The organism is Streptomyces sp. BRA346 (assembly GCF_052851135.1).
This window is the reverse complement of the sequence record NZ_JAIWIH010000004.1, coordinates 57,672-263,146: the sequence shown is the minus strand read 5'-3', so window position 1 is coordinate 263,146 and position 205,475 is coordinate 57,672. Positions and strand designations below refer to the sequence as shown.

Genomic DNA, 205,475 nt, shown 5'->3' with positions numbered 1-205,475 from the left:
ACTACCAGCCGACCGGCCGCCCACCCGGCCCACAACGACGATGACCCCGAACCCAATCGTGGGTTCGGGGTCATTCCGATGTCCTGCGACATCACACTGGTCGGGACGACAGGATTTGAACCTGCGACCCCTTGACCCCCAGTCAAGTGCGCTACCAAACTGCGCCACGTCCCGGTGCTTGTCCGGCTTGGGCTTTCCCCTTGCCGGGCGCGCATGAAGAACAATACCGCACTTCAGGGGGTGCTCGCCTCCACCCCTGGGCAGGGGCTCGGGGCGACCCGGGGTTACGGGGTGTTTTCGGGGGGTGGCGGGGTGTCGCCGAGGAGGTAGCGGGCGCCGGGGCCGTGGGTGGAGGCGGTGTCGGAGGGGTTGTAGAGGGCGCATTTGCGCAGGGAGAGGCAGCCGCAGCCGATGCAGCCGGTGAGCTTTTGCTTCAGGCGTTCCAGGTCGGCGATGCGCTGGTCGATGCGGTGGGTCCAGGTGCGGGCGACGGCGTTCCACTGGGTGGCTGTGGGGGCGCGGTCGGCGGGGAGGCGGGCCAGCGCCGTGGCGGCCTCGCCGAGGGTGAGGCCGACGTGCTGGGCGGCCCGGATGAAGGCGACGCGGCGGAGGGTGGCGCGGGGGTAGCGGCGCTGGCGGCCGGCGGTGCGTTCGGAGTGGATCAGGCCGAGTTCCTCGTAGTAGCGCAGGGCCGAGGTGGCGAGGCCGCTGCGGGCGGCCAGCTCGCCGATGGTGAGGCGGTCGGAGGACGAGGTCATGGACGGCGATGCTAGCGCTTGACTTCAAGTCGACTTGAAGTTGCAGGCTCTCGGTATGACCTCGACCTACACCGACCTTCCGCGGTTGATGAGCCTGATGACCGGCGACGAGAAGCACGGGCCCGCCGCCACCTCCACGCTCGACGCGCTCTGGGTGCTGTACGACCGGGTGCTGCGCGTCTCGCCGGAGAGCGTGGACGATCCGGGGCGGGACCGGTTTCTGCTGTCCAAGGGGCACGGGCCGATGGCGTACTACGCCGTGCTCGCGGCCAAGGGGTTCTTCGCCGACTCGCTGCTGCCGGGGTTCGGCTCGTACGACTCGCCGCTCGGCCACCATCCGGACCGGGTGCTGGTGCCGGGGGCCGAGATCAGCAGTGGTTCGCTCGGGCACGGGCTGCCGCTGGGAGTGGGGACGGCGCTGGGGCTGCGGGCGCAGGGGCTCGACGGGGACGGCGGGCCCGCGGTGTGGGTGCTGATCGGCGACGCCGAGCTGGACGAGGGGAGCAACCACGAGGCGATCGCGTACGCGGGCGCCGCCGGGCTGGAGCGGCTGCACGTGCTGGTCGTCGACAACGCCTCCGCCACCTACGGCCGCCCCGGCGGCATCGCCTCCCGGTTCGAGGCCGCGGGCTGGTCCACGGCGACGGTCGACGGACGGGACCACGACGCGCTGTACGGCGCCTTCACCGCACCGCATCCGGGGCGGCCGCGCGCCGTCGTCGCCCGGGTCGAGGGCAAGGGGGCGTGAGGCCTGTCTCAGTGCATTCCAGCCGTGCTTTTCCGCGCCTTTCGGCTTTTTCCACTTGAAGGGGTTTCTTTCGTGGACACCATGCGTGAACGCTTCGCCTCCACCGTCTCCCGTCTCCTCGACGACGACCCCCGACTGGCGGTCGTCCTGGCGGAGATCGGCAAGGACGGCTTCGCCGACGCCCTGCGCGCCCACCCCGACCGGGTGATCAACGTCGGCATCCGGGAGCAGCTGCTCGTCGGCGTGGGCGGTGGACTGGCGCTGACCGGGATGCGACCGATCCTGCACACCTTCGCCAGCTTTCTGGTCGAGCGGCCCTTCGAGCAGGTGAAGCTGGACTTCGGGCATCAGGGCGTGGGCGGGGTACTGGTGAGCGCGGCGGGGTCGTACGACTGGCCCGCGGGCGGGTTCACCCATATGGCGCCCGGTGACGTCGCCCTGATGGACACCCTCGACGGCTGGACGGTGCACGTCCCCGGCCACCCCGACGAGGCGGAGGCGCTGCTGCGGGACGCGGCCGCGGCCGGGGACGACTCGGTGTACGTACGGCTGTCGGCGCACGCCAACGCGGCACCGCGGGCCATCACCCCGGGGCGGTTCCTGACCGTGCGGGAGGGGCGCGACGGGGTGGTGGTCGCGGTCGGGCCGATGCTCGACGGCGTCCTCGCGGCCGTCGAGGAGGGCGAGGGGCTGGACGTGACCGTGCTGTACGCCACCACCGTGCGCCCCTTCGACGGGCGCGCGCTCCGGGCCGCCACCGGCGCGGCCGCCACCGGCGCGGATGGCGCCGGTACGGTCGCCGCCGGTACGGACGTCGTGCTCGTGGAGCCGTACCTCGCGGGTACGTCGACGGCGGCCGCGAACGACGCCCTCGCCGACGTTCCGCACCGGGTGCTCGGGCTCGGCGTCGCCCGGCGCGAGCTGCGGCGCTACGGGACGATGGAGGAGCATCTGGCGGGGCAGGGGCTCGATCCGGGGTCGTTGCGTGGGCGCATCGCCGGTTTTCTGAGCAGGAGGCGGTGACCGGCGGCCCGGCTCAGAGGTGTTTGTCGAGCCAGTCCAGGAGGTCCTGCTGCACCTCGTCGCGGTTGGTCTCGTTGAGGATCTCGTGCCGGGCGCCCTGGTAGCCCTTCCAGGTCAGCTCCCGGGTGCCGCCGTAGCGGAAGTCCTCCAGGAGCTCGTAGACCAGGGTCATCCGCTGGTTGCAGGGGTCCTCGGTGCCGACCGCCAGGTGGACCGGGAGCGCGTCCGGGATACGGGCCTGGTGGCGCGGGTCGTTGATCTTGCGGACGGCGCGCAGCCAGTCCAGGGAGAGCCCGGCGCTGAAGGGGAAGCCGCAGTGGTCGTCGGCGGCGTAGGCGGCGACCTCGGCCTGGTCCCGGGAGAGCCATTCGAAGCCGGTCCCGAACTCGTACGGGTCGTTGAACGAGGCGAAGAGCGTGGGGAGGAAGGTGGACAGCGCGGTACGGCCGCGGTCCGCGATCTCCCGCTCGATCTCCGCCATCGCGCCCTCGATCTCCGCCCCCGGCAGTGAGCGGAAGGTGCCGGAGAGGATGAGCCCGGCCAGTTCCCCGCCGTACTCCTGGGCGCAGTCGCGGGCCAGCATGGAGCCCATGCTGTGGCCGAGCAGGGCCAGCGGCGCTCCGGGGTGGTCGGCGCGGGCGCGGTCGCCGATGGCGCGCAGGTCCGCGACGATGGCCCGCCAGCCGTCGCCGTCCTCACCGACGACCCCGAGGCCGCCGGTGGACTCCGCGGTCGCCCCGTGGCCGCGGTGGTCGGAGGCGACGACCGCGTAGCCGTGACCGGCCAGGAAGCGGGCGAACCGGTCGTAGCGCCGGGCGTGTTCGGCGGCACCGTGAGCGATCTGGACGATCGCTCGCGCGGGGCTCGACTCCGGCTGCCAGGTGTACGTCGCGACGCGCGCGCCGTCCGGGGCGGTCAGGTGGTCCGTGCGGTGGGTGATGCCGCCAGCTGGCATGCGTATCCGTCTCCTGGGCCGTCGGGATGGTGCCCTCGTGACGAGGGCGGAATCCCACTCTCCCCTCGCCGGGCCGCCAAGCCAAGGCCATGGACGGGTGTTGTCGGCGGTACGGGCGGGTGGCTTGCGCCGGTACGGGCCGGTGTTGACGTAAGCCCGACAAGGTGCTGACGGGGTGTTGACCGCGAGCACGGGCGGTGTGTAACGATCAAGCGCTTTCCGTACCACCCGCAACTCCTGAACCGTGCAATTCCCTGTACCAGGAGGATCGTTGGCTACATACGAAGCACCTGACGCGGCGTCCGACGAGACCCCGTCCCCCTTCTCCCGACGGCGCTTTCTCCAGGCGGCCGCCGCGGGCACCGCCGTCGCCGCCGGAACCGCCGCACTGCCCGCCGAGGCGGTGGCCCAGGCCGCGGCCCGGGCGGAGGCGCGGCGGGTCTCGCTCTCCTTCACGGCGGCCACCAACGGCGCCGCGTCCCTCTCCCCCTCCGGCGACCGGCTGATCGCCGAGGTCCAGAACGTGCTGTGGTCCGTCCCCCGCAAGGGTGGCGACGCCGTCGCACTCACCCCGCCCGATCTGGAGCCCACCCGTCCGGTCCACTCCCCCGACGGGAAGCTGCTGGCCGTGTGCGCGTACCGGGGCGGCGGCTTCCACATCTGGACGCTGCGCCCCGACGGTTCCGGTCTGCGGCAGCGCACCGACGGGCCGTGGGACGACCGCGGTCCCGCCTGGTCGCCCGACGGCACCCGGATCGCGTTCGCCTCCGAGCGCGGCGGTGATCCGGTGGCGGGGAGCCCGTACCGGGTGTGGGTGCTGGACGTGGCCAGTGGCGAGCTGACCCGGCTGACCGGGCTCCCCGGCCAGGACGGGCCGCTCCAGGGCGGCGCCTGGGAGGACTTCGACCCCACCTGGTCCCCGGACGGCGAGCGCGTGCTGTTCGTGCGCGGCGTGCCCGGCGCGACCGCGCTGGACGCCCGTACGGTGGCCTCCGTACGGGCGGACGGCACCGGGCCGGTGACGGTCGAGCGCACCGATCCGACCACGGGCGCCCAGGTCATGACGCCGTCCGTGTCGGCGGGCGGCACGCTCGCCTATCTGCGCACCACCATCGCCCCCGACGCGTCCTGCACGCTGGTCGTGGACGGTACGGCGGTCGCGGTCGAGGGCGATGTGCAGCCGGTGCCGCCGCGGTGGGTCTCGCGCGAGGAGCTGCTGCTGACGGTGAGCGGGCGGTTCCGGCTGGTGCGTCCCGACGCACCGGCCAAGGGCGAGGTGATCCCCTTCGCCGCCACCCTGCCCGTCGACCGGCCCCGGTACCGCGTCAAGCGGTACGACTTCGAGGGCGGCGGGGCGCGCCCGGTGCGCGGACTGCATCTGCCCGCGCTGTCGCCCGACGGCCGCAAGGTGGCCTTCGCCGCGCTCAACTCCCTCTGGGTCGCCGACGTCTCGGGCGGCCGCGCCCCGCGCCGGGTCGTCCGGGCGGACGCCACCCGGTATCTGCTCGCACCCACCTGGACGCGCGACGGGGGCGCCCTGGTGTACGCCGACGACCGCGACGGGCTGCTCGCGGTGCGCCGCCGGGACCTGGCCTCGGGCGAGGAGAAGGTGCTCGCCTCCGGCGGCCGGGTGCACCCCGCGCTCTCCCCCGACGGCAAGCGGCTCGCCAGTATCGACATGTCGGGAAACCTCGTCGTACGGGACCTCGATGCCGGTACCGACAAGGTGCTGGCCGCGCCGATGGGCGCGGGCGGGCTGCCCGGACGGCCGACCTGGTCGCCGGACGGCCGCTATGTCGCGCTGTGCGACCGCAACCGGCTGAACCAGAGATTCCGCGAGGGCTACAACCTCATCCGGGTCGTCGACACCGGCAGCGGCACCGCGAAACTGCACGCCGTCGCGCCGCACACCTCCCTGACCGACCGCTATGACTCCGGCCCCGTATGGTCCCCGGACGGCCGCCACATGGCGGTCGTCGCCGAGTCCGCCCTGTGGCTGCTGCCGGTCCGGCCGGACGGCAGCCCGGACGGCGAACCGCGCCGGCTGACCGACGAGGCGGCCGACCATCCGTCCTGGTCCGCGGACTCGGGCAGCATCCTGTATCTGTCGGCGGGCAGGCTGCGGCTGCTGGACGTCGCGAGCGGTGACGCCCGTACGGTGCGCATCCCGCTCGACCACCGGCGCCCGCGCCCGGCGGACACCGTGGTGCACGCCGGAAGGTTCTGGGACGGTACGGGCGGGGGCGGCACCGTCCGCGAGGACGTCGACATCGTGGTGCGCGGCGGGCGGATCGCCGCCGTCGAGGCGCACCGCGGCGGGCGGCACGCGAAGCGCCGTGTCGACGCGTCGGAACGTACCGTCGTGCCCGGGCTGTGGGACGCCCACACCCACCCGTGGCAGTACACCTACGGCGGCCGCCAGACCGCGCTCCAGCTCGCGTACGGCATCACCACCGCCGTCTCGTTCGGCGGCTTCGCCTACGAGCAGGCGCGGCTGCGGGAGGCCGTCGCGGCGGGCGCGCTGGCCGGGCCGCGGCTGCTGGCCACCGGGGAACTGCTGGACGGGCCGCGGGTGGCGTACAGCATGGGCCGGGCGCACCGCACCCGGGAGGGGCTGCGGCGCTCGCTGGACCGCGCGGCGGCGCTCGACTGGGACTTCGTCAAGACGTACGTCCGCGCCCCCGGCTGGATCATGGAGGAGGCGGCCCGCTTCGCGCACGACAAGCTCGGGGTGCGCTCCGGCAGCCATCTGTGCACCCCCGGCATACAGCTCGGTCAGGACCTGACGACCCATCTCCAGGCCACGCAGCGGCTGGAGTTCGGGCATGTGACGACGGGGACGGGGCGCGCCGAGCAGGATGTGACGGAGATCTACACGGCCTCCGACTTCCGGCTGATCGCCACGCCGTTCGCCGCCCAGCCGCTGGTCGGCGCGGACCCCTCGCTGGCCGAGGACGACCGCGTCACCCGGCTGATGCCGCCGTGGGACACCGCCCTGGTGCGGCAGCTCGCCGGAGCGCCGCCGACCGACGCCCAGCTGGCCACCCTGCGCACGGAGATCGGCATATACCGGCGGATCCTGGCCGGTGGCGGTGTCGTCGCCCTGGGGACGGACCAGCCGCTGGCGCCGGTGGGGCTCCATCTGCACGTGGGGCTGCGGGCGTTGCACCGGTTCGGGATGTCGCCCGCGGAGGCGCTGCGCACGGTGACCGTCCTCCCGGCGCGGGCGTTCGGCGCCGACCGGGACCTGGGCACCCTGGAGGTCGGCAAGCTGGCGGACCTGACGGTCGTGGACGGCGATCCGTTCACCGACTTCGACTCGATGGTACGGACGGTGTCGGTGCTGCGGGGCGGGGTGCCGTTCGAGCAGCGGAAGCTGGTCGAGGCGTTCCCGGCGCCCGCCGGTGCCCGTGCGGCGCAGGGGCGGTCGGCGGAGCACTGGCTGGAGGTCGGGCGGCAGTTGCGCCGCGACGGGTGCTGCGACCTGCACATCTGACGGACGCATCAACGTCCGCGAGTCAGCGCCGGGCCCGGCTCAGACGGTGGGAGCCGGGCCCGGTCGCGTCAGGCCGAGCAGGTCGCGGGCCGGTCCGGTGGGGTGCGGGCCGGACGGCCAGACGGCGCGCAGGTCGCGCCGGAGCGGGATGTCCGGGACCGCGATCTCCACCAGGCGGCGGGCCGCCAGCTCCTCGCCGACGGCCAGGCGGCTGAGCACCGCGGGGCCCGCCCCGCTCACCGCGGCCGCCTTGACGGCGGTCGTGGAGGCCAGCTCCAGCAGGGGCGCGGCCAGGCCGCCGTGGGCGGCGAGGGCGGCGTCCAGCACCTGCCGGGTGCCGGAGCCGCGCTCGCGGAGGATGAGCGGTGTGGCGGCCAGTTCGGCGGCGTCGGGCGGGGTGCGGCGGCGGGCCCAGGGGTGGCCGGGGGCGGTGACCACCGTCAGGCGGTCGTGGCCGATGACCGCGCCGTCCAGCCCGTTCGGGGTGTCCAGGCCCTCGACGAACCCGATGTCCGCCTCGCCGTCCAGCAGCCGCCCGGCGACGGCCGCCGTGTTCCCGGCGAGCAGCGAGACGGCGGTGTCGGGGCGCAGGGTGCGCAGGGCGATCAGCCAGCCGGGCAGCAGATACTCGGCGATCGTCATGCTGGCGGCGACCCGCAGCCGGGAGTCGCGGCGGTCGCGCAGCGCGTGGACGCCCGCGTCGAACGCCTCGGCCGCCTCCACCACGCGCCGCGCCCAGTCCGTGACGAGCGCCCCGGGCGCGGTGAGCCGGGAGCCGCGCGGCGAGCGGTCCACGAGCGCGACGCCCAGCCGCCGTTCCATCGCCCGGATCCGGCTGCTCGCGGCGGGCTGGGTGATGCCCAGCTCCCGGGCGGCGCGGCCGAGACTGCCGAGCCGGGCGACGGCGAGCAGCAGCTCCAGCGCACCGAGGTCGGGGACGCGGTACGCGAGGGGGGTGGGGTGCGCCGGGCCCTCGTCGCCGGGGGTGGTGCGCTTCCGGCGCTGGTCGCTCATAAAGTCAGCTTATGCCCTCATAGAGAAGACGGGCCTGGTGGGAGCCGCGGCAGCGGGCGAAGGTGCGTTCATGGTCACTGCCGCGCCCGCCCCGCCCCTCCCCGCCACCGCCGTCCGGCATCGCCCGCCCCGGCCGTCCGTACGCGGCCTCGGCCCGAACTGGTACGCCACGGTGATGGGCACCGCCATCGTGGCCACCGCGGGCGCCGGGCTGCCGGTGCGCGCCCCCTGGCTGGGCGGCGTGTGCCGGGTGGTGTGGGGGCTGTCGGTGCTGATGCTCTGCGCCGTGCTGGCCGCCCGCGCCGCGCACTGGGCGCGCCATCGCGACCGGGCCCGCGCCGATCTGCTCGACCCGGCGGTCGCGCCCTTCCACGGCTGCCTCCCCATGGCGCTGTCGGCGGTCGGCGCGGCGACGCTGTCGGTGGGCGCGGGGGTGATCGGCGTACGGGCGGCGGTGGCCGTGGACGCGGCCCTGTGGACGGCCGGAACGCTCACCGCCCTGCTGACGGCGGCCGGGATCCCGGCCCTGATGGTGCTGCGGCACCGGATCGGCCCCGGGGAGGCGTCCCCGGTGTGGCTGCTGCCGGTGGTGGCGCCGATGGTGTCGGCGGCGACCGGTCCGGCGCTGGTGCCGCATCTGCCGCCCGGGCAGGCGCGGGAGGCGCTGCTGCTGGGGTGTGTGGCGCTGGCCGGGGCGAGCCTGCTGGGGACGTTCCTGATGCTGCCGCTGATCTTCGACCGGCTGGTCCGCCACGGTCCGCTCCCGGCGGCGCTGACGCCCGCGATGTTCCTCGTGCTGGGCCCGCTCGGGCAGTCCACGACGGCCGCGGGCGGGCTGGCCGACGCCGCGGCGTACACGCCGGGGGTGCCGGAGGCCGCCGCCCGGTTCGCCTCGGTGGCGTACGGGGTGCCGGTGATGGGGTTCGCGCTGCTGTGGCTGGCGTCGGCGGCGGCGCTGGTGGTGCGGACGGCGCGGCGCGGGATGCCGTTCGCGATGACCTGGTGGGGGTTCACCTTTCCGGTGGGCACGTGTGTCACGGGGACGGCGGCGCTGGCCCGGCACACCGGTCTGCACTCGCTCGGCTGGCTCGCGGTGGGGCTGTACGCCGCCCTGGTGGCGGCGTGGGGGCTGGTCGCGGCGCGCACGGCGCTCGGCCTGGCGCGCGGCACCCTGCTCGCGCCCTGAGCCCCGCCCTCACCACGCCCTGAGTCCGGCTCACCGCGCCCTCCTGGGCCCGGTCCTCACCGCGCCGCCGCCAGCGCCGCGCCCAGCACGGCGGGCGCCTCCGCCAGCGAGGGGCCGTACCAGGTCAGATGGCGGCCGCTGACGAGCGCGGCGGGCAGTCCGGGGAACGCCTCGGGCCCGTCGTCGGCCGTGAAGAGGTACGGCTCGTCCGGCAGCACCACCAGCTCCGCGCCGCTCCCCGTCAGCTCGTCGATCGGGATGCGGGGGTAGCGCTCGGGGTGCTCCGCGTAGAGATGCCGTACGCCCAGCCGGGCCAGCAGATCCCCGGCGAAGGTGTCCCGGCCCAGCACCATCCACGGCCGCCGCCATACGGGAACCACGGCCCGCCGCTCCGCTCCGGCGGCCCGGACGTCCGCCCAGGCGGCCTCGGCCTCGTCCAGCCAGCCGGGCCGCGGCAGCCCGCAGCCGCGTACCAGGACCCGGTCCAGCTCGGCGAACGCCTGCTCCAGCGTCCGTACCTCGGTCACCATCACCTCCAGCCCGGCGGCGCGCAGCGCGGCGAGGTCGGGGGCGCGGTTCTCCTCCTCGTTGGCGAGGACGAGGTCCGGGGCGAGGGCCGCGATCCGGGCGGTGTCGGGGTTCTTGGTGCCGCCGACGCGCTCCGCGCTCAGCCCGGGCGGATGGCTGCACCAGTCGGTCACCCCGGTCAGCAGATCGGGCGCGGTGGCGGCGACGGACTCGGTGAGCGAGGGCACGAGGGACACCACGCTGCGTACGCGGGCACGAGTACTCATCGCCCCACCGTACGGCGCCGGCCCCTGCGAACGGCCGCCGCCGCGGGCCGGAGCGATGGGCTCCGGACCGCGGCGGCGGATGGTGCTACAGCGGGGCGACGGGGGTCACGGGTTGACCGGCGCCATCTTGTCGACGATGCCGGGGTTGGCGTCGATCCACTTCTGGACGCCCTCCTCCTCGTTGCCCTTGCCCGCGTCCTGCACGGCCTGCTCCAGCGTGGCCAACTCCTTCTCGGTCATGTGCCACTTCTTCAGCCACCCGTTGAACTCCGGGAACTTGCTGGGGAAGGACTTGTGAGCGAGCGTGTGGAGCTGGTTGTTGGCCCCGAAGGCCTTCTGCGGATCCGCGAGCTTGGTGAGCTTGTACTTGCTGTACGCCCAGTGCGGGGTCCACAGAACGACGGCCACCGGCTCCTTCTTGGCGTAACTGCGCTCCAGCTCCGCCAGCATCGCCGGGGAGGAACCGTCGGAGACCTTGTACTCCTTGTCGAGGCCGTACGCCTTCAGGACCTTGCTCTTGAGGATCTTCATCTCACCGGTGCCCGGTTCGATGCCGACGATCTTGCCCTTGAAGAGGTCGGACTTCCCCTTGAGGTCGGCCAGGGACTTCACGTCCTTGACGTACGAGGGGACGGCGATCTCGAGAGAGGTCTTGTCGTACCACGCCCCGACATCGACGAGATTCTTCTTGTATCTGTCCCAATACTGTTTCTGCGCGACCGGCAACCAGCCGTCGAACTCGACGTCGATCTGCCCGGTGCTCATCCCGGTGAACATCGAGCCGACGTCGTACTGCTTGATCGACGGCTTGTAGCCGCGCTTCTCCAGGATGTTCTTCCACAGGTACGTGGTCGCGATGTCCTCGTCCCACGGGAAGTAGCCGATCTTCGGCGCGGCGCCCGCGTCCTTGCCCTTCTGATCGGCGCCGCCGGGCACCGGGGCGAGCTTGCTCGCGATCCCCGGGTTGTCCTTCAGCCAGGCGCGCACGCCCTGCTGCTCCTTGCCCTTACCGGCGTCCTGGATGGCCGACTCCAGGCTGGTGAGCTGCTTCTCGCTCAGCTTGAAGTTCTTCATCCACTTGGCGATCTGCGGGTTCTTCTTCGAGAAGCCCTTGCGCGCGATCGTGTCGATGTGGTCGCCCTTACCGAAGGCGCCCTTGGGGTCCTTCAGCTTGGTGAGCTTGTACTTGTCGTACGCCCAGTGCGGGGACCACAGGGTGACCGCGATCGGCTCCTTCTTGGCGTAGGAGCGCTCCAGCTGGGAGAGCATCGCCGCGGTGGAGCCCTTGACCAGCTGGTAGTCCTTGTTCAGGCCGTACCCCGGCATGACCTTGTCCTGCATCAGTTTCATCTCACCGGCGCCGGGCTCGATGCCGATGATCTTGCCCTTGAAGGTGCCGGACTTGGACTTGAGGTCGTCGAGGGACTTCACGCCCTTGACGTACGAGGGGACCGCGACCTCCAGGGAGGTCTTGTCGTACCAGGAGCCGAGGTTCTCCAGCTTGTCCTTGTACTTCGCCCAGTACGCGGCGTGGGTGGCCGGGAGCCAGGCGTCGGTCTGCATGTCGATGTTGCCCGCGGCCATGCCGGTCCACAGGGCGCCGACGTCGTACGACTGCACCTTGGGCTTGAAGCCGCGTTCCTCCAGCAGCTCCTTCCACAGGAAGGTGGAGGCGACGCCCTCGTCCCAGTTGATGTAGCCGAGGTTGACGGACTGGCCCTTGCCGACGTTGGCGGAGACGGCGGGGCCGGTGTCGTTGTCGGCGAACATCTTCATGCCGCCGGCGACCAGCGCCAGGACGACCACGCCGACCATGGCGACCGAGGTCGCGGGCCGCCAGTGCAGCACCCGCGATCCGCTGAGCGCCTTGGCCCGCTCCTTGGCCAGCGCGCGGCGGGCCAGCGGGGAGACGCGCTGATTGAGCGCGCTGGTCATCCGGTCCAGGTACATGGCCAGAATGACCACCGCGATGCCGCCCTCGAAGCCCATGGCCACGTCGACGGAGCTGATCGCCTGGAAGACCGTGGAGCCCAGGCCCTCGGCGCCGACCATGCCCGCGATGACGACCATGGACAGCGCCAGCATGATCACCTGGTTGATGCCCGCCATGATGGTGGGCAGGGCCAGCGGCAGCTGGACGCGCAGCAGGGTACGGCGCGGATGGGTGCCGAAGGCGTCGGCCGCCTCGACCAGCTCGGCGTCGACCTGGCGGATGCCCAGCTCCGTCATGCGGACGCCCGGGGGCATCGAGAAGATGACGGTCGCGACGACACCGGGGACGACCCCGAGGCCGAAGAAGAAGATGCCGGGGATCAGGTAGACGAAGGCGGGCATCGTCTGCATGAAGTCCAGCACCGGGCGGATCGCCGCGCTCACGGCGCGGTTGCGGGACGCCCAGATGCCCAGCGGCACCGCGAACACGATGGTGATCGCACCGGCGACCAGCACCAGCGCGAGGGTGTTCATCGCCTCGCCCCACAGCTCGATCGAATCGATGAGCGCGAAGCCCGCGAAGGCGAGGACGGCGGGCAGCAGGCCGCGCAGCCACCAGGCGAGCACCGCGAGGATGCCCGCGAGCAGCAGCGGCTCGGGCGCGCTGAGCACCGAGTTCACTCCGTCGTACATGCCCTGCACGACGGAGGAGATGAAGTCGAAGAGCCAGCTCAGGTTGTCACGGAGCCAGTTGACGCCGGAATTGATCCAGTCGCCGAGTTCGAGCCTAGGCACCGGTGATCACCTTCTTCGCGGACTCGGGCGCGTCCCCGCCGCCGGGTGACGGCGGTGTCGCACCGTCGCCGCCGGTGTCCCCGTCACCGAGGGCGGCGAGCAGCCGGTCGCGGCCGATGACGCCGACGAGGACGCCGTCGCCGTCGGTCACCGCGACCGCGGTGCCGCTGCGCGAGCAGGGGGTGAACAGCTCGACGATCGGGGTGTCGGTGCCGACGGTGGCGGGGGCGGCGGCCAGCACGTCCTGCTCGGTGCGCAGCGTCGTGCCGTCGTCGGCGGTGGTGCCCAGTACCTCGTCGGGGTCGGACATGATCGCCCCGGCGGTGAGCACCCGGGACCGGTCGACGTCCTGGGTGAAGGAGGCGACGTAGTCGTTGGCCGGGGTGACCAGGATGTCCTCGGCGGTGCCGATCTGGACGATCCGGCCGTCACGCATGACGGCGATGCGGTCACCGAGGCGCATGGCCTCGTTGAGGTCGTGGGTGATGAAGACGATGGTCTTCTTGAGCCGCTTCTGGAGCTGGACCAGCTGGTCCTGCATATCGCGGCGGATCAGCGGGTCGAGCGCGCTGAAGGACTCGTCCATCAGCAGCACGTCGGCGTCGGTGGCCAGGGCGCGGGCGAGGCCCACGCGCTGCTGCATACCGCCGGACAGCTCGTCGGGCCAGGACTTCTCCCAGCCGGCCAGGCCGACCATCTCCAGGGCCTCGGTGGCGCGCTTCACGCGCTCCTCGGCCGGTATGCCCTGGACCTCCAGGCCGTACCCCGCGTTCTCCAGCACCGTGCGGTGCGGGAAGAGGGCGAAGTGCTGGAAGACCATGCTGATCTTGTGGGAGCGCACCTGGCGCAGATCGCGCGGGCTGAGCGCGGTGAGGTCGTCGTCGTCGAAGAGGACACGTCCGGCGGTCGGCTCCAGCAGCCCGTTCAGCATGCGCAGCAGCGTGGACTTCCCGGATCCGGACAGACCCATGACGACGAATGTCTGGCCCGCCTCGACCGCGAAGGAGGCATCGATGACCGCAGCCGTCGTACCTTCCGCCCGCAGTTTCTCGCGGTCCGCACCGCCCTCGAGATCGGCTACCGCCTCATCGGGTCTTCTGCCGAACACCTTGTACAGGCCTTCGGCTCGCAGTTTGGACACATATACCTCTCATATCGCACCAAAAAACGACCCGCCACCCCCGCCGGCAGGTCGTGGAACAGCACGGCACCGGGACCGTATGCCCTACGCATTAGTTGAAACATGCAAGGGCCTCGCTCCGGGGGCGCACCTGCCCCTCTCCTTATGGCGTAAACCATACGGTGACCCAGCTCACATTCCCAGTCCGGGAGTGTCGCCGGCGTACGGCATTATCGAGATGTGACCCGACGCCTGATGCTTCTCGATACCGCTTCTCTGTACTTCCGCGCCTATTTCGGGGTGCCTGATTCGGTCAAGGCCCCCGACGGCACTCCGGTGAACGCCGTGCGCGGACTGCTGGACTTCATCGCCCGGCTGGTCCAGGACCACCGGCCGGACGATCTGGTGGCCTGTATGGACTTCGACTGGCGGCCCGCCTGGCGGGTCGAGCTGATCCCCACCTACAAGGCGCACCGGGTCGCCGAGGAGGCCCCGGAGGCGACCGCGGTCGACCGGGAGGAGGTTCCGGACACCCTCTCCCCGCAGGTCCCGGTGATCGACGCGGTGCTGGACGCGATCGGCATCGCCCGGGTGGGCTCGGCGGGCTACGAGGCGGACGACGTGATCGGCACGCTCGCCGGGCGCGCGACCGGCCCGGTCGACATCGTCACCGGCGACCGCGACCTCTTCCAGCTGGTCAGTGACGAGCGCCGGGCGCGGGTGCTCTACCCGGTCAAGGGCGTCGGCACGCTCCAGCTGGTGGACGAGGCGCTGCTGCGCGAGAAGTACGGGGTGGACGGCGGCGGATACGCGGATCTGGCGCTGCTGCGCGGCGACCCGAGCGACGGCCTGCCGGGCGTTCCCGGGGTCGGCGAGAAGACCGCTGCCAAGCTGCTGGCCGCCCATGGCGACCTGGCCGGGATCATGGCCGCGGTCGACGACCCCGGCTCCAAGCTCACTCCCACGCAGCGCAAGCGGCTGGACGGGGCGCGGCCGTATCTCGCGGTCGCCCCGAAGGTCGTCCGGGTCGCCTCGGACGTCCCGCTGCCGCCGTTCGACGCGGCCGTGCCGCGGACGCCGCGCGATCCGCGCGCGGTGGACGCGCTCGCGGAGCGCTGGGGACTGGGTGGATCCTTGCGGCGGGCGCTCTCCACCCTTGAGGGATAAAGTGTTAGGTTAGCTTAACCTAACTACTATCGATCAAGGAGCCCGCCATGGCAGACCGTCCTGCCCGTAAACGTCCGCGGCCCCACCGGGCGCAGGTGATACGCACCGACCGGCTGACCCCCCACATGGTGCGGGTGGTGCTCGGTGGCGACGGTCTTGCCGAATTCAGCGCCGGTGAATGGACCGACCACTACGTCAAGCTGCTGTTCCCCGCCGAGGGCGTGGCCTATCCCGAGCCGTTCGACCTGGAGCGGATCCGCGAGGAACTCCCGCGCGAGCAGTGGCCGGTCACCCGTACGTACACGGTGCGGGCCTGGGACCCGGCGGCCCGCGAGCTGACGCTCGACTTCGTGGTCCACGGCGACGAGGGCCTGGCCGGACCGTGGGCGGCCCACGCGCGGCCCGGCCAGGAGATCTACTTCCAGGGGCCGGGCGGCGCCTACGCCCCGCACGAGGACGCCGACTGGCATCTGCTCGCCGGGGACGAGAGCGCGCTGCCCGCGATCGCCGCCGCGCTGGAGCGGCTGGCCCGCCGGCCGCGGGGCGCGGACGGGCCTGTCGTGCACGCCTTCATCGAGGTCGAGGGGCCGGAAGAGGAGCACGAACTGGCCGTTCCGGACGGGGCCGAGGTGGTGTGGCTGCACCGGGGCGCCGCGCCGGTCGGCGAGGCGCTGGTGGCGGCCGTCCGCGGGCTGGAGTTCCCGGCCGGGCAGGTGCACGCCTTCGTGCACGGCGAGGCGGGCTTCGTGAAGGAGATCCGCCGCTATCTGCGGCTGGAGCGCGAGGTGCCGCGCGAGTGGCTGTCCATCTCCGGCTACTGGCGGCGCGGCCACAACGAGGACGGCTGGCAGGCGTCGAAGCGGGAGTGGAACCAGCAGGTGGAGGCCGAGCAGGAGGGCCAGGCACCCAAGGAGGCGGCCGCATAGGGCCACACCGCACACACATACGGCGGACGGGTGGACGGCAATGGACCGTCCGCCCGCCCGTCTTCTCTTCGGTGGGGGCGTACGACGGCGGAGAAAATCCGTTAACAAGTTTTAACCCTACTTACACATGAATTCCCGGTTGCTCCAGTTCCACCTTCCGGGCCCTTCACTCGATGGCTTAAATCGGAAGCAGCGAGATGGACGGCGCCCCTCGAACTCGGCGCCGAGTCGCTTCATCCCGAAGACCCGCCCCCAGGCGCCGGCCCCGAGGCCACGGGTCTTTCACCCGCCCTTCCCGCGCACCGGGACGTCCTCCGCGGTCGCGGAGCGCGTCAGCCATCGGCCTGCTCTCCGCGCCTCCCGGCGCAGCGGCTCCATCGAAGGAGAAGGATCATGGCAACCATCACCTCGTTGGTGGACACCACGACCACCACCAACCAAGGCAAACCCGGGGACACCGTCCAGATCAACGGCACCGCGATGTCCACCACCACCAGGGTGAACTTCGGTGCGGCAACGGTCACCCCGACCGGCGTCACCGCCACCCAGGTCACCTTCGTCGTGCCCAGCACGGCACCGTGCTCCGGCCAGGTCTCCGTCAGTGTGACCAGCAATACCGGCGCCACCAGCAACGCGCTGCCGTTCTTCGTCATCGCCGCGCCGACGACCACGGCCCTCAGCGTCAGCTGCCTGCCGGCCGCCACGGGTGGCGCGGCGACCCTGTTCGGCACCAACTTCCTGACCGGCACGCAGGTCGGGGTGGGCTCCATCGGCAACGTCGCGGTCACCCCCACGCAGACCAACCAGGTCACCTTCACCGCCCCGGCCAACCCGGGTCAGGTCGCCGACGTGTCCACCCAGGCGGTGACCATCACCACGGCGGGCGGCACCAGCACGTCGGGCACCACCCTGGTCGACTACTACCTCACGCCCGCCATCACCACGGTGGCTCCCACGACGGGCACGGCCGGAGACGACGTCACCATCACCGGCACCTCCTTCGTCGGCGTCGACACCGTCACCTTCACCGACAGCGCCGCCGCCACCGCCACCGCGGTCTTCACCCCCATCAGCGGCACCCAGCTCGTCGCCACCGTGCCCGGCGGGCTCGCCACCGGCGCCGGGACGATCACGGTCGACACCTGCGGCGGGACCTCCAACGCCGTGGCCTTCACCATCACCTGACGGCCGGGGACGACCGAGCGCCGACAGCGTCACCGCACGTCGCCCGCCCTGGCCGACAGCCGTCGGCCAGGGCGCCGCCGTCAAGGTACGAGAAGGAGAACCGCGTCATGGCCCCCATCGTGACCAGCGTCAGCCCCGCCCAGGGCGCCCCGGCGGGAGGTACCCCCGTCACCATCACCGGCTCCGGCTTCACTGGCGCCACCGCGGTGAGGTTCGGCTCGAGCCTGGCCACGAACGTGACCGTCGTGAGCAGCACGCAGATCACGGCCAGGACGCCCGCGGGGACCGGCACGGTCAAGGTCACCGTCACCGGGCCGTCGGGGACCAGCACCCAGAACGTGTTCTTCACCTACACCACCGTCGCGCCCCCCGTTCTCACCTCGCTCAGCCCGGCCTCGGGTCCCCCCTCCGGCGGCAACACCGTCACGCTCAACGGGACCAACCTCGGCGGGGCCACCCAGGTGCTCTTCGGCCCCAACCCCGCCACCATCCTCACCAACACCCCCACCCAGATCACCGTCACCGCCCCGGCGGGCACCGGCAGCGTGGCCGTCACCGTCACCACGCCGGGCGGCACCAGCAACGCGCTCGGCTACACCTACGCGGCCGCCCCCGCGCCGTCCCTCACCAGCCTCAGCCCGGCCTCGGGGCCGACCTCGGGCGGCAACACGGTCACCCTCAACGGCACCAATCTCTCCGGGGCGACCTCGGTCATGTTCGGGATCAACGCGGCAGCCATCCTCACCAACACCGCCACCCAGATCACCGTCACCGCGCCCGCCGGGCCGCCGTCCGCGGTCAACGTCACCGTCACCACGCCGGGCGGCACCAGCAATGCGCTGCCGTACTTCTACATCACCGCGCCGATCGTCAACGATCTCTCCACCCACCTCGGCCCGGCCACCGGAGGCAACACCGTCACCATCTACGGCAGCAATCTGACCCTCACCAGCGCCGTCGCCTTCGGCGGAAACCCGGCCACCGCCATCAACGTGATCTCCGACAGCCAGCTGACCGTCACCGCCCCGGCCGGGGCCGGCACCGTCCAGGTGACCGTCACCACCCCCGGCGGCACCAGCCCGACGGGGAGCGGGAACCCGCACTACACGTATCTCGGCGCCCCGGCCCTCACCAGCCTCAACCCGTCGAACGGCCTGGACACCGGGGGCGAGTCGGTCGTGCTCGTCGGCAGCAACCTCACCTACACCGACGCGGTGACCTTCGGCGGGATCCCGGCCCCGTTCGCCGCGATCTCGGACACCCAGGTCGTCGCCACCAGCCCCGGCGGACCGCCCGGGGTGGTGAGCGTCGTGGTCCACACCCCGGCCGGGAACAGCAACGCCCTGCCGTTCACCTACGACCCGTCGTAGGTGAACGGCAGGGCCGGTCCCGGGGCCTCAGGGCCTCAGGGCCTCAGGGCCTCAGGGCCTCAGGGCCTCAGCCGACGGAGGAGTACGCCACGACCCCGCGCAGCAGCCCGTCGACCGCCTTGCGGGCGTTGCGCGCCACGCTGCCGTCCGGGGCGGCCGCCGCGATCTGGCCCAGCACGTCGATCAGCTGCTTGCACCAGCGCACGAAGTCACCGGCGGGCATGTCCACTTCCCGCAGCAGCTCGTCCAGCCCATGGCCGGACGCCCAGCGGTAGGCGGCCCAGGCGAAGCCCAGATCCGGTTCGCGCTGGCCGACCCCCTCGGCCTGGTTGATCTTGTGCTCCTCCTCCAGGGCGTCCAGCCGGCCCCAGATACGGACCATCTCCCCCAGCGCCTCCTTGGCGGGGCCGGTGGGGAGCTTGGGCGGCAGCGCGTCGTCCGCCGCCCGGGACTCGTACACCAGCGCCGAGGCGCACGCCGCCAGCTCGGCGGGCTTCAGCCCCTCCCACACGCCGTCCCGCAGGCATTCGCTGGCCAGCAGGTCCAGCTCGCCGTAGAGCCGCGCCAGCCGCTTGCCGACGTCCGTGACCTCGTCACCGCGCAGATAGTCCAGCTCGGACAGCAGCGCGCAGATCCGGTCGAAGGTGCGGGCGATGGTGTTCGTCCGCCCCTCGATGCGCCGCTCCAGCTGGCGGGTGTCGCGCAGCAGGCGGTGGTAGCGCTCGCCCCAGCGGGCGTGGTCCTCGCGGTCGGAGCAGCCGTGGCAGGGGTGGGCGCGGATGGCGGCGCGCAGCCGGGCGATCTCGGTGTCGTCGGCCGCGCGCGAGCGCTCCTTGCGGTGCCGCCGCACATCGTGGTGACCGGCCTTGGTGCGCAGCGCGGACGCCAGGTCCCGGCGGGACTGCGGGCTGCGCGGGTTGAACGACTTGGGGATCCGCATCCGGTCCAGCGGCTCCACCGGCACCGGGAAGTCGATCGACGCCAGCCGCTTGACCTGGCGCTCGGCGGTGAGCACCAGCGGGCGCGGCCCGTCGTGGTGCTCGAAGCCGCGGTGGCCGTTGGACCGCCCGGCGGCCAGCCCCGGGTCCAGCACCAGGGCGAGCCCGGCGAACTTTCCGGTGGGCACATGGATGACATCGCCCGGGCGGAGCTTCTCCAGCGCCACCGCGGCGGCGGCCCGGCGCTGCGCGGCACCCTGCCGGGCGATCTCGGTCTCGCGGTCCTTCAACTCGCGGCGCAGCCGCGCGTACTCGTCGAAGTCGCCGAGGTGGCAGGTCATGGAGGCGCGGTAGCCCTCCAACCCCTCCTCGTTGCGCTGCACTTGACGGGAGATCCCGACGACCGCCTTGTCCGCCTGGAACTGGGCGAACGAGGTCTCCAGCAGCTCCCGCGAGCGGTGCCGGCCGAACTGGGAGACCAGGTTGACCGCCATGTTGTACGAGGGCTTGAACGACGAGCGCAGCGGATACGTCCGCGTACCGGCCAGGCCCGCGAGGGCGGCCGGGTCCATGGCGCGCTGCCACAGCACCACCGCATGGCCCTCGATGTCGATGCCGCGCCGCCCGGCCCGCCCGGTCAACTGGGTGTACTCACCGGGGGTGATGTCGGCGTGCTGCTCCCCGTTCCACTTGACGAGCTTCTCCAACACCACCGAGCGGGCGGGCATGTTGATGCCCAGCGCCAGGGTCTCGGTCGCGAACACCGCCTTGACCAGGCCGCGGACGAACAGCTCCTCCACGACCTCCTTGAAGGTGGGCAGCATCCCGGCGTGGTGGGCCGCGATGCCCCGCTCCAGGCCCTCCAGCCACTCGAAATACCCCAGCACATGGAGGTCTTCGTCGGGGATGCCGGCGGTGCGCTCCTCGACTATCGCCCGCACCTGGGCGCGCGCCGCGTCGTCGTTGAGCCGCAGCCCCGCGTACAGGCACTGCTGGACGGCCGATTCGCACCCGGCCCGGCTGAAGATGAACGTGATGGCGGGCAACAGCCCCTCGGCATCGAGCCGGTCGATGACCTCCGCTCTGCCCGGGGTCCAGATCCGGCTGCGCTGGCGGCGCTCGCGCTCCCGGTCGGCCTCCCGCATGTTGTTCCGCCCCCGGCGCTTGTCGCGGCCGAAGGCGGGGCGGCTGTTCTCCATCCGGGCCAGCCGGACGAGGTCGGGATTGACCTCGCGGCGGCCGGACTGGTCGCCGTCCCGGCCGCTCTTCTCCTCGAAGAGGTCGTACATCCGGCGCCCCGCCAGCACGTGCTGCCACAGCGGCACCGGGCGGTGCTCGGAGACGATCACCTCGGTGTCACCGCGCACGGTGTCCAGCCAGTCGCCGAACTCCTCGGCGTTGGACACCGTCGCGGACAGCGATACGAGGGTCACCGACTCGGGGAGGTGGATGATGACCTCTTCCCAGACGGCGCCGCGGAAGCGGTCGGAGAGGTAGTGCACCTCGTCCATCACCACGTAGCCGAGGCCGAGCAGCGACTGCGAACCCGCATACAGCATGTTGCGCAGCACCTCGGTGGTCATGACGACCACCGGGGCCTCGGAATTGACGCTGTTGTCCCCGGTGAGCAGGCCGACCTTGTCGGCGCCGTAGCGCTTGACGAGGTCGGCGTACTTCTGGTTCGACAGCGCCTTGATGGGCGTGGTGTAGAAGCACTTGCGGCCCTGGGTGAGCGCCAGGTGGACGGCGAACTCGCCCACGATGGTCTTGCCCGAGCCGGTGGGGGCGGCGACCAGCACGCCCTTCCCGGCTTCGAGGGCCTGACACGCCTCGATCTGGAACGGATCCAGCGCGAAGGCGTACATCTCGCGGAAGGGGGCCAGCGCGGTGGCCTGCTCGGCGGCCCGGATGCGGGACGCCGCATAGCGCTCGGCGGGAGATAGCTCGTCGGTCATCGTATGTACGAGACTACCGGCCACCTCCGACAACGCACGCGATCTTTACGGCGGGATGGGGATCGGGGCCCGCCCGGGCGGGCCCCCTCATCCGCCGGAGTCCCGCTTACGTGACGTCGTCGTAGCCGTTGCGCCGCGCCGGGTCGTCACCGGCGGGCAGCTCGCCCGCGGAGACGCGCTCGGTCTCCTCGATGGCCTCCGGCGTCAGATCCAGGCTCGACGCCTCGTCGTCGCTCAGGCCGAAGTCGGGGTCGGCCTCCCGGCGCCGCGCCCTGCGCCGGTCGTTGACCATGGCGACGGCGACCGCGCCGAAGTAGAGCACGGTGACCGGTCCGGCCAGGGCGAACATGCCGATCGGGTCGGTGCTGGGAGTGGCCACCGCGCCGAAGACCGTGATGCCCATGATCATGGCCCGCCACCAGCCGAACATCCGGCGCCCGCTGAGGATGCCGGTGAAGTTCAGCAGGATCAGCAGCAGCGGCAGCTCGAACGCCAGCCCGAAGACGACGATCATGCGGGTGAGCAGATCGAGGAAGTCGTCCAGCGGGAGGAGGTTGCTGGCCCCGCCGGGCGTGAAGTCGAGGAGGACCTTGGCGCTGGTCGGCAGGATCTTGTACGCGAAGAAGGCGCCGCCGACGAACAGCGGCACGCCGAGGCCGACGAAGAAGAGCGAGTACTTCTTCTCGTTGCGGTGCAGACCGGGCGCGAGGAACGCCCACAGCTGGTACAGCCACACCGGGGTCGCGAGGACCACGCCGGTGGTGAAGGAGACCTTCAGCATGATCGTGAACGGCGACAGCAGACCGTTCACGGTGAAGTACGCGCAGTTGTTCTTGCTGGCGTGGTCGGTGTTGAGCTGGGACAGCCGGACCCCGGGGCAGCCGACTGAATCCAGGACCGGCTTCATCAGGAAATCGACGATGTTCTTGTAGAAGAACATCGCGACGATCGTGATCACGCAGATCGCCAGGACCGATTTCACCAGCCGGTTGCGCAACTCGCGCAGGTGGTCCGCGAGGGGCATCCGCCCCTCGGGGTCCTTCTCCTTCTTGCGGGCAGACTTGAGCAACCCACGTCCTCATCTCGTGCGTCAGACGGCGGCCATCGATGCCGCCTTCAAGTGGCCCCGGGTCAGCGCTTGGTGGTGTCGCTCGGTTCGGCCACCGGACGGGAGCTCGAGACATCGCCCGGGGCGGCCTGGATGGTGCGGTGGGCGCCCTGGTCCTGGCCGGGGTTCGGCGGGTCGGCCGGGGCGTTCTCGTCCTGCTTGCCCTCCGACTTCATCGCCTTGGCCTCGCTCTTGAGGATGCGGGCCGACTTACCCAGCGAGCGCGCCATGTCGGGGAGCTTCTTCGCACCGAACAGCAGCAGAACGACGATCAGGATGAGGATGATCTCGGTAGCGCCGAGCTTTCCGAACATATTCGTCTACCTTCTCACCGGGGCGGCTGGGGGTGGGGCTGCCGACCGTTCGGACAGGAGTCCGGCAGCCGTGCTGTCAGCGATCGTAGCGCGCAGGGGTAAATGCAGGGCAATCCCCATGCAGACGCCTGGTTGCGGCCCTCCGCCTCGTTTCCAGAGCCACGACCAGCCAGCGTACCCCGCTTCCCTGTGATGCAGCAGAGCGCCGCCGATCAGTGGCCTTGGGCGGCGCCCCCATCCCGGCGCACCGCCCCCACCTGCGCACTCAGCGGCCCGGTGGCCCGCTCCAGGTCCTCGGCGGCCCGGGTGATCCGCGCGGAGCTGTCCGACACCTGCCGGGCCAGTCTGCGCACCTGGGTGTAGACCCGTACGGAGAGCACGGCGAGGACGGCGATTCCACAGAAGGCGAGGGCGAGGGCGAGCATCGGCCAGAGCATGGGGCGAGCCTATCGGGACCGCCGCGGCGCCCCCGCGGCGGTCGGCCCGCTGTCAGGCCGTCGGGTGGCCGTCAGCCGTCAGACCGTCGAGTGCAGCCGCAGGGTGCGCACGCCGCCGCCGGTGAGCAGTTCCACGATCCGTTCCCCCGCGGGCTTGCGCACCGCGCTGCCGCAGTCGGGGCAGGTGAAGGAGTAGAAGGTGGTGCGGTCACTGGCCCCGATCGCCAGCCGCAGCGCACCGGCGGCCAGCTCGAACCGGCCCCGGCACTCCGGACAGGCTGCCTTGAAGATCACCGAGGTGGGATTACCCCCAGCGGTCACTGTGTGCGTCCCTTCACTCACCGCGAGCCGTCACTCACCGTACGCCGCGAGCGCCTGCCGCGCCGCGTCCCGAGCGCTGTCCGCGAGCCCCTGCGGCGCGACGATCCGGCCGTCCCTGCCGAGCCGCAGCGCCAGCCGCCGCAAACTACCGGGGTCGGGAGCGCGCAGGGTGATCCGCAAGCCCCCGTCGGGCAGCTCCTCCGCGCTGTCGTGCGGGTAGTACTCGGCGACCCAGCGCCCACCCGGGCCGGTCTCGACGACCACCTCGGGGTCCTCGGCGCCGGTCTGCACCAGCCCGGTCGACGGATCGGAGAGGTCCCGCAGCTCGATGGGCGGCGGGTCGGACGCCTCGTCCAGCAGCTTGATCTCCACGACCCGGTCCAGCCGGAAGGTGCGGCGCGCCTCCGACAGCCGGCACCACGCCTCCACATAGGTGTGGCCGACGGCGAACAACCGGATCGGGTCGACCTCGCGCTCGGTGACCTCGTCGCGCGCGGGCGAGTAGTAGCGCAGCCACAGCCTGCGGCGCTCGGAGATGGCCCGGTCGACGTCGGCGAAGACACCGCCCTCGGACTCGAAGGTGACCGAGAGCCGGGAGCTGGCGCCCGCCACCTCACCCGCCGCGGCCTCCAGCTTGGCGGTGGCCCGCAGCAGCGCCTCCCGGTCGCTCTCGCGCAGCCCGGGCAGAGTGGCGACGGCACGGGCGGCGACCAGCAGCGCGGTGGCCTCGTCGGCGGCCAGCCGCAGCGGCTCGGCGACATCGTCGGGGTTGTGCCACCAGATGCGCTCGCCGTCGGTATCGATGTCCAGCAGGTCGCCGCCGCGGAAGCTGGTGCCGCACAGCGGCAGCACGTCGAGGTCGGCGATCAGCTCGTCCTCGCTGATGCCGAAGGCGCGGGCGACCTCGGCGACACGGGCACCGGGGCGCTCCCGCAGATACGTCACCAGGGACAGCATCCGGCGGGTCTGGTCAATGGCATTTCCGGCCATGATGAAGTCGTTCCGTCCCCTCAGCCCTTGGCCACGGCGCGCAGCCGCTCGACGACGTCCGCCCGCAGCTCGTCGGGCGCCAGCACGACCACCTCCGGGCCGAATTCCACGAGCCAGGCGTCCAGTCCGTGCCCGTACGGGATCTCCAGCTCGTCCCAGCCGTCGTCCCCGGTGCGAGTGGTGAGCGCCCTCGCCCGCAGCGGATAGCCGTGCCCGGCGCGCACCCTGATCCGGGCGGTGCCGGTCGCGGTCTCCCCCGCCCAGGACTCCACGGTCTCCCGCACGGTCGAATGGTCGGGCACCTCGGCGGTGTACGCGCCGGAGCGCAGCCGCACCCGGCCGGTGATCCGCGAGACCCGGAAGACGCGCTCGGCGGACCGCCCGCGGTCCCACCCGGCGAGGTACCAGTGGCCGCGCCAGCACTCCAGCGTCCAGGGCTCGACCTGGCGCTGCTCGGGGCGGGCGGCGTTGGACTTGCGGTAGTCGAAGACGACCGGGCGACGGTCGCGGCAGGCCAGCATCAGTGGCTCGAACGCGGCCTCGTGGACCGGGATGTGCGGCTGGAGCGCGCTCTGCGGCTGAGTGTCGTACGGGTCCTCGGCGACCGGCATCCCGGCGGCGCGCAGCTTCTGGAGCGCGCCGCTCGCGGCGCCCGCGAGCCGGGCCTGCTGCCAGACCTTGGCGGCGAGGCCGAGGGCCGCGGCCTCCTCGGCGTCCAGCGTGATCGGGGGGAGGCGGTTGCTGTCCCGGCGGGCGAGGTAGCCGACTTCGCCGTCGAGGCCCTCCACCGTCTCGATGACCAGGCCGAGTTCACGCAGATCGTCCTTGTCGCGCTCGAACATGCGGTTGAACGCCTCGTCGCCCGCGGCGGTGGCCCCGCTCGTGGACTCCAGGTACGCCTCTATGGAGCCCCGCAACTCCCGTTTGGTCAGCGGACGCCGGGTTCCCAGCAGGCACAGCGCCAGATTCATCAGCCGCTCGGCCTTGGCAATCGCCATCGACGCCCTTTCTTCTTGACCTTACGACCGTGACCGTACCGCTCCGGGCACGCACCGCAAAAGCCGAGGCCCCCGCCCACCGGCGGGAAGACCTCGGCTCCGGCTTTCACACCTCCGCGGAAGGTCTCAGACGGAGACCAGGTCGCACACGAAGATCAGCGACTCACCCGGCTTGATCCGGCCGCCGCCGGCGCCACGGTCGCCGTAAGCCAGGTGCGGCGGGATGATCAGCTGGCGGCGTCCGCCGACCTTCATGCCCTGGAGGCCCGTGTCCCAGCCGGAGATGACCTGGCCGACACCGAGCTGGATGCGCAGCGGGGTACCGCGGTTGTAGCTCGCGTCGAACTCCTCGCCGGTGGAGAAGGCCACGCCGACGTAGTGGACGGCGATGTTGTCGCCGGCCTTGGCGGCGGGCCCGTCGCCCTCCCAGATGTCCTTGATCTCCAGATCCTTGGGCGGCTCGCCGCCCGGGAAGTCGACCTCGGGCTTGTCGATGCTCACGAAATTGCTCCTCGTTACGTTGTGGGCAACCCGCACACCCTACAGAACGGCAGAACTACAGAACGGCCAGGATGTCGACGGTGAAGACCAGGGTGGAATTGGCGGGGATGCCCTTCTGGGCCTTCTTCCCGTAGCCCAGGTCCGGCGGTACGACGATCAGCACCCGGCTGCCGGCCTTCTTGCCCGTCAGCCCCTGCGACCAGCCCTTGACGACCTGCTGGAGGGAGAACTGGGCCAGCTCGCCGCGCTTGTAGGTGGAGTCGAACTCCTTGCCGCCGTCCCACAGCACGCCCTTGTACTGCACCAGCAGCGCGTCCTTCGCCGTGACCTCGGGGCCGTCGCCCTCGATGACGTACTCGGAGACGAGCTTCTTCGGCGCATCCTTCTTGGGGACGGTGATGGTGGGGGCCTTGCCGTCGGTGTTGTCGGACACCTTGGGCAGGTCGAAGTTGCTCTGCGCCACCTTCTTGCCCTTGGCGGAGCTCTTGGCGTTGAAAGCGCCCTCGATGTCGATGACGAACACCAGGGTGTCCGTGCCCTTGATGCCCGCCTGCGGCTGGCCCTGCTTGCCGTACGCGTACGCCGGCGGAACGGCCAGCTCCAGCCGGCTCCCGACGGAGCGGCCCACCAGCCCCTGGTCCCAGCCCGGCAGCACCTGGCCCTTGCCCACGGGGAAGGCGGCCGTCTGCTTCTTGTCGTAGGTGTTGTCCACGACCTTGCCGGTGTTCCAGATCTGGGCGAGGTAGTTCACCTGGACGTAGTCGCCCTTGGCCGTCTTCGCCCCGTCCCCCTTGATCACCGTCTTGACCGCGAGGTCGGAGGACGGCTTCCCGCTGCCCTTGGCGACCTTCGGCTTCTCACCGAACTTCTTGCCACCGGTGATCTCCGGAACCGGCCCGCTCACGATCTTCCCGGTGGGGGCCGGTGAGGGTGACTGCCCGGTCGGCTCCTGGGAGGGCTTGGCCTTGTCGGATCCTGACTTGTCGTCACCGCAGCCCGCGAGCGTGAGCAGGCCCGCGGGCACGGCAAGGAGTACGGAGCGTCGGCGCACGGAGTCCTCGTTTAGGTAGATCTTGCGATGGCCAATGCGCGCCACTTTACGGCGTGACGCGGGCCCCGTCCGAGAAACGCACGGGGCCCGCGTCATACATAAGCCGTACGCCGACTCAGCGACCGCCTACATACCGGCGATGAGTTTCTCCACCCGGTCATCGACCGAACGGAACGGGTCCTTGCACAGCACCGTGCGCTGCGCCTGGTCATTGAGCTTGAGGTGCACCCAGTCCACGGTGAAGTCGCGGCGCTGCTCCTGGGCACGGCGGATGAAGTCCCCGCGCAGCCGGGCGCGGGTCGTCTGCGGGGGCACCGACTTGCCCTCGAAAATCTTCAGGTCATTGCACACCCGGGCCGCCTGACCGCGCTTCTCCAGCAGGTAGTACAGGCCCCGGCGGCGGTGGATGTCGTGGTAGGCGAGGTCCATCTGGGCGATCCGCGGATGGGACATCGTGATGTTGTTCTTCGCGCGGTACCGCTCGATGAGCTTGTACTTCATCACCCAGTCGATCTCGGTGGCGATCCGGTCCAGCTCCTCGGTACGGACCGCCTCCAGGGTGCGGCCCCACAGCTCCAGCACCCGCTCGACGGTGCCGGTGCGGATGCCCCGGCGCTCACAGAAGTCGACGGCCTTCTCGTAGTACTCCTGCTGCACCTCCAGGGCGGACGCCTCGCGCCCGCTGGCGAGCCGCACCTTGCGCTGCCCGGTGATGTCGTGACTGACCTCGCGGATCGCCCGGATCGGGTTCTCCAGGGTCAGGTCGCGCATCACCGTGCCCGCCTCGATCATGCGGAGCACCAGGTCGGTGGCGCCGACCTTGAGCAGCATCGTGGTCTCGGACATGTTGGAGTCGCCCACGATGACGTGCAGCCGCCGGTAGCGCTCGGCATCGGCGTGCGGCTCGTCGCGGGTGTTGATGATCGGCCGGGAGCGGGTCGTCGCCGAGCTGACGCCCTCCCAGATGTGCTCGGCACGCTGGCTGACGCAGTAGACCGCGCCACGCGGGGTCTGGAGCACCTTGCCCGCCCCGCACAGGAGCTGCCGCGTCACCAGGAACGGGATGAGAATGTCGGCGAGCCGGGAGAACTCCCCGTGCCGGGCCACCAGATAGTTCTCGTGGCAGCCGTAGGAGTTGCCGGCCGAGTCGGTGTTGTTCTTGAAGAGATAGACGTCGCCCGCGATTCCCTCCTCGTGCAGGCGGCGCTCGGCATCGACGAGCAGACCCTCGAGAATGCGCTCGCCGGACTTGTCATGGGTGACCAGCTCGGTCACGTTGTCGCACTCGGGTGTGGCATATTCCGGGTGCGAGCCCACGTCGAGATAGAGGCGGGCGCCGTTGCGCAGGAAGACATTGCTGCTACGGCCCCACGAGACGACACGGCGGAAGAGGTACCGCGCCACTTCGTCAGGAGACAACCGGCGCTGTCCCCTGAATGTGCACGTGACGCCGTACTCGTTCTCCAGCCCGAAAATGCGGCGGTCCATGCCTGAACATTACGCCTGATGGCCTGCTCTGAAACCGGGTTCGGCGGCATGGCTGCGATCATTTTCCTGACGGACTCCATCCGGCGTTCGCCGCGGAGCCTCCCCCAGGTACCTCCGGGCCGCCAGCAGCACCACCAGCGCGGCCACTCCGGCGGCCCCCGGGACGGCGAATCCCAGGGCCACGCCGCCCAGCTCCACGGCGGGTCCGGCGGCGGCCGCGCCGACCGAGCTGCCCACCCCGAAGGTGGTCACCAGCCACGAGAACGCCTCGGTGACCGTCCCGGCCGGGGCGTGCCGGTCGATGACGACGAAGGCGCACGCGAGCGCCGGGGCCAGGAACACCCCCGCCACGCCCGCGAGGGCCGTCATCGCGGGGACGCCCGGCACCAGGACGAGCGGCAGATAGCCGGCCGCGAGGGCGGCCACCAGCAGCCGCAGCCGCCGCTCGGGCGGACCGGCCCACGGGCGGGCTCCGTAGACCACGCCGCCGACCAGCGCGCCCGCGCCGAGCGCGGAGAGCAGATAGCTGGAGACCAGGCCGCCGCCGTGCTCGTCGGCGTACGCGACGGCGGCCACGGCGATCGCGCCGAGCGCGGTGCCGACGAAGAAGAACGAGCCGATCAGCACCAGCATCCCGGACGACCGCAGCGCCCCCAGCCAGTGCGCCTCGCGCGGCGCGGAGCGCCACCGCCGGGACGGCGGCGACACCACGACGGACAGCGCGCCCAGGACCCCGGCCGCGTTGATGACCAGCAGCGCGGCCGCCGTCGACCATCCGGCGACCAGCAGGGTGACCAGCAGCGGGCCGACCGCGAACATCACCTCCTGCGCCACGGCGTCCAGCGCGTACGCCGCGTGCACCTGGTCGGAGCGGCGCAGGACGTCCGGCCACAGGGCCCGCAGCCCGCCCTCCAGCGGCGGCGTGAACAGCCCCGCGACGAGCATCGCGGCGTACGCCACCGGCTGCGGATCGAGGCCCACCACGGCGAACAGCGCCATCCCGAGCGCGGACACCACGGCGGCCGGGAGCATCACCCGCGGCTGTCCCCAGCGGTCCACCGCCCGGCCCAGCAGCGGCTGCCCGATGGCGTTGGCCACCCCGTACACGGCCGAGAGCGCCCCGGCGAGCGCGTAGCTCCCGCCCTCGGCGCGGGCGAAGAGCACCACGGCGAGCGCGGCGGTGGCGTTCGGCAGCCGCCCGATCAGCGTGCCCGTGAGCAGCCGTGCCGCATGGCGAGTGCGCAGCAGTTCCCCGTAACCGGCCGCCATGCTGCCCCTCCTCGTGGGTCATGTGCTGAGTGGGTCATGTGCTGATGGGTGATGGATCAAGTTTTACGTATAACGACGCGTCGTTATACGTACCATGGCGGCCTGCCCCGGGTCCACCCGTGGCAGGCGAACACAGGTGCAGGGACGGACGCAGCGGAGGCGAAGTGGCACACGGGACCGGACCGTCCGCAGCCGCGGCACGGGTCACCAGCCGGGACGTGGCGCGGCGCGCCGGAGTGTCCCAGGCGACCGTCTCCCTCGTGCTCGGCGACAAGTGGCGCGGACGGGTGTCGGAGCGCACCGCGGACGCCGTACGGGCCGCGGCGCGCGAACTGGGCTACCGGCCGAACCTGGCGGCGCGCAGCCTGCGGCTGGGCCGCACCCGGACCGTGCTGCTCGTCGTCCCGGCCCTCACCAACGAGTTCTTCGCCCACGTCTACACCGGCGCCGCCCGCGTCGCCGCCGACCACGGCTTCGGCGTGGTGCTCTACCCCTCCCCCGAGGGCGTCGGCCCCGCCCGGGACCCCTTCGACTCCGCCCGGGCCTCGCTCGACGGCGTGATCGCCTCCTCGATGGCCGCCGACGCGCTGGCCGCGGTACGCGGGGGCGGGCTGCCGCTGGTGATGCTCGACAGCGACCCCGACGACCCGGCCGCCGCCTCCACCGTCAACCTGGACATCGGCGACGGCATGCGGCAGGCCGCGGAGCACCTGCTGGGCCTGGGGCACCGCCGGATCGTCCATGTGGCGGCGGCGGTGGACTCCTGGACGTTCCGGGTGCGCGCCCGGGCCCTGGCCGGGGCGGTGCGCGCGGTGCCCGGCACCGTGCTGACCACCGAACACGCGGCGCTGAGCGTCGAGGAGGGGCGGCAGGCGGCGCTACGGGCGCTCGGCGGCCCCGGCCCCCGGCCCACGGCGCTGATGTGCGACGACGACATCCTCGCCGCGGGCGCGTGCAAGGCCGCCCGGCGGCTGGGGCTGCGGGTGCCGGAGGACGTGTCGGTCACCGGCGTCGACGACCTGGCGCTGGCCACGGCGGTCGACCCGGAGCTGACCACCGTACGGCTGCCCGCCCAGGCGGTCGGCGCGGAGGGCATGCGGGCGCTGATGGCGGCCCTGGACGGGAAACCGGCCGGGGACACGACGCTGCCCGTGGAACTGGTCGTACGGGACTCCAGCGCCCTCCCCCGGCCCTCGGACGGATGAGGCGCCGACGCCCGAGCCCCGGCCGCAGACCGGCCGGGGCTCATCACGACGGGGCGGTGCCTACTCGGTGCTCTCCGACGACTCGCCGGACTCACCGGACTCACCGGACTCCGACGCGGACTCCTCCGTGTCCTCGCCGGACTCCGACGCGGCGCCGGAACCCTCCAGGAGACGGGCCAGCTGACGGCCCAGGACGCGCTTGAACTTCCGGGCCTGGGGCCGCTTGCGGTCCAGGACCGCGACCTCCAGCTGCTCGGCGGTGAGGCTGCGCTCGCCGCCGTTGTTGTCCCGGGCCAGCGAGTCGACGGCCAGCTTGAGGGCCTCGGCCAGCGTCATGCCGTCCCGGTGGCGCTGGTCGAGATAGCTGCTGATCTGGTCGGCGTTGCCACCGACGGCGACCGAGCCGTGCTCGTCCACGATGGAGCCGTCGTGCGGCAGCCGGTAGATCTGGTCCTCGGCCGGGCCTTCCCCGACCTCGGCGACGATCAGCTCGACCTCGTACGGCTTCTCGGCGGCGCTGGAGAAGATCGTGCCCAGTGTCTGTGCGTAGACGTTGGCGAGCCCGCGGGCGGTGACATCGTCGCGGTCATAAGTATAGCCACGCAAATCGGCGTAGCGGACGCCGCCGATGCGCAGATTCTCGAATTCGTTGTACTTGCCGACCGCCGCGAAGGCGATCCGGTCGTAGATCTCGCTGACCTTGTGCAGGGCGCGGGACGGATTCTCGGCGACGAAGAGGATGCCGTCGGAAAACTGAAGCACTACCACGCTGCGGCCACGCGCGATGCCCTTGCGGGCGTATTCCGCGCGGTCGGCCATGGCCTGCTGGGGCGATACATAGAACGGCGTCGTCACCGGCTACCCGTCCTTTTCTGTCATTGGCGAATGCATTCCAGGTCGACCGTCCCCTCAGAGCAGGGCGGCGCGCGGCCCGTCCGGCTCCTCGAGCCGCCGCTCGTGGATGGCGCGGACGATGTCGGCCACCTCGTCCTCGGAGAACTTCTTGAAACCGTCGTCGGTGATGACCATGACGATGGGATAAATGCGCCGGGCCAGATCGGGGCCACCGGTCGCCGAGTCGTCGTCCGCGGCGTCGTACAGCGCCTGGATGACGGCGGTGGCGGCCTGCTCCTCCGTCAGGTCCTCGCGGTAGAGCTTCTTGAGCGCACCGCGCGCGAACGGCGAGCCGGAGCCGATGGCCGCGAAGCCGCGCTCCTCCGAGCGCCCGCCGGTCACGTCGTAGGAGAAGATGCGGCCCTTCCGACGGTCGACGTCATAGCCCGCGAAGAGCGGAAGGACGGCGAGCCCCTGCATCGCCATGCCGAGATTGCCGCGGATCATGGTCGACAGCCGGTTGGCCTTGCCCTCCAGCGAGAGGACGGTGCCCTCGACCTTCTCGAAGTGCTCCAGCTCCAGCTGGAACAGCTTGACCATCTCCACGGCGATACCGGCCGTGCCCGCGATACCGACGGCCGAGTACTCGTCCACCGGGAAGACCTTCTCGATGTCGCGCTGCGCGATGACGTTCCCCATGGTCGCGCGGCGGTCACCGGCGAGCGCGACCCCGCCTGCGAACGTCGTCGCCACGATCGTCGTGCCATGCGGTGCCTCGATGGCACCCTGCACCGGGGGAAGCGGGCGGCTCCCCGGAAGCAGCTCGGGCTGGTGGGCGCCGAGGAAGTCCATGAAGGAGGATGAGCCTGGCGTCAGGAAGGCAGCTGGTAGACGCCCGGTGCTACGAGTGTTGGCTTCCACACGTTTCCTTCCAGATATGCGGCGGCACGACGGACGGTATCGGGATCATCTCCCAACTTGCCGATGGCCGAATTGCAGTTGAAGCAGAGTACGCCACGGACCCTACCCGTCTCGTGGCAGTGATCCACATGGGCCGCCGGGGCGAGCAGACAGATCGTGCACATGCCCATCTGGGATGTGATCATTCCGTCACGCTCGGCTTCCGTTATCCCGTACTTGCGCTTGAAATAGCTGACCCGGTTCCGCTCGGCCCTGCACTCACGGCAATAGCTCGCCCAGCCGTCCGACGAGGACTTGTTGCGCTCCCATTCGGAGTGCGGCTTCACCTCTTCGCACTGCGGACACCGCTTGTGTCCCGGCGGGACCGGCACCTTCTCCCGGACCCTCTTCCCCTTGGCCTCCTGGCGTCGCCGGTAGTACTCAGCGGAGCACTCCCGGCAGTACGCCTGGAGACCATCGGACATCGACTTGTTGCTTGCGAAGGCAGTCCGCGGCAGGTCCTGCTTGCAACGCGAACAGCGCCTCGCTTTCGTCTTTTCGTTCACCCCGAGCGACCCTCGATCTCACCTTGCAATCGAAGGCAAAATCACTCGCCACCCTTCTGAACGAAGGACCTCACGAAGTCCTCGGCGTTCTCTTCCAAGACATCGTCGATTTCATCCAGCACGGAATCGACGTCGTCCGAGAGCTTTTCCTGCCGCTCCTTGAGATCCTCCGCGGCCTGTGCGTCCTGCGCCTGCTCCTCGACCTCCTCGGTCGTGCGCGACGCCTTCTGCTGACCGCCGCCGGTGTCCTTGGTCGCCATGTCCCTCACCCCGCTCGGTTCGCCCGCTGATTCGATCGGTCTCAAGATCAGACCCTACAAGCAGGGTCCGACATCGGCCTCCTACTCGGTACAAAGCGTGGAGGCCACCACGATGATTCCCGGTCGGAGGCCATTTCAGCCTCCGGACAGCACCCGCACCAGGTCCTCGGCCGTGCGGCACCGGTCCAGTAGTTCCTTGACGTGGTTGCGGGTGCCCCGGAGGGGCTCCAGCGTGGGGACCCGTTGCAGAGAGTCACGACCCGGGAGGTCGAAGATCACCGAGTCCCAGGAGGCCGCGGCCACGTCGTCCGCGTACTGCTCCAGGCAGCGGCCGCGGAAGTAGGCGCGGGTGTCCTCCGGAGGCTTGTTCTGGGCCCGTGCCACGTCGGCGTCGTCCAGCAGCCGCTTCATCTTGCCGCGCGCCGCCAGCCGGTTGTACAAACCCTTCTCGGGCCGTACGTCGGCGTACTGGAGGTCCACCAGGTGGAGCCGGGCGGCGTCCCACTCCAGGGTGTCGCGCTTGCGGTAGCCCTCCAGCAGCTCGCGCTTGGCCACCCAGTCCAGCTCGCCGGACAGGGACATCGGATCGCGCTCCAGCCGGTTGAGCACGTCCTCCCAGCGGGTCAGCACGTCCCGGGTCTGGTCGTCGGCGTCCGCGCCGAAGCGGTCCTCGACGTACTTGCGGGCCAGCTCGAAGTACTCCATCTGGAGTTGTACGGCGGTCAGCGTACGGCCGCTGCGCAGCGTGATCAGACGCTGGAGCGTCGGGTCGTGCGAGACCTGGTGCAGCGTGCGGACCGGCTGGTCCACCGCGAGATCCACGGCGATGAAGCCGTCCTCGATCATCGACAGCACCAGCGCGGTGGTGCCGAGCTTGAGGTAGGTCGACAGCTCGGAGAGGTTGGCGTCGCCGATGATCACATGGAGCCGGCGGTACTTCTCGGCGTCTGCGTGCGGCTCGTCCCGGGTATTGATGATGGGCCGCTTGAGGGTGGTCTCCAGGCCCACCTCGACCTCGAAGTAGTCGGCCCGCTGACTGATCTGGAAGCCGTGCTCGTGCCCGTCCTGGCCGATGCCGACGCGCCCGGCGCCCGTGACGACCTGGCGGGAGACGAAGAACGGCGTCAGGTGGCGCACGATGTCCGAGAAGGGGGTCTCCCGCTTCATCAGGTAGTTCTCGTGCGTGCCGTAGGACGCGCCCTTGTTGTCGGTGTTGTTCTTGTACAGGTGGATCGGCTGGGCGCCGGGCAGCTCGGCGGCGCGCATGGCGGCCTCGGCCATGATGCGCTCGCCCGCCTTGTCCCAGAGCACCGCGTCCCGCGGGTTGGTGACCTCGGGCGCGGAGTACTCGGGGTGCGCGTGGTCGACGTAGAGCCGCGCACCGTTGGTGAGGATGACGTTGGCCAGGCCGATGTCCTCGTCCGTGAGCTGGCTGGCGTCCGCGGACTCACGTGCGAGGTCGAAGCCGCGGGCGTCCCGCAGCGGGTTCTCCTCCTCGAAGTCCCAGCGGGCGCGGCGCGCCCGGTGCATCGCCGCCGCGTAGGCGTTGACGACCTGGGATGAGGTGAGCATGGCATTGGCGTTAGGGTGTCCCGGGACGGAGATCCCGTACTCCGTCTCGATTCCCATTACGCGCCGTACGGTCATGCGGCCCTCCTTGCCCGGCGCGGCCCCAGGCCGGGGCCGGCGCTGAAGTACCGCTGCGCTTCCGGTCCGCAACCGGCCTCCGGGCCGCCGCGCCGCGGGGCCGCGGCGGTACCGGCGAGCCGGATACGGCTGTGCGGTGCTGCGGAGATCATGACAGTCATTGCTCCGGTGGGGCTCGTAGGACTCATACGATGAATGCCGTCCGAAAAGCGCATCCGGCTGCGGATGCCCCGTCCAGGACATCCGCAGCCGGACAGCGGTGTTACAGGTACTGACCGGTGTTGGCCACCGTGTCGATGGAGCGTCCGGTGTCCGCGCCCTGCTTTCCGGTGACCAGGGTGCGGATGAAGACGATCCGCTCACCCTTCTTACCGGAGATGCGGGCCCAGTCGTCCGGGTTCGTGGTGTTCGGCAGGTCCTCGTTCTCCTTGAACTCGTCCACACAGGCGGCGAGCAGATGGGAGACCCGAAGGCCCTTCTGGTTGTGGTCGAGGAATGCCTTGATGGCCATCTTCTTCGCCCGGTCCACAATGTTCTGGATCATGGCGCCGGAGTTGAAGTCCTTGAAGTAGAGGACTTCCTTGTCACCATTGGCGTAAGTGACCTCCAGGAAGCGATTCTCCTCGGATTCCGCGTACATCTGCTCGACGACCGACTGAATCATGCCGGCGATAGCGGCCTTGGGGGACCCGCCGTGCTCGGCGAGGTCGTCCGTGTGGACCGGCAGGGTGGCGGTCAGGTACTTCGAGAAGATGTCCTTGGCGGCCTCTGCGTCCGGACGCTCGATCTTGATCTTCACGTCGAGACGGCCGGGGCGCAGGATGGCCGGGTCGATCATGTCCTCGCGGTTCGAGGCGCCGATGACGATGACGTTCTCCAGGCCCTCGACACCGTCGATCTCGGAGAGCAGCTGCGGGACGATGGTGTTCTCCACGTCCGAGCTGACTCCGGAGCCGCGGGTGCGGAACAGGGAGTCCATCTCGTCGAAGAAGACGATGACCGGCGTGCCCTCGCTGGCCTTCTCGCGGGCGCGCTGGAAGACCAGCCGGATGTGCCGCTCCGTCTCACCGACGTACTTGTTCAGCAGCTCGGGGCCCTTGATGTTGAGGAAGAAGCTCTTCCCCGCGGGCTTGCCGGTGACTTCGGCGACCTTCTTGGCAAGGGAGTTGGCGACGGCCTTCGCGATCAGCGTCTTGCCGCAGCCGGGCGGGCCGTACAGCAGCACGCCCTTGGGCGGCCGCAGTTCGTGCTCCTTGAACAGGTCGGGGTAGAGGTAGGGGAGCTCGACCGCGTCCCGGATCAGTTCGATCTGGTTTCCCAGGCCGCCGATCTTGGTGTAGTCGATGTCCGGAACCTCTTCGAGGACGAGTTCCTCGACCTCGCTCTTCGGCACGACCTCGTAGACGTAGCCGGACCGGGGCTCCAGCAGTAGGGCGTCACCGGGGCGGATGGTGGTTTCCAGCAGCGGCTCGGCGAGCCGCACCACGCGCTCCTCGTCGGTGTGCCCGATCACCAGGGCCCGCTCGCCGTCCTCAAGGACCTCCTTGAGGGTGACGATGTCCCCGGCGCGCTCGAACTCCATGGCCTCGACCACGTTGAGCGCCTCGTTGAGCATGACCTCCTGGCCCCGCTGGAGGTCATCGAGCTCGACGCTTGGGCTGACATTCACGCGGAGTTTACGGCCTCCGGTGAAGATGTCGGCTGTGCCGTCCTCGTTCGCCTGCAGAAAGGCACCGAAACCGGCCGGCGGCTGGGCGAGCCGGTCGACCTCCTCCTTGAGGGCCACGATCTGGTCGCGGGCCTCACGGAGGGTGTTCGCGAGCCGCTCGTTCTGGGCGGAGACTCCCGCCAGGTTGGTCTGCAGCTCGACGATCCGCTCTTCGAGAATCCTCGTGTGACGCGGAGAGTCGGCGAGCTTGCGGCGCAGGACGGCGATTTCCTGCTCGAGATAGGCAACCTGACCGGCGGGGTCGTCAGACCCCCGCCCCGGCCGGATGCCGCGGTTGATGTCGTCGTCGTGGGCTGCCACGGTCCTCACCTCCTCCAAGGGGAGCTGGACGCTTCCTGACCCTACCTGGGCCGGTGCGGGTTGAAACCCCTAGATCACAAACCCGGTCGGCGTGTGTCCGATCTTCACCCTTGCGCACTCCCTCACGCCAGGTGAATACCCACCCAACAACATCGGAAAGCGAGCGGTTGTATCGTCGACCCGGTCAACACCCGCCAGGGCTGGCGATATTTAGTCAATGTTGAATCGCGTATCGAGGGAACGGCAGGCGACGCACCGTGCGGAACGAGGAGCTCGGCGATCTTGAAGTCTGGATTGACCAGGACCTGTGCACGGGGGACGGGATCTGTGCCCAGTACGCGCCCGAGGTCTTCGAACTCGACATCGACGGTCTAGCCTACGTCAAGAGCGCCGACGACGAGCTTCTCCAGGACAAGGGCGCGACCACGAAGGTGCCGCTGCCGCTGCTCACCGAGGTCGTGGATTCGGCCAAGGAGTGCCCGGGCGACTGCATCCATGTGCGGCGTGCCGCGGACAAGGTCGAGGTGTACGGCCCGGACGCCGAGTAGCGGCCTCGGGGCCGGGGCGGCGGGGAACGCCGCGTGACCGGTCAGACACTCCCCGGCACGGGCAGTGCCTTCAGGACGAACTCGCCGTCCTTCCACTGCCAGTTGACCTTGCGCTGGAGGTCGGGACAGCAGCGCGGCACTTTCGTCGACGAGTAGCCCAGCAAAGTGGCCGAAACCTTCGTTCCGCGCACCGCGAAATCCTGGAGACTCATCCCCTCTTTCGGGTCGACGAAGGTCGCCACGATCCGGGGGGCCGCACCCTTGCGGTTCGGCTGCGCGAGCACGTAGAGGCCGCTGGGCGGGTTGCCCGCCGCGGTCTCGCAGCGCACCACGGCGACGGTTTCCGGCCTTCCGTCGCCGTCGAGGTCTCCCGAGGCCCGGTCCACCACGCCGGGCCGGGCCCGGCCGCAGTCCATCGGGTAGTGCGCGGCGCGCGGGTCGGGGGCCTGTGCGGCGGGCAGGCCGCCGGTGCTGGGCGCCGAGAGGGTGGTGGGGGCCGAGGTGGCCTTGGCGTCGGCGGGCTGGAAGGCCGACGCTCCGGCGACGACGGCGGCCACGGCGGCCGCGGTCGCGATCCAGTGCCCGAGGCGGGGGCGGGTGTGCGCGAGATCCGGGCCCAGAGGCTGCACGCGGGACGACTCCATGAGATGGCTGCGGCGGAGGGGGTGCTCCGCATCGTGCCACATCTCACACCGGCGCGGCCACCGTCCCGCACGGGGGAAGTCGGTGGCCGCGCCGCGTGGTTGGCGGGGTTCAGCCGCGGTCGGCCGCGTCCTGACCGCCGGAGGCGCCGCGCTTGCCCTCCGGGGCGGCGGTGTCCTTCCCGCTGCCGTAGCCGGGATAGTCGTCGCCGTACGCGCCCTTGGCGGGCCGGCGGCGGCGCAGCGGCGGTTCCACGCCGTCGGCGAGGCGGCGGGCGGTGAGGAGGAAGCCGGTGTGGCCGATCATCCGGTGGTCGGGGCGTACTGCGAGGCCCTCGACGTGCCAGGTGCGGACCATGGTCTCCCAGGCGGACGGCTCGTTGAAGGTGCCGTGCTCGCGGATGGACTCCACGGTGCGGGCCAGCTGGGTGGTGGTGGCGACGTAGGCGCACAGGATGCCGCCGGGCACGAGCGCTTTGGAGACCGCTTCCAGGCATTCCCAGGGGGCGAGCATGTCCAGGATGACGCGGTCGACGTCGGTGTCGGACAGGTTGTCCTGGAGGTCGCCGACGGTCAGCCGCCAGGCGGGGTGCGGGGCGCCGAAGTAGCGCTCGACGTTCTGGGAGGCGATCTCGGCGAAGTCGGCCCGGCGCTCGTAGGAGTGCAGCATGCCCTGGTCGCCGATGGCCCGCAGCAGGAAGGTGGAGAGCGAGCCGGAGCCGACGCCTGCCTCGACGACGCGTGCGCCGGGGAAGATGTCGGCCATCGCCAGGATCTGCCCCGCGTCCTTGGGGTAGACCACGGCGGCACCGCGTGGCATGGACAGGACATAGTCGGGGAGCAGGGGACGCAGCGCGAGGTACGCGACGTTTCCCGTGGTGCGCACGACAGTTCCCTCGGGGGCGCCGATCAGCTCGTCATGGGGGAAGGAACCCTTGTGGGTGTGGAAGTTCTTCCCGGCTTCGAGCGTGAACGTGTAGTGGCGTCCCTTGGGGTCGGTGAGCTGGACCTGGTCCCCGACCTGGAAGGGCCCGCGACGGCGGGCGGCACCGGTCGGTTCGGACATGTGAACAGCCTACCGGCAGCGCGGGCCTGCCCGGCACGGCGGGCCTGGGCGGGCGCCCGAGGGCGGGCGCCCGAGGGCGGGGCCGCCCGGGGCCGCAGGCGAGCGCCAGTGGGCGCGCCCTTGCCGAAAGGGGGGCACCTCCCAGCGGTAGCTGGGGAGAGACCAAGCGTCGGGAGCGACAGAGCGCAGTGTCGAGGAGCGTCGGCAGGGGACCCGAGCGCCCGGAGGCAAGCGAGCCTCGAATCAAGCCGTCGGGGTGCGCGCCATGGCGTTGACGAAGGCGCGCTCGACGTCGGCCGTGGAGAGCACGCCGTAGATCTCGCCCGTCTCCTCCACCACCAGGTACTCGGTCGCGGGGGTGGCGCGCAGGGTGTCCAGCAGCTCCTCGCCGGTCAGCTCGGCGGAGACCCGCATGCCGTCCTTGATGTCCTGGGCGAGGCCGCTGACCGCGACCCAGGGGCGCCGGTGCTCCGGGACGCCGACGATGGCCGCCTCCCGCACCACGGCGGTGGGGGCGCCGTGGCCGTCCACCACGACCAGGGCGCGCGCCCCCGCCTCGTTGGCCCGCCGTAGCGCCTCGGACAGCGGGGTGTCGGCCGCGACGGGCACGGCGCGCCGGGTGAGGTTGCGGGCGCGCAGGTCCGGCAGGCGCTCCCGCAGCCGGGCCATGCGCAGGCTGTTGCCCGCGCCGGTCCAGATGATCGCGGCCAGTATGGCGGCGAGCAGCGCGTCGGTGAGCGAGTCGACGCTGCCGAAGTCCTTGGGCTCCCCGCCGAGGCCGCCCGCCTGGGTGAGCAGCGGCAGTCCCACCAGGACGGCGACGGCGAGCGCCCGGCCGGTCCAGGCGGCGGCGACGGTGCCGGCCATGGGCTTGCCGCTGATCTTCCAGACGACGGCGCGCAGCATCCGCCCGCCGTCCAGCGGAAGGCCGGGCAGCAGGTTGAAGGCGGCCACGATGAGGTTGGAGATCATCAGTCCGGCGAGCAGCACCCCGGGGACCGTGTCGGGCTCCACGACCAGCATGCCGAGGTAGAAGACCCCGGAGAGGACCAGAGAGAGCAGCGGGCCGACGAAGGCGAGGACGAACTCCCGGCCGGGGGTCTCGGACTCCTTCTCGATCTCCGAGACGCCGCCGAAGAACTGGAGCTGGATCCGGCGCACCGGCAGCTTGAAGCGCAGGGCGGCCACGGTGTGGGCCAGCTCGTGGACCAGGACGGAGGCGTAGAAGGCGACCGCGAAGAAGAGCGACACCAGGTAGCGGGCGGCGCCCAGCTCCGGCAGCACCCGCTCCAGCTGGCCGCCGAAGACCCAGGTGATGAGGGCGGCCACGAGGAACCAGCTGGGCGAGACGTAGACGGGTACGCCGAAGGGGCGCCCCATCAGGATGCCGCCGCCCACCTCGCGTGGGCGGCGCGGCTTGTCCGCCTCGGGCTCGGTCGTGCGGTCCGCTCCCCCGTCGCCGGACTGCCGCTGCCCGCTGTTGTCCACGGTGTCCCCTCGTCGGATGCGTCGGTCGCACCCTCTTTTGATACGGTCCCCACGATCATGCAGTGCGAGGGGCTCGGACGTCGATGGTATGCGTCCGGCTGTCGGTGGCGGGTCGTAGGGTCTTCGCCATGGGAATCACCTCAGGGCAGCCCGAACAGGCGGACGGGGCACCGCAGTCCGGCCGCGCCGCGTCGCTCTCGCCGTCCCGTGCGGCCGACTTCATGCGGTGCCCCTTGCTGTACCGCTTCCGGGTGATCGACAAACTGCCGGAGAAGCCGAGCGCCGCCGCGACGCGCGGCACGGTGGTGCACGCGGTGCTGGAGCGGCTGTTCGACGCGCCCGCGGCGGAGCGCACCGCGCCGCGCGCCCGGGCGATGGTGCCGGGCGAGTGGGAGCGGCTGGTGGCGGCCCGGCCGGAGCTGGCGGAGCTGTTCCGGGAGGAGGACGGCGCGGAGGCCCCGGAGCGGCTGGCCGAGTGGCTGGCGGGGGCGGAGAAGCTGGTGGAGGGGTGGTTCTCGCTGGAGGACCCGACCCGGCTGGAGCCCGCCGAGCGGGAGCTGTTCGTGGAGACCGCGCTGGAGTCGGGGCTGACGCTGCGCGGGATCATCGACCGGGTGGACATCGCGCCGAGCGGGGACGTGCGGATCGTCGACTACAAGACGGGGAAGGCGCCCGCGCCGAGTTACGCGGGCGAGGCGCTGTTCCAGATGAAGTTCTACGCGCTGGTGCTGTGGCGGCTGCGGGGCACGGTGCCGCGCCGGCTCCAGCTGGTCTACCTGGGCAGCGGCGATGTGCTGACGTACGACCCGGAGGAGCGGGATCTGCTCGGGGTGGAGCGCAAGGTGCTGGCCCTGTGGGAGGCGATCCGGCTGGCGACGGAGTCGGGGGATTTCCTGCCGCGCCGGACCAAGCTGTGCGGCTGGTGCGATCACCAGGCGCACTGTCCGGAATTCGGTGGCACTCCCCCGGCGTATCCGCTGCCCGTGATCCCGGCTCAGTCCCCTGCTCCCTCCCCTGCTCCCTCTGGGGACCACGGCTCCGGCAGAATGGACGCGGTCTAGCGAAGGAGATCCCGTGGCGATCCGCGTCCTACTGGTCGATGATCAACCGCTGCTGCGCACCGGATTCCGGATGATCCTGGAGGCGGAGCAGGATCTGGCGGTCGTCGGCGAGGCGGGGGACGGGCTTCAGGCCCTCGACCAGGTGCGGGCGCTCCAGCCCGACGTGGTGCTGATGGACATCCGGATGCCGCGGATGGACGGGGTGGAGGCGACCCGGCAGATCACCGGTCCCGGGCGGGACGGCCCGGCGAAGGTGCTGGTGCTGACCACCTTCGACCTCGACGAGTACGTGGTGGAGGCGCTGCGCGCCGGGGCCAGCGGCTTTCTGCTGAAGGACGCCCCGGCGACCGAGCTGGTGCAGGCCATCCGCGTGGTGGCGGCGGGCGAGGCGATGCTGGCGCCGAGCATCACGCGACGGCTGCTCGACAAGTACGCGGGGCATCTGCCGTCGGGTGAGGAGCCGGTTCCGGACACCCTGCACACGCTCACCGAGCGCGAGGTCGAGGTGCTGAAGCTGGTGGCCCGGGGGCTGTCGAACGCGGAGATCGCGGCGGATCTGTTCGTGAGCGAGACGACGGTCAAGACGCATGTGGGCCATGTGCTGACCAAGCTGGGGCTGCGGGACCGGGTGCAGGCCGCGGTGTACGCGTACGAGAGCGGGCTGGTCCGCCCCGGCGCGCAGTAGGCATCAGGCGCGCGCCGGGGCGGGACCGGGCGTCAGTCCGTGGGCGACTTCTTGATCTCCCAGAAGCGGAAGACCGTCGAGGCGTCCAGGGTCCACTGGAGCCCGGAGATGGACTCCTGGGCCACCGCGTACTGCTTGCCCTGCCACAGCGGCAGCATCGGCACGTCGTCGGCGACCAGGTCCTGGATCTTCTGGAAGTCGCCGACGGTGGCCGCGCGGCTGGGCTGGCCCGCGGTGGCCGGGATGAGCTGCCCGGTGAGCTGCGCCTGGGTGTAGTTGTTGGCCAGGACGTTCCCGGCGCCGAAGAACGGGGCGACGAAGTTGTCCGGGTCCGGGTAGTCGGGCACCCAGCCCTTGACGTAGACGGGGTAGTCCCCCTGGGCCACGCCCTTCTCGTAGGTGGCGACGTCGGTGCTCTTCACGTCGACGTCGAACAGCCCGCTGGCGTTGAGCTGCTTGGCGATCTCGTGCAGGCCCGGCACGGTGCCGGGGCCGTAGCGGATCGGGGTGCCCCACAGGGTCAGCTTGACCTTGTCGGTGATGCCCTCGTCGCGCAGCGCCTGCTCGGCCTTCTCGGGCTGCGGCCGGTCGCCGTACTTGTCGAAGAAGGCGGTGTTGTGGCCGGTGATACCGGCGGGGACGACCGAGTACAGCGGCTCGGCGGTGCGCTTGTAGACGTCCCGGACCAGGGTGGAGCGGTCGAGGAGGTACGCCATGGCCTTGCGCACGCCGAGCTTTCCGGCGACCGGGTCCTTCATGTTGAAGACCAGGTGCTGGACCTCGGCGCCGGTGCCCTCGACGACGTTGAGGTTCTTGCCGCCGCTGAGGGACTCGGCCTGGAGGTCGGCCAGGTCCTTCATGGCCAGCCCGCGGTAGGCCAGGTCCACGTCGCCGTTCTGGACGGCGTCCTTCAGCTCCTCCTGGCGGCCCTCGAAGAACTTCAGGGTCATGCCGGTGTTCTGGGCCTCGGCGGGGCCCTTGTACTGGCCGTTGACCGAGAAGTCCGCCTCCTTCTTGCTGAAGGAGTCCAGCTTGTAGACGCCGGAGCCGATCGCCTTGTTGTCGGTGCGCAGCTTGTCGGCCGGGTATGCGCTGTGGTCCACGATGGACCCGGCGCCGGAGGCGATCTTCTGCGGGAAGGTGGCGTCCGGGGTCTTCAGGTTGAAGACGACGGTCCGCTCGTCCGGGGTCTTGATGTTCCCGATGCTGGCGAGCATCACCGCCGGGCCGTTTTCGTCGTTGATCCGCATGGTGCGCTCGAACGAGAACTTGACGTCCTCGGAGGTCAGCGGATGTCCGTTGGAGAACTTCAGGTCGTTCCGCAGGGTGCAGGTGAAGACCTGGCTGGAGTTGTCCTTGAAGCCGCACTTCTCCGCCGCCTCCGGCTGCGGGGTGGTGCCGCCCTTGGGGAAGCTCAGCAGCGACTGGAACACGTTGTTGAACAACAGCCAGGAGCCCGGGTCGTAGCCGGATGCCGGGTCGGTTGCCAGCACCTCGTCCGACATTCCCATGACGATGTGCTCACCGCTGCCCGCGGTGTCCCCGTCCTCGCTCCCACAGCCGGTGAGCAGGGCGGCGGCAAGTCCCGCTCCAAGGGGAGCTGCCAGCCACTGGTCACGTTTCCTCACGGGTGGTTTCCTCACAGTTTCGTCGTCTCGTTATCCGGCCCCCGTCTGGCGTTGCGTCAGCTGTTGGCTCCCCGGCCCAGCTCCCAGAGCTGGAGCATGGTCGAGGAGTCGAATGCGTATTCGGCCCCGGTGATGTTCTCTCGGGCCGCCACATAGGTGTTCCCCTGCCACAGCGGCAGATAGGGCACATCGTCGGCGACGGTGTTCTGGATGGTCTGGAAGTCTCCGGCCGCGCGGGAGCGCTGGCTCTCCTGCCGGGTCCGCGGGATCAGCTCGCCCTGTACGGCGCTGTCGCGGTAGGGCGAGTTGAGGAAGTTGTCCTTGGTCAGGAAGGGCGCGACGTAGTTGTCCGGGTCCGGGAAGTCCGGCAGCCACCCCATGCCGTAGGCGGCGTACGCGCGCTTGGGGAGGTTGGGGCGGAACTCGGTCCAGCGGACGCCCTTGATCTTGACCTTGAAGAGACCGCTGCGGTTGAGCTGGCTCCGGAGCTCCTTGAACTCCTGGGCGGTCTCGGGACCGTAGTGGTCGGTCGTGTACGTCAGGGTCAGCTTCACCGGGGTGCTGACCCCGGCGTTGCGCAGGACGGTGCGGGCCGCGTCGGGGTCGGGGTCGCCGTACTCGTTGTAGAACGAGTTGGTGTGCGAGGTGACGTTGTTCGGGATCAGCGAGTAGAGGGGCTCGGCGGTCCGCTTGTAGACGTCGCGCACCAGCGCCTGCCGGTCCACCAGCTGGGCGATGGCCTGCCGTACGGCCTTGGTGCCGACCACCGGGGCGTCGGTGTCGAAGACGAGGTAGCGGATGCCCTGGCCGGAGGACTCGAAGAGCCGGACGCCCTCGACCTCGCCCTTGTTGAGCTCGTCGATCTGGCCGGGCGAGAAGCCGCGGTGCACCACGTCGATGTCGCCCTTGGTCAGCGCCTTCTCCATGGCCGGTGCGGAGTCGAAGAACCGCATCTCGACCTTGTTGCTGTGCGGCTTCACATCGCCCTGGTAGTTCGGGTTCTTGGTGAAGAGCACCTTCACCAGCCGGTCGTCCCGCACCTCGGTCTTCGCCTGGTACGGGCCCGAGCCGACGAGGCTGAAGCCCTTGCGCAGCGCGTTCCCCCGGTAGGCCTCGCTGTCCAGGATGGCCGCGGCCGGGGTGGTGAGCTTGGACGGGAAGGTCGCGTCGGGCGCGCGGAGGTGGATGACGACCTCGCGGGAGGTCGGGGTCTCCACCTTGTCGACGTTGGAGAGCAGGGAGACCGGGCCGTTGCGGTCCTTGATGCGCAGCATCCGGTCGAGGGAGAACTTGACGTCCTCGGAGGTGAGCGCGTGGCCGTTGGAGAACTTCAGCCCGCTGCGCAGGGTGCAGCGGTACTGCTCGCTCTGCCGGTCCTGGAAGCCGCACTTCTGCGCGGCGTCGGGTATCGGCTCGGTTCCCGAGCGGGGCAGCCGCATCAGCGTCTGGAAGGTGTTGTGGAGGACGCTCCAGGAGGCGAAGTCGTATGCCTGGGCGGGGTCCAGCGGGGCCGGCGCCGCCTTGGAGGCCTCGATCCGGTCGGTACTCCCCAGGACGATGGCGCCGTCGTCAGCGCCCGAGCCGTCGGGTCCACCGCATGCGGTGAGCGCTGACGTCAGTAGGCCCGCCACGGCCGGCAGCGCGAGCGACTTGCGCTTCATTGTCGGGAGTCTCCCTGCGATCGATCAACCACTCGCGACGAGATTAGTCCGAGGCGCCAGCCATGCTCAGACACAACGAAGTTGAGGCGATATCACGCACCGATAACGCGAAAGGTCCGCCCGATATTCGAACGCGGTCGCGTTTCGTACGGCATGTCATCAATCCGGACACAAGGGCGCGCCCACATCGCACCAAACAGGACGCGCAGCAGATACCCACCCCACCTGTCGACAGCATATGCAGTGATAAACATCACGCCCGGAATGCCGCTGCCGACGCACAAAAACAGGGAGCGCGTTATTCAGTCTGCAATTTACAGACATACGCTCAGTGCCCGATCAGTGCATTCCTGTGACCAGCCCGCGCAGAAATGGAAGATCGACTTCTTCCAGCGATCCGACGACCGTGCGGCCCGCCGCGGGCTCGATCGGCACGAGGGAGGGCACCGCCAGCACCCGGCACCCGGCCGCCTCGGCGGCCCGTACCCCGGTCGCCGTGTCCTCGATGACCACGCACCGTGCCGGGTCGGCGGCCAGCCCCGCGGCGGCGAACAGATACGGGTCGGGGTGCGGTTTGGTACGGCCGATCTCGTCGCCCGCGACCGTCAGCGCGAAGTTCTCAGGTCCGATCGACCGCAGCAGCCGGTCCATCACCCGGCGGTGCGAGGCGGAGACCAGGGCGGTCGGCACCCCGTGCGCGCCCAGCTCGGTGAGCAGCCGGCGCGCGCCGGGCAGCATGGGCACGGTGCCGTCGAGCAGCTCGGTGAAGCGGCTGTTCAGCAGGCCGGTCAGCTCGGCGAGCGCGATGTCGGCGCCGGTGGCCTCGATGAGGAACGAGGCGCTGCGGGTCATCGGGCCGCCGACCACCACCTGGCGGTACTCCTCGGCGAGGGCGTGGCCCAGCTCGGCGAAGATCGACACTTCCGCGTCCCACCAGATGTCCTCGGTGTCCACCAGGGTGCCGTCCATGTCGAGCAGGACCGCCTGGAGGGCGGAGCCTTCGGCCGTACGGGTGTCGACGGCGGGGATGCTGCTGGTCATCCAAACACCTCCGGATGCGGGGCACGAAGGCCGGCCCCCTTCCACGATGTGGAAGACGACCGGCCTCTACCGGATCGACCAGTTTACGACGCGGCGCGTCGCGGCGCCTCCCGTCGGGCGCCCGCCGGTTACCGGGCGTTGAAGTACTTCGCCTCCGGGTGATGGATGACGATCGCGTCGGTCGACTGCTCGGGGTGCAGCTGGAACTCCTCGGAGAGCTTCACCCCGATCCGCTCCGGCTCCAGCAGTTCGGCGATCTTGGCCCGGTCCTCCAGGTCGGGGCAGGCGCCGTAGCCGAGCGAGAAGCGCGCGCCGCGGTACTTCAGCGCGAACATGTCCTCGATGTCGCCGGGGTCCTCCCCCGCGAAGCCCAGCTCGGACCGGACCCGGGCGTGCCAGTACTCGGCGAGCGCCTCGGCGAGCTGTACGGACAGCCCGTGCAGCTCCAGGTAGTCGCGGTAGGAGTCGGCGGCGAACAGGTCCGCGGTCGCCTCGCCGATCCTCGAGCCGACGGTGACGACCTGGAGGCCGACCACATCGGTCTCGCCGGACTCCTCGGGCCGGAAGAAGTCCGCCAGGCACAGCCGGCGGCCGCGGCGCTGGCGCGGGAAGGTGAAGCGGGTGCGCTCGCTGCCGTCCTCGTTGAGCAGGACCAGGTCGTCGCCCTTGGAGACGCAGGGGAAGTAGCCGTAGACCACGGCGGCTTCCAGCAGGTTCTCCGTACGCAGCTTGTCCAGCCAGCCGCGCAGCCGCGGGCGGCCCTCGGACTCCACCAGCTCCGCGTAGCTCGGCCCGTCGCCGGTGCGGGCCTCCTTGAGTCCCCACTGGCCCTTGAACAGCGCGCCCTCGTCCAGCCAGGAGGCGTAGTCGACCTGCTGGATACCCTTGACGACGCGGGTGCCCCAGAAGGGCGGGGTGGGCACCGGGTTGTCGGTGGCGACGTCCGAGCGCGACGGGCCCTCCGGCTCCGGGTCGCTCAGGGCCGTATCCCGCTTGGGCACCCGGCGCTGTTTGAGGGCGGGCAGCTCCGCGCCGGGGACGCCGCGCTTGACGGCGATGAGGGCGTCCATGAGGCGCAGGCCCTCGAAGGCGTCGCGGGCGTAGCGGACCTCGCCCTCGTAGATCTCGTGGAGGTCCTGTTCGACGTAGGCGCGGGTGAGGGCGGCGCCGCCGAGGATGACGGGGTAGTCGGAGGCCAGGCTGCGCTGGTTCAGCTCCTCCAGGTTCTCCTTCATGATCACCGTGGACTTCACCAGCAGCCCTGACATGCCGATGACGTCGGCGCGGTGCTCCTGGGCGGCGTCCAGGATCGCGGAGACCGGCTGTTTGATGCCGAGGTTGACCACGTTGTAGCCGTTGTTGGACAGGATGATGTCCACGAGGTTCTTGCCGATGTCATGGACGTCGCCGCGGACGGTGGCGAGCACGATGGTGCCCTTGCCCTCGTCGTCGGACTTCTCCATGTGCGGCTCCAGGTGGGCCACCGCGGTCTTCATCACCTCGGCGGACTGGAGGACGAACGGCAGCTGCATCTGGCCGGAGCCGAACAGATCGCCGACGACCTTCATGCCCGCCAGCAGCGTCTCGTTGACGATCTCCAGCGCCGGGCGCTCCTGGAGCGCCTCGTCGAGGTCGGCCTCCAGGCCGTTGCGCTCGCCGTCGATGATGCGCCGCTGGAGGCGCTCGTCCAGGGGCAGGGCGGCCAGTTCCTCGGCCTTGCCCGCCTTGAGGGACTTGGCGGTGGCGCCCTCGAAGAGCGCCATCAGCTTCTGGAGCGGGTCGTAGCCCTCGGCGCGGCGGTCGTAGATCAGGTCGAGGGCAGCGGTGACCTGCTCCTCGTCGAACCGCGCGATCGGCAGGATCTTGCTCGCGTGGACGATCGCCGAGTCCAGCCCGGCCTTGACGCACTCGTCCAGGAAGACGGAGTTGAGCAGGATGCGGGCGGCCGGGTTGAGGCCGAAGGAGATGTTCGACAGGCCCAGCGTGGTCTGCACGTCCGGGTGGCGGCGCTTGAGCTCGCGGATCGCCTCGATGGTGGCGATGCCGTCCTTGCGGGACTCCTCCTGCCCGGTGCAGATGGTGAAGGTCAGGGTGTCGATGAGGATGTCGGACTCGCGGATGCCCCAGTTGCCGGTGAGGTCGGCGATGATCCGCTGGGCGATCTCGACCTTCTTCTCCGGCGTGCGCGCCTGGCCCTCCTCGTCGATGGTCAGCGCGATCAGCGCGGCGCCGTGCTCGCGGGCGAGCTGGGTGACCCTGGCGAAGCGGGACTCGGGGCCGTCGCCGTCCTCGTAGTTGACCGAGTTGATGACCGCGCGGCCGCCCAGCTTCTCGAGCCCTGCCTCGATGACGTCCACCTCGGTGGAGTCCAGCACGATCGGCAGGGTGGAGGCGGTGGCGAAGCGGCCGGCCAGCTCCCGCATGTCGGCGACGCCGTCGCGGCCGACGTAGTCGACGCACAGGTCGAGCAGGTGGGCGCCCTCGCGGATCTGCTCGCGGGCCATCTCCACGCAGTCGTCCCAGCGGCCGTCCAGCATGGCCTCGCGGAACTTCTTCGACCCGTTGGCGTTCGTCCGCTCGCCGATGGCCAGGTACGAGGTGTCCTGACGGAACGGAACCGTCTGGTACAGCGAGGCGGCGCCCGGCTCGGGGCGCGGCTCGCGCGTGGCCGGGGTCAGGTCGCGGACCCGCTCGACGACCTGGCGCAGATGCTCGGGCGTGGTGCCGCAGCAGCCGCCGACCAGCGACATGCCGTACTCGCGGACGAAGGTCTCCTGGGCGTCGGCCAGCTCGGACGGGGTGAGCGGGTAGTGGGCGCCGTCCTTGCCGAGCACCGGCAGGCCCGCGTTCGGCATGCAGGACAGCGGCACGCGCGAGTGGCGGGCGAGGTAGCGCAGGTGCTCGCTCATCTCGGCCGGGCCGGTGGCGCAGTTGAGGCCGATCATGTCGATGCCGAGCGGTTCCAGGGCGGTCAGCGCCGCGCCGATCTCGGAGCCCAGCAGCATGGTGCCGGTGGTCTCGACGGTGACCGAGCAGATGATGGGGAGGCCCGCGCCGGTGGCGTCCAGGGCGCGGCGGGCGCCGAGGATCGCGGCCTTGGTCTGGAGCAGGTCCTGGGTGGTCTCGACCAGGAGGGCGTCCGCACCACCGGCGATCATGCCTTCGGCGTTCTGCTGGTAGGCGTCGCGCAGCGTGGTGTACGGGGCGTGGCCGAGGGTGGGGAGCTTGGTTCCGGGGCCCATCGAGCCGAGCACCCAGCGGTGGCGCCCGTCGGCGGCGAACTCGTCGGCCACCTCGCGGGCGATCCGGACGCCCGCCTCGGACAGCTCGTAGACCCGCTCGGGGATGTCGTACTCGCCCAGCGCCGCGTGGTTGGCGCCGAAGGTGTTCGTCTCGACACAGTCCACGCCCACTGCGAAGTACGCCTCGTGGACCGAGCGGACGATGTCGGGGCGGGTGATGTTGAGGATCTCGTTGCAGCCCTCGAGCTGCTGGAAGTCGTCGAGACTGGGGTCCTGCGCCTGGAGCATCGTTCCCATCGCACCGTCGGCGACCACCACGCGGGAGGCGAGTGCCTCGCGGAGGGCGTCGATTCGGGCGGCGGATGCGGACGATGACGTGTGCGAGGCCATGGATGTGCTCCCTGGAGTGCGACGGCTGTCGGCTTTGCGCCCTCACTTGGCAAGGGCGCACCAGGCCAGCCTAGCTGCCGGGGGCAAGAGGGCAGGGGGCCGTCCCAGCACCCGGACTCACATCCTCCGGTCGGCCGCCGCGGACTGGTGATCGTTTACGTTTGGCTGTGTGTACCGCGGAGTCGGCATGGACCGATAGTGTTCAGCATTGTCGAACCGCAGTCAGGAGGTTGGCGATGGCACGGAACATCCAGTCGTTGGAGCGCGCTGCCGCGATGCTACGCCTGCTCGCCGGCGGCGAGCGCCGGCTGGGACTGTCCGACATCGCCTCCACCCTCGGGCTCGCCAAGGGGACCGCCCACGGCATCCTGCGCACCCTCCAGCAGGAGGGGTTCGTCGAGCAGGACGAGAACTCGGGCCGCTACCAGCTGGGCGCCGAGCTGCTGCGGCTGGGCAACAGCTATCTGGACGTCCACGAGCTGCGCGCCCGGGCCCTGGTGTGGACGGACGACCTGGCCCGCTCCAGCGGCGAGAGCGTCTACCTCGGCGTGCTGCACCAGCAGGGCGTGCTCATCGTCCACCATGTCTTCCGGCCGGACGACAGCCGTCAGGTGCTGGAGGTCGGCGCCATGCAGCCGCTGCACTCCACCGCGCTGGGCAAGGTGCTGTCCGCGTACGACCCGGTGGCGCACAGCGAGGCGGCCGAGGGCGACCGGAAGCCGTTCACCAAGCGCACGGTGACCGAGACGGACGCGTTCGAGGGCGTCCTCGCGCTCACCCGGGCGCGCGGCTGGGGCTCGGACGTGGAGGAGACCTGGGAGGGCGTCGCGTCGGTCGCGGCCCCGGTGCACGACCGGCGGCGGCTGCCGGTGGGGGCGGTGGGGATCACGGGCGCGGTGGAGCGGGTGTGTGAGGACGGGGAGCTGCGCTCCGAGCTGATCGCCGCCGTACGGGACTGCGCGCGGGCGGTCTCCCGCGACCTGGGCGCGGGGCGGTTCTGACCCCGGCCCCTCCCGGAGACCCGCCCCGGCCCGGCCGCCCCGGCCCCGGACCGGAGCGCGCCCGACCTGGGCCGGGAGCCTGATCGCCCGTCCTGACCAGGACCTTTGGCCAGGTCTATGGTCCCTCATCACGGTTTCACATCCTCCCGAGTTTTCCTCCACACGACCCTTGACGGGGTCTTCGCCGTGAAGAAAACTGCCGTTCATCGGTCGGCATTGTCGAACACCTGACGACAATATTCGCTATGGTGGACTCGCCGCGGGCCGACCAACGCCCTCCCATGAGGGCGCGGATCTCCGGCGGGACCGGGGGTTCGCCTTCCCCTGGACGAAGGACAAAGGAGTCGCGGGTGTCCAGCTCCGACATCTTCATCGGCGAGACCATCGGTACCGCCGTACTCACCCTGCTCGGCTGTGGTGTCGTCGCAGGCGTTCTCTTGAAGCGATCCAAGGCGTTCGACGCGGGATGGCTGGCCATCACCTTCGGGTGGGGCTTCGCCGTCCTCACGGGCGCATACATCTCGGCGCCGCTCTCCGGGGCGCACCTCAACCCGGCGGTGACGCTCGGTCTCGCGATCTCGGGCGGCACCGAGTGGGGCGACGTACCGATCTACTTCCTCGGGCAGATCACCGGCGCCATGATCGGCGCGGTCCTGGTGTGGTTCGCGTACGTGGGCCACTTCCAGGCGCACCTCACCGACCGCGCGGTGGTCGGCGGTCCGGGCGCCCAGGACACGACGAAGGCCGACGCCGCTCAGGCGGGCGCCGCGGGCCCGGTGCTGGGGATCTTCTCCACCGGTCCGGAGATCCGGAACACGGCTCAGAACCTGGTCACCGAGATCATCGCCACCGTCGTGCTGGTCCTCGCCATCCTCACCCAGGGCCTGAACGGCGACGGCAAGGGTCTGGGCGTGATCGGCGTCCTGATCACCGCCCTGGTCGTGGTCGGCATCGGCCTCTCGCTCGGCGGCCCGACCGGCTACGCCATCAACCCGGTACGTGACCTGGGCCCGCGCATCGTGCACGCCCTCCTGCCGCTGCCCAACAAGGGCGGGTCGGACTGGGGCTACGCCTGGATCCCCGTCGTCGGCCCGCTCCTCGGTGGAGCCATCGCCGGCGGCATCTACGAGATCGCCTTCGCCTAGCCCCCACCCCCTCGGACTCGCAGGAGAGCAACCCACCATGACCGACACCCACACCACGAGCGCCTCCTCCCACGGACACGGTCCGTTCATCGCCGCCATCGACCAGGGCACCACGTCCAGCCGCTGCATCGTCTTCGACCGGGACGGGCGCATCGTCTCGGTCGACCAGAAGGAGCACGAACAGATTTTCCCCAAGCCGGGCTGGGTCGAACACAATGCGACCGAGATCTGGCAGAACGTGCAGGAGGTCGTGACCGGCGCGATCACCAAGGCCGAGATCACCTCCGCCGACGTCAAGGCGATCGGCATCACCAACCAGCGCGAGACCACCCTGCTGTGGGACAAGAACACCGGCGAGCCGGTGCACAACGCGCTGGTCTGGCAGGACACCCGCACCGACGCGCTCTGCCGGGAGCTGGGCCGCAACGTCGGCCAGGACCGCTTCCGCCGCGAGACGGGCCTCCCCCTGGCGTCCTACTTCGCCGGACCCAAGATCCGCTGGCTGCTCGACAACGTCGAGGGGCTGCGCGAGCGCGCCGAGTCGGGCGACATCCTCTTCGGCACCATGGACTCCTGGGTCATCTGGAACCTGACCGGCGGGGTCAACGGCGGCGTGCACGTCACCGACGTCACCAACGCCTCCCGCACCATGCTGATGAACCTGCACACCCTCGACTGGGACCAGAAGATCCTGACGTCGATGGAGATCCCGGCCGCCGTGCTGCCGAAGATCCGCTCCTCCGCCGAGGTGTACGGGCGGACCGCCGAGGGCGTCCTCCAGGGCGTGCCCGTCGCCTCCGCGCTCGGCGACCAGCAGGCGGCCCTGTTCGGCCAGACCTGTTTCGCCGAGGGCGAGGCCAAGTCCACGTACGGCACCGGCACCTTCCTGCTGATGAACACCGCCGACAAGCCGGTCAACTCCTACAACGGCCTGCTGACCACCGTCGGTTACCGGATCGGCGACCAGAAGCCGGTGTACGCCCTGGAGGGCTCCATCGCGGTCACCGGTTCGCTGGTGCAGTGGATGCGCGACCAGATGGGGCTGATCAACAGCGCCGCCGAGATCGAGACCCTGGCCAGCTCGGTGGACGACAACGGCGGCGCGTACTTCGTGCCCGCTTTCTCCGGGCTGTTCGCCCCGTACTGGCGCGACGACGCGCGCGGCGTGATCGCGGGCCTGACCCGCTACGTCACCAAGGCGCACATCGCGCGGGCCGTGCTGGAGGCCACCGCCTGGCAGACCCGCGAGATCGTCGACGCGATGACCAAGGACTCCGGCGTCGAGCTGACCGCGCTCAAGGTCGACGGCGGAATGACCTCCAACAACCTGCTGATGCAGACCCTCTCGGACGCCCTCGACGCACCCGTGGTGCGCCCGATGGTGGCCGAGACCACCTGCCTCGGCGCCGCCTACGCCGCCGGCCTGGCCGTCGGCTTCTGGCCGGACACCGACGCGCTGCGCGCCAACTGGCGCCGGGCCGCCGAGTGGACCCCCCGTATGGACGCGGACATACGGGACCGCGAGTACAAGAACTGGCTCAAGGCCGTGCAGCGGACCATGGGCTGGATCGAGGACGAGGAGTAATCTCAATGACCCCCCTGCAGAGCGTTCCTTCCCTCGGGACGCACCCGGCTGCCGGTTCGCACCCGACCCGCGCCGAAACCCGGGAACAGCTGTCCAAGGCTTCGTACGACCTCCTGGTGATCGGCGGCGGCATCCTGGGCATCACCACTGCCTGGCACGCCGCGCAGTCCGGACTGCGGGTGGCCATGGTGGACGCCGGCGACTTCGCCGGCGCCACCTCCTCCGCCTCCTCCAAGCTGCTCCACGGCGGCCTGCGCTACCTCCAGACCGGTGCGGTCAAGCTCGTCGCCGAGAACCACTTCGAGCGGCGTGCCGTCTCGCGCAGCGTCGCGCCGCACCTGTCCAACCCGCTCACCTTCTACCTGCCGGTCTACAAGGGCGGCCCGCACGGCGCGGCCAAGCTGGGCGCGGGCGTCTTCGCGTACTCGGCGCTCTCCGCGTTCCGCGACGGCGTCGGCCATGTGATCAACGCCGAGAAGGCCGCGCGGGACGTGCCGGAGCTGCGCACCGAGGGGCTGCGGGCGGTCGCCGTGTACGGCGACGGGCAGATGAACGACAGCCGCATGGCCCTGATGACGGTCCGGGCGGCGGTCGACGCGGGCGCCACCGTGCTCAACCACGCCGAGGTCACCGGGCTGCGCAAGACGGACGGCCGGGTCACCGGCGCGGAGCTGAGGGACCGCACCGACGGCACCGAGTTCGGCGTCAACGCCCGGCTGGTGCTCAACGCCACCGGCCCCTGGGTGGACCACCTGCGGCGGATGGAGGACCCGAACGCGGCACCGTCCATCCGGCTCTCCAAGGGCGCCCACCTGGTCCTCAAGCGCACCTCCCCGTGGCGGGCGGCGCTGGCGACGCCCATCGACAAGTACCGCATCACCTTCGCCCTCCCCTGGGAGGACATGCTGCTGCTCGGCACCACCGACGAGCCGTACGAGGGCGACCCGGCCGATGTCGCGGTCAACGACGCGGACATCACCCAGATCCTGGACGAGGCCGCGTTCTCCATCCGCGACCAGCAGCTCTCCCGCGACCTGATCACCTACGCGTTCGCGGGGCTGCGGGTGCTGCCCGGCGGCCCCGGCGACACCGCGAAGGCCAAGCGGGAGACGGTCGTCACCGAGGGCAAGGGCGGCATGCTCTCCATAGCGGGCGGCAAGTGGACCACCTTCCGCCACATCGGCCGCACCGTGATGAGCAAGCTCGCCGAGCTGCCGGGCCGTCCGCTGGCGGACGACATGGAGCCGGTCAAGCAGCTGCCCAAGCACATGCCGCTGCCCGGCCTCGCCAATCCGCACGCGGTCGCCCACCGGCTGCTGGTGGACGGCGGTACGCCGGGCCCGCGCATGGCCGCGGACACCGCGCGCCACCTGGCGACCCACTACGGTTCGCTCTCCTTCGACATCGCGCGGCTGGCGAGCGGCGACGCGGCGCTCGCCGAGCGGATCCACCCGGACGCGCCGGAGATCTGGGCCCAGGTCGTCTACGCCCGTGACCACGAGTGGGCGCAGACCGCGGACGACGTGCTGCGCCGCCGCACCACGCTGACGATCCGCGGCCTGGACGACGACGCCATCCGCGGGCGGGTCGAGGAGCTGCTGGCCAAGCGCGGCTGACGTTTCTGTCGACGGCCCTGTCGACGGCCGGGTGAGAAATCGCTTCTTCTCGCCCGGCCGTCGGTGTGTGCGGAGGGGCTGTGCGCGGGGCTGCGCGCGGGGCGGGACCTTACTCGCGAGTTAAAAAGTTGCGGAATCACTCTTGCCTTCTTCGGCGCCACGCGTATCAATAGCTCCGTCCGCGCATGACGGGCAGTCAGGAAGCGCGGACGCACCCCCCACCAGCCCACCGCTCACTTCCCCCACTCCGGAAGGCAGTCCCATGAGACGCATCAAGCTCGGGATCGGCACGGCAATGGGAACAGCAGCACTGGCCGCCGGCGCGCTCGCGCTGGCGCCGAGCGCGGTCGCGGTCACCCCGACCACCGCGACGTTGACGGCCGACTGCGGAACCTTCGGTTCTGGTCTGGCGACGCTGACCGCCACGCAGAGCGGCACCGCCGCGACCATCACCCTGTCCTCGGCGGCCGTCAAGGCGCCGATCGACATTCCGGCGGGCGCGGTCAGCTCCACCCTCACGCTGTCGAAGAACGGCTCCGGCACCACGACGTTCACCGGCAACGCCAACCCGGCCATCAAGACCGGCGCCGACGTGACCACCGGCCCGCTCAAGGGCACCGTGGCCGCGGGCGACGTGCTGGAGGCCAAGTCGCTCAAGCTGGTGGTCTTCGGCCTGATCACGGTCAACTGCACCGCCACCTCGGCCCAGTCCCCGGGCCCCTTCACCTTCTGAGCCACCTCGGCAGCAGCCGACAGCGGATCGAAACGGACCGGCGGCGTCCCCGGAAGACGCCGCCGGTCCGCGCGCGCCATAATGGACCCATACATCGGATGTTTGACCCGGAGGTCCATCATGGCGGTCACCGACGAGGCGATCGAAAAAATCAAGGGCATGATCGTCTCGGGTGCGCTGCGCCCGGGTGACCGGCTTCCCAAGGAGAGCGAGCTGGCCGCGGATCTGGGTCTGTCCCGCAATTCGCTGCGCGAGGCCGTCCGCGCGCTGTCCCTGATCCGCATCCTCGACGTGCGGCAGGGCGACGGTACGTACGTCACCAGCCTCGATCCCCAGCTGCTGCTGGAGGCGCTGAGCTTCGTCGTGGACTTCCACCGGGACGACACCGTGCTGGAGTTCCTGGCGGTGCGCCGCATCCTGGAGCCCGCGGCCACGGCGCAGGCCTGTAGCCGGATCAGCGACGCCGAACTGGACGCGCTCGGGGCCCAGCTGGACGCGCTCGGCGAGGCGCCCTCGGTGGAGGAGCTGGTCGCCTGCGACCTCGAATTCCACCGGGGCATCGTCCACGCGTCGGGCAACTCGGTGCTCTGCTCCCTCCTGGACGGGCTCTCCGGCCCCACGACCCGCGCCCGCGTGTGGCGCGGTCTCACACAGGAGGACGCGGTCAGCCGCACGCTCCATGAGCACCGGGCGATTCTGGGGGCGCTGCGGGATCGGGATGCGGAGGCTGCGCGGTCGTGGGCGACGGTGCATGTCGCGAGTGTGGAGCAGTGGTTGCGGTCGACGCTGTGATGGGGCGGGGGCGTCTTTCCCCACCCCGCCCCTTCCCGAACCCAGGGCTCCGCCCCGGCCCCCGCTCCTCAAACGCCGGAGGGGCTGGATGGTGGGGCACGTCCGCCCCAGCCCCCGGCCCGAAGCCGAGCACGGGCCGCGCTCGGGGCAGGGCCGCGCTGGGCCCCAGCCCGCGGGCCGCGGGGGCGGAGGACAGCCGCGAAGGGTGCGGGGCCCGGGAGCCCAGCGCAAGGCAGCCCAAATCGGCGGGCTCGCCCAAGCCGAACGCCACGCGCCAGGTCCCAACCCGAGGGACGCAGGGGGGAGCCGCCGTAGAGGGGGCGGGGCGCCCGCACGGGTCGGCCCGGGTTCGGCGGACTCTGTCAGGCCAAGCTGGGCCGGAGGATGCGGGGCCTTCAACGGGGGTGGGGCCGCGTAACGGGGCAGGGCCGCGCTGGGCCCCAGCCCGCGGGCCGTGGGTGGCCGAGAGCAGCCACGGCTAGGGCGCGCAGGCAGGTCCGGGTCGGCGGGCTCGGCCAGGCCAAGCTGGGCCGGAGGGGGCGGGACCCTCAACGGAGGCGGAACCGCGGAGCGGGGCGGAGCCGCGTTTGGGCCCCAGCCCGTGGGGCTGCGGGGGCGGAGGACAGCCGCGGAAGGGTGCGGGGCCCGGGAGCCCAGCGCAAGGCAGCTCAAATCGGCGGGCTCGCCCAGGCCGAACGCCGCGCTGGGGACCGACCTGAGGGCCCCGGGACCGAGAGCAGCCGCGGCCGGGGCTCCCCCCGCGCAGGTCGCCCCGGGTCGGCAGGCTCCGGGTCAGGCTGGGCCGGGCTCTGCCGGGCTGGAGGGGGCCTTCAACGGGGGCACAGCCGCGTAGCGGGGCCGGGACGCGCTGGGGACCAGGCCGAGGGCGCGGGCGGCGGAGGGGGCGGGCGCCGTGTGCGGGGCGCTTGCGTTAGGTTCCCAGGGCGTATGCGCGGGCCGCGTTGGTGCCGAAGATCGACATGCGTTCGTCGGTGGTCAGTCCGGCCGTCGCACGGTCCGCCAGGGTCACGACGTCCGCGTACGTCGCGGCCAGTTCGCACACCGGCCAGTCCGAGCCGAACAGCACCCGCTCCGGGCCGAACGCCTCCAGTACGTGACGGGCGTACGGAAGCACCTGTTCCGGCTTCCAGGTCTCCCAGTCGGCCTCGGTGACCAGCCCCGAGAGCTTGCAGTCGACGTTCGGCAGGGCGGCCAGTTGCGTCAGGAGGCCGGTCCACGGGGCGCGCTCGCCGCTCGCGATCGGCGGCTTGGCCGCGTGGTCGAGGACGAAGCGCACCCCCGGCAGCTCCCGCACCGCGGTAATCGCGGCGGGCAGCTCGCGCGGGGTGACCAGCAGGTCGTAGACGAGGCCCGCGTCGGCCGTGTCGGCGAGGCCGCGCCGTACGTCGGCGCGGCCCAGCCAGTCGGGGTCCGGCTCGTCCTGCACCTGGTGCCGCAGGCCCACCAGCCGGTCGCCGCCGGGGCCCGCGGCCAGGGCGGCGAGCACCGCGGGCAGGTCGGGGTCGGTGAGGTCGGCCCAGCCGACGACGCCCGCGATGCGGTCCGAGGCGCCCGCCAGGGCGAGGAGTTCGCGGGTCTCGTCGTACGAGGAGCTGGACTGGACGACGACGGTGGCGCCGATCCCGTGGGCGTCCAGGTGCGGCAGCAGGTCCGCGGTGGTGACGGTGCGGGCGATGGGGTCGGCCCAGGGGCCGTCCATCCACGGCTGCGGCCGGCGGGACAGGTCCCACAGGTGGTGGTGGGCGTCGATTCGGCGGGACACGGACTCTCCTCAGACCGGCAGCGGGATGTCGTCGTCGAGCAGGCCGCGCTCGACCAGCGCGTGCCACAGCTCGTCGGGGATGTCGTAGCCGAACATCTCGGCGTTGTCCCGCACTTCGTCCGGCCCGGCGGCGCCGATGACCGCCGTGGCCACGGCCGGGTGGCCGAACGGGAAGCGCAGGGCGGCGGCCCGCAGCGGCACCCCGAACTCGGCGCAGACGGCGGCGAGCCGCCGGGCCCGCTCGGCGATCTCGGGGGGTGCCTCCTCGTAGTTGTAGCGGGCGCCGGGGCGGGGATCGGCGAGCAGCCCGGAGTTGTAGACGCCGCCGACCACCACGGAGGTGCCGCGCCGCTCGCACACCGGCAGCAGGTCGTCGTAGGCGGTGCGCTCCAGCAGGGTCCAGCGCCCGGCGCACAGGACGACGTCGACATCGAGGTCGGCGACGAAGCGGGCGAGGACGTCGCTGTAGTTCATGCCGAAGCCGATGGCCCGGACGAGCTTCTGGTCGCGCAGTTCGGCGAGCGCCGGGAAGGCCGTCTCGTACACCTCACGGATGTGGTTTTCCGGATCGTGGACGTAGACGATGTCGAGGGCCTCGACCCCGAGGCGTTCCAGGGAGGATTCCAGGGAGGCGCGGATGCCGTCCCGGGTGAAGTCCCACTCGCGGACGCGGTCGGGGGTGTCCGCGAACCCGTCCGGCTGGGCGGGCTCGCCGGGCGCCCGGTCCCGCAGCCGCCGCCCCACCTTGGTGGAGAGCGTGTACGAGCCGCGGTCGCGCCCGGCGAGCGCGCGGCCCAGCCGTTCCTCGGACAGCCCGACGCCGTAGTGCGGGGCGGTGTCGAGGTAGGTGCAGCCGAGGTCCAGGGCGGTGTGGACGGTCGCCAGGGCGCGTTCCTCGGGCACCGCGGCGTACAGATTGGCCAGCGGGGCGCAGCCGAGCCCGAGGGGTGGTACGTGGACGCCCGAGCGCCCCAATTCACGCGCCCCCTGTGGTACCTGCGCCATGGTTCCTCGCCTCTGTTCCTCTGTTCCTGAGTTCCTGTGTTCCCGGTGTCAGTCCTGCTTCTCGCCGCTCGCGTAGCGGGAGATGATCAGCGCGACGATGATGATGGAGCCGTTGATGAACTGGTTCCACAGTGGCGGAACGCCGCCGAGGGTCATCACATTGACGACCAATTGCAGCGTAAGCACACCCGTGAGGGCTCCGAAGAGCGTGCCGCGGCCGCCCTTGAGGCTGATGCCGCCGATGACCGCGGCGGCGAACACCTGGAAGATCCAGCCGTTGCCCTGGGTCGCGGCGACCGAGCCGTAGTGGCCGGTGTAGAGGATTCCGGCGAAGGCGGCCAGTAAGCCGCCCGCGCCGAGCACGATCCAGGTGATGCGGTCGACGCGGATACCGGCGGCGCGTGCCGCCTCGGGATTGCCGCCGATCGCGTACAGGGCGCGGCCGTGCCGCAGATAGCCGAGCGCGAGGCCGCCGAGCGCGTACAGGCCGAGGCACAGCCACACGGCGGCGGGCGCGCCCAGCCAGTCGGCCTTGCCGAGGTAGCGGAACGACTCGGGGACGTTGACGATGGACTGGCCCTCGGCGATGCCGACCTGGAGTCCGCGCAGCATGGTGAGCATGCCCAGGGTCGCGATGAAGCCGTTGACGCGCAGCTTGAGCATCAGGAAGCCGTTGGCCGCGCCGATCAGGGCGCCGACCGCCAGGCACAGCGGGATGGCGGTCCATACGGGCAGCAGCCCGAGCCCTTCGAAGCGCGCCCCGTGCGAGGGCAGCACCAGCCAGAGGGCGATCACGGGCGCCACGGCGATGGTGGACTCCAGGGAGAGGTCCATCCGGCCGCTGATCAGGATCAGCGCCTCGCCCAGCACCAGCAGCCCCAGCTCGGTGGACTGCTGGACGACGCCGATCAGGTTGTCCTCGGTGAGGAAGGCGGGCGAGACGATGAAGCCGATCACGCCCAGGACGAAGATCACCGGGACCAGGGACAGATCGCGCCAGCGGGCGATGTCGATCCGCGGACGGCTCCGGGCCCCCGCCGGCCCGTCCGCCACCGCCCCGGCGGGCTGCTGCCGTGCGGTACCGATCATGTCTGTGGTCCTCCCGTGCGGTCTGCGGTTCCCCCGGCCGTGCCGTCCGTGCTGGGTGTACTGGTCGTGCCCGTCGTGCCCGGTTCCGTGATGCCTTCCATCGCGGCGACCAGCTGGCGGTCGCTCCAGCCGCTGCCGAACTCGGCGACGACCCGCCCGTGGAAGAAGGCCAGGACCCGGTCGCAGACCCGGAGGTCGTCCAGCTCGTCGGAGACGATCAGCGCGCCGCTCCCGGCCGCCGCGACGTCCCGTACGACGCCGAGCAGGGCGTCCTTGGACTTCACGTCCACCCCGGCGGTCGGCCGGATCGCGACCAGCACGCTCGGTTCGCGCGCCAGCGCCCGGGCGATGACGACCTTCTGCTGATTGCCGCCGGACAGGCCCGAGACGGGCTGCGACGGTCCCGCGGTCTTGATGTCGAGCGAGGTGATCATGCGCTGGGCGAACGCGCGGGTCCGGGAGGGCAGCACCGTGCCGTACGGCCCGAGCTGGTCGGTGACGGTCAGCGTGGCGTTCTCGGCGACGCTGCGGCCCAGGACGAGACCCTGGTCGTGGCGGTCCTCCGGGACGTAGCCGATGCCCGCGTCGATGGCGTGCGGCACGCTGCCGGGGCGTACCGGCCTGCCCCGTACGGAGACCCGGCCGCCGCCCGGCTTGCGCAGGCCGACCAGGGTCTCGCCGATCGCCGTGTTGCCGCTGGCGGTCGCCCCGGCCAGGCCCAGCACCTCGCCCGGCCGCACCACCAGGTCCAGCGGCGCGAACTCGTCCTCCAGGGTGAGCCCTTCGGTGCGCAGCACCGGCTCGCCGCCCGGGTCGGCCTCGTGCACGGTGACGGGGGCGCGGACGGCGGCCCGGGAGTCGCCCTCGGGGGCGCCCTCGCCGTCGCCCGTCATCGCCGCGACGAGATCCTCCTTGGGCAGGTCGGCGACCGGGGCGGTCAGCACGTGCCGGGCGTCGCGGAAGACGGTGACGGTGTCGCAGAGGTCGTAGACCTCCTGGAGGTGGTGCGAGATGAACAGGAAGGCGACGCCCTGCCTGCGCAGTTCGAGCAGCTTGGTGAAGAGCCGGTCGATGCCGCCCGCGTCGAGCTGGGCGGTGGGCTCGTCGAGGATGATCAGCCGGGCGCCGAAGGACAGCGCGCGGGCGATCTCCACGAACTGCCGCTGTTCGACGCCGAGGTCCTTGGCCCGGGTCTGGGGGTCCACGTCCACCCCGTACTCCCCCAGCAGCGCCCGGGCGTCCTCGCGCAGCGCCCGCCACCGGATGCGCCCGGTGCCCTGGAAGCGGCCGAGGTAGAGGTTCTCGGCGACCGTCAGGTGCGGGACCACCATCGACTTCTGGTAGACGCACGCGACCCGGCGCTGCCAGGCCGCGGTGTCGCCGTAGCCGGGGGCGGGTTCGCCGGAGAAGGTCACCTCGCCCTCGTCCGGGCGCTCCATGCCGGTGAGGACGGACACCAGCGTGGACTTGCCCGCCCCGTTGCGCCCGACGAGGGCGTGCGCCTCCCCGGGGCGCACGGACAGGTGGGCGTGGTCCAGGGCGACGGTCGGTCCGAAGCGTTTGACGATGCCCTCCGCCCGGACCACGGGGGGCTGTGCTGCCTCTTCCGCTGCCTTGGCCATGGCTACTTCTTTTCGAGCTGGTTGGCCCACAGCTTCGGGTCGTCGACGTTCTCCTTGGTGACCAGCGGGGCCGGAAGCTGGTCCTCCAGACCGTTCTCGATCTTGACGATCTCCGAGCCGTGGTCGGTCGGTCCGGGCTTGAACTTCTCGCCGTTCAGCGCCGCCTTGGCGTAGTTCAGGGCCCACTTGGCGTAGAGGTCGGCGGGCTGGGAAAGGGTGGCGTCGATCTTCCCGGCGCGGATCGCGTCCAGCTCCTCCGGTATGCCGTCGTTGGAGATGATCGTGATGTGGCCCGCCGAGCCCGCGGGCTTGAGCAGCTTCTTCTGCTCCAGCAGCGCCAGGGTGGACTGGAGGAAGGCGCCACCGGCCTGCATGTAGATGCCGTCGAGCTTGCGGTGCTGGGCCAGCAGGCTCTGGAGCTTCGCGGAGGCGACGTCGCCCTTCCAGTCGGTGGGCAGCTCGTGCACCTTGATGCCGGGGTACTTCTTCTTCATGCACGAGGCGAACGCCTGCGACCGGTCGCGGCCGTTGATGGAGCTGAGGTCGCCCTGGAGTTCGGCGATCCGGCCCTTGCCGCCCAGCTGCTTGCCGAGATATTCGCACGCCTTGGTGCCGTACGCCCGGTTGTCGGCGCGCACCACCATGTAGATCTTGCCGGAGTCGGGCCGGGTGTCCACGCTGACGACGGGGATCTTCTTCTCCTCCAGCTGCTCCAGGGTGGAGGAGACGGCCCCGGTGTCCTGGGGGGCCATGACGATCGCCTTGGCGCCCTGGTCGGTGAACGCCTGCACGTTGGAGACGAGCTTGGAGATGTCGTTCTGCGAGTTGGACAGCGGGAGCGCGGAGACCGTGCCCTTGTCGATGCCCTTCTCCAGATACTGCTGGTAGGAGTTCCAGAAGTCGGTGTCGGTGCGCGGCATGTCGATGCCCACCTTGCCGCCGCCGGAGCCGTTGCTCTCACGGTTGCAGCCGGCCAGCCCGGCGACGGCGAGCAGCACGGCGCAGGCCGCGGCTCCGGTGGTGCGGAGTCTCGTCATCGAGTCCCGTCCTAGGTCGAATGGTGCGACGTGCGTGGTGCGGGGTGCGATGGTGCGGGGCGCGCGGTATGTCGATATGGGGTGCGGGTGAGCGTGACGGTGTGTGGCGGTACGCGGCCGTGCTCAGGTCGCGGGGCGCAGGCGCAGCCCCTGCATCCCGCCGTCCACGGCCAGCGCGGTGCCGGTGACGGCCGCGGCGGCGGGACTCGCCAGATACGCGACGGCCGCGGCGACCTCCTCGGCGGACACCAGCCGCCCGGTCGGCTGCCGGGCCTCCAGGGCGGCGCGCTCGGCCGCCGGGTCGGCGGCCTGGCCGAGCAGCCGCCCCACCCACGGGGTGTCGACGGTGCCGGGGTTGACGCAGTTGACCCGGATGCCCTCGCGTACGTGGTCGGCGGCCATGGCGAGGGTCAGCGACAGCACCGCGCCCTTGCTCGCGCTGTACGCGGCGCGCTGCGGCAGTCCGGCGGTGGCGGCGATCGAGCAGGTGTGGGTGATGGAGACGGCGCCGGGCCGGTCGGCAGCGGCGGCGCGCAGATGCGGCAGCGCGGCCCGCGCGGTGCGCACCAGGCCCAGCACGTTGACGTCCAGCAGCCGGTGCCATTCGTCGTCGGAGTTGTCCTCGACGGTGCCGATCGCGCCGATGCCCGCATTGCCGACGACGGTGTGCAGGGCGCCGAATTCGGCCACCACGGCCTCCACCGCGGTCCGTACGCCGTCGTCGGAGGTGACGTCGGTCTTGACCGGCAGGGTCCCGGGCGGGGCGCCCGTCGGGTCCCGGTCGAGCACGGCGACGCGTGCGCCCCGGTCGCGCAGCGTGGCGGCGATGGCGGCGCCGATGCCCGAGGCGCCGCCGGTGACGAGCGCGGCCAGCCCTTCGAAGTCGCCGGTGGGGCTCAAGAGGTCTCCTCCTGTCGTGCGGACTGCGGTACTGCGTTCTGTGGTGCGGCGTTGTGCGGTTTCCGGGTTTGCCATTCGGGCCCGTCCGGATAGCGGTAGGCGGCGATCGACTCGGGAAGCATCTGGGCGGAGAAGCCCGGGGCGGCCGGTGCGCGGTACCGGCCCGCCTCGACGACGGCCGGTTCGGCGAAGTGTTCGTGGAGGTGGTCGACGTACTCGATGACCCGGTCGTCCCAGCTGCCCGAGACGGCCACGAAGTCGAACATGGCCAGGTGCTGCACCAGTTCGCACAGGCCCACGCCGCCCGCGTGCGGGCACACCGGCACCCCGTGCTTGGCTGCGAGCAGCAGGATCGCCAGGTTCTCGTTGACCCCGGCGACGCGCGCGGCGTCGATCTGCACGAAGTCGACGGCTTCGGCCTGAAGCATCTGTTTGAAGACGACGCGGTTGGCGACGTGTTCACCGGTGGCGACCTTGACCGGCTGTCCGGCGCGGATGGCGGCGTGGCCGAGGACGTCGTCCGGGCTGGTCGGCTCCTCGATCCAGTGCGGGTCGTACGGCGCCAGGGCGCGCATCCAGCGCAGCGCCTCCGCGACGTCCCAGCGCTGGTTGGCGTCGACGGCTATCCGGACGTCCGGGCCGACCGCCTCGCGGGCCAGCCGCATCCGTCTGAGGTCCTCGTCGAGGTCGCCGCCGACCTTGAGCTTGATCTGATCGAAGCCCTCGGCGACCGCCTCCTGCGCCAGCTTGATCATTTTCTCGTCGGAGTAGCCGAGCCAGCCCGCCGAGGTGGTGTAGGCGGGGTAGCCGCGCTCGCGCAGCAGCGCGGCGCGCTCGGCGCGGCCGGGCTCGGCGGCGCGCAGGATGGCCAGGGCCTCGTCGCGGGTGAGGGCGTCGCTGAGGTAGCGGTAGTCGACGAGGTCGGCCAGCTCCTCGGGCGACATGTCGGCCAGGAACTGCCACAGCGGCTTTCCGGCCCGCCGGGCGGCGAGGTCCCAGGCGGCGTTCACCACCGCACCGGCCGCCATATGCATGACGCCCTTCTCCGGGCCGAGCCAGCGCAGCTGGGAATCGTGGGTGAGGTCGCGGTACAGCTCGGCCAGTCCGGTCGCGGTGAGCGGGACGGGACGGCCCACGACCTGCGGGCGCAGGGAGCGGATGGCGGCGGCGGTCACATCATTGCCGCGGCCGATGGTGAAGACGAAGCCGTGCCCTTCGGACCCGCCGATGTCGTCGGGGGTGTGATCGGCGTCCGTACGGAGCACCACATAGGCAGCGGAGTAGTCGGGGTCCGGATTCATCGCGTCCGAGCCGTCGAGCTGCTCCGAGGTGGGAAACCGGATGTCATGGACCTCGAGCTCGGTGACGGTCGGGCGCAAACTCAATGGGGGCTCCCTGAACGATCGCGCGATAGAACATCGGACCTTTATCGATGATCCGATGTATAGCGCTGACATGGAGGTCTCGTCCAGAGGTGTGCCGCAACTTTCGGGAAACAGATCGGATGAATGGGGATGGGTTTCCCTACGGGGGCTGCGGCGGGGGCCCCTTGAAGCCGTAGGCTTGGGGCGCACGCAAAAGAACTGTCGCCGGAGGCGGTACCAACCCGTCCGCCCCGGTCGGAAGGAGGCGCTGGGTGATCGAGCTTGAGGGGGTTCCCGAGCTGATCGACCCGGTCATGATCTGTGCCTTCGAGGGCTGGAACGACGCCGGAGACGCCGCCTCCACCGCGGTCGGGCACCTGGACCGGGAGTGGAAGGGCGAGGTCTTCGCCTCCCTCGACGCCGAGGACTACTACGACTTCCAGGTGAACCGGCCCACCGTCGCGCTGGACAACGGGGTCCGCAAGATCACCTGGCCGACCACCCGGCTCTCCGTAGTCCGTGCGGAGGGCGGCGAGAAGACCCGCGACCTGGTGCTGGTGCGCGGGATCGAGCCGAGCATGCGGTGGCGGTCGTTCTGCAACGAGATCCTCGGCTACGCCCATGAGTTGGGCGTCGAGATGGTCGTCGTCCTCGGGGCGCTGCTCGGCGACACCCCGCACACCCGGCCGGTGCCGGTCAGCGGTGTCACCTCCGACCCGGACCTGGCCCGCAGCCTCGACCTCGAGGAGACCCGCTACGAGGGGCCGACGGGCATCGTCGGCATCCTCCAGGAGGCCTGCACCCACGCCGGGGTCCCCGCGGTGAGCCTCTGGGCGGCCGTCCCGCACTACGTCTCCCAGCCGCCGAACCCGAAGGCGACCCTGGCCCTGCTGAACCGCCTCGAGGACCTGATCGGCGTCCGCATCCCGCTCGGCGAGCTGACCGAGGACGCGCGCGCGTGGCAGCTGGGCGTGGACCAACTCGCCTCGGAGGACAGCGAGGTCGCCGAGTACGTCCAGTCGTTGGAGGAGGCCCGGGACACGGCGGAGCTGCCGGAGGCGTCGGGCGAGGCGATCGCGCGGGAATTCGAGCGCTATCTGCGGCGGCGGGACGGCTCGCCGGGGGCGCCGGGCGCGCCGGGCAGCCATGCGACGGAGACGGGGACCGGGGGGATCGCCGACGCGCCGTATCTGCGAGATCCCGGAAGTGGGCACGCGCGGCCGCGGAAGCCGTCCGCGAAGGATGACGAGGGCGGCGGCGAGGGCTCGGGCTCCGGTTCCGGCTCCGGGAGCGGTGAGTCCGGCGGGACCGGCGAGCAGACCGGGAGCGGCGGCGCGAGCGGTGCGAGCAGCGACGCGGAAGATCGCCCGGACGACCAGGGCTGAGCCCTGACCCACAGCGCCGGACGGACCGACGTGCTTCGGTCCGTCCGGCGCTGTGCGGAGCGGGCGGTGCCCCCTGGGGTTTCGCTGCCGGGTGCGGCCCGGTGGCCGGGTTGTGCCTACCCGTTCCTCCCCCAGCTACCTCTGGGAGGTGCCCCCTCCGCGGAACGATTGCCCACAACGTGTCCGACATCCGGGCGGAGTCCAGGGGCGCGGCCCCGGGCGGGGGCCAGGGGCACAGCCCCGGCGGGGGCCGGGGCCGAGCCCCGGTTTCGGGGAGGGACGGGTGGGGGGACTACCTACAGAGCTACGCCCAGGAGGGCGTCTACCGCTCGCGAGACCAGGCCCGGGGCGCCCTCGTCCTCGCCGCCGGTCGCGGACTGGGCGGCGGCCCAGCGGTCGACGGCTGCGAGGGCCGCCGGGGAGTCGAGGTCGTTCGCCAGCGCCTCGCGCATCTCCTCCACCAGCGCGTCCGCCGACGGGCCGTCCGGCCGCGAGACGGCGGCGCGCCAGCGGGCGAGCCGGGCCTCCGCGTCCCGCAGGACGCCGTCGGTCCACTCCCAGTCGGAGCGGTAGTGGTGGGCGAGCAGGGCGAGCCGGATGGCGGCCGGGTCGACGCCGTCGCGCCGCAGCGCGGAGACGAAGACCAGGTTGCCCTTGGACTTGGACATCTTCTCGCCGTCCAGCGCGACCATCCCGGCGTGCACGTACGACTGCGCGAACGGCCGCTCGCCGGTGAGGACCTGGGCGTGCGAGGCGCCCATCTCGTGGTGCGGGAAGGCGAGATCGGAGCCGCCGCCCTGGACGTCGAAGCCCATGCCGAGGTGGTCGAGGGCGATGGCCACGCACTCGATGTGCCACCCGGGGCGGCCGGGGCCGAGTGAGCCGCCGTCCCAACTCGGTTCGCCCTCACGGGCGGCCACCCACAGCATCGGGTCCAGCGGGTTCTTCTTGCCCGGGCGCTCCGGGTCGCCGCCGCGCTCGGCGGACAGCAGCCGCATGGCCTCGGCGTCGAGGCGGCTGACCGAGCCGAAGGCGGGGTCCGACTCCACGGAGAAGTAGATGTCGCCCTCGACCTCGTACGCCGCGCCCGCGTCCCGCAGCCGCTCCACGAGCGGCACGATCCCCGGTATCGACTCCACGGCACCGATGAAATGCCGCGGGGGCAGCATCCGCAGGGCCGTCATGTCCTCGCGGAAGAGGGCGGTCTCGCGCTCGGCGAGGGCCGTCCAGTCGTCGCCGTTCGCCACGGCCCGCTCCAGGAGCGGATCGTCGATGTCGGTGACGTTCTGCACGTAGTGGACCTGGCGCTTGGTGTCGAGCCACACGCGCTGAACGAGGTCGAACGCGTTGTAGGTCGCCGCGTGACCCATGTGGGTCGCGTCGTACGGCGTGATGCCGCAGACGTAGATGCGGGCGACGGGGCCGGGGGTGAGGGTGATCGGTCCCCCGGTCGCGGTGTCGTGAATCCTCAGGTCGCGGCCACTGCCAGGCAGGGCGGGAACCTCGGAAGCGGGCCAGGCATACATGCAATGAGCGTAACCGGATGCCAGTTCCGGATACGAACCGGATAGCCCCTGCCGCGCGTTTGTTGGCCGGATGGACGCTCTTGCGGATCCGCCCGTGACCTGCTTCGTCCCCGTCGGCTCAGACCGGCGGCCACGGAATGGCGGGCCACTGGCCGCTGGGCGCGGGGTGCACGCCGGTCCGCACCAGCGCCGCCACTCGGTCCCGCAGCGCCTCGATCTCGGCGCCGGTGATCAGCTTCGCCAGCCGGGCGCAGAGCGGGCCGTCGTCGGCGAGCTGCTCCGCCAGTCGGCGCAGCACCTCCAGCACGTCGTCCGGCAGTGGCTCCCCGGCCCATCCCCACAGCAGGGTGCGCAGCTTGTCCTCGGCGTTGAAGGTCACACCGTGATCAATCGCATAGAGCCGGCCCCCTGCGGCGGGCAGCAGATGGCCGCCCTTGCGGTCGCCGTTGTTGATCACCGCGTCGAGTACGGCCAGCCGCCGCAGCCGTACGTCGTCGGCGTGCACCAGCAGCGCGGTGCGGCCCTCCCCCACCTCCGCGAAGCCGACCGCCTTCCAGCCCGGGCCCGGCTCGTCGCCCTCGACGAGGGCGAGCAGCTCGGCCCCGTCGGAGTCGTCGGCCCCGTCGGAGTCGTCGCCCGCGGCCTCACCGTCGCCGGTGGCCACCTCGACCCAGAGCTGGCACATGCCCTGCCCGTACGGCCCGTCGCGCAGCACGGTGGGCGGGACCAGGCCCCACCCGGTGGCCTCGGAGATCTCGTACGCCGCGACCTCGCGCTGGGCGAGGGTGCCGTCGGGGAAGTCCCACAGCGGCCGCTCCCCGGCCACCGGCTTGTAGACGCACGGGGCGCTGTGGCCCTCGTACTCGACCGTGCAGTAGAGCACCGCGTTGGACGCCTCCCGGACCTGGCCGCGCACCGTCAGCTCGCCCAGGGCCAGCAGCTCGGACGGCTCCGGGGGCGTCAGGCTTCGCGGCGGTATCCGTTCTGGCGCGGACATACGTGTCCTTCCGGGTCGAGCGGCAGGCTGCACAGCGGGCAGGGCGGCCTACCGGCGTTGACGACGTCCAGCGCCCGCTTGGCGAAGGCCCGCGCCTGGGTGCCGGTGAGCCGGACGCGCAGCATGGGCGGCCCGTTCACGTCGTCCTGGAGGAGCCGTTCCTCGGCTTCGGCGAGGTCTTCCTCGGACTCGGCTTCCAGCTCGACGAGCGCCTGCGCCTCCACGATCATGCGCTGTTCCTCGCCGTCCCAGGCGAGGGCCATGGTGCCGACGCGGAATTCCTCTTCCACGGGGGCGTCGAGGGGCGCGGTGTCGCTGAGTTCGGAGGGGGCGACGGCCGGTACCGGGGCGTTGCCGCCGGTGCGGCGCACCACCTCGTCGAGCAGCTCGTCTATCCGCTCGGCGAGCGCCGCGACCTGGGTCTTCTCCAGTGCCACGCTGGTGGTCCGGCCACCCGCGGACGCCTGGAGGAAGAAGGTACGGCGGCCCGGCAGCCCGACCGTACCGGCGACGAATCGGTCCGGCGGGTCATAGAGGAACACCTGACGGGACAACGTCCTGCTCCATTTGCGTCGACTGGTCGGCTGGTTGGCTGGTGGGGCTGGTGGTTCCGGTGGGGCTGCCGGGCGTCACGGCCGCCCGGTCCCGGCTGCCGCGGCGCGGCCGCGCCGCGGGACCACCCTACTGCGCCCGGAGATCATGGTGCCCCCGCGTCGCCGCCCACCGCCGCGTCCCCGCCGCGCTCGGCGGGGGCGTCCTCCCGGGGCGCGAGTCCCGCGAAGTCGCCGGTGTCCCCCAGCCGTACGACGAAGGGCCGGGTGGGGGTGTAGCGGATCGCGGTGACCGAGCAGGGCTCGACGGAGATCCGCTGGAAGAGGTCGAGGTGGAGGCCGAGGGCGTCCGCGACGATCGCCTTGATGACGTCGCCGTGCGAGCACATCAGATACATCGCGTCGGCGCCGTGCTCCCCCTCGATCCGGGCGTTCCAGTCGCGCACGGCGTCGACCGCGCGTGCCTGCATGGCGCGCATGGACTCGCCGCCGGGGAAGGCGGCGGCGGACGGGTGCTGCTGGACGATGTTCATCAGCGGTTCATCGGCCAGCTCGGCGAGTTTGCGGCCCGACCAGTCGCCGTAGTGGCACTCCCCGATCCGTTCCTCGGTGTGCGTCGGCAGGTCGGGGCGGGCGGCGAGCAGCGGCGCGAGGGTCTCCTGACAGCGCTGGAGCGGGCTGGTGACGGCGGCGGCGAGCGGCAGCCGGGCCAGCCGCCCGGGCAGCTCCGCGGCCTGGGCGGTGCCGCGCTCGTCGAGGGCGACACCGGGCGTCCAGCCCGCGAGGACGCCGGCCGTGTTCGCGGTGGACCGGCCGTGCCGGACGAGGATCAGCGTGGGCATGCCTGCCACCCTACGACCCTTCCGGGCCCGCTCAGGGTGGGTGTGTGCCCGGCTTGTGCGCTTCCCCCACCTGTGCGCTTCTCACCCGGGCGAGGCACAATGCCCCGCGTGATCGTAGATTGTGCCATCTACCAGGACGGGTCCCGGACCGAGGGCCCCGCCGACGTCTCCGACGCCCTCGACCAGGCGCGCGCGACCGGGGACTCCTTCCTCTGGATCGGGCTGCACGAGCCGACGGAGAAGGAGTTCGCGCTGGTCACCAGCGAGTTCGGGCTGCACCCGCTGGCGGTGGAGGACGCGCTGACCGCGCACCAGCGGCCCAAGCTGGAGGTCTATGACGACTCGCTGTTCCTGGTGCTCAAGCCGGTCCGGTACGAGGAGAAGGCGGGCACCGTCACCGCCGGTGAGCTGATGGTGTTCGTCGGTGACTCCTTCGTGGTGACCGTGCGGCACGGCGAGGCCAACCCGCTGAGCGCGGTGCGTGAACGGCTGGAGGACACCCCGGAGGTGCTGGCGCACGGGCCGACGGCGGTGATGTACGCGGTCGCCGACGCGGTCGTGGACCACTACCTGGACGTGGCGGACGCCCTCCACGAGGACCTGGACGAGCTGGAGACCACGGTGTTCGCGCCGGACGGCAGCGGGGGCCAGAACACGGCGGGCCGGATCTACGCCTTCAAACGCGAGGTGCTCGAATTCCGCCGCGCGACGGGCCCGTTGGCGGAGCCGATGACGCGGCTCGCGGGCGCCGGGGTGCCGTTCGTCCACGAGGGGTCGCGGCCGTTCTTCCGCGACGTCCATGACCATCTGACCCGGGTGAACGAGCATGTGGAGGGACTGGACCGGCTGCTGTCGGACATCCTCTCGGCCCATCTGGCGCAGATGGGGGTGCGGCAGAACGACGACATGCGGAAGATCTCGGCGTGGGCGGCGATGGCGGCGGTGCCGACGCTGATCGCCGGTATCTACGGCATGAACTTCGACCACATGTGGGAGCTGCGCCAGCCGTGGGGCTATCCGGCCGTGGTGGGGCTGATGGCCGGAGTGATCGCGCTGCTGTACCGCATGTTCAAGCGCCGCGGCTGGCTCTGAACAGGCCGCGCGCCGCCGGGGCCGTACGGGCGGGGGGTCACGCGAACTCGGGCTCCTCGGGGGTGGTCGGCTCCGCGCCGCCCAGCGCGTCCCGCCGCTCGGGCATCCGCAGCGTCACCATGCGGCGCCAGCCGCCCAGCCGCTCGTACCCGTACCCGGCCTTGATGCCCGCCGTCAGCGCCGCTGACTTCCCCCTGGACCAGCCGAGGATGCGCCCCATGTGCGTCATCACGGCGAGGCTGACGCACCGGTGGACCTCCATTTCGACGAGCGCGCACTCGCGCAGCGCCCGCTGGATGGTCCGGCCGTATCCGGCGGCGGCCAGCCGCAGCAACTCCTCGTGGCAGTAGGCGAGGTGGTTCTCCTCGTCCTTGGCGATCATCGTGACCGCCCGGCCGACCTCCGGGTGGTCGCCGAAGCAGCCGCGCAACATGGCCATCTGCGCGGCGGCGCGCTGCTCGGTGACCCGGCTGTGGGCGAGGTAGATGACGATGTCGTGCTCGGTGAGCGGCTCGTCGCGGCGCAGCTTCTCGTGGGCGAGGCCGACGCCGCGGGCCTCCAGCAGCATCGTGTAGTCCGTCGCGCGCGGCGCCTCCACCGGCTCCAGGCCGCGCTTGCGGAGCAGCGCGTTGAAGATCCGGCCGTGCTTGTCCTCGTCCGCGCCATGGCGGGTGATCTTGGGTGCCAGGTCGCGCCGGCTGTCGGGCACGAGCGCGGCGATGCGGCCGTTCTCCCAGCCGCCCTGCGCCTCGCCGCTGGCGGCGATGGAGCAGAACAGCCGGAACGACTCGTCGTTTCCGAGGATCTCCTGGAACACGCTTTTCGCCGAGAGCATCACGGCCACCTCCGGGCACGGCACGCACGCACCACACGGAAAAGAGTCAAATGCCCGGTATCGGAAGTGGCAACAGGTGGGCCGTCCGGCTCATCCGTACGAGGGAATCACGAGCGAATACGGAGGGCCCCGTCGCGCGCGTAACTCCGCCGCACCGGAGGCGTTGTGCTCGGTGACGGCCGTGGCGGGGAAGACCCCCGAGCCCCCACCACGGCCGCGGAAACCTCCGCATACGCGTTCGCTACGCGAGTCCGGCGCGCTCCAGCGCCTCGACACCGGCCCGCAGCCCGGCCACCCGCTCCTCCAGCGTGAAACCCGCGGGGGTGAGCGACAGGGTGGTGACCCCGGCCTCGGCGTACGCCTTCATCCGGTCGGCGATGCGCTCGACCGGGCCGAGCAGCGTGGTGGAATCGATCAGCTCGTGGGGGACGGCGGCGGCAGCGCCCTCCTTGTCCCCGGACAGGTACTTCTCCTGGATCTCGGCGGCCTCCTTCTCGTACCCCATGCGCTGCGCGAGCTTGTTGTAGAAGTTCTGCTTGGCGCTGCCCATGCCGCCCACGTAGAGCGCGGTGTACGGGCGGAACTGGTCGGCGAGGCCGCGGACGTCCTCGCCCACCGCGAGCGGGACGGTGGGCACCAGGTCGAAGCCGTCGAGGGTCTTGCCCGCCTTCTCCCGGCCCGCGCGCAGCGAGCCGAGGGTGGTGGCCTCGGCGTGCTCGGGGGCGAAGAAGATGACCAGCGCGCCGTCGGCGATCTCGCCGGTCTGCTCCAGGTTCTTCGGGCCGATGGCCGCGATGTAGAGCGGGATGTACTCGCGCACCGGGTGCACGGTCAGCTTGAGGGGCTTGCCGGGGCCGCCGGGCAGCGGCAGGGTCCAGTTCGCGCCCTCGTGGGTCAGCCGCTCGCGCGACATCGCCTTGCGGATGATGTCCACGTACTCGCGGGTGCGGGCCAGCGGCTTGTCGAACCGCACGCCGTACCAGCCCTCCGAGACCTGCGGTCCCGAGACGCCGAGGCCCAGGCGGAACCGGCCGCCGGAGAGGGAGTCGAGGGTGGCGGCGGTCATCGCCGTCATCGCGGGCGTACGGGCCGGGATCTGGAAGATGGCGGACCCGACGTCGATCTGCTCGGTCTGCGCGGCGACCCACGACAGCACGGTGGCGGCATCCGATCCGTACGCCTCCGCGGCCCAGCAGACCGAGTAGCCGAGCCGGTCGGCCTCGCGCGCCACCGCGAGGTTGTCCGCGTCCATCCCGGCGCCCCAGTAGCCGAGGTTGATTCCGAGCCGCATACCCATGCCACCTCTTACTGATCAGTAACGTCGCTGTTCCGGGGACTCTAGCGCGCGGAACCCCGGTACGTCAGGGGTGGGTCCCGGGTAGGCCGGGGGGTGGTCCGCCGGTGGGTGATCCAGGGTTATCCACAGGCTGACACGGTCTGCTTTCCGGCCAGTAATCTCGATGTTCATGGAGCGACGTACATGGAGCTAAGGCACCTGGGCCGCACCGGCCTGCGCGTATCCCGGCTCGGGCTCGGCACGCTCACCTGGGGGCGGGACACCGGCGAACACGAAGCGGCGGACCAGCTGAAGGCGTTCTGGGAGGCGGGCGGCACCCTGGTCGACACCGCCGATGTGTACGCGGACGGGGAGGCGGAATATCTGCTCGGGCGGCTGCTGGAAGGGCTGGTACCGCGGCGCGATCTCCAGATCGCCACCAAGGCGGGCAGCGTCCCCGACCCGGACCGCCGGTTCGACAGCTCCCGCGGCCATCTCCTGGCCGCCCTGGACGCCTCGCTGGAGCGGCTCGGCACGGACCACGTCGACCTGTGGCAGGTGCACGCCTTCGACCCCGTCACCCCACTCGAGGAGACCCTCCAGGCGCTGGACATAGCGGTGAGCAGCGGGCGGGCGCGGTATGTCGGCGTGTCCAACTTCTGCGGCTGGCAGCTCGCCAAGGCCGCCACCTGGCAGCTGGCCTCCTCCGGAGCCCACACCCGGCTCGCCAGCACCCAGATGGAGTACTCGCTGCTCCAGCGCGGCATCGAGCGCGAGGTGCTCCCGGCCGCCCTCGACCTCGGCATCGGGCTGCTGCCGTCCTCGCCGCTGGGGCGTGGCGTACTCACCGGAAAGTACCGCCACATGACGCCCTCCGACTCCCGCGGCGCCTCCGAACTCGCCGCCTTCGTCGCCCCGTATCTCGACGAGGAGGCGAGCCGGATCGTCGACGCCGTCGCCATAGCCGCCGACGGCCTGGCCACCAGCGCCCTGCACGTCGCCCTCGCCTGGGTGCGCGACCGGCCGGGCGTGACCGCGCCCATCGTCGGTGCCCGCAACGCCCAGCAGTTGCGCACGGCGCTGTCGGTGGAGGCCCTTAGTCTTCCGGACGAGATCTGCCAGGCGCTCGACGACGTGTCGGCGCCCGTGCACCGCTATCCCGATCAGGACTGGAGCACGCTGTGACGACCGACCACCTCGCCGGCGACCCCCCGCCCGAGGAGGCCACCGCCGCGAGCGCGGACCGCGCCGCGGCCGCCACCCCCGCGGCGCCGTCGGCGCCCGACGCCACCGCGCCGGGGCCGGATCGGGACGCTGCCCCGGCCCCCGACGCCGCGTCAGCGGCCGCCCAGTCGGGCGGCGGCGAGGCCGACCCACCGGCCGCGACGGGTGCCGCGGCAGACTCGCAGCGGTCCGGCGCCGAAGACGCGGCCGCCGGGCAGCCCCCCGGCGAAGCGGGTCCGCCGGACACACCGGCATCGGCCGCCCCGGAGGGCCCCGGGCGGCCCGGGGCCAACGGGGACGCCGCGGAGCCCGCTACGGCAGAACCCGGGCGGCCCGGGGCCGGGAGCTCCGCCCCCGGGACGGGGCCCGACGCTCCCGCGGCCTACGCCCCCGAGGCGGATACGCACGCCGAGACCGGGGCCGATGACGAGCCGACCGGGACCGGGGCCGCCACACCGGGGCACCCCGCTGCGGCGGACGCGCAGGCAGCCGCCGACACGACGGCTCCGGCAGGCGCCGCGGCCGAGCCCGGGCGGCCCGAGGCCGGGGGCGACGCTTCCGGGACGCGGCCGGATAGCCCCGAGGCCGGGGCCGAGCCGACAGGAACCAGCGCCCCAGGTGCGGGGGCTCGCGCCGCGACCGGGGGCGCGGCGGAGTCGGCCGGTGGCTCGGGCGCGCAGACACCGACGGGTGGTGGCGGCAAGGGTGGGCGGTCGGCGGCTGCCGAGGCGTTGGCGGCTGCCGTGCGGGCCGTGGAGAGCGGCGAGCGGTCGGCGGCGTCGTTCTTCAACGAACCCCGACCGGCCCCCGCCCGGCCGCAACCGGCCGCCGCGCCCGCGCGGGAACCGGCCCGCGCCGCCGCGCCCGCTCCCGTCGCGCCACCGGCGCGTCCCGCGGCGGCGGGCGTGGCCGGAGTCCGGGAGGTGCTGGCCGCGGGCGGCGCGCCCGAGGCGCTGGCCGTACCGGTCGCCGAGACGCTCGGCGAGCGTGCCGCCGAGGCGCTGCGTGAGGACCCCTGGCAGCTGCTCGCCGTCCCCGGGGTGCGCCCCGACCAGGCCGATGGGTTCGCCCGCGCCCTGCTGGGACCGGAGTGCGGGCCGGACGACGAGCGCCGCTCGCAGGCGCTCACCGGCTGGCTGCTGGAGCGCGCCGCCCTCGAAGGGCACACCGCGCTGGAGTCCTCCGCGCTGCGGGCCGCGCTCGCCAAGGTGTCCGTGCCGGACCCGGACGAGGCGCTGCGGGCGGCCATCGCGGGCGGCGGAGTGCTGGTCTTCCAGGACGCCCTGGAGGCGCCCGCGGGCGCCCGGCCGCCCGCACCCGCCGCACCCGACGAGGAGGAGGCCGAGCAGCCGGTCCGGGTGCTGCTGGGGCTCGACCGCTACGCGCTCGCCGAGGAGAGCCTGGCGGACGGCTTCGCCCGGCTGATCACGACGTTCGCCGACGCGCACGAGGACGACGCGCCGGACTGGGAGGCGGCCGCCACCGGCGCGCCGTCCCCTTCCGCCGCCGAGCTGATCCGTACCGTCGCGGTGCACGGCCTGGTCACGCACAGCGGCGGCGAGGCGGCCCGCGCCGAACCGGCCGCGCTGGTCGCCGCCGCGCGGTCCATGGGGCTGCGGGTGTGCGCCGCCGCGCACAGCGAGGACGGCAGGCGGCGGCTGGCCGCGGAGGTCGGCGCCGACGCGGCCGTCACCGTCGCCGGGCTGCTCTCCGGCGGCGAGGGCCCGGGGCGCGACGAGGACGGCGCGCTGGCGCTCGACCTGATCGCCGTGCTGGACGCGCCCCAGCTGGACGTGGAGACGGCGGCCATGCTCGTCGAGTCCCTGCCGGACGGCGCCCGGCTGGTGCTGAGCGGGGACCCGGGCGTGCTGTGGTCGGCCGGGCCCGGCCGGGTCTTCGCGGACCTGGTGGCGGCCCGCCGCTGCCCGCAGGTGGTCTCCCGTACGCCCGACCCGGGGCCGATCGGCGAGCTGGTCTCGGGCATCGGCATCGGCGAGCTGAACCAGGTGGAGGCGCCGGGCAAGGAGGTCGTGATCGTCCCCGTGCGCGACCCGGGCGAGGCCGTGCACCGCACCGTGCAGCTGGTCGCGGACTCGGTGCCGCGCGCGATCGGCGTGCCGTCGGAGCAGACCCAGGTGATCACGCCCGGCCATGGTGGCGCGGCGGGGACGCGTGCCCTCAACGCGGCGCTGAAGGAGCGGCTGAACCCCGGCCCCGGCCGGTTCGCCGGTTTCGACCCGGGCGACCGTGTGGCGTACACCCCGGCGCCGGGCCGTGCGCTTCCGGGCACCGTGGTGTCGGCGGACGCCGAGGGGCTGCGGCTGGACTGCGCGGGTGCGCCGGTGGTGGTGCCCCGTGAGCGGGTCGGCGACCTGGTGCGGCACGGCTGGGCCCTCACCGCCCACCAGGCGGCCGGAACGCGCTGGCCCGCCGCGGTCGTGGTGCTGCCGGGGGACGCGGCGCCCGGGCTGACCCGGGCCTGGGTCTACACCGCCTTCGGCCGGGGCGAGCGGCATCTGTCCGTGGTGCAGGGCGCGGAGGCGGCGCTGCCCCGGGCGGTCGCGGAGATCCCGTTCAAGGACCGCACCACCCGCCTGCGGTCCCTGCTCCGGACCCAGGCCCCGCCCACGGGATGAGGGGCGGGACGGGCGAGACGGGCCCTGCGGCCGCCGGGGGGCGTGCGGCCGGAGGGCCCGGGGTGCGGCGGTGCTGCCGGGTTCAGCTCCCCGGGCCCAGCACCTCGAGATCGTCCTCGTCGTCCAGCTCCTCGTCGAAGACCGAGCTGACGTCGAAGCGGCACACGATCTGCTCGGGATCGGCCTGGTCGAACGGGGCGGACAGCCACTCGCCCGGTTCGGCGGGCTCTTCGAGGGCCGAGACCCAGAGGGTCGAGTCGCCCTCCTCCAGGCCGAACTCCTTGTGCCGGGAGGCGATCTCGTCCGGCTCGAACTCGCCGAACACGACGCCGAGAGCGGCATGGACGCTCTCCCCGGCACCGGCCGTCCCACCGCCCAGGCGGCCGCCGCCGGTGTCGAGGTCCGGGTCCAGGTCGACGATGCGCTGGGCCTGCGACAGCAGCCGCTGCGGTTCGACGACCGCGTAGTCCCGGCGGATCAGCACGCTGAGCGCACTGGGTTCGTCGGGGCCCGCATAGGCGGGCAGGCTGTCGTCGCCCGGGATTTCGAAGGGCGTGACCTCGTCATAGGTGTCGTAGAGCAGCTCGTCGTACACCTCGGCTGCCGCGGCCAGTTCGTTGAACGCGGCGTAGACGGCCGGGTCGCCTTCCCCCGACCGGCGTTCGACGGCGTCGAGGTGACGGTCCAGTGCGGCTTTCACCGCTTCAGCGGCGGCGCGTACCTCGGCAGCGGATGGCTGCGCAGCATCAGACATAGTGCAGACGCTATCCGTACCAGGGCAGTTCCCGCACAATAGATGCGATGCCGGAATACGAATTCTGCGACGTGTATGTGCCACGCGGGGTGTCCCGCAACGCCACTACCCGCCTGCTCACGGACCATGCCGAATACGGACACTGGGAGTTGGATCGACTGAGACTCAACCCCGACGGCAGCCGAAGAGTGCGGCTGCGGCGTCGAATCATCCGCCAGCTCCGCGCCACCTGGTGACGCACGGCGGGCCCCGCACGAGGCGGGGCCCGCCGTGATCCGACCGGATCCGCCCAGGTCAGACGGTGTGGGCGAGGTCAGTGCCGCGCGGCGCGCGCCCGGCGGTAGAGGACCGTGCCCGCGAGCAGCATGCCCGCGGCGGCCGGAATGGCCAGTTCCACCGGTCCGGCACCGGTGTGGGCGAGCTGCTCGTTGCCCGTGAGGTGGGAACCGCCGAGGTGCGCGGCCGGGTCGACGCTGTGCGCCCCGGGTCCGTTGCCGTGGTCACCGTTGTTGCCGTTGTCACCGTTGTTACCGGGGGTGTCGTCTCCCGGGTTGTTCGGCTGACCGGGGTTGCCGGGGGTACCGGGCTGGCCCGGGTTACCGGGGTTGCCCGGGGTGCCGGGGTTCCCCGGGTTACCAGGGGTGCCGGGGTTCCCAGGGTTGCCCGGCGTACCGGGGTTGCCCGGGTTACCGGGGTTACCCGGGTTGCCAGGGTTCCCGGGGTTGCCCGGGTTCTCCGGTACGGCGTCGACCACACCGCCGCAGTCGCCCCCGGCGCTGTTCCCGGTCGCGATCACACCGATGCTGTTCCCGCACACGGTGACCGGGACGTGCACCGGAGCCTGGACGTTGTTGCCCGAGCCGACGCCGGGCGAGTTCCCGGTGCTGCCCTGGGCGGAGGAGCTCCCCGCCTGGGAGCCGCTGGACGAACTGCCCGAGCTGCCCGAGTGGGCCGAGCTGCCCGAGCCCTGCTGCGCCCCGCTGCCGCACCGGGCCTCGTTGAGGAACCCGAGGACGTTCACGGTGTTTCCGCACAGGCTCACCGGCACGTGTACCGGCGCCTGGATGTTGTTGCCCGACACGACGCCGGGCGAGTTCCCGGTGCTGCTGTTCGCCCCCGAGTCCGCGTGTGCGTAGCCTCCGGTCACGGCCAGCATGCCGCTCGCCGCCGCTACGGTGATCAGGCCCTTTTTCGCAACCTGTCGCATAACTTTTCGCTCCCCTGCCGGTGGCCCGGCCGGAACGCGTGCGGGCGATCTCGCGCCCGCACCCCCATGCCCGGGCGGTCCGGGAGTGCGCGTCGCGCGCCTTCCCGGACCGCCGGGATCACGTTCCGGTGGACCGTGACTCAACGTCACGTGATCGATGCGGTAGTCGCCGAAGGCCGGGGTTCATCGTCCCGCCCCCTTTTCGGCTTCGCGGCCCGGTCACGAGCCGCACACCCCATGTAACGAGGAGGGAGCAATCAAGCTATCAAGCTACGACAGCATTCACCCTTTGTGATGCATTCAGTATGTGTGAACGATTAGGCCATCCAGGGCTCCTCAGCACGCGTCCAGGAACCGGTCGAGGACCCGCACGCCGAACTTCAGCCCGTCCACCGGAACCCGCTCGTCCACGCCGTGGAACATCCCGGCGAAGTCCAGCTCCGGGGGCAGCTTCAGCGGCGCGAAGCCGAAGCAGCGGATGCCGAGGTCGTCGAAGGACTTGGCGTCGGTGCCGCCGGAGAGGCAGTACGGCACGGCGCGCGCGATCGGGTCCTCCGCCTTGAGCGCCGACTGCATGGCGTCGACCAGGGCCCCGTCGAAGGTCGTCTCCAGGGCCTTGTCCGCGTGCACGTCCTCGCGCTTGACCTTCGGGCCGAGGATGCGGTCGAGGTCGGCCAGGAACTCGTCCTCCAGGCCCGGCAGGAAGCGGCCGTCCACGTGGGCCGTCGCCTGCCCGGGAATGACGTTGACCTTGTACCCGGCGCCGAGCATGGTCGGCGCGGCGGTGTTCTGGAGCGTCGCCCCGATGAGCTTCGCGATGCCGCCGAGCTTGGCCAGCGTCTCGTCCATGTTGTCCGGGTCGAGCGGGGTGCCGAGCGCGTCGGACAGCTCGTCCAGGAAGGACCGTACGGTCTTGGTCACCCGGATCGGGAACTTGTGCCGCCCGAGCCGCCCGACCGCCTCCGCCAGCTCGGTGATGGCGTTGTCGTTGTTGGTCATCGAGCCGTGGCCCGCGGTGCCGTCCACCGTGAGCCGCATCCAGTGCATGCCCTTCTGGGCGGTCTCGATCAGATAGAGCCGCAGGTCCTCGTTGACGGTGAAGGAGAAGCCACCGACCTCGCCGATCGCCTCCGTCACGCCCTCGAACAGCTCCGGGTGGTTGTTGACCAGGTGCCGCGCCCCGAACACGCCGCCCGCCTCCTCGTCGGCGAGGAAGGCGAGCACGATGTCGCGCGGGGGCTTGCGGCCGGTGCGCAGCCGCTCGCGGACGACCGCGAGCGTCATGGCGTCCATGTCCTTCATGTCGACCGCGCCCCGGCCCCAGACGCAGTCGTCGACGATCTCGCCGGAGAAGGGGTGAACGGTCCAGTCGTCGGCGTTGGCCGGTACGACGTCGGTGTGGCCGTGGATGAGCAGCGCGGGCCGGGACGGGTCCTCGCCCTCGATGCGCGCCACCGTCGAGGCCCGGCCCTTGCGGGATTCGAAGATCTGCGGTTCGAGCCCCACCTCGGCGAGCTTCTCGGCGACGTACTCGGCGGCAGCCCGTTCGCCGGGGCCGGAGTGATCGGGGCCGTAGTTACTGGTGTCGATCCGGATCAGATCGCGGCACAGATCGACGACCTCGTCCTCGCCCCTGACCGTTCCGGCTTTCGTCCCGCCCGATTGCGACTCACTCACGCTGCCTCCTCATCGTTCCCTGCCCCCGGGCCGGATCCACCCGGACCGGCCCACCGCGGGGCCACCCCGCCATCCTCCACCCCCCGACGCCGCAGCCCAAGGCCGCAATACCGCCGTCATGCCCCCGTCACACAGCGGCGAACCACCGGCGCCGCACCGGCGGCCCATCGGCCGCAGCCGTCCACGGGTCCGTCCGCGTGATCGAGCACGCTCTGATGTTTGCTATGGTTTTCCACGTCGGAACGGCCGCGGGCCGGGACGGCAGACACCTGGTCCGGGTGGCGGAATGGCAGACGCGCTAGCTTGAGGTGCTAGTGCCCTTTATCGGGCGTGGGGGTTCAAGTCCCCCCTCGGACACCAGCTAAGACCCCTGTTGATCAGGGGTCTTCTGCATTTCTGGGCTGTGGCGTGACCAACCACGTGACCAACGGCCCAGCGAATCCCCAGGTCAGACCAGGGACGACAGGCCGAGTCGGCCCGCACCGGAGGCGGCCAGTCGGCGCGCTCCGTCCTTACGAGAGTGGCCGTACCGGGCCATGGTGTAGCCCGGCGAGTGGTGCCGGACGTTGGCGGAGACCTCTACGGGGTTCTCCCCGGCCTCCAGGTCGTTCGTGACCTTGCTGTGTCGCCAGTCTGAAACCGCAGGAGCCCGCAGCCGGCCGCCGGGTAGGACCAGACGAGAACGGAGACAAGGTCGTTTCAATGGACGCCTACCGACCCGCAACGCCCGACCCCACGCAGCTCGCACGCCCGTCGACCCTTACGACGGAACCACCCGAACCGCTCGGAGCGAACCCGTTCCGCGCACTCCTCTAACAAACCTACGAAAAGCCCCGGTCCACATGGCCGGGGTTTCTTTCGTTTTACGGGACGGTTCTTATGTCGCGTGGTGCCCAACGAACAGGGCAGCGACTTCCGGGTTACCTCTTTCCCCTCTCAATCGCCTTGAGGCCCTGGTACGCCTCCCGCAGGTCTGCACTCTCGGGGAGTTGCCGAGCCTCAACAGCCTTGACGACTTCCAGCGCGCGCCAATGATTTGAGGGAACTACACTCCCAGACAGAATTGCTTTCTGTGCCGAATCGCATGCTTCGTCCAACCGGTCTTCCTTGAGGAGGACCAAAGCCAGATCGATATTCGCGGAAGCTACACGTCGTGGCCACTGGCTTACGTCGTCGCTGGGACTCAGCCTCGTGATTACTTCCCTGGCGTAGGGTTCCGCCGCTGAATCTCCGAGCCATGCGAGGGTTGTAGCTGTATAGGACAGAGCCTTTCCAGGGTCATAGCGGTAATGGTGTTCTGGCGTATCGGGAGTACCGATACCGACAGAAAGAGCCTGCACTCGTTCAATGGCCGAGTAGGTCTCTTTTGCGTTGCCTAGTCGTGCGCTCGCCCTCACGTGCTTACCTGACCCTGTCTGCCACGAGGACCCGCCCACGCTCCAACTCCCGCGAATCCCGATCACAGAGCGCTTCCCCATCGCATGGGACACCGACCCCGTGCCGTTGTACGTCCTCCGGTACGAGCAGCAGCGAGCGCTGGAGGACGCGCGGTGAGCGCGGACACGTCCCCGACGCAGCCGCAAGGGACGCAGCAGGCCCCCAAGCACCCCACTCCGAAGGACCTGGACGCGCGTGCCGAGGAGCTGAAGAAGAAGATCGACAAGCACCTTGGGCGGGGGAAGCGAGCATGACCGACCAGGACTGCGCGGGATGCCGGAAGTACACGGCGTTGCGCGACGAGGCGAAGCAGGCAGGGAACTACCGGGCGGCGGCCGACGATGAACTGTTGCGTCGCCGACACCCGTCCCACGAAGACCCCGGCGCGGCTGCTCGGTGGGGGTTGCCCGCATGACGCAGCCGACGCCGTACAAGGGCCCCAAGCGTGGCCAGGAAGCCTACGACGCCGCGACGGGACGCATCGGCGTACTACAAGACCTCTGTCACGTCGATGTACTCGCTTTCGACCACCAGATGCCGGGACCGCTCGTCGCGTTCCTCCGCCCCCGGAAGGGCGGACAGGAATGGATGACCGACTCCAGGAACATCCGCTTCCCCGAGGAATCGACAACCCATCCCGCCTCGGAGACCGACACGAACGACAACTTCTGACAGCCGGATAGTGATGCGCACCCCTTGTGGTGTCAGGAGGAACCCTGTTGCGCGTGTGGCCTCATCACTCTCGCGCGCTCAGGGGACTCCGGTTCGAGTCCGGGCAGGGGGACGGTCCCGCAGCGGACGCAGGCGCTGTGCGCGCGTTCGAAGTGAGTCATCAAGTGGGGCGACGTGATCAATGTCTGACGGCCCACCTGTCGATTGGACGCCGTCGTACTGGTTCCGACATCGTTAGCGGCCACGGCGCCGACGATGACGCCGAACCACTGAAAGGACACAGTGTGAAAAGGCTGATCGCCCGAATCTGGCGCATCATCCGGGGGCCGATGCAATGGCGGATCCTGTGGTTCGCGCACGCCAAATTCATGATTGGCGTGACGGGCGTAGTACGGAACGAGGCAGGGGAAGTCCTGCTCCTCAAGCACCGAATGTGGCCCGCAGACCGGCCATGGGGACTTCCAACCGGCTACGCAATCAAGAGCGAAGAGTTCCCGAAAACCATCGTTCGGGAGGTTCGGGAAGAAACTGGCCTTGAAGTCGTTCCGGGGCGGCTGGTTCAGGTAACCAGTGGCTACAAACTCCGCGTGGAAATCGCCTACGAAGCGCTTCACGTGGGTGGAACTCTCAAGCTCGACGGCTTCGAGATTCTGGAGGCGAAATGGTTCAGCCCGGACGCGCTCCCGGAGGGGATGCAAGAGTCCCACATTCAGCTCATCAAGGCGGGCACGGCGACTTAACGGAACTCGCCCCGAATGAGTCCGTAACCGGCGCTAGGGCGATGGCGGCGCTGGCGGCCATGCGCACCGACGCGTCCCGGCTCACGGGGAAGCACCCCGCACACGTGTTCCGGCCGCTGTCGGAAATGCTCAGCCGGTGGGCGGCAGACGGCATCGACACCACGCCTTTCCATGTAGGCGTCGAAAACGCCAAACGCCGGTACGCCGGGTACGGACTGGCGAAGATGCTGCCGCTTGGCCGCGTGTTGGTCGGCTGTGAGTCCTCGCGGGTCGGTGCCTTCGGTGGATTCCACCACCCGGACCAGGGATACCGGCACCTTCAGATGGTGGCCGTCATCACCATGTACGGGCCCATGGAACGCCGGAATCCCGAGTGCCCCGCGCTGGCCCTTCTCGATCTGCTGCGCGCGTACGCGCATGACTGCCTTCACTACGGGTCGCGTCGGCGTTACGTGGAAGTGGCAGGGGTGCCCGTCCGCACTCAGTACGGGATCAACTACCGCCGCACAACCGGACAGCCGTACTCGGCTGTCGACCAGTGTGGGAGCCACCACACGCGGAACCTCGGAATCGTCATGGAAGGCGCGTGCGACAAAGAGGCGCGTGCCATCACTCGGCAGACGGCAGAACGCTTCGGCGTGGCCGAGCCCTCAGACCCTCTTGGCGCACTTGCGTTCCGGGACGTGACGGGGACGCTGACCGAGGAGGACGCCGGGCGCGCGAAGAGGGTGCTGGGGAGCGAAGAGCAGACGCGATACGTGGCGGCCCTCGGTGGCTACGAGAAGGGTGTCAATCGCCGGTACACGCACTTCCTTGAGGAGTTCGCCCCTGGGGAGGAGAGCGAGTGCCACACGCGCCTTCTCGCAGCCATCATCAGCGGTGACGTGACGGCGCTGGGGGTGTGGTTGGACGAACGGCATGGCCCCGGCACCTTCATGGGCCTGTTCCGAACGCCGGGGTACTTCGACCCCGGCCTGACCGTCTGAGCGGTCCCTCAGCGGCCCCCGTCGTGTGCTTCCCTCGTGGCGCATGGCGGGGGCTTTCCGCTGCCCAGGCCCGGTTGGCTACGTGACCAACGCATGACCAACAGCGGACAGGAACGGGCAGAAACAGCAGGTGAGCAGGACCAACCCTCACGGACCTCAAAGGGGCCCGGAGAGCACATCTCCGCAGGTCAGCTAACTAATGGGCTGGTGCCCGAGTGGAGAGTTCAAGTCCCCCCTCGGACACACATCAATTCCCCACGGTTGCTCGTCGACCGTGGGGGTTTGCCGTTGTGCGGGTCGAGCGTGACCTCGGCGCGCGAACAGCGCCCCCGGCGCACCGCTGGGGAGTCAGGTACGGCGCTTCGGGCAAGAGCGGCTGGACCGACGCTGCTCCACACGCTTCCCGCCGCCTGGAGGACGACCTCGGTCCCGGCACGTGAACCGCGCCGAGCGGGGCGGTTTCAGGGCTGCGTCCCGATGAGGGACAGCGTGTAGGTGCTCGGGACCCGTCCGGTGATGCAGACCCTTGTCCCTGGTACGGGATCGCGGGCGCCGAGGTAGGAGAACTGCTCGCCGTCGTCGAAGACCGTCGGCTGGGCGGGACCTGAACCGTTGCCGGGGCCGAACCGGATGGTGTCCCCGCCCACGGTGTAGCTGCCCGTGCCCTCGACGAGTTCGTACGAGTCGGGGTCGCTGAGGGGCCGGACGCCCTTGAGCGTCCCGCCGGGACGGAAGACGAGTTCCAGGACGTACGAGGTCGGGATGGCGCGCAGATCCAGCCGGACGTCGACGCCGGATTCGGTCACATCGACGTCGGCGTCGATCCGCAGCTGATGGTCGTCGGTGGGGCGGTGAGGGAAGTCCATGGAGGCGAAGAAGCGTCCCTCGTCGCCCAGTTCGTAACGTCCGTCGGCCCGGTGCCGGTAGGCCGGGAGCGGCTGGTAGAAGTGGGCCTGGGTGGTCTGGGTGAGCGCGTAGCGGCCCTCGCCCCTGACGTACAGGCCCTCGCTGCGGAAGGGACCGAGGCCGAAGAAGGCGACCGACAGCCGCAACGACTCCAGGACCGCGTTCCCCTGGCGGAACCGCAGGAAGGTGGGGTTGGTCGACAGGCCGGAGGCGATGCGTGGGAACCGGGCGTTGTCACTGCCGCCGAAGACGGTGACGCCGCGTCGCCCGGCGCGGACGCGGGCCAGCCCCGAGTCGGCGAGCACCGTCTGTCCGACGGCGGGACGCCCGGGTCCGGCCGAGGGCAGGGGCCCGGCCAGCCGAGGGTCCAGGAGTACCTCCGCGAGGGCGTGGCCCGCGATTTCGCCGTCGACTCCGCGCGCGAGGATGTCGGTGACCAGCCGGGCATGGTCACCGCGCGAATCGCGGAGGGCGAGGCGCCGGAATTGAAGCAGGAATCCGGCGCCGTCGAAGCGCATCCGCTGGTCCTGACGGCGGGAGTGCACGGATTCCACCGTGCCGTCCTCGTCGAAGAGCGGGGCGAAGGCGTCGAGGTTGCGCCGTACCTTCTCCTCCAGTTCGGGACGGGCGAGCACGTCCGCGATGACGAGGAGCGAGGGGTTCGTCACGAACGCGGCGTACAGGGGGCTGCGCTCGGAGTACATCCCGTCGGGGTAGATGTCGATGCCCTCCGCGAGCCATTGGCCGATGCGGGCAGGAAGCCGCGGATCGGGCTCGATGCGGTGGAGCCGGGCGAGGGCGGCGCACAGTTCCCAGCGGTGGTTGGGGGTGTGTACTCCTCCGGTCAGGAGCGCCGGGGTCACGGCGCGCCGGATGCCGGCCAGCGCCGCGTACAGCTCTCCCATCTGTGGCAGGTCCCTGACGCCCGTGGTGTCGATCAGCTCGGTCATCACACAGACGTCGCCCACGGTGAACGACGAGTCGGGGGGCGAGGCGAGGTTGTCGCCGCCGAACAGGCCGTCGTCTCCCTGAAGGGTGGTGAGCTGACTGATCAGGCCCTGAGCAGGACCCAGCAAGGTCTCCACGTCGCGGTGCCAGCGCGAGCGAGGGCACGCCAAGGCAGTGAGGAGCGCCTTGGCGTCGGCCGCGAGGAGGCGGTGCTGGGCGGTCGCGTAGCGACCGTCCGTCCAGTCGGTGACGATGCCGGGGACGCGCCGGTCGAGCGGCCCGACCAGGGCGTCCACGAACACCAGGTCGGTACCGGGGCCGAGAAGGGAGGCCGGTGTCATGTCAGTCCTTCAGCCCCGCCTCGATGTCGGCGTTCATGACGTGGCGCTGGAACACCAAGAAGATCAGCACCAGAGGCAGCAGCGAGATGACGGAGGCCGCCAGCAGCACGGACCAGTCGATGTTCTCGGCTCCGATGAGATTGCGCAGGGCCACCTGAAGCGTGAACCGCTTCTGATCGTTGAGCACGATCAGCGGCCAGATGTAGTCGTTCCAGCGCCACTGGAACGAGAAGATCGCCAGGGTTACCACGATCGGCCGGGCGATCGGCAGCATGATCCTGAAGAAGATGCCGAATTCGCTCGCGCCGTCCAGACGGGCCGCCTCCAGCAGCTCGTCGGGAACGGTCAGGAAGAACTGGCGGAACATGAAGATGCCGGTCGCGGTGATGATCGACGGCACCATGACGCCCGCCAGGGAGTCGTAGAGGCCGAGGTTCCGCACGACGGTGAAGGACGGCGTCAGGATGACCTCGGTGGGCAGCATGGTGGTCGCCAGGACGCAGATGAAGAAGGCTTTGACCCACCACGCGGAGTACTTGGCGAGGGCATAGCCCGTACTGGCGCTGGCGAGGACCGTGAGGACGGTGGTCAGGCTCGCCACGACGAGGGTGTTGGTGAAGTAGCGCGCGAAGTGGATCCGCTGCCAGGCGGTCTCGAATCCCTGGAGGGTCCAGTGGCGCGGAAGGATGGAGAGTGGATAGCTGAACAGTTCACTGCCCGGCTTGAAGGCGCTCAGGACGAACCACACCACCGGAAAGGCGAACAAGGCGGCCAAGGCCCACAGCACGAGGGTGAAACCGGCCGTGCGCGCGGCCGTTCCCGCGCCCCGGGAGCGCCGCCGCACTGGCGCGACGCCGATGTCCTTCACAACGCTGCTGCTGTCCTTCACGACGCTCCCCGCCCTCTGCCCACACGCATCTGAATGAGCGCGATCACCATCAGAACCACCATCAGGATCATGGACACGGCGCTGGCGTAGCCCACCTTGGCCTGCTTGAATCCGGTCTCGTAGATGTACTGCACTATCAGCCGGTTCTCGGTGCCCGGACCACCGCCGTTGAGCGCCTGGACCATCGCGAACTCCTTCATGGAGTTGATCGTCGACAGCAGGATCACCATGAAGGACGTGGGGGCGATCGCCGGCAGGGTGATGTACCGGAACCGCTGCCAGCCGCCGGCCCCGTCGAGTTCCGACGCCTCGTAGTAGGAGCGTGGCACGTTCTTCAGGGCCGCGATGAACAGGAGCATGTTGAAGGCCGTGGCCGCCCAGGCGGTGGCGAAGATCACGATGGCCAGGGACAGGTCGCCGTTGGACGACCACTCCACCTCCGAGAAGCCGAGCTCGCCCAGGACGAAGTTGACGAAGCCGAAGTTCTCGCCGAAGAGCCAGCGCCAGATCACGCCCGTGACGATCGGGGAGATCAGCCAGGGGAAGAAGAACACCGTCTTGGCGAGTGTCTTGCCGCGGGTGAACTTGCTGACGAGGAGTACCGCCACGCCCAGGGACAGCACATAGGTCAGGGGGACGGACAGCAGCACGTACACCGCCGTACGCCGCAGTGCCGCGTAGAACTCCGGATCCGAGAACAGCGTGTGGTAGTTGTCGAACCCCACGAAGTCGGCCTGCCCGAATCCGCGGTAGTTGGTGAACGAGTAGAGAAGGCCGAGCGCACCTGGCCAGATGAAGAACAGCAGGAACATGACGATGTTGACCGCCGCGAACGCGACGGGCGCGAGCATGTAACGGCTGCGCCGGCTCCGCCGGGCCGCTTGGGGCAACGGCGGACTGATGCGGTGGGGTTCCGCGGTGATCGTCATCGGCGTCGGCCTTTCCACTTCCTTGTCTTCCCTCGCGTCATCCGGCGATCTGGGCGTCCATCTGCTTCTCGATCGCTTCGATCGTCCGGCGGACGTCCTGCTTCCCGCTGAGGAACTTGACGGTCTCGTCCTTGATCGGGTCGCTGTCGCCGCTCATGCCCTTGTAGGCGTAGGTGAGCTCGTTCTTCATCTGCTGGGCGGACACCGGAGCGGACTTGGCGATCTCGTCGTTGTAGAGGTCGTACGCCGCCTTGTGGTCCTTGTAGTCGACGTTGACGCCGTCCTCCACCGGAAGGAAGCCGGAGATCTCACAGAGCTTCGCGTAGTTCTTCGGGCTGTAGAGCCAGTTGATGAACTTCCGCGTCTTCTTCGCGTTCGGACCGTCGTATCCGACGAGGTAGTTCGTTCCCAGGTTCGTCGCACGCACCGGCTGCTTGGGCATGAGGACGGACGTCCACGCGAAGTCCTTGATGTTCTTGGAGAAGTCGGTGATCTGCCAGACACCGGAGTAGTACGCGGCGACCCGGCCGCTCTTGAACAACGCGCCGGCATCGCCGTCGGACAGCCACACCGAGCGCGGCATGAGCTTGTCGTCGTTCATCGCCTTGAAGCGTTCCAGCGCGGTGGCGGTCTGTTTGCCGGTGGTGAACTTGCCCTGGGCGTTCAGCGGGAAGCCGTTGCTTCCGAACTGGTAGAGGAAGGAACGCAGCCGGTGGCTGGAGGAGTCCATCACCAGGCCGTACTTGGCATCCGCTTTCTTCTGGACCTTCTTCACCGCCGCGGTGAACTCGTCCCAGGTCCACTGGGCGTCGTCCGACGTCGGATAGGCCACCTTCGCCTTGTCGAACAGGCTCTTGTTGATGAACAGCCCGACCGCCGTGAGGTCCGTCGGGAGCGCCTCGACGTGCCCCTTGGGGGACTTCGACAGAAGGCCGGGCTTGATGTGGTTCGTGGTGGCGACCTTGCCGAGGTCGAGCAGGGAGTCGGCCCACACCGGGTCGACCGTCCCCACGCGGGCCAGTGCGGGCAGATCGTCCGCCTGCGCCGCGTTGCGCAGCTTTGTCGTCAGGTCGTCGTACGGGATGTCGACGACCTCGACCTTGACGCCGGTCTCCTTGGTGTATTCCTTCGCCATCGCGGCGAACCCGCCACCCTGGGCCCCGTCGCCGGAGAGCCAGAACTTCAGCGTGTCCGATTGGTTTCCGCTGGGGCTTTCACCACCGAAGGCACAGCCGGTCAGGCTGAGTGCGAACACCGTCGCGAGGGGTATGAGCTTGTTTCGCATGCCGTCCAACTTTCGTCGCGCTCACGTGAGACGTACTGCCGCCCGGCAGGGCGGGAAGTGGGATCCGAGGATCAGCCGCAGATGGTCCGTAGTCCGGACGGAGACGCACCGGTGCGCTCCGATAAGGGAACGGAAGGCGCCGTATCGGCCGGGGCAGCGGCGCCTCGCGCAGGCCGTGCCGCCTCGCGCGCGGCGATCAGGGCACCCGTGAGCGCGGCGTCGTCGTGCATGTCCGAGCGCAGCAGGCCGGGCGGGAAGGGCACCAGCCGCTTCAGCGCCACGGCGAGTTCGGCGAACACCTCGGTGCGTTCGGCCATCCCGCCGCCCACGACGATCCGGGCCGGATCGAAGGCGGTGGCGAGGTTGGCGACGGCGGTGGCGAACCGCCGGACACGCACGTTGATCAGTTCGTTGAAATCGGGCTCGGCCCGTGCCAGGTCGAACGCCGTGGTGGCGGTGGTCCTGTCTCCCGTCCAGGCGCGTGCCACCTCGGTGAGCGCGGCTCCGGAGAACGTCTCCTCCAGCGGAGCTCTGCCGTCGCGTACGCCGGGGTCGTCGGGGTCCAGCACCTGGTACGCGATCTCGCCGGCCGCGCCGTTCGCGCCGTCCAGCACGGTCCCCCGTACCACCAGGGCACAGGAGAGTCCGGTGCCGACATTGAGGTACAGGCCGTATTCCACGCCGTTCAGCAAGCCCTGCCGGGTCTCGGCCAGGGCGGCCGCCTTGACGTCGTTCATGACGGTGATCCGCGCCGCGGGGAACATGCCGGACAGCACGTCGCGCACCCGCAGGTGCTCCCAGCCGGGGGTGTTCGGTGCGAACAGCACTCCGTCGTCGGTGGCGATTCCGGGACAGACCATGCCGACGCCCACGACATCGGTGAGTCCGGCGTCCGGGCCGAGCAGTCGCGTCAAGGACGCCTCGATCCGCGCGAAGAGATCCCGGGGGCCTCGCGCGGCGAGGGTCGGCAGGCGGTCCGTGCGAGGTGCCGAACCTTCCTGCTGACCGGCGACGAGGAGGGCGGTCTTCGTGCCACCCACGTCGATGGCCACGACAGGACCGAGGGATGCAAGCGCTTTCATGGCGCTGATTGTAAGGGAGGCTCCTAAATTTACAAGGGCTTGGGAGCGATACCCTGTCATCACGTCTCAGAGCCGAGGGGGAGCCGTTGGCCAAGCTGACTCCGGTCGCCACCAGCACCACCTACATGCGTCACCTCAACGAGCGATCGGTCTTCCACCATGTGTACGCGGCCGATTCCGTCTCCATCCCGCAACTCGTCAAGGTGTCGGGGCTGTCGAAGCCGACCGTTACCGCCGCGGTCGCCGCGCTGGTCGACGCCGGGCTCGTGCGGCGGCTGGGCGTGCGCACCGGCAAGGCCGGGCGGGCGCCGCAGCTCTTCGGGCCGGAACCCACCGCGGGATGGGTCATCGTCCTGGACATCGGGCGTCGCTGGGTGAGGCTGGCGCTCTCCGACCTGGTCGGCGACGTGGTCCATGTGGCGCGGGTTCCGTCGGCCCGGGACGCGGAGGGGCTGGTCGGCGTCATCGAGGACGTGGTGGCCTCCACCCTCACGGAACGCTCGCTGACCATGGCCGACCTGCTCCAGGTCGTGGTGGGCTCCCCTGGCGTCTATGACCCGGAGGAGCAATCCTTCAAGCTCGCCTCCAATCTGCCGGGCTGGGAGTACGCGCTGCACGTGAGGAAGCTCGCCGAGTTCTTCGCCGAGGCCGGGGCCGTCCGCTTCGAGAACGACGTGGACCTGGGCGCGCTCGGCGAGTGCGCCAGAGGTCTGGGCCGGGGCATCGACAACTTCGTCTACCTGCATGTCGGTTCCGGCGTCGGCGCGGGCATCGTGCTGAACGGCAAGCCGCTGCGCGGTGCTCGCGGCATGGCGGGCGAGGTGGCGTTCATGCCCGTCCTCCCCGTCCCGCGGCGCGGTCTGCCTCCGGAGGTGCGGGAACGCGGCATGCTGGAGAGCACCACCGCCGCCGACGCCATCGTCGACGCGGCCCGCCGGAACGGCCTGGCAGACGCCGAGCGGGCCGAAGACGTCCTGGCGGCCGCCGGGGCGGGAGATGCCGCTGCCCGTAAGGTCATGGCCGACGAGGCCCGCGCCCTCGCCCTCGCGCTCGCCTCGGTCATCACCGTCGTGGACCCCGAGCTGATCATTCTGGGTGGCGGCGTGGGCGGCCAGCTCCACGATTACATCCCCGCGCTGAGGGCGGAGCTGTCCCAGGTCGTGCCCTTCGAGCTGCCGCGGCTGGCGGTGTCGACCCTCGGGGATCAGGGGATCCTGTACGGCGGCGTGGAGACCGGTGTCGAACTGGCGCGGGAGCTCGCGCTGGAACGGCGCTTCACCGACGACCCGGGATGAGGGGCGTCGGTCGGCGGTTCGAAGGGCCCTGCCCCGGATCCCGTCTCCCGCGCCGCCCACGGACCCCGCCGCCGGGCCGGTCGGCCGACCATCACCGGGCGGTCAGCCGGAGACCCTGATCCGTGTCCGCTGCCCGGCGGCCAAAGAGACCCTCCGGGCGTGCGGGCCGAGCGGAGAGTCGGCGACGTCCGCCGAAGTGGCGACGGAGGCCATCCAGCGGCGGCTGATCAGCGTGACGTCCTGGGTGGTGTCCGAGGTGACCGTCACCACGGTGGTACGGGCGGGCAGGTCCCACTCCAGACTGTGCACCCGTATCCCGCCCCGGCCCCGGATGCCCGTGATCGTGCCCTTGCCCCACGGCTCGGGCAGCGCGGGAAGGAGCTCCAGAACACCCGGCCTGGTGTAGAGCAGCGCTTCGGCCAGCACGGCGGGCAGGGTGTTCGCGGCGTCCGCGTTGTAGACGTCCAGACCGGGATTGTGGGAGGTCATCAGCGACCGGAAGAGCATGTCATTGCCGATGATCTTCCTCAGGTTGTCGTACACCTTGGCCCCGTCCTTGAGCCGGGCGGCCACCAGGGCGCGATGCAGGCTGCCGTGCGCGGACAGGTTCTGGTCTCCGCGCACGTCGAGCGCCTTGAGCGCAGGGGCCAGCAGGTCGGGGCGCTCCTCCGGGTTGATCTCGTGCAGCGGCCAGGCCGCGTAGAGGTGCTGGACGTGCCGGTGGTGGTAGCGGTCCGCCAGACCGTCCCAGGACCACTCGGCCAGGGCGCCGTCCTCGTTGACCGCGTAGTCGGGCAGCCTTGCCAGCAAGGCGGTCCAGCGCTCGACGCCCTCGCCGTCACCCTGCTCGGCCCCCAGCGCGTTCGCCGCGTCGATGGCGGCCGTGAGGGCGTGCCGGCCCGCGGAGATGTCACCGGTGGCGTTGACCGAGAGGCATACGCCGGTATTGCCGGGGCTGTTCTCCATGGAGAAGGACGGCACGAACACCACCTTCCCGTGGGCGTCGGTGCGGGTCAGGAAATCCTCGTAGAACAGGGCGAGCTCCATCAGCGCCGGGCCCAACCTGTCCCGCAGGAACGCTTCATCGCCGGTGACCTCGTAGTACTCCAGCAGCGGCTGGAGCAGCCAGTCCGCTCCACCGGTCCAGCAGTGGCCGGGGAACTCGCCGTTGTCGAAGTGGAGCATGTGCCCGTACTCGCCGTCCGTGCGGGAGGGCGCGAGGTAGCCGCGAGCGCCATAGAGGTTTCTCGCGTTGGTCCGCCAGTGGTCGAGCTGGCCCACTACCAGATCGAAGTAGCCCTCCATGACCTCGGTCAGGTCCAGAATGCTGCCCTGGGCCACCTGGAGGTTGACATTCGCGTCCGTGGTGAAATCACCGGCCCACGCGCTGCTCCAAGCCCCGGTCCAGATACCGGTCAGTCGGGGCGGCAGGATGCCACTGGAGCTGAGGAAGAGGTAACGCCCACAGTCGTAAAGCCGCTCGAGCAGGGCGCGATCGATCACCGCGGGGGTGGCCTTCTGACGCTTGAGCAACGCGGTGGTCGACAGCCGGCGGTCGGCCTCGGGCACGTCCAGATCGAGACGGGAGCGGTCGTACAGCTCGGAGTGGATCGCGGTATGCCGGGCGAGCAGCGCCGCGTAGTCGGCTTCCAGCTCCGCCAGCTGTGCGTGCAGCGGCCGGGTGTCCCAGACGGCCGGTGCCTCGTACCGGTCCAGTCGGGTGAGCAGCGTGAGCCGCGCCGCCCCGGCGACCACAAGGGCCGATCCGCTGACGCCGACCGTACCCCCGGTGGGCACGACGCGGGTCACGCCCTCGTAGCCGTATGCCCCCAGCTCCTTCGGGTAGGTGCCGCGCAGGTTGAGCCACCCTGAGCCGTCGGTCACTGTGGCGAGAGTGGTGAAATCCACCCGGGTGTGCAGGTCGTCGCCTGCCCCGTGGGCGCTCGGGGCGTCGTCGAGTGCCGTGTGCACGCTCAGCGTGACATCGATGGTTCGGCCCGGGGGCGGCACCATCTCGTGGACGATGACCCGGTCGGCACGGGAGGCGAAGATCCGGCGGGACCACGTGCCGCGGCCGTCCGTCCAGGCGGAGCTGACCTGACCGGTGCGGAAATCCGTAGTCCGGACGTATCCGTCGGCGACGGCCACGTCCGCGGCGATCCGAAGCTCGTACGCGGGGTGGTACATCTGCGTCCAGAGCAGTTCCCACCCGGCGGCGAAGTCCCGGTTCGCTCCCGAGTAGTCCCCGGCCAGCGCCTTGTCCCGGACGGGCTCCAGGCGCTCGGCGAGCACGGGCGGGGTGACCTCGCGGGTGCCGTTCGGCAAGACGAGTCGGTGGTGGTTGAAAATCACCCTCTCCCGTGCGGGCTCCCCGTACAGCACGGCTCCGTACTCACCGCTGCCGGTGAGGAAACCGTCGGTCCAGGAGTCGGCGGGAACGGTGTCATGGATCCCACGATCGGGCACGGAGATCGAAAGTGGCACGGGCGCGGTCACATCGCCCCCGCGGGGCTGTCCAAGCGGCATCGCCGTCTCTGCTTCCTTGAGGTGGGACTCGCGGGACCAGGCACAGCGCGGAGGGCCCGTCGTGCCGCTGTAGCGTAGTCGGCCCCGCGGATCTCGGACCGTCCGCAGGTACGGCACTGCGCCGGCGCCAGTACCGTCGTGAGGGGCGTGAGCCGTGGGGTATGGGTCCGGATACCCCCTCGGACACCAGCAAGACCCCTGTTGATCAGGGGGTTTTTGCGTTTCCGGGCTGTCCGTGATCAACCACGTGACCAACGGCCCAGCGAATCCTCAGGTCAGACCTTCGCGGCCGCCTCGACAACCTTCCTCCGCACCCCGGACTGCCGCTGTCGCGACAGCGACGCTTACCCCCCAGGGGTATTTGACGCCGTCGCCGCGGCAGCGTAATCTGCTGCCACAGAGATACCCCCAGGGGGTATACAGGTGAAGGGGAAACCGTGATGAGCGAGACGAACTGGCACCTCAAGGGCGAGTGGTTCGACGTATGCAGCTGCTCGATGCCCTGCCCTTGCACCTTCGCGCAGGCTCCGACGAACGGCGCCTGCCTGTTCACGCTCGTATGGCAGATCCATGAAGGGCACTTCGGGGATGTACGCTTGGACGGCCTGGGTGTCGTGGCGCTCGGCGAGTTCGCCGGAAACATGTGGGTGGACGACCCCGACGCCACGATGACGGCGATGTTCTACATCGACGCGAAGGGGACGCCCGCTCAGCGGGACGCCCTGGAGAAGATGTTCCGCGGCAACGCCGGGGGGTGGCCGGGCACGTTCGGTTCGCTGATCAGCGAAGTGCGCGACGTGCGATACGCCCCGATTCACTTTGATACCGCGGCGGATCTCGCATACTGGCGCGCGGCCGTGTCCGACAAGGTGAGCGTGGGCGCCACGGCACTGACCGGTCCCACCTCGGACCCCGGGCGCCGGGTGCAGTTGATCAACGCCCCTGGGGCGGAGGTGGGGCCCGGCCAGGTCGCCACGTGGGGCGTGGTGAGCGCGGACCATGCCGAAGGCTTCGACTTCTCCCGCGAGTACCGCGGCGGGTCCAGTAAGCACTTCCCGTTCGACTGGCGGCCCGACGCATAACAGCCCGGTCCGGCCCGCAACCGCGGTGGAGGAACCCCCTCAGGCCGTCGTCGTCCCATGACGCGGACCTGCGCCGCCGGGTCCGGCGGCGCAGGTCCGCGTCATCTCACTCCCCGTCAGACCACTCCTTTGAGTGACCACCTTGGAGCGATTCAGGCGATACGGTCTTGTCGGACGATCCGGGCCCTTGATGGATGGCGCGTCGGTCGCCGTGCTCCTCGTCGTCACATGGGCGCCACCGCTGCCCGACACCACGTCAAGGGGGCCTAGTTGCAGGCACCACAAAGTGTTCCGAACCGCATCGTCCCCGACCGGCACGATACGGCCGACGCACACATGGAGGGCGAGGGGGCCAGGCTGGCTTTCCTTCAACGGGCGATCAGCGACATCGGCACCACGTTGAACCTCGGCCACGCGGCTCGCCTCCTGGCCGCCTCGGCTGTTCCGGGGTTCGCCGACTTCGCCTCGGTTCATCTCCACGATCACGTGACCGCATCCGAAGACGACTCCACCGCACGGAATCCGCGCGCCGCCTCGGTGATGCACCGCGTGGCCGCCGTCCACCATGACGACCCGGGGCACGGGGAGGGACTCCAGGCGGGGCAGACCTTCGCCTACCCGTCCGGCACGGCAATGGCCCGGTTTCTCGCACTCATCGAGCCGGTCCTCATTCCCCGGGTCGACCGGGACATCCTGCGGAAGCTGCCGGCGGAACTCGACAGCCCGTCCGCCCGGTCGGTGCTCACCGACTCTTCCGTCATGCTGGTGCCGCTGACCGTGCGGGATTCGGTCCTCGGCTTCCTGGTCTTCGGACGCAAACCAGGGCGCCCCGCGTTCCTCCCGGCGGACCTGGCCGCCTGCCAGGAGATGGCCGAGCGGGCGGCCCTGTCCCTGCACAACGCCCGCCTCTACCACCACCAGGCCAGAACCTCAGCCGTGTTGCGGCGCAGTCTCCTGCCCATGCTGCCGCCCCATCTGCCAGGGGTGGAAATCGCCTACCGGTACCACCCGTACAGCCGCACCACGCAGGTGGGCGGCGACTGGCTGGACGCCATCCGGCTGCCCGGCCACCGGGTCGGCCTGGTCATCGGTGATGTGGCAGGTCATGGACTGCATGCGGCCGTGGCGATGGGCCAACTGCGCACCGCCGTCAAGACCCTCGCCACCCTGGACCTTCCCCCCGCGCAGTTGTTGCTCCGCCTCGACCAGTTCGCCCAGGGGCTCGACCAGACCATCCTGGCCACGTGTCTGTACGGCATCTATGACCCCCTCACCCGCCGGGCCACCTTCGCCAGCGCCGGGCACCTTCCCCCCCATCCTGGTGAGCCCGGACGGCAAGGATGAACTGCTCCAGGTGCCCGTCAGCGCGCCGATCGGTGTGGGAAGCCCCGCCGTCGACACATTCGAGCTGTCCATCGACCCCGGCAGCCTTCTCCTGATGTGTACCGACGGTCTGGTGGAGACCCGCGAGGAGGACATCGAGCAGGGGCTGTCCGCCGTGCGCCGCAGCCTCACCACCCCCCGCCTGTCGCTGGAGGAAGCGTGCGACGCGCTCCTGGCGCGACAGCACCCCGGCGGCCGGCACGACGACGCCGCCGTGCTCATGGCCCGCCTCCACGGCGTTCCCCACGGCAGGATCGCCACGTGGCCCCGCCCGCAGCGGCCCGAGCAGGTGCGCATCGCCCGCGGGTCGCGGGAGTGAGGACGCGCTGCATCGGGAGCGCCGGGAGGGCGTTCACGCGCTGCGCGCGGGGAACGGCTCGTCGTGCACCACGCGGGGCACCGGGCGGGCGAGGCGTGTGACGCGGGCGACGGGGTGGTCGGGTTCCGTCCGTACCTCGGCGCGGGCGGCCTTGTCCGTGCGCCGCAGCCACGCGATGTCCCGGGCGAAGGACCAGATCAGCGTGGTCAGGGCCAGCAGGACGACCGCGAGGTTCGCGGGGGCCGGGAGGAGTCCGGTGGCGGCCACGAGGAGGGCGACGCCCTGGAGGGCGGCGACCGTCTTGCGGGCCATGCTGTGCGGCAGCGGCGCGTTCATCCAGGGGAGGAAGCGGGCGGCGGCGACGAAGGCGTAGCGCATGGCGCCGATCAGCAGCACCCAGGGGCCCAGTGCGGTGGCGACGTAGACGCTGAGCACCAGGATGAGGATGGCGTCGACCTCCATGTCGAACCGTGCGCCCAGCGTCGAGGAGGTTCCGGTGCGGCGGGCCACCTGGCCGTCGACCGCGTCGAGGATCAGGGCCACCGCGGTGAGCGCGGTGAGGACCGCGACCCGGGGCGGGCTCGTGAAGGAGTCCGCGACCAGTGCGGTCACGCCCCCGACGAGGGTGGCCCGGGCCAGGGTGACGCGGTTGGCGGCCCCGAAGGAGGACAGCCAGGAGCGGGAGACGGCGCGGGTCAGCACGGCCCAGGAGACGGCCGCGAAGGCGAGGCCGGTGAGCCAGCCCGCGGGCCCCAGGTCGAGCGAGGCGCCCAGAAGCGTGAGCAGGAGGATCTGTACGCCCGCTCCCACCGCCGTCTCCTGCCGCAACAGCCTCGCGTTGTATGTGTGGTTCAGGGCCACCGGGCACCCCTCCGGCTGTGTGACAGTGTCGATTGGCGCCGCGTAGCGTGTGCGCGGCTTGATGATGTCCCGTACGTGGCGCGTCTCCCGTTTGTTCAGCGTGATGCGTGGCCCGTTGTTTCAGCGCAGAGTTTCTGCTCGATTCCCAGGAGGACGCAGATGGAGCGCGTCGCCCGTGCTTTCTGGCTCAACTCCCCCGGTCACGGTGGGATACGGGATGTGGTGCTGCCCGAGCCCGCCGAGGGTGAGGTGGTGGTGCGCACGCTGTGCTCCGGTGTGAGCCGTGGCACGGAGGCGCTGGTGTTCCGGGGCGGGGTGCCGGAGAGCCAGTACGGCGCGATGCGGGCGCCGTTCCAGGAGGGCGACTTCCCCGGGCCGGTGAAGTACGGCTACCTCAATGTGGGGGTGGTCGAGGAGGGGCCGCGGGAGCTGGTGGGCCGTACGGTCTTCTGTCTGTTCCCGCACCAGACGCGGTACGTGGTCCCGGCGAGCGCCGTGACGCCCGTCCCTGAGGGCGTGCCCGCCGAGCGGGCGGTGCTGGCCGGGACGGTGGAGACCGCGGTGAACGCCCTGTGGGACGCGGCGCCGCTGCTCGGCGACCGGATCACGGTGATCGGGGCGGGGATGGTCGGGGCGTCGGTGGCCGCGCTGCTGGCCCGCTATCCGGCCGTACGGGTCCAGTTGGTGGACGCCGACCCGGCGCGCGCGGAGCTCGCCAAGGCGCTCGGCGTGGACTTCGCGCTGCCGGAGGAGGCCGAGGGCGAGCGGGATCTGGTGGTGCACGCCAGCGCGAGCGAGGCGGGCCTCGCGCGCGCCCTGGAACTCCTCGCTCCGGAGGGCACGGTCATCGAGCTGAGCTGGTACGGCGACCGCCGGATCAGCCTGCCGCTGGGCGAGGCGTTCCACTCCCGGCGGTTGACCGTGCGCAGCAGTCAGGTGGGGACGGTGTCCCCGGTCCGGGGCGGCCGCCGCGGCTATGCGGACCGGCTGGCGCTCGCGCTGGAGCTGCTCGCCGACCCCGCGCTGGACGCGCTGGTCACCGGGGAATGCGCGTTCGATGAGCTGCCGGGGGTGATGGCCCGGATCGCCGCCGGTGAACTGCCGGGGCTCTGTCACCGGGTGCGGTACCACGGCGCGCGCGAAGCCGTCTGAACAAGGCTGAGCTGCGGCTGAACACGGGGAAGGCATCGGCCGTACTAGAAGCCGAGATGTGCCGCCGGACCGGGAGGGCCGTTGTTCAGCATCACCGTCCGCGATCACCTGATGGTCGCCCACAGCTTCAGCGGAGAGGTCTTCGGACCCGCGCAGCGTCTGCACGGCGCCACGTTTCTGGTGGACGCCACCTTCCGGCGCGCCGCGCTGGACGACGACAACATCGTCGTCGACATCGGACTGGCCACCCGGGAACTCGGCGCGGTGGTCGGCGACCTCAACTACCGGAACCTCGACGACGAGCCCGCGTTCAAGGGGATCAACACCTCCACCGAGTTCCTGGCCAAGGTCATCGCCGACCGGCTCGCGGAGCGGGTGCACGCCGGGGCGCTCGGCGAGGGCGCGCGCGGCCTCGCCGGGCTCCAGGTGACCCTGCACGAATCGCATGTCGCCTGGGCGAGTTACGAGCGTGACCTGTGACCGCGCACCTCGACCATCCCGGGAGCCTGCTGGGCCTCGGCGGCGGAGCCGTCCCGCCGCCGGTGCGCGAAGTGCACGTCGTCATGCCCGGCGGGGTGGACGACCCGGCCACGCCGAGCGGCGGCAATACGTACGACCGGCGGATCTGCCGGGAGCTGCCCGGCATCGGCTGGGACGTCCACGAGCACACGATCGCGGGCAGCTGGCCGCAGCCGGGGCCCGTGGCGCGCGCCGAACTGGCCCGGCTCCTGGCGGAGCTGGCGGACGGCAGCATCGTGCTCCTCGACGGCCTCGTGGCCTGCGCCGTCCCCTACCTGGTCGTTCCCGAGGCGGAACGGCTGCGGACCGGGGTGCTGGTGCATCTGCCGCTGGGTGAGGAGACGGGGCTCGCCCCGGGCCGGGCCGCGGACCTGGACGCGCTGGAGCGCAAGACGCTGCGCGCGATGCCCGCGGTCGTGGCCACCAGCGGCTGGGCGGCCCGTCGGCTCGTGGCGCACCACGGGCTGGCCCCGGGCCGGGTCCATGTGGCCGCGCCGGGTGCCGATGTGGCGCCGCAGGCGTCCGGCACGGACGAGGGCACCCGGCTGCTGTGCGTCGCCTCGGTGACCCCGCGCAAGGGGCAGCACCGGCTGGTGGAGGCGCTGGCCGAGGTGGCCGATCTGCCGTGGACGCTGGAGTGCGTCGGCGGGCTCGACCAGGACCCCGGCTATGTGGAGCGGCTCCGCGAGCTGATCGAGGCGTCGGGGCTCGGCGACCGGGTGCGGCTCACCGGGCCGCGCGGCGGCGCGGAGCTGGAGGCGAGCTTCGCCGGTGCCGATCTGCTGGTGCTCGCCTCGTACGCCGAGACGTACGGGATGGTGGTGACCGAGGCGCTGGCGCACGGCGTTCCGGTGCTGGCCACCTCCGTGGGCGGGGTTCCGGAGGCGCTCGGGCACGCGCCCGAGGGCAGCGTGCCGGGCCTGCTCGTCGCCCCGGACGACCCGGCCGCGCTCACGGCGGCGCTGCGCCGCTGGCTGGGCGATCCCGATGTACGCCGCCGGCTGATCACGGCCGCCCGTGGCCGGCGCACCGCGCTGGACGGCTGGCACACGACCGCGTCGGACCTGGCCGGTGCGCTGGAACGACTTCGCCGCGAACCCCGGAGGGCCGCGTGACCACCACCGATACGCCTCACTACGCACCCGAGTGGCTGGAGTTGCGCGAGGGCGCGGACGCCGCCGCCCGCGCGGCCGAACTGCTGGAGCCGTTGCGGGCCCGTCTCGCGCAGACGGCCGGACGCTCCGTCCGCGTGATCCATGACCTGGGCTGCGGCACCGGCTCGCTGGGCCGGTGGCTGGCGCCCCGGCTGGACGGCCCGCAGGAGTGGGTGCTGCACGACCACGATCCGGGTCTGCTGGAGCTGGCCGCCGAGCGGGCGCCGCGTGCGGCCGCCGACGGCAGCCCGGTCACGGTACGCACGCACCGCGGTGACCTGGGCTCGCTGACCGCGGCCGATCTGGCGGGGGCGTCGCTGGTGACGGCCTCCGCGCTGCTGGACGTGCTCACCGCCGAGGAGGTGGAGGGGCTCGCCGCGGCCTGTGCCGGGGCCGGTTGTCCGGTGCTGCTGGCGCTGTCGGTGGCGGGGCGGGTCGAACTGACCCCGGAGGACCCGCTGGACGCGGAGATCGCGGAGGCGTTCAACGCCCATCAGCGCCGCGCCGGTCTGCTGGGGCCGGACGCGGTCGCGGTGGCCTCCGAGGCGTTCGCCCGGCGCGGTGCGACCGTACGGACGCACGCCAGCCCCTGGCTCCTGGGCGGCGGCGAGTCGGCGCTGGCGGCGGAGTGGCTGCGGGGCTGGGTGGGCGCGGCGGTGGAGCACCGGCCGGAGCTGGAACCGCGTGCCGAGACGTATCTGCGGCGGCGGCTGGCGGAGTGCGCGGCGGGCGAGCTGCGGGTGGTGGTGCACCACGACGACCTGCTCGCGCTGCCGCGCCCCGTGAGCCCCGGCCCGACGGGCGGAGTGTCATGAGCGCGACGATCAGGGCCCGGCTGGGCACTCTCGCCGGAGCGGCCATCATCGCGGTACTGCTGTGGCAGATGGGCACCGGCGCCTTCGTGGAGGGCTTGCGCCGCATCGACGGAGTCACCCTGCTGGCCGCCCTCGCACTGGGCCTGCTGACCACCGTGTTCAGCGCCTGGCGCTGGTGCGTGGTGGCGCGGGCGCTGCGCATCCGGCTGCCCCTCGTACAGGCCGTCGGTGACTACTACCGCTCCCAGTTCCTCAACGCGGCGCTGCCCGGCGGCGTCCTCGGCGATGTGCACCGCGCGGTACGGCACGGGCGCACCGAGGGCGATGTCGCCCGGGGCGTGCGCGCCGTGGTGCTGGAGCGGACGGCGGGTCAGGTGGTGCTGGTGATGGTCGGCGTGGCGCTGCTGTTCGCCCACCCCGCCCTCGCCCTGTCCGAGGGCGGACGGGTGCTGCACGCCATGGCCACGACGCCCGGCGCCGCACCCGCGCTGCTGGCGGTGTGCGGGCTCGGGGCCGTGGCCGTCGTACGGCTGCGCCGCAGGCCCGGCACCTCGCGGGGGCGCCGGGCGCTGCGGGCCGCGCTCACCGAGGCGCGGCTCGGGCTGCTGGCCCGCGCGAGCTGGCCGGGGGTCGTGCTCTCGTCCGCGGTGGTGCTGGCGGGCTATCTCGGGATGTTCCTGCTGGCCGCCCGGGCAGCGGGATCAACCGCCCCGGCGGCCCGGCTGGTGCCCATCATGGTGCTGGCCCTGCTCGCCATGGCGCTGCCGCTGAACGTCGGTGGCTGGGGTCCCCGCGAGGGCGTCACCGCGTGGGCCTTCGGCTCCGCGGGCCTGGGCGCCGCCCAGGGGCTGACGGTCGCGGTCGTGTACGGGGTGCTCACCTTCGCCGCGAGCCTGCCCGGTCTCGGTGTGCTGGTCGGGCAGTGGGCCGTCCGGCTGCGGCGTCCCCAGGTCGAGCTCGAAGAGGGTGTCCTCGCCGAGGTGGGCCCGGCGGGTCCGGGGGCGCAGGGCGTCGCGCATGACGGGGGTGCCGTCGAAGCGCAGCCCCGGGATGCCGTCGCCGAGCAGAACCGGTGCCACGGTGACGTACAGGCGGTGCAGCGCGCCGTCATGAAGAAAGCGCGACACCGTGACGCCGCCGCCCTCGATCAGCACCCGGCCGAGTCCGCGCGCCGCAAGCGCCTCCACCAGGCGCTGCGGCGTGAAGGCGGCACGGTCCGGCAGGGTCAGTACGTCAACTCCGTCCGGCGCCGTCCGCCCGTCGCCGGTATCCGCTCCCACCACCCACAGGGTCGGCGCTGAGCCGTCGGTGAAGACCCGGCGATGCGGAGGTACCCGGCCGTGCGGATCGAGGATGACGCGCACCGGATGCGGTCCGGAGCAGGCGCGCACGGTGAGCTGGGGGTCGTCCGAGACGGCGGTCCCGGCCCCGACCACCACGGCGTCGGTGAGGGCGCGCAGCCGGTGCAGATGGCACCGGTCCTCCTCGCCGGTGACGTAGTCGGCGTCGCCGGTGCGGGTCGCGATGAAACCGTCGAGGCTCTGGCCGAGCTGGGCGATCGCCAGCCGCGGCCCGGCGAGGCACAGCGGCAGATAGCGGTCGGCGAGCTCGTCCGCCTCCGGGGTGGCGTCCTCGCGCCAGCGCACCGCGCCACCCGGGCCGCGCACCAGACCGGCGGCCCGGGCCCCGGCCACGGTCCGTATGGAGCGCAGGCGCTCCCAGGCCCGCGCCGTGTCCAACGTCGTCATCGCGTCTCCGTTTCCTGTCGGTCGCCGACATCGCCGACGGCCTCACCGACCACGGAAAGGTACTCGGCGAAGGATTCGGTGAGTGCGGCGAGAAGTTCCTTTCCCTTGGCGGCGGATGCCAGGGAAGGGCGGCCGATGACACCGGACTCGGTGTACTCGGCCATACCGAGAGTCAGCAGATGCTTCCGGTCGTCGGCGAGACAATCGGAGGTTTCATAACCGGGACGGACGAGTTCGGGATGGGCATGCAACAGGATGGAGGTCTCCACTTCTCCCCCGTGCATATCGCTGTACGACGGGGTTTGGACACCGGCCCTGGTGCGGGCCGTGTCCCAGTCGGCCGAGCCCGGGAAAAGCGCCATGCGGGTACCTGTGCCCGCGGATTCCTGAACAATGTTGCGCAGGACGTAATTTCCGCCGTGCCCGTTCACCAGAATCAGCGAACCGACGCCGGAGCGGCGCAGCGATCCGGCGATGTCGCGCACCACGGAGTACAGGGTCGCGGCGGATATGGAGACGGTACCGGGCCAGTCCGCGTGCTCGTGCGAGCAGGAAACCGTGACGGGCGGGAGGAGCTGGACCGGATACGCCGCGGCGATCTCCCGGGCGATGGTGCAGGCGATGACCGTGTCCGTCACCAGCGGGAGACAGGCGCCGTGTTGCTCGAAGCTGCCGATGGGCAGGACGGCGGCACCGGCCCGCAGGGCCCGCACCTCCTCCGTGGTCGTCGGCGGCAGGAGCCCCGAGGCCCACTGGTCCGGCGTTTCCGAATCACTCATGCGCTACGGGCCTTTCGTTCTTCGTGTTACGGGATGCGCGGCCAATCACCCGGCCGACTTTGCCATTTTCCCCTACGCCACCCGGCGTTCACCAGATAGGGTTGCAACATGACAGCAAGTGATAGCGTGTTGGTCGACAGCGCTCGTCGATCGGATGTCGAACGAGTGGTGAATCTCCGGCTGTCCACCGTGCACGGCGATTTTCTCGCCTACGGCTACCAGGACCACAATCGCGGAGATGAACAGATCGCGCTGGTATACGGCGACGTCAAGGGCGAGGACGCACTGACGCGCGTGCATTCCGAGTGCCTGACCGGAGACGCCTTCGGTTCCCGGCATTGCGAATGCGGCGACCAACTGTCCGCGGCGCTGCGCGCCATCGTGAGCGAGGGGCGGGGCATCCTCGTCTACCTCCGCGGCCACGAGGGCCGGGGCATCGGCCTGCTGGCCAAGCTCCAGGCGATGCAGCTCCAGGCGGAGGGCCTGGACACGGTCGAGGCCAACCTCGCTCTCGGCCTCCCGGACGACGCCCGGGACTACCAGGTGGCGGCGGAGATGCTGCACGACCTCGGGGTGCGCTCCATACGGCTGCTCTCCAACAACCCGCGCAAGCGGGAGGCGCTGCTGCGCCACGGCATCAAGATCAGCGAGCAGGTTCCGCTGCTGATCCAGCCGTGCGAGGAGAACCTGCCCTACCTGCTGACCAAGCGGGAGCGGATGGACCACTACCTGCCGCATCTGGACGGTGTGCTGTCGTCCGTCGACGGCGGCGCCGAGCGGTCCTGAACGGCGCGGGGAGCCGGTGGCGCCGACGACGCGGCGGGCCTGCCGCAGCGTCGGCGCTCCGGAGGCACTGAGGTGAGAACAGGCGATCAGTGCACATGTGTCCGATGATGTGAAGCATGGACGTGGAGATCACGCTCCGGGTGGACGGTACGGACCACCGGCTCACCGTCGACACCCGTACGACGCTGTTGGACGCCCTCCGCGAGCGGCTGGGGAACACCAGCCCCAAGAAGGGCTGTGACCACGGCCAGTGCGGCGCCTGCACCGTCCTGCTCGACGGCCGCCGCGCCCTGGCCTGTCTGGCGCTGGCGGTGGCCCACCAGGGCGCCGACGTCGTCACGGCCGCGGGCCTGGTGAACGGCGGGGACGGGGAGGGCGACGGGCTGCATCCGCTCCAGCGCTCGTTCATCGCCCATGACGCGTTCCAGTGCGGCTACTGCACCCCCGGCCAGATCTGCTCGGCGGTGGGCATGCTGCGCGAGGCGGCGGCGGGCTGGCCGAGCGCCGTGGCCAAGGATCCGAACGCCGCCGATGTGGTGCTGGACGACGAGGAGATCGCCGAGCGCATGAGCGGCAACCTGTGCCGCTGCGCCGCGTACGCCAACATCGTCCCGGCCATCGCCGACGTCGCACACCGGGACGAGGTGGCGGCGCACCGGGACGAGGGGGCGCGCCGATGAAGCCCTTCCGCTACGAACACGCCGACACCGTGGCGGCGGCCGTGACCGCGCTGGCCGAGGAGCCGGGGGCGGCGTATCTGGCCGGTGGTACCAACCTGGTGGACCTGATGCGCCTCGAGGTGGCGACCCCCGAGGTGCTGGTCGACGTGCGGCGGCTCACCTCGGACCGGATCGAGGAGCTGCCGGACGGGTCGCTGCGCATCGGTGCCGCGGTCCCCAACAGCGATCTGGCCGCCGACCGGCGGATCCGGCGGCGCTATCCCGTGCTGTCGCAGGCCGTGCTGTCGGGCGCCTCGGGCCAGTTGCGCAACCTCGCCACCACCGGCGGGAACCTCTTGCAGCGCACCCGCTGCGCGTACTTCCAGAACGTGACCACCCCGTGCAACAAGCGCGAGCCGGGGTCGGGCTGTTCGGCGGTGGAGGGCTATCAGCGCGACATGGCGATCCTCGGCGCCTCGCCGTCCTGTGTGGCCACCCACCCCTCCGACATGGCGGTCGCGCTGGCGGCGCTCGACGCGACCGTGTGCGTCCGGGGCGCCGGGGGCGGTCAGGGCCCCGACGGGGAGCTGCGCATCCCGCTGACCGAGCTGCACCGGCTGCCCGGCGACAGCCCCGAGCGGGACACGGTGCTGCGGCGCGGGGAGCTGATCACGGCCGTGGAGCTGCCGCCGCCCGACTTCACCGCCACCTCCCGCTACCGCAAGGTGCGCGACCGCGCCTCGTACGCCTTCGCGCTGGTGTCGGTCGCCGCCGCGCTGGACGTCGGGGCCGACGGGACCGTACGGGACGTCCGCATCGCGCTGGGCGGAGTGGCGCACAAGCCGTGGCGGGCGTGGAAGGCCGAGGAGTCGCTGCGCGGTGCGCCCGCGACCTGGGACAGCTTCCGGGACGCCGCGGCGGCCGAACTGGCGCAGGCGGAGCCGCTGCCGGGCAACGCCTTCAAGATCGCGCTCGCCCGCAACACGGTCGTCGCCACGCTGCTCGATCTGCTGGAGGTCGCCCGATGAGCGAGGTCCGCGAGGTCAGGGAGCGGCCGCGGGCGGTCGGCGCGCCGCTGCGCCGGGTCGACGGCGCGCTGAAGGTCACCGGCACCGCCACCTACGCGTTCGAGTGGCCCGTCGAGCACCCCGCCTATCTCCATCCGCTCCAGGCCACCATCGCCACCGGGCGGATCACCGGGGTGGACACGGCCGCCGCGGAGGCGGAGCCCGGGGTGCTGGCCGTGCTCACCCATCGCACCGCGCCGCGGCTGACCATCCCGGACGATCCGGAGCTCGCGGTGCTCCAGTCCGACGAGGTGGCCTGGCGCGGGCAGTTCACCGGCGCGGTGGTCGCGGAGACCCCGGAGGCGGCCCGGTACGCGGCGGGCCTGGTGCGGTTCCGCTACGAGCAGCGCCGCCCCGACACGGTGCTGCGCGAGGACCGTGACGACCTCTACAAGCCCAGGGACGGGGCCCAGTTCGGGCAGGGCGGCGGCGAACTCCAGGACGGCTCCCCCGCCGACAGCCGTCTAGGCGACGCCGACCCGGCGCTGGCCGCCGCGCACACCGTGCTGGACGCCACGTACACCACGCCGATGTACCACAACAACCCGATGGAGCCGCACACCGCCGTGGTCACCTGGACCGACGGCGAGCTGCTGGTGTACTGCTCCACGCAGGGCGCCACGATGAGCCGCGACCTGATCGCCGCCACCCTGGGGCTCCCGCCGGGCCGGGTGCGGGTGGTGTCCCCGCACGTCGGCGGCGGCTTCGGGTCGAAGGTGTACCCGCACGCGTACGCGGTGCTCGCCGCGATGGCGTCGCGGACCGTGCGCCGGCCGGTCAAGTTCACACTGACCCGCCAGCAGATGTTCGCCCTGGTGGGCTTCCGCCCGGCGTCGATCCAGCGGATCCGGCTCGGCGCGGATGCCGAAGGGCGTCTGACCGCCGTCACCCATGACGTGGTCGAGCAGACCGCCCGGGCCAAGGGGTACGCCGACCAGACCGCCGTGTGCACCCGGCTGATGTACGCGGCCCCGCACCGGCGCACCACCCACCGGCTGGCCCCGCTGGACATCCCGGTGCCGACGATCATGCGGGCGCCGGGCGAGGCGCAGGGCATGTTCGCGCTGGAGTCGGCGATGGACGAGATGGCCCTCGCGTGCGGCATGGACCCGGTGGAGTTCCGCATCCGCAACGAGCCGGACGTCCACCCCGAGTCCGGACTGCCGTTCTCCAGCCGCCATCTGGTGGCCTGTCTGCGCGAGGGCGCCCGCCGCGCCGGATGGGAACGGCGCGATCCGACGCCCCGGGCGCGCCGCATGGGGCGGTGGCTGATCGGGACCGGGGTGGCCGCGTCCACGTACCCCTCGCCGCGCCTCCCGGGGAACGCGGCGACGGTCCGGGTCGGACGGGACGGGCACTGCACGGTGCTGATCGCCGCCGCCGACCTGGGCACCGGCACCTGGACGGCCCTCACCCAGATCGCCGCGGACGCGCTGGGCGTGCCGGTGGAGCGGGTGGAGCTGCGCATCGGGGACACCGCCCTGCCGAACGCCTCCCCCGCCGGTTTCTCCTCCGGCATCAACAGCTGGGGCTCGTCGATCGCGGAGGCCGCCCGGCAGTTGCGGACGCGGCTGGAGACCGAGCACCGCGGCGTGGTCCCGCCGGACGGCCTCGAGGTCACCGCGGACATGCCCGCGGACACCGACGCCGAGCGGTACGCGGTGCACAGCTTCGGGGCGCAGTTCGCCGAGGTCCGGGTGGACGCGGACACCGGGGAGGTCCGGGTGCCGCGGCTGCTCGGGATGTTCGACGTGGGCCGGGTCATCAACCCCAGGACCGCGCGGTCGCAGCTGCTGGGCGGCATGACGCAGGGCATGTCGATGGCGCTGTACGAACACAGCGTGCTGGACCCGCGGTTCGGCCATGTGGTCAACCAGGACTTCGCCCAGTACCACATCGCCGCCAACGCCGATGTGCACGCGATCGAGGCGCACTGGGTGGACGAGACGGACCCGCACACCAATGTGATGGGCGCCAAGGGCCTCGGCGAGGTGTGCATCGTCGGCACGGCGGCGGCCATCGCCAACGCGGTGCACCATGCGACGGGGGTGCGGGTGCGCGATCTGCCGATCACCCTCGACAAGCTGCTCTCGTGACGCACGGCGCGCACCCCCGTGCCGCGCCGTGCGTTCCGCACCGGGTGCTCAGGCCCAGGCGCCGTCCGCGGCCGCCTCGCGCGCGGAGTCGGCGACGTCGCGCGGCGCGCGGCCGAGGGCGCGGTGGACGCCGTCCGTGACCGTTGCGTTGCGGCCGTCCAGGAGGGTGGCGAACAGCTCGGTCAGGAAGGCCACGAGGTCGTCGGAGAGCCCGTAGCCGCTCAGCAGCGCCCCGTATTCCGCCGCGGAGACCGGCGCGTAGCGCACCGCGCGGCCGCTCGCCCGGGCGATCTCCGCGGCCACCTCGGCGAAGGTCAGCAGCCGCGGGCCGGTGAGGTCGTGGATCCGCCCCGCGTGCTGCCCGTCGCCGGTCAGGGCCGCGACCGCGACCTCCGCGATGTCGTCGGCATCGATGAAGGGCTCCTTGACGTCCCCGGCGGGGAAGACGATCTCGCCGCCGAGCACTCCGTCGCGCAGGATGCCCTCGGTGAAGTTCTGGAAGAACCAGCTCGCCCGGATGACGGTCCACTCGGCGCCGTCCACCGCCACGGCCCGCTCGGCGGGCAGCGTCGCGTCCATGCCGCGCGCGGAGAGCAGCACCAGCCGCCGGGTGCCGCCGCGGACGGCCTGTTCGGCGAAGGCCCGGAGGGTGTCGGCGGCGCCCGGGTCGGCGATGTCGGGGTAGTACGCGAGGTACGCGGCGCCGGTGCCGCGCAGCGCGGGCGCCCAGGTGGCGCGGTCCTCCCAGTCGAAGGGCGGCTCACCGCCGCGGGAGCCGATCCGGACCGGCCGTCCGGCGGCGGTCAGCCGCTCGGCGATCCGGCGGCCGGTCTTGCCGGTGCCGCCGAGCACCAGCGTCGTCGGGTGCTGCGTGTGTTGCGTCGTCGTGTGCTGCGTCGTGGTCATACGGACAGTCAACTGGGCCGTGGTGAGACGTTCCATGGCCGAGAGGCTCGCCCGCATAAGCGTGCGTCTACGATGTGCCCGGGGGTGGGACATGGACGCGCTGGCGAACCTGCTGGACGGGCCGCGGGCCCGGGAGGCGTTTCTGCTGCGGGCGGTGATGGAGCCGCCGTGGTCGGTGCGGATCGAGGACCGGGCCCCGCTGTGTGTGATGACGATGGCGCGCGGCGAGGCGTGGGTGGTGCCGGATGCCGGGGAACCGCGGCGGCTGGGACCGGGGGACGTGGCGGTGGTGCGCGGCCCGGATCCGTACACGGTGGCGGACTCCCCGGACACCCCGCCGCAGGCGTGGATCCTGCCGGGCGAGGAGTGCCGGACGGCGGACGGCCGGGACCTGGCCGAGGCGATGGCGCTGGGCGTGCGCACCTGGGGCAACCGCGCGGACGGCTCGGCGACGATGCTCATCGGCACCTATCCGCTCGACGGGGAGATCAGCGCGCGGCTGCTGGACGCGCTGCCGCCGCTGCTGGTGCTGGACCGCGAGGTGTGGGACTGCCCGCTGATGCCCTGGCTCGGCGAGGAGATCGTGAAGGACGAGGCGGGGCAGTCGGCGGTCCTGGACCGGCTGCTGGACCTGCTGCTGATCGCGGTGCTGCGGGCCTGGTTCGCCCGGCCGGAGGCGCGGGCCCCGGCCTGGTACCGGGCGCTGGGCGATCCGGTGGTGGGGCGGGCGCTGCGGCTGCTCCAGAACAACCCGGCGCATCCGTGGACGGTGGCGGGGCTGGCCGCGAAGTCGGGCGTCTCGCGGGCGGCGCTGGCCCGCCGCTTCACCGCGCTGGTGGGCGAGCCGCCGATGACGTATCTGACCGGCTGGCGGCTGGCGCTCGCGGCCGATCTGCTGCGCGAGCCGGACGCGACGCTGACGGCGGTGGCCCGGCAGGTGGGGTACGGCAGCGCCTTCGCGCTGTCCGCGGCGTTCAAGCGGATACGCGGCATCAGCCCGAGGGAGCACCGCGCCCGGGGTGCCACGGACCCCACGGGCTGACCGGCTGCCGTACGGGGACATCGGCCCTCACCCCGTGGGCGCGCCGCGCTCCCCACCGCGCACCGCCCGCATCCCCGCCGCGGGGCCCCGCAGACAGCCGTCCGGGCCGCACGTGGTGGCGCGGTCGTAGAGGTCCATGAGGCGGCGGACGCCGCGGGCGATGTCGTAGCGCTCGACCGCGTCCGGCACCGGGTACCGCCGCGGGCCCGCGGCCAGTTGGCGGCGCAGCGCGTCGGCGAGGGCGGCCGGGCCGGGGGCGACGCGGCGGGCGGCGGGGGCGGCGCCCGGGGGGAGTTCGTCGAGGGCCGGGCAGACGGTGTACAGCACGGGCAGCCCGGACACGAGGGCTTCCAGCGCGGCGAGCCCGAACGCCTCCTCGGCGGACGGCGAGACCAGGACGTCCATGGCGGCCAGCAGCCCGGGCAGCCCGGCGGGCCGGTCGTCGGGCGGGGCCACGGCCCCGTCCCGCTCCCCCAGCAGCCGGATCCGGTCGGCCGCGCCGAGCCGGGCGGCCAGGTCCTCCAGGGCGGGGCGCTCGGGCCCCTCGCCGACCAGCAGCAGCCGGGCCCCGGGTACGGCGGCGACGGCGCGCACCGCCACCTCGAACCGCTTGGCCGCCACCAGCCGTCCCACCGCGCCGACGACGAAGGCGTGGTCGGGGATGGCCAGGCGGGCGCGGGCGGCGGTGCGGGCGGCGGGGGCGAAGCGGAAGTGGCGGGCGTCGATGCCGTTGGGCACCAGGTGGATGCGGTGGTTGGGCACGCCCCAGTCGCGCAGCCGGTCGGCGACGGCGGCCGAGACGGCGACGGTCGCCGAGCCCAGCCGTTCGGCGGCCAGGTAGCGGGCGCGGACGGCGGGGCTCAAGGGGCGGCCGTCGACGCTGCGCGCGCCCAGGGCGTGTTCGGTGGCGATCACGGCCCGTACGCCCGCCAGCCGGGCGGCGATCCGGCCCAGGACGCAGGCCCGGTAGAGGTGGGTGTGCACCACGTCGTAGCCGCCGGAGCGGATGGTGCGCACCAGGGCGGGCAGCGCCCGCAGCTCGCCCGCGCGGCCGTCCAGGGGCAGATGGGTGACCGGGATGCCGTCGGTGCGGATGCCGTGGGCGGTTCTGCCCGGTGCGGCGAGGGCGACCACGTCGCAGCGCACCGGCACATGGCGCAGCAGCAGCCGCAGTTGCTGTTCGGCGCCGCCCGCGCCGAGGCGGGAGATGATGTGCAGAACTCTCATCGGGCGACCCCGCCCCATCCTCCGTTGTTCCGCCGTGGTTTCGCGTGGTGTCCGTCTTTCACGCGATATCCGACCCTGCCAGAGGGCGGGATGTAAATCACGTAAGACGCGCGCTGATGGGCCGTCAGGGTGGCGCCTTCGCAGCGTATCGCCAAAGGCGCGCCGAAAATCCGATGTGCGCAATACCGACACATCCGATTGTTACCTTCTCATCTCGCGCGATGACATGACGAATGTGGTCCGTCCGGGTCATCGCGGCGCGACATCCGGTTTCCAGACAGCCCGCGGGAGCGCCCATGTCCGCACAGACCCCCGTCAGAGATTCGAGAAGCGCACGAGATCCGCGTCGTGGAGTCGCCCCCGCCGCCGCGCGCACCGCCGGGCACGCCGCCGCACCCCCGCATGCGCGCCCCGCCCCGGATGGCGTGCGCCCCCGCCCGGCCGCGGCGTACGAGTACAAGCGGTACAGCGAGCTGGCGGGTCCGCTGACGGAGCCGCCCGCCGACCGTCCCTACCGGGTGCGCAGCCGCAGCCTGCTGGCGCAGGAGCCGCACCGGTTCCGGGCGGCGCTGCTGCTGTGCGGGGCGCCGGTGTGCTCGGCGCTGCTGCTGTTCTGGCTGCTGCGGCCGGACCACTGGGCGGCGCGGCCCCATGTGCCGGCGTGGCAGACCGCGGCGGATGTCGCGATGCTCGTCTCGATCACGCTGATCGAGACGTTCCGGCTGGTCACGGTCATCTCCAACGCGCACGCGACGCTGGTGGCCCGGGATCCGGTGCCGGTGACCGCCGAGCGCGGCACCCGGGTGGCGTTCCTGACGAGTTTCGTGCCCGGCAAGGAGCCGATCGCGATGGTCCGGGCCACGCTGGAGGGCGCGGTGCGCATCCGGCACCAGGGGACGCTGGACGTCTGGCTGCTGGACGAGGGGGACGACCCGGAGGTCAAGGAGCTGTGCGCGCGGCTGGGCGTACGGCACTTCTCCCGCAAGGGCGTCGAGAAGTGGAATCAGCCAGAAGGCGCTTTCCGGGCGAGGACGAAGCACGGGAATTACAACGCCTGGTTGGACGCGCACGGGGACGCTTATGAATTCATGGCGTGCGTGGACACCGACCATGTGCCGCTGCCCAACTTCCTGGAGCGCATGCTGGGTTACTTCCGCGATCCGGATGTGTCCTTCGTGGTGGGGCCGCAGGTGTACGGAAACTACGAGACCGCCGTCACCAAGGCCGCCGAAAGCCAGCAGTTCCTGTTCCACGCGCTGATCCAGCGGGCGGGGAACGCGTACGGCAGCCCGATGTTCGTGGGCACCAACAACGCGGTGCGGATCAGCGCGCTGCGCAGCATCGGCGGGCTGTACGACTCGATCACCGAGGACATGGCCACCGGCTTCGAGCTGCACCGCCACCGCAACCCTGCCACCGGCAAGAAGTGGCGCTCGGTGTACACCCCGGACGTGCTGGCGGTCGGCGAGGGTCCCAGCTCCTGGACGGACTTCTTCACCCAGCAGATGCGGTGGAGCCGGGGCACCTACGAGACGGTGCTCAAGCAGTTCTGGAAGGCCCCGTTCACGCTGTCGCCCGGCAAGCTGCTCAACTACACGCTGCTGATCACGTACTACCCCATGACCGCGGTCAACTGGGTGCTCTCGGCGCTGTCCTGCACGCTGTTCCTGATGCTGGGCGCGGCCGGGCTCGACATCCCGGCCGAGGTGTGGATGATGCTCTACAGCGACGCCGCCGTGCTCCAGATCGGGCTGTACATCTGGAACCGCCGCCACAACGTCTCCCCGCACGAGCCCGAGGGGTCTGGCGGGCTCGCCGGGATGCTGCTCTCCGCCCTGTCCGCGCCGATCTACGTCAAGTCGCTGTTCGACGCGGCGCTGCGGCGCAAGAGCCGGTTCGTGGTCACGCCCAAGGGCGATTCGTCCAGCCCGGACCGGCTCTCCACGTTCCGCATCCACCTGCTGTGGGGCGGGCTCTTCGGCACCTCGCTCGCGGCCTCGTTCTCCCTGGGGCACACCCACGCGGCGATGCGGACGTGGGCCGTCCTCGCGCTCGCGCTGTGCCTGGCGCCGGTGGCCATCTGGTACGGCGGGGTGGTGCGGGGCCGGCGCCGCCCGGTGGCGGCGCCGGCCGTACCGACCGCGCGTGCGGACAGCCCGGGCCCGTGCGCCCCGGCGAAGGACCCGGACGCGGTGTGCGCCCTGTAAGACCGAAACGCCTCAGTGGCGGCCCGGGCCATGCGGGTGACGGTGGCCCGGGTCGTGTGCGTTCCGGGCCAGCCCGAGCGCGTACTCGGGCCACCAGCGGCCCGCCGGGGGCCCGCCGTTGCACGTCCCGTCGGATTCGCCGGGCCGCTTGATCCACAGATACGCGTCCACCAGCCGGTCCCCGGTGTGGGTGCTCGGCGGCTCGCCCAGCGCCCGCCCCGGCGGGTTGCACCAGGCTTCCGCCGGCCGGGCCCCGTGCCGGGCCGCGCCCCGGCGCCGCAGCGGGCCGTTGCCGTTGCGGCTGGTGTCGATGACGAAGTGCGCCCCGCCGACCGCCCTGGACAGCCGGTGGCCATAAGCCTTGGTGCGGCCGGTGCGCTGGAAGTTGGCGACGTTCAGGGAGAAGCCGTCCGCCTGCTCGATACCGCTCTTGAGCAGCGGCACCATCAGCCGGGCGGGGTTCTTGATCCAGCCCGCGTGCCCGGCGTCCAGATACACCCGCACGTGGGGCAGTGCGGCGAACGCGGCGACCGCGTCGCGCAGCAGGGCCAGCCGGGGGCCGACCACGCGGCGGGGCACGCAGCGGTCGACGACCTGCGCCACCGCGTCGGGCTCCAGCACGACCATTGCCTTCCGGTCACCGATGCCGAGCGCGACCTGCTCGATCCACCTGCGGTAGGCCGCGCCGTTCGCCGCGCCGCCCGCCGAGTGTCCGCCGCAGTCCCGGTGCGGGATGTTGTAGGCGACCAGCACCGGGATGGTGCCGGTCCGGGCCGCGGATTCGGTGATGGAGCGCACCCGTTCGCGAGGGGGCTGCGGGCCCAGCCATTCGGCGACCGGCTGCCGGGCGATCCGCCGGATCAGCTCGGCGTCCCCGCCCTTCCCTCCGTTCTTTCCCTCGTTCTCTCCCGCGTCGTCGTGCGCACGGACCTGCCGGGCGGCCGGTCCGTCCGGGTTCACCCAGAGCCCGCTCCGCCGTGGTGGGGCGTCGGAGCATCCGCTCAGCGGCACCATCGCCATGACGCATGCGGCGACCGTCACCAATCGCCGCGTAACCGACTTTCTTGGATCTTTCTCGCGCATGCGATGCATCATGGCACCGCGTGCCGTCGGTTCAGTGGACGCCGCGTGCGTGGTCGGCGTCGTGGTGGTCCGCGTCCTCCGTGCGCCACAGCGGATGCTCGCGGGCCGCCCACTCCGGGTCGACCCGCCCGGTGCGCATCCCGCGCCGCGCCTCCGGATCGGCGAGCGCCTTCCCGATGTGCCCGATCACCACGACGCCGACGGCCAGCGCCAGCCAGTCGTGGACGAACGTGGCGCCGGTGCGCCACATCAGCGGGGCCAGCCCGGTGAACCACATCAGCGACCCGGTGGCCGCCATCACCAGCATCGCGCCCGCGGTCCAGGCGGCGTACACCTTCTGGCCCGCGTTGAACTTGCCCGCCGGGCGCTCCGCACGGCTGTGGTCGCGGCGCAGCGCGGCCCGCAGCCAGCGGCGGTCGTGCGGTCCGAAGCGGTTGAGACGGCCCAGATCGGCCCGGAACGCGCGCGAGGCGAGACCGGCGAGGACCGGGACGGGCATCAGGATGCCGGTCCACTCGTGGACGGTGACCACGAGGGCGCGGCGGCCCACGAGTTGGGCCAGGGCCGGTACGTACAGACAGGCCGCGCTCACCACGCAGGCGCCCACCAGGGCGGCCGTCGCACGGTGGATCCAGCGCTCGGCGGGCGTGAAGCGGCGCACCCGGCGCGCGGTTGCGGCCGGGGCCGCGGCGGTCTCAGACAGTGGGGGCATCGTCGCGTCCGTTCGACTTGCCGACCCAGCCGTCCACGTCGTACCCGCGGTCCTCCCAGTAGCCGGGGCGCACCTCGTCGGTGACGGTGATGCCGGAGAGCCACTTCGCCGACTTGTAGAAGTACATGGGCGCGACGTAGAGCCGGGCCGGGCCGCCGTGCGCATGCCCCAGCGGCTTGTCCTGCATCCGCATCGCCACCAGGACGTCAGGGCGGCGCGCCTGGTCGAGGGTGAGGCTCTCGGAGTACGCACCGTCGAAGCAGGTGAACCGGACCGCCTTGGCGCGCGGGCTCACCCCGGCGGCGTCCAGCAGCGTGGACAGCCGCACCCCCTCGAACGGCGTCTTCGGCACCCGCCACCCGGTGACGCACTGGACGTCCCGGACGAGCCGGGCCTGCGGGAGCGCGCGCAGTTCGGCGAGTCGGTAGTCGGCGGGCTTGTCGACCAGGCCGCCGACGGTGAGGCGGTAGTTCGTCTCGTCCTTGTGCGGGACGGAGGACGTCACCGAGTAGTACCGGAACCCGCCGCCGTTGGGCAGCAGCCCGGTGACCCCGGTGGGGTCCTTGTCGGCCACCGCGCCGAGCGCGCTCTCCAGCCCGCGCTGCGCCCAGGGCGCGACGGCCATCCCGGCGGCGCCGAGGCCGAGCATGCCGAGCAGGATGCGGCGGCCGACCGGTGTGCCGCGGCCGCCGCCGTGCTCGTCGTCGTGCTCGTCGTCGCCGGGGGTTGCGTCGTCCATGTGCTGATGAGACCACCGGGGGGCGTGGCGCGCCATCGTCTGTGGCTTTTCGTCAGACTTCCGTCAGATCTGAACGCGCCTCGCGACCTCGGTTGCGCTACGACACCGCCCTGGCGGCCGCGCGTCCCGCCGTCCGGCCCGAGAAGAGGCAGCCGCCCAGGAAGGTGCCCTCCAGCGACCGGTAGCCGTGCACGCCACCGCCGCCGAAGCCCGCCGCCTCACCGGCCGCGTAGACGCCGGGCAGCGGCTCCCCGCCCTCCGTCAGCACCCGCGACGACAGGTCCGTCTCCAGCCCGCCCAGGGTCTTGCGGGTCAGGATGTTGAGCCGGACCGCGATCAGCGGGCCCGCCCCGGGGTCGAGGATGCGGTGCGGGGCGGCGGTGCGGATGAGGCGGTCGGCGATGTACTTGCGGGTCCCGCGCAGGGCGGTGACCTGGAGGTCCTTGGTGTAGGGGTTGGCGATCTCGCGGTCCCGGGCGACGATCTCGCGGCGCAGCTCGGCCTCGTCGATGAGGGGGTCCTCGGTGAGTTCGTTCATCCGCCGTACGAGGGCGGGCAGCGAGCGTTCGACGATGAAGTCGGCGCCGTGGTCCATGAACGCCCGCACCGGCCCCGGCGCCCCGGCCCGCCCGCGGCCCAGCACATCGCGGACGCTCTTGCCCGTCAGGTCCGGGTTCTGCTCGGAGCCGGAGAGCGCGAACTCCTTCTCGATGATCTTCCTCGTGAGGACGAACCAGGTGTAGTCGTATCCGGTCCGCATGATGTGTTCGAGGGTGCCGAGGGTGTCGAAGCCGGGGAAGAGCGGGACCGGCAGCCGCCGTCCGCGGGCGTCGAACCAGAGCGACGAGGGGCCGGGCAGGATGCGGATGCCGTGCCGGGGCCAGATCGGGTTCCAGTTCTCGATGCCCTCGGTGTAGTGCCACATCCGGTCGCGGTTGATGAGGTGGCCGCCCGCGGCCTCCGCGACGCCGAGCATCTTGCCGTCGACGTGCGCGGGGACACCGGAGATCATCCGCTCGGGCGGGGAGCCCAGCCGCTCGGGCCAGTTGGCGCGTACGAGGTCGTGGTTGCCGCCGATGCCGCCGGAGGTGATGATCACGGCCTGGGCGCGCAGCTCGAAGGAGCCGGTCACCTCGCGGCTGCTGGCCGTGCCCCGCTCGGCGCGGCTGGGCTCCAGCACCTCCCCGGTGACGGTGTCGACGGCGCCCGCGCTGCGCGAGAGCCCGGTGACCCGGTGCCGGAAGCGCAGGTCGACCAGGCCGCGGGCGGCCGCGGCGCGCACCCGGCGCTCGAAGGGGGCGACGACGCCCGGTCCGGTGCCCCAGGTGATGTGGAAGCGGGGTACGGAGTTGCCGTGCCCGGTCGCGTCGTAACCGCCGCGCTCGGCCCAGCCGACGAGGGGGAACAGCCGCAGCCCCTGGGCGTGCAGCCAGGACCGCTTCTCACCCGCCGCGAAGTCCACGTACGCCTCGGCCCAGCGGCGCGGCCAGTGGTCCTCGTCGCGGTCGAAACCGGCCGTGCCCAGCCAGTCCTGCCAGGCGAGTTCGTGGCTGTCGCGGATGCGGAGTCGGCGCTGTTCCGGCGAGTCGACGAGGAAGAGGCCGCCGAAGGACCAGTGGGCCTGGCCGCCGAGCGACTGCTCGGGCTCCTGGTCGAGCAGGATGACCTTGCGGCCCGCGTCGGCCAGCTCGGCGGTGGCCGCGAGGCCCGCCAGGCCCGCCCCGACCACGATCACATCCGCGTCGTACGCCATGGTTGGTGGTATCCCGTCCTCGTCAGCCGGTCGACGGAGTCGTCGGGTGCGATCCTGCCTACCGGCCAGTACGCCGTCAACTGGTCCGGGAGCGGGGGTGAGAGCGCTTTCCGGACACCGTCCTCCTCAGGCTATAGCTCTCTTGTGCAGCAAAACGGAACAATCCCTCATCACTATTGGACACGGTTCAGCCAAACCGGCATCATCAACGACCATGGCTGACCGCTCCGTTGGGCAACCCGGGCCGCCGTACCAGGCGGACAAGCGCATCGTGAATCCGACACTTGTCACCCCCGGTCCCCGGGCCATCGAGGCCGGTGACTCCCCCGTCACCCCGCACATCCTCCAGGGCGAGGTCATCGGCCCCCGGCACGCCCGTTCCCGCCGCCGTGGCATCGACCCGCGGCGCAAGGCGGCCGCCGGGGCGATCCTGCTGTCGGCCACCGGCGCGGCCACCGCACTCTTCATGCTCATGGGCAAGGACGCGCGCGAGGCGCAGGCCGCCCCGGGACACGACAGCTCCCCCACCGCCCCCGACGAGCCCGAGCCGAAGGCCGCCGCGTTCGGCGACTCGGCCGTCGGCGACAAGCCGCTGCGCGGTTCGCGCACGACCGAGCCCGCGGCCCCGGCGCCCGCCGCGCAGCCCACGACGCGGGCCCCGGCCGCCCCCGCCACCGAGCAGCGCACCCCGTCCTCCGGTCAGCAGCCGGGGCCCGCCTGGTCCGAGGCGGCCGAGCGGTGGCGGGAGCGGGCCGAGGAGTGGCGGCAGTGGGCCGGTGACCAGGCCCGGCGGCAGGCCGACGGCCAGGGCGGCGCCGGTCAGGGCCAGGGACAGGGGCAGAGCCAGGGCGGCTGGGGGAACGGCAACGGCGGCGGCTCCGGCCCGTACGGCCAAGGTGGCGGCGGACCCTACGGCCAGGGCGGCGGATCCGGCCCGTACGGCGGACAAGGCGGCCAGGGCGGCCAGGGCTGGCAGGGCGGTCCCTACGGCGGTGGCCCCTCGCGCTGACCGCGACACCATCTGCTTGTATGTCCGTATGCCTGATCAGGAGCCGCTTTCCGCCGACGAACTGCTGGACATCGTGGACGAGCAGGACCGGGTGATCAGCCAGGCCCGCCGCGGTGACGCCACCGCCCTCCGGCTGCGCCACCGCTGCGCCTTCATCCTCGTGCGCGACGCCGAGGGCCGCGTCTTCGTCCACCGCCGCACCGACCGGAAACTGGTCTTCCCCTCGCTGTACGACATGTTCGTCGGCGGGGTCGTCGCGGCGGGCGAGAGCTACGACGAGGCGGCGCTGCGGGAGGCGGAGGAGGAACTCGGCGTCCAGGGGCTCCCCGCGCCCGTGCCGCTGTTCTCCTTCCTCTACGACACGCCGGAACACACCTGGTGGTCCCGGGTCTACGAGGTCCGCTGCGACCTCCCCGTCGCACCGCAGGCCGACGAGATCGCCTGGCACGCCTTCCTCACCGACGACGAGCTGGAGCGGCGGCTCACCGAGTGGGAGTGGGTACCGGACGGCGCGGAGGCGTACCGGCGGCTCCAGGAGTGGCGCCGCGAGAGGCCCACCCCGTGACCGCGGGCAGAGTCGCGGACGCCATGGCGAGCGTCCGGCTGTGGTTCGCGCCCGAGCGGCTCCGCGAGGAGGGCGACACCCCCGACTACCGCTTCTCGCTCGCCAACGAGCGCACCTTCCTGGCCTGGCTGCGCACCGCGATGGCCCTGGTGGGCGGCGGTTTCGCGGTCGACCAGTTCCTGCCGGACACCGGGCGGCCGCTCCGGCTGGCCCTCGCGCTCACCCTGCTCGCGGGCGGCGCGGTGTGCGCTCTGCGCGCCATCAACCACTGGATCCGCTGCGAGCGGGCCATGCGGCGCGGCGAGGACCTGCCGGTGTCGCGCTTCCCGGTGATGCTGGGACTGGCCGTCGGGGTGGTCGCGCTGCTGATGGTGATCGTCGTCGCCGTGGGGTGGGGCGGGTGACCGAGCCGGTGCGCGACCCCGGGCTCCAGCCGGAGCGCACCCGGCTGGCGTGGCGGCGTACGACGCTGGCCTGCGCCGTGGCCGCCTCGCTCGCCGGGCGGCAGACCCTGCACGCGGGCGGCGGCCCGCTCCCGGTGCTCGCCCTGTCGCTGGTCGTCCTGTCCTGGCTGGCCTTCGTGGCCGTGGCCCACCACCGCATCCGCCACCTGCACGCCCCGCGCCCGCCCCTCCTGACCCCGCGCGCGGCGGTGGCCGCGGTGGGCTGCGTGATGGGCGCGGCGGTGTGCGGCGCGGCGATGCTGCGCTGATTTTCTGCGACTCGGTCAGTCGACCGTGATGACGATCTTGCCGCGGGTGTGGCCCTCCGCGTTGCGCTGCTGCGCCTCCGCCGTCCGCTCCAGCGGGTACGTCGCCGACACCTCGACCCCCAGCGCGCCGCGCTCGGCGAGGTCGGTCAGGTCCTGGAGGTCGGTGGGGTCGGGGCGGACGAAGACATAGGCGCCGCCGAGGCCGAGGACCGCGGGGTCCGCGATGGACGCCAGCCGGCCGCCGGGCGCCAGCACCTCCGTGGAGGCGGTGAGGGCGTCGCCGCCGACCAGGTCGAACGCGGCCTGCACCCCGTCGGGCGCGAGCGTCCGCACCCGCTCGGCCAGCCCCTCCCCGTACACGGTCGGCTCGGCGCCCAGCGTCCGCAGATAGTCGTGGTTGTGCTCACCGGCGGTCCCGATGACGCGGGCGCCCAGGTGCCGGGCCAGCTGCACCGCCGTCGAGCCGACGCCCCCGGCGGCCGCGTGCACCAGCACCGTGTCGCCCTCGCCGACGCGCAGCGCGCCGACCAGCGTCTGGTAGGCCGTCAGCCCGGCGAGCGGGATGCCCGCGGCCTGCTCGAAGGAGAGGTTCCGCGGCTTGCGGGCGAGCGTGCGCAGCGGCGCGGCCACGTACTCGGCGCACGTGCCGCGGGACAGGAAATCCTCGCGGACGTACCCGATCACCTCGTCCCCGGGCTGGAACCCGGTCACCGCCGGTCCGGTCTGCTCCACCACCCCGGCGACGTCCCAGCCCGGGATGACCGGGAAGACGGCGTCCAGGACGGGGTCGAGATAGCCCGCCTGCGCCTTCCAGTCGACGGGGTTCACGGCGGCGGCCTTGACCCTGACCAGCACCGAGTCGGGCCCGACCTTGGGGTCCCGGACCTCGCCGAATTCGAGGACCTCGGGGCCTCCGTAGCGGCGGTAGCTGATGGCCTTCATGGTGGCTGCTCCTTGCGGTTCCTGGTGACGGTGGTGGCCTCCCCCCCGGGTTCCCCCTACGACGCTCCTGCTCGGGAACCGGCACCGCAAATCCAGCCCGGGCGGGATCAGTCGGCGACGCGGTGGGGGAGCTGGGCCGCCGCCGGGGGCAGCGCGGCCCGCGGCTCCGCCCCCGCGAACCAGAAGCCGAGCAGGAACGCGGCCGTCGACTCCAGGTGGCGGGCCCGCTCCAGGGGCCCGCCGTCCAGCGGTACGCAGCCCATGTCGCGCACGAGGGTCCGTACGGCCTCCAGCGCGCCCTCGTCGTCCCCGCACAGCGGCACCGCGAGCGGGCCGTCGGCAAAGACCGGCGGGGTCATCCGCCACACCGAGTCCGCGCACAGGTTGAACCCCTTCACCACGTGCGCCCCCACCGCCTGCGCGGCGATCCGCTCGGCCACTCCCGGGCCGCCGTCGGTGGCGAGGACGAACCGGCCGGGGACGAGAGCATTGGTGCAGTCGATCAGCGCCCGGCCGCCCAGCGTCCCCTCCCCCGCGCCCGCCGCCTCCAGGGTGGCCGCCACCCCTTCGTACGCGACGGCGAGCAGCGTCGCCGCTCCGAACCCGGCGGCCTCGCGCAGCGATCCGGCCCGTGCGCCGTGGCCGATCCGTTCGGCCAGGGCCTGGGCGGTGGCGGGGGTGCGGCCGCCGATGAACACCGTGTGGCCCGCCCGCGCCCACTGCCCCGCCAGCCCCTCGGCCATGGTTCCCGTGCCCAGCACTCCGATCCGCATCGCGCGGCCTCCTCGTCGTATCCGAAGCGGCGTATGCCGCCTGCCGGATGAGGACACTAGGAATTCCGTTGCACACCTCCAGGTGTCCTACGGATCCGCTAGGACGGCGGGTACGGACGCCCGCCCCCAGGAGGCATGAGTGACGACGACACCCCCGCACCCCTCGCCCACCGGCCGGTTCATCGCCGACTGCCGGGCCCGGATCGGCTTCGACCTGCTGACCGGCACCTGGACCGCCGTGGTGCTCTTCGGGCTGCGCGAGGGGCCGCGCCGCCCCGGCGAGCTGCGCGCGGCGATCGGCGGCATCAGCGCCAAGGTGCTCAACGAGACGCTGCGCCGTCTGGAGGACGACGGGCTCGTGGAGCGCCACCGGTACGCGGAGGCGCCGCCGCGCGTCGAATACGGGCTGACGGCCCTGGGCCGGACCCTGCTGGGCCCGGTCGAGGCGCTGGGCGCCTGGGGCATCGAGCACGGCGACGCGGTCGTGGAGGCCCAGGAGCGCGCCGAGCGGCGCCGGGAGGGAACCGGTGACGGCCGGACACTGGACTACATACCGACTGGTCGGCATCATGAGGTGGACATGGAATGAGCGACAGGAACCGTCCGCCCGCCTCCCACGGAAGAAGAGACTCGATGAACGCAGCCAATCCGCCAGGACTCGACCTGACGCGGCTCCGCGCCCATCTCGACCGCGAACGGCCGGGGCTGGTGGGCGGCGAGCTGAGTGCGGAGCTGATCGAGGGCGGCCGGTCGAACCTCACCTACGCCGTCACCGACGGCACCTCCCGCTGGGTGGTCCGCCGCCCGCCGCTGGGTCACGTACTGGCCACCGCCCATGACATGCGGCGCGAGCACCGGGTGATCAGCGCGCTGCACCCGACCAGCGTGCCGGTGCCGGAGCCGGTGCTGCTGTGCGAGGACGAGGAGGTGGCCGGGGCGCCGTTCTACGTCATGGAACACGTGGAGGGCACTCCGTACCGTACGGCCGAGCAGCTGGCCGCCATCGGGCCGGAGCGCACCCGGGGCGTGGTGCTGTCCCTGGTGGACACGCTCGTCGCGCTGCACTCCGTCGATCCCGCCGGGGTCGGGCTCGGCGACTTCGGGCGGCCGGAGGGCTTCCTGGAGCGGCAGCTGCGGCGCTGGGGCAAGCAGCTGGAGGCCTCGCGCAGCCGTGAGCTGCCGGGCATCGACGAGCTGCACGCCCGGCTCGCCAAGGCGCTGCCCGCCTCCCCCGCGCCCACCGTGGTGCACGGCGACTACCGCCTGGACAACGTCCTCGTGGGCGCCGACGACCGGATCAAGGCGATCCTCGACTGGGAGATGTCCACGCTCGGCGATCCGCTGACCGACCTCGGCCTGATCGTGATGTACAGCGAACATCCCACCCTCGACGACGCGCCCATCTCCTCCACCCAGGGCGCCCCCGGCCACCCGGGGACGGACGAGCTGGTCCAGCGGTACGCGGAGGGCTCGGGCCGGGACGTCAGCGGCATCGCCTGGTACACCGCCTTCGCCTACTTCAAGCTCGCGGTGATCTTGGAGGGCATCCACTACCGCTTCACCCTCGGACAGACCCTGGGCGCGGGCTTCGACCGCATCGGCGCGATCGTCCCGGCCTTCATCGACAACGGCCTCACCACCCTCCAGGAGAGCTGAGACACCTGATGGACTTCGCATTCGACGCCCGCACCGAAGAACTCCGCGCCAAGCTGCTGACCTTCATGGACGAGCACGTCTACCCGGCCGAGGCGATCGTGGCCGGGCAGCGCGCCAAGCTCGACTCGCCCTGGGACACGCCGACCGTCGTGGAGGAACTGAAGGCCGAGGCCCGCAAGCAGGGGCTGTGGAACCTGTTCCTGCCCGACTCCGCGTACGGCGCGGGGCTCACCAACCTCCAGTACGCGCCGCTCGCCGAGATCACCGGCCGCAGCCCCCAGCTCGCCCCCACCGCCCTCAACTGCGCCGCGCCGGACACCGGGAACATGGAGGTGCTCACCCAGTTCGGCAGCGAGCAGCAGCGCGAGCAGTGGCTGGAGCCGCTGCTCGCGGGCGAGATCCGGTCGGCCTTCGCGATGACCGAGCCCGAGGTGGCCTCGTCCGACGCGACCAACATCGAGACCCGGATCGAGCGGGACGGCGACGACTACGTCATCACCGGGCGCAAGTGGTACATCTCCGGGGCGATGAACCCCGACTGCAAGATCTTCATCGTGATGGGCAAGACGGACCCCGAGGGCGCGGATGTGCGCCGCCAGCAGTCCATGGTGCTGGTGCCGCGCGATACGCCCGGCGTCGAGGTGCGGCGGGCGATGCAGGTCTACGGCTACGAGGACCACTACCACGGCGGCCACGCCGAGGTCGTCTTCGACCGGGCCCGGGTCCCGGCCACGAACCTCATCGGCGAGGAGGGCGGCGGCTTCGCCATCGCCCAGGCCCGGTTGGGCCCCGGCCGCATCCACCACTGCATGCGGCTGATCGGCATGGCCGAGCGGGGCATCGAGCTGATGTGCCGCCGGGCGGTGGCCCGGCAGGCGTTCGGCAAGGCGCTCGCCCAGCAGGGCCAGGTCCACGAGTGGATCGCGGACGCCCGGGTGGCGGTCGAGCAGCTGCGGCTGCTGGTGCTGAAGACGGCCTGGATGATGGACACGGTGGGCAACCGGGAGGCGCACACCGAGATCCAGGCCATCAAGATCGCCACGCCGCGGACGGTGGTGGGGATCCTGGACCAGGCGGTGCAGTTGCACGGCGCGGGCGGGGTCAGCCAGGACTTCCCGCTGGCCGAGCTGTGGGCCGCGGCGCGGACACTGCGGCTGGCCGACGGGCCGGACGAGGTGCATCAGCGGTCACTGGCGCGGCGTGAGCTGAAGCGGTACCAGTAGGGATACGGGCGCGGGGCGTCTTTCCCCAGCCCCGCCCCTTCCCGTAACCGGGGCTCCGCCCCGGACCCCGCACGCCCTCCGGGCGTGTGTCCTCAAGCTCCCCCAGCTAACGCTGGGAGGTGCCCCCCTGGACGGGCTGGATCTTCCAGCCCGTCCGGCGTTTGAGGACCGGGGTCCGGGGCGGAGCCCCGGGTGTCACGGCCGCAGCGCTCGCAGCAGGAGGTCGGCCAGGTGGTCGGCCACTTGTTGGGGGGCCAGGGAGCCGCCGGGGCGGTACCAGGTGCCCAGGTGGTGCACGGAGCCGAAGTGGTAGTCGACCACCAGGTCCGCCGGGGTGTGGGCGCTGAACACCCCGGTCCGCTGGCCCTCCTCCACGAGCGCGCGGAACCGCTCGTGGTAGCGGCGCCGCTCGGCCCGCACCTGCTTGTACTTCTCCGGGCTCAGATGGTGCATCGACCGGAAGAAGATCGTGGTGTCGTCGAGGTTCTCGATGGTGGTCACGACGACGTCGGCCGCCGCCCCCCGCAGCCGCTGCTCTACGGGAGCGTCCGCGTCCGCGAAGGAGTCGAGCCGTTCCTGCTGGAGGCGGAGCACCCGGCCGTAGATCTCGTGGAGCAGATCGTCCTTGGAGCCGAAGTAGTGGTACAGGGCTCCCTTGGTGACCCCCGCCGCCTCGACGATCTCCTGGACGGACGTCCGGTCGAACCCGCGCTCCGCGAAGAGGCGGGTGGCAGCGGCCAGCAGCCGCCGCGGCACCGGCTGTCCGTCGCCGTTCGTCGTTCTGGCCATGGTCGCCACCCGCTTCTCTTCCGTTCTCATCCTCGCAGTTCTCGTCGGAGGATCTTGCCACTGGTCGTCTTCGGGAGGTCGGGCAGGATGTCGACCTCCCGCGGGTACTTGTACGCGGCGAGCCGGTCCGCACAATAGGCGGCCAGCTCGTCCGGCGTGACCTCGGCCCCGGGCCGCAGACTCACGTACGCCTTGACCGTTTCGCCCCGGTAGGGGTGCGGCTTGCCGACGACGGCCGCCTCGCGGACGGCTGGGTGAGTGTAGAGCACGTCCTCGACCTCGCGCGGCCACACCTTGAACCCGGAGGCGTTGATCATGTCCTTCTTGCGGTCGACGACGTACAGCCAGCCGTCCTCGTCCATGAAGCCGATGTCCCCGGTGCGCAGTTCGCCGCCGGGCATCCCGGCCTCGGTGGCGTCGGGGCGGCGCCAGTAGCCGGGGACGACCATGGGGCCGCTCACCACGATCTCGCCGGGCTCGCCGAACGGCAGGTCCTTCCCGTCGTCCCCGGCGATCCGTACGACGGTGTCCGCGCCGGGCACGCCGACCGCCAGGGTGCCGGAGACCGGGTCGACGGGGGCCCGCACACCGGGCGGGACGCTGGCGCAGGGGGCGGTGCACTCGGTGAGCCCGTAGCCGTTGTGGATATACGGGCCGAGGGTCGTCTCGAACCGCTCGACCAGCGCGGGCGGCAGCGGGGCGCCGCCGGAGGAGATGATGCGGAAGGACGAGAAGTGGTCGCGGGTCGCCTGCGGATGGGCCATCAGCGCCATGAAGGCGGTGGAGGGGCCGACGGTGTACGCGGGACGGTGTTCGGCGAACGCGTCCAGGACGACACCGGTCTCGAAGCGGTACGCCAGCGCGAGCGTCCCGGCCCCGGCGAGGCTCGCGCCCAGTTCGCAGACCATGCCGGTGATGTGGAACAGCGGCGCCAGCGCGAAGATCACCGAGCCCGGGGGCAGCTCGTGGAGGAGGTGCTGCCGGTCAGCGTTGTAGGAGACGTTGACGTGGGTGTTGATGGCGCCCTTGGGGGTGCCGCTGGTGCCGGACGTATAGCTGATCAGCGCGATGTCGCCGGGCGCGGGCTCATGGACCGCGGGCGGCCGGGCACCGGCGCGGGCGGCCGAGAGGAGGTCGTCGGTGTCCTCGGGGACCGGGATGCGCTCGTCGCGCAGCACCCGCTCGTCGTTCCGGGTCTGGAAGTCGTACGCGTCGGCGGTGAGCGCGATGCGCACCGGGGTGTCCGCGGCCGTCTCCCGTATGTACGCCTCCCAGCCGGTGCGGGCGCAGACCAGCGCGGTGACCTCGGCGTCGGTGAGGATGTGGGTGAGTTCGCCGCCCTTGTACATGGGGTTGACCGGGACCACCGCGGCGCCCGCCTTCCACGCGCCGAGCAGCGCGATCACGAAGTGCGGGGTGTTCTGGAGCATGATCGCGAGCCGGTCGCCGGGGGCGAAGCCGCGCCCGGCGAGGTGGCCCGCCAGCCCGTCCGACAGCTCGTCCAGCTCCCGGTAGGTGACCCGGCCGTCGAAGTAGCGAAGCGCGGGGTGGTCCGGGGCGTCGCGCACGGCCTCCCGGAAGGCGTGCAGCACGCTCGGCCGCGGGGTGATCGGCTCGCGCTGCTTGTCGTTGAGCGTAGCGAGCCAGGGCTGGTCCTGGTACGACGTCATCGCGGTGACCTCTCCTCGGTCTCTTCCAGGGTGCGCTGCACGCGGTTCATGCCCCGCAGCCACCGCTCGGTGTCGGTGGCGCGGGTGGCGTAGTACCCGGCCACCTCGGGGTGCGGCAGAATCAGGAACCGATTCTCGGCGATGCCCTTCAGCACGGCCTCGGCGACCTCTTCCGGTTCGATGGCGGTGGGCAGGAGCACCAGGTCTCCGGCGGTTCCGCTGTCCTCCAGCATGGTGGTGCGCACGCCCTGCGGGCACACGGCGTGCACCTGGACGCCGCGGTGGCGGTAGGTGGCGACAAGCCATTCGGCGAAGGCGAGCGCGGCGTGCTTGGAGACGCTGTACGGCGCCGAGCCGACCATGGTGAGCAGCCCGGCGGCGGACACCGTGGACACGAACCGGCCCTCGCCGCGCTCCAGCCAGTCGGGCAGCAGCGCGCGGGCGGCCCGGACGTGGGCCATCACGTTGACGTCCCAGGCCTCGGCCCACAGCGCCTCGTCGGCCTCGGGGCCGCCGCCGTGGCCGACGCCCGCGTTGGCGCAGAAGATGTCGATGCCCCCGCCGAGCGCGTCCCGGGCGGCGGGCACCACCCCGGAGGCGTCGCCGGGGACGGCGGTGCCGCCGATCTCGGCGGCGACGGCCTCCGCCCCGGCCGCGTCGAGGTCGTTGACCACGACCCGGGCGCCCTCGGCGGCGAAGCGGCGGGCCAGGGCGGCGCCGATGCCGCCTCCCGCCCCGGTGACGACAACTCGCGCTCCACGCACGGTATCCACGATGAGACGCTCCTCGGATGCGGCGCGGCCGTCGGCCCGGATCGGCCCGGCCGCAACGGCAGACTAACCAGTCGGTATGTTGAAGGGAAGAGGGCGCGGGACTGACCGGTTGATGACGTTTCGCCGACCGGGCGGGCGGCTATCGGGCGCGCGGGCCCCCGGGGCGCTGGTCGCCGATGACGCGGCGCCAGCGGGCGTTCTCCCCCGCGAGGGCGTTCCACAGCACGTTGAGCGGATGGTCGTCGTCCTGCGCGGCGCGCTCCCCGGCCCGTACGAAGACCCCTACGAGCACGTCCAGTTCGGGCGCGATGTCATCGGCCAGCTCCAGCGTGCGCAGCCCGGCACCGGTCCGCAGCCGCCCGTCGGCGACCGCGTCGCCGATCCCCTGGGTGACGAGCACCGCGCCGCGCAGCACGCCCGAGGAGAGCAGTTCGAGGCCGTACTGCACGGTGTCGATCTCGGCCGCTATGTGCAGCTCGTGGCGGTAGCGGCCGCCGAACCAGCCGCGCAGGAAGCCGGGGATGAGGCCGTCGGCGGAGACCGCGAGCGGCACCCCGGGCAGGGCGCTCACTGCGACGGAAGGGCCGGGCAGTTCGTCGGCGCCGAGGTTGGTGACCAGGGACAGGCCGCTGCGCCGCCACTCCATGACCTCGAAGCCGTCGAGCCCGCGGTTCCGGCTGCCGTCGGCCAGAACGCTGCCGCAGACCAGGTCGAGTTCCTTGGAGCCGAGCCGGTCGAGCAGATCCCTGGTGCGGACGTGCTCGACCTTCAGCTCGACGCCGCGGCTCTCGAAGTCCTCGGTGACCAGTTCCACGGCATTCAGCAGAAAGCCGAGGGTGTAGCGGGTGGAGCCGACGGCCAGCCGGCCGCCGAGCCGGCGGCGGCAGTCGCGCAGTTCCTCCTGCCATCCGCGAAGCGTGCCGCGGGCGAGTTCGGCGAGGCTCTCGCCGGTGGCGGTGAAGAGCACATTCCGGCTGCGGCCGCGTTTGAGGACGAGCGGTTCTCCGCACAGGGTGCCGAAGTTCCGGTTCATCGTGTCGAGCTGCTTTTGCACGCTGGACTGCTCGCGACCCAGCAGCCGGGCGGCGCCCAGCGCCGTACCGGTCTCGTGGACCGCGAGCAGTGTGCGGAGTTGATCCATCGTCGTGTCCAGCAGCGCCGCGGGGTACTGCCACCGATCACTTGAGGACATTCCGGTCTTCTGCTCCCCCGTACAAGAAAACGCGCCCTGACGTTTCCGAGCATAGTGCAACGCATTTCCCTGCCGGGCCCTGCGGGGATATTCCGGAATTCACGACGGAAACAACGGGAAATACCGGAACCGCGCGCTCAGCGGTGGCGTGCGAACTCCACCACTTGCTGGAAGGTGGGCCGGTTCTGCCAGCTGATCTTGTCGTGGGTCAGTCCGCCGACCGTGCGCTGGATGATGGAGTCCGCGCACCACTGGTCGCCCGCGGCGCAGTTCTCGTCGCCGGGGTAGACCTCGGTGGCGGGCTTGGCGGCGGCCTGCTTGAGGCTGCTCAGCAGGGCGTCACGGCAGGCGCTCAGCTCGCCGCCGCCGCAGTACCGCTTGGCGAGCGGCCCCTTGACGTCCTCGCCGAGCACCGCGCGCAGGTCCTTGTCGACGTAGGACCACCAGCCGTACTGGAAGGACGACCCGGCGTGCGAACCGGTCGGCCCGTGGCCCGCCGAGGGCGCTTCGTCCACGCTCAGGTTGGTGCGCAGCGCGTCGTACAGCTCGCCGCCGAGGCCCGGCTTGAACTCGGCCTCGACCAGCAGCGGCCACCACGCGTCCATGATGCGCACGGCGTCCGCGTGACCGTAGGTCTTCGATCCGCCGCTGGTCTCGCGGCGCTGTGAGCCCGCCGCCTGCCAGGACTCCAGCCGCTGTACTGCGGTGGCGAGCGCCGGGTCGTCGATCGGCTTGCTGCGCAGCACCTTCAGCAGCTCCGGCAGCACGTCCTCGCCGCGCAGATCGGTGACGGCGGCCTCGGCCATCGCCCGGGTGAGCGCGGCGCGGGTCACCCCGCCCTTCTTGACCAGGGCGCGCACCCGGTCGTCGAGGAGGTTGCCGCGGTGCACGGAGCCGTTGCCGAAGCCCGCGGCGCCGTAGTCCTTGGCGAGCTTGTTGTTCCAGCTGATGTAGTAATCCTGGTCGATGGACTGGGGGTGTTCGGCGGGCGGGGTGTACGCGGCGGTGTTGACCGCCGGGTCGAAGTCCCGCCACTCGTACGCCCGCTCGGCCTTGACGGGCAGCGACGGGTCGACGCCGTCGGCGCGCCGCATGTTGAGCCCGCTGTTGTAGTAGGCGGCCTGCCGGGAGTCGGCGTAGAACCAGTTGAAGGTGTAGTTGATGTGCTGGGCGGCGCTCTGGAAGGACTTCGCGTCGGTCACGTAGCCCGGGTCGTTGAGCATCTGGAAGCCGATGATCGAGTCGGCCTCGTGCCGGTAGGTGGCACGCAGCGAGGTGTAGGCGACCGGATTGCCGCCGACCGTGGCGCGATGGGTCACGAGGCCGTACTTGGTGCGGTACACCTGCATCCGGTAGGAGCCCGCGGCGGTGGAGTCGGCGACGGTGGGCTTCCAGGCGTTGCGCCGCTCCAGCTTGTCCATGGGCAGGCAGTCGCCGTGGTAGCGGTAGTACGTCGCGTCCTTGGACGGGGCGGAGCCGTCCGGTGAGCACAGCTCGACCGCGTAGGTGTCGGTGACGTCCTGGGCGGAGGTGGTGGCGCTCCACGCGTAGTCCTGGCCGCGCCCGAGCTGGACGTACATGCCGACGCCCGCGAAGGACGCGCCGCGGGCGCTGATCCCGGGGCCCTGGAGCTCCTGGAGCATCAGCAGCTGCGGGGCGAAGTAGCCGGTCTGCGGGCCGAAGACGGCGACCGGGTGGCCGCCGGCGGTGTACTTGCCGGAAACGACGAGCGCGTTGGACATGCCCTTCTTGCGGCTGAACAGGTCGCGGGGCAGCACCCCGTCGTCGTAGATGCCGCGCAGCTTGTCGAGCTTGGCGGGCGCCTTGACCGTGGTGCGGTCCCCGGCCTTGGCCGGGGTGGCGCTGCCCTCGCGGTCGTACACGAGCTGTTCGGCGCTGACGGAGCCGCGGTCGGGCATGGCGGTGCCCTTGGGTGAAGCGGGCTTGTCCGCGTACGGGAAGGCGCGGTCGCGGACGGTCAGCACGGCCTCGGGGTCGTTGCGCTGCCGGAAGGACTCCCACACCTTGCTGCCCTCTTCGAGGCCGTACTTCTGCTGGGCGGCGAGCAGCGACAGCGCGCCCTCCACCTCGCCGCCCCCGCCGTTGCCGAAGAGCGCGCCGACGACGGAGGCCAGGGCTATCAGGTCGGTGAGCTTGAACGGCTGGATCTCACCGGCGTTGGTGATCGCGTCGACGTGCCCGGTGAGCACGTACTCGCCGGGGAAGTAACGGCCGTCCTTCGCCTTCTTGGCGTAGGCGTTGATCCCGTCGACGTACGCCTGGGCATCCGCCAGCGCCTGCTTCCCGCGCTCGCCGCCGGTGGCCAGGATGTAGTCGATCTGCGCCTGATAGTCGGCCTCGGTGTAGGGCGCCTGGCGGAAGAAGTCCTGTTCCAGGCCCTGGTTGGAGGCGGCTCCCCCGGCGAAGGAGGTCAGCTCGCCGCGTCCCACATGGCGGAAGAGGTCCATCAGCCACAGCCGGTCCTGGGCGGCGGCGTATCCGGCGCCGAACTCGGTGCCCTCGCGGGTGGTGCCCTGGATGTGGGGGACGCCGGTCTTCTTGTCCCGGGTGATCGTGACGTCGTTGCGGGGCTTGGTGACCGACTCGACCTGGTCCGCCGGGACCCCGAACGAGGAGTCGTTGAAGAAGGTGTTCAGCTTGTCGTCGGTGAGCGTGGGATAGCCCTGGGCCAGGTCGTTGTACGGTCCGAGCTGGTCGGCGCTGTGTGCGGGGCGGGTGCCGAACACCCGGTTGGCGAGGATGTCGGCCAGTGTCGCGTTGCCGGTCGCGCCGGGCGGCAGGATGTCGGAGCACTGTCCGCCGCAGTAGTCGGTGGCTGCCCGGGCGGCGGGCGCCGCCTGGGCCTCTTGCGGCAGCGGGGCCGCGAACGTGGCGCCGAGCGCCAACACCGCGGCCGCGGCGACCGCGACACGGGTGAGCTTGCCGGTTCTGAAACGCATATCCGCTCCTCCCGGATGCAGTTGAGGGGGAGGTTACCGGCGGTACAACAACCCCGGAAGATGAGCGGCCGTCAACTTCTTTCCGCGGATTGCTTCTCGACTTTTTGGAAACACGTGGATCCGGATCGCGCTGCGTTACGTCCATTCGACAACGAGTCGGGTCCGCACAACGCGGAGGTGGTAAGAAGTGGCCGGTTTCAGAGCACTCGCACGAGAGGTTCGCAATCCACGCAGACACGTCACCGCCCGGCGCACCTCGCTGCGCAAATGCCTGGAACGGTTCGCGCCGTACGGGCACCGGGCGACCTGGCACCATCTGTGCGCCAGGACCGGGATCACCCCGGAGGACCGTCAGCCTGACCCCACACGTTTGATCACGGCACTCGAAGAACTCGAGGAGGCCCGCACCCTGTGGCTCGCGTACGAGGCGGACTTCGCCGCCCGGCGCAGGCTGGAGAAACACCACGGCATCCGCCAGCCCAGTGCCGTCGACGACTGGCACCTGCACACCTGGGGCGGCTGCGACATCATGCCGTGCGAATCTCCCTCGATCCATCCCGACGGCCGCCTCGCCGACGTCCTGCGGCGGCTGATCGTGGCCATGGAGGCGGGCCCGGGATCGGCCTGCCCGGTCTGCGCCCAGGAACGGCTGGTCTGGCGGGAGGACCTGGACCGCTACCCCGTGGCCGGACCGGTCTGCGAGGACTGCGGCATCGTGGTGCCGGTTCCGCTGCTCACCACCGAGGCACTGACGGCCTCCCGGCGCGCCGCCCGCGCGACGGTGACGCGGTACGCGGCGGCCTGAGGCCGCCCGGCCCCGGGCCGGGGGCGCGCTCGCCGGTGCCCGGCGGGCGCGCCCCGGAAGTCGAGGGGCGCCCCGAACACCGAGGCCACGCGGAGGGCGCGTGGCCGGAAGCGTTGACAGGAGCCAGGTCACCCGAGCATGCTGAGCAGTCGCTTAGCCGCATCGCCAGTCGCCCGGGAGGCACCACACATGGCAGAGCCCAGGATCTTCACCTCGCCCGAGGAACTGCGCGCCGCGGTCGGCGAGGAACTCGGCCCCAGCGACTGGCTGGAGATCGACCAGAAGCGGATCGACCTGTTCGCCGAGGCGACCGGCGACCACCAGTGGATCCACGTCGATCCCGAGAAGGCCGCCGCGGGCCCCTTCGGCACGACCATCGCGCACGGCTATCTGACCCTGTCCCTCGTGCCGCTCTTCACCCCGCAGCTGCTGGGGGTCGAAGGCGTACGGATGGGCGTCAACTACGGCACGAACAAGGTCCGCTTCCCCTCCCCCGTCCCGGTCGGCTCCCGCCTGCGCGCCACGGGCCGCATCGCCGAGGTGGCCGAGGTGAAGGACGGACTCCAACTGACGCTCACGATCACCATCGAGCGCGAGGGCAGCACCAAGCCCGCCTGCGTGGCGGAAACGGTGGCCCGCTACTACCTCTAGCAGCCCGCTAGGGAGTGCCCGCGCCGTCCGCGCCGACCATGCGCAGCACCAGCCCGGCGTAGAGGTCACCGACCTCGTCGGGGGTGCTGCGCCCCCGCGCGTTGAACCAGCGGGCGACATCGATGCACAGCGACAGCACCGCGACCGTGGTGCCCCGCACGTCCGGCACGTCGAAGGCGCCCGCCCGCACCCCGTCCTCGATGATCGAGCGCACCGCCGCGTCCGTGGCCCGGCGCATGGCGATGACCTCGGCGTGGTGCTCCTCCCCGAGCGCGCCCAGCTCGTACTGCACCACGCGCGCGGTCATATGGTGCTCGGCGTGCCACCGCACGAAGCCCCGCACCGCGGTGGCCAGCCGCTCGGCGGGGGTCCCTTCCCCGTCCCGCGCCTCCTCCAGGATGTCCAGCGCGAGCCGGTGGCCGACCTTGCTGATCTGGTAGAGCAGCTCTTCCTTGGTCTTGTAGTGGATGTAGAGGGCGGCCGGGCTCATTCCGGCGCGCCCGGCGATGTCCCGCGTGGTGGTGGCGTGATAGCCCCGCTCGGCGAAGGCGTGCACGGCGGCGCTCACCAGCCGCCGGGCCGCGTCCGGCGTAATGTCTCCCCACGCCTCGGCCCGGCCCCCGGCGTTCTTCCGCTCCACGTCCATGGCGGACACCCTACACGGAGGGTGAGCAAGCGCTTAGGACACGTCTCCGGCCGAGGGCTAGGATCCACCCCATGACGTCTTTGGTCCAGGTCAACTACCGGAAGTACGACGGCACTCTGCACTGGAACATGCGCATGCGCAGGCTGGGCGAGGACGAGCACGGGGTCTGGCTGGGGCTGCCTCCCCACTCGGTGACGCGCAAGGGGTACGGCCCCGACGTGCCCACCGAGTGCGCGTATGTGGTCCTCTTCCCGCGCGGGACGTGGTGGACCGCGGTGTTCAACGCGCCGCCGCGCTCGACCGAGGTGTACTGCGACATCACCACTCCGGTGGAGTGGGTCTCCCCGGAGGAGGTCACCATGGTCGACCTCGATCTGGACGTGCTCCGGAAGCGGGCCGACGGGGCGACGCTGCTGGTGGACGAGGACGAGTTCGCGGAGCACCAGGTGCGGTACGGGTATCCGGCGGACGTCATCGCGCAGGCCGAGGCGGCGGGGCGGTGGCTGATGGAGGCGGTCGTGGGTGGCGCCGAACCGTTCGGGGACGCGTACCGGCCGTGGCTGGCCATGGTGGCGGACGGGAACGCCCAGAGCACACCTGGAGCACACCTGGAAGGCCCCTAGAAAACCACGAGGGCCCGCCCTCCGCGTCCCGCGAGCATCGCGTCGAAGGCCGCCGGGATGCCGTCCAGGCCGATGCGCTCGGTCACCAGCGCCGACGGGTCGAGCCGTCCCGCGCGGATGTGCTCGGCGAGGACGGGGAGGTCGCGGGCGGGGTCGCTGTTGCCGTAGACGCAGCCGGAGAGGGTGCGGCCGAAGTAGAACAGTTCCAGCGCCGAGAAGGTGACCTGCTGGTCCTTGCCGCCGATGCCGACGACGGTCGTCCGGCCGCCGCGGCGGGTGGCGGACCAGGCGGCGCGGATGGTGTCGGCGCGGCCGACGCATTCGATGGCGGCGTCGGCGCCGTGGCCGCCGGTGAGCGCGCGGATCCGCTTCGCCGGGTCGCCGGTGCCGGTGCCGTCGCCGGTGAGGACGAACTCGGTCGCGCCCGCCGCGCGGGCCAGTTCCTCCTTGCCCGGTGATACGTCCACCGCGACGATCGTCCCGGCCCCCGCGAGGCGCGCCGCCTGGAGCACGGCCAGGCCGACCCCGCCGATGCCGAAGACGGCGACGGACTCGCCGGGCCGTACCTGGGCGCTGTGGTGGACGGCGCCGTACCCGGTGAGCACCGCGCACCCGAGCAGGGCGCCGTCGGTGAGCGGTACGCCGTCCGGCAGCGGGAGCACGGCGTGCGCCGGTACGACGGTCTCCTCGGCGAACGCGGCCGTGCCGAGACCCGGGTACAGCGCGCTGCCGTCGGCGGTCAGCGTGGCGTACGGCAGTGCCGCGGCGTCCCCGGCCTTGGCGCACAGCCACGGCTCGCCGAGCCCGCAGTAGTGGCATCTCCCGCAGGACGGGGCCCAGTTGAGGACGACGGCGTCGCCCGGGGCGACCCCCGTCACGCCGTCGCCGACCGCCGTCACGGTGCCCGAGCCCTCGTGGCCGAGGACGGCGGGGACGGGCTGGCGGAGCGTTCCGTTGGACAGCGACAGATCCGAGTGGCACACCCCGGCCGCGGCGAGCCGCACCCGCACCCGTCCCGGTCCGGGGTCGGGGATCTCGATGTCCTGGACGCGGAGCGGCGTGCCGAGGGCGGGGAGGACGGCGGCGCGGGTCATGGTGTGGGCTCCTCGGGGTCGGTGCGGGCCGATGTTTCCTCCCCCGGCCCGCACCTCCCCGAAACCGCGCTGCGTTCCTCCTCAGCCGCGCGCGGGGGTGTGCGCGCGTCCGGAACGGCCGGAGGGACCGCCGTGTCGGCGGCGCACCTCAGGGGCCGTACGGCTATCGCCGCCGAGCCCAGCAGCAGCACGCCGAGCATGACGAAGGGGGCGGCGGTGCCCGCGAGCCCGGCGAGCAGTCCGGCCGAGGCGGGCGCGGCGACCTGGCCGAGGCGGTTGCCGGTGAGCCGCAGCGCGAGGGCGGTGCTGCGCGCCTCGTCGGGCGCGGCCTGGACGACGGTGCTCATGGACAGCGGCTGGCCGACGCCGAGGCAGAAGCCGAGCGCGGCGAGCAGCACGCCGAGCGCCCAGGCGGGCAGCGGCAGGGCGACGGCCGCGCACAGCAGCCCGGCGCCCAGACAGCTGACGGCCATCAGCACGGTCCGGCCCATCAGCCGGATCATCGGGGTCATCACCAGGCGGCAGGCGACGGTGGCGGCGGCGCGCAGGCTGAGCAGCAGGCCGACGACGGCGGGCGAGATGGCGCGCTGTTCGCCGACGACGGGCAGATAGGCGGTGAGGATGTCGGTGGCGGAGAGCACGGCGAGGCTGATGAAGATGCCGGAGGCGACCCCGCGGGTGCGCAGGATGCCGAACACCGGCACCCGCCGGGCGGATGCCGCTTCGGCGGGCTTCTCCACGCGCCCCCCGGCCGGGCGGTGCTCGATCCGCCACAGCGAGGTGACCGAACAGGCCGCGACGGCGGCGGCGACGAAGAGCGCGGCGGCGCTGGTGCGAGCCAGCGCGCCGTCGTGGCCGGAGACCAGCTGTCCGGCGGCGATGGGTCCGATGAGCTGGCCGAGCGAGGCGCCGACGGTGAAGTGGCCGAAGTTGCGGTCCTGGTCGGCCGGGGGGCTCTGCCGGGCGACGAGTGACTGCGCACCGATGACGAATGACAGATGGCCAAGTCCCATCACCCCGCTCCACGCGGCCATTTCGGGCAGCGAGCCCGCCGTACCGCTGAGCCCGCACCCGGCGGCGATGAGCACCACGCCGACCGGCAGCAGCGGGGCGCACCGACCGTGGTCGGTGCGCCGCCCGAGCGGTACGGCGGCGAACAGCGGCAGCAGCGCGTAGATGCCAGCGATCACACCGACCGCGCGGGCGTCGGCGCCCAGCGCGAGAGCCCGGTAGGAGACGGCCGGTCTCGCCATGCTCACCGCCCCCTGTGCGAAGGAGAAAGCGATGACCAGGCGCAGCAGCCAGCCCCTACCGGGCTCCGAAGTCGTCACGGGTCAGATGATGCCGAACGCGATTCCGGCCGCCAGCACCACCAGGGAGGTGAGCACCGCCCACTTCACCGTGAACCGGGTGTGGTCGCCGAATTCGACCTTGGCCATACCGACGAGCACGTACACGGCGGGGACCAGCGGGCTCGACATGTGCAGGGCCTGTCCGACGAGCGAGGCGCGGGCGATCTCCAGCGCGGAGACGCCGTGGGTGTGGCCCGCCTCGGCGAGGATCGGCACGATGCCGAAGTAGAACCCGTCGTTGGACATGAAGTAGGTGAACGGGATCGACAGCAGACCGGTGATCAGGCCCATCTGCGGACCCATGGCGTCGGGGACGCCGTCGACGACCCAGCGGGCCATGTTCTCGACCATGCCGGTGCCGGTGAGGACACCGGTGAAGACGGCGGCGGCGAAGACCATGCCGGAGACGTTGACGACGTTCTCGGCGTGGGCGGCGACCCGCTCCTTCTGGTCGGCCATGCGCGGGAAGTTGACCGTGAGCGCGATGGCGGCGGCCAGCAGGAAGAGGACCGGGATGTCCAGCGTCTCGGTGATCATCAGGGCCAGCAGGGCGACGGTGAGCGCCGCGTTGAACCAGTAGAGCTTGGGACGCAGGGTGGCGCGGTTCGGGTCGAGGCCCTTGAACTCGCCGTCGTCCCCGGCCGGGCCGCCCGCGGGGGCCTCGGCGTCCGTACCGCCGCCGGCGCCGCCGGTGCGCTTGCCCAGGCTGATGCCCTGGCCCTTGCCGCCCTCGGCTCCGGCACCCGCGCCGACGAGCACCGTCTCCGGGTCGCCCTCGGTGACCTCGTCGAGGGTCAGCACGCCGAGGCGCTTGCGCTCGCGCAGTCCGAGGCCGTACGAGAGGGCGAAGACGAAGAGCAGACCGACCGCGAGGGCGGGGATCATCGGGACGAAGATGTCGCTCGCGTCGACCTTGAGCGCGGCGGCTGCGCGGGCGGTGGGGCCACCCCAGGGGAGCGTGTTCATGACACCGTTGGCCATCGCGGCGACACCGGTCATCACGACCAGGCTCATCTTCAGCTTCCGGTAGAGCGGCACCATGGCCGACACCGTGATCATGAAGGTGGTGGAGCCGTCGCCGTCGAGCGAGACGATCGCCGCGAGCACCGCGGTGCCGACCACGACCCGCATCGGGTCCGCCTTGCAGAACCGCAGGATGACGCGGACGATCGGGTCGAAGAGACCGACGTCGATCATCACCCCGAAGTAGATGATCGCGAAGAACAGCATCGCGGCGGTGGGTGCCAGCTCCCCGATGCCATCGATGACGTAATCACCGAGGTGCGCCCCCTTCCCGACAAGGACGCAGAACAGCGCCGGGATGAGCACCAGTGCCCCCATCGGGGACATCTTCTTCATCATGATCAGAACCAGGAATGTTGCGATCATGACGAAACCGAGGATTGTCAGCATGTGGCTACCTCACGTTCGCCTTTGAACTCCCCCAGATTTGGCGGTCGGGGCGACGTTAGGTGGCGCAACTTGGCGTTAACAAGGTCTTGACGCGTGAGCAATAAGCGCAAAACCCCAGGTCAATCCCCTAGGGCGGCTGCGGTGACCGTGAGCGGAAGGGCCGTCACCCGCACCGGGCACCCGTTGAGCACCGCCGTTCCCGAGAGCGGGTCCAGCCGGGAGCCGTCGATGAGCTGATTGACGTTGACCCCCGGATCGGCCCCCGCGACGGCGAGCCGGGTGCCGGGGCGGGCATGGCCCCAGCCGTGCGGCAGGCTCACCACTCCGGTGCGCACCGCGTCCGTCACCTCCACCGGCACCTCCAGCTCGCCCCCGTCGCCGGTGACCCGGGCGAGCCCGCCGTCGGCCAGCCCGAGCCGCGCCGCGTCGTCCGGGTGCACCTGGAGCGTGCAGCGGTTGCTGCCGCCCATCAGCGCCGGGACGTTGTGCATCCAGCTGTTGTTGGAGCGCAGATGGCGGCGGCCGACCAGGAGCAGCTCGTCGGGCCGCGCGGCCAGCGCCCCGCGCAGCCGCGCCACATCGGCGGCGATCGGCTCCGGGCACAGCTCCACCGTGCCGCTGCGGGTCTTCAGCAGCCCGGGGATGCGGGGGCTCAGCGGTCCGAGGTCGATGCCGTGCGGATGGGCGAGCACCTTCTCCAGGGTGAGGCCGTCGGGGTCGGCGCCGAAGCCCTCGCCGTACGGGCCGAGGCGCAGCATCATGTCCAGCCGCCGTTCGGCGCCGGTGAGCCCGGTCAGCCCGGCGGCGAGTTCGGCGGCGTCGCGCCCGTACACCGGGGCGGTGGGGTCGGCGACGGCCTTGCCGAGCGTCATGCCGATCGCCATGTCGTCGACGGTCGCCGGGTCGGCGCCGTGCTGCCCGCTCAGGCACAGCACCAGCCGGGCCAGGATCTCGGTCTCGCACATCCGGTCCGGGTCGAGCGGGACCGCGGGGCGGGTGTAGCGGACCTGGTTGCGGACGGCGAAGCCGTTGAAGGCGTAGTCGAAGTGCGGGCTCTGGCTGGGCGGGGGCGGCGGCAGCACGACATGGGCGTGGCGTGAGGTCTCGTTGAGGTACGGGTCGACGCTGACCATGAAGTCGAGCCCGGCCAGGGCCCGGTCGAGCCGGTCGCCGTCCGGCGCGGACAGCACGGGGTTCCCCGCGATCGCCAGCACCGCCCGTATCCGCTCCTCGCCCGGCGTCTCGATCTCCTCGGCGAGCGCGACGGCGGGCAGCTCGCCCTTCGCCTCGGGGTGGCCGCTGACCCTGCTGTGCCAGCGGCCGAGCGCGAACCCCTTCCCGGGCGCCGCCGGGCGCTTCCACCCGCCGGTCGCGGAGAGCGGGAACATCATGCCGCCGGGCCGGTCGAGGTTCCCGGTGAGGGCGCCCAGAACGTCGATCAGCCAGTTGGTGAGCGTGCCGAACTCGACCGTGCTGGAGCCGACGCGCCCGTACGCCACGGCCCGGGGCGCGGCGGCGAATTCCCGGGCGAGGACGCGGATCTCCTCCGCGGGTACGTCACAGGCCTCGGCCACGGCCTCCGGGGTGAAGCCCGCGGCCAGCTCCTTGACCTCCTCGATGCCGCTGAGGTGCGCGCCGAGCGCCCCGGGGGCCACCAGCCCCTCGTCGAACAGCACCGACACCATCGCGAACAGCAGCAGCGCGTCCGTGCCGGGCCGGATCGCCACGTGACGGTCGGCCAGCTTGGCGGTGCGGGTACGCCGCGGATCGATCACCACCAGCTTGCCGCCGCGCCGCCGCAGGGCGCGCAGCCGGCCGGGGAAGTCGGGGGCGGTGCAGAGGCTGCCGTTGGAGTCCAGCGGGTTGGCGCCGAACATGAGGAGGTGGTCCGTACGGTCCAGATCGGGCACCGGGATGGCAAAGGCGTCCCCGTACATCAGCCCGCTGGAGACGTGCTTGGGCATCTGGTCGAGGGTGCTCGCGGTGAAGACGTTGCGGGTGCGCAGGGCGCCGAGCAGCACCGGCACGAAGAGCGCCCCGGCGACGGTGTGGACCGTGGGGTTGCCGAGGACGACACCGGTGGCCTGCGGCCCGTAGGCCCCAAGGACCTCCCCGAACCCCTCCGCGACGGCGGCGAACGCCTCCTCCCACGATGCCTCCCGGAGCTGTCCGTCCCGTCGCACCAGGGGTCCCCGCAGCCGGTCGGGGTCGCCGTCCAGCTCCCCGAACGAGGCGCCCTTGGGGCAGATGAACCCCCGGCTGAAGACGTCCTCGGCATCGCCGCGCGCCCGGGTGACCGTGCCGTCCTCGATGGTCAGGGTGAGCCCACAGGTGGCCTCGCAGAGCGGGCAGATACGCAGTGCGGTACGGCTCATCGGTCCCTCCCGGGGACGGTACGGCTGCGACGGCGCCTCACCATACCGGCCGGTATGCCGCCGCGGTACCGCTCGCGCGGGCCCCTTGACCGGACGCCGCTAATCCAGCACGCGCGCCAGATACGCCCGCAGCAGCTCCTTCGTCTCTGCCACGACCGCCGGGTCCCCCTCCGGGTCCACCCGGAAGGCGAGCCGCAGCAGCGCGTCCGCCGTCTCGACCGCGAGCAGGAACGCGACCCGCAGGCGCTCGTCGGCCTCGGCGGTGCCGTCGAGGCCCAGCGGTTCGGCGAGGAGGGCGCGGAGGCGGTCGGCCACCAGGTGGTTGGGCTGGTCGGGCAGGCCGGTCGCCGGGACCGGCATGCCGAACTCGACGAGCGCGAAGCCCGGCGCGCCGCGCTTCATCTCCAGGTATTCGTCCACCACGATGTCCATCGCGGCACGCCAGTCGCTTCCGTCCGCCCCGGCCCCGGCCAGCCGCCGGGTGATGCGCGCGGCGTACTCGTCGAGGTTGCGGTGGGCCAGGGCCTCGGCCATCGCCCGTTTGTTGGAGAAGAAGCGGTAGACGGAGCCGATGGGCACCTGGGCGCGCTCGGCGACCGCGCGGGTGCTCAGCTCCTCATAGCTCATCTCGTCGAGCAGCTCGGCGCAGGCGTCGAGGATCCGGCCGAGGCGTTCGGCGCTGCGGCGCTGGACCGGTGGGCGGCGGAGAGGCGGTATGGGCACGCCACCATCCTGCCCGATCATTGACGTAAGCCCTCTTCGATTCCTATCGTCGGACAGAGGATTCGTCGGAGCGTCGGGAGCACGCCATGGGCGAGGGCACGGGGATCGAGCGAGCGCGCAAGACCGCCGAAGGGCTGGTGTACGCCTCCGGGTTCGGCAACGAGCACAGCAGCGAGGCGGTCCCCGGCGCGCTGCCCGTCGGCCGCAACTCGCCCCAGCGCGCCCCGCTCGGGCTGTACGCGGAGCAGCTGAGCGGCACCGCCTTCACCGAGCCGCGCGCCCACAACCGCCGCTCCTGGCTGTACCGCATCCGCCCGTCGGCCGCGCACCCGCCGTATCTCCGCATCGACAACGGCACCCTGCGCGGAGCCCCCTTCACCGACTCCGTCCCGGACCCCAACCGGCTGCGCTGGGACCCGCTGCCGGAGCCCGCCGGGCCCACCGACTGGCTGTCCGGGCTGTGGACGCTCGGCGGCAACGGGGACGCCGCCCAGCGCACCGGCATGGCCATCCACCTCTACGTCGCCAACGCGCCCATGACCGACCGCGTCTTCAGCGACGCGGACGGCGAGCTGCTGATCGTCCCCGAGCGCGGCGGGCTGCTCCTCCACACCGAGCTGGGGCTGCTGCGCGCCGAGCCGGGCCATGTCGCGCTCATCCCGCGCGGGGTGCGCTTCCGGGTCGAGCCGCTCGGCGCTTCCGTCCGCGGCTACGTCTGCGAGAACTACGGCCGCCCCTTCGTCCTCCCCGACCTCGGCCCCATCGGCGCCAACGGGCTGGCCAACGCGCGCGACTTCCTGGCCCCCGTCGCGGCGTACGAGGACGTGGAGCGCCCGGTGGAGGTGGTCAACAAGTACTGCGGCAACCTCTGGGCCGCGACGTACGACCACTCCCCCCTCGACGTCGTCGCCTGGCACGGCAACCACGTGCCGTACGTATACGATCTGCGCCGTTTCAACGTCATGGGCACCATCAGCTATGACCACCCCGACCCGTCCATCTTCACGGTGCTCACCTCGCCGTCCGACACCCCCGGGCTCGCGGGCGTCGACTTCGTGGTGTTCGCACCGCGCTGGCTGGTCGGCGAGGACACCTTCCGGCCGCCGTACTTCCACCGCAATGTGATGAGCGAGTACATGGGTCTGATCGAGGGCGCGTACGACGCCAAGACCGCAGGTCCGGGCGGCTTCGTCCCCGGCGGCGGCTCGCTGCACAACATGATGTCGGCGCACGGCCCCGACCACGACACCTTCGAGGCGGCGAGCGCGGCCGAGCTGACGCCCCGGAAGCTGGACGACGGGCTGGCGTTCATGTTCGAGACGCGCTGGCCGGTCACGGCCACCCGGCAGGCGAGGGAGTCCGACCGGCTCCAGACGGGCTATGACGCGGTGTGGCAGGGTCTGGAGCGCCACTTCCGCGCGTGAGCCTCAAGGCCGTCAGCGACCGTGACCGGAGAGCCGCTTTGTGACCACCTTCGCCCCCGACTCCCTCGCCCTCAACCGCAAGCTCCCGCTCTGGTACCAGGTCTCGCAGTCGCTGCGCGCCTCCATACTCGGCCGCGGGCCCGACGAGCCGCTGCGGCTGCCGACCGAGGACCGGCTCGCCGAGCACTACGGCGTCAGCGTCCTCACCATGCGGCAGGCGCTGAAGGAGCTGGAGTCGGAGGGCCTGATCAGCCGCCACCGGCGGCGCGGCACCTTCATCGAGCCGAGCGCGCGGCGCGGCACGCCGGTGCGGCTGCTGGGCTCGGTGGACGCGATCGTGGCCCAGCAGTCCGGGGAGCGGACCACGGTGCTGGAGCACGGCCCGGCACCGGTCCCGGCGGAGCTCGCCGGGTACTTCCCCGGCTTGGAGGAGGCCGCCTCCTACCGCCGGCTGCGCCGGGACGAGCACGGCGACGAGCCCACCAACTGGGCCGAGAACCTGGTCCGCCCCGAGCTCGCCGCCCGCATCGACCTCGCGGACCTGGCGCGCTGGCCCATGACGAAGGTGCTGCGGGACGCGGTGGGGGTGCGGATCAGCCGCATCACCGACACCGTGGAAGCGCGCCTGGCCGACCCGGAGACCGCCCGCCTCCTCCAGATCCCGCTGCTCAGCCCGATCCTCCACTACACGGGGGTGACGTACGACGAGGCGGGCCGCGTGGTCGACGTGGCCCGCATCCACTACCGCGGCGACCGCTTCTCGTTCTCGGTGACGGTGGACGCCGACTGACCACCGTGGCGGACACAGCTACGATGCCCGGGCTGACCGACGTACGTGCCGGGTGAAAGGCGGCAGGGTGACGGCAACCCGAGACGCAGCGCTGCTGGCGGATCTCATGCCCTGGTCCGTGCGGCCGCCACGGTTCGGGCGGGGCTGGGTCGCAGGCCCTGACGCGGGGGCACTGCGGGCCCGCTGGGCGCGGCTGGTGGGCGCCGGGGACGAGGCCGAGCGGGCGGCGCTGTTCCGGCCGAGCCGCGCCCGTACGCTGCACACCTCCGTGAGCCAGCTGCCCGGCCAGGCCACCTCGACCGCCCGGCTGGCCCGCGAGGACGGGCCGTGTCCGGAGCCGGTGCGGGTCGCGCACGGGCCGTTCGACCAGCAGTGGCTGATACCGGATCACCGCGTGCTCGACGCCGCCCGCCCCGAGCTGTGGCGGGTCGCGGACGACCGGCAGATCCATGTGGTGGAGGCGGGCGGGCCCGACCCCGATCCGGTGCTCACCTTCTCGGCGCTGCTGCCCGACGGCCACTCGCCCGCCGGGCGCCCCGGGCTGATCCGCCCCCTCTACCGCCGCCCGGGCGGACACGAGCCCAATCTCGCGCCGGGGCTGCTCGGCCACCTCGGTGAGCGGCTCGGCCATCCGGTCGCCGCCGAGGACTTCCTCGCCTGGGCCGCCGCCGCGCACCGGGGCGCGCCGTGCGCCGTACCGCTGACCGCCGACCCCGAGACCTGGGAGACGGGCGTGGAGCTGGGCCGCCGTGCGCTGTGGCTGCACACGCGCGGGGCGCACAGTGGTGAGCGCCCGCGCATGCCGGGTGGCCAGCGCCCGTACGTGCGCGCAGCGCTGCCCGAGCGCGGGCTGCCGGACACCATCGGTTACGACCCGGACGAGGCGGCCCTGCTGCTGGGCGGGGGGCGCATCTCGCCCGTACCGCGGGCCGCGTGGGAGGCCCACGCGGGCGGGGTGCGGGTGCTGGAGGCGTGGTTCGAGCGGCGTACGGCGCGGGCCGAGCCGGGCACGCTGGAGGCGGTCGGCGCACCGGCCGGATGGCCGCGGGCCTGGACGTCGGAGCTGCTGGAGCTGATCACCGTGCTGGCGCTGCTGGCCGAGCTGCGCCCGGCTCGGGAGGCGCTGGCCGACCGGGTGGCCGGAGGGCCGGTGGTGGGTTCGGAGGAGCTGCGCGCCGCGGGGGTGCTGCCGGTGGCCGCCGGGGCCCGCCGCCCGGCGTCGGTGCTGGACCACCAGGAGGAGGGGCCGGAGGGCCAGTTCGCGCTGCTGTGACCGACCCGCCACTACACGGCGGGGGCGGGGCGGTACGCATCCCGGGAGGCCGGTGGTGTGCCGTGCCTCACAGCGTGAACTCAACGGCGTGAACTCATGCCACGGAGCACCGGCTGGAGCGGGCCGGTGCGTCCTGCCTACCCGGGATGCGGATGCGGTCGCGCGCGGGTGTGCCGCGGCCTGGCGGGGCGGTCGGACGCGGTGGGTCAGGCGTGGCTGCCGAACAGCGAGCGCCGCAGCCGGCGCAGCGGCGCGAACAGCGACACCCGGGCACCCCGGTTGTTCTTCGCGCGCGCTTGATCGCGTGCGATGAGCTCCTGCATCAGCACCGTCGCGCCCTCGGCCTCCCGCTCCGGGACGGCCGGGCCGCCCAGCACCGCGAGATGGCGGTCGAGCCGCGCGCTGGACGCTCCGCTCCCGCAGTGAATGGCAGGCACTCGGGGCCTGCTGCGTACTGTTATCTGCTCCATGTCACTCCCCACCCGTTCGAGGGCACCCGCCCCGGGCAGAGTAACCCTACCTCCCCGAGCCGTCACCTGCGCATCCCAGGTTCCTGATTCACCACCACGTCAAGGGTGTTGACGCCCATACAGTGAAGATCGGCCCCGGTGAGAGCCCCTTTGCCATTCGTGACAAATTACGGAACGCACCAAGCCATTCGGCCCTCCGCCCCGAATAGCCGCATGAAGGAACATCCGGCAAGGTGCGAAGGACCGACACGATGACCGCATTCACCAGGAGCTTGGCCGGGCTCGTCTGCTGCTCGCTGGCCGCGGGCGCGCTCACGGCCGCCGGCGTCGCGGCGCTACAGCCGCAGACCGCGGCAGCCTCCAGCCACCGGGAGGCGCCGCTGATCTCGGGGCAGCCGCAGTACGACGCGACGGACGTGTACGCGTTCCAGAGCCCCGACAAGTCGGACACGACCACCCTGGTCACGAACTTCCTGCCGTTCCAGGACCCGGCCGGCGGCCCGAACTTCTACAAGTTCGGCACGGACGCCCGGTACGACCTGCACGTCGACAACGACGGCGACGGCCAGGGCGATCTGCTCTTCCGCTGGACGTTCGAGGACCATGTGAAGAACGGGGACACGTTCCTCTACAACACCGGCCCGGTCGAGTCGCTCGACGACCCGGACCTCAACTTCACCCAGAGCTACGACCTCGAGGTCATCAAGCTCAAGAACCAGCGGGCCGTCGCCCGGGCCAAGCTCGCCGACGACCTGCCGGTCGCCCCGTCGAACGTCGGCAAGGCGTCCATGCCCGACTACAAGAAGCTCCGCGACCAGGCGGTCCAGAAGATCGGCTACAGCGGCGGCTCGACCAGCTTCGCCGGTCAGGCCGACGACCCGTTCTTCGCCGACCTGCGGGTCTTCGACCTGCTCTACGGCGGCGACATGTCCGAGGTCGGCAACGACACCCTCAAGGGGTACAACGTCCAGTCCCTGGCCCTCCAGGTGCCGACCAAGGCGCTGACCAAGTCCGACGACCAGCCGGTGATCGGCGTGTGGTCCACCGTCCACCGCAGGAGTGCGGACGGCGACTGGGCCCAGGTCTCCCGGCTCGGCAACCCGCTGGTCAACGAGGTGGTCCTGCCGCGCAAGGACAAGGACAAGTTCAACGCCTCGGCCCCGTGGGACGACGGCCAGTTCCTGAAGTCCGTCACGGAACCCGAACTGCCCAAGCTGATCGAGCAGATCTACAAGATCGAGGCCCCGGACACCCCGCGCGACGACCTCGTGCAGGTCTTCCTGACCGGCGTGCCCAAGCTCAACCAGCCGCCGCACGTCCGCCCCTCCGAGATGCTGCGCCTCAACACCTCCATCAAGCCCGCGAAGAACCCCAAGCGGCTCGGTGTGCTCGACGGTGACAACGCCGGGTTCCCCAACGGCCGGCGGCCGCTCGACGACGTGCTCGACATCTCGCTCCAGGCCGTGGAGGGCGAACTCCTCGGCAAGAAGAACGACCTGGGCGACGCGGTCGACAAGAACGACCAGGAGTTCTACGGCGCCTTCCCGTTCCTCGCGCTGCCCAGCTCCGGTTCGGACGCCAAGGCCGTCTCCAAGAGCGCCGGTTCGTCCCTGCTGGAAGGCGGCTCGGGCATCGGCGGCTCCTCCGAGGACACCATGGTGCTCGCCGGATCCGCGGCGAGCGGCGGCGGCGCCGTCCTGCTGGTGGGCCTCGGCCTCATGTGGTGGCGCAAGTCGCGCCGTCCCGCCCGCGCACGCAGGCACTGACCCGCGCCCGTCTCCTCTCGCACCACCCCGCGGGCGCGGTCCCGCCCCTCGCACACTCCCCGTCGTGCGGGACCGCGCCCCCCTCTTTCCTGTTATGCCTGTTACGGCGAAAGGCAGCTGTCACCCATGGCTCTCCGGCCACCCCTCCCCCGCACGGTCCGCACGGCGGCCGTCGTCTGCACCCTCGCGGTGGGTCTGACCGCCGCCTCGTCCGTACTCAGTGGAACCCCCGCCGACCAGCCCGCCGGGCCGGTGTCGCTGCGCGCCGCCGGGGCTCCGGCGTCGCTCCAGCAGGTCTCGGCCGACGGCCTCGCCGGACGGATCAGCGCCCTCCAGAAGCATCTGCGCGCCCAGCCGAAGGACGCCTCCGGCTGGTCCGGGCTCGGCGCCGCCTACATCGAACAGGCCCGCACCACCGGCGACCCCACCCGCTATCCGCAGGCGGAGAAGACCTTCGCCCGCTCGCTCGCCGTCCAGCCGCGCGACAACGACGAGGCGCTCGCCGGGCGCGCCTCCCTCGCCGCCGCCCGGCACGACTTCCCGAGCGCGCTGCGGGACGCCGACAAGGCCCTGAAGATCAACTCCTACAGCCAGTCGGCGATGGCCGTCCGGATCGACGCCCTGGTGGAGCTGGGCCGCTACGAGGACGCGACCGCCGCCGCCGAACACGCCGACTCGGTGCGGCCCGGCATCCCCATCTTCACCCGGCTCGCCTACGNCAAGGAGCTGCGCGGCGATCCGAAGGGGGCGCGCGAGGTCCTGGACCGCGCGCGGGAGTCCGCGACCTCGCCCGGCGACATCGCCTACGTCGCCACCTCGCTCGGCCAACTCGCCTTCGGCCAAGGCCGGTACGACGCGGCGCGGAGCGCCTTCCGCACCGCCCTGCGCACCGCGCCCGGCTATCTCCCGGCCCTGGAGTACCGCGGCCGCACCGCGGCCGCCGAGGGCCGCTTCGGGGCCGCCGTACGCGACCTCGAAGCGGTCGTACGGAGCTCCCCGCTGCCCGCCCAGCTGGCGGCGCTGGGCGAGGCGTACGAGGCGCGGGGCGACGGCAAGAAGGACGCCCAGAAGGCGAAGCAGCAGTACGCGGTGGTCGACACCTGGATCACCCTGGCCCGCGCGAACGGCGTGGCGACCGACCTCGACAGCGCCCTCGTCGCGGCCGACCACGGCGACGTCAAGGAGGCCCTGAAGGCGGCCCGCGCCGAATGGGACCGACGGCAGACCGTGCACACCGCCGACGCCCTCGCCTGGGCCCTGCACCGCAACGGCAAGGACCGCGAGGCCCTCACCGCCGCCAAGCGCGCCGCCGAACCGGGCTACCGCAACGCGGCCTTCCTCTACCACCGGGGCATGATCGAGAAGTCGCTCGGCGACGACGCGTCCGCCCGCGACCACCTCGCCGCGGCCCTCGACCTCAACCCGGGCTTCTCCCCGACGGGCGCGCGCGACGCGAAGGCGGCCCTGAAGCGGCTGGGCGGTGCGCGATGACCATTCCCCACCCCGCCCCTTCCCGAACCGGGGCTCCGCCCCGGACCCCGGTCCTCAATCTCCCCCGGCTACCGCTGGGAGGTGCCCCCTGGCCGGGCTGGACGGCGACCAAGCCCGCCGCAACGCGCCCCACCCTCGAGACGGAGCCCGCGGCAGAGTCCCGGGCGAAGCCCGGGCCCAGGCCCGAGGCGGAACACCCGGCGCGGTCCGGCGCACAGCCCGCTCCCGGGCCTGAGGCCGAGCCCACGGCGATATCCGGGGCGGAGTCCACGACTGGCGCCACGGTGGAACACCCGACGCAGCCCCCGGCCAGGTCCGAGGCGAAGCACCCGGCCGGGGCCGGAGCAGAGCGCTCAGCTCGCGCCTGGGCCGAGCCCACGGCGGGGTCCGGGGCGGAGCCCCGGGTTCGGGAAGGGGCGGGGTGGGGGAAGGCGTCCGGGCATCCCCGGGACGTGGCCGCTCGGCGGCGGGTCCGGCGGCGGGTCATCGCCGCCGGGATGCTCCTGGGGGCCGTGGCGCCGCTCTTGTTGCCCGCCGGGAGCGCCGAGGCGCATCCCCTCGGCAACTTCACCGTCAACCGCTACGACGGCCTCGTCGTCACGCAGGACGCCATCCGCGTCGACCACGTCGAGGACCTGGCCGAGATCCCGTCCGCGCAGGCGAAGGCGCAGATCGACAAGAGCGGCGACGACACGCTCTCCCGGAGCGAGCTGTCCACCTGGGCCGACACCCGTTGCGCGACCGCCGCGGACAAGGCGCGCCTGACCGTGGACGGCCGTAAGACCGACGTCCGCGTGGAGCGCAGCGCGGCCCGCAACCGGCCCGGTCAGGCCGGGCTGCCGACGCTGCGCGTGGACTGCCGGCTGACGGCGGGCCTGGCGCACGCGCAGAAGGCGGCCATCGGCTACCGCCCCCACGACATCGGCACCGGCCCCGGCTGGCGCGAACTGACGGCCCAGGGCGACCGGATGACGCTCACCGACTCGACGGTGTCCACCCGCTCGGCCTCCCACCGGCTGACCCGCTACCCCAAGGGCCAGCTCTCCTCGCCGCTCGATCAGCGCACCGCCACCCTCCGGGTCGAGCCGGGCGGTCCGGCGCTGGCCGCGGCCGGCCCGGCGTCCGACCGGGACGACGCGGTGGGTTCGTCGGTGCTGCCGCGCGGCGCGGACCGCTGGACGCAGGCGCTCACCTCGATGGTGGCGCGGCACGACATCACCTTCGGCTTCGCGCTCACCGCCTTCGGCATCGCGGTCATGCTGGGCGCGATGCACGCGCTCGCCCCGGGCCACGGGAAGACGATGATGGCGGCGGCCGCCGCGGCCGGCGGGCGCAGCGCGCTGCGCGATGTGCTGACGCTGGGCGCGTCGGTGACGGTCACCCACACGATGGGGGTGTTCGCCCTGGGGCTGCTGGTCACGGCGGGTTCGGCGGCCGCGCCCTCGGTGATCTCCTGGCTGGGCATCGCGAGCGGGGTGCTGGTCGCGCTGGCGGGCGCGGGGCTGCTGCGCAAGGCGGTCCGCAGACACCGCCATGTGAAGGCACACCAGCACCAGCACCAGCACGACCATGAGCACGGGCACGGGCATGAGCACGGGCACGGGCACAGCCACGGGCATGGGCACACCCACGGGCATACGCACACCCACGACCACGGGGACGGCCACACCCACACCCACGAAATCCGCCCCACCCTCCGCGGCACCCTCCTGATGGGCTTCGCGGGCGGCATGGTCCCCAGCCCCTCCGCCGTCGTCGTGCTGGTCGGCGCCGCGGCGCTCGGGCAGGCGTGGTTCGGGGTCGTGCTGGTGGTGGCGTACGGGCTCGGGCTGGCGCTGACCCTCACGGCGGCCGGGTTCATGGCGGTACGGGTGGGCCAGGAGGCCGCCGAGCGGCTCATGGCCCGCCGGGAACGGGCGGGCCGGGGCCACAAGCTCCTGGGCGTGCTGCACCGCGCGTCGCCGTTCGGGACAGCCGCCGTCGTGCTCGTGCTCGGCTGCGGATTGGTGCTCAGGGGGGCGGCAACAACGCTCGGTTGAGGTACATTCAGCCCGAATTGCTCGGTTGGGGGGAGGGCTCGGCCATGAGCGAAGAGGGTTCCGGCCGACGGGACGAGCGGCTGGCCGGGGGGCGTTACCGCCTCCTCGGCGAGCTGGGCCGCGGCGGCATGGGCGTGGTGTGGCGGGCGTACGACGAGGCGCTGGGCCGCGAAGTCGCCATCAAGGAGGTGCGGGCCCCGTCCGGCCTCGGCGACCGCGACATCGACCGGCTGTACGCCCGGCTGGAGCGCGAGGGCCGGGCGGCGGCGCGGGTCTCGCACCGCAATGTGGTCACCGTGTACGACGTGGCCATGGAGGGCGGCCGCCCGTGGATCGTCATGGAGCTGGTGCGCGGGCTGTCCTTCGCGGATGTGCTGGAGGCGGAGGGTTCGGTGCCGCCCGCGCGGGCGGCGTTCGTGGGCGCCGAGGTGCTGGCGGCGCTGCGGGCCGCGCACGCGGTGGGCGTCCTGCACCGGGACGTCAAGCCCGGCAACGTACTGATCGCGAACGACGGCCATGTGGTGCTCTCCGACTTCGGGATCGCCGTGGTGGAGGGTGACGCGGCGCTGACGCTGACCGGGGAGCTGGTCGGCTCGCCGGAGTTCCTCGCCCCGGAACGGGCGCTCGGCCAACCGCCGGGCCCGGAGGCGGATCTGTGGTCGCTGGGCGTGATGCTGTACGCGGCGGTGGAGGGCTTCTCGCCGTTCCGCCAGGACACGCCGCTGTCGACGCTGCGGGCCGTGGTGGACGCGTCGTTACCGCCGCCCCACTGGGCCGGGCCGCTGAGGCCCGTACTGGAGGGGCTGCTGCACAAGGATCCGCGGCAGCGGACGCCGGCGGCGGAGGCGGAGCGGCTGCTGCGGCTGGTGGCCGCGGGCGGCACCCCCGGCGGCGTACCGCACCACACGGACGCGCCCCCGGCGACCCCGGCGCCACCGACGACACCAACGGCCCCCACGCCGCCGCGCGGTGGCCATCCGGCCACTGCCGCCCCCGCGCCCGTCGGCCCCGCGGGCGATCAGCCGCCGCCGGAGCATCCCCGGCGGGCGGTGGCCGCGATCGCGGCCGGGGCGGTGCTGGGCGTGCTGGCGCTGTGCGGGCTGACCTGGGCGCTGCTGAACGAGGGCGGCCAGGACGGCAACAACGACGGCACCGGCGGCAGGACGACCGCCACCGGCACGCACCGTACGGACGCCACCAAGGACAGCAAGGGCGACGACGGCCACCCCGCGACCACGGCCGCGACCGCCTCCCCCGCCCTCACCGTCACCGTCGTCATCAAGGCCGAGCGCGACGACTACGAGGGCGTCTGCCCGCCCCCGTCCGGCGAGGCGCCGTCCTTCACGGCGGCCCTCTCCGTGAACCACGCCCCCGCGACGGTCCAGTACCGCTGGATCACCGGCAGCGGCCGGGTGTCGGACGGCGGCTGGAAGTCGGCCCACTTCGACGAGGGCGACGCGGCGCGGACGGTGCGCCACACCGAGCTGTCGTATCAGGCGGGGGCCCGCCACGAGGACTGGATCGCCGTGGAGGCGAAGGGCCCGAAGGGCGCCCAGGCCGTCACATCCTCGCGGGTCGACTTCGCCACGACGTGCGAGGAGGCCCCGACGGACGGGGCCTCCTCCTCTACGTGGGCACCTCGGGGAACGGATCCGTTCAGGCAGCCGCGGTGAACACGGGGAGGTAGCCACCGGACTGACCGGCGGCGGTCGGGTGGTACGACTCCTCGATGGGGAAGGTGACGCTGTTCAGCCAGGCGCTGCCGGAGCAGATCTCGTGGCCGGTGAAGGTCGGGGTGACGTCGCCGAAGGCGAAGCCGTGGTCGGCGGCGCGCTTGGCGGTGACGGAGTTGAGGAGGTCGGCGGCGTTGTTGATGGCGGCGCGCGAGGCCTCGCTGAGGCCCAGGAAGCAGGAGCCCTTCAGCTTGTAGAAGCGCGGGTAGCCGAGGACGACGACCTGGGCGGACGGGGCCTTGGCGCTGATGGCGTCGTACACCTGGTCGAGCTTGCCGGGCAGGGTGTTCTCGGCGTACGTACGGGCGTTGGCCACGGCGTTGAGGCAGCCGCTCTCGCCCGACAGCACACAGGTGGTCATGACGCTGGCGAACCCGGCGTCGTTGCCGCCGATGCTGATGCTGACGAGACCGGTGGCGGAGTTGAGCGGTCCGAGCTGGCTGCTGAGCACGTCGCCGGTCTTGGCGCCCGAGCAGGCGGTGAAGGCGAAGCTGGAGGGGGAGTGGGCGGCGGCCCAGAGCGCGGGGTACGCCTTGGTGCTGCGCTTGCAGGCACCGCTGGCGCTGTCGTAGCTGCCCGCGCCGACGCCGGATGAGTAGGAGTCACCGAGCGCCACATAGGCAGGGCCGGCGCTCTGCCCGCTGGCGTGGGCGGCACCGGCCCCGGTGAGGGCGAGGACGGCGCCGACGACGAACGCGCCTAAGGCCGCCGTGAGTCTGGACAGTTTCATTCGAATCTCCCTAGCAGGATCACTCCTGTGCCGATGTGAGGCGCAATCACCCCGTAACGGGCAATCGCGTTCGAAACCGTCAATCACGCCACCGTGCATATATCGGCGCCGTGACATGGCTATGTCATGCCGCCCAAAATCATGATCTATGCGTGTAGCTGTCCAAAATCTTTCGATCACTCAAAAGGGTGAATCCTGCACGCAATCCCCGGCGCGCGCCTGGCGCGCGGGGTGCGCAAAACCCTTGGTGGGCGCTCAACCTCACGCTCTCGCATGACGTCTTCGCACGCTTTCCCCGTCTTGACGGCCCTTGGCGCGCTGCGCGACATTGAAGCCCGGCATCCGGCGCTTCGGGGGGCAAAGTCGCCAATGCAGACCAACACTGACAAGGGATCGGCACGCGCCGAACTGCTGCCGGTGGCCGCGGGGGCGGCCGTCGGCATCGCGGCCACCGGCGCCGCGCTCACGCTGGCGGACTTCGACTCGCCGCTGCGCGCGCCGTTCACCCTGTTCTTCCTCGTGGCGGCGCCCGCCGCGGCGGTGGGCAGCGCCCTGCGCGGGCTCGACGCGGCGGTCCGCATCGTGCTGGGGGTGGCGGGCGCGCTCGCCCTCGATCTGCTGGTGGCGCAGACCATGCTCGCGCTGCACCTCTGGTCGGTGCACGGCGGAGTGGCCGCGGTGGGCCTGCTGAGTCTGCTGATGCTGGCCCCGGCACTCCTCGGGCGGGCCCGGCGCCCGGGCCGGGGGCTCGCCGAGCCTCGGAAAAGCGGCGGGGGCTGCTGACCTGTGGAGATCCGTGTGTACCGGCCGGGCGAACTGACCGCCGCGGACCGGGCGGTCTGGACGGCCATGCAGGCCCAGGCGCCCCTGCTGGGCGCGCCCCAGCTGGCGAACCCCTTTCTGTCACCCGAGTTCGCCCTCGCGCTCGGCCGCTGCCGAGGCGGGGTGCGGATCGCGGTGGTGCGCGAGGAGGGCGAGCCGGTGGCCTTCTTCCCGTTCCAGCGGACCCGGTTCGGGGTGGGCCGGGCGATCGGCCTCGGCCTGTCGGACGCGCAGGGCCTGGTGCACCGGCCGGGGTTCCAGTGGGACGCGCGCGAGCTGTTACAGGCGTGCGGGCTGGCGGTGTGGGAGTTCGACCACCTGGTGGAGGGCCAGAAGCCGTTCGAGGTGGCGGCGCGGGGGTCGTACGACTCCCCCGTGATCGACGTGGACCGTGGCTACGAGGCGTATCTCGCCCACCTGCGCGCCCGCTCGCCGAAGTTCACGCGGACGACGCTGGCCAAGCAGCGCAAGCTCGGCCGGGACGTCGGCGAGGTGTCCTACGTCCACGACGAGCGCGATCCGGCCGTGCTGCGCACGCTGATGGGGTGGAAGTCCGCGCAGTACCGCAGGACCGGGCGGAGCGACCGCTTCGCCCATCCGTGGATCATCCGGCTGGTGCGGCAGCTGTTCCACACCCGGGGTGCATCGTTCGCGGGCGTGCTGTCGGTGCTGTACGCGGGCGGCCGGCCGATCGCCGCGCACTTCGGGCTGCGTTCGGAGCGCGTCATGGCGTGCTGGTTCCCGGCGTACGACACGGACTTCGCCAAGTTCTCGCCCGGTCTGGTGCTGCACCTGCGGATGGCGGAGGGAGCCGCCGCCGAGGGCGTGGACTATCTGGATCTCGGGCGCGGCGAGAAGGAATACAAGGACTCCCTGAAGACACGCGATCTCAGCGTGTCGGAGGGGTGGGTGATGCGCCGCCACCCGGTGGCGCTGGGGCATCGGGCACGACGTGCGCCGGTGCGGGCGCTGCGCAATACGGTGCTTTCCCGGCCGGAGCTTTTCGGACCGGCCGACCGGCTGCTGAAACGCATGGGGAGTGTGCGGGCGGCCGGGAGGAATGGGGAAGGGAAATGAAGGTCAACATTTCAGAAAGAGGTGTCGCCACCGCCGTCTTGCCCTAGGGTCAAGAGGCTCACCTGAGTTACGAGCATGAATACCGTCGTTACTCAACCCGCATCGGACCATCATTCAACGCGGCTCAAGGGGAGGGCTCGAGCGCCGCGGTGGATTCCGTGCGGAGCGCGGTAGGGGGGTGCCGCGTCCGGTTTTTCCTGCCCGTTGTCGGGGCGGGCGCCGGGACGCGTGCCGCGAGGCCAGTAACAGCCAGCTCGTCCGTTCTGCACGGTGTGCACGAAAGTCCATGCCGTCATGCGCGGATGAGAACCCCCCTTTCGAACCGGATACACCAAAGGACCGCCGGGGGGCGGTGGTCCACCGGACGAGAGGGAATCATCGTCATGACGTCGTTTGTGCGACCGGTCACGTCCGATATCGCACCGGCCGCCGGATCATCTCGATACCGGCCCATCTCCTCGCATCTCGCGATCGCGCCGCCGGTGAGCGTCGTGATTCCGGCGATGAACGAGGCCGAGAATCTTCCGTACGTCTTCAAAACCCTTCCGGACTGGATCCATGAAGTCGTCCTGGTGGACGGCGATTCCACGGACGACACGGTCCGGGTGGCCCGGGAACTCCGGCCGGACGTGAAAGTGGTGCCGCAGCGCGGCAAGGGCAAGGGAAACGCGCTCATCACCGGATTCGCCGCCTGCACCGGCGAGATCGTGGTGATGGTGGACGCGGACGGCTCCGCCGACGGGTCCGAGATCGTCAGCTATGTGTCCGCGCTGGTGTCGGGCGCCGACTTCGCGAAGGGCTCGCGCTTCGCCAACGGGGGCGGCACCGACGACATGACGTCGATCCGCAAGCTCGGCAACCGCGCGCTCACCGCGATCGTCAACCGCAAGTTCGGCGCCCGCTACACCGACCTGTGCTACGGCTACAACGCCTTCTGGCGCCACTGCCTGGACGAGATCGCGCTGGACTGCGCCGGGTTCGAGGTGGAGACGCTGATGAACATCCGGGTGGTCAAGGCCGGGCTGCGGGTCCAGGAGATCCCCAGCCATGAGTACGAGCGCATCCACGGCGCCAGCAATCTGCGGGCCGTCCGCGACGGGCTGCGGGTGCTGAGGGTGATCCTGCGCGAGCGCGGCATCCGGCGGCCCCGCCGCCCGGCAGTGGCGCCCGCGGCGGCCCGAGGGGAGGTGTCTTGACCCTCGCCCGACCGCAACCGCGGATCTCGGTGGTGATCTGCGTCTACACCGAGGACCGCTGGGACGACATCCTCGCCGCGGTGGCCTCGGTGCGCGACCAGTCGTGGCCCGCCGAGGAGACGCTGCTCGTGGTGGACCACAACCCGGCGCTGCTGCGGCGGCTCCGGGACCACTACGAGGGTGCCGGCGCCGGTGAGGGGGTGCGGGTGCTCGCCAACGCGGGCCCCCGCGGCCTGTCCGCGGGCCGTAACACCGGCATCGCCGCGTCCACCGGCGAGGTGATCGCGTTCCTCGACGACGACGCGGTCGCCGAGCGGGACTGGCTGCGCCACTTCGCCGACGGGTACGCGGATCCGCGGGTGCTGGCGGTCGGCGGGCGCACCGAGCCGGTGTGGGCGTCCCGGCGCCGCCCGGCCTGGTTCCCGGAGGAGTTCGACTGGGTCGTGGGGTGTACGTACCGGGGGCTCCCGCCCGGCCGGGTCCGGGTGCGCAACGTGCTCGGCGGGAACGCCTCGTTCCGCAGGGAGGCGTTCGACGCGGTGGGCGGGTTCGCGAGCGGCATCGGGCGGGACGCCGACAAGCGGCCGCTGGGCTGCGAGGAGACCGAGCTGTGCATCCGGCTGACGCGCGCCCGGCCGGACGCGGTGCTGCTGATCGACGACCGCGCGGTGATCCACCACAAGGTGCCAGCGGCGCGGGAGCGGTTCGCCTACTTCCGCAGCCGGGCGTATGCCGAGGGGCTGTCGAAGGCCCTGGTCGCCCGCAGCGTGGGGGCCCGGGCCGGGCTGGCGGCCGAGCGCCGCTACACCACCCGGGTGCTGCCCGCGGGCGTCGCCCGCGGGCTGCGGGACGCCCTGCTCGGCCGGGCGGGCGGGGCCGGGCGGGCGGGCGCGATCGTGGCCGGTGTGTCGGCCGCGGCGGGCGGCTATCTGATCGGCACCGCCCGGGCCCGCCGGGCGGGCGGTGCCCGCGTCACGATCGCGGCGGTGCCGGGGTCGTCGGCCGACGAGCCCGCGAGGGGCAGCACATGAGCGCGAGACCGGTGCCGATACTGATGTACCACGCCGTGGCCCACACCCCGGCGCGGGCGACGCACGCGCTGTCCGTCTCACCGGGGGCGTTCGCCGAGCAGATGGAGCTGCTCGGCGCGTCCGGTTTCACCCCGGTGACCTGCGCGCGGCTCGCCGACGCCTGGCGCGGGGGCGATGCGCTGCCGCCGAACCCCGTGCTGATCACCTTCGACGACGGCTACGAGGGCGTGCACCGCCACGCCCTCCCCGTCCTGGAGCGGCACGGCTTCGAGGCCACCCTGTTCGCCTCGACGGGGTGGCTGCGCGGCCGGTACGAGACGGACGGCGCGCTCGACGTGATGCTCGACTGGGGGCAGGTGCGCGAACTCGCCGCGGCCGGGATGGAGATCGGCGGGCACAGCCACACCCATCCACAGCTCGACCAGCTCGGCGACGAGCGGCTCCGCTTCGAGGTGGTGCGCTGCCGGGACATCCTCGAGGCCGAGCTGGGCCGTCCGCCGGTGTCGTTCGCCTATCCCTACGGCTACTCCGACCGCCGGGTCCGGCAGGTGGTGCGGGACGCCGGGTTCGCGGTGTCGCTCGCGGTGGGGAACGCTCTGGCCGACCGCCGCCAGGGGCCGTACGCGCTGCGGCGGGTGACGGTCCGTCGCGGCACGGGCATCGACGCGTTCGCGCGGCTGGTCCACGGCCGGGCCGTCGGCCGCGCCTTCGCCCGGGACCGGGCGCTCACCAAGGGCTATGCCCTCGTCCGCAGATCACGTCAGCTTCTAGGGAAGGTGCACTGAGCCCGTGTCCGACACGACCACCCGGGCCGAGGCCGCCGCCGGGGCGCGGCCGGCCGCGGAGCAGCCGCCGCCGACCGGCCCCGGCGGCGGCAGCCAGCTGTTCCGCAACGCCTATGCGCTGATGCTCAACACGGGCATCTCGGCCGTCCTCGGCCTCGGCTTCTGGCTGGCCGCGGCCCGCTATTACGCGGACGACGCGGTCGGCCAGGGCTCGGCGGCCATCGCCGCGATGAAGCTCCTCGCGGGGCTGACCGCGGTGACGCTGACCGGCGCCCTGGCCCGGTTCATCCCGGTCGCCGGGCGGACCACGGGACGGCTGGTGGGCGTCACCTACGCGGGCAGTTCGGTGGTCGTGGCGTGCGCCGCCGCGGTCTTCCTGCTCACGCTGAACCTCTGGGGCCCCTCGTACCGCTTTCTGCACGGCCCGGTGCATGGCATCGGCTTCGTCGTGGCGGTCGTCGGCTGGTCGCTGCTGACCCTCCAGGACGGGGTGCTCACCGGGCTGCGCAGCGCGTTCTGGGTGCCGGTGGGCAACACGGTGTTCCTGGCGGCGAAGCTGCTGCTGCTCGTCGCGCTCGCCGCCACGATCCCGACCGCCGGGGTGTTCGTGTCGTGGGTGGTCTCCATAGCGCTGTCCGTGCTGCCGCTGGGCTGGCTGGTCTTCCGGCGTCTGGTGCCGCGGCATGTGAAGAGGACGGAGGACCGGGCGCGGCCCGCGTCGTACCGGGAGATGGGCCGCTTCCTCGCCGGGGACTACACCGGGTCGCTGTTCTCGCTGGCCGTGGTGTACGCGGTGCCGGTCATCGTCGCCTCGCAGGTCAGCGCGGCCGACAACGCCTACTTCTACATCACCACCACCATCGCCGGCACGGTCAATCTGCTCGCCATCAACATGGGCGCGTCGCTGACCGTCGAGGGCTCGCACGACCCGGCCCGGCTCGCCGAGAACTGCCGGGCGGCGCTGCGCCGGATGGTGCGCATCATGCTGCCGGTCTGTCTCGGGCTGTTCGTCTTCGCCCCGCAGATCCTGAGCGTGTTCGGGGCGGGCTACGCCGACGCGGCCGCGCCGCTGCTGCGCTGGTTCGCGGTGGGCGCGGCGCTGCGGGTGGCCATCGAGGTGTACTTCGCGGTGCTGCGGGCGCAGAGCCGCACCTCGGGGCTGGCGTATCTCCAGGGGCTGTTGTGCGTGCTGGTGCTGGGGCTGACGTTGCTGCTGCTGCCGCGTATGGGGCTGGTGGGCGCGGGCGTCGCGGAGATCTCCAGCCTGGCGGTGATCGCCTCGATCGCGTCGGTGAAGCTGTACCGGGTGGTCACGGCGCAGCCCGCGGCCCCGGCCGCCGCGGAGTCGGTGCGGGTTCCGCCTCCGCCCGGCCCTCCCCCGCCGCTGGAGCGCGGCACCGCGCCCGACGGCGATCTGGCGGATCTGGCGGTGGACGGCGACCGTCGCGCCAAGCGGTCCCGTGGCACGCACGACGGGCGCTACGGCACCCGCTGGGCTGTGCGAACCGGGCTGGACGCGGACACGCTGGTGCTGGGGGTCCGCATGGACTTCGACCATCCGGAGCGCCGCCCCGACGCGCGGTACGGCCCGCAGCCCGAAGCGCCCCCACCCCCCGTACCGTCCGCGCCCACTGCTTCTGCCCCACCCACTGCTTGTGCCGCGCCCGCCGCGCCGCAGGCACCGCGCGATGCGGGCAAGCCGCGGCCGTACCCCGTGGCGGCCGTCCTGTGGGCGGTCCTGGCCGCCGGTCTCGGCCTCTACTGGCTGCCGCTGCTCGGCCTGGACGCCGCCGACCTGGACCGGATGGGCGGGCTCGGGCTGGTCTCCGTCACCCCCGGGCCGACGCTGCTGGGGGCGGCGCTGCTCGTCGCCGTGTTCGCCGGTGCGCTCGCGCTCGGGCAGCAGCGCCGTGCGCTGCTCACTGTCGCCCTGCTGGCCACCGTCGTGTCCCTGCACGCCGTGCCCGCCGTGCTGGAGGCGCATCCGCGGTTCCCGACCGCGTGGCAGCACCTGGGATTCCTGGACTACATCGGCCGGACCGGCGACGCCGTGCCCGACCTCGACGCGCGCTGGAGCTGGCCGGGCTTCTTCGCCGGGGCCGCGTTCCTCGCCGAGGCGTGTGGCGTACGGGACTTCTCCGCGCTGCTGCGCTGGTGGCCGACGGTCATCCAGCTGCTCTACCTCGCCCCTCTGATGGTGCTGATGCGCGCGCTGCGGGCGAGCTGGCGGGCCAAGTGGACGGCGGTGTGGCTGTTCGCCCTGAGCGGCTGGGTGGGCCAGGACTACTTCTCGCCGCAGGGGTTCACGTACCTCTTCTATCTGGTGTTCGTCGCCGTGCTGCTGGTGTGGTTCCGCGAACCGCGGGTGCTGGGCGCCAAGCACAGGCCCGGTGAGGCGGAGGTGGCGGAGGCGACGCGCGGTCAGCGCGCGGCGCTGCTCGGGCTGCTGATCGCGCTGTTCGCTGCGTCGGTGGCGGCGCATCAGCTGACCCCGTTCGTGATGCTCGGCGTGGTGACCGCGCTGGTCCTGGTGCGGCGTTCCGATCTGTACGGGCTGCCGCTGCTGTGCGGGGTGATGGTGGTCGTCTGGATCGGCTTCCTGGCGGAGCCGTACTGGTCGGGCCACTGGGACGAGCTGTTCGGCGGGGTCGGCGGGGTGGGCGGCAATGTGTCGTCGTCCGTCTCCGGCCGGATCGAGGGCGGCAGCAGTGTGCACAAGCTGGTGCTGTACGTGCGGGTGGCGCTGGCCGGCGGGGTGCTGGCGTGCGCCTGCTGGGGGTTGCTGCGGCGGCGCGCGGCGGGCTTCACCGAGCGGGCGCTGCTGGTGCTGACCTTCGTGCCGTTCCTGGGCTTCGGCATGCAGAGTTACGGCGGCGAAATGGCGCTGCGCGTCTTCATGTTCGCGCTGCCGGGCGCCTGTGTGCTCGGGGCGCTGGCGATCTTCCCGCGGGTGCGGCCGGACCGCCGGGGCCTGGCGCCGGTCGCGGCCCTGGTGGCGGGGCTGACACTGATGTCCGGCTTCCTGGTCGCCCGCTGGGGCAACGAGGCGTTCGAGCGGGTGCGGCCCGGCGAGGTCGCGGCCATGGAGTACCTCTACGCGCACGACAAGCCGACCGTGCGGGTGCTGTGGTTGAGCGACGACCCCGTCAACAACGTCACCCCCGCGATGCCGTGGGGCGCGCGGGACATGGAGCGGGTGGCGTACGAGCCGACGCTCGCCCCGCGCGACCCGGTGCTGGTGGGCGGGCTGGTGACGGCGCTGCGCGACGCCGGGCCGCGCTCGTACCTGATGGTGGGGCGCGGCCAGTCCGTCTCGCTCCAGCTGGACGGCGGTTACGGGGCGCGCTGGCAGGAGCGGCTGCTGCGCTCCCTGGACCAGCGCCCCGAACTGCGCCGGGTGCTGTCGAACGACGACGCGTCGCTGTACGAGCTGGCGTCGCCGCCGCGCGGGGCGGTACCGGAGCCGAAGCCGGGCCCGGCCGGTCCGCAGATCACCTGGACGCCGTGGTCGGTGACCGGCGCGCTGGCGGCGGTGGTGCTGATGGTGCTGCTCGCGGCGCGCGAGGTGGTGCGGGTGGCGGTGCGGCCGAGCGTACGGCGGCTGCGGTGGCTCCAGGCGTCGTACTGGTTCGCGCTGCCGCTGCTGGTGGTGGTGCTGGCGTCGCTGGTGCAGCGGTTCGTGACGATGGTGTGAGGAGCCGGACGACGTGCCCTTACCGCTTGAGCCAGCGCACCTCGTACGCGTCCATGGCGAACGAGCGCCCGTCGACCCTCGCCTTGATCGGCCGGGCCAGGGTGTTGACCACCAGCGTGGCGTCGTCGTCGGCGAGGACCTGCACATGGGGCCGGTCGTCGGCGGCGATGTCCACCGAGCGGAAGCGGGTGCCCGGCGGGAACTCGCGGCCGAAGCGGCTCAGCAGCTCCATCATGGGCAGCGCGCTGCCGCCGTCGTCCAGTTCGGTGGGGCGCCACAGACAGCCGGGGCAGCCGGCGTCCGTCGTCTCCGGGTTCCAGTAGAAGGCGGTCGCGGCGCCGCCGCGGGCCAGCCGGGCCAACGCGGTGGCCTGCACGGCGACGCGGTGCGCCTCGCTCCAGCGGCCGCGGGCGCCCTCCTTGCTCGTGTCGGCGGCCGGTTCCACGTACCACTCGGCCCACCACACCGGCAGCTTCGTGGTCGCGTCGAGCCAGCGGGTGACGTCCTCGAACTTCTGTGTGGCTCGATACGCGTCCGGGATCAGCCGGTCGCCCTCGCGGGTGTAGCTGGAGCCGTCGACCACGACGAAGTCGGCGCCCGCCTTGTGCTCGTTCCAGTACGTGATCGCGTCGACGGAGCGCCGGTCGAGGGTGCCCCAGGGGCCGGACACCGTGGCGTCGCCGCCCGCCGCGCCGGGCGGGTCGCTGTCGGCGACGACGTACGGACCGCCGACCAGGTTCTTCGGGTTCCGCTTCTTCAACTCGTCGTGGACGAGGTTGTAGAGCTTGGTGTAGCCCTCGTAGTTCCAGCGGTTCTTGCCGTCGTCGTAGAAGCCCTTGAACTCGTTCCAGACGATGAAGTGCCGCACCTCCGGATAGCGGTCGGCGACCTTCCCGGCGAGCTTCGCGAAGTCCTCGTAGTGGTCGGGGGTCGGCGCGGTCTCCAGGGACTCCTGCGACCAGTCCGTGTCCCCCGGGGTGCCGCCCTTCATCCAGTCGGGCGCACAGCACAGGGTGAGCACGGGCTCGGTGCCGGTCTTGCGCATCAGGGCGACGCGCCGGTCCAGGTCGGCGAAGTCGTAGCGGCCCGGGGACGGCTCGGGGTTGCCCGCGCCCCACCCCATGATGTGCTGGTTCTGCGGCATCGGACGGTCCGACAGCAGCGACTCGGCGGCCTTCCTGGCGCTGTCGGTGCCGCGGTCGGCGCTGTACTGGGTGTGGGTGAAGCCCCAGCCGAGACCGGCCGACGCCGCTCGCTCGCGGGCCGAGGCCGACGCCCCCGGCCGCCCCGCGCCGTCCCCCGGCCAGCTCGTGCACGTGGTCAGCAGCAGGGCCAGCGTGCCCATGCCGACGGCGAGCAGTGCGGTGATCCGCCACCGCCGCGCTCCCGGTAACCCCGCCCGCGACCCCACCGGCGTTCCTACCCGTGATCCCACCCGCGCCCCGCCCCGTTTCCGTCCTTGACGCCCCACAAAGAGTAAGAGTATCCCTGAACGCCCCCATTCCGGTGGGCTTCTTCGGAACAGCTCGGTAAACGGCCGTAAACCCCGGTGCGCCGACGCCCCTCGTGCTGGATCATGGGGCAGGGTGCGCCGAACGCCGCACCGGACCGCTCGCTCAGGAGGCAGACCCTGCCCGCTACACCCGCCGAACAGTCCCTTCCGATCCGGCTGAACGTCGATGACAGCGATTCGCCGTCGGATGTCGTCGACGCACTCTTTCTCGGCCGTTTCGCGACCGGAGAGCAGCCGTATGCCCGCAGCCACTCCGTCGACCGGGTGAAGTCGAGCGCCACGCTGCTGCCGCCCGCCGCGACCGTGCTGCGCGCGGCCCGCGACGACGACCGCAGCGCCACGCTCGCCGAGGGCGACGGCTGGACCCTGCTGGTGTCCCGGTGGAACCGGGGCGCGGACGTGACCGTGACCGCGGTCCGGGACGACCTTGCCGAAACGGTGCTGCGGCAGGCGGTCGACGGCGCCGAGGACGAGCCCGAGCCCCAGCCGGAGAACGTGTCGATGGGCTTCTGGTACGTCTCGCCGCGCCGCGGCCCGCACCGCACCACCCGCCAGATCGCGGCCGGGACCTGGGAGGAGATCCGCGGCAACTACACCGCGCCGGTCGCCGACGCCATGGACGGGCTGATGAAGGTCACCCCGGACGACATCGCGGGCCGCCTCCTGCTGCTGCACGGCCCGCCCGGCACCGGCAAGACTTCCGCGCTGCGCACCCTCGCCCGCTCCTGGCGCGACTGGTGCCAGGTGGACTGCGTCCTGGACCCGGAGCGGCTGTTCACCGACGTCGGCTATCTGATGGACATCGCCATCGGCGAGGACGACGGCTCGGCCAAGGGCCGCTGGCGGCTGCTGCTCCTGGAGGACTGCGACGAGCTGATCCGCGGCGAGGCCAAGCACACCGCGGGCCAGGCGCTGTCCCGGCTGCTCAACCTGACGGACGGTCTGCTGGGCCAGGGGCGCAACGTCCTGGTCGGGGTGACCACCAACGAGGACCTGGAGCGGCTGCACCCGGCGGTGGTCCGCCCCGGCCGCTGCCTGGCCCGCATCGAGGTCGGCAAGCTGAACCGCACGGAGGCGGTCACCTGGCTCGGCACGGAGGAGGGCGTCGGCCGGGACGGCGCGACGCTCGCGGAGCTGTTCGCCCTCCGCCGCGGCACCCGCCCCGCCTCGGTCCCCATCCAGCCGGGCGAGACGGACGCGGGGCTGTACCTGTAAGCCCGGCCTCCTAGACGTACAGCTCCCGCAGCCGCACCGACAGGCAGGTCACACAGCCCTCCATCTTCTCGAACTCGCCGATGTCCACCGGCACCGGCGTATATCCGAGGTCGGCGAAGAGCGCCGCGCTGCGCGGCGCGCTCGCCGCCATCAACAGCCTGCCGCCGCCCAGCAGCACCACGTGCGCGCCCGACTCCTCGGGCACCGGCAGGAAGCGCGGAAAGGCGGCCGGGTCGTCGACCAGCGGCGGATACCCGATCACGGTGCCGTCCGGCAGCGCCGTGACCGCCGACTTCAGGTGCAGCACCTTGCTGACCGGTACGGCCACCACCCGCGCCCCCAACGGCTCGAAGGCGGCGCGCAGCTGCCGCACCCCCTCGCCGTTGGTGCGGCCGCCGCGCCCGACGTACACCGTGTCGCCGATCTTCAGGACATCGCCGCCCTCCAGCGTCCCCGGTTCCCGCACCCGGTTGACCGAACAGCCGAGCGCCGTCACGGCCGCCTCGGCGGCGGCGGTCTCGGGGCGGCGGGACTCGGCGCCGGGGCGCGCGATCAGCGCGACGTTCCGGTGGACGACCATCGTGTCCTCGACGAAGACCCCGTCCGGGCACGCGTCGACCGGATCGGCCTCCACCGTCTCCCAGCCGTGCGTCCGGAGGGCGGCGACGTAACCCTCCCACTGCCGCAGCGCGAGCGCGGCGTCGACCGGCTTGCGGTCGATGTGCGTGACAAGCCCCTCCGCGAGCCGCGGGCTCGGCCGCCGGACCAGGGCGATACGGCTGGTGGCCATGGGTCTCCCCTCTTTTTTCAGGGCTCGGTTCGCCTCCGGGGCGCCTCAGCCGTCCCCCAGCTACCGCTGGGAGGTGCCCCCGCACGGTCGACCGTGCTCGACTCCTCGCGCGTCGGAGCCGCATATCGATGCGAGTCCGAGGAGTCTCCGCGCGCTCTCCCTTTCGACACCGTCGCGCCCCTTCGGCTCGCCCCCAGCTACCGCTGGGAGGTGTGCCCCGGCCGGTAGGGCCCGGAGCCGCTGTCAGGAGTCACCGTACGCCGCCCGCAGCGCGTCCTCGACGGTGGCGAGGGCCGCCGCGCGGTCCAGTCCGAGCCGCCGGGCCCGCTGGGCGTAGGTCTGCGCCGCCTCGGCGGCCTGGCGCCCGGCCGCGTCACCGGCCGCCGCGACGAACGTGCCGTGGCGCCCGCGGGTCTCGATCACGCCGTCCGACTCCAGCGCGCGGTACGCCTTGGCGACGGTGTTCGCCGCCAGGCCCAGCTCCTCGGCGAAGCCGCGTACGGTGGGCAGCTTGTAGCCCACGGGGAGTTTCCCGGAGCGGGCCTGCTCGGCGATCTGCGCGCGGATCTGCTCGAAGGGGGCGGTCGCCGCGTCGGGGTCGACGGTGATCTGCAAGGCCACGTGGGGCTCCTGGGGTGCGTACGGCGTGGGGTGCGGGCTCAGGCCCTGCCCGGCAGATCTTCGCGGGCCCGCGACGCCTGGCAGTGCCTGGTCGCACCCATTGTGTGCCGCTGGGTGCGCGGCCGGAAAATCGGAGGCGGGCCGGGGACACCTGGCCGTAGTCTGCGCGCTCATGACCATGACCGTGCGCGATTTCCGGGCCGCCGACGCGGCCGCCGTCGCGGAGGCACGCCGCTCCGCCTTCCCCCACCTGGTGACGACGGACCGGACCGTGGCCTGGGAGGTGGCGAGCGCGCCGGAAGCGCGCCGCTACCGGCTGCTGGTCGCCGAGGAGGACGGCCGGGTGGTGGGCGCTTGCGAAGTGGGCCTCTTCCCGGGCGAAGACGGCGACGGGCCGGGCGTGGCCTGCGCCAACACCTCGGTGCGCGCCGACGCGCGGGGCCGGGGCGCCGGTTCGGCGCTGGTGGCCGCGGCCGAGGAGTACGCGGCGGGGCTGGGCGCCGCCAAGGTGTTCGCGTGGACCGTGGACGAGCCCGCCTGCGTCGGCTTCGCCGAGCGCCGCGGCTACCGCCGCAGCCGGTCGTGCCGCATCCTGTGGCTGGACCTCGCGAAGGCGGACCTGCCGCCGCTGGGCGCGGACGCCCTGCCGGACGGGGTGGCGCTGCGGTCCGCGGCGGAGCTCGCCGACGATCCGCGCCCGCTGTACGAGACGGACGTCGACGTGATGGTGGACGAGCCCGGCGACGTGGTGGAGGGCCCGATGCCCTACGCCGAGTGGCTGGCCCGGACCTGGAACCATCCCTCGCTGGACCACGAACTGACCTCCCTGGCCGTCGTGGACGGCCGGGTCGCGGCGTTCAGCCTCGCCCATACGGATGGCCGCGGCCGCTACTGGTCGGGCATGACCGGCACGCTGCGCGCCTACCGCGGCCGGGGCCTGGCGAAGCTGGCCAAGACCCATTCGCTGCACCGGGCGCGCGCGGCGGGGTGCGCCGAGGCGTTCACGGGCAACGACAGCGAGAACGGCCCGATGCTGGCGATCAACGTGGGGCTCGGCTACGCCGTGGCCGCCCTGGAACGGCGCTACGTACGCGAGCTGGGCCACTGACGCGGGTCGCCCGTCACCCCGACGCCTCCAGCACCACCAGCCGGTCCGGGCCGTCCGGCGCGAACGCGATGCCGTCCCCCGGCTCGTGCCAGTGCACGGCGAACCGCTCCCCGGCCCGGTACGCCTCCACGCCCGCGCGGCAGTACGCCACCATGTCCTCGGGCAGGGCGTCCAGCGCGAACCAACCGATCTCGGAGCACTTGTCCGGCTCCCGGTTCACCGGCTCCCCCGCGCCGTCCGTCAGCTCCGCCTCGAAGAACCAGCCCGTACGGGCCGAGGCCGTGGGCGACTTGTGCTGCATGACGAGCGCCACCCGCACCTCGTCGGGGGTGAGCCGGATGCCGATCTCCTCGGCCGCCTCGCGGATCACCGCGGTCCGTACGTCCTCGCCGTCCTCCACATGGCCGGACGGCGCGTGCAGCAGCCCGTCCGCGTACCCCGTGCCCGCGCGGCGCGCGAGCAGGATCCGACCGCCGCGCCGCAGCAGCAGATGGACGTCGACGATCTCCGCGTGCCGCCGGGGCGCGGCGAGGTCCGCGCACAGCACGTAGCGCTCATCGCGCACCGGCCGCCCCCACAACGCCGCGTCCGCCGCCAGCTGTTCGACATACGTACGGGACGCCAGCGGCTCGACCATGCGCATCAGGTCACCGGCCGTCAGCCCGACCGGATCCGACTCGCCCCACCGCCCCTCGACCAGCACCAGCGCCCCGCCCGGCCGCAGCAGCCGGGCCCAGCGCCGCAGCGCGGCCTCCTGGTCGGGCAGCAGCCACAGCAGATGGCGCGCCAGGACGACGTCGAAGGCGCCCTCCTCGACCGGCGGTGCGGCCGCGTCCCCGACGAGCACGGTGGCGCCCGTCCCGGCGAGCTTGGCGCGGGCGCGCTCGGCCATCCGCGGCGACCGGTCGACGCCCGTCACCCGGTGGCCCTGCTCGGCCGCGAGGCGGGCCAGGCTGCCCGTGCCGCAGCCGAGGTCGAGCACGGCGCAGGGCCGTCCGGGCAGCCACTGCCGCAACCGGGCCGCCCACGCCTCCCGCACGGCCGGATCGCGCAGCCCGTGGTCCGGCTCGTCGTCGAACCCGGCCGCGGCGGCGTCCCAGTAGTCGGCGGTTCCGTAACCGGTCATCGATCCCTCAGCACCCATGCGGCGATGGTGTCACCCGCCACCGACAACGCCTCGGGCCCGACTCCGCTTGGTGATGTCGTTGGCGACATATGTCGTGCACGACTGGATGCCCTGTACTCCATCGAGGTCGAGCCCGAGGTCAGGACCTGGCTCGAACTTCTACCCGGCAAGCCCTACCGCAAGGTGGAGGCCTATGCCGAGTCACCGGCCGAGCTGGGGCCACACACCCCGATGCCCTACGCCCGCCCGCTGCGCGATGGAGTGAGTGAGCTGCGCCCCAGCCTCGACGGCGTGCAGACGCGGGTGACTTACTGGATCACGGACGACCGCCGCGTCGTCCTGCTGACCGTGTTCCGCAAGACCAGGGCCCATGAGGAAGCCCAGATCAGTAGGGCGGTACTGGCGAAGAAGGAGTGCGAAGCCGAGCATGGTCCAGCGCATTCAGAGTTCATCCGCATGGAAGGAGACGAGTGATGGGGCACAGCCGCTGGAGGTTGGCGCGTGAACGCGAGCCGGCCGAGGGGCACCGGGGATCCGCCGAGGTCGAACAGGAGCGCCAAGAGCACCGGCTGTCCATGGCGCTGGCCAAGGTCGTCTACGACCGTCGCGTGGAACTCGGGCTTTCCCAGAGCGAGCTGGCCACCCGTACCGGACTGTCCCAGGCCAAGATTTCCCGGATCGAGGGATCCGACACCGTTCCCACACTGCCTCTGCTCGCAAAGCTGGCCAAGGGGCTGAATGCCTCCCTGAACATCGCCATCGACGAGGACGACGCACAGGTGACGCTCACGGCCCACGAAGCGGCTTAAGGGCCGCGTCCCGCGAGAGGGGCGTCCACACTCGGGGACCTGACGCGGACCCCAGGGATGCCCAAGGACGTCTTGACGGCGGAAATGTTAGCGGTAACACTCGCGTCGTGGACACCGTGGACGAGCACGTAGGCCAGACTCCCGATCCCTCCTCACACCCACCCCTGTTCAGCCGCGCCGCGGTGGTCGCGTCCTGCGTCGGCTTCATCCTCATCGGCGCGCTCCAGGCCCTCTACGGCCCGTCGATCCCCGCCTTCCGCGACGCCCACGGGTTGTCGCCCTCGGTCGCCGGGCTGGCCCTGAGCGCGCACTTCGTCGGCGGCGTCGCGGGCGTCCTCGGCTTCGACCGGCTCTTCGGCCGGATCGGCAACCGGGCGCTGCTCGGCTCTTCGTATCTGCTCATGGCGGGCGGCGCGGCCGGGTTCGCGCTCGCCCCCGGCTGGCCGCTCGCCCTGGGTCTGGCGCTGCTCGCGGGGCTCGGCTTCGGCGGCATCGACTACGGGCTCAACCAGATGTTCGCGGTCGGCTTCGGGCGGCGCAGCGCCGCCATGCTCAACGTCCTCAACGCCCACTTCGGCATCGGCGCGATCCTCGGCCCGGCCCTCATCGGCCTGGTCGGGGCGGAGCACTACACCGTGGTGTTCCTGGGGTTCGCCGTGCTCACGCTGCCGCTGGTGCTGTGTCTGGCCGGGGTGCGGGACGAGGCGCCGCCGCGCGGCGGCCCGGAGGCGGAGACCACCGACAAAGCCCGCAACCGCAGCCTCGTCACCGTCCTGGGCGCGTTCGTGCTGCTCTACGTCCTCCATGTCGGCGTCGAGGCCGGGGTCGGGGGCTGGGAGCCCACCCACCTGGAGACCGTCGGGTACGGCGCGACCGCCGCCGCGTCCGCGACCTCCGTGTACTGGCTGATGATGACCGTCGGCCGCTTCCTGGTCGCCCCGCTCGCGCTGCGCTGGTCCGCCCCGGCGATCATCGCGGTCAGCTGCGCGGGCATGACCGTCTGTCTGCTGCTCGCCGCGATCCCGGCCCTGGCTCCGTACGCGTACGCGGGCGTCGGCCTGTTCATCGCGCCGATCTTCCCGACCGGGCTGCCCTGGCTGGGCCGGGCCGCGCCGCGCGCCCGCCGGGCCGGGGCGCTGGTGATCGCCGCGTCGATGATCGGCGGGGTGGCCGCGGGGCCCGTGCTCGGTAAGGCGATCGAGCTGTCGGGCATCCGTGCCGTACCGCTCGTGCTGGGCGCCGTCTCGGCCGTCTGCCTGATCACCACCGGCTGGCTGATCCGCGCCACGTCCTCGTCCGTATCCCCTACGCACACCCTCCCCACCGCACCCGCTGCCGCCCGTGCGGTCGAAAGGACTTCGGCCCATGCCCGCCCTGACGCTTGACCAAGACGGCTTCCTCCTCCACGGCAAGCCCTTCCGGATCCTCTCCGGCGGCTTCCACTACTTCCGCACCCACCCCGACCAGTGGGCCGACCGGCTGCGCAAGGCGCGGCTGCTGGGGCTCAACACGGTCGAGACGTACGTCCCGTGGAATCTGCACCAGCCCAGGCCGGACGGCCCGCTGGACCTCGACGGGCTGCTGGACCTGCCCCGCTTCCTGGAGCTCGCCCGGGCCGAGGGGCTGTCCGTGCTGCTGCGCCCCGGCCCGTACATCTGCGCCGAGTGGGAGGGCGGCGGGCTGCCCTCCTGGCTGACCGCCGATCCGGACATCCGGCAGCGCAGCAGCGATCCTCGGTTCACCGGCGCCGTGGACGCGTACCTCGATCTGCTGCTGCCGCCGCTCGTCCCGTACATGGCGGCGGCGGGTGGCCCGGTGATCGCGGTCCAGGTGGAGAACGAGTACGGCGCGTACGGCGACGACACCGCCTACCTCGCCCATCTGGCGGACGCCCTGCGCAAGCGCGGCGTCGAGGAGCTGCTGTTCACCTGCGACCAGGCGGACAAGGCCATGCTGGCCGCCGGGAGCCTGCCCGGGGTGCTCTCCACCGGCACCTTCGGCAGCCGGGTCGGCGACGCGCTGGAGGTGCTGCGCGCCCACCAGGAGAGCGGGCCGCTGATGTGCTCGGAGTTCTGGATCGGCTGGTTCGACCACTGGGGCGAGCCGCACCATGTGCGGGCGGCGGACGACGCGGCCGCCGATCTGGACGCGCTGCTGTCGGCGGGGGCGTCGGTGAACCTCTACATGTTCCACGGGGGCACCAACTTCGCCTTCACCAGCGGCGCGAACCACGATCACGCCTATGCGCCCACCGTCACCTCCTACGACTACGACGCGGTGCTCACCGAATGCGGCGACCCGGGCCCCAAGTACGCGGCGTTCCGCGAGGTCCTCGCCCGCCACACGGACGTACCGGACGAGCCCATTCCGGAGCCGTCGCCCAAGCTGCCGCCGACCGAGGTCCGGTTGACCGCCTCGGCGAACGCCCTGGTCAGCGCCGAATTCCTGGCCCCGGCGGAACACTTCACCGACCCGCCCACCATGGAGGCGCTCGGCCAGAATTACGGTTTCGTCCTCTACGGCACCGAGCTGCCCGTCATCGGCGACCACGTCCTGCACTTCACGGGCGGGGTCGGCGACCGGGCGCAGGTGTTCGTGAACGGCGCCCCGGCCGGTGTCGTCGAACGCGAGCGCCACGAGAACAGCATCCATGTGCGCAGCCCCGAATACGGCGCCCGGCTGGACGTCCTGGTCGAGAACATGGGCCGCGCCAACTACGGCGTCCGCATCGGCGACCCCAAGGGCATCACCGGCCCGGTCGCCCTCGACGGGAAGCCGCTGGAGAACTGGACCTGCCACCGCCTCCCCCTGGACCGGCTCCCCGAACTCCCCTTCCGCACCACCGACACCCCCGTCGCGGGCCCGGGCTTCCACCGCGGCACGTTCACCGTGGAGACCCCCGCCGACGCGTATCTCGCCCTGCCGGGCTGGACCAAGGGCGTGGCCTGGGTCAACGGCTTCAACCTGGGCCGCTACTGGGCGCGCGGCCCGCAGCGGCGGCTGTACGTGCCGTGGCCGGTGCTGAAGGCGGGCGAGAACGAACTGACCCTGCTGGAGCTACAGTCGGCGACGACCCGGGTGGCCCACCTCGTCGACGCACCGGACCTGGGCTGGACCGCGAGGGACTGACCCGGAACCCCGGGTGCGGGCCACACCCCGCGCCCGGGGCGAGCACCCCCTTCGAAGGAGCCACGACCGCATGGCGGAGCCCCACAACGCCCCCACCCGACGCCGCCGCCCCACCACCGGCGGCGGTGTGGTGATGGCGGACGTCGCCCGGCTCGCGGGCGTCTCCGACCAGACTGTCTCCCGCGTCCTCAACGACCACCCCCGGGTCCGCGCCGAAACCCGCGAACGCGTCCGCGCCGCCATGCGCGAGCTGGGCTACCGCCCCACGGCCAGCGCCCGCACCCTGGCCAGCGGGCGCAGCCGCACGCTCGGGGTGATCTCCTTCGACGCGGCCCGCTTCGGCCCGGCCGCCACGCTCGCCGGGATCAACGAGGCCGCGCAGGCGGCCGGTTACCTCGTCAGTACGATCGCCCTCACCGCCGCCGACCAGGCCGCCGTCACCGGCGCGGTGGACCGGCTGCTCGGCCAGGGCGCGGACGGCATCATCGCCATCGCGCCCCAGCGCTCGGTCGGCCAGGCCCTGGTCGAGGCGGATCACGGCGTCCCCATGGTCACCCTGGACAAGAGCTTCGGCGCCCACATCCCGGTCGTCGCGGGCGACTCCGCCTCCGGCGCCCGCCAGGCCACCGCGCACCTCCTCGGCCTCGGCCACCGCACTGTCCGCCACATCGCGGGCCCCACCGGCTGGATCGCCGCCGAGGCCCGCGTCGACGGCTGGCGCGCCGCGCTGGAGGCCGCGGGCGCCGAGGTCCACGAGCCGCTGCTGGGCGACTGGAGCGCGGACTCCGGCTACGACCTGGGCCGCCGCATCGCCCGGCAGCTCGGCCTCACCGCGCTGTTCGTCTCCAACGACCAGATGGCCGTCGGTGTCCTGCGCGCCCTCCACGAGGCGGGCCTCCGGGTCCCCGAGGACGTCAGCGTGGTCGGCTACGACGACATCCCCGAAGCCGCCCATCTGCTCCCGCCGCTCACCACGGTCCGCACCGACTTCACCGAGATCGGCCGCCGCTGTCTGACCCTGATGCTCGACCAGCTCGACCGCTCGCCGGAGCCCGGCGTCCGCGTGACCATCCCCACCGAGCTGGTCGTCCGCCACAGCACGGGCCCGGCCCGCACGTAGCTGCGCGGGTCAGACACACCATCTGGCCGACGCGACATCCTTGTAGAACGCCGAGCCCGACAGGTTGCCGATGCCGTAGCCGGGCCGGATGGTCGCGGAGGGACCGGTGTACCCGGCGCCGCTGTAGATCCGTACGGTGCACCGGGTACCGGCGTTGAACACCGACACCGCGTTGTCGAACTCGTAGATCCGCAGAAGATCGCTCACATCACCGGACGCCACGCCGGGTTCCCCGGAGTAGAAGGGCGCGACGTAGGCGCAGAGGCTGCCCGTAGGACACGGGGTCGCCGCCGCTTCCGCCGCCGGGCCCACGAGGGTCAGTCCCAGCCCGGCCACCGCCGTGGCCGCACCGCTCGCGATGGTCCTTCTCATGTCCGTCCCTTCCCCTTCCGCAGGGCCTGCCCCCGCAGCTCCTTCACGGTGGTGACCACCTTCCAGGAGGAGGCGGGCAGGCGTGCTTCGACACGTTTCTGGGCCGTACGCACGGCCGCGGCCAGGTCGGTCTTCCGCTGGCACGCGGCGTCATGGCCGGAGAGGCGCAACTCGCGGTCGCCGACTCGCTGGAGGGCGGGCCGGGCCCTTCCGGCCCGGGTGACCGCGTCCTGGATAAGGCCGCGGGCCTGTTGCAGTGAGGTGACGTCGTCGCCGTTGTCGCGCATGCACGACGCCCACGCCCGTTGCGCCGCGCGGAAGGCCCGGTCGTGGGTCACCTCGGTGACGACCTTGGCGCCGAGACCCTGGAGCCGCAGCTCCGCCTGCTCCCACGCGGCGCCGTAGAGGGCCCGCCGCGCGCGGTACACACAGCCGTCGGTGTTGATGCGCAGGGTCACGGCCCCGGGCGCCGTGAGGACGCGCTGATGGTGTCCGGTGCCGGTCAGAGCACGCTGCCAGGCGGTCTGGCGGGCGGCGCTCCAGTGGGCCGTCACCGCCGCGTTGCGATCTTTGCCGGGCCCCAGCGCGATCGAGCGGCAGCAGAAACAACAGCGCTGACCCGCCCCCGGGATGGCCTCAGCGCACCCAGCCCTTCAGCGGTTCGGTGTCGAGCGTGACCCCGACCGGCGAGGGCAACGTGATCGGCTTGCCGAACGGCACGGTCTTCGTGCTCTCGTACCGGACTCCGTCGGGCTCGCTGAAGACGGTGATCTCACCGGCCTCCCGGTCGATCAGCAGATACACCGGGATACCCGTCTCCGCATAAGCCCGAGGCTTCTCGACGCGGTCCCGGCGGTCGGTGTCGGAGTCATAGGAGGTGACCTCGGCGACCATGAGGACGGGCTCGGCGTCGGCCCACTCGCCCTGACCGACGAACGCGTCGCTGTGGGCCAGGGTCCCATCGGGACGCGCATGACCGTTGCGGTAGGTCTCCACCTTGAGGCCCTGATCGTGGAGCCAGAGATCAGGGCTCGTCTGGATACAGATCCGCGCCAGCCACTGGATGATCCGGCCGTGATCGCCATCCGGCACCGGCGTAACCCCGATCCTCCCGTTGATGAACTCCCACCGCACCCCTTCCGCCACACGGGCTGCCAGCCGCGCATACTCCTCGAACTCCTCCGGCAGCATCTGCGGACGATCGTGGGTCGCGGTCATGCCCATGGCCTCCTTCGGGGGTGCGGCGCAGTTCCCAGCTTAGCCCCTACCAGTCATCCGAGCAGGTCACACGGTCATTCCCCGAGGTAGTGGAAGCCCGGCTCCGGGTGCATCAGGAAGTCGTGGTGCGAGATGTTCCAGGCGTACGCGCCCGCCATCGCGAAGGCGACGCGGTCCCCGGCGCGCAGCTCCCCGACCGGGACGCCGCGGGCCAGGACGTCCTTGGGGGTGCACAGCTGGCCGACCAGGGTGACCGGTTCGCCGCGGGCGGCGGGGCGGGGCCAGTCCCGGTCCCAGTCGGCGGCGGGGAGCACCTGGAAGGGGTGGTCGTGCTGTTTGGCGGCCGGGGTGCGCAGGTGGTGGGTGCCGCCGCGGAGGACCGCGAACGCCTCGCCGCGGCTGTGCTTGAGGTCCAGCACCTCGGTGACGTACCAGCCGCAGTACGCGGTCAGCGCCCGGCCCGGCTCGATCCGCAGGGTCAGGCCGGGGTTGCGGTCGGCGACGTCGGCCAGGCCCTCGCCGTACGCCTTCCAGTCGAAGCGGGTGTCGGGGCGGGTGTAGTCCACGCCCATGCCGCCGCCCACGTTGACCTCGGTGAGGTCCAGGCCGTGACGGTCGGACAGCGCGCGCGTCCAGTCGGCGATCCGCGCGGCCACGGCGGTCTGGGCCGGGGCGTCGAGGCCGCTCGCGAGGTGGGCGTGGACGCCGCGCAGCCGGAGCGGGCCGTCCGGGGTGAAGAGCGGCAGGCACCGCTCCACCCGGTCGGGGTCGAGGCCGAACGGGCTGGGGCGGCCGCCCATGGCGAGCGCCGCGCCGCCCAGCGCCTCACCGGTCAGGGGGAGGTTGACGCGCAGCAGGACGTCCACGGGGCGGTCGGCGAGGGACGACAGAAGGCGCAGTTCGTGCTCGCTCTCCACATGGAACCGTTCCACGCCCAGCTCCAGCGCCCGCCGCAGCTCCGTCTCCGTCTTGCCCGGTCCGCCGAACGCGAGCGGCCGGTCGGGGACGGCCTCGCGGACGTGCGCCAGCTCGCCGCCGGAGGCGACCTCGTAGCCGGTGACGTACGGGGCGAGCGCGCGCAGGACCGGCGGCTCCGGGTTGGCCTTCGCCGCGTAGTACAGCTCGACGTGGCGAGGGAGCGCGTCCCGTATCTCCCGGACGTGGGAGTCGAGGGCGGTCAGGTCGTAGACGTACGCGGGGAGGCCGTCCCCGGTGAGCGTCCCGGCGAGCGCGGCGGCCGGTGCGGTGAGGGGCAGGGGGGTCAACGGGCGCTCCCGGGGGCGATGACGCGGGCCGCCTCGGACAGCAGGTCGGAGGCGAGCGGGCTGGCGATACGGACGTAACCGGCGTCCCGGTCGGCCTTGCGGCCCCAGCGGGTCAGGAGGTTGGCCTTGGCGGGCAGCGGCACGCCCGCCACCAGGGCGCGCAGCGCGGGCGGGTCGTCGTGGGCGGCGGCGCGTGTCCACAGGACGCGGCGGACCGCCGACCACAGGTCGGGCTCCAGCCGGGGGTGCCGGTCGGCGAGGGCGGCGACCATCTCGGCGAGGTGGTTGACCAGCAGGCAGTACACCACCCGGTCCCAGCCGCGCTCGCGCCCGTACGTCAGGGGGCGGGCCACCGCCTCGGGCAGGGCCGCGAGCGCATCAGCGTGGTGGCCGGAGACCAGCTTGGTGCCCTCCAGGTCACGGAAGAGCACCTGGCGCGGGGTGCCGGTGGTGTCCACGCCGATGACCACGTTCTGGAGGTGGGGTTCGAGGACCACGCCGTGGTCGAAGTAGGCGGCCAGGACGGGCGGTACGAGGAGGTCGAGATACGCCTGCCACCAGGCGAGCGCGTGCTCGGGCCCGGTGCCGCCGAGGAGGTGGGAGAGCTGGGCTCCGCTCGTCGGGTACTCGTCGGCGACGGCCGCCGCCAGCAGCCCGGTCAGCCCCGGCCGCAGCCGGACGTCCAACCCCTCGCGGACGATCACGCCGAAGCCCTCGGAGAGGTGGCGGTCGTCGAGGTCGAGGGTGCGGTAGCCGGGTTCGCGCAGCAGGTCGGCGCCGGGGAAGCGGGCGGCGAGGTCGGCGGCGACCGGCTCCAGCAGCCGGGTGAGGGCGACGGCGCCGGACAGCTCGTAGTCGGCGTTCTTGCGGAGGCAGTTGGTGATGCGCACGTTCAGGCTGAACTTGAGGAAGTCCCGGCCGTCGTAGAGCGTGCGGACCGAGGCCGTCGGCGCGAAGTCCGGACCGCCGGGGCCCAGGTCGAGGATGTCGCCGCGGTCGAGCGCCGCCCGCAGCACCCGGTGCTCGCGGAGCATGGCGTACTGCCAGGGGTGGGCGGGCAGCAGCCGGTAGCCGTCGGGGACCGGCCGCTGACGGTCCAGCGGCGCCAGCGCCCCGGCGTACGCGGCCTCCTCCCGTACGTACTCCCGGCGCACCGCGAGGTGGTGCAGCGGGAAGCGGGCCCCGGCCTCGGGCGCGAACAGCGCCCAGGAGGCGGGGCTTCCGGTGCGGGCCTTGGGGGTGGGGTGGAAGCGGTGACCGAAGAACAGGGACTGCTCGGAGGCCAGATAGGCGTCCGGGGCGGGATTCCCGGTGGCCTTCTCCCGCTCCTGGAGGGCGGCCGTCATGCCCGCGTGGCTGGAGGCGACCTGCGCCAGGAACTCGTCGTTGCGGACCCCCGTGCGCAGTTGGAGTTCCCGCTGGATGCGCTCGGCCAGGCCGCGCCAGGAGACCTCCGCCCAGATGCCGTCGCGCTGTTCGCTGACCGGTCCGGTGAACCGGTGCGCGCCGATCAGCGACGTGCGGCGCAGCCCCACCCGCAGCAGCACCCCGCTGCGGGGCAGCCGCAGCCGCAGCCCGCCGTCGCCGGCCACGACGGTCTGGTGTTCCGGGCCCGACACCTCGCGCAGCAGACAGTTGAGCAGGGTGTGGGCGGTCGCGTGGTCGGCGGAGACCAGCGCCGCGGCGGGCGGGGCCGGCGCGGCGGGCGAGACCGCGGAGGTGGGCGAGGAGGTCGTTGGCATGGAGCGGCTCCAGCGGGTGCGGAGAGGAGAGGTGTGGAGGGATAAGGAGGTCGGGGCCGTCATCTGCCGCGACCCCGCAGAAGGTAGTTGGGCCCGGTCACGTAGTGCTTGTTGACGTCGGCGGCGCCCGACCGGGCCTTGGTGAACAGCGTGCCCGCGGTCACCATCGCCTTGACCGGCAGCCGGTCCGCGTCCAGCACCCGGGCGCGCAGCACGGCGGCGGCCGCCCCCGGGTAGACCGCGCCGGTCCGTTCGACGGCCTCGGTGAGCCGGGCGCGCAGCTTCCGCAGCACGGCGTCCAGGGGCGCGCGGCCGAGGGCGGCCAGTTCGAAGGCGAGCGCGGCGGCGCACAGATGGACGGTGATGGTGGTGAACACGTCCGCCACCGGCCCGTCGCCGCCCGTCAGGATGCGGCGGTCGTCGAATCCGCACAGGTCCGCGGCGTCGGCCCCGCCGATCATCGCGGCGAGCCGGATCGCGTGGACCCGCGGCCCGTCGTGGTCCTTGATGAGCAGCCGCAGCCGTGGGGTGGCCGGACCGCCGGTGTCGTCGAAGACGAGGGAGGTGTTCTGCTGATGCGACTCCAGGGCGATGCCGTAGGCGAAGAGGGTGGTGTGGAAGTCGAAGAGGAGGGTGAGGTACGCGTCGAGCAGGGCGAACAGGTCCCCGCCGTAGTACCGCTCGGCGAGCACGTCCGCCACGAGCGCGCCGTCCGGGGTGCGGGCCAGCAGCCCGGCCAACGGCACGACCTGCGCGTTCTCCAGACCCGGCGGATAGCGGCGGACCAGCGTGGCCAACAGCTCGTGCCCGGCGTGCAGATGGGTGGTCTCGTCGGCGAGCAGCACGGTGTCCGTGAACCGCCGCTCGCGCGCGATCACCGCCTCCGTCAGCCGCTGCGCCACCTCGCCGTCGAGAAGTGTGCCCGGCTTGACGGTCCGCCGGTTGCGCAGCCCCAGGGTCGCGGTGGTGAGCGGCAGCTTGAGGTGGATGAGCGGATCGTCGGCGACGGCGACGGTCCGCATCGACAGCGTGGGCCGTACGTCCAGCCACGGCCGCTCGGCGAGCCGCGCCCGCCCGCGCAGCCCGGTCGCGTCGAGGGCGACGTCGAGGGAGCGGCCGACGGTGAGCGGATGCACGGGCAGCGCGACATGGTCGGCGTCGAGCCCCCCGGGCAGCCCCAGCTCCCCGGGCCGCGGCCACCACGCGGGCAGCCGCCCCGGATCCCCGCCGACCGCCGCGCGCGGCAGCGCGAGCCAGCGCAGCGCGAAGGCGGGCGCGAACTCGGGCGCGTGGGCGCGCAGGTCGTCCTCACCGAACACGGACCGTCCGCGGCTGGTGGGGTAGACGGGGTGATCGCGGAAGGCGGCCAGCGTGTCGTACGCGACGCCCCCGCCCATCCCGGCCCACCGCCCGGCCTCCCCGTACCGCGCGGCCAGCCCCCGGACGACACCGGGCCGGACGCGGTCGTGCAGCCGCGTGGCGTCGAGCGCGCGGTGGCATTCCCCCACGAACACGTCGTACAGCTCCTGGTTCTCGGGCGCCACGGCCCCCCGCAACCGCCCGAGCACGCCGTCGAGCCCCCGCACCACGACGGCCGGGGCCACGGTCCCGGACACCGCGCCGAGCCCTGGGCCGCCGGTATGCGCCGCGCGGCCCTCGCCGGTACCGCCGTCAGCGCGGCCCGGGTCCGGCTCGGCCGCACGCGTCGCCCCGTCCGGGCACGCCGCGACGGGGCGCGGACCGGCACGGTCCGCCCGCGCGGGCGCGCCACCGCCATCCCCCGCATCGCACCCACCGGCACCCGCGCCACCCGACGCGGCCGCGTGCCCGCCGGACCGTCCGGCGCGGGCGGGCTCGGAGCCGGGGCTCCCAGCCGGTGGCTGCGTCGCGTGGCCCACTTCCGTACCGCCCGATCCGGGTTCGGCGACGGCACGGTGCGGCCCGCCGGAACCCGCCGCGACGGACTGCGGCGAGGCGCCGTCCTCAGCTCCGGCAGCACCGGGACCCCCCGCGATGTGCCCGGCGCGGGCGGACCCGGGGCCTGAGCCCCCGGCCCGGGGGGACGCCGCACGGCCCTCGCCGAGGCCACCGGCGGCGGGGAGCGGCGGGCCATTCGAGCCCGGCTCAGGGCCGGACACCCCGGCCGGGGGTGGCGACTCGCATTCCAGCCTCACCGGGCGGCGGGCGCGGATGTCGCACTGGAAGCCGTCCGGTTCCACCGGCAGCAGCACGGTCCCGCCCTCCCGCAGCGCGATGCGCAGCCAGTCGCCGTCGGCGCGGCGTACGGTGCGGGCGCGGGTGCGCAGGTGGTACGCGTCCTCCCGGAGCAGGGTGTCGAGCACCCGGCCGAGGAGTTCCTCCTCGGCCACCTCCCCTTCCGCGCGGCTCATGACGCGATCTCCCACCGGTGGGCCGCCAGGAACTCCGTCACGGCCGCGTCGATCCGCCCCTGGTCGGTGCCGGTCGCGCGGAGGACGCCGAGGAAGTCGCGGTTGGTGCGGTAGAGGGGGTGTTCCTCGCCGATCTCACGCAGCGGGCGGTAGTCGAGCCGTACACCGTCGCGTTCGGTCACGGCCGCCGCCGGGGCGGCCACGAGGCGGCCGGGACGATCGGCCATGACGTACTCCATGCGGACCCGGCCGTCCGTGCGGGCGCCGAGGTCGGGCGGGAGCGGTTCGCCGAGGTGGGTGCGGAGGATGTGCTCGAAGAGCGGGATGCCGAGGAGTTCGGCGAGCACCAGGTCGCATTGGTCGCCGATGGCACGGTAGTTCACCTCGATGAGGCGGGCCCGGTCGCCCTGGACGACGTATTCGGTGTGGCAAGCGCCGAATCCTACTCCCAGCGCCCGGAGTTGGGCCAGCACCTGGCCGGTGTGGGGCTGTGGGGGCGGGGCGGGCAGGAGGTGCAGCCGCTCCTCGATGAAGTGCGGGGGCGGGGAGACGTCGGTGCGGAAGGCGCCGAGGACGTGGAGGGTGCGGCCGTCGCCGAGGGTTTCGAGGGTGCGCAGTTCGCCGTGCAGGTACTCCTCGATCACCAGCGCCGCGTCGGGCCGGTGGGCGCGTATGTCGCGGCAGCTGCGGACGAGTTCGGCCGCGTCGCCGACGAGGACGACGTCCTCGCTGGCCACGCCCTCGCGCGGCTTGACGACGCAGGGGAAGGGCGCGTCGAGGTCGGCGAGGGTGGACGGGTCGTCGCCGGTGCCGAGTTCGGTGGACCAGACCGTGTCGGCACCGGCCGCGGCGAGGGCGCGGCGCAGCTCGGCCTTGTTCTTGGTGCGGAGGGCGGCGCGCCAGTCCTTGCCGGGGAGGTCGAAGTAGGCGGCGGCGAGGGCGGCCTGGGTCTGGAGGTGGTCGCTGTTGGTGAAGACGGCGCGGGGCCGTCGGCCGTCCGGGGCGGCGGCGATCCGGCTGATGACCTCGCGGAAGTCCCGTACGTCGCAGGGGGCGACGTCGAGCGTGGCGGGGAGCTGTCCGCCGCGGTCCGCGTGGCGGGCGTACGCGCGCTCGTGCGCCTCGGGCTGGTCGGTGAGCAGGGTGACGGCGAGCCCGAGGCGGGCGGCGGCGGGGAGGAAGCCTTCGGTGACGGAGTCGGTCGGGTTGAGGGCGAGAAGGCGGATGGGCGCGGAGTGGGCAGGGGCAGGGGTGGAGGACGGCCGGGGTGCCGTGTCGAGATCATTCTCGTTCACGAGCCGAGATTAGGTTAGGCATGCCTAAGACTGCCAATTCGGCTGGCCGACGCGCCCGTTTGGCCCTGTTACGCCATCAACTCGGCAGCCCGATGCGGCGGTGCCGGGCCCGGCGGGCGGCGAGCCGCTCCTCGGGGTCCTGGGCGCGGAGGGCGGCGAGTTCGGCGCCCAGGATGTGCCCGAGGCGCCCGAGGAACCCCTCCCGCTCGTCGCCGTCCTCCTCCACGACGCGGTCGACGATGCCGTCGGCCAGCAGGTCGGCGGAGCGCACCCCCTGCCGGTCGGCGACCTCGTACGCCCGCTCCGTGGTCCGGTGGAGGATGGCGGACGCGCCCTCGGGCGGCAGCGGCGACAGCCAGGCGTGCCGCGCGGCCACGACCCGGTCGGCGGGCAGCAGCGCGAGCGCGGCCCCGCCCGCGCCCTGGCCGAGCAGCAGGCAGAGGGTGGGCGCGGGCAGCGTGACCATGTCCGCGAGACACCGGGCGATCTCCCCCGCCAGCCCGCCCTCCTCGGCCTCGCGGTTGAGCGCCGCGCCGGCGGTGTCGATGACGGTGAGCAGCGGCAGCCCCAGCTCGGCCGCGATGCGCATCCCGCGCCGCGCGGTCCGCAGCCCGGCGGGTCCCAGCGGCTGCCCCTCGGTCGACGCGCGCTCACCGCCGCGGCGCCCGCGCCGGTTGTGCCCGAGCACCACACAGGGCACCCCGCCGACCCGCGCCAGGGCGAGCAACAGCCCCGGATCGTGCTCCCCGGCGCCGGTCCCGCTGAGCGGACTCACGTCCTCCGCGGCGACCCGCAGCAGATCCCGCACCCCGGGCCGGTCCTCCCGCCGCGAGGCCCGGATCGACTCCTCGGCCGAGGGCCCGACCGCCGTGGCCCCGGCGGCCCCGACCGCCGTACGGCCGGGCGCGGGGCCCGGCTCCGCGTCTGGCCGAAAACCGGCCCCGGCGGGCCGGGGCGGCGGGGTCTGGTCGCCGCACAGCACCCGCAACACCCGCGCCGCGACCTCCGCGAGGCGGCTCGTCGGGAGCACCGCGTCGATCAGGCCGTGGTTCATCAGGTTCTCGGCGACCTGCACGCCCGCCGGGAACTCCTCGCCGTACAGGGCCTCGTGCACCCGCGGGCCCATGAAGCCGATGAGGGCTCCCGGTTCGGCGGCGGTGACATGACCCAGGGAGCCCCACGAGGCGAGGACACCGCCGGTGGTGGGGTGGCGTACGTGCACCAGGTACGGCAGGCCCGCGGCCTTGTGGTCGGTTATCGCCGCCGCCACCTTCACCATCTGGAGGAAGGCGACCGTGCCCTCCTGCATCCGGGTCCCGCCGGACGCCGGGGCGGCCAGCAGCGGGAGCCGTTCCGCCGTGGCGCGCTCGACGGCGCGGACCAGCCGCTCCCCCACCGCGACCCCGATCGAGCCCGCGAGGAAGCGGAACTCGCAGGCCACATAGGCGACCCGGCGCCCCTCGATGCGCCCCTCGCCCGTGATAACCGACTCGTCGAGCCCGGTGCGCTCGCGGGCCCGCTCCAGGTCGGCCCGGTAGTCGGGGTCGGTCGTGGTGATCTCGACCGGCTCGTCCCAGCCGCGCCGGCTGCCGGGGTCGAGGAAGGTCTCGACCAGGTCGATGGCGGACTTGCGGGCCTTGTCGGCGCCCGCGCGGGGATGAGTTCCGGTCATGCCTGACACCTTCCACGCACACAACACGGCTCAATCATTCGTCTTCCGTGCCCCGCGACGCCGACCCCTTCGGTGACCACCGTTCGGCGGTCACAATTCGGTGATCACCTCGCCCGCCACATGCTGGTAGATGATCGAACTGCGGAAGTCCACGACCTCCTTGCGCCCCGAGAGACGGTCCATCAGAAAGGCGTGCAGCCGGTCCACGTCGGCCACCGACACATGGACCAGGAAGTCGTCGCCGCCCGCGACCACATACACCGACAGCACCTCGGGCAGCGTGACCAGGTACGCCTTGAACCCCTCGATGACCTCCCGGCTCAACGGCCGGATCCGGACCGAGACGAGGGCCTGGACCGGGCGGCCCAGGGCGCGCAGGTCGACCGTCGCCCGATAGCCGGTGATCACGCCGCGGTTGCGCAGTCCCCGGACCCGCTCCAGGCAGGTGGAGGGGGCGATGCCGAGGGTACGGGCGAGTTCGCGGTTGGCCTGGCGTGCATCGCGCTGGAGTTCGCGGACGATCGCCGCATCAAGTTCGTCCATGTCAGGCATGATCCCAGTTCCACCGAATTTCATTCGGCGGAGCCGTCATATGGTCGTCCGGGTGACTGGCTTCCCCGGTCATGACCGCGCAAAGCACCAGAACGTCCGCTCCTCCTCCGCCATCTCCCCCAGCACCCCGCCGCCTCGGCACCGGGGGCGGCACCGCCCTGTACGCGGGCGCCGTCCTCGGGCCCGGGGTGCTCGCGCTGCCCGCCCTCGCGGCCGCGGCCGCCGGGCCCGCCTCGGTGGTGGCCTGGGTCGCCCTGCTGGTGACGAGCGTGCCGGTCGCCGCGTGCTTCGCGGCGCTCGGCGCCCGGTTCCCGGACGGCGGCGGGGTGGCCACGTACGTCCACCGCGCCGTCGGGCCACGCGCGGCGGCGGTCGTGGGGTGGTGGTTCTACGGGGCCGTACCGCTCGGGGTGGTCGCGGCCGCGTGGATCGGCGGGCAGTACGTCACGGCCGCCGCGGGCTGGGGCGGCACGGGGACGGCGGCCGTCGCCGCGCTCGTCCTGGCGGCCGCCTTCGCCGCCAACCGCCACGGGCTGCGGCTGTCCAGCCGGGTGCAGCTGCTGCTGGTCGGGCTGCTGACGACGCTGCTGCCGGCGGCGGTCCTCGCGGCGGCGCCGCAGATGCGCGCCGCGCACTTCACGCCGTTCATGCCGGGCGGCTGGGGCTCGGTCGGCTCGGCGGCGGGGGTACTCTTCTTCGCGTTCGCGGGGTGGGAGGCGGCCAGCCATCTGTCCGCGGAATTCGCCGATCCGCGGCGCGATCTGCCGCGCGTCACCGCGCTCACGCTCGCCGTGGTCAGCGTGCTGTACCTGGGGCTCGCGATCGTGACGGTCGGCGCGCTCGGCCCGGCCGCGGCGGCCACCGACACCCCGCTGACCGCGCTGCTGACCCGCAGCGTGGGCGGCGCGGCGCGCGCGGTGGCCGCCGTCGCGGCGCTGTTCCTCACCTTCGGCGCCGTCAACTCCTATGTCGCGGGCGCCGCCCGGCTCGGTGCCGCCCTCGCCCGCGACGGCGCCGCGCCCCGGTGGCTGGCCCGCGGCGGTGCGCCCGGCGAAGTGCCGCGGCGCAGCCTGGCCGTGCTCGCCGCCGGGGGCGTGGCGGTCGGGGCATCGGCGGCGGGCGGCGCGGCGGGACTCGACGGGCTGATGCGCGCGACCTCCACGTGCCTGGCCGCGGTCACCCTGGCCGGGCTGCTGGCGGCGCTGATGCTGCTGCCGCGCCGTACGGTCCTGTGGTGGGCGGCCGTCGGCAGCACGGCGATCACCGCGACCGTCCTCGTCCTCTCCGGCGTCCTGCTGCTGATCCCGCTGGCCCTGGCGGCCGCGGCCCCGTGCTTCCAGACCTTCCGGCGCACCCGCGCCCCCGGCGCCGACTCCGGGTCCGGGTCCGAGTCCGAGTCCGGGGAGAAGCCCGCCTGACGGCTCCGGCGGGGAGGACGCTCAGTCCTCTTCGTCGGCCAGCGCCGCGTCGAGCGCCGCCGTCAGCCGCTGAACCCGTGACCGCAGATCGGCCAGCTCGTCGTGGTCCAGGCCGGTCGACCGGATCACCTTCAGGGGGACCTCGCGGGCCTGCTCCTTGAGCGCCTCGCCCTCCGCCGTCAGCCGGACCGTCACCGAGCGCTCGTCGTGCGCGCTGCGCTCGCGCGTGACGAGTCCGGCCGACTGCATGCGCTTGAGCAGCGGCGAGAGGGTACCCGAGTCCAGCCGCAGGAACTCGCCCAGCTGCTTGACCGGCATCTCGCCGTGCTCCCACAGCACCAGCAGCGCCAGGTACTGCGGGTACGTCAGCTCCGTGTCGCGCAGCACCCGTCGGTAGATGCCGCCGAACGCGCGCGAGGCGGCGTGCAGGGCGAAGCAGAGCTGAAGGTCGAGCCGGAGCGGATCGTCCGCCGTGACGGCTCCGCTCGGCGCGGGAAGCGGGTCGGGCTGAGGTGACATATGACCAGCGTACCTCTTAGTTGTGCGCAATTTAATTGTGTGCTCTACTTGGGCCACTGCCGGACCCCGGCCGGACTCCCCCGGCCACCGGGACTCGAAAGGGATTGGTCTTCATGGATGCGCTCTACACCGCGGTGGCCACGGCGAACGGCCGCGACGGACGCGCCGTCAGCTCCGACGGGCGGCTCGACCTGCCCCTCGCCATGCCGCCCGCCCTCGGCGGCGACGGTCAGGGCACCAACCCGGAGCAGCTGTTCGCCGCGGGCTACGCCGCCTGCTTCGCGAGCGCGCTCGGCCTCGTAGGCCGCCAGGCCAAGGTGGACACCAAGGACATCTCCGTCACCGCCGAGGTCGGCATCGGCAAGGACGAGTCGGACGGCGGCTTCGCCCTCAAGGTGACGCTGCGCGTCGAGCTGCCGGGCGAGCTGGAGAACGAGACCGGCCGCAAGCTGGTCGAGCAGGCGCACCAGGTGTGCCCGTACTCGAAGGCGACGAAGGGCAACGTCGAGGTCGAGCTGATCTCCGAATAAGCCGAATCCGCCGGGCAAGCCGAATACCCCGCATGGCCCGCGCGGGCTACTCCGTCGCCACCCGCACTCCGAGCCCGATCAGGGCGGCCCCCAGCAGGGTGTCCTGAGCCCGCCGCACCCGGCGGGAACGGAGGAGATGGCGGAGACGGTGGACGGCCCAGGCGGTGAGGCCGAGCCCGGCGAACTGGAACAGCACGGCGACCGCCGCGAGGCCCAGGGCGATCGGCACCGCCTGGGCCGCGCGGTCCGCGGGGACGAACTGGGGCAGGGCCGCCACGAAGAACAGCGTCGCCTTCGGGTTGGTGAGGTTGGTCAGCAGCCCCTCGGTGAAGGGGTTGCCGCCGCGCGGCACCCCGGGGCGCTCCTCGACGGGACCGGGGTCGGCCGCGCCGGGCGACCGCCAGGCGGACCACAGCGAGCGCCCGCCGAGGACGACCAGCACCAGGGCACCCGCCAGCTTGACCGCCTCGAAGGCCGCGTCGCTGCGCAGCAGCAGTTCCGCCAGGCCGAAGGCGACCGCCGTCGCGTGCACGAACAGCCCGGCCGCGCAGCCGAGCGCGGTGCGCAGCCCGGCCGCACGCCCGCCGCGCAGCGCGCTGCGGATCACCACGGCGGTGTCCAGGCCGGGCGTGATCGTGATCAGCAGACACAGCCCGAGGAACGACGCGAATCCGGTCATGCGGCCCATGGTGTTACGCCGGAGGGCCCGAGTCGACCCCCGCGTCAGTCGTCCGAGGCGCAGGTCGTCGGGGTGGCGTGCGCCGGGTCGAGGGCGTTGGCGGCCTCGTGGAAGGCGAGGCCGTCGGTCAGCCCGATGGTCAGGTGCTCGGACAGGTCGGAGGCGCACAGGTCCTGGAGCACGACGTTCTTGACGTCCGGGCCGGTCAGGAACTGGCTGCGGTACGGCGTGACCACCTCGTCGTACCGGGTGGCGATGACGGTGTAGCGCACCCCGGGAACGGTGTCGCCGCCCGCGTTGAGCCGGTTCAGGAAGTCCGACCCGGCCACCTGGTCCATCAGCCCCGGGGCCGCCTTGGCGACGGCGTCGCCGAGGCCCGGGAAGAGGTCCAGCAGCTTCGTCAGCCCGGACAGGGTCGTGCCGTGGTTGGACGGGGCGAGGCCCACCAGGGCGTTCACCTTGGCCGCGCCGCCCAGGAACTTCAGGTAGTAGCGGGGCATCATCCCGCCCTGGGAGTGGCCGACCATGTCGACCTCGGCGGCTCCGGTGGCAGCGAGCACCCGGTCGACGTACGACGACAGCTGCCCGGCGGACCGGTCGACGGGGCCGAGCCCGTGGAAGAAGGGCACGCCGGGGAGTTGGCCGTAGTCGAGGGAGAAGACGCAGTAGCCGCGGTCCACCAGGTACGGGGCGAGGCCGAGCCAGTTGTCGACGGAGTTGCCGAGGGTGCCGTGGACGAGGACGACGGGCCGGGGGTGCTGGGCGGAGGGCTTGCAGGAGTAGTCGTTCCAGCCGCTGGCGGTGGTCTGCGACGACTGGGCGGCCGCGGCGGCGGGGGCCGCGGTCGCCGCCGCGACCGCCAGGGTCAGGGCGGGCAGGAAGGTGCGGATGTTCCTCCAGGGCAGCATCACATGAACTCCTCGCGGTGGGGGTGGAGTTGCACTGACGGCGCACCCTGTGACCCGGATCACAAGCGTGTGGCGCGGGGATCAAATTACGTGCGAGTAGCGAAGACTTCCAGCCATCGGCCGGTGAAGAAAGGTTCACGTAGCCCTTACGCGACGTCCAGGTCTTACGCGACGTCCGGCCTTACGCGACGTCCGGCCTTACGCGACGTCCGGCCTTACGCGACGTCCAGGAACCCGGCGGGCCGGACCGCGGACGCCCCGAAGCGGGCCCGCGCCTGGTCGGCGGCGGCCTCCGCCCGGCGGGCCTTGTCGTCCTCGGCGTCGAAGGACAGCTGGTGGGAGGCGAGTTCGGCGCCCATCAGCCCCTCGGCCCGCAGCGCGACGGACCGCACCCGGGCCCGCTGGAGCCCGAGCGCGTCGTGCAGCGCGTACGCGGCTGCGGTCAGCACCGGGGTGTGGGCGGTCGGCTCGGTCAGGGTCCGGGAGCGGGTCGTCGAGGAGCCGTCGGCGTACCGGACGGTGAGGCCGAGCCGGGCCGCGATCTGCCCGCTCGTCCGCAGCCGGATCCCGAGCCCGTCGGCGAGCGTCAGCAGCGCCCGGCGCCGCCGGACCGGGTCCAGCTCATCGTGGTCGAAACGGTGTTCGGCGCCCATGGCGCGGGCGGGGGCGTTCGGGCTGACGGGCGCGGGGTCGATGCCGTGCGCCCAGGCGTGCACCCGGCGCGCGGTCGCCGCGCCGAGGATCCGCTGGAGCGTGGCCAGCGGCGCGGCGGCGATCCGCTCGGTGCTGTCGAGCCCGTACGCGCACAGGGCCCTGGCGGTCGCGGCGCCCACGCCGGGCAGGGCGATGGGCGGCTTACGGGCCAGGAAACCGGCGACGGCGTCGGGGTCATCGGGGACGGTACGGACCGCGCCGGGCGTGTTCGGCGGGGCGTCGTGGGCGGCCATGCGGGCGAGCATGGGGTTGGCGGCGACGCCCACGGTGCAGTCGACGCCGTACCGGGCCAGCGCCCGTACCCGTACGATCTCCGCGAGCCCCGCCGCGTCCCGCCCGAAGTACCGCAGCGCACCCCGGACATCGGCGAGCGCGGCATCGGGCGGCAGCGCCTCCACGACGGGCGTCACCTCGCCGAGCAGCGCGAGCAGCCCCTGATAGACGTCCTCGGCGAGCGGGGCGTCGGCCTGGAACCGCACGTACAGGACATGCGCGTCGCCCCCGGCCGCCGGACGAGGCGCGGCCTCGGAGCCACCACCCGGCCCCGGATCCGGGCCGGGACCCGGCTCGGATCCGCTCGGCGCACCGCCCTCGGCCGCCGGAGCGCATGCCGCGGCGGGGCCACCGCGCGGGGCGGCCGTACGCGTCACCGGTGCCGGTGCGGACATGGGCGGGGGCATCCCCGCCGGGGCATCGTGCGGAGGCGGTGCCGGGGTGACGGCGGCCGTCGGGGGCGGGGGGTCGTCGGTCGGTTTCGTGCTCATCCCGCGCTCCCCGGGCTCGAGTGCCACAGCTTGCGGCCGGTGGCGGACTGGTCGCCCGCGGGCCGGAGGTCGGCCCAGGGGTGCATGGCGTAGCCGGTGGACAGCTGGATGCGGCGGCCGGAGTCGGCCCCGACCTCCTCCGGGCTCGCGCCCGCCAGCTCGGCGGCGACCGCTTCCAGTCCGCCTTCGCTGCGCAGCCGGGCCAGTTCGGCGAGGTTCCAGACGGCCGAGCCGACGACGCTGAGGCTGCGCGGGCCGCGGCGCTGGACGACGCCGCGCACCAGCAGCAGCCAGGAGTGGAAGACGGTGTGCGCGCAGGCGGCGTGGCTGTCGTCGAAGAAGGCGCAGTCGACCAGGCCCGTGCCGTCGTCCAGGGTGGTGAAGATGACCCGGCGGCCGGAGCGGATCGGCGGGGTCTGGGTGGCGGCCTTGGCGCCCGCGACGAGCACCGTCTCCCCGTGCCGGGCCGACCGCAGCCGCTTCGCTGGCATCGCGCCCAGCTCGTCCAGGAAGGCCCGGTGGTCGGCCATCAGATGGCGGGAGACGTCCATGCCGAGGATGCCCAGCTCGGCGCCGAGGCGTTCGCCGTCGTCGAGGTCGGGCAGCCCGGCGGGGGCGGGCGGGCCGGTTTCGGCCAGCGGCAGCTGGCCCTCGTCATGGGTCCCGGCGCGCTGCCGGTGCAGTTCGGCGATGTGCAGCAGCAGGTCGCGGCGGCCCGTACCGAACGCGTCCAACGCCCCGACCTGGGCCAGCCGTTCGGCGACGGGCCGTCCGGGGTGGGCGCGCAGCCACAGGTCCTGGAGCGAGGAGTAGGGCTGACCGGCGGCGATCCGCCGTGTCTCGGCCTCGCTGATGCCGTGGACGTCGCTCAGCGCCAGCCGGACGCCGACATCACCATTCTCGGACACCAGTTCGATCCGATACTCGGAGCCCGACCGGTTCACATCGAGCGGAAGGATCGGTACGCCCCGCCGCCGCGCGTCCGCCAGCAGCAGCCGCTTCGGGTACATCCCGGGGTCATGCGTGAGCAGTCCCGCGTAGAAGGCCGCCGGATGGTGGGCCTTGAGCCAGGCGGACTGGTACGTGGGGACCGCGAAGGCCACCGCGTGCGCCTTGCAGAAGCCGTACGAACCGAACGCCTCGACGATCTCCCAGGTGCGGCCCAGCACCTCCGCCGAGTACCCCCGCCGACCCGCCTCGGCGTGGAACCAGGCCCGCACCCGGCCCTGCCGCTCGGGGTCGGACAGGGCGCGGCGCGCCTCGTCGGCGAGGTCCCGTTCGCATCCGGTCATGATCGACAGGATCTTGATGATCTGCTCGTGGAAGACGACGACCCCGTAGGTCTCGCGCAGCGCGTCCTCCAGGTCCGGATGCGGATAGCGGGCGGGGCGGCGGCCGTGCCGGGCCTCGATGAAGGGGCGCACCATGTCGGCGGCGACCGGGCCCGGCCGGAAGAGCGATATGTCGACCACGAGGTCGTGGAAGGAGTCGGGCTGGAGCCGTCCGAGGAGATCGCGCTGGCCGGGCGACTCGATCTGGAAGCAGCCGAGCGTCTCGGTGGAGCGGATCAGGTCGTACGTCGCCGGGTCGCCGGGCCGGACCTGCGCGGGGTCGTCGAGGTCGACGGTCTGCCCGGTGGCCCGCCGGATCTCGGCGACCGCGTGCGCCATCGCGGACTGCATGCGCACACCGAGGACGTCGAGCTTGAGCAGCCCCAGCTCCTCGACGTCGTCCTTGTCGAACTGCGACATGGGGAAGCCCTCGCCGCTGGTCGGCACGATGGGGGTACGGGCGAGCAGCCCGGCGTCCGAGAGCAGCACCCCGCAGGGGTGCATGGCGATGCCGCGGGGCAGGCCGTCGAGCGCCTCGACCAGCTCCCAGAGCTTGCCGAATCGTTCCTGCTCAGCCGTCGCCTCTCGCAGTTCTTTCAGCTCCGGCAGTTCGGCGAGCGCCGCGCGCGCGTCGCGGGCGCGGATGTGCGGGAAGGACTTGGCGAGCCGGTCCACCTCGGCCGGGTCCATGCCGAGGGCGGCGCCCACGTCCCGTACGGCGTGCCGCACCCGGTAGGTCTCGGGCATCGAGACGGTCGCGACCCGCTCCGCCCCGAAGCGGTCGAAGATCGCGCGGTAGACGTCGAGGCGGCGCGCCGACTCCACGTCGATGTCGATGTCGGGCAGCGCGGCCCGCCGCACCGACAGGAAGCGCTCCATCAGCAGACCGCAGGCCACGGGGTCGGCGTGGGCGACGCCGAGCAGATGGTTGACGAAGGAGCCCGCGCCGGAGCCGCGGGCGGCCACCCGCACCCCGAGCGCCCGGGTGTCGTCCACGACCCGGGCGACGGTGAGGAAGTACGAGGCGAAGCCGAGCCGTTCGATGGTGCGCAGCTCGTCCTCCAGCCGCTCCCAGCGCGCCCGGTCGCGGTCGTAGCCGCGCAGCACCATGGCGGCGGCGCAGCGCGACCGCAGCACCCGCTCGGCGCTCCGCCGCCCGGCACCGACCAGGCGCGGTTCGGGGAAGTGGACGGTGCCGAGGCCGATGTGGTCCTCGGGGTCGACCAGGCACGCGGCGGCGGTGCGCGCCGTCTCCTCCAGCAGCCGGTGCGCGCCGTCCCGCCGCTGTCCGGCCGCCTCCGCGATCCGCTCGGCGGCGCGCGCCATGTCGCGCGGGCCCTTGAGCCAGCGTTCCCCGCTGTCGAGCGAGGCGGGGTCGCGCGGGTCGATGGGGACGAGCCTGCGGGCGGAGTCCAGGACGTCGGCGACCGGGCCCCCGCCGGGGTCGGCGTAGCGGACGGCGTTGCTGAGGACGGCCCGGACGCCCTGGTCGGCGGCGAAGCCGACGGTACGGGCGGCCAGCCGCAGCGAGCCGGGCCCGGTGCCGGAGCGGCCGTGCCACACGGCCTCGAGCCGCAGCGCGTCGCCGAACAGTTCGCGCCAGGGGGCGAGCAGCCGCGCGGCCCGGTCGGGGCGTCCGGCGGCCAAGGCGCGGCCGACGTCGGAGTCCGGGCCGAGGAGCGCGGTCACCAGGGCGAGCGCCCCGGGGGCGCTCAGCAGATCGCCCCAGTGCAGCAGGGGCGGTCCGTCGCCGTTGGTCCGGGCGGAGCCGGGGTGGCCGAGCCCGGCGTGGGCGGCGGAGACCAGCCCGCACAGCGCGGCCCAGCCGGCGGCGCCGTCCCGGGCGAGGAAGACCGCCCGGGGCGCGGACTCGTCGATGAACGCCCCGCCGCGCACCGGCGTGCGCCGCCGGGCGGTGCGCCCCGGGTCCGGGGGTTCCGCCCGGACGGCCAGATCCACCCCGAAGAGCGGCCTGACCCCCGCGGCCTCACTCGCCCGGGCGAACCGCACCGCTCCGGCGAGGCTGTCGCGGTCGGTCAGCGCGAGGGCGTCCATGCCGCGCTCGGCGGCGCACGCCGCCAGCCGCTCCGGGTGCGCGGCGCCGTACCGCATGGAGAACCCGGAGGCGGTGTGCAGATGCGTGAAGCCTGGCATCCGCACCTCCTGCTGATCACACCCCCTGGCCGATCCTGCTCTGCTCGTCCTCCCCGGCCCCCACCTTAACCCCATTCTCGAACAAGGGTGCGAGTGACATCGAGCGGACACCGGACGCCCCTCGCGGCGCTTCCATATACACCATAAGCGCGCAAATCCCCCCTTCATTCCGCGTGTCGCATCCCGGGAAATCGGCCATCGACGCCCGTATCCTGATCACCATGACGGAGCCGACCCTGCTCGACCTGCTGCGGGAACAGCGCACCGGAGCGCTCGTCACCCTCAAGCGCGACGGCCGCCCCCAGCTGTCCAACGTCGCCTACAGCTACGACCCGGCCGAGCACCTCATCCGCATCTCGGTCACCGAAGACCGCGCCAAGACCCGCAATCTGCGCCGCGATCCGCGCGCGAGCTTCTACGTCACCAGCGGCGACCACTTCTCCTACCTGGTGGCCGAGGGCACCGCCGAGCTGACACCGGTGACGACCGACCCCCACGACGCCACCGCCGACGAGCTGGTCGAGGTCTACCGCGCCATCCAGGGCGACCACCCGGACTGGGAGGAGTTCCGCGCCGCGATGGTGGCGGACCGCCGCCTGGTGGTGCGACTGCGGGCCGACCGCGCGTACGGCTGGGGCCGCCACACCGGTCCGCTCAGCGGCGGACTCGACTGACTCGTCCCGTTACGGTCGGCTTGCCCTGGCAGATTCTCGCTCTGCCGTCACTCACGCACCGGCACTCCCGGGACACCCCTCGAACGAGCGCGTTTGAATCGATTCGAGCGCCGCTGAACTGTCGTTCGACAAGACGGCCCACCGATCACACTCCCCCGGCCCGCACACCTGGCCGCACCCGGTCGACACGCGGCGTTCCCCTGGGCCACACCGTGCACACGCGACAATGAGCCACCGGATGACTACGTGCGGCGACCGGAAGTGCTCGATCAACGTGCGTTCCCGATGCGCGGGGCGTAGAACTCCGTCCGGTATCTGCAATCACGAGCAAGGGAGTGTTCGATATGCGGAAGACGACAAGGGCGATCGGCGGCCTCGGAGCCGCGCTGGCCATGAGCGCCGCGCTCGGGCTGGGGGCGAGCGGCACGGCACACGCCGAGCCTGCGACGCCGAAGAGCCTGTACCCGCCCTCCGCGCTGGTCCTCACCGTCGGCTACGGACCCGACGACGCGTCCTCGGTGGCCGTGCAGCGCGCGGTGACGCTCAGCTGTCAGCCCACCCCCACGGGTACCCACCCGGCGCCCGCCCGAGCCTGCGCCGAACTGCGCGCCGTGAACGGCGAGTTCTCCACGCTGACCGAGGCGACCGAGTCCGGCCGGATGTGCACCAAGGAGTGGCGGCCGGTGACCGTCACCGCGGAGGGCATCTGGGACGGTCAGCGGGTGTCGTACGAGCACACCTTCGCCAACAACTGCCTCAAGAACGCGGCCGTGACCCAGCTCTACGAGTTCTGAGGTCTGCGCGCCCCAGGGGCTGAGCGAAGCGAAGGCCCCCGGACACCGTCCACGGGTGTCCGGGGGCCTGTCCCTGTGCGGGCGCGTGCCGCGGGAGAGCTGCCGGGCTACAGCTGTCGGCGTGTCAGCCGATCTTGGCGCCGTACGCCTCCAGCGCCTCCGGCACCGGCTGGAAGAACGTCTCGCCGCCCGAGGAGCAGTCACCGCTGCCGCCGGAGGTCAGACCGAGCGCCGTGTCGCCCGCGAAGAGCGCGCCGCCGCTGTCGCCGGGCTCGGCGCAGACGTTGGTCTTGATGAGCCCGCTGACCGAGCCCTCCTGGTAGTTGACGGTGGCGTCCAGGCCGGTGACCTCGCCGTCGTGCACCTGGGTGGTGGAGCCGCTGCGGGTCACCTTCTGGCCGACGGTGGCCTCACCGGCCTTGGAGATGGCCTGGCTGTCGCCGTTGTAGAGGTTCACCTCGCTCGGGTGCGCGACGTCCTTGGTGTACTTGACCAGGCCGTAGTCGTTCCCGGGGAAGTCGCTCCCCTCGTTGGCCCCGATCTCGTCACCGCCCTGCGCGTCGGACCAGCTCTTGATGGACTCGGTGCAATGACCGGCGGTCAGGAAGTACGGCTGGCCGTCCTTGACCACGTTGAACCCCAGCGAGCAGCGCCCGCCACCGCCCCAGATGGCGTCGCCGCCCGCGAGGAAGGTGGAGAACCTACCGGCCGAGCGCTTCACCTCGACCTTGTCGCCCAGGCTCTTGGCGACCTTGTCGAGCGTGGCCATCCGGCTGCCCTTGACGCTGCTGTCCGCGGTGACGACGACCTTGTTGGCTCTGGGGTCGATTGACCACGAGGTGCCGGGAATGGTCGCCTTGTCCTTCAGGGTGGTGCGCGCCTGCTTCAGCTGGGCCAGCGTGTGTTCGACCACCTTGGCCTCGGCGCCCGCGTCGCGGACCCGCTCGGCGGCGGCCTTGTTCACCACGTTGACCACGAGCTTCTTGGCCTTGGCGTCGTAGTACGAACCGGCGGCGTCACTCTTGAGCGCCGACGTGAGGGTGTTCGCGAGCTTGCCCGCGGAGCTCACCGAGAGCGTGTGGGGCTGCGGCTCGGTGGGGGCGGCGTTGGCGTTCTGCAAGGTGAGGGCGGCGGCGGCCAGAGCCACGGCTCCGGCCCCGGCGATGGCGGCACGGCGCTTGGGTATGCGGCGGTGCTTCAACTCTCGGTCCTCCAGTGGGGGGTTGGGCCGTCGGCAGTGGGGTGCCCGGCCCGGAGGGCGTACGACACGGGGCGCGCCTGCCCGTGCGGGAGCGCGTCCATGCCAAATTGCGCCGCCGAGTATTCCCAGCGCAGCAGGGGGCGCACAAGACCGCGTTCACGTCGTCTGCGTGAAATTTATGGAGCGTGGATCCTCATATCAGGACATGACGGTGCCCGCGCGCCTCGAACGGGCACGCGGGCACGGGATTGATGCGCGGGTCAGCGCTCCACGACACGCTCCGCTTCATGCTCCGGTTCGCGCTCCGTCAGCCTGGGGACGGCCGGAGCGGGCGGGACCGCCTCCTGCCCGGCGGACACCGATTCCTGACCGGCGGACTGTCCGGCGGACACCGGTTCCTTGGCGCCGCCGCCGTTCGCCCGGGCCGCCTCCGCGGGCTGCTGGCCCCGCTCCAGGAAGCGCAGCAGCTCCACCGGAATGGGCAGGACCAGCGTGGAGTTCTTCTCGGCGGCGACCGCCATCACCGTCTGGAGCAGCCGCAGCTGGAGGGCGGACGGGGTCTCGGACATCTGCGCGGCGGCCTCGGCGAGCTTCTTCGACGCCTGGAGCTCCGCGTCGGCGTTGATCACCCGGGCCCGGCGCTCCCGGTCGGCCTCCGCCTGGCGGGCCATCGACCGCTTCATGGTCTCCGGCAGCGACACGTCCTTGATCTCGACGCGGTCGATGTGGACGCCCCAGCCGACGGCCGGGCTGTCGATCATCAGCTCCAGCCCCTGGTTGAGCTTCTCCCGGTTGGAGAGCAGATCGTCCAGATCGCTCTTGCCGATGATCGAACGCAGCGAGGTCTGGGCCATCTGGGAGACCGCGAAGCGGTAGTCCTCGACCGCGATGATCGCCTCGGCCGGGTCCACGACCTTGAAGTAGACGACCGCGTCGACCCGCACGGTCACGTTGTCGCGGGTGATGCCCTCCTGGGCGGGCACGGGCATCGTCACGATCTGCATGTTCACCTTGCGGAGCCGGTCGAAGGCCGGAGCGATCATGGTGAAGCCGGGCCCCCGGATATCCGAGCGGAGCCTCCCGAGCCGGAAGACCACCCCCCGCTCGTACTGCTTGACCACGCGGGCCGCCGCCATGGCGCAGACGACTCCGGCACAGGCCAGGATCACCACCACTGTCACGAGTGCATCGAGCATCACGGCCACCTGCCGTCCGTATCGCGAGCGATGCCCCACCTGGGGTATCGATGTCCACGATAGTCCCGCTCCGCCCGACCTGGGAGGCCTGTGGAAAACCGGAAAACCCCCGCCCGGAGGGCCCGGGCGGGGGTGTGCGTCGATCGGTGCGCCGACCGTGTCCTCTTAGTAGACGCTCACGCCGTACGCGTTCAGCGCCTCGACGACCGGCTGGAAGAAGGTGGTGCCGCCGGAGGAGCAGTTGCCGCTGCCGCCGGAGGTGAGGCCGAGGGCGGTGGAACCGGCGTACAGGGGGCCGCCGCTGTCGCCGGGCTCGGCGCAGACGGTGGTCTGGATCATGCCGTACACGATGTCGCCGCCGCCGTAGTTGACGGTGGCGTTCAGCGCCGTGACCCGGCCGCTGTGGATGCCGGTGGTGCTGCCGCGCCGGGTGACCGTCTGGCCGACGGTGGGGTTGGCGGCGCGGGTGATGTCCTGGCTGCCGACGGTGCCCTGGGGGGTGACGGAGCCGCTGTACCGGACCAGACCGTAGTCGTTGGTCGGGAAGCTGGAGCCGGACGTCGGGCCGATGGTGGTGGTCTTGCCGGAGTTCGACCACCAGGTGCCCGCACCGTCGGTGCAGTGGCCGGCGGTGACGAAGTAGTTCGCCCCGCTGCTGTTGCGTACGTTGAAGCCGAGCGAGCAGCGCCAGCTACTCGCGTAGATCGCATCGCCGCCGGAGATCAGCTTGTTGATCTTGCCCGGGGTGCGCTTGATCTCGATCGCGTCGGCGTTGGCGCCCGCCGCGTCCTTGATCTTGGCTATCTCGCTCTGGGAGACGGTGCTGTCAGCGGTGACGACCAGGTTGTTGGTCGCCTTGTCGACATACCAGGCGGTGCCCGCGACATCGGCGTCCAGGACGGCGTCGCCCGCCGCCTTGGCCTCGGCCGCGGTGAACGTGCGGGCCGCGTCGTTCCCCGCGTAGGCGGCGGGGGCGACGAGCGCCGTCCCGGCCACCAGGGCGGAGGTGGCGGCGAGGAGTGCGATGCGTCTCGCCCGGGAGCCGTGGGGGGTAGTGCGCTTGATCCTCAACTCTTCCTCCGAGGGAATCGGGGGTCTGCTTGGGTGGGCAGGCCCGTGAGGCGCAGTCAGCGAGCACGCCGGACGGGAATTTCCGACGTGCTCCTGACAAGCGCTGCCCGGAAGTATTCGCGGCCACGACCGCAAAGGGCAAGAGGACAATTCGGAAACCCACCGGGCACACGCCACATGGCCCCGGCACCTTTCGGCCGCCGGGGCAGTGCGCCCTTCCCCTGGGCACCCGGTGAGACGACCGTTATGGCCGCCGGGTTCCCCTTGGCGCCCGGTCCCGTGGCCCCGGCCCCGGGCGGCCGCCTCCGGTACCGGCTGTTCCGGGGCGCCCGGGCGGGAAAGCCCCAGATGGTCGCGGAGGGTGTGGCCCGTGTACGCGGTGCGGAAGACGCCCCGCTCCTGGAGCAGCGGAACCACCCGGTCCACAAACTCGTCGAGCCCGCCGGGGGTCAGATGCGGCACCAGGATGAAGCCGTCGGCGGCCTCGTCCCGTACGAAACGCGCCATCTCCCCGGCGACCGCCTCCGGGGTGCCGATGAACGACTGCCGCCCGGTCGCCTCGATGACGGTCTGCCGGATGGAGAGCCCCTTCTCCTCCGACAGCGCCCGCCACTTGGCGGCGAGCGCCAGCGGATCGGCGTGCCGCACCCGGCCCTGGACGAGCTGGGATCCGGGGTCCGGGTCGATGTCCGGAAGGGGACCGTCCGGGTCGTATCCGGACAGGTCCACCCCCCAGACCTGTTCCAGGGCGAGGATCGCGGTCCGACTTCGGTCGGGTGTGGTCGTCGTCCTGTTCCGGCTGACACCGCCCGCCTCCGCTGCCCCTGGGCTCTTGAGGCTTCGCCTGCCCGCCGGTCGTTTCCGGTGTGGCCGCTCACGTCCGCGTCGTCACGCGCCTTCACACACGCCTCTGCGCTCCACCCCTCCCGGTCGCGCGACCTGTTGCGGGGCGTCCTGTTTTACGGGGCGTCGACTAGCAGCCGCAATCGCAGCCGCAGTCACAACCGTCACAGCAGTTGCTACAGCAGTCGCAACCGTCACAGCAGTTACCGCAGCAATCACAACAGTCGGCGCAGTCACTGCACTTCTGGCACCAGCCCTCGCGCGGCTCTCCCGACCACGGGTCGTGGTACGGGTCCCGGCAGCACACCTGGCAGGTGCAGAAGAGCCCGGCCCACACCGCGCACCCGGCTATCAGCCCGCGCCGCCTGCCCCGGTCCGGCGGCTCGGGCGGCGCCCCGCCCGGACCGCCCGGCCCCTGCGGGGTGAACCACGGCGACTGCGGCGGCGGCGCGCCCTGGGACGACTCCGGGGCGTCCGCGACCTGTCCGGTCTGCCCGGCGTGCCCGGTGTGCGTACAGGAGGTGGTGCCGAACGCCCGGTCCACCGCGCGCGGCAGCTCGTGCGCCAGCAGCACATGGGCGAGCCTGCCGGACCGCTTGCAGGCGAAGTCGACGTCCTCGAGGGCCAGCCGCACCCCGTGCGCCGCGTCGTCGCACAGCCGGCGCACCTCGGCGAGGTCCGCGCCGGTGGCCGTGATCGGGTTCCAGGCACCCGTCTCGGCGTCCTCGGCCAGGTCCTCGACCGCGTCCAGCAGATGCGCGAGCCTGCCGAAGAGCCGTCCGGCCTCCTCCAGCGGCGCCCGGTTGCCGGGCTTCCCGGCCAGGACGGCTGTGTGGCCGAAGGCCCCGGCGGTCGCGGTCTCGGTCGGCTCCGTGACCGTCAGCAGCGAGGTGCCGGACCCCGCCAGCTCCTCGATCTCCTGCTGCCGCCCGACCGCGTCCAGCAGCACGGCCGTGTCGAAACCGATCTCGGCACCGCTGCGGGCGCCCGCCCGGTCCCACCGCCCGGCCACCCGGCGGGCGGCCGCGGCGACCGGACGGCGGGCCAACGCCCCGTCGCCGTCCGCCACATGGTCCCGTACCTTCGCGGAAGCCAGCACCAGCGAGACGGTCGCCGCGAGTCGCGCGCCCTCCCCCTGCGCCACCGACGCGGTGCGCATCCCGCGCAGCGGACACGGCCCCGCCGTGCGCCGCCAGCCGTCGGAGCGACCGGCCTGAGCCTCCACCAGAACCGATATGACCAGCCCGTCGTAGTTGGTGGCGACGCGGGCGAACTGACCGTGCTCACCGCGCAGCGCGAGGCACAACCCGCACAGATGCGCCATCCATTCCGTCCGCAAGTTTTGCGACAGCCGGTGCCGACAAGGCCGGATAATGCCAAACAAAACTGTCCCCGTTCACCCGTACGTCCCCGGTGTCACCCGTCCGGCCTGCGGAGTCTACCCAGCGCACCGTCAGCCCCCTTCATCAGGTGCAACCCTGATATGGCGCCAAACGTTGTGCACCGGTAACGTCACAAATCCGCTGTGCGGCCGCAATCCACGTGGCACATCATCCGCATCATGGACGACCATAGAGGGGCGGACAGTACACACCGTTAAGAGGAGAGGAGGCGTCCATGGGATCGGTGCGCAAGGCGAGCGCTTGGCTTGGCCTCGTCGACGACAGCGATGACGAGCGCTACTACGACGACGACTACGCCGAGGGACCCGAGCCCGGCGACTCCTGGGTGACCGACCCGCGGGTGCGGGTGGCCGACCAGGCCGCACAGGACCAGGGCACGCGGATCGCGACGGTCACCCCGGACGGGTTCCGGGACGCCCGCGGAATCGGTGAGATGTTCCGGGAGGGCATTCCGGTCATCGTCAACCTGACGACGATGGAGCCCGCCGACGCCAAGCGCGTGGTGGATTTCGCCGCCGGACTGACATTCGGGCTCCGCGGCTCCATCGAGCGCGTCGCCAACCGCGTCTTCCTCCTCACCCCCGCCGACTACCAGATCGTCAGCGGGGAGCCCAGCCGCGGAATCGGCGGCTTCTTCAACCAGAGCTGAGCTCGGCGAGGCCGCTCACCGGAAGGCATCCAGACCGGTGAGCGCCTTGCCGAGCACCAGTTGGTGCATTTCGACGGTGCCCTCGTAGGTGAGCACCGATTCCAGATTCGTCGCGTGCCGCATCACCGGGTACTCCAGGGAGATCCCGTTGGCGCCCAGGATGGTCCGGGCCGTGCGGCAGATCTCGATCGCCTCGCGCACATTGTTCAGCTTGCCGAAGCTGACCTGCTCCGGCCGCAGCCGCCCCGCGTCCATCCGCCGCCCCAGATGATGGGCGAGCAGCACGCCCTTGTGCAGTTCCACCGCCATGTCGGCGAGCTTGGCCTGGGTGAGCTGGAAGCCACCGATCGGCCGCCCGAACTGCTCCCGGGTACGGGCGTACTCCAGCGCCGACGCGAAGGACGCGCGCGCCGCGCCCAGCGCGCCCCAGATGATGCCGTAGCGGGCGTGGCTCAGACAGCTCAGCGGCCCACGCAGCCCGGTGACCTCGGGCAGTACGGCGTCGGCGGGCAGCCGCACCTCGTCCAGGACGAGTTCGCTGGTGACCGAGGCGCGCAGCGACCACTTGTGCTTGATCTCGGGGGCGGAGAAGCCGGGCGCGTCGGTGGGGACGACGAAACCGCGGACGCCCTCGTCGGTGCGGGCCCACACCACCGCGACCCCGGCCACCGAGCCATTGGTGATCCACATCTTACGGCCGGTCAGCACCCAGTCCGTGCCGTCCCGCTTGGCGTACGTGCGCATACCCGCGGGGTCGGAGCCGTGGTCGGGTTCGGTGAGCCCGAAGCAGCCGATGACCTCGCCGGAGGCCATCCGCGGCAGCCACTGCTGCTTCTGCTCCTCGGAGCCGAAGCGGTGGATGGCGTACATGGCGAGCGAGCCCTGCACCGAGACCAGGGAGCGGATGCCGGAGTCGGCGGCCTCCAGCTCCAGGCAGGCCAGCCCGTACTGGACGGCGCTGGCGCCCGAGCAGCCGTAGCCGGTGAGGGACATGCCGAGCGCGCCGAGGGAGCCGAGTTCGCGGGTCAGTTCGCGGATGCCGGGCAGTTCGCCGCGCTCGTACCAGTCGGCGATGTGGGGCAGGACGCGGTCGGCGGCCCACTGCCGCACGGTGGTCCGTACCGCCAGGTCCTCCGGCTCCAGCAGGTCGTCGATGCCCAGCGGGTCGTCGGGGTCGAACGGCGGCAGGGTGCCAGCGGACATGGGTAGCGACCTCCGGGTTCGGTGTGGCTTCCGGCCGCTGACGCTACGGCCGGGTAACGCCTGCCGTCCAGACCGTGTGGATCAGCCGGGTGCCGCGCCCTGGGCTGCGGGGTCAGCTCCGGGACTCGGCGCCGACGACGGCGGCCGGGTCGCGGCGCGGCGGGGTGTCCGCGATCTCCGCGGCATCAGCGGCGTCCGGGGCCTCCGCGGTGCAGGGAGCGTCCGCGGCCCCGGCGGGACACGTGCCGTCCGCGTCGTCCTCGTCGGCGGGCGCGCACTCCATGGTCTTCGGCAGCCGCAGCGCGGCCAGCGCGCCCATCAGCAGCAGACCGGCGCTGACCGCGAGCGTCACGTGCAGTCCGTGGACGAAGGACGCGCGGGCCGCGGCCATCAACGCGGCCCCGGACTTCCCGCCGAGCTGGGCGGAGACCTCGTACGCCGCGCCCAGCGACTGGCTCGCGTCGGCGCTGGCCTTGCCGGGCACCCCGGACACCGAGGAGACGCCCGGCTTGTAGGCGGCGTTCATGACGCTGCCCAGGAGGGCTATGCCGATCCCGGCGCCGAGCTGGTAGGAGGTCTCGCCGATGGCGGCGGCGCCGCCCGCCGACTTGGCGGAAGCCTCGTTGAGCATGGACTCGTACGCGCTGAACAGCGTGGTCTCCAGGCCGAAGCCGAGGACGACGAAGCCGC

General features: G+C 72.1%; 176 protein-coding genes, 2 tRNA genes and 2 pseudogenes (1 of these 180 only partly in view). 79 read left to right on the top strand and 101 right to left on the bottom strand.

Features of this window, described 5'->3' with window-relative positions:
- Window positions 1-97: 97 nt before the first annotated feature.
- Window positions 98-174 (bottom strand) — tRNA-Pro (locus LCH29_RS06830).
- 110 nt (window positions 175-284) lie between these two features.
- A complete protein-coding gene (soxR, locus tag LCH29_RS06825) occupies window positions 285-758 on the bottom strand; it encodes a redox-sensitive transcriptional activator SoxR (RefSeq protein WP_446460770.1) in 474 nt (157 codons plus the stop codon).
- Between the two features lie 55 nt (window positions 759-813).
- Here soxR and LCH29_RS06820 point away from each other — a divergent pair, with 55 nt between their 5' ends.
- Together LCH29_RS06820 and LCH29_RS06815 are read left to right on the top strand one after the other, a co-directional pair.
- Window positions 814-1,506, top strand: coding sequence for a transketolase (locus tag LCH29_RS06820; RefSeq protein WP_446460769.1), 693 nt, complete (start codon window positions 814-816; stop codon window positions 1,504-1,506).
- Window positions 1,507-1,578: 72 nt separating this feature from the next.
- Window positions 1,579-2,529 carry a transketolase family protein gene (locus LCH29_RS06815; protein ID WP_446460768.1) on the top strand — a complete coding sequence of 317 codons (951 nt, stop codon included), beginning with the start codon at window positions 1,579-1,581 and terminating at the stop codon, window positions 2,527-2,529.
- Window positions 2,530-2,542: 13 nt separating this feature from the next.
- On the opposite strand, the gene LCH29_RS06810 is transcribed toward LCH29_RS06815, so the two are convergent.
- Window positions 2,543-3,484, bottom strand: coding sequence for an alpha/beta fold hydrolase (locus LCH29_RS06810; RefSeq protein WP_446460767.1), 942 nt, complete (start codon window positions 3,482-3,484; stop codon window positions 2,543-2,545).
- Window positions 3,485-3,755: 271 nt separating this feature from the next.
- On the opposite strand from LCH29_RS06810, the gene LCH29_RS06805 reads away from it, so the two are divergent.
- A complete protein-coding gene (locus LCH29_RS06805; protein ID WP_446460766.1) occupies window positions 3,756-6,980 on the top strand; it encodes an amidohydrolase family protein in 3,225 nt (1,074 codons plus the stop codon).
- Between the two features lie 39 nt (window positions 6,981-7,019).
- On the opposite strand, the gene LCH29_RS06800 is transcribed toward LCH29_RS06805, so the two are convergent.
- On the bottom strand, window positions 7,020-7,994 hold the full coding sequence (locus tag LCH29_RS06800; RefSeq protein ID WP_446460765.1) for a LysR family transcriptional regulator: 975 nt from the start codon (window positions 7,992-7,994) through the stop codon (window positions 7,020-7,022).
- A 70-nt stretch (window positions 7,995-8,064) separates the two neighbouring features.
- Here LCH29_RS06800 and LCH29_RS06795 point away from each other — a divergent pair, with 70 nt between their 5' ends.
- Entirely contained in the window at window positions 8,065-9,180 is a 1,116-nt protein-coding gene (locus LCH29_RS06795) for a TDT family transporter (RefSeq protein ID WP_446460764.1), read from the top strand.
- Window positions 9,181-9,236: 56 nt separating this feature from the next.
- Here LCH29_RS06795 and LCH29_RS06790 read toward each other — a convergent pair whose 3' ends face one another.
- The 3 genes from LCH29_RS06790 to LCH29_RS06780 form a co-directional block, all read right to left on the bottom strand.
- Window positions 9,237-9,974, bottom strand: coding sequence for a helical backbone metal receptor (locus LCH29_RS06790; RefSeq protein WP_446460763.1), 738 nt, complete (start codon window positions 9,972-9,974; stop codon window positions 9,237-9,239).
- A 105-nt stretch (window positions 9,975-10,079) separates the two neighbouring features.
- Window positions 10,080-12,701: an ABC transporter permease/substrate binding protein gene (locus tag LCH29_RS06785; RefSeq protein WP_446460762.1), complete on the bottom strand. Its 2,622-nt coding sequence runs from the start codon at window positions 12,699-12,701 to the stop codon at window positions 10,080-10,082.
- The gene (locus LCH29_RS06780) at window positions 12,694-13,842 is read right to left on the bottom strand and encodes a quaternary amine ABC transporter ATP-binding protein (protein ID WP_446460761.1); all 1,149 of its coding nucleotides are present in this window, start codon (window positions 13,840-13,842) and stop codon (window positions 12,694-12,696) included. The genes LCH29_RS06785 and LCH29_RS06780 overlap by 8 nt, the downstream gene beginning before the upstream one ends.
- Window positions 13,843-14,076: 234 nt before the next feature.
- Here LCH29_RS06780 and LCH29_RS06775 point away from each other — a divergent pair, with 234 nt between their 5' ends.
- The 4 genes from LCH29_RS06775 to LCH29_RS06760 all read left to right on the top strand — a co-directional run bounded on the left by LCH29_RS06775 (window position 14,077) and on the right by LCH29_RS06760 (window position 18,469).
- On the top strand, window positions 14,077-14,988 hold the full coding sequence (locus LCH29_RS06775; RefSeq protein ID WP_446460788.1) for a 5'-3' exonuclease: 912 nt from the start codon (window positions 14,077-14,079) through the stop codon (window positions 14,986-14,988).
- A 47-nt stretch (window positions 14,989-15,035) separates the two neighbouring features.
- Window positions 15,036-15,914 carry a siderophore-interacting protein gene (locus tag LCH29_RS06770; protein ID WP_446460760.1) on the top strand — a complete coding sequence of 293 codons (879 nt, stop codon included), beginning with the start codon at window positions 15,036-15,038 and terminating at the stop codon, window positions 15,912-15,914.
- Between the two features lie 393 nt (window positions 15,915-16,307).
- On the top strand, window positions 16,308-17,099 hold the full coding sequence (locus LCH29_RS06765) for an IPT/TIG domain-containing protein (protein ID WP_446460759.1): 792 nt from the start codon (window positions 16,308-16,310) through the stop codon (window positions 17,097-17,099).
- 107 nt (window positions 17,100-17,206) lie between these two features.
- Window positions 17,207-18,469 carry an IPT/TIG domain-containing protein gene (locus LCH29_RS06760; protein ID WP_446460758.1) on the top strand — a complete coding sequence of 421 codons (1,263 nt, stop codon included), beginning with the start codon at window positions 17,207-17,209 and terminating at the stop codon, window positions 18,467-18,469.
- 67 nt (window positions 18,470-18,536) lie between these two features.
- On the opposite strand, the gene LCH29_RS06755 is transcribed toward LCH29_RS06760, so the two are convergent.
- The 11 genes from LCH29_RS06755 to LCH29_RS06705 all read right to left on the bottom strand — a co-directional run bounded on the left by LCH29_RS06755 (window position 18,537) and on the right by LCH29_RS06705 (window position 29,839).
- Complete coding sequence (locus tag LCH29_RS06755; protein WP_446460757.1) at window positions 18,537-21,362, bottom strand: DEAD/DEAH box helicase; 2,826 nt, start codon at window positions 21,360-21,362, stop codon at window positions 18,537-18,539.
- Between the two features lie 106 nt (window positions 21,363-21,468).
- Window positions 21,469-22,431, bottom strand: a complete 963-nt coding sequence (tatC, locus tag LCH29_RS06750; RefSeq protein ID WP_446460756.1) for a twin-arginine translocase subunit TatC — start codon at window positions 22,429-22,431, stop codon at window positions 21,469-21,471.
- 62 nt (window positions 22,432-22,493) lie between these two features.
- Window positions 22,494-22,784, bottom strand: a complete 291-nt coding sequence (gene tatA / locus LCH29_RS06745) for a Sec-independent protein translocase subunit TatA (RefSeq protein WP_123101070.1) — start codon at window positions 22,782-22,784, stop codon at window positions 22,494-22,496.
- A 212-nt stretch (window positions 22,785-22,996) separates the two neighbouring features.
- Complete coding sequence (locus LCH29_RS06740) at window positions 22,997-23,221, bottom strand: hypothetical protein (protein ID WP_446460755.1); 225 nt, start codon at window positions 23,219-23,221, stop codon at window positions 22,997-22,999.
- A 78-nt stretch (window positions 23,222-23,299) separates the two neighbouring features.
- Complete coding sequence (locus tag LCH29_RS06735) at window positions 23,300-23,563, bottom strand: hypothetical protein (protein ID WP_055553417.1); 264 nt, start codon at window positions 23,561-23,563, stop codon at window positions 23,300-23,302.
- Window positions 23,564-23,572: 9 nt separating this feature from the next.
- Window positions 23,573-24,532 carry a helix-turn-helix transcriptional regulator gene (locus LCH29_RS06730; protein ID WP_179933350.1) on the bottom strand — a complete coding sequence of 320 codons (960 nt, stop codon included), beginning with the start codon at window positions 24,530-24,532 and terminating at the stop codon, window positions 23,573-23,575.
- Window positions 24,533-24,552: 20 nt separating this feature from the next.
- Window positions 24,553-25,530, bottom strand: a complete 978-nt coding sequence (locus tag LCH29_RS06725) for a helix-turn-helix transcriptional regulator (protein WP_446460754.1) — start codon at window positions 25,528-25,530, stop codon at window positions 24,553-24,555.
- Between the two features lie 126 nt (window positions 25,531-25,656).
- A complete protein-coding gene (locus LCH29_RS06720; RefSeq protein ID WP_446460753.1) occupies window positions 25,657-26,031 on the bottom strand; it encodes an FKBP-type peptidyl-prolyl cis-trans isomerase in 375 nt (124 codons plus the stop codon).
- 55 nt (window positions 26,032-26,086) lie between these two features.
- Window positions 26,087-27,082, bottom strand: coding sequence for an FKBP-type peptidyl-prolyl cis-trans isomerase (locus LCH29_RS06715; RefSeq protein WP_446460752.1), 996 nt, complete (start codon window positions 27,080-27,082; stop codon window positions 26,087-26,089).
- Between the two features lie 126 nt (window positions 27,083-27,208).
- The gene (gene pafA, locus LCH29_RS06710; RefSeq protein WP_446460751.1) at window positions 27,209-28,570 is read right to left on the bottom strand and encodes a Pup--protein ligase; all 1,362 of its coding nucleotides are present in this window, start codon (window positions 28,568-28,570) and stop codon (window positions 27,209-27,211) included.
- A 9-nt stretch (window positions 28,571-28,579) separates the two neighbouring features.
- Window positions 28,580-29,839 carry an MFS transporter gene (locus tag LCH29_RS06705; RefSeq protein ID WP_446460750.1) on the bottom strand — a complete coding sequence of 420 codons (1,260 nt, stop codon included), beginning with the start codon at window positions 29,837-29,839 and terminating at the stop codon, window positions 28,580-28,582.
- A 164-nt stretch (window positions 29,840-30,003) separates the two neighbouring features.
- Here LCH29_RS06705 and LCH29_RS06700 point away from each other — a divergent pair, with 164 nt between their 5' ends.
- Window positions 30,004-31,044, top strand: coding sequence for a LacI family DNA-binding transcriptional regulator (locus LCH29_RS06700; protein WP_446460749.1), 1,041 nt, complete (start codon window positions 30,004-30,006; stop codon window positions 31,042-31,044).
- Between the two features lie 60 nt (window positions 31,045-31,104).
- Here the strand turns inward: LCH29_RS06700 and prcA are convergent, their stop codons facing one another.
- The 6 genes from prcA to arc all read right to left on the bottom strand — a co-directional run bounded on the left by prcA (window position 31,105) and on the right by arc (window position 37,280).
- Window positions 31,105-31,899, bottom strand: coding sequence for a proteasome subunit alpha (prcA, locus tag LCH29_RS06695; protein ID WP_446460748.1), 795 nt, complete (start codon window positions 31,897-31,899; stop codon window positions 31,105-31,107).
- Window positions 31,900-31,953: 54 nt separating this feature from the next.
- Window positions 31,954-32,799 (bottom strand): proteasome subunit beta, encoded by an 846-nt coding sequence (gene prcB / locus LCH29_RS06690; RefSeq protein WP_446460747.1) that lies wholly within the window; start codon window positions 32,797-32,799, stop codon window positions 31,954-31,956.
- Window positions 32,751-33,263: an endonuclease VII domain-containing protein gene (locus LCH29_RS06685; RefSeq protein WP_446460746.1), complete on the bottom strand. Its 513-nt coding sequence runs from the start codon at window positions 33,261-33,263 to the stop codon at window positions 32,751-32,753. Before LCH29_RS06685 ends, prcB begins: the two co-directional genes overlap by 49 nt.
- A gap of 122 nt (window positions 33,264-33,385) precedes the next feature.
- Entirely contained in the window at window positions 33,386-33,604 is a 219-nt protein-coding gene (locus tag LCH29_RS06680; RefSeq protein ID WP_055553398.1) for a ubiquitin-like protein Pup, read from the bottom strand.
- Between the two features lie 135 nt (window positions 33,605-33,739).
- The gene (gene dop, locus LCH29_RS06675) at window positions 33,740-35,251 is read right to left on the bottom strand and encodes a depupylase/deamidase Dop (protein ID WP_446460745.1); all 1,512 of its coding nucleotides are present in this window, start codon (window positions 35,249-35,251) and stop codon (window positions 33,740-33,742) included.
- 262 nt (window positions 35,252-35,513) lie between these two features.
- Window positions 35,514-37,280, bottom strand: a complete 1,767-nt coding sequence (gene arc / locus LCH29_RS06670; RefSeq protein ID WP_446460744.1) for a proteasome ATPase — start codon at window positions 37,278-37,280, stop codon at window positions 35,514-35,516.
- Between the two features lie 257 nt (window positions 37,281-37,537).
- On the opposite strand from arc, the gene LCH29_RS06665 reads away from it, so the two are divergent.
- On the top strand, window positions 37,538-37,828 hold the full coding sequence (locus tag LCH29_RS06665) for a ferredoxin (protein WP_055553393.1): 291 nt from the start codon (window positions 37,538-37,540) through the stop codon (window positions 37,826-37,828).
- 41 nt (window positions 37,829-37,869) lie between these two features.
- Here LCH29_RS06665 and LCH29_RS06660 read toward each other — a convergent pair whose 3' ends face one another.
- From LCH29_RS06660 to LCH29_RS06650, 3 genes are all read right to left on the bottom strand, one after another.
- Window positions 37,870-38,472 carry a hypothetical protein gene (locus tag LCH29_RS06660; protein WP_446460743.1) on the bottom strand — a complete coding sequence of 201 codons (603 nt, stop codon included), beginning with the start codon at window positions 38,470-38,472 and terminating at the stop codon, window positions 37,870-37,872.
- 109 nt (window positions 38,473-38,581) lie between these two features.
- Entirely contained in the window at window positions 38,582-39,535 is a 954-nt protein-coding gene (locus LCH29_RS06655; protein ID WP_446460742.1) for a tRNA (adenine-N1)-methyltransferase, read from the bottom strand.
- A gap of 243 nt (window positions 39,536-39,778) precedes the next feature.
- Window positions 39,779-41,023 (bottom strand): site-2 protease family protein, encoded by a 1,245-nt coding sequence (locus LCH29_RS06650; RefSeq protein ID WP_446460741.1) that lies wholly within the window; start codon window positions 41,021-41,023, stop codon window positions 39,779-39,781.
- 128 nt (window positions 41,024-41,151) lie between these two features.
- On the opposite strand from LCH29_RS06650, the gene LCH29_RS06645 reads away from it, so the two are divergent.
- Together LCH29_RS06645 and LCH29_RS06640 are read left to right on the top strand one after the other, a co-directional pair.
- Window positions 41,152-42,084 carry a RecB family exonuclease gene (locus LCH29_RS06645; RefSeq protein ID WP_446460740.1) on the top strand — a complete coding sequence of 311 codons (933 nt, stop codon included), beginning with the start codon at window positions 41,152-41,154 and terminating at the stop codon, window positions 42,082-42,084.
- 13 nt (window positions 42,085-42,097) lie between these two features.
- Complete coding sequence (locus tag LCH29_RS06640) at window positions 42,098-42,769, top strand: response regulator (RefSeq protein ID WP_009719179.1); 672 nt, start codon at window positions 42,098-42,100, stop codon at window positions 42,767-42,769.
- Between the two features lie 32 nt (window positions 42,770-42,801).
- Here LCH29_RS06640 and LCH29_RS06635 read toward each other — a convergent pair whose 3' ends face one another.
- The 4 genes from LCH29_RS06635 to metH form a co-directional block, all read right to left on the bottom strand.
- Window positions 42,802-44,397 carry an ABC transporter substrate-binding protein gene (locus tag LCH29_RS06635; RefSeq protein ID WP_446460739.1) on the bottom strand — a complete coding sequence of 532 codons (1,596 nt, stop codon included), beginning with the start codon at window positions 44,395-44,397 and terminating at the stop codon, window positions 42,802-42,804.
- A gap of 56 nt (window positions 44,398-44,453) precedes the next feature.
- Window positions 44,454-46,058 carry an ABC transporter substrate-binding protein gene (locus tag LCH29_RS06630; RefSeq protein ID WP_446460738.1) on the bottom strand — a complete coding sequence of 535 codons (1,605 nt, stop codon included), beginning with the start codon at window positions 46,056-46,058 and terminating at the stop codon, window positions 44,454-44,456.
- 339 nt (window positions 46,059-46,397) lie between these two features.
- A complete protein-coding gene (locus LCH29_RS06625; protein WP_446460737.1) occupies window positions 46,398-47,099 on the bottom strand; it encodes an HAD family hydrolase in 702 nt (233 codons plus the stop codon).
- 128 nt (window positions 47,100-47,227) lie between these two features.
- Window positions 47,228-50,731, bottom strand: coding sequence for a methionine synthase (metH, locus tag LCH29_RS06620; protein WP_446460736.1), 3,504 nt, complete (start codon window positions 50,729-50,731; stop codon window positions 47,228-47,230).
- 236 nt (window positions 50,732-50,967) lie between these two features.
- On the opposite strand from metH, the gene LCH29_RS06615 reads away from it, so the two are divergent.
- The 6 genes from LCH29_RS06615 (at window position 50,968) to LCH29_RS06590 (ending at window position 57,603) form a co-directional block, all read left to right on the top strand.
- On the top strand, window positions 50,968-51,732 hold the full coding sequence (locus tag LCH29_RS06615; RefSeq protein WP_123101089.1) for an IclR family transcriptional regulator: 765 nt from the start codon (window positions 50,968-50,970) through the stop codon (window positions 51,730-51,732).
- A 350-nt stretch (window positions 51,733-52,082) separates the two neighbouring features.
- A complete protein-coding gene (locus tag LCH29_RS06610; RefSeq protein WP_446460735.1) occupies window positions 52,083-52,877 on the top strand; it encodes an MIP/aquaporin family protein in 795 nt (264 codons plus the stop codon).
- A 37-nt stretch (window positions 52,878-52,914) separates the two neighbouring features.
- A complete protein-coding gene (glpK, locus tag LCH29_RS06605) occupies window positions 52,915-54,462 on the top strand; it encodes a glycerol kinase GlpK (protein ID WP_446460734.1) in 1,548 nt (515 codons plus the stop codon).
- A 5-nt stretch (window positions 54,463-54,467) separates the two neighbouring features.
- On the top strand, window positions 54,468-56,078 hold the full coding sequence (locus LCH29_RS06600) for an FAD-dependent oxidoreductase (RefSeq protein WP_446460733.1): 1,611 nt from the start codon (window positions 54,468-54,470) through the stop codon (window positions 56,076-56,078).
- A gap of 262 nt (window positions 56,079-56,340) precedes the next feature.
- Window positions 56,341-56,811, top strand: coding sequence for a hypothetical protein (locus LCH29_RS06595; RefSeq protein WP_063733798.1), 471 nt, complete (start codon window positions 56,341-56,343; stop codon window positions 56,809-56,811).
- Window positions 56,812-56,931: 120 nt separating this feature from the next.
- The gene (locus LCH29_RS06590; protein ID WP_123101094.1) at window positions 56,932-57,603 is read left to right on the top strand and encodes a FadR/GntR family transcriptional regulator; all 672 of its coding nucleotides are present in this window, start codon (window positions 56,932-56,934) and stop codon (window positions 57,601-57,603) included.
- 931 nt (window positions 57,604-58,534) lie between these two features.
- On the opposite strand, the gene LCH29_RS06585 is transcribed toward LCH29_RS06590, so the two are convergent.
- From LCH29_RS06585 to LCH29_RS06555, 7 genes are all read right to left on the bottom strand, one after another.
- Window positions 58,535-59,386, bottom strand: coding sequence for an amidohydrolase family protein (locus LCH29_RS06585; protein WP_446460732.1), 852 nt, complete (start codon window positions 59,384-59,386; stop codon window positions 58,535-58,537).
- A gap of 9 nt (window positions 59,387-59,395) precedes the next feature.
- Window positions 59,396-60,391: an aldo/keto reductase gene (locus LCH29_RS06580; protein ID WP_446460731.1), complete on the bottom strand. Its 996-nt coding sequence runs from the start codon at window positions 60,389-60,391 to the stop codon at window positions 59,396-59,398.
- A gap of 48 nt (window positions 60,392-60,439) precedes the next feature.
- Window positions 60,440-61,480, bottom strand: a complete 1,041-nt coding sequence (locus LCH29_RS06575) for an ABC transporter permease (RefSeq protein WP_446460730.1) — start codon at window positions 61,478-61,480, stop codon at window positions 60,440-60,442.
- A complete protein-coding gene (locus tag LCH29_RS06570) occupies window positions 61,477-63,102 on the bottom strand; it encodes a sugar ABC transporter ATP-binding protein (protein WP_446460729.1) in 1,626 nt (541 codons plus the stop codon). The genes LCH29_RS06575 and LCH29_RS06570 overlap by 4 nt, the downstream gene beginning before the upstream one ends.
- Before the next feature lie 2 nt (window positions 63,103-63,104).
- Window positions 63,105-64,139 (bottom strand): sugar ABC transporter substrate-binding protein, encoded by a 1,035-nt coding sequence (locus tag LCH29_RS06565; protein ID WP_446460728.1) that lies wholly within the window; start codon window positions 64,137-64,139, stop codon window positions 63,105-63,107.
- Between the two features lie 123 nt (window positions 64,140-64,262).
- Entirely contained in the window at window positions 64,263-65,039 is a 777-nt protein-coding gene (locus tag LCH29_RS06560) for an SDR family NAD(P)-dependent oxidoreductase (RefSeq protein ID WP_446460727.1), read from the bottom strand.
- Window positions 65,036-66,418 carry an enolase C-terminal domain-like protein gene (locus LCH29_RS06555; RefSeq protein WP_446460787.1) on the bottom strand — a complete coding sequence of 461 codons (1,383 nt, stop codon included), beginning with the start codon at window positions 66,416-66,418 and terminating at the stop codon, window positions 65,036-65,038. Before LCH29_RS06555 ends, LCH29_RS06560 begins: the two co-directional genes overlap by 4 nt.
- A gap of 257 nt (window positions 66,419-66,675) precedes the next feature.
- Here LCH29_RS06555 and LCH29_RS06550 point away from each other — a divergent pair, with 257 nt between their 5' ends.
- Window positions 66,676-67,788: a PAC2 family protein gene (locus LCH29_RS06550; protein WP_446460726.1), complete on the top strand. Its 1,113-nt coding sequence runs from the start codon at window positions 66,676-66,678 to the stop codon at window positions 67,786-67,788.
- A gap of 296 nt (window positions 67,789-68,084) precedes the next feature.
- Here the strand turns inward: LCH29_RS06550 and mshC are convergent, their stop codons facing one another.
- The 4 genes from mshC to LCH29_RS06530 form a co-directional block, all read right to left on the bottom strand.
- A complete protein-coding gene (gene mshC / locus LCH29_RS06545; protein WP_446460725.1) occupies window positions 68,085-69,314 on the bottom strand; it encodes a cysteine--1-D-myo-inosityl 2-amino-2-deoxy-alpha-D-glucopyranoside ligase in 1,230 nt (409 codons plus the stop codon).
- Between the two features lie 118 nt (window positions 69,315-69,432).
- Window positions 69,433-70,311 (bottom strand): SCO1664 family protein, encoded by an 879-nt coding sequence (locus tag LCH29_RS06540; RefSeq protein ID WP_446460724.1) that lies wholly within the window; start codon window positions 70,309-70,311, stop codon window positions 69,433-69,435.
- Entirely contained in the window at window positions 70,275-70,865 is a 591-nt protein-coding gene (locus LCH29_RS06535) for a DUF3090 domain-containing protein (protein WP_055553352.1), read from the bottom strand. Before LCH29_RS06535 ends, LCH29_RS06540 begins: the two co-directional genes overlap by 37 nt.
- Before the next feature lie 143 nt (window positions 70,866-71,008).
- Entirely contained in the window at window positions 71,009-71,704 is a 696-nt protein-coding gene (locus LCH29_RS06530) for a histidine phosphatase family protein (protein WP_446460723.1), read from the bottom strand.
- A 99-nt stretch (window positions 71,705-71,803) separates the two neighbouring features.
- On the opposite strand from LCH29_RS06530, the gene corA reads away from it, so the two are divergent.
- Window positions 71,804-72,796, top strand: a complete 993-nt coding sequence (corA, locus tag LCH29_RS06525) for a magnesium/cobalt transporter CorA (RefSeq protein WP_446460722.1) — start codon at window positions 71,804-71,806, stop codon at window positions 72,794-72,796.
- A gap of 37 nt (window positions 72,797-72,833) precedes the next feature.
- Here the strand turns inward: corA and LCH29_RS06520 are convergent, their stop codons facing one another.
- Entirely contained in the window at window positions 72,834-73,631 is a 798-nt protein-coding gene (locus LCH29_RS06520) for a ferritin-like domain-containing protein (protein ID WP_446460721.1), read from the bottom strand.
- A gap of 241 nt (window positions 73,632-73,872) precedes the next feature.
- Window positions 73,873-74,922: an LLM class F420-dependent oxidoreductase gene (locus LCH29_RS06515; protein WP_446460720.1), complete on the bottom strand. Its 1,050-nt coding sequence runs from the start codon at window positions 74,920-74,922 to the stop codon at window positions 73,873-73,875.
- Window positions 74,923-75,111: 189 nt separating this feature from the next.
- Here LCH29_RS06515 and LCH29_RS06510 point away from each other — a divergent pair, with 189 nt between their 5' ends.
- Both LCH29_RS06510 and LCH29_RS06505 read left to right on the top strand, forming a co-directional pair.
- Entirely contained in the window at window positions 75,112-76,092 is a 981-nt protein-coding gene (locus tag LCH29_RS06510; protein ID WP_446460719.1) for an aldo/keto reductase, read from the top strand.
- Window positions 76,089-78,767 carry a helix-hairpin-helix domain-containing protein gene (locus LCH29_RS06505; protein ID WP_446460718.1) on the top strand — a complete coding sequence of 893 codons (2,679 nt, stop codon included), beginning with the start codon at window positions 76,089-76,091 and terminating at the stop codon, window positions 78,765-78,767. The genes LCH29_RS06510 and LCH29_RS06505 overlap by 4 nt, the downstream gene beginning before the upstream one ends.
- Window positions 78,768-78,849: 82 nt before the next feature.
- On the opposite strand, the gene LCH29_RS06500 is transcribed toward LCH29_RS06505, so the two are convergent.
- Window positions 78,850-79,521, bottom strand: a complete 672-nt coding sequence (locus tag LCH29_RS06500) for a hypothetical protein (RefSeq protein ID WP_123102887.1) — start codon at window positions 79,519-79,521, stop codon at window positions 78,850-78,852.
- Window positions 79,522-79,568: 47 nt separating this feature from the next.
- On the opposite strand from LCH29_RS06500, the gene LCH29_RS06495 reads away from it, so the two are divergent.
- The gene (locus tag LCH29_RS06495; RefSeq protein WP_079152252.1) at window positions 79,569-79,757 is read left to right on the top strand and encodes a DUF5703 family protein; all 189 of its coding nucleotides are present in this window, start codon (window positions 79,569-79,571) and stop codon (window positions 79,755-79,757) included.
- A 77-nt stretch (window positions 79,758-79,834) separates the two neighbouring features.
- On the opposite strand, the gene LCH29_RS06490 is transcribed toward LCH29_RS06495, so the two are convergent.
- A complete protein-coding gene (locus LCH29_RS06490) occupies window positions 79,835-80,728 on the bottom strand; it encodes a chaplin (protein WP_446460717.1) in 894 nt (297 codons plus the stop codon).
- 336 nt (window positions 80,729-81,064) lie between these two features.
- Window positions 81,065-82,405 carry a M20/M25/M40 family metallo-hydrolase gene (locus LCH29_RS06485; protein WP_446460716.1) on the bottom strand — a complete coding sequence of 447 codons (1,341 nt, stop codon included), beginning with the start codon at window positions 82,403-82,405 and terminating at the stop codon, window positions 81,065-81,067.
- A gap of 272 nt (window positions 82,406-82,677) precedes the next feature.
- Between LCH29_RS06485 and LCH29_RS06480 the strand changes: the two genes are divergently transcribed.
- The 6 genes from LCH29_RS06480 (at window position 82,678) to LCH29_RS06455 (ending at window position 86,240) form a co-directional block, all read left to right on the top strand.
- Window positions 82,678-82,765, top strand: a tRNA-Leu gene (locus LCH29_RS06480).
- A gap of 1,190 nt (window positions 82,766-83,955) precedes the next feature.
- Window positions 83,956-84,096 (top strand): hypothetical protein, encoded by a 141-nt coding sequence (locus LCH29_RS06475; protein WP_398317186.1) that lies wholly within the window; start codon window positions 83,956-83,958, stop codon window positions 84,094-84,096.
- Window positions 84,093-84,257 (top strand): hypothetical protein, encoded by a 165-nt coding sequence (locus tag LCH29_RS06470; protein WP_446460715.1) that lies wholly within the window; start codon window positions 84,093-84,095, stop codon window positions 84,255-84,257. The genes LCH29_RS06475 and LCH29_RS06470 overlap by 4 nt, the downstream gene beginning before the upstream one ends.
- Window positions 84,254-84,514 (top strand): hypothetical protein, encoded by a 261-nt coding sequence (locus LCH29_RS06465; RefSeq protein ID WP_446460714.1) that lies wholly within the window; start codon window positions 84,254-84,256, stop codon window positions 84,512-84,514. Before LCH29_RS06470 ends, LCH29_RS06465 begins: the two co-directional genes overlap by 4 nt.
- Window positions 84,515-84,798: 284 nt before the next feature.
- A complete protein-coding gene (locus tag LCH29_RS06460) occupies window positions 84,799-85,254 on the top strand; it encodes an NUDIX domain-containing protein (RefSeq protein ID WP_446460786.1) in 456 nt (151 codons plus the stop codon).
- A 59-nt stretch (window positions 85,255-85,313) separates the two neighbouring features.
- Entirely contained in the window at window positions 85,314-86,240 is a 927-nt protein-coding gene (locus LCH29_RS06455) for a hypothetical protein (protein ID WP_446460713.1), read from the top strand.
- A gap of 461 nt (window positions 86,241-86,701) precedes the next feature.
- Here the strand turns inward: LCH29_RS06455 and LCH29_RS06450 are convergent, their stop codons facing one another.
- The 5 genes from LCH29_RS06450 to LCH29_RS06430 all read right to left on the bottom strand — a co-directional run bounded on the left by LCH29_RS06450 (window position 86,702) and on the right by LCH29_RS06430 (window position 92,620).
- Complete coding sequence (locus LCH29_RS06450; RefSeq protein ID WP_446460712.1) at window positions 86,702-88,435, bottom strand: hypothetical protein; 1,734 nt, start codon at window positions 88,433-88,435, stop codon at window positions 86,702-86,704.
- A gap of 1 nt (window position 88,436) precedes the next feature.
- Window positions 88,437-89,324: a carbohydrate ABC transporter permease gene (locus LCH29_RS06445; protein WP_446460711.1), complete on the bottom strand. Its 888-nt coding sequence runs from the start codon at window positions 89,322-89,324 to the stop codon at window positions 88,437-88,439.
- Window positions 89,321-90,175, bottom strand: a complete 855-nt coding sequence (locus LCH29_RS06440; protein WP_446460710.1) for a carbohydrate ABC transporter permease — start codon at window positions 90,173-90,175, stop codon at window positions 89,321-89,323. Before LCH29_RS06440 ends, LCH29_RS06445 begins: the two co-directional genes overlap by 4 nt.
- Before the next feature lie 115 nt (window positions 90,176-90,290).
- Window positions 90,291-91,538 carry an ABC transporter substrate-binding protein gene (locus LCH29_RS06435; protein WP_446460709.1) on the bottom strand — a complete coding sequence of 416 codons (1,248 nt, stop codon included), beginning with the start codon at window positions 91,536-91,538 and terminating at the stop codon, window positions 90,291-90,293.
- 71 nt (window positions 91,539-91,609) lie between these two features.
- Window positions 91,610-92,620 carry an ROK family protein gene (locus LCH29_RS06430; RefSeq protein ID WP_446460708.1) on the bottom strand — a complete coding sequence of 337 codons (1,011 nt, stop codon included), beginning with the start codon at window positions 92,618-92,620 and terminating at the stop codon, window positions 91,610-91,612.
- A gap of 86 nt (window positions 92,621-92,706) precedes the next feature.
- Here LCH29_RS06430 and LCH29_RS06425 point away from each other — a divergent pair, with 86 nt between their 5' ends.
- Window positions 92,707-93,915, top strand: a complete 1,209-nt coding sequence (locus LCH29_RS06425) for an ROK family transcriptional regulator (RefSeq protein ID WP_446460707.1) — start codon at window positions 92,707-92,709, stop codon at window positions 93,913-93,915.
- Window positions 93,916-94,017: 102 nt separating this feature from the next.
- Here the strand turns inward: LCH29_RS06425 and LCH29_RS06420 are convergent, their stop codons facing one another.
- Entirely contained in the window at window positions 94,018-96,381 is a 2,364-nt protein-coding gene (locus LCH29_RS06420; protein ID WP_446460706.1) for a glycosyl hydrolase family 95 catalytic domain-containing protein, read from the bottom strand.
- 500 nt (window positions 96,382-96,881) lie between these two features.
- Between LCH29_RS06420 and LCH29_RS06415 the strand changes: the two genes are divergently transcribed.
- The 3 genes from LCH29_RS06415 to LCH29_RS06405 all read left to right on the top strand — a co-directional run bounded on the left by LCH29_RS06415 (window position 96,882) and on the right by LCH29_RS06405 (window position 99,225).
- The gene (locus tag LCH29_RS06415; RefSeq protein WP_446460705.1) at window positions 96,882-97,523 is read left to right on the top strand and encodes a DUF1326 domain-containing protein; all 642 of its coding nucleotides are present in this window, start codon (window positions 96,882-96,884) and stop codon (window positions 97,521-97,523) included.
- A 486-nt stretch (window positions 97,524-98,009) separates the two neighbouring features.
- Entirely contained in the window at window positions 98,010-98,867 is an 858-nt protein-coding gene (locus tag LCH29_RS06410) for a PP2C family protein-serine/threonine phosphatase (RefSeq protein ID WP_446460704.1), read from the top strand.
- Window positions 98,845-99,225, top strand: a complete 381-nt coding sequence (locus LCH29_RS06405; protein ID WP_446460703.1) for a SpoIIE family protein phosphatase — start codon at window positions 98,845-98,847, stop codon at window positions 99,223-99,225. The genes LCH29_RS06410 and LCH29_RS06405 overlap by 23 nt, the downstream gene beginning before the upstream one ends.
- Window positions 99,226-99,258: 33 nt before the next feature.
- Here the strand turns inward: LCH29_RS06405 and LCH29_RS06400 are convergent, their stop codons facing one another.
- Window positions 99,259-100,086, bottom strand: a complete 828-nt coding sequence (locus LCH29_RS06400) for a CDP-alcohol phosphatidyltransferase family protein (RefSeq protein ID WP_446460702.1) — start codon at window positions 100,084-100,086, stop codon at window positions 99,259-99,261.
- 159 nt (window positions 100,087-100,245) lie between these two features.
- On the opposite strand from LCH29_RS06400, the gene LCH29_RS06395 reads away from it, so the two are divergent.
- The 5 genes and pseudogenes from LCH29_RS06395 to LCH29_RS06375 form a co-directional block, all read left to right on the top strand.
- Window positions 100,246-101,238, top strand: coding sequence for a zinc-dependent alcohol dehydrogenase (locus LCH29_RS06395; protein WP_446460701.1), 993 nt, complete (start codon window positions 100,246-100,248; stop codon window positions 101,236-101,238).
- An 81-nt stretch (window positions 101,239-101,319) separates the two neighbouring features.
- Window positions 101,320-101,718: a 6-pyruvoyl trahydropterin synthase family protein gene (locus LCH29_RS06390; protein ID WP_446460700.1), complete on the top strand. Its 399-nt coding sequence runs from the start codon at window positions 101,320-101,322 to the stop codon at window positions 101,716-101,718.
- Window positions 101,715-102,872, top strand: a complete 1,158-nt coding sequence (locus tag LCH29_RS06385) for a glycosyltransferase family 4 protein (protein WP_446460699.1) — start codon at window positions 101,715-101,717, stop codon at window positions 102,870-102,872. The genes LCH29_RS06390 and LCH29_RS06385 overlap by 4 nt, the downstream gene beginning before the upstream one ends.
- On the top strand, window positions 102,800-103,726 hold the full coding sequence (locus LCH29_RS06380) for a methyltransferase domain-containing protein (RefSeq protein WP_446460785.1): 927 nt from the start codon (window positions 102,800-102,802) through the stop codon (window positions 103,724-103,726). Before LCH29_RS06385 ends, LCH29_RS06380 begins: the two co-directional genes overlap by 73 nt.
- Window positions 103,723-104,562 (top strand): annotated as a pseudogene (locus LCH29_RS06375) (lysylphosphatidylglycerol synthase transmembrane domain-containing protein); the annotation flags it as partial. The gene LCH29_RS06380 and the pseudogene LCH29_RS06375, both read left to right, overlap by 4 nt.
- A 270-nt stretch (window positions 104,563-104,832) precedes the next feature.
- Here the strand turns inward: LCH29_RS06375 and LCH29_RS06370 are convergent.
- Window positions 104,833-105,474: pseudogene (locus LCH29_RS06370) on the bottom strand (RibD family protein); the annotation flags it as partial.
- Complete coding sequence (locus tag LCH29_RS06365) at window positions 105,471-106,253, bottom strand: creatininase family protein (protein ID WP_446460698.1); 783 nt, start codon at window positions 106,251-106,253, stop codon at window positions 105,471-105,473. The pseudogene LCH29_RS06370 and the gene LCH29_RS06365, both read right to left, overlap by 4 nt.
- A gap of 108 nt (window positions 106,254-106,361) precedes the next feature.
- Here LCH29_RS06365 and ribA point away from each other — a divergent pair, with 108 nt between their 5' ends.
- The 4 genes from ribA (at window position 106,362) to LCH29_RS06345 (ending at window position 110,861) form a co-directional block, all read left to right on the top strand.
- Window positions 106,362-107,039, top strand: a complete 678-nt coding sequence (ribA, locus tag LCH29_RS06360) for a GTP cyclohydrolase II (protein ID WP_009719142.1) — start codon at window positions 106,362-106,364, stop codon at window positions 107,037-107,039.
- A gap of 116 nt (window positions 107,040-107,155) precedes the next feature.
- On the top strand, window positions 107,156-107,719 hold the full coding sequence (locus LCH29_RS06355; RefSeq protein WP_446460697.1) for a 2Fe-2S iron-sulfur cluster-binding protein: 564 nt from the start codon (window positions 107,156-107,158) through the stop codon (window positions 107,717-107,719).
- Window positions 107,716-108,726 carry an FAD binding domain-containing protein gene (locus LCH29_RS06350; RefSeq protein WP_446460696.1) on the top strand — a complete coding sequence of 337 codons (1,011 nt, stop codon included), beginning with the start codon at window positions 107,716-107,718 and terminating at the stop codon, window positions 108,724-108,726. The genes LCH29_RS06355 and LCH29_RS06350 overlap by 4 nt, the downstream gene beginning before the upstream one ends.
- Window positions 108,723-110,861 (top strand): xanthine dehydrogenase family protein molybdopterin-binding subunit, encoded by a 2,139-nt coding sequence (locus LCH29_RS06345; protein WP_446460695.1) that lies wholly within the window; start codon window positions 108,723-108,725, stop codon window positions 110,859-110,861. Before LCH29_RS06350 ends, LCH29_RS06345 begins: the two co-directional genes overlap by 4 nt.
- A 48-nt stretch (window positions 110,862-110,909) precedes the next feature.
- Here the strand turns inward: LCH29_RS06345 and LCH29_RS06340 are convergent, their stop codons facing one another.
- The gene (locus tag LCH29_RS06340; protein ID WP_446460694.1) at window positions 110,910-111,767 is read right to left on the bottom strand and encodes an NmrA family transcriptional regulator; all 858 of its coding nucleotides are present in this window, start codon (window positions 111,765-111,767) and stop codon (window positions 110,910-110,912) included.
- 91 nt (window positions 111,768-111,858) lie between these two features.
- Between LCH29_RS06340 and LCH29_RS06335 the strand changes: the two genes are divergently transcribed.
- Window positions 111,859-112,809 carry an AraC family transcriptional regulator gene (locus tag LCH29_RS06335; RefSeq protein ID WP_446460693.1) on the top strand — a complete coding sequence of 317 codons (951 nt, stop codon included), beginning with the start codon at window positions 111,859-111,861 and terminating at the stop codon, window positions 112,807-112,809.
- Between the two features lie 27 nt (window positions 112,810-112,836).
- Here the strand turns inward: LCH29_RS06335 and LCH29_RS06330 are convergent, their stop codons facing one another.
- Window positions 112,837-114,036 (bottom strand): glycosyltransferase, encoded by a 1,200-nt coding sequence (locus LCH29_RS06330; RefSeq protein WP_446460692.1) that lies wholly within the window; start codon window positions 114,034-114,036, stop codon window positions 112,837-112,839.
- Window positions 114,037-114,332: 296 nt separating this feature from the next.
- Here LCH29_RS06330 and LCH29_RS06325 point away from each other — a divergent pair, with 296 nt between their 5' ends.
- Complete coding sequence (locus tag LCH29_RS06325) at window positions 114,333-116,243, top strand: glycosyltransferase family 2 protein (protein ID WP_446460691.1); 1,911 nt, start codon at window positions 114,333-114,335, stop codon at window positions 116,241-116,243.
- A gap of 12 nt (window positions 116,244-116,255) precedes the next feature.
- Here the strand turns inward: LCH29_RS06325 and LCH29_RS06320 are convergent, their stop codons facing one another.
- The 4 genes from LCH29_RS06320 to LCH29_RS06305 all read right to left on the bottom strand — a co-directional run bounded on the left by LCH29_RS06320 (window position 116,256) and on the right by LCH29_RS06305 (window position 120,530).
- Entirely contained in the window at window positions 116,256-117,326 is a 1,071-nt protein-coding gene (locus LCH29_RS06320; RefSeq protein WP_446460690.1) for a glycoside hydrolase family 6 protein, read from the bottom strand.
- A gap of 31 nt (window positions 117,327-117,357) precedes the next feature.
- Entirely contained in the window at window positions 117,358-118,038 is a 681-nt protein-coding gene (locus LCH29_RS06315; protein ID WP_446460689.1) for a cytochrome b/b6 domain-containing protein, read from the bottom strand.
- Window positions 118,022-118,777, bottom strand: a complete 756-nt coding sequence (locus LCH29_RS06310) for a molybdopterin-dependent oxidoreductase (RefSeq protein WP_446460688.1) — start codon at window positions 118,775-118,777, stop codon at window positions 118,022-118,024. Before LCH29_RS06310 ends, LCH29_RS06315 begins: the two co-directional genes overlap by 17 nt.
- Window positions 118,778-118,874: 97 nt before the next feature.
- Entirely contained in the window at window positions 118,875-120,530 is a 1,656-nt protein-coding gene (locus LCH29_RS06305; RefSeq protein WP_446460687.1) for an FAD-binding dehydrogenase, read from the bottom strand.
- Between the two features lie 214 nt (window positions 120,531-120,744).
- Here LCH29_RS06305 and LCH29_RS06300 point away from each other — a divergent pair, with 214 nt between their 5' ends.
- From LCH29_RS06300 to LCH29_RS06285, 4 genes are read left to right on the top strand one after another with little or no spacing between them, the layout of a single operon-like run.
- Window positions 120,745-121,539: a hypothetical protein gene (locus LCH29_RS06300; protein ID WP_446460686.1), complete on the top strand. Its 795-nt coding sequence runs from the start codon at window positions 120,745-120,747 to the stop codon at window positions 121,537-121,539.
- A gap of 28 nt (window positions 121,540-121,567) precedes the next feature.
- Window positions 121,568-122,104, top strand: a complete 537-nt coding sequence (locus LCH29_RS06295; protein ID WP_446460685.1) for an NUDIX domain-containing protein — start codon at window positions 121,568-121,570, stop codon at window positions 122,102-122,104.
- A 23-nt stretch (window positions 122,105-122,127) separates the two neighbouring features.
- Entirely contained in the window at window positions 122,128-122,508 is a 381-nt protein-coding gene (locus tag LCH29_RS06290) for a YidH family protein (RefSeq protein ID WP_446460784.1), read from the top strand.
- Window positions 122,496-122,816 carry a DUF202 domain-containing protein gene (locus tag LCH29_RS06285; RefSeq protein ID WP_446460684.1) on the top strand — a complete coding sequence of 107 codons (321 nt, stop codon included), beginning with the start codon at window positions 122,496-122,498 and terminating at the stop codon, window positions 122,814-122,816. The genes LCH29_RS06290 and LCH29_RS06285 overlap by 13 nt, the downstream gene beginning before the upstream one ends.
- A 15-nt stretch (window positions 122,817-122,831) precedes the next feature.
- On the opposite strand, the gene LCH29_RS06280 is transcribed toward LCH29_RS06285, so the two are convergent.
- Window positions 122,832-123,758 carry an NADP-dependent oxidoreductase gene (locus LCH29_RS06280; protein ID WP_446460683.1) on the bottom strand — a complete coding sequence of 309 codons (927 nt, stop codon included), beginning with the start codon at window positions 123,756-123,758 and terminating at the stop codon, window positions 122,832-122,834.
- A gap of 107 nt (window positions 123,759-123,865) precedes the next feature.
- Entirely contained in the window at window positions 123,866-124,531 is a 666-nt protein-coding gene (locus LCH29_RS06275; protein ID WP_446460682.1) for an NADPH-dependent F420 reductase, read from the bottom strand.
- Window positions 124,532-124,670: 139 nt separating this feature from the next.
- Here LCH29_RS06275 and LCH29_RS06270 point away from each other — a divergent pair, with 139 nt between their 5' ends.
- The 3 genes from LCH29_RS06270 to LCH29_RS06260 are packed head-to-tail and all read left to right on the top strand — an operon-like array spanning window position 124,671 to window position 127,410.
- A complete protein-coding gene (locus LCH29_RS06270) occupies window positions 124,671-125,120 on the top strand; it encodes a winged helix-turn-helix transcriptional regulator (protein ID WP_446460681.1) in 450 nt (149 codons plus the stop codon).
- A gap of 44 nt (window positions 125,121-125,164) precedes the next feature.
- Window positions 125,165-126,187 carry a phosphotransferase family protein gene (locus tag LCH29_RS06265; protein WP_446460680.1) on the top strand — a complete coding sequence of 341 codons (1,023 nt, stop codon included), beginning with the start codon at window positions 125,165-125,167 and terminating at the stop codon, window positions 126,185-126,187.
- An 8-nt stretch (window positions 126,188-126,195) separates the two neighbouring features.
- Complete coding sequence (locus LCH29_RS06260) at window positions 126,196-127,410, top strand: acyl-CoA dehydrogenase family protein (RefSeq protein ID WP_446460679.1); 1,215 nt, start codon at window positions 126,196-126,198, stop codon at window positions 127,408-127,410.
- 195 nt (window positions 127,411-127,605) lie between these two features.
- Here the strand turns inward: LCH29_RS06260 and LCH29_RS06255 are convergent, their stop codons facing one another.
- The 5 genes from LCH29_RS06255 to LCH29_RS06235 all read right to left on the bottom strand — a co-directional run bounded on the left by LCH29_RS06255 (window position 127,606) and on the right by LCH29_RS06235 (window position 134,794).
- Window positions 127,606-128,199, bottom strand: coding sequence for a TetR/AcrR family transcriptional regulator (locus tag LCH29_RS06255; protein WP_446460678.1), 594 nt, complete (start codon window positions 128,197-128,199; stop codon window positions 127,606-127,608).
- A 26-nt stretch (window positions 128,200-128,225) separates the two neighbouring features.
- On the bottom strand, window positions 128,226-129,869 hold the full coding sequence (locus LCH29_RS06250; protein WP_446460677.1) for a class I adenylate-forming enzyme family protein: 1,644 nt from the start codon (window positions 129,867-129,869) through the stop codon (window positions 128,226-128,228).
- The gene (locus tag LCH29_RS06245; protein WP_446460676.1) at window positions 129,866-130,642 is read right to left on the bottom strand and encodes an SDR family oxidoreductase; all 777 of its coding nucleotides are present in this window, start codon (window positions 130,640-130,642) and stop codon (window positions 129,866-129,868) included. The genes LCH29_RS06250 and LCH29_RS06245 overlap by 4 nt, the downstream gene beginning before the upstream one ends.
- Before the next feature lie 139 nt (window positions 130,643-130,781).
- Window positions 130,782-131,834: a LysR family transcriptional regulator gene (locus LCH29_RS06240; protein ID WP_446460675.1), complete on the bottom strand. Its 1,053-nt coding sequence runs from the start codon at window positions 131,832-131,834 to the stop codon at window positions 130,782-130,784.
- Window positions 131,835-131,971: 137 nt separating this feature from the next.
- The gene (locus tag LCH29_RS06235; RefSeq protein WP_446460674.1) at window positions 131,972-134,794 is read right to left on the bottom strand and encodes a penicillin acylase family protein; all 2,823 of its coding nucleotides are present in this window, start codon (window positions 134,792-134,794) and stop codon (window positions 131,972-131,974) included.
- A gap of 187 nt (window positions 134,795-134,981) precedes the next feature.
- Between LCH29_RS06235 and LCH29_RS06230 the strand changes: the two genes are divergently transcribed.
- Together LCH29_RS06230 and LCH29_RS06225 are read left to right on the top strand one after the other, a co-directional pair.
- Window positions 134,982-135,599 (top strand): hypothetical protein, encoded by a 618-nt coding sequence (locus LCH29_RS06230; RefSeq protein ID WP_446460673.1) that lies wholly within the window; start codon window positions 134,982-134,984, stop codon window positions 135,597-135,599.
- Window positions 135,600-135,788: 189 nt separating this feature from the next.
- Window positions 135,789-136,250: a MaoC family dehydratase gene (locus LCH29_RS06225; protein ID WP_446460672.1), complete on the top strand. Its 462-nt coding sequence runs from the start codon at window positions 135,789-135,791 to the stop codon at window positions 136,248-136,250.
- A gap of 7 nt (window positions 136,251-136,257) precedes the next feature.
- Here LCH29_RS06225 and LCH29_RS06220 read toward each other — a convergent pair whose 3' ends face one another.
- Window positions 136,258-136,896, bottom strand: a complete 639-nt coding sequence (locus LCH29_RS06220; RefSeq protein WP_446460671.1) for a TetR/AcrR family transcriptional regulator — start codon at window positions 136,894-136,896, stop codon at window positions 136,258-136,260.
- Window positions 136,897-136,967: 71 nt separating this feature from the next.
- On the opposite strand from LCH29_RS06220, the gene LCH29_RS06215 reads away from it, so the two are divergent.
- A complete protein-coding gene (locus tag LCH29_RS06215; protein WP_446460670.1) occupies window positions 136,968-137,519 on the top strand; it encodes a DUF402 domain-containing protein in 552 nt (183 codons plus the stop codon).
- On the opposite strand, the gene LCH29_RS06210 is transcribed toward LCH29_RS06215, so the two are convergent.
- The 5 genes from LCH29_RS06210 to LCH29_RS06190 all read right to left on the bottom strand — a co-directional run bounded on the left by LCH29_RS06210 (window position 137,516) and on the right by LCH29_RS06190 (window position 144,497).
- Complete coding sequence (locus tag LCH29_RS06210) at window positions 137,516-138,613, bottom strand: Zn-dependent alcohol dehydrogenase (RefSeq protein ID WP_446460669.1); 1,098 nt, start codon at window positions 138,611-138,613, stop codon at window positions 137,516-137,518. The two genes, LCH29_RS06215 and LCH29_RS06210, sit on opposite strands and share 4 nt — an antisense overlap.
- Window positions 138,610-139,944 carry an MFS transporter gene (locus LCH29_RS06205; protein ID WP_446460668.1) on the bottom strand — a complete coding sequence of 445 codons (1,335 nt, stop codon included), beginning with the start codon at window positions 139,942-139,944 and terminating at the stop codon, window positions 138,610-138,612. Before LCH29_RS06205 ends, LCH29_RS06210 begins: the two co-directional genes overlap by 4 nt.
- 3 nt (window positions 139,945-139,947) lie before the next feature.
- Window positions 139,948-141,378, bottom strand: coding sequence for a CitMHS family transporter (locus LCH29_RS06200; RefSeq protein WP_446460667.1), 1,431 nt, complete (start codon window positions 141,376-141,378; stop codon window positions 139,948-139,950).
- A gap of 119 nt (window positions 141,379-141,497) precedes the next feature.
- A complete protein-coding gene (locus tag LCH29_RS06195) occupies window positions 141,498-143,753 on the bottom strand; it encodes a molybdopterin oxidoreductase family protein (protein ID WP_446460666.1) in 2,256 nt (751 codons plus the stop codon).
- A 99-nt stretch (window positions 143,754-143,852) separates the two neighbouring features.
- Window positions 143,853-144,497 carry a TetR family transcriptional regulator gene (locus LCH29_RS06190; protein ID WP_446460665.1) on the bottom strand — a complete coding sequence of 215 codons (645 nt, stop codon included), beginning with the start codon at window positions 144,495-144,497 and terminating at the stop codon, window positions 143,853-143,855.
- A 65-nt stretch (window positions 144,498-144,562) separates the two neighbouring features.
- Here LCH29_RS06190 and hmgA point away from each other — a divergent pair, with 65 nt between their 5' ends.
- From hmgA to LCH29_RS06175, 3 genes are all read left to right on the top strand, one after another.
- Complete coding sequence (gene hmgA / locus LCH29_RS06185) at window positions 144,563-145,900, top strand: homogentisate 1,2-dioxygenase (RefSeq protein WP_446460664.1); 1,338 nt, start codon at window positions 144,563-144,565, stop codon at window positions 145,898-145,900.
- 40 nt (window positions 145,901-145,940) lie between these two features.
- Window positions 145,941-146,690 (top strand): GntR family transcriptional regulator, encoded by a 750-nt coding sequence (locus tag LCH29_RS06180; RefSeq protein ID WP_063733953.1) that lies wholly within the window; start codon window positions 145,941-145,943, stop codon window positions 146,688-146,690.
- 106 nt (window positions 146,691-146,796) lie between these two features.
- Entirely contained in the window at window positions 146,797-147,963 is a 1,167-nt protein-coding gene (locus tag LCH29_RS06175) for a type ISP restriction/modification enzyme (RefSeq protein ID WP_446460783.1), read from the top strand.
- Between the two features lie 206 nt (window positions 147,964-148,169).
- On the opposite strand, the gene LCH29_RS06170 is transcribed toward LCH29_RS06175, so the two are convergent.
- Window positions 148,170-148,433, bottom strand: a complete 264-nt coding sequence (locus tag LCH29_RS06170; protein ID WP_446460663.1) for a hypothetical protein — start codon at window positions 148,431-148,433, stop codon at window positions 148,170-148,172.
- A gap of 251 nt (window positions 148,434-148,684) precedes the next feature.
- On the opposite strand from LCH29_RS06170, the gene LCH29_RS06165 reads away from it, so the two are divergent.
- From LCH29_RS06165 to LCH29_RS06150, 4 genes are all read left to right on the top strand, one after another.
- Window positions 148,685-150,199 carry a DUF4331 domain-containing protein gene (locus tag LCH29_RS06165; RefSeq protein WP_446460662.1) on the top strand — a complete coding sequence of 505 codons (1,515 nt, stop codon included), beginning with the start codon at window positions 148,685-148,687 and terminating at the stop codon, window positions 150,197-150,199.
- Window positions 150,200-150,325: 126 nt separating this feature from the next.
- Window positions 150,326-151,690, top strand: a complete 1,365-nt coding sequence (locus LCH29_RS06160; RefSeq protein WP_446460661.1) for a tetratricopeptide repeat protein — start codon at window positions 150,326-150,328, stop codon at window positions 151,688-151,690.
- A 497-nt stretch (window positions 151,691-152,187) separates the two neighbouring features.
- Window positions 152,188-153,729: a HoxN/HupN/NixA family nickel/cobalt transporter gene (locus tag LCH29_RS06155; RefSeq protein WP_446460782.1), complete on the top strand. Its 1,542-nt coding sequence runs from the start codon at window positions 152,188-152,190 to the stop codon at window positions 153,727-153,729.
- Window positions 153,730-153,773: 44 nt separating this feature from the next.
- Window positions 153,774-155,402, top strand: a complete 1,629-nt coding sequence (locus LCH29_RS06150; protein ID WP_446460660.1) for a serine/threonine-protein kinase — start codon at window positions 153,774-153,776, stop codon at window positions 155,400-155,402.
- On the opposite strand, the gene LCH29_RS06145 is transcribed toward LCH29_RS06150, so the two are convergent.
- The gene (locus LCH29_RS06145) at window positions 155,386-156,192 is read right to left on the bottom strand and encodes an SGNH/GDSL hydrolase family protein (protein ID WP_446460659.1); all 807 of its coding nucleotides are present in this window, start codon (window positions 156,190-156,192) and stop codon (window positions 155,386-155,388) included. The two genes, LCH29_RS06150 and LCH29_RS06145, sit on opposite strands and share 17 nt — an antisense overlap.
- A 369-nt stretch (window positions 156,193-156,561) precedes the next feature.
- Here LCH29_RS06145 and LCH29_RS06140 point away from each other — a divergent pair, with 369 nt between their 5' ends.
- The 6 genes from LCH29_RS06140 to LCH29_RS06115 all read left to right on the top strand — a co-directional run bounded on the left by LCH29_RS06140 (window position 156,562) and on the right by LCH29_RS06115 (window position 164,797).
- The gene (locus tag LCH29_RS06140; protein ID WP_446460658.1) at window positions 156,562-156,975 is read left to right on the top strand and encodes a hypothetical protein; all 414 of its coding nucleotides are present in this window, start codon (window positions 156,562-156,564) and stop codon (window positions 156,973-156,975) included.
- Window positions 156,976-156,978: 3 nt separating this feature from the next.
- The gene (locus LCH29_RS06135; RefSeq protein ID WP_446460657.1) at window positions 156,979-158,091 is read left to right on the top strand and encodes a GNAT family N-acetyltransferase; all 1,113 of its coding nucleotides are present in this window, start codon (window positions 156,979-156,981) and stop codon (window positions 158,089-158,091) included.
- A 383-nt stretch (window positions 158,092-158,474) separates the two neighbouring features.
- Entirely contained in the window at window positions 158,475-159,287 is an 813-nt protein-coding gene (locus LCH29_RS06130; protein WP_446460656.1) for a glycosyltransferase family 2 protein, read from the top strand.
- Window positions 159,284-160,318, top strand: coding sequence for a glycosyltransferase family 2 protein (locus tag LCH29_RS06125; protein WP_446460655.1), 1,035 nt, complete (start codon window positions 159,284-159,286; stop codon window positions 160,316-160,318). Before LCH29_RS06130 ends, LCH29_RS06125 begins: the two co-directional genes overlap by 4 nt.
- A complete protein-coding gene (locus tag LCH29_RS06120; RefSeq protein ID WP_446460654.1) occupies window positions 160,315-161,103 on the top strand; it encodes a polysaccharide deacetylase family protein in 789 nt (262 codons plus the stop codon). Before LCH29_RS06125 ends, LCH29_RS06120 begins: the two co-directional genes overlap by 4 nt.
- 4 nt (window positions 161,104-161,107) lie before the next feature.
- Window positions 161,108-164,797: a lipopolysaccharide biosynthesis protein gene (locus LCH29_RS06115; protein ID WP_446460653.1), complete on the top strand. Its 3,690-nt coding sequence runs from the start codon at window positions 161,108-161,110 to the stop codon at window positions 164,795-164,797.
- Between the two features lie 19 nt (window positions 164,798-164,816).
- Here LCH29_RS06115 and LCH29_RS06110 read toward each other — a convergent pair whose 3' ends face one another.
- The gene (locus LCH29_RS06110; protein ID WP_446460652.1) at window positions 164,817-166,208 is read right to left on the bottom strand and encodes a xylan 1,4-beta-xylosidase; all 1,392 of its coding nucleotides are present in this window, start codon (window positions 166,206-166,208) and stop codon (window positions 164,817-164,819) included.
- Between the two features lie 165 nt (window positions 166,209-166,373).
- Between LCH29_RS06110 and LCH29_RS06105 the strand changes: the two genes are divergently transcribed.
- Window positions 166,374-167,525, top strand: a complete 1,152-nt coding sequence (locus LCH29_RS06105; protein WP_446460651.1) for a DUF5925 domain-containing protein — start codon at window positions 166,374-166,376, stop codon at window positions 167,523-167,525.
- Between the two features lie 10 nt (window positions 167,526-167,535).
- Here LCH29_RS06105 and ddaH read toward each other — a convergent pair whose 3' ends face one another.
- A complete protein-coding gene (gene ddaH / locus LCH29_RS06100; RefSeq protein WP_446460650.1) occupies window positions 167,536-168,315 on the bottom strand; it encodes a dimethylargininase in 780 nt (259 codons plus the stop codon).
- Window positions 168,316-168,558: 243 nt separating this feature from the next.
- On the bottom strand, window positions 168,559-168,936 hold the full coding sequence (locus LCH29_RS06095; protein ID WP_446460649.1) for a GntR family transcriptional regulator: 378 nt from the start codon (window positions 168,934-168,936) through the stop codon (window positions 168,559-168,561).
- Between the two features lie 172 nt (window positions 168,937-169,108).
- On the opposite strand from LCH29_RS06095, the gene LCH29_RS06090 reads away from it, so the two are divergent.
- Window positions 169,109-170,044, top strand: coding sequence for an N-acetyltransferase family protein (locus tag LCH29_RS06090; protein ID WP_446460648.1), 936 nt, complete (start codon window positions 169,109-169,111; stop codon window positions 170,042-170,044).
- 13 nt (window positions 170,045-170,057) lie between these two features.
- Here LCH29_RS06090 and LCH29_RS06085 read toward each other — a convergent pair whose 3' ends face one another.
- The gene (locus tag LCH29_RS06085; protein ID WP_446460647.1) at window positions 170,058-171,188 is read right to left on the bottom strand and encodes a methyltransferase domain-containing protein; all 1,131 of its coding nucleotides are present in this window, start codon (window positions 171,186-171,188) and stop codon (window positions 170,058-170,060) included.
- A gap of 6 nt (window positions 171,189-171,194) precedes the next feature.
- Between LCH29_RS06085 and LCH29_RS06080 the strand changes: the two genes are divergently transcribed.
- The 5 genes from LCH29_RS06080 (at window position 171,195) to LCH29_RS06060 (ending at window position 176,228) form a co-directional block, all read left to right on the top strand.
- Complete coding sequence (locus LCH29_RS06080; protein WP_446460646.1) at window positions 171,195-171,644, top strand: type II toxin-antitoxin system RelE/ParE family toxin; 450 nt, start codon at window positions 171,195-171,197, stop codon at window positions 171,642-171,644.
- Entirely contained in the window at window positions 171,644-171,979 is a 336-nt protein-coding gene (locus LCH29_RS06075; protein WP_446460645.1) for a helix-turn-helix domain-containing protein, read from the top strand. Before LCH29_RS06080 ends, LCH29_RS06075 begins: the two co-directional genes overlap by 1 nt.
- A gap of 164 nt (window positions 171,980-172,143) precedes the next feature.
- Window positions 172,144-173,364, top strand: a complete 1,221-nt coding sequence (locus tag LCH29_RS06070) for an MFS transporter (protein ID WP_446460781.1) — start codon at window positions 172,144-172,146, stop codon at window positions 173,362-173,364.
- Window positions 173,345-175,108 (top strand): beta-galactosidase, encoded by a 1,764-nt coding sequence (locus LCH29_RS06065; protein ID WP_446460644.1) that lies wholly within the window; start codon window positions 173,345-173,347, stop codon window positions 175,106-175,108. Before LCH29_RS06070 ends, LCH29_RS06065 begins: the two co-directional genes overlap by 20 nt.
- Before the next feature lie 70 nt (window positions 175,109-175,178).
- Entirely contained in the window at window positions 175,179-176,228 is a 1,050-nt protein-coding gene (locus LCH29_RS06060) for a LacI family DNA-binding transcriptional regulator (protein WP_446460643.1), read from the top strand.
- Between the two features lie 9 nt (window positions 176,229-176,237).
- On the opposite strand, the gene LCH29_RS06055 is transcribed toward LCH29_RS06060, so the two are convergent.
- From LCH29_RS06055 to LCH29_RS06015, 9 genes are all read right to left on the bottom strand, one after another.
- On the bottom strand, window positions 176,238-176,600 hold the full coding sequence (locus LCH29_RS06055; protein WP_446460642.1) for a peptidase inhibitor family I36 protein: 363 nt from the start codon (window positions 176,598-176,600) through the stop codon (window positions 176,238-176,240).
- Window positions 176,597-177,154, bottom strand: a complete 558-nt coding sequence (locus tag LCH29_RS06050) for a hypothetical protein (RefSeq protein ID WP_446460641.1) — start codon at window positions 177,152-177,154, stop codon at window positions 176,597-176,599. The genes LCH29_RS06055 and LCH29_RS06050 overlap by 4 nt, the downstream gene beginning before the upstream one ends.
- Before the next feature lie 82 nt (window positions 177,155-177,236).
- On the bottom strand, window positions 177,237-177,818 hold the full coding sequence (locus LCH29_RS06045; RefSeq protein ID WP_446460640.1) for a Uma2 family endonuclease: 582 nt from the start codon (window positions 177,816-177,818) through the stop codon (window positions 177,237-177,239).
- A 74-nt stretch (window positions 177,819-177,892) separates the two neighbouring features.
- Window positions 177,893-179,083 carry a type III PLP-dependent enzyme gene (locus LCH29_RS06040; protein WP_446460639.1) on the bottom strand — a complete coding sequence of 397 codons (1,191 nt, stop codon included), beginning with the start codon at window positions 179,081-179,083 and terminating at the stop codon, window positions 177,893-177,895.
- On the bottom strand, window positions 179,080-180,825 hold the full coding sequence (locus tag LCH29_RS06035; protein WP_446460638.1) for an IucA/IucC family protein: 1,746 nt from the start codon (window positions 180,823-180,825) through the stop codon (window positions 179,080-179,082). The genes LCH29_RS06040 and LCH29_RS06035 overlap by 4 nt, the downstream gene beginning before the upstream one ends.
- 59 nt (window positions 180,826-180,884) lie before the next feature.
- Complete coding sequence (locus tag LCH29_RS06030) at window positions 180,885-182,723, bottom strand: IucA/IucC family protein (RefSeq protein ID WP_446460780.1); 1,839 nt, start codon at window positions 182,721-182,723, stop codon at window positions 180,885-180,887.
- A gap of 488 nt (window positions 182,724-183,211) precedes the next feature.
- Window positions 183,212-184,441 (bottom strand): ATP-grasp domain-containing protein, encoded by a 1,230-nt coding sequence (locus LCH29_RS06025; protein WP_446460779.1) that lies wholly within the window; start codon window positions 184,439-184,441, stop codon window positions 183,212-183,214.
- Window positions 184,442-184,586: 145 nt separating this feature from the next.
- Window positions 184,587-186,182 carry a carboxyl transferase domain-containing protein gene (locus LCH29_RS06020; RefSeq protein WP_446460637.1) on the bottom strand — a complete coding sequence of 532 codons (1,596 nt, stop codon included), beginning with the start codon at window positions 186,180-186,182 and terminating at the stop codon, window positions 184,587-184,589.
- 90 nt (window positions 186,183-186,272) lie between these two features.
- Complete coding sequence (locus LCH29_RS06015; protein ID WP_446460636.1) at window positions 186,273-186,725, bottom strand: Lrp/AsnC family transcriptional regulator; 453 nt, start codon at window positions 186,723-186,725, stop codon at window positions 186,273-186,275.
- 80 nt (window positions 186,726-186,805) lie between these two features.
- Here LCH29_RS06015 and LCH29_RS06010 point away from each other — a divergent pair, with 80 nt between their 5' ends.
- Window positions 186,806-188,152, top strand: a complete 1,347-nt coding sequence (locus LCH29_RS06010) for an APC family permease (RefSeq protein WP_446460635.1) — start codon at window positions 186,806-186,808, stop codon at window positions 188,150-188,152.
- A 21-nt stretch (window positions 188,153-188,173) separates the two neighbouring features.
- On the opposite strand, the gene LCH29_RS06005 is transcribed toward LCH29_RS06010, so the two are convergent.
- Window positions 188,174-188,671: a MarR family winged helix-turn-helix transcriptional regulator gene (locus LCH29_RS06005; RefSeq protein ID WP_446460634.1), complete on the bottom strand. Its 498-nt coding sequence runs from the start codon at window positions 188,669-188,671 to the stop codon at window positions 188,174-188,176.
- A gap of 113 nt (window positions 188,672-188,784) precedes the next feature.
- On the opposite strand from LCH29_RS06005, the gene LCH29_RS06000 reads away from it, so the two are divergent.
- On the top strand, window positions 188,785-189,201 hold the full coding sequence (locus LCH29_RS06000) for an organic hydroperoxide resistance protein (RefSeq protein WP_446460633.1): 417 nt from the start codon (window positions 188,785-188,787) through the stop codon (window positions 189,199-189,201).
- 46 nt (window positions 189,202-189,247) lie between these two features.
- On the opposite strand, the gene LCH29_RS05995 is transcribed toward LCH29_RS06000, so the two are convergent.
- The 4 genes from LCH29_RS05995 to LCH29_RS05980 all read right to left on the bottom strand — a co-directional run bounded on the left by LCH29_RS05995 (window position 189,248) and on the right by LCH29_RS05980 (window position 195,751).
- Window positions 189,248-189,880 (bottom strand): LysE family translocator, encoded by a 633-nt coding sequence (locus LCH29_RS05995; RefSeq protein WP_446460632.1) that lies wholly within the window; start codon window positions 189,878-189,880, stop codon window positions 189,248-189,250.
- Window positions 189,881-189,924: 44 nt separating this feature from the next.
- Window positions 189,925-190,788 carry an esterase/lipase family protein gene (locus tag LCH29_RS05990; protein ID WP_446460631.1) on the bottom strand — a complete coding sequence of 288 codons (864 nt, stop codon included), beginning with the start codon at window positions 190,786-190,788 and terminating at the stop codon, window positions 189,925-189,927.
- 215 nt (window positions 190,789-191,003) lie between these two features.
- Window positions 191,004-192,170, bottom strand: a complete 1,167-nt coding sequence (locus tag LCH29_RS05985) for a DNA polymerase Y family protein (RefSeq protein WP_446460778.1) — start codon at window positions 192,168-192,170, stop codon at window positions 191,004-191,006.
- Window positions 192,171-192,262: 92 nt separating this feature from the next.
- Complete coding sequence (locus tag LCH29_RS05980) at window positions 192,263-195,751, bottom strand: DNA polymerase III subunit alpha (protein WP_446460630.1); 3,489 nt, start codon at window positions 195,749-195,751, stop codon at window positions 192,263-192,265.
- Window positions 195,752-195,972: 221 nt separating this feature from the next.
- Here LCH29_RS05980 and LCH29_RS05975 point away from each other — a divergent pair, with 221 nt between their 5' ends.
- Both LCH29_RS05975 and LCH29_RS05970 read left to right on the top strand, forming a co-directional pair.
- Window positions 195,973-196,425 (top strand): PPOX class F420-dependent oxidoreductase, encoded by a 453-nt coding sequence (locus tag LCH29_RS05975; RefSeq protein ID WP_446460629.1) that lies wholly within the window; start codon window positions 195,973-195,975, stop codon window positions 196,423-196,425.
- A gap of 344 nt (window positions 196,426-196,769) precedes the next feature.
- A complete protein-coding gene (locus LCH29_RS05970; protein ID WP_446460628.1) occupies window positions 196,770-197,219 on the top strand; it encodes a subtilase-type protease inhibitor in 450 nt (149 codons plus the stop codon).
- A 124-nt stretch (window positions 197,220-197,343) separates the two neighbouring features.
- Here the strand turns inward: LCH29_RS05970 and LCH29_RS05965 are convergent, their stop codons facing one another.
- The 4 genes from LCH29_RS05965 to LCH29_RS05950 form a co-directional block, all read right to left on the bottom strand.
- Window positions 197,344-198,420 carry a S1 family peptidase gene (locus LCH29_RS05965; RefSeq protein ID WP_446460627.1) on the bottom strand — a complete coding sequence of 359 codons (1,077 nt, stop codon included), beginning with the start codon at window positions 198,418-198,420 and terminating at the stop codon, window positions 197,344-197,346.
- 260 nt (window positions 198,421-198,680) lie between these two features.
- Complete coding sequence (locus tag LCH29_RS05960) at window positions 198,681-199,616, bottom strand: slipin family protein (protein WP_446460626.1); 936 nt, start codon at window positions 199,614-199,616, stop codon at window positions 198,681-198,683.
- A gap of 165 nt (window positions 199,617-199,781) precedes the next feature.
- Window positions 199,782-200,687, bottom strand: a complete 906-nt coding sequence (locus LCH29_RS05955) for a S1 family peptidase (protein ID WP_446460777.1) — start codon at window positions 200,685-200,687, stop codon at window positions 199,782-199,784.
- A gap of 973 nt (window positions 200,688-201,660) precedes the next feature.
- The gene (locus tag LCH29_RS05950; RefSeq protein ID WP_446460625.1) at window positions 201,661-202,914 is read right to left on the bottom strand and encodes a DUF5685 family protein; all 1,254 of its coding nucleotides are present in this window, start codon (window positions 202,912-202,914) and stop codon (window positions 201,661-201,663) included.
- Window positions 202,915-203,147: 233 nt separating this feature from the next.
- On the opposite strand from LCH29_RS05950, the gene LCH29_RS05945 reads away from it, so the two are divergent.
- Complete coding sequence (locus LCH29_RS05945; RefSeq protein ID WP_123105865.1) at window positions 203,148-203,582, top strand: cell division protein SepF; 435 nt, start codon at window positions 203,148-203,150, stop codon at window positions 203,580-203,582.
- A gap of 15 nt (window positions 203,583-203,597) precedes the next feature.
- Here LCH29_RS05945 and LCH29_RS05940 read toward each other — a convergent pair whose 3' ends face one another.
- Both LCH29_RS05940 and LCH29_RS05935 read right to left on the bottom strand, forming a co-directional pair.
- Complete coding sequence (locus tag LCH29_RS05940) at window positions 203,598-204,785, bottom strand: acyl-CoA dehydrogenase family protein (RefSeq protein ID WP_446460624.1); 1,188 nt, start codon at window positions 204,783-204,785, stop codon at window positions 203,598-203,600.
- A gap of 112 nt (window positions 204,786-204,897) precedes the next feature.
- Window positions 204,898-205,475 carry the end of an MFS transporter gene (locus LCH29_RS05935; protein WP_446460623.1) on the bottom strand. Its footprint extends 1,147 nt past the window's final position, so 578 of the gene's 1,725 nt are visible here — the last part of the coding sequence; the start codon falls outside the window, past its right edge; the stop codon is at window positions 204,898-204,900.

What these genes read in the sequence shown, in the direction of transcription:
- LCH29_RS06655 (WP_446460742.1), bottom strand. Translation starts at nt 39,535, where the DNA reads ATGTCCGAACCGACCGGTGCCGCCCGCCGTCGCGGGCCCTTCCAGGTC.
- LCH29_RS06760 (WP_446460758.1), top strand. Translation starts at nt 17,207, where the DNA reads ATGGCCCCCATCGTGACCAGCGTCAGCCCCGCCCAGGGCGCCCCGGCG.
- LCH29_RS06075 (WP_446460645.1), top strand. Translation starts at nt 171,644, where the DNA reads ATGGGGCACAGCCGCTGGAGGTTGGCGCGTGAACGCGAGCCGGCCGAG.
- LCH29_RS06150 (WP_446460660.1), top strand. Translation starts at nt 153,774, where the DNA reads ATGAGCGAAGAGGGTTCCGGCCGACGGGACGAGCGGCTGGCCGGGGGG.
- LCH29_RS06020 (WP_446460637.1), bottom strand. Translation starts at nt 186,182, where the DNA reads ATGACCGGAACTCATCCCCGCGCGGGCGCCGACAAGGCCCGCAAGTCC.
- LCH29_RS06325 (WP_446460691.1), top strand. Translation starts at nt 114,333, where the DNA reads ATGTCCGCACAGACCCCCGTCAGAGATTCGAGAAGCGCACGAGATCCG.
- LCH29_RS06090 (WP_446460648.1), top strand. Translation starts at nt 169,109, where the DNA reads ATGACCATGACCGTGCGCGATTTCCGGGCCGCCGACGCGGCCGCCGTC.
- LCH29_RS06625 (WP_446460737.1), bottom strand. Translation starts at nt 47,099, where the DNA reads ATGACCAGCAGCATCCCCGCCGTCGACACCCGTACGGCCGAAGGCTCC.
- LCH29_RS06200 (WP_446460667.1), bottom strand. Translation starts at nt 141,378, where the DNA reads ATGCTGACAATCCTCGGTTTCGTCATGATCGCAACATTCCTGGTTCTG.
- LCH29_RS06580 (WP_446460731.1), bottom strand. Translation starts at nt 60,391, where the DNA reads ATGGCGCAGGTACCACAGGGGGCGCGTGAATTGGGGCGCTCGGGCGTC.
- LCH29_RS05945 (WP_123105865.1), top strand. Translation starts at nt 203,148, where the DNA reads ATGGGATCGGTGCGCAAGGCGAGCGCTTGGCTTGGCCTCGTCGACGAC.
- metH (WP_446460736.1), bottom strand. Translation starts at nt 50,731, where the DNA reads ATGGCCTCGCACACGTCATCGTCCGCATCCGCCGCCCGAATCGACGCC.
- LCH29_RS06790 (WP_446460763.1), bottom strand. Translation starts at nt 9,974, where the DNA reads ATGAGTACTCGTGCCCGCGTACGCAGCGTGGTGTCCCTCGTGCCCTCG.
- LCH29_RS06365 (WP_446460698.1), bottom strand. Translation starts at nt 106,253, where the DNA reads ATGAGTGATTCGGAAACGCCGGACCAGTGGGCCTCGGGGCTCCTGCCG.
- LCH29_RS06565 (WP_446460728.1), bottom strand. Translation starts at nt 64,139, where the DNA reads ATGACGAGACTCCGCACCACCGGAGCCGCGGCCTGCGCCGTGCTGCTC.
- LCH29_RS06280 (WP_446460683.1), bottom strand. Translation starts at nt 123,758, where the DNA reads ATGAAGGCCATCAGCTACCGCCGCTACGGAGGCCCCGAGGTCCTCGAA.
- ddaH (WP_446460650.1), bottom strand. Translation starts at nt 168,315, where the DNA reads ATGGCCACCAGCCGTATCGCCCTGGTCCGGCGGCCGAGCCCGCGGCTC.
- LCH29_RS06170 (WP_446460663.1), bottom strand. Translation starts at nt 148,433, where the DNA reads ATGGAGCAGATAACAGTACGCAGCAGGCCCCGAGTGCCTGCCATTCAC.
- LCH29_RS06260 (WP_446460679.1), top strand. Translation starts at nt 126,196, where the DNA reads ATGGACTTCGCATTCGACGCCCGCACCGAAGAACTCCGCGCCAAGCTG.
- LCH29_RS06305 (WP_446460687.1), bottom strand. Translation starts at nt 120,530, where the DNA reads ATGGCGTACGACGCGGATGTGATCGTGGTCGGGGCGGGCCTGGCGGGC.
- LCH29_RS06155 (WP_446460782.1), top strand. Translation starts at nt 152,188, where the DNA reads ATGCTCCTGGGGGCCGTGGCGCCGCTCTTGTTGCCCGCCGGGAGCGCC.
- LCH29_RS06435 (WP_446460709.1), bottom strand. Translation starts at nt 91,538, where the DNA reads ATGCGAAACAAGCTCATACCCCTCGCGACGGTGTTCGCACTCAGCCTG.
- LCH29_RS06275 (WP_446460682.1), bottom strand. Translation starts at nt 124,531, where the DNA reads ATGCGGATCGGAGTGCTGGGCACGGGAACCATGGCCGAGGGGCTGGCG.
- LCH29_RS06810 (WP_446460767.1), bottom strand. Translation starts at nt 3,484, where the DNA reads ATGCCAGCTGGCGGCATCACCCACCGCACGGACCACCTGACCGCCCCG.
- LCH29_RS06065 (WP_446460644.1), top strand. Translation starts at nt 173,345, where the DNA reads ATGCCCGCCCTGACGCTTGACCAAGACGGCTTCCTCCTCCACGGCAAG.
- LCH29_RS05975 (WP_446460629.1), top strand. Translation starts at nt 195,973, where the DNA reads ATGACGGAGCCGACCCTGCTCGACCTGCTGCGGGAACAGCGCACCGGA.
- LCH29_RS06120 (WP_446460654.1), top strand. Translation starts at nt 160,315, where the DNA reads ATGAGCGCGAGACCGGTGCCGATACTGATGTACCACGCCGTGGCCCAC.
- LCH29_RS06685 (WP_446460746.1), bottom strand. Translation starts at nt 33,263, where the DNA reads ATGTCCGATGGTCTCCAGGCGTACTGCCGGGAGTGCTCCGCTGAGTAC.
- LCH29_RS06520 (WP_446460721.1), bottom strand. Translation starts at nt 73,631, where the DNA reads ATGCTCTCGGCGAAAAGCGTGTTCCAGGAGATCCTCGGAAACGACGAG.
- LCH29_RS06045 (WP_446460640.1), bottom strand. Translation starts at nt 177,818, where the DNA reads ATGACCGCGACCCACGATCGTCCGCAGATGCTGCCGGAGGAGTTCGAG.
- LCH29_RS06195 (WP_446460666.1), bottom strand. Translation starts at nt 143,753, where the DNA reads ATGAGCCGTACCGCACTGCGTATCTGCCCGCTCTGCGAGGCCACCTGT.
- LCH29_RS06265 (WP_446460680.1), top strand. Translation starts at nt 125,165, where the DNA reads ATGAACGCAGCCAATCCGCCAGGACTCGACCTGACGCGGCTCCGCGCC.
- LCH29_RS05995 (WP_446460632.1), bottom strand. Translation starts at nt 189,880, where the DNA reads ATGACCGGATTCGCGTCGTTCCTCGGGCTGTGTCTGCTGATCACGATC.
- LCH29_RS06415 (WP_446460705.1), top strand. Translation starts at nt 96,882, where the DNA reads ATGAGCGAGACGAACTGGCACCTCAAGGGCGAGTGGTTCGACGTATGC.
- hmgA (WP_446460664.1), top strand. Translation starts at nt 144,563, where the DNA reads ATGGGCGAGGGCACGGGGATCGAGCGAGCGCGCAAGACCGCCGAAGGG.
- LCH29_RS06250 (WP_446460677.1), bottom strand. Translation starts at nt 129,869, where the DNA reads ATGACGTCGTACCAGGACCAGCCCTGGCTCGCTACGCTCAACGACAAG.
- LCH29_RS06755 (WP_446460757.1), bottom strand. Translation starts at nt 21,362, where the DNA reads ATGACCGACGAGCTATCTCCCGCCGAGCGCTATGCGGCGTCCCGCATC.
- LCH29_RS06080 (WP_446460646.1), top strand. Translation starts at nt 171,195, where the DNA reads ATGGTGTCACCCGCCACCGACAACGCCTCGGGCCCGACTCCGCTTGGT.
- LCH29_RS06740 (WP_446460755.1), bottom strand. Translation starts at nt 23,221, where the DNA reads ATGCTCTGGCCGATGCTCGCCCTCGCCCTCGCCTTCTGTGGAATCGCC.
- LCH29_RS06310 (WP_446460688.1), bottom strand. Translation starts at nt 118,777, where the DNA reads ATGGACGACGCAACCCCCGGCGACGACGAGCACGACGACGAGCACGGC.
- LCH29_RS06500 (WP_123102887.1), bottom strand. Translation starts at nt 79,521, where the DNA reads ATGTCTGATGCTGCGCAGCCATCCGCTGCCGAGGTACGCGCCGCCGCT.
- LCH29_RS06130 (WP_446460656.1), top strand. Translation starts at nt 158,475, where the DNA reads ATGACGTCGTTTGTGCGACCGGTCACGTCCGATATCGCACCGGCCGCC.
- LCH29_RS06515 (WP_446460720.1), bottom strand. Translation starts at nt 74,922, where the DNA reads ATGCGGCTCGGAATCAACCTCGGCTACTGGGGCGCCGGGATGGACGCG.
- pafA (WP_446460751.1), bottom strand. Translation starts at nt 28,570, where the DNA reads ATGGACCGCCGCATTTTCGGGCTGGAGAACGAGTACGGCGTCACGTGC.
- LCH29_RS06060 (WP_446460643.1), top strand. Translation starts at nt 175,179, where the DNA reads ATGGCGGAGCCCCACAACGCCCCCACCCGACGCCGCCGCCCCACCACC.
- LCH29_RS06820 (WP_446460769.1), top strand. Translation starts at nt 814, where the DNA reads ATGACCTCGACCTACACCGACCTTCCGCGGTTGATGAGCCTGATGACC.
- LCH29_RS06645 (WP_446460740.1), top strand. Translation starts at nt 41,152, where the DNA reads ATGGGAATCACCTCAGGGCAGCCCGAACAGGCGGACGGGGCACCGCAG.
- mshC (WP_446460725.1), bottom strand. Translation starts at nt 69,314, where the DNA reads ATGTATGCCTGGCCCGCTTCCGAGGTTCCCGCCCTGCCTGGCAGTGGC.
- LCH29_RS05985 (WP_446460778.1), bottom strand. Translation starts at nt 192,170, where the DNA reads ATGTCCGCACCGGCACCGGTGACGCGTACGGCCGCCCCGCGCGGTGGC.
- LCH29_RS06705 (WP_446460750.1), bottom strand. Translation starts at nt 29,839, where the DNA reads ATGGCGGCCGGTTACGGGGAACTGCTGCGCACTCGCCATGCGGCACGG.
- LCH29_RS06315 (WP_446460689.1), bottom strand. Translation starts at nt 118,038, where the DNA reads ATGCCCCCACTGTCTGAGACCGCCGCGGCCCCGGCCGCAACCGCGCGC.
- LCH29_RS06240 (WP_446460675.1), bottom strand. Translation starts at nt 131,834, where the DNA reads ATGTCCTCAAGTGATCGGTGGCAGTACCCCGCGGCGCTGCTGGACACG.
- LCH29_RS06335 (WP_446460693.1), top strand. Translation starts at nt 111,859, where the DNA reads ATGGACGCGCTGGCGAACCTGCTGGACGGGCCGCGGGCCCGGGAGGCG.
- LCH29_RS06235 (WP_446460674.1), bottom strand. Translation starts at nt 134,794, where the DNA reads ATGCGTTTCAGAACCGGCAAGCTCACCCGTGTCGCGGTCGCCGCGGCC.
- LCH29_RS06510 (WP_446460719.1), top strand. Translation starts at nt 75,112, where the DNA reads ATGGAGCTAAGGCACCTGGGCCGCACCGGCCTGCGCGTATCCCGGCTC.
- LCH29_RS06490 (WP_446460717.1), bottom strand. Translation starts at nt 80,728, where the DNA reads ATGCGACAGGTTGCGAAAAAGGGCCTGATCACCGTAGCGGCGGCGAGC.
- LCH29_RS06015 (WP_446460636.1), bottom strand. Translation starts at nt 186,725, where the DNA reads ATGGACGAACTTGATGCGGCGATCGTCCGCGAACTCCAGCGCGATGCA.
- LCH29_RS06575 (WP_446460730.1), bottom strand. Translation starts at nt 61,480, where the DNA reads ATGATCGGTACCGCACGGCAGCAGCCCGCCGGGGCGGTGGCGGACGGG.
- LCH29_RS06005 (WP_446460634.1), bottom strand. Translation starts at nt 188,671, where the DNA reads ATGTCACCTCAGCCCGACCCGCTTCCCGCGCCGAGCGGAGCCGTCACG.
- LCH29_RS06220 (WP_446460671.1), bottom strand. Translation starts at nt 136,896, where the DNA reads ATGGACGTGGAGCGGAAGAACGCCGGGGGCCGGGCCGAGGCGTGGGGA.
- LCH29_RS05970 (WP_446460628.1), top strand. Translation starts at nt 196,770, where the DNA reads ATGCGGAAGACGACAAGGGCGATCGGCGGCCTCGGAGCCGCGCTGGCC.
- LCH29_RS06290 (WP_446460784.1), top strand. Translation starts at nt 122,128, where the DNA reads ATGGCGAGCGTCCGGCTGTGGTTCGCGCCCGAGCGGCTCCGCGAGGAG.
- LCH29_RS06055 (WP_446460642.1), bottom strand. Translation starts at nt 176,600, where the DNA reads ATGAGAAGGACCATCGCGAGCGGTGCGGCCACGGCGGTGGCCGGGCTG.
- LCH29_RS06540 (WP_446460724.1), bottom strand. Translation starts at nt 70,311, where the DNA reads ATGTCCGCGCCAGAACGGATACCGCCGCGAAGCCTGACGCCCCCGGAG.
- LCH29_RS06295 (WP_446460685.1), top strand. Translation starts at nt 121,568, where the DNA reads ATGCCTGATCAGGAGCCGCTTTCCGCCGACGAACTGCTGGACATCGTG.
- LCH29_RS06140 (WP_446460658.1), top strand. Translation starts at nt 156,562, where the DNA reads ATGCAGACCAACACTGACAAGGGATCGGCACGCGCCGAACTGCTGCCG.
- LCH29_RS06680 (WP_055553398.1), bottom strand. Translation starts at nt 33,604, where the DNA reads ATGGCGACCAAGGACACCGGCGGCGGTCAGCAGAAGGCGTCGCGCACG.
- soxR (WP_446460770.1), bottom strand. Translation starts at nt 758, where the DNA reads ATGACCTCGTCCTCCGACCGCCTCACCATCGGCGAGCTGGCCGCCCGC.
- LCH29_RS06590 (WP_123101094.1), top strand. Translation starts at nt 56,932, where the DNA reads ATGGCGGTCACCGACGAGGCGATCGAAAAAATCAAGGGCATGATCGTC.
- dop (WP_446460745.1), bottom strand. Translation starts at nt 35,251, where the DNA reads ATGACCGTACGGCGCGTAATGGGAATCGAGACGGAGTACGGGATCTCC.
- LCH29_RS06145 (WP_446460659.1), bottom strand. Translation starts at nt 156,192, where the DNA reads ATGAAACTGTCCAGACTCACGGCGGCCTTAGGCGCGTTCGTCGTCGGC.
- LCH29_RS06725 (WP_446460754.1), bottom strand. Translation starts at nt 25,530, where the DNA reads ATGGCGATTGCCAAGGCCGAGCGGCTGATGAATCTGGCGCTGTGCCTG.
- LCH29_RS06355 (WP_446460697.1), top strand. Translation starts at nt 107,156, where the DNA reads ATGGACGTGGAGATCACGCTCCGGGTGGACGGTACGGACCACCGGCTC.
- LCH29_RS06495 (WP_079152252.1), top strand. Translation starts at nt 79,569, where the DNA reads ATGCCGGAATACGAATTCTGCGACGTGTATGTGCCACGCGGGGTGTCC.
- LCH29_RS05980 (WP_446460630.1), bottom strand. Translation starts at nt 195,751, where the DNA reads ATGCCAGGCTTCACGCATCTGCACACCGCCTCCGGGTTCTCCATGCGG.
- glpK (WP_446460734.1), top strand. Translation starts at nt 52,915, where the DNA reads ATGACCGACACCCACACCACGAGCGCCTCCTCCCACGGACACGGTCCG.
- LCH29_RS05960 (WP_446460626.1), bottom strand. Translation starts at nt 199,616, where the DNA reads ATGCTCGATGCACTCGTGACAGTGGTGGTGATCCTGGCCTGTGCCGGA.
- LCH29_RS06440 (WP_446460710.1), bottom strand. Translation starts at nt 90,175, where the DNA reads ATGCTCGCGCCCGTCGCGTTCGCGGCGGTCAACATCGTCATGTTCCTG.
- LCH29_RS06770 (WP_446460760.1), top strand. Translation starts at nt 15,036, where the DNA reads ATGGCAGACCGTCCTGCCCGTAAACGTCCGCGGCCCCACCGGGCGCAG.
- LCH29_RS06530 (WP_446460723.1), bottom strand. Translation starts at nt 71,704, where the DNA reads ATGCCCACGCTGATCCTCGTCCGGCACGGCCGGTCCACCGCGAACACG.
- LCH29_RS06795 (WP_446460764.1), top strand. Translation starts at nt 8,065, where the DNA reads ATGGTCACTGCCGCGCCCGCCCCGCCCCTCCCCGCCACCGCCGTCCGG.
- LCH29_RS06085 (WP_446460647.1), bottom strand. Translation starts at nt 171,188, where the DNA reads ATGGGTGCTGAGGGATCGATGACCGGTTACGGAACCGCCGACTACTGG.
- tatA (WP_123101070.1), bottom strand. Translation starts at nt 22,784, where the DNA reads ATGTTCGGAAAGCTCGGCGCTACCGAGATCATCCTCATCCTGATCGTC.
- LCH29_RS06010 (WP_446460635.1), top strand. Translation starts at nt 186,806, where the DNA reads ATGACCGCGCAAAGCACCAGAACGTCCGCTCCTCCTCCGCCATCTCCC.
- LCH29_RS06000 (WP_446460633.1), top strand. Translation starts at nt 188,785, where the DNA reads ATGGATGCGCTCTACACCGCGGTGGCCACGGCGAACGGCCGCGACGGA.
- LCH29_RS06035 (WP_446460638.1), bottom strand. Translation starts at nt 180,825, where the DNA reads ATGCCAACGACCTCCTCGCCCACCTCCGCGGTCTCGCCCGCCGCGCCG.
- LCH29_RS06215 (WP_446460670.1), top strand. Translation starts at nt 136,968, where the DNA reads ATGACGTCTTTGGTCCAGGTCAACTACCGGAAGTACGACGGCACTCTG.
- LCH29_RS06340 (WP_446460694.1), bottom strand. Translation starts at nt 111,767, where the DNA reads ATGACCACGACGCAGCACACGACGACGCAACACACGCAGCACCCGACG.
- LCH29_RS06600 (WP_446460733.1), top strand. Translation starts at nt 54,468, where the DNA reads ATGACCCCCCTGCAGAGCGTTCCTTCCCTCGGGACGCACCCGGCTGCC.
- LCH29_RS06225 (WP_446460672.1), top strand. Translation starts at nt 135,789, where the DNA reads ATGGCAGAGCCCAGGATCTTCACCTCGCCCGAGGAACTGCGCGCCGCG.
- LCH29_RS06320 (WP_446460690.1), bottom strand. Translation starts at nt 117,326, where the DNA reads ATGCGCGAGAAAGATCCAAGAAAGTCGGTTACGCGGCGATTGGTGACG.
- LCH29_RS06395 (WP_446460701.1), top strand. Translation starts at nt 100,246, where the DNA reads ATGGAGCGCGTCGCCCGTGCTTTCTGGCTCAACTCCCCCGGTCACGGT.
- LCH29_RS06330 (WP_446460692.1), bottom strand. Translation starts at nt 114,036, where the DNA reads ATGAGAGTTCTGCACATCATCTCCCGCCTCGGCGCGGGCGGCGCCGAA.
- LCH29_RS06775 (WP_446460788.1), top strand. Translation starts at nt 14,077, where the DNA reads ATGCTTCTCGATACCGCTTCTCTGTACTTCCGCGCCTATTTCGGGGTG.
- LCH29_RS06255 (WP_446460678.1), bottom strand. Translation starts at nt 128,199, where the DNA reads ATGGCCAGAACGACGAACGGCGACGGACAGCCGGTGCCGCGGCGGCTG.
- LCH29_RS06570 (WP_446460729.1), bottom strand. Translation starts at nt 63,102, where the DNA reads ATGGCCAAGGCAGCGGAAGAGGCAGCACAGCCCCCCGTGGTCCGGGCG.
- LCH29_RS06595 (WP_063733798.1), top strand. Translation starts at nt 56,341, where the DNA reads ATGAGACGCATCAAGCTCGGGATCGGCACGGCAATGGGAACAGCAGCA.
- LCH29_RS06450 (WP_446460712.1), bottom strand. Translation starts at nt 88,435, where the DNA reads ATGACACCGGCCTCCCTTCTCGGCCCCGGTACCGACCTGGTGTTCGTG.
- corA (WP_446460722.1), top strand. Translation starts at nt 71,804, where the DNA reads ATGCCCCGCGTGATCGTAGATTGTGCCATCTACCAGGACGGGTCCCGG.
- ribA (WP_009719142.1), top strand. Translation starts at nt 106,362, where the DNA reads ATGACAGCAAGTGATAGCGTGTTGGTCGACAGCGCTCGTCGATCGGAT.
- LCH29_RS06455 (WP_446460713.1), top strand. Translation starts at nt 85,314, where the DNA reads ATGCGCACCGACGCGTCCCGGCTCACGGGGAAGCACCCCGCACACGTG.
- LCH29_RS06800 (WP_446460765.1), bottom strand. Translation starts at nt 7,994, where the DNA reads ATGAGCGACCAGCGCCGGAAGCGCACCACCCCCGGCGACGAGGGCCCG.
- LCH29_RS06660 (WP_446460743.1), bottom strand. Translation starts at nt 38,472, where the DNA reads ATGGAGTCGTCCCGCGTGCAGCCTCTGGGCCCGGATCTCGCGCACACC.
- LCH29_RS06300 (WP_446460686.1), top strand. Translation starts at nt 120,745, where the DNA reads ATGGCTGACCGCTCCGTTGGGCAACCCGGGCCGCCGTACCAGGCGGAC.
- LCH29_RS06105 (WP_446460651.1), top strand. Translation starts at nt 166,374, where the DNA reads ATGGGGCAGGGTGCGCCGAACGCCGCACCGGACCGCTCGCTCAGGAGG.
- LCH29_RS06350 (WP_446460696.1), top strand. Translation starts at nt 107,716, where the DNA reads ATGAAGCCCTTCCGCTACGAACACGCCGACACCGTGGCGGCGGCCGTG.
- LCH29_RS06730 (WP_179933350.1), bottom strand. Translation starts at nt 24,532, where the DNA reads ATGGCCGGAAATGCCATTGACCAGACCCGCCGGATGCTGTCCCTGGTG.
- LCH29_RS05990 (WP_446460631.1), bottom strand. Translation starts at nt 190,788, where the DNA reads ATGCTGCCCTGGAGGAACATCCGCACCTTCCTGCCCGCCCTGACCCTG.
- LCH29_RS05940 (WP_446460624.1), bottom strand. Translation starts at nt 204,785, where the DNA reads ATGTCCGCTGGCACCCTGCCGCCGTTCGACCCCGACGACCCGCTGGGC.
- LCH29_RS06345 (WP_446460695.1), top strand. Translation starts at nt 108,723, where the DNA reads ATGAGCGAGGTCCGCGAGGTCAGGGAGCGGCCGCGGGCGGTCGGCGCG.
- LCH29_RS06470 (WP_446460715.1), top strand. Translation starts at nt 84,093, where the DNA reads ATGACCGACCAGGACTGCGCGGGATGCCGGAAGTACACGGCGTTGCGC.
- LCH29_RS06765 (WP_446460759.1), top strand. Translation starts at nt 16,308, where the DNA reads ATGGCAACCATCACCTCGTTGGTGGACACCACGACCACCACCAACCAA.
- LCH29_RS06165 (WP_446460662.1), top strand. Translation starts at nt 148,685, where the DNA reads ATGACCGCATTCACCAGGAGCTTGGCCGGGCTCGTCTGCTGCTCGCTG.
- LCH29_RS06430 (WP_446460708.1), bottom strand. Translation starts at nt 92,620, where the DNA reads ATGAAAGCGCTTGCATCCCTCGGTCCTGTCGTGGCCATCGACGTGGGT.
- LCH29_RS06210 (WP_446460669.1), bottom strand. Translation starts at nt 138,613, where the DNA reads ATGACCCGCGCCGCCGTCCTCCCCGCCCTCGGCACGCCGCTCCGCGTC.
- LCH29_RS06190 (WP_446460665.1), bottom strand. Translation starts at nt 144,497, where the DNA reads ATGATCGGGCAGGATGGTGGCGTGCCCATACCGCCTCTCCGCCGCCCA.
- LCH29_RS06175 (WP_446460783.1), top strand. Translation starts at nt 146,797, where the DNA reads ATGCCCTGGTCCGTGCGGCCGCCACGGTTCGGGCGGGGCTGGGTCGCA.
- LCH29_RS06615 (WP_123101089.1), top strand. Translation starts at nt 50,968, where the DNA reads ATGGCACGGAACATCCAGTCGTTGGAGCGCGCTGCCGCGATGCTACGC.
- LCH29_RS06465 (WP_446460714.1), top strand. Translation starts at nt 84,254, where the DNA reads ATGACGCAGCCGACGCCGTACAAGGGCCCCAAGCGTGGCCAGGAAGCC.
- LCH29_RS06630 (WP_446460738.1), bottom strand. Translation starts at nt 46,058, where the DNA reads ATGAAGCGCAAGTCGCTCGCGCTGCCGGCCGTGGCGGGCCTACTGACG.